The sequence below is a fragment of the Pedococcus sp. P2_F6 genome (assembly GCF_056403675.1).
In genome coordinates this window covers 1-226,980 of sequence record NZ_JBFUEZ010000005.1, presented here as the reverse complement: position 1 = coordinate 226,980, position 226,980 = coordinate 1, and the positions used below count along the sequence as shown (strand labels likewise).

Annotated in this window: 221 protein-coding genes, 1 tRNA gene and 2 pseudogenes; 161 read left to right on the top strand and 63 right to left on the bottom strand. The window is 70.4% G+C overall.

Translation table 11 applies throughout. From position 1 onward, the window contains the following. Positions 1 to 274: 274 nt before the first annotated feature. Positions 275 to 1,009: an HU family DNA-binding protein gene (locus tag AC1DWP_RS16240; protein WP_477615520.1), complete on the top strand. Its 735-nt coding sequence runs from the start codon at positions 275 to 277 to the stop codon at positions 1,007 to 1,009. A 93-nt stretch (positions 1,010 to 1,102) separates the two neighbouring features. Further along, entirely contained in the window at positions 1,103 to 2,419 is a 1,317-nt protein-coding gene (gene murA / locus AC1DWP_RS16235) for a UDP-N-acetylglucosamine 1-carboxyvinyltransferase (RefSeq protein WP_477615519.1), read from the top strand. A gap of 14 nt (positions 2,420 to 2,433) precedes the next feature. Here the strand turns inward: murA and cofC are convergent, their stop codons facing one another. Beyond that, positions 2,434 to 3,291 carry a 2-phospho-L-lactate guanylyltransferase gene (gene cofC / locus AC1DWP_RS16230; RefSeq protein ID WP_477615518.1) on the bottom strand — a complete coding sequence of 286 codons (858 nt, stop codon included), beginning with the start codon at positions 3,289 to 3,291 and terminating at the stop codon, positions 2,434 to 2,436. Positions 3,292 to 3,387: 96 nt separating this feature from the next. Here cofC and AC1DWP_RS16225 point away from each other — a divergent pair, with 96 nt between their 5' ends. The 7 genes from AC1DWP_RS16225 (at position 3,388) to AC1DWP_RS16195 (ending at position 8,435) form a co-directional block, all read left to right on the top strand. Then, a complete protein-coding gene (locus AC1DWP_RS16225) occupies positions 3,388 to 4,149 on the top strand; it encodes a lysophospholipid acyltransferase family protein (RefSeq protein ID WP_477615517.1) in 762 nt (253 codons plus the stop codon). Then, positions 4,146 to 5,144, top strand: a complete 999-nt coding sequence (locus AC1DWP_RS16220) for an NAD(P)H-dependent glycerol-3-phosphate dehydrogenase (RefSeq protein WP_477615516.1) — start codon at positions 4,146 to 4,148, stop codon at positions 5,142 to 5,144. Before AC1DWP_RS16225 ends, AC1DWP_RS16220 begins: the two co-directional genes overlap by 4 nt. 215 nt (positions 5,145 to 5,359) lie before the next feature. Beyond that, positions 5,360 to 5,884, top strand: coding sequence for an alternate-type signal peptide domain-containing protein (locus tag AC1DWP_RS16215; protein WP_477615515.1), 525 nt, complete (start codon positions 5,360 to 5,362; stop codon positions 5,882 to 5,884). An 80-nt stretch (positions 5,885 to 5,964) separates the two neighbouring features. Further along, complete coding sequence (locus tag AC1DWP_RS16210; RefSeq protein WP_477615514.1) at positions 5,965 to 6,474, top strand: signal peptidase I; 510 nt, start codon at positions 5,965 to 5,967, stop codon at positions 6,472 to 6,474. After that, entirely contained in the window at positions 6,471 to 7,049 is a 579-nt protein-coding gene (locus tag AC1DWP_RS16205; protein WP_477615513.1) for a TasA family protein, read from the top strand. The genes AC1DWP_RS16210 and AC1DWP_RS16205 overlap by 4 nt, the downstream gene beginning before the upstream one ends. Positions 7,050 to 7,053: 4 nt before the next feature. Then, entirely contained in the window at positions 7,054 to 8,028 is a 975-nt protein-coding gene (locus AC1DWP_RS16200) for a signal peptidase I (protein WP_477615512.1), read from the top strand. A 215-nt stretch (positions 8,029 to 8,243) separates the two neighbouring features. Next, the gene (locus AC1DWP_RS16195) at positions 8,244 to 8,435 is read left to right on the top strand and encodes a hypothetical protein (protein ID WP_477615511.1); all 192 of its coding nucleotides are present in this window, start codon (positions 8,244 to 8,246) and stop codon (positions 8,433 to 8,435) included. 82 nt (positions 8,436 to 8,517) lie between these two features. On the opposite strand, the gene AC1DWP_RS16190 is transcribed toward AC1DWP_RS16195, so the two are convergent. The 3 genes from AC1DWP_RS16190 to AC1DWP_RS16180 all read right to left on the bottom strand — a co-directional run bounded on the left by AC1DWP_RS16190 (position 8,518) and on the right by AC1DWP_RS16180 (position 10,217). After that, the gene (locus AC1DWP_RS16190) at positions 8,518 to 8,718 is read right to left on the bottom strand and encodes a hypothetical protein (protein ID WP_477615510.1); all 201 of its coding nucleotides are present in this window, start codon (positions 8,716 to 8,718) and stop codon (positions 8,518 to 8,520) included. 67 nt (positions 8,719 to 8,785) lie between these two features. Next, positions 8,786 to 9,139: a VOC family protein gene (locus AC1DWP_RS16185; RefSeq protein WP_477615509.1), complete on the bottom strand. Its 354-nt coding sequence runs from the start codon at positions 9,137 to 9,139 to the stop codon at positions 8,786 to 8,788. Between the two features lies 1 nt (position 9,140). Beyond that, positions 9,141 to 10,217, bottom strand: a complete 1,077-nt coding sequence (locus tag AC1DWP_RS16180; protein WP_477615508.1) for a trans-sulfuration enzyme family protein — start codon at positions 10,215 to 10,217, stop codon at positions 9,141 to 9,143. 74 nt (positions 10,218 to 10,291) lie between these two features. Here AC1DWP_RS16180 and AC1DWP_RS16175 point away from each other — a divergent pair, with 74 nt between their 5' ends. Continuing rightward, the gene (locus tag AC1DWP_RS16175) at positions 10,292 to 11,422 is read left to right on the top strand and encodes a D-alanine--D-alanine ligase family protein (RefSeq protein ID WP_477615507.1); all 1,131 of its coding nucleotides are present in this window, start codon (positions 10,292 to 10,294) and stop codon (positions 11,420 to 11,422) included. Between the two features lie 52 nt (positions 11,423 to 11,474). On the opposite strand, the gene AC1DWP_RS16170 is transcribed toward AC1DWP_RS16175, so the two are convergent. Beyond that, positions 11,475 to 11,966, bottom strand: a complete 492-nt coding sequence (locus AC1DWP_RS16170) for a hypothetical protein (RefSeq protein WP_477615506.1) — start codon at positions 11,964 to 11,966, stop codon at positions 11,475 to 11,477. A gap of 157 nt (positions 11,967 to 12,123) precedes the next feature. On the opposite strand from AC1DWP_RS16170, the gene AC1DWP_RS16165 reads away from it, so the two are divergent. Then, positions 12,124 to 12,501 carry a response regulator transcription factor gene (locus tag AC1DWP_RS16165; RefSeq protein WP_477615505.1) on the top strand — a complete coding sequence of 126 codons (378 nt, stop codon included), beginning with the start codon at positions 12,124 to 12,126 and terminating at the stop codon, positions 12,499 to 12,501. A 13-nt stretch (positions 12,502 to 12,514) separates the two neighbouring features. Here the strand turns inward: AC1DWP_RS16165 and AC1DWP_RS16160 are convergent, their stop codons facing one another. Both AC1DWP_RS16160 and AC1DWP_RS16155 read right to left on the bottom strand, forming a co-directional pair. After that, positions 12,515 to 13,015, bottom strand: a complete 501-nt coding sequence (locus tag AC1DWP_RS16160) for a hypothetical protein (protein WP_477615504.1) — start codon at positions 13,013 to 13,015, stop codon at positions 12,515 to 12,517. 17 nt (positions 13,016 to 13,032) lie between these two features. Next, positions 13,033 to 13,266, bottom strand: coding sequence for an Lrp/AsnC ligand binding domain-containing protein (locus AC1DWP_RS16155; protein ID WP_140741828.1), 234 nt, complete (start codon positions 13,264 to 13,266; stop codon positions 13,033 to 13,035). A gap of 191 nt (positions 13,267 to 13,457) precedes the next feature. Between AC1DWP_RS16155 and thiL the strand changes: the two genes are divergently transcribed. Continuing rightward, positions 13,458 to 14,423: a thiamine-phosphate kinase gene (gene thiL, locus AC1DWP_RS16150; RefSeq protein ID WP_477615503.1), complete on the top strand. Its 966-nt coding sequence runs from the start codon at positions 13,458 to 13,460 to the stop codon at positions 14,421 to 14,423. Between the two features lie 92 nt (positions 14,424 to 14,515). On the opposite strand, the gene rpmB is transcribed toward thiL, so the two are convergent. Then, entirely contained in the window at positions 14,516 to 14,710 is a 195-nt protein-coding gene (rpmB, locus tag AC1DWP_RS16145) for a 50S ribosomal protein L28 (RefSeq protein WP_056922510.1), read from the bottom strand. 170 nt (positions 14,711 to 14,880) lie between these two features. Here rpmB and AC1DWP_RS16140 point away from each other — a divergent pair, with 170 nt between their 5' ends. From AC1DWP_RS16140 to rsmD, 4 genes are read left to right on the top strand one after another with little or no spacing between them, the layout of a single operon-like run. Continuing rightward, positions 14,881 to 16,620, top strand: a complete 1,740-nt coding sequence (locus AC1DWP_RS16140) for a DAK2 domain-containing protein (protein ID WP_477615502.1) — start codon at positions 14,881 to 14,883, stop codon at positions 16,618 to 16,620. Between the two features lie 11 nt (positions 16,621 to 16,631). Further along, on the top strand, positions 16,632 to 18,866 hold the full coding sequence (locus tag AC1DWP_RS16135; RefSeq protein WP_477615501.1) for an ATP-dependent DNA helicase RecG: 2,235 nt from the start codon (positions 16,632 to 16,634) through the stop codon (positions 18,864 to 18,866). A 60-nt stretch (positions 18,867 to 18,926) separates the two neighbouring features. Further along, complete coding sequence (locus AC1DWP_RS16130; RefSeq protein ID WP_477615500.1) at positions 18,927 to 19,715, top strand: alpha/beta fold hydrolase; 789 nt, start codon at positions 18,927 to 18,929, stop codon at positions 19,713 to 19,715. Positions 19,716 to 19,755: 40 nt separating this feature from the next. Further along, positions 19,756 to 20,331: a 16S rRNA (guanine(966)-N(2))-methyltransferase RsmD gene (rsmD, locus tag AC1DWP_RS16125; protein WP_477615499.1), complete on the top strand. Its 576-nt coding sequence runs from the start codon at positions 19,756 to 19,758 to the stop codon at positions 20,329 to 20,331. A gap of 87 nt (positions 20,332 to 20,418) precedes the next feature. On the opposite strand, the gene AC1DWP_RS16120 is transcribed toward rsmD, so the two are convergent. After that, positions 20,419 to 20,712, bottom strand: a complete 294-nt coding sequence (locus tag AC1DWP_RS16120) for a hypothetical protein (protein ID WP_477615498.1) — start codon at positions 20,710 to 20,712, stop codon at positions 20,419 to 20,421. Positions 20,713 to 20,874: 162 nt separating this feature from the next. Between AC1DWP_RS16120 and AC1DWP_RS16115 the strand changes: the two genes are divergently transcribed. The 36 genes and pseudogenes from AC1DWP_RS16115 to trmD all read left to right on the top strand — a co-directional run bounded on the left by AC1DWP_RS16115 (position 20,875) and on the right by trmD (position 58,145). Then, positions 20,875 to 21,441 carry a hemerythrin domain-containing protein gene (locus AC1DWP_RS16115; protein WP_477615497.1) on the top strand — a complete coding sequence of 189 codons (567 nt, stop codon included), beginning with the start codon at positions 20,875 to 20,877 and terminating at the stop codon, positions 21,439 to 21,441. 25 nt (positions 21,442 to 21,466) lie between these two features. Beyond that, positions 21,467 to 21,964 carry a pantetheine-phosphate adenylyltransferase gene (gene coaD / locus AC1DWP_RS16110; RefSeq protein ID WP_477615496.1) on the top strand — a complete coding sequence of 166 codons (498 nt, stop codon included), beginning with the start codon at positions 21,467 to 21,469 and terminating at the stop codon, positions 21,962 to 21,964. Between the two features lies 1 nt (position 21,965). Further along, positions 21,966 to 24,077: an acyltransferase family protein gene (locus AC1DWP_RS16105; protein WP_477615612.1), complete on the top strand. Its 2,112-nt coding sequence runs from the start codon at positions 21,966 to 21,968 to the stop codon at positions 24,075 to 24,077. Positions 24,078 to 24,213: 136 nt separating this feature from the next. Further along, positions 24,214 to 24,831 (top strand): YceD family protein, encoded by a 618-nt coding sequence (locus tag AC1DWP_RS16100; protein ID WP_477615495.1) that lies wholly within the window; start codon positions 24,214 to 24,216, stop codon positions 24,829 to 24,831. Position 24,832: 1 nt separating this feature from the next. Next, positions 24,833 to 25,027, top strand: coding sequence for a 50S ribosomal protein L32 (gene rpmF / locus AC1DWP_RS16095; protein WP_056922518.1), 195 nt, complete (start codon positions 24,833 to 24,835; stop codon positions 25,025 to 25,027). Positions 25,028 to 25,080: 53 nt separating this feature from the next. Beyond that, the gene (rnc, locus tag AC1DWP_RS16090; protein ID WP_477615611.1) at positions 25,081 to 25,866 is read left to right on the top strand and encodes a ribonuclease III; all 786 of its coding nucleotides are present in this window, start codon (positions 25,081 to 25,083) and stop codon (positions 25,864 to 25,866) included. Between the two features lie 74 nt (positions 25,867 to 25,940). Further along, complete coding sequence (mutM, locus tag AC1DWP_RS16085) at positions 25,941 to 26,810, top strand: bifunctional DNA-formamidopyrimidine glycosylase/DNA-(apurinic or apyrimidinic site) lyase (RefSeq protein ID WP_477615494.1); 870 nt, start codon at positions 25,941 to 25,943, stop codon at positions 26,808 to 26,810. 46 nt (positions 26,811 to 26,856) lie between these two features. Then, complete coding sequence (locus AC1DWP_RS16080) at positions 26,857 to 27,153, top strand: acylphosphatase (RefSeq protein WP_477615493.1); 297 nt, start codon at positions 26,857 to 26,859, stop codon at positions 27,151 to 27,153. Between the two features lie 156 nt (positions 27,154 to 27,309). Further along, on the top strand, positions 27,310 to 27,501 hold the full coding sequence (locus tag AC1DWP_RS16075; RefSeq protein ID WP_179420502.1) for a hypothetical protein: 192 nt from the start codon (positions 27,310 to 27,312) through the stop codon (positions 27,499 to 27,501). Next, positions 27,498 to 27,839 carry a chorismate mutase gene (locus AC1DWP_RS16070; protein WP_477615492.1) on the top strand — a complete coding sequence of 114 codons (342 nt, stop codon included), beginning with the start codon at positions 27,498 to 27,500 and terminating at the stop codon, positions 27,837 to 27,839. The genes AC1DWP_RS16075 and AC1DWP_RS16070 overlap by 4 nt, the downstream gene beginning before the upstream one ends. A 541-nt stretch (positions 27,840 to 28,380) precedes the next feature. After that, complete coding sequence (gene smc / locus AC1DWP_RS16065) at positions 28,381 to 31,953, top strand: chromosome segregation protein SMC (RefSeq protein WP_477615491.1); 3,573 nt, start codon at positions 28,381 to 28,383, stop codon at positions 31,951 to 31,953. Positions 31,954 to 32,090: 137 nt separating this feature from the next. Further along, positions 32,091 to 32,360: a hypothetical protein gene (locus AC1DWP_RS16060; protein ID WP_477615490.1), complete on the top strand. Its 270-nt coding sequence runs from the start codon at positions 32,091 to 32,093 to the stop codon at positions 32,358 to 32,360. Positions 32,361 to 32,635: 275 nt separating this feature from the next. After that, positions 32,636 to 35,332: a WD40/YVTN/BNR-like repeat-containing protein gene (locus AC1DWP_RS16055; RefSeq protein ID WP_477615489.1), complete on the top strand. Its 2,697-nt coding sequence runs from the start codon at positions 32,636 to 32,638 to the stop codon at positions 35,330 to 35,332. Between the two features lie 127 nt (positions 35,333 to 35,459). Further along, on the top strand, positions 35,460 to 36,686 hold the full coding sequence (gene ftsY / locus AC1DWP_RS16050) for a signal recognition particle-docking protein FtsY (RefSeq protein ID WP_477615488.1): 1,227 nt from the start codon (positions 35,460 to 35,462) through the stop codon (positions 36,684 to 36,686). Between the two features lie 36 nt (positions 36,687 to 36,722). Next, positions 36,723 to 37,712 carry a hypothetical protein gene (locus tag AC1DWP_RS16045; RefSeq protein ID WP_477615487.1) on the top strand — a complete coding sequence of 330 codons (990 nt, stop codon included), beginning with the start codon at positions 36,723 to 36,725 and terminating at the stop codon, positions 37,710 to 37,712. Then, positions 37,709 to 38,551 carry a phosphotransferase gene (locus tag AC1DWP_RS16040; RefSeq protein WP_477615486.1) on the top strand — a complete coding sequence of 281 codons (843 nt, stop codon included), beginning with the start codon at positions 37,709 to 37,711 and terminating at the stop codon, positions 38,549 to 38,551. Before AC1DWP_RS16045 ends, AC1DWP_RS16040 begins: the two co-directional genes overlap by 4 nt. Before the next feature lie 9 nt (positions 38,552 to 38,560). Then, positions 38,561 to 39,022, top strand: a complete 462-nt coding sequence (locus AC1DWP_RS16035) for a hypothetical protein (RefSeq protein WP_477615485.1) — start codon at positions 38,561 to 38,563, stop codon at positions 39,020 to 39,022. Further along, on the top strand, positions 39,019 to 39,978 hold the full coding sequence (locus AC1DWP_RS16030; RefSeq protein ID WP_477615484.1) for a hypothetical protein: 960 nt from the start codon (positions 39,019 to 39,021) through the stop codon (positions 39,976 to 39,978). The genes AC1DWP_RS16035 and AC1DWP_RS16030 overlap by 4 nt, the downstream gene beginning before the upstream one ends. 9 nt (positions 39,979 to 39,987) lie before the next feature. Then, on the top strand, positions 39,988 to 40,632 hold the full coding sequence (locus AC1DWP_RS16025; RefSeq protein WP_477615483.1) for a maleylpyruvate isomerase N-terminal domain-containing protein: 645 nt from the start codon (positions 39,988 to 39,990) through the stop codon (positions 40,630 to 40,632). 237 nt (positions 40,633 to 40,869) lie between these two features. Beyond that, positions 40,870 to 42,288, top strand: a complete 1,419-nt coding sequence (locus AC1DWP_RS16020; protein WP_477615482.1) for an ammonium transporter — start codon at positions 40,870 to 40,872, stop codon at positions 42,286 to 42,288. After that, positions 42,285 to 42,623 carry a P-II family nitrogen regulator gene (locus AC1DWP_RS16015; RefSeq protein ID WP_344131170.1) on the top strand — a complete coding sequence of 113 codons (339 nt, stop codon included), beginning with the start codon at positions 42,285 to 42,287 and terminating at the stop codon, positions 42,621 to 42,623. Before AC1DWP_RS16020 ends, AC1DWP_RS16015 begins: the two co-directional genes overlap by 4 nt. Positions 42,624 to 42,754: 131 nt before the next feature. Beyond that, positions 42,755 to 45,130, top strand: coding sequence for a [protein-PII] uridylyltransferase (locus tag AC1DWP_RS16010; protein WP_477615481.1), 2,376 nt, complete (start codon positions 42,755 to 42,757; stop codon positions 45,128 to 45,130). A 113-nt stretch (positions 45,131 to 45,243) separates the two neighbouring features. After that, a complete protein-coding gene (gene ffh, locus AC1DWP_RS16005) occupies positions 45,244 to 46,854 on the top strand; it encodes a signal recognition particle protein (protein ID WP_477615480.1) in 1,611 nt (536 codons plus the stop codon). Then, positions 46,851 to 47,681 (top strand): alpha/beta fold hydrolase, encoded by an 831-nt coding sequence (locus tag AC1DWP_RS16000; protein WP_477615479.1) that lies wholly within the window; start codon positions 46,851 to 46,853, stop codon positions 47,679 to 47,681. Before ffh ends, AC1DWP_RS16000 begins: the two co-directional genes overlap by 4 nt. A gap of 102 nt (positions 47,682 to 47,783) precedes the next feature. After that, positions 47,784 to 48,875, top strand: coding sequence for an amidohydrolase family protein (locus AC1DWP_RS15995; protein ID WP_477615478.1), 1,092 nt, complete (start codon positions 47,784 to 47,786; stop codon positions 48,873 to 48,875). A 188-nt stretch (positions 48,876 to 49,063) separates the two neighbouring features. Beyond that, positions 49,064 to 50,113, top strand: a complete 1,050-nt coding sequence (locus tag AC1DWP_RS15990; protein WP_477615477.1) for a sulfate ABC transporter substrate-binding protein — start codon at positions 49,064 to 49,066, stop codon at positions 50,111 to 50,113. 3 nt (positions 50,114 to 50,116) lie between these two features. After that, positions 50,117 to 51,013, top strand: a complete 897-nt coding sequence (cysT, locus tag AC1DWP_RS15985; protein WP_477615476.1) for a sulfate ABC transporter permease subunit CysT — start codon at positions 50,117 to 50,119, stop codon at positions 51,011 to 51,013. Continuing rightward, entirely contained in the window at positions 51,010 to 51,816 is an 807-nt protein-coding gene (gene cysW / locus AC1DWP_RS15980) for a sulfate ABC transporter permease subunit CysW (RefSeq protein WP_477615475.1), read from the top strand. The genes cysT and cysW overlap by 4 nt, the downstream gene beginning before the upstream one ends. Further along, positions 51,813 to 52,466: pseudogene (locus AC1DWP_RS15975) on the top strand (sulfate/molybdate ABC transporter ATP-binding protein); the annotation flags it as partial. The gene cysW and the pseudogene AC1DWP_RS15975, both read left to right, overlap by 4 nt. 30 nt (positions 52,467 to 52,496) lie before the next feature. After that, positions 52,497 to 52,823 carry a TOBE-like domain-containing protein gene (locus AC1DWP_RS15970; protein WP_477615610.1) on the top strand — a complete coding sequence of 109 codons (327 nt, stop codon included), beginning with the start codon at positions 52,497 to 52,499 and terminating at the stop codon, positions 52,821 to 52,823. A 76-nt stretch (positions 52,824 to 52,899) separates the two neighbouring features. After that, the gene (locus AC1DWP_RS15965) at positions 52,900 to 53,364 is read left to right on the top strand and encodes an RrF2 family transcriptional regulator (RefSeq protein WP_477615474.1); all 465 of its coding nucleotides are present in this window, start codon (positions 52,900 to 52,902) and stop codon (positions 53,362 to 53,364) included. Continuing rightward, complete coding sequence (locus tag AC1DWP_RS15960) at positions 53,364 to 54,920, top strand: SDR family NAD(P)-dependent oxidoreductase (RefSeq protein WP_477615473.1); 1,557 nt, start codon at positions 53,364 to 53,366, stop codon at positions 54,918 to 54,920. Before AC1DWP_RS15965 ends, AC1DWP_RS15960 begins: the two co-directional genes overlap by 1 nt. Positions 54,921 to 55,345: 425 nt before the next feature. Then, positions 55,346 to 55,846, top strand: a pseudogene (gene rpsP, locus AC1DWP_RS15955) (30S ribosomal protein S16); the annotation flags it as partial. 146 nt (positions 55,847 to 55,992) lie between these two features. After that, positions 55,993 to 56,235 carry an RNA-binding protein gene (locus AC1DWP_RS15950; RefSeq protein ID WP_140741550.1) on the top strand — a complete coding sequence of 81 codons (243 nt, stop codon included), beginning with the start codon at positions 55,993 to 55,995 and terminating at the stop codon, positions 56,233 to 56,235. Between the two features lie 119 nt (positions 56,236 to 56,354). Then, positions 56,355 to 56,897, top strand: coding sequence for a ribosome maturation factor RimM (gene rimM, locus AC1DWP_RS15945; protein ID WP_477615472.1), 543 nt, complete (start codon positions 56,355 to 56,357; stop codon positions 56,895 to 56,897). A 15-nt stretch (positions 56,898 to 56,912) separates the two neighbouring features. Next, positions 56,913 to 58,145 (top strand): tRNA (guanosine(37)-N1)-methyltransferase TrmD, encoded by a 1,233-nt coding sequence (gene trmD, locus AC1DWP_RS15940; protein ID WP_477615471.1) that lies wholly within the window; start codon positions 56,913 to 56,915, stop codon positions 58,143 to 58,145. Here trmD and AC1DWP_RS15935 read toward each other — a convergent pair. Continuing rightward, positions 58,129 to 58,929, bottom strand: a complete 801-nt coding sequence (locus tag AC1DWP_RS15935) for a ceramidase domain-containing protein (protein WP_477615470.1) — start codon at positions 58,927 to 58,929, stop codon at positions 58,129 to 58,131. The genes trmD and AC1DWP_RS15935 overlap by 17 nt on opposite strands. Before the next feature lie 45 nt (positions 58,930 to 58,974). After that, the gene (locus AC1DWP_RS15930; RefSeq protein WP_477615469.1) at positions 58,975 to 59,733 is read right to left on the bottom strand and encodes an ABC transporter permease; all 759 of its coding nucleotides are present in this window, start codon (positions 59,731 to 59,733) and stop codon (positions 58,975 to 58,977) included. Between the two features lie 150 nt (positions 59,734 to 59,883). Here AC1DWP_RS15930 and AC1DWP_RS15925 point away from each other — a divergent pair, with 150 nt between their 5' ends. The 12 genes from AC1DWP_RS15925 to AC1DWP_RS15870 all read left to right on the top strand — a co-directional run bounded on the left by AC1DWP_RS15925 (position 59,884) and on the right by AC1DWP_RS15870 (position 69,883). After that, entirely contained in the window at positions 59,884 to 60,954 is a 1,071-nt protein-coding gene (locus AC1DWP_RS15925; protein ID WP_477615468.1) for a LacI family DNA-binding transcriptional regulator, read from the top strand. Between the two features lie 61 nt (positions 60,955 to 61,015). Beyond that, on the top strand, positions 61,016 to 61,240 hold the full coding sequence (locus tag AC1DWP_RS15920; RefSeq protein WP_477615467.1) for a hypothetical protein: 225 nt from the start codon (positions 61,016 to 61,018) through the stop codon (positions 61,238 to 61,240). Between the two features lie 240 nt (positions 61,241 to 61,480). Further along, on the top strand, positions 61,481 to 61,840 hold the full coding sequence (rplS, locus tag AC1DWP_RS15915) for a 50S ribosomal protein L19 (protein WP_477615466.1): 360 nt from the start codon (positions 61,481 to 61,483) through the stop codon (positions 61,838 to 61,840). Between the two features lie 72 nt (positions 61,841 to 61,912). Continuing rightward, positions 61,913 to 62,656 (top strand): signal peptidase I, encoded by a 744-nt coding sequence (lepB, locus tag AC1DWP_RS15910; protein WP_477615465.1) that lies wholly within the window; start codon positions 61,913 to 61,915, stop codon positions 62,654 to 62,656. After that, the gene (lepB, locus tag AC1DWP_RS15905; protein WP_477615464.1) at positions 62,653 to 63,684 is read left to right on the top strand and encodes a signal peptidase I; all 1,032 of its coding nucleotides are present in this window, start codon (positions 62,653 to 62,655) and stop codon (positions 63,682 to 63,684) included. Before lepB (AC1DWP_RS15910) ends, lepB (AC1DWP_RS15905) begins: the two co-directional genes overlap by 4 nt. Before the next feature lie 3 nt (positions 63,685 to 63,687). Then, complete coding sequence (locus AC1DWP_RS15900; protein WP_477615463.1) at positions 63,688 to 64,464, top strand: ribonuclease HII; 777 nt, start codon at positions 63,688 to 63,690, stop codon at positions 64,462 to 64,464. Beyond that, positions 64,461 to 64,778 (top strand): DUF2469 domain-containing protein, encoded by a 318-nt coding sequence (locus tag AC1DWP_RS15895; RefSeq protein ID WP_140741572.1) that lies wholly within the window; start codon positions 64,461 to 64,463, stop codon positions 64,776 to 64,778. Before AC1DWP_RS15900 ends, AC1DWP_RS15895 begins: the two co-directional genes overlap by 4 nt. Before the next feature lie 169 nt (positions 64,779 to 64,947). Further along, positions 64,948 to 65,319 (top strand): YraN family protein, encoded by a 372-nt coding sequence (locus AC1DWP_RS15890; RefSeq protein WP_477615462.1) that lies wholly within the window; start codon positions 64,948 to 64,950, stop codon positions 65,317 to 65,319. Beyond that, complete coding sequence (locus AC1DWP_RS15885; RefSeq protein ID WP_477615461.1) at positions 65,316 to 66,854, top strand: YifB family Mg chelatase-like AAA ATPase; 1,539 nt, start codon at positions 65,316 to 65,318, stop codon at positions 66,852 to 66,854. Before AC1DWP_RS15890 ends, AC1DWP_RS15885 begins: the two co-directional genes overlap by 4 nt. Positions 66,855 to 66,892: 38 nt before the next feature. Beyond that, positions 66,893 to 67,954, top strand: a complete 1,062-nt coding sequence (gene dprA / locus AC1DWP_RS15880; RefSeq protein ID WP_477615460.1) for a DNA-processing protein DprA — start codon at positions 66,893 to 66,895, stop codon at positions 67,952 to 67,954. A 63-nt stretch (positions 67,955 to 68,017) separates the two neighbouring features. After that, a complete protein-coding gene (locus AC1DWP_RS15875) occupies positions 68,018 to 68,920 on the top strand; it encodes a tyrosine recombinase XerC (RefSeq protein WP_477615609.1) in 903 nt (300 codons plus the stop codon). A 156-nt stretch (positions 68,921 to 69,076) separates the two neighbouring features. After that, complete coding sequence (locus AC1DWP_RS15870) at positions 69,077 to 69,883, top strand: DUF3152 domain-containing protein (RefSeq protein WP_477615459.1); 807 nt, start codon at positions 69,077 to 69,079, stop codon at positions 69,881 to 69,883. Between the two features lie 113 nt (positions 69,884 to 69,996). Here the strand turns inward: AC1DWP_RS15870 and AC1DWP_RS15865 are convergent, their stop codons facing one another. The 3 genes from AC1DWP_RS15865 to AC1DWP_RS15855 form a co-directional block, all read right to left on the bottom strand. After that, positions 69,997 to 70,608, bottom strand: coding sequence for a peptidoglycan DD-metalloendopeptidase family protein (locus AC1DWP_RS15865; RefSeq protein ID WP_477615458.1), 612 nt, complete (start codon positions 70,606 to 70,608; stop codon positions 69,997 to 69,999). A 119-nt stretch (positions 70,609 to 70,727) separates the two neighbouring features. Then, the gene (locus AC1DWP_RS15860) at positions 70,728 to 71,885 is read right to left on the bottom strand and encodes a pyridoxal phosphate-dependent aminotransferase (RefSeq protein WP_477615457.1); all 1,158 of its coding nucleotides are present in this window, start codon (positions 71,883 to 71,885) and stop codon (positions 70,728 to 70,730) included. A gap of 40 nt (positions 71,886 to 71,925) precedes the next feature. Beyond that, a complete protein-coding gene (locus AC1DWP_RS15855) occupies positions 71,926 to 73,230 on the bottom strand; it encodes an MFS transporter (protein WP_477615456.1) in 1,305 nt (434 codons plus the stop codon). 335 nt (positions 73,231 to 73,565) lie between these two features. On the opposite strand from AC1DWP_RS15855, the gene rpsB reads away from it, so the two are divergent. Next, entirely contained in the window at positions 73,566 to 74,609 is a 1,044-nt protein-coding gene (gene rpsB / locus AC1DWP_RS15850; protein WP_477615455.1) for a 30S ribosomal protein S2, read from the top strand. Between the two features lie 67 nt (positions 74,610 to 74,676). Then, positions 74,677 to 75,507: a translation elongation factor Ts gene (gene tsf / locus AC1DWP_RS15845; protein WP_477615454.1), complete on the top strand. Its 831-nt coding sequence runs from the start codon at positions 74,677 to 74,679 to the stop codon at positions 75,505 to 75,507. 100 nt (positions 75,508 to 75,607) lie between these two features. Here the strand turns inward: tsf and AC1DWP_RS15840 are convergent, their stop codons facing one another. Beyond that, on the bottom strand, positions 75,608 to 76,087 hold the full coding sequence (locus AC1DWP_RS15840) for an iron chaperone (RefSeq protein ID WP_477615453.1): 480 nt from the start codon (positions 76,085 to 76,087) through the stop codon (positions 75,608 to 75,610). A gap of 102 nt (positions 76,088 to 76,189) precedes the next feature. Here AC1DWP_RS15840 and AC1DWP_RS15835 point away from each other — a divergent pair, with 102 nt between their 5' ends. Continuing rightward, positions 76,190 to 76,375, top strand: a complete 186-nt coding sequence (locus AC1DWP_RS15835; protein WP_477615452.1) for a hypothetical protein — start codon at positions 76,190 to 76,192, stop codon at positions 76,373 to 76,375. A gap of 89 nt (positions 76,376 to 76,464) precedes the next feature. On the opposite strand, the gene AC1DWP_RS15830 is transcribed toward AC1DWP_RS15835, so the two are convergent. Beyond that, positions 76,465 to 78,426: a M13 family metallopeptidase gene (locus AC1DWP_RS15830; protein WP_477615451.1), complete on the bottom strand. Its 1,962-nt coding sequence runs from the start codon at positions 78,424 to 78,426 to the stop codon at positions 76,465 to 76,467. Between the two features lie 186 nt (positions 78,427 to 78,612). Here AC1DWP_RS15830 and pyrH point away from each other — a divergent pair, with 186 nt between their 5' ends. The 6 genes from pyrH (at position 78,613) to purU (ending at position 84,555) form a co-directional block, all read left to right on the top strand. Beyond that, the gene (gene pyrH / locus AC1DWP_RS15825) at positions 78,613 to 79,380 is read left to right on the top strand and encodes a UMP kinase (protein ID WP_477615450.1); all 768 of its coding nucleotides are present in this window, start codon (positions 78,613 to 78,615) and stop codon (positions 79,378 to 79,380) included. 87 nt (positions 79,381 to 79,467) lie between these two features. Beyond that, positions 79,468 to 80,025, top strand: coding sequence for a ribosome recycling factor (gene frr / locus AC1DWP_RS15820; RefSeq protein ID WP_477615449.1), 558 nt, complete (start codon positions 79,468 to 79,470; stop codon positions 80,023 to 80,025). 32 nt (positions 80,026 to 80,057) lie between these two features. After that, complete coding sequence (locus AC1DWP_RS15815) at positions 80,058 to 81,020, top strand: phosphatidate cytidylyltransferase (RefSeq protein ID WP_477615448.1); 963 nt, start codon at positions 80,058 to 80,060, stop codon at positions 81,018 to 81,020. A gap of 40 nt (positions 81,021 to 81,060) precedes the next feature. Further along, entirely contained in the window at positions 81,061 to 82,323 is a 1,263-nt protein-coding gene (gene rlmN / locus AC1DWP_RS15810) for a 23S rRNA (adenine(2503)-C(2))-methyltransferase RlmN (protein ID WP_477615447.1), read from the top strand. Positions 82,324 to 82,439: 116 nt separating this feature from the next. Continuing rightward, the gene (locus AC1DWP_RS15805) at positions 82,440 to 83,642 is read left to right on the top strand and encodes a monooxygenase (protein WP_477615608.1); all 1,203 of its coding nucleotides are present in this window, start codon (positions 82,440 to 82,442) and stop codon (positions 83,640 to 83,642) included. A gap of 28 nt (positions 83,643 to 83,670) precedes the next feature. Then, positions 83,671 to 84,555: a formyltetrahydrofolate deformylase gene (gene purU, locus AC1DWP_RS15800; protein WP_477615446.1), complete on the top strand. Its 885-nt coding sequence runs from the start codon at positions 83,671 to 83,673 to the stop codon at positions 84,553 to 84,555. Between the two features lie 23 nt (positions 84,556 to 84,578). Here the strand turns inward: purU and AC1DWP_RS15795 are convergent, their stop codons facing one another. Continuing rightward, positions 84,579 to 85,634, bottom strand: a complete 1,056-nt coding sequence (locus AC1DWP_RS15795; RefSeq protein WP_477615445.1) for a hypothetical protein — start codon at positions 85,632 to 85,634, stop codon at positions 84,579 to 84,581. Further along, positions 85,631 to 86,149: a SigE family RNA polymerase sigma factor gene (locus AC1DWP_RS15790; protein ID WP_477615444.1), complete on the bottom strand. Its 519-nt coding sequence runs from the start codon at positions 86,147 to 86,149 to the stop codon at positions 85,631 to 85,633. Before AC1DWP_RS15790 ends, AC1DWP_RS15795 begins: the two co-directional genes overlap by 4 nt. A 165-nt stretch (positions 86,150 to 86,314) precedes the next feature. Here AC1DWP_RS15790 and AC1DWP_RS15785 point away from each other — a divergent pair, with 165 nt between their 5' ends. After that, entirely contained in the window at positions 86,315 to 87,352 is a 1,038-nt protein-coding gene (locus AC1DWP_RS15785; RefSeq protein WP_477615443.1) for a hypothetical protein, read from the top strand. Between the two features lie 8 nt (positions 87,353 to 87,360). On the opposite strand, the gene AC1DWP_RS15780 is transcribed toward AC1DWP_RS15785, so the two are convergent. After that, complete coding sequence (locus tag AC1DWP_RS15780; protein ID WP_477615442.1) at positions 87,361 to 87,879, bottom strand: DUF1990 family protein; 519 nt, start codon at positions 87,877 to 87,879, stop codon at positions 87,361 to 87,363. After that, a complete protein-coding gene (locus AC1DWP_RS15775; protein ID WP_477615441.1) occupies positions 87,876 to 89,018 on the bottom strand; it encodes an LOG family protein in 1,143 nt (380 codons plus the stop codon). The genes AC1DWP_RS15780 and AC1DWP_RS15775 overlap by 4 nt, the downstream gene beginning before the upstream one ends. Positions 89,019 to 89,063: 45 nt before the next feature. On the opposite strand from AC1DWP_RS15775, the gene AC1DWP_RS15770 reads away from it, so the two are divergent. Then, entirely contained in the window at positions 89,064 to 90,062 is a 999-nt protein-coding gene (locus AC1DWP_RS15770; RefSeq protein WP_477615440.1) for an aminoglycoside phosphotransferase family protein, read from the top strand. A 9-nt stretch (positions 90,063 to 90,071) separates the two neighbouring features. Here AC1DWP_RS15770 and AC1DWP_RS15765 read toward each other — a convergent pair whose 3' ends face one another. Genes AC1DWP_RS15765 through AC1DWP_RS15750 form a run of 4 tightly spaced genes read right to left on the bottom strand, consistent with a single transcriptional unit; the run spans position 90,072 to position 93,790 of the window. Beyond that, entirely contained in the window at positions 90,072 to 90,461 is a 390-nt protein-coding gene (locus AC1DWP_RS15765; RefSeq protein WP_477615439.1) for a pyridoxamine 5'-phosphate oxidase family protein, read from the bottom strand. A gap of 14 nt (positions 90,462 to 90,475) precedes the next feature. Next, positions 90,476 to 91,855 carry an NAD(P)/FAD-dependent oxidoreductase gene (locus AC1DWP_RS15760; protein WP_477615438.1) on the bottom strand — a complete coding sequence of 460 codons (1,380 nt, stop codon included), beginning with the start codon at positions 91,853 to 91,855 and terminating at the stop codon, positions 90,476 to 90,478. Between the two features lie 16 nt (positions 91,856 to 91,871). Next, a complete protein-coding gene (locus AC1DWP_RS15755; protein WP_477615437.1) occupies positions 91,872 to 93,308 on the bottom strand; it encodes an aspartate aminotransferase family protein in 1,437 nt (478 codons plus the stop codon). After that, entirely contained in the window at positions 93,305 to 93,790 is a 486-nt protein-coding gene (locus AC1DWP_RS15750; protein WP_477615436.1) for an Lrp/AsnC family transcriptional regulator, read from the bottom strand. Before AC1DWP_RS15750 ends, AC1DWP_RS15755 begins: the two co-directional genes overlap by 4 nt. A gap of 171 nt (positions 93,791 to 93,961) precedes the next feature. Here AC1DWP_RS15750 and AC1DWP_RS15745 point away from each other — a divergent pair, with 171 nt between their 5' ends. From AC1DWP_RS15745 to ispG, 12 genes are all read left to right on the top strand, one after another. Then, positions 93,962 to 95,419, top strand: coding sequence for a gamma-aminobutyraldehyde dehydrogenase (locus AC1DWP_RS15745; RefSeq protein WP_477615435.1), 1,458 nt, complete (start codon positions 93,962 to 93,964; stop codon positions 95,417 to 95,419). A 57-nt stretch (positions 95,420 to 95,476) separates the two neighbouring features. Then, the gene (locus AC1DWP_RS15740) at positions 95,477 to 96,703 is read left to right on the top strand and encodes a polyamine ABC transporter substrate-binding protein (protein ID WP_477615434.1); all 1,227 of its coding nucleotides are present in this window, start codon (positions 95,477 to 95,479) and stop codon (positions 96,701 to 96,703) included. Continuing rightward, positions 96,703 to 97,812, top strand: a complete 1,110-nt coding sequence (locus AC1DWP_RS15735; protein WP_477615433.1) for an ABC transporter ATP-binding protein — start codon at positions 96,703 to 96,705, stop codon at positions 97,810 to 97,812. The genes AC1DWP_RS15740 and AC1DWP_RS15735 overlap by 1 nt, the downstream gene beginning before the upstream one ends. After that, positions 97,812 to 98,726 carry an ABC transporter permease gene (locus AC1DWP_RS15730; RefSeq protein ID WP_477615432.1) on the top strand — a complete coding sequence of 305 codons (915 nt, stop codon included), beginning with the start codon at positions 97,812 to 97,814 and terminating at the stop codon, positions 98,724 to 98,726. Before AC1DWP_RS15735 ends, AC1DWP_RS15730 begins: the two co-directional genes overlap by 1 nt. A gap of 1 nt (position 98,727) precedes the next feature. Further along, positions 98,728 to 99,528, top strand: coding sequence for an ABC transporter permease (locus tag AC1DWP_RS15725; RefSeq protein ID WP_477615431.1), 801 nt, complete (start codon positions 98,728 to 98,730; stop codon positions 99,526 to 99,528). Between the two features lie 6 nt (positions 99,529 to 99,534). Next, positions 99,535 to 100,812 (top strand): saccharopine dehydrogenase family protein, encoded by a 1,278-nt coding sequence (locus tag AC1DWP_RS15720; RefSeq protein ID WP_477615430.1) that lies wholly within the window; start codon positions 99,535 to 99,537, stop codon positions 100,810 to 100,812. 34 nt (positions 100,813 to 100,846) lie between these two features. After that, the gene (gene speB, locus AC1DWP_RS15715; protein WP_477615429.1) at positions 100,847 to 101,941 is read left to right on the top strand and encodes an agmatinase; all 1,095 of its coding nucleotides are present in this window, start codon (positions 100,847 to 100,849) and stop codon (positions 101,939 to 101,941) included. Then, entirely contained in the window at positions 101,941 to 103,401 is a 1,461-nt protein-coding gene (locus tag AC1DWP_RS15710) for an NAD-dependent succinate-semialdehyde dehydrogenase (protein WP_477615428.1), read from the top strand. Before speB ends, AC1DWP_RS15710 begins: the two co-directional genes overlap by 1 nt. 83 nt (positions 103,402 to 103,484) lie before the next feature. Next, positions 103,485 to 104,552, top strand: coding sequence for a DnaB-like helicase C-terminal domain-containing protein (locus AC1DWP_RS15705; RefSeq protein ID WP_477615427.1), 1,068 nt, complete (start codon positions 103,485 to 103,487; stop codon positions 104,550 to 104,552). A gap of 84 nt (positions 104,553 to 104,636) precedes the next feature. Further along, positions 104,637 to 105,905 carry a 1-deoxy-D-xylulose-5-phosphate reductoisomerase gene (gene dxr, locus AC1DWP_RS15700; RefSeq protein WP_477615426.1) on the top strand — a complete coding sequence of 423 codons (1,269 nt, stop codon included), beginning with the start codon at positions 104,637 to 104,639 and terminating at the stop codon, positions 105,903 to 105,905. Beyond that, positions 105,905 to 107,266: a M50 family metallopeptidase gene (locus tag AC1DWP_RS15695; protein ID WP_477615425.1), complete on the top strand. Its 1,362-nt coding sequence runs from the start codon at positions 105,905 to 105,907 to the stop codon at positions 107,264 to 107,266. Before dxr ends, AC1DWP_RS15695 begins: the two co-directional genes overlap by 1 nt. A gap of 88 nt (positions 107,267 to 107,354) precedes the next feature. Next, on the top strand, positions 107,355 to 108,515 hold the full coding sequence (ispG, locus tag AC1DWP_RS15690) for a flavodoxin-dependent (E)-4-hydroxy-3-methylbut-2-enyl-diphosphate synthase (protein ID WP_477615424.1): 1,161 nt from the start codon (positions 107,355 to 107,357) through the stop codon (positions 108,513 to 108,515). 91 nt (positions 108,516 to 108,606) lie between these two features. Here the strand turns inward: ispG and AC1DWP_RS15685 are convergent, their stop codons facing one another. Then, positions 108,607 to 109,974, bottom strand: a complete 1,368-nt coding sequence (locus AC1DWP_RS15685) for an esterase-like activity of phytase family protein (protein ID WP_477615423.1) — start codon at positions 109,972 to 109,974, stop codon at positions 108,607 to 108,609. 284 nt (positions 109,975 to 110,258) lie between these two features. Between AC1DWP_RS15685 and AC1DWP_RS15680 the strand changes: the two genes are divergently transcribed. The 12 genes from AC1DWP_RS15680 (at position 110,259) to AC1DWP_RS15625 (ending at position 121,910) form a co-directional block, all read left to right on the top strand. Continuing rightward, entirely contained in the window at positions 110,259 to 111,104 is an 846-nt protein-coding gene (locus AC1DWP_RS15680) for a GNAT family N-acetyltransferase (RefSeq protein ID WP_477615422.1), read from the top strand. A 33-nt stretch (positions 111,105 to 111,137) separates the two neighbouring features. Beyond that, positions 111,138 to 111,377, top strand: a complete 240-nt coding sequence (locus AC1DWP_RS15675; protein ID WP_477615421.1) for a hypothetical protein — start codon at positions 111,138 to 111,140, stop codon at positions 111,375 to 111,377. Positions 111,378 to 111,507: 130 nt separating this feature from the next. Beyond that, a complete protein-coding gene (locus AC1DWP_RS15670) occupies positions 111,508 to 113,445 on the top strand; it encodes an HNH endonuclease signature motif containing protein (protein WP_477615420.1) in 1,938 nt (645 codons plus the stop codon). A gap of 78 nt (positions 113,446 to 113,523) precedes the next feature. Next, positions 113,524 to 113,922 (top strand): DoxX family protein, encoded by a 399-nt coding sequence (locus AC1DWP_RS15665; protein ID WP_477615419.1) that lies wholly within the window; start codon positions 113,524 to 113,526, stop codon positions 113,920 to 113,922. 392 nt (positions 113,923 to 114,314) lie between these two features. After that, on the top strand, positions 114,315 to 116,117 hold the full coding sequence (locus tag AC1DWP_RS15660) for a proline--tRNA ligase (protein ID WP_477615418.1): 1,803 nt from the start codon (positions 114,315 to 114,317) through the stop codon (positions 116,115 to 116,117). Further along, positions 116,117 to 116,878 carry an HAD family hydrolase gene (locus AC1DWP_RS15655; RefSeq protein ID WP_477615417.1) on the top strand — a complete coding sequence of 254 codons (762 nt, stop codon included), beginning with the start codon at positions 116,117 to 116,119 and terminating at the stop codon, positions 116,876 to 116,878. The genes AC1DWP_RS15660 and AC1DWP_RS15655 overlap by 1 nt, the downstream gene beginning before the upstream one ends. Continuing rightward, positions 116,879 to 117,661, top strand: coding sequence for a TSUP family transporter (locus AC1DWP_RS15650; protein ID WP_477615416.1), 783 nt, complete (start codon positions 116,879 to 116,881; stop codon positions 117,659 to 117,661). 6 nt (positions 117,662 to 117,667) lie between these two features. Further along, positions 117,668 to 118,390: a nucleoside/nucleotide kinase family protein gene (locus tag AC1DWP_RS15645; protein WP_477615415.1), complete on the top strand. Its 723-nt coding sequence runs from the start codon at positions 117,668 to 117,670 to the stop codon at positions 118,388 to 118,390. A gap of 86 nt (positions 118,391 to 118,476) precedes the next feature. Continuing rightward, a complete protein-coding gene (locus AC1DWP_RS15640) occupies positions 118,477 to 119,952 on the top strand; it encodes a ferredoxin reductase family protein (protein WP_477615414.1) in 1,476 nt (491 codons plus the stop codon). 8 nt (positions 119,953 to 119,960) lie between these two features. Beyond that, positions 119,961 to 120,458 (top strand): FMN-binding protein, encoded by a 498-nt coding sequence (locus tag AC1DWP_RS15635; RefSeq protein WP_477615413.1) that lies wholly within the window; start codon positions 119,961 to 119,963, stop codon positions 120,456 to 120,458. A gap of 8 nt (positions 120,459 to 120,466) precedes the next feature. Next, entirely contained in the window at positions 120,467 to 121,243 is a 777-nt protein-coding gene (locus tag AC1DWP_RS15630) for an FAD:protein FMN transferase (RefSeq protein ID WP_477615412.1), read from the top strand. Positions 121,244 to 121,289: 46 nt separating this feature from the next. After that, the gene (locus tag AC1DWP_RS15625) at positions 121,290 to 121,910 is read left to right on the top strand and encodes a histone deacetylase (protein WP_477615411.1); all 621 of its coding nucleotides are present in this window, start codon (positions 121,290 to 121,292) and stop codon (positions 121,908 to 121,910) included. On the opposite strand, the gene AC1DWP_RS15620 is transcribed toward AC1DWP_RS15625, so the two are convergent. The 5 genes from AC1DWP_RS15620 to AC1DWP_RS15600 form a co-directional block, all read right to left on the bottom strand. Further along, positions 121,888 to 123,864, bottom strand: a complete 1,977-nt coding sequence (locus tag AC1DWP_RS15620; protein ID WP_477615410.1) for a thioredoxin domain-containing protein — start codon at positions 123,862 to 123,864, stop codon at positions 121,888 to 121,890. The genes AC1DWP_RS15625 and AC1DWP_RS15620 overlap by 23 nt on opposite strands. A gap of 74 nt (positions 123,865 to 123,938) precedes the next feature. Beyond that, positions 123,939 to 124,709, bottom strand: a complete 771-nt coding sequence (locus AC1DWP_RS15615) for a L,D-transpeptidase (RefSeq protein ID WP_477615409.1) — start codon at positions 124,707 to 124,709, stop codon at positions 123,939 to 123,941. Positions 124,710 to 124,714: 5 nt separating this feature from the next. Next, entirely contained in the window at positions 124,715 to 125,560 is an 846-nt protein-coding gene (locus AC1DWP_RS15610) for an ice-binding family protein (RefSeq protein WP_477615408.1), read from the bottom strand. A 170-nt stretch (positions 125,561 to 125,730) separates the two neighbouring features. Continuing rightward, on the bottom strand, positions 125,731 to 128,337 hold the full coding sequence (locus AC1DWP_RS15605; protein WP_477615407.1) for a hybrid sensor histidine kinase/response regulator: 2,607 nt from the start codon (positions 128,335 to 128,337) through the stop codon (positions 125,731 to 125,733). Next, positions 128,334 to 128,750, bottom strand: a complete 417-nt coding sequence (locus AC1DWP_RS15600; protein WP_477615406.1) for a response regulator — start codon at positions 128,748 to 128,750, stop codon at positions 128,334 to 128,336. Before AC1DWP_RS15600 ends, AC1DWP_RS15605 begins: the two co-directional genes overlap by 4 nt. Before the next feature lie 189 nt (positions 128,751 to 128,939). Between AC1DWP_RS15600 and AC1DWP_RS15595 the strand changes: the two genes are divergently transcribed. Genes AC1DWP_RS15595 through AC1DWP_RS15575 form a run of 5 tightly spaced genes read left to right on the top strand, consistent with a single transcriptional unit; the run spans position 128,940 to position 134,279 of the window. Further along, positions 128,940 to 129,347: a response regulator gene (locus AC1DWP_RS15595; protein ID WP_477615405.1), complete on the top strand. Its 408-nt coding sequence runs from the start codon at positions 128,940 to 128,942 to the stop codon at positions 129,345 to 129,347. Next, complete coding sequence (locus tag AC1DWP_RS15590; protein ID WP_477615404.1) at positions 129,347 to 129,700, top strand: Hpt domain-containing protein; 354 nt, start codon at positions 129,347 to 129,349, stop codon at positions 129,698 to 129,700. Before AC1DWP_RS15595 ends, AC1DWP_RS15590 begins: the two co-directional genes overlap by 1 nt. 23 nt (positions 129,701 to 129,723) lie before the next feature. Beyond that, positions 129,724 to 130,686 (top strand): alpha/beta fold hydrolase, encoded by a 963-nt coding sequence (locus tag AC1DWP_RS15585; protein ID WP_477615403.1) that lies wholly within the window; start codon positions 129,724 to 129,726, stop codon positions 130,684 to 130,686. Beyond that, the gene (locus AC1DWP_RS15580; protein WP_477615402.1) at positions 130,683 to 132,848 is read left to right on the top strand and encodes a molybdopterin-dependent oxidoreductase; all 2,166 of its coding nucleotides are present in this window, start codon (positions 130,683 to 130,685) and stop codon (positions 132,846 to 132,848) included. The genes AC1DWP_RS15585 and AC1DWP_RS15580 overlap by 4 nt, the downstream gene beginning before the upstream one ends. Positions 132,849 to 132,866: 18 nt before the next feature. Then, positions 132,867 to 134,279 carry a WS/DGAT/MGAT family O-acyltransferase gene (locus AC1DWP_RS15575; RefSeq protein ID WP_477615607.1) on the top strand — a complete coding sequence of 471 codons (1,413 nt, stop codon included), beginning with the start codon at positions 132,867 to 132,869 and terminating at the stop codon, positions 134,277 to 134,279. A gap of 62 nt (positions 134,280 to 134,341) precedes the next feature. Here AC1DWP_RS15575 and AC1DWP_RS15570 read toward each other — a convergent pair whose 3' ends face one another. Then, positions 134,342 to 135,760 carry a cation:dicarboxylate symporter family transporter gene (locus AC1DWP_RS15570; protein WP_477615401.1) on the bottom strand — a complete coding sequence of 473 codons (1,419 nt, stop codon included), beginning with the start codon at positions 135,758 to 135,760 and terminating at the stop codon, positions 134,342 to 134,344. Positions 135,761 to 135,875: 115 nt separating this feature from the next. Between AC1DWP_RS15570 and AC1DWP_RS15565 the strand changes: the two genes are divergently transcribed. Next, positions 135,876 to 137,486: a sensor histidine kinase gene (locus AC1DWP_RS15565; RefSeq protein WP_477615400.1), complete on the top strand. Its 1,611-nt coding sequence runs from the start codon at positions 135,876 to 135,878 to the stop codon at positions 137,484 to 137,486. Further along, positions 137,479 to 138,192: a response regulator gene (locus AC1DWP_RS15560; protein ID WP_477615399.1), complete on the top strand. Its 714-nt coding sequence runs from the start codon at positions 137,479 to 137,481 to the stop codon at positions 138,190 to 138,192. Before AC1DWP_RS15565 ends, AC1DWP_RS15560 begins: the two co-directional genes overlap by 8 nt. A gap of 15 nt (positions 138,193 to 138,207) precedes the next feature. Here the strand turns inward: AC1DWP_RS15560 and AC1DWP_RS15555 are convergent, their stop codons facing one another. Beyond that, on the bottom strand, positions 138,208 to 139,152 hold the full coding sequence (locus tag AC1DWP_RS15555) for an aminoglycoside phosphotransferase family protein (protein ID WP_477615398.1): 945 nt from the start codon (positions 139,150 to 139,152) through the stop codon (positions 138,208 to 138,210). Continuing rightward, a complete protein-coding gene (locus tag AC1DWP_RS15550; protein WP_477615397.1) occupies positions 139,149 to 140,171 on the bottom strand; it encodes a DUF4439 domain-containing protein in 1,023 nt (340 codons plus the stop codon). The genes AC1DWP_RS15555 and AC1DWP_RS15550 overlap by 4 nt, the downstream gene beginning before the upstream one ends. A 100-nt stretch (positions 140,172 to 140,271) precedes the next feature. On the opposite strand from AC1DWP_RS15550, the gene rimP reads away from it, so the two are divergent. The 9 genes from rimP (at position 140,272) to AC1DWP_RS15505 (ending at position 151,170) form a co-directional block, all read left to right on the top strand. Then, complete coding sequence (gene rimP, locus AC1DWP_RS15545) at positions 140,272 to 140,808, top strand: ribosome maturation factor RimP (protein WP_477615396.1); 537 nt, start codon at positions 140,272 to 140,274, stop codon at positions 140,806 to 140,808. A 1-nt stretch (position 140,809) separates the two neighbouring features. Continuing rightward, complete coding sequence (gene nusA, locus AC1DWP_RS15540) at positions 140,810 to 141,898, top strand: transcription termination factor NusA (protein ID WP_477615395.1); 1,089 nt, start codon at positions 140,810 to 140,812, stop codon at positions 141,896 to 141,898. Between the two features lie 11 nt (positions 141,899 to 141,909). After that, a complete protein-coding gene (locus AC1DWP_RS15535; RefSeq protein ID WP_477615394.1) occupies positions 141,910 to 142,251 on the top strand; it encodes a YlxR family protein in 342 nt (113 codons plus the stop codon). 188 nt (positions 142,252 to 142,439) lie between these two features. Beyond that, a complete protein-coding gene (gene infB, locus AC1DWP_RS15530; protein WP_477615393.1) occupies positions 142,440 to 145,382 on the top strand; it encodes a translation initiation factor IF-2 in 2,943 nt (980 codons plus the stop codon). A gap of 167 nt (positions 145,383 to 145,549) precedes the next feature. Further along, positions 145,550 to 146,041, top strand: coding sequence for a 30S ribosome-binding factor RbfA (gene rbfA, locus AC1DWP_RS15525; protein WP_477615392.1), 492 nt, complete (start codon positions 145,550 to 145,552; stop codon positions 146,039 to 146,041). Continuing rightward, positions 146,028 to 146,942 carry a tRNA pseudouridine(55) synthase TruB gene (truB, locus tag AC1DWP_RS15520; protein ID WP_477615391.1) on the top strand — a complete coding sequence of 305 codons (915 nt, stop codon included), beginning with the start codon at positions 146,028 to 146,030 and terminating at the stop codon, positions 146,940 to 146,942. The genes rbfA and truB overlap by 14 nt, the downstream gene beginning before the upstream one ends. Positions 146,943 to 146,952: 10 nt before the next feature. Further along, a complete protein-coding gene (locus tag AC1DWP_RS15515) occupies positions 146,953 to 147,912 on the top strand; it encodes a bifunctional riboflavin kinase/FAD synthetase (RefSeq protein WP_477615390.1) in 960 nt (319 codons plus the stop codon). Further along, positions 147,876 to 149,057 (top strand): rod shape-determining protein RodA, encoded by a 1,182-nt coding sequence (gene rodA / locus AC1DWP_RS15510; protein WP_477615389.1) that lies wholly within the window; start codon positions 147,876 to 147,878, stop codon positions 149,055 to 149,057. Before AC1DWP_RS15515 ends, rodA begins: the two co-directional genes overlap by 37 nt. Positions 149,058 to 149,301: 244 nt before the next feature. Beyond that, positions 149,302 to 151,170, top strand: a complete 1,869-nt coding sequence (locus AC1DWP_RS15505; protein WP_477615388.1) for an AMP-dependent synthetase/ligase — start codon at positions 149,302 to 149,304, stop codon at positions 151,168 to 151,170. A gap of 14 nt (positions 151,171 to 151,184) precedes the next feature. Here AC1DWP_RS15505 and AC1DWP_RS15500 read toward each other — a convergent pair whose 3' ends face one another. Continuing rightward, positions 151,185 to 151,796 (bottom strand): protein-L-isoaspartate O-methyltransferase family protein, encoded by a 612-nt coding sequence (locus AC1DWP_RS15500; protein WP_477615387.1) that lies wholly within the window; start codon positions 151,794 to 151,796, stop codon positions 151,185 to 151,187. Between the two features lie 187 nt (positions 151,797 to 151,983). Between AC1DWP_RS15500 and AC1DWP_RS15495 the strand changes: the two genes are divergently transcribed. Then, positions 151,984 to 153,126: an alpha/beta hydrolase gene (locus AC1DWP_RS15495; RefSeq protein ID WP_477615386.1), complete on the top strand. Its 1,143-nt coding sequence runs from the start codon at positions 151,984 to 151,986 to the stop codon at positions 153,124 to 153,126. Between the two features lie 6 nt (positions 153,127 to 153,132). Here AC1DWP_RS15495 and AC1DWP_RS15490 read toward each other — a convergent pair whose 3' ends face one another. After that, complete coding sequence (locus tag AC1DWP_RS15490; protein WP_477615385.1) at positions 153,133 to 153,993, bottom strand: SGNH/GDSL hydrolase family protein; 861 nt, start codon at positions 153,991 to 153,993, stop codon at positions 153,133 to 153,135. A 90-nt stretch (positions 153,994 to 154,083) separates the two neighbouring features. Here AC1DWP_RS15490 and AC1DWP_RS15485 point away from each other — a divergent pair, with 90 nt between their 5' ends. Further along, positions 154,084 to 156,090 carry a TIGR03960 family B12-binding radical SAM protein gene (locus tag AC1DWP_RS15485; protein WP_477615384.1) on the top strand — a complete coding sequence of 669 codons (2,007 nt, stop codon included), beginning with the start codon at positions 154,084 to 154,086 and terminating at the stop codon, positions 156,088 to 156,090. Positions 156,091 to 156,168: 78 nt separating this feature from the next. Here the strand turns inward: AC1DWP_RS15485 and AC1DWP_RS15480 are convergent, their stop codons facing one another. Then, positions 156,169 to 157,137, bottom strand: a complete 969-nt coding sequence (locus AC1DWP_RS15480) for a cupredoxin domain-containing protein (RefSeq protein ID WP_477615383.1) — start codon at positions 157,135 to 157,137, stop codon at positions 156,169 to 156,171. 202 nt (positions 157,138 to 157,339) lie between these two features. Next, a complete protein-coding gene (locus tag AC1DWP_RS15475) occupies positions 157,340 to 159,226 on the bottom strand; it encodes a hemagglutinin (RefSeq protein ID WP_477615382.1) in 1,887 nt (628 codons plus the stop codon). Between the two features lie 459 nt (positions 159,227 to 159,685). Between AC1DWP_RS15475 and AC1DWP_RS15470 the strand changes: the two genes are divergently transcribed. Further along, entirely contained in the window at positions 159,686 to 161,629 is a 1,944-nt protein-coding gene (locus tag AC1DWP_RS15470; protein ID WP_477615381.1) for a S53 family peptidase, read from the top strand. A gap of 164 nt (positions 161,630 to 161,793) precedes the next feature. Here AC1DWP_RS15470 and AC1DWP_RS15465 read toward each other — a convergent pair whose 3' ends face one another. The 4 genes from AC1DWP_RS15465 to AC1DWP_RS15450 form a co-directional block, all read right to left on the bottom strand. After that, entirely contained in the window at positions 161,794 to 162,420 is a 627-nt protein-coding gene (locus tag AC1DWP_RS15465; RefSeq protein ID WP_477615380.1) for a hypothetical protein, read from the bottom strand. A 152-nt stretch (positions 162,421 to 162,572) separates the two neighbouring features. After that, a complete protein-coding gene (locus AC1DWP_RS15460; RefSeq protein WP_477615379.1) occupies positions 162,573 to 163,940 on the bottom strand; it encodes a transaminase in 1,368 nt (455 codons plus the stop codon). Between the two features lie 79 nt (positions 163,941 to 164,019). Then, positions 164,020 to 164,937 (bottom strand): TIGR03086 family metal-binding protein, encoded by a 918-nt coding sequence (locus AC1DWP_RS15455; RefSeq protein WP_477615378.1) that lies wholly within the window; start codon positions 164,935 to 164,937, stop codon positions 164,020 to 164,022. Further along, positions 164,937 to 165,914, bottom strand: coding sequence for an aminoglycoside phosphotransferase/kinase family protein (locus tag AC1DWP_RS15450; protein ID WP_477615377.1), 978 nt, complete (start codon positions 165,912 to 165,914; stop codon positions 164,937 to 164,939). Before AC1DWP_RS15450 ends, AC1DWP_RS15455 begins: the two co-directional genes overlap by 1 nt. A gap of 79 nt (positions 165,915 to 165,993) precedes the next feature. On the opposite strand from AC1DWP_RS15450, the gene AC1DWP_RS15445 reads away from it, so the two are divergent. The 6 genes from AC1DWP_RS15445 to proB all read left to right on the top strand — a co-directional run bounded on the left by AC1DWP_RS15445 (position 165,994) and on the right by proB (position 173,808). Then, on the top strand, positions 165,994 to 166,746 hold the full coding sequence (locus AC1DWP_RS15445; RefSeq protein WP_477615376.1) for a TIGR03936 family radical SAM-associated protein: 753 nt from the start codon (positions 165,994 to 165,996) through the stop codon (positions 166,744 to 166,746). A 169-nt stretch (positions 166,747 to 166,915) separates the two neighbouring features. Next, positions 166,916 to 170,125 carry an Rne/Rng family ribonuclease gene (locus AC1DWP_RS15440; RefSeq protein WP_477615375.1) on the top strand — a complete coding sequence of 1,070 codons (3,210 nt, stop codon included), beginning with the start codon at positions 166,916 to 166,918 and terminating at the stop codon, positions 170,123 to 170,125. A 198-nt stretch (positions 170,126 to 170,323) separates the two neighbouring features. After that, positions 170,324 to 170,632, top strand: a complete 309-nt coding sequence (rplU, locus tag AC1DWP_RS15435; protein ID WP_140741724.1) for a 50S ribosomal protein L21 — start codon at positions 170,324 to 170,326, stop codon at positions 170,630 to 170,632. A gap of 36 nt (positions 170,633 to 170,668) precedes the next feature. After that, positions 170,669 to 170,938, top strand: a complete 270-nt coding sequence (rpmA, locus tag AC1DWP_RS15430) for a 50S ribosomal protein L27 (protein ID WP_179420401.1) — start codon at positions 170,669 to 170,671, stop codon at positions 170,936 to 170,938. A 202-nt stretch (positions 170,939 to 171,140) separates the two neighbouring features. Next, positions 171,141 to 172,673 (top strand): GTPase ObgE, encoded by a 1,533-nt coding sequence (gene obgE, locus AC1DWP_RS15425; protein WP_477615374.1) that lies wholly within the window; start codon positions 171,141 to 171,143, stop codon positions 172,671 to 172,673. Positions 172,674 to 172,683: 10 nt separating this feature from the next. Beyond that, entirely contained in the window at positions 172,684 to 173,808 is a 1,125-nt protein-coding gene (gene proB, locus AC1DWP_RS15420; protein WP_477615373.1) for a glutamate 5-kinase, read from the top strand. A 36-nt stretch (positions 173,809 to 173,844) separates the two neighbouring features. Here the strand turns inward: proB and pdxY are convergent, their stop codons facing one another. Further along, positions 173,845 to 174,696: a pyridoxal kinase PdxY gene (gene pdxY, locus AC1DWP_RS15415; RefSeq protein WP_477615372.1), complete on the bottom strand. Its 852-nt coding sequence runs from the start codon at positions 174,694 to 174,696 to the stop codon at positions 173,845 to 173,847. Between the two features lie 89 nt (positions 174,697 to 174,785). Between pdxY and AC1DWP_RS15410 the strand changes: the two genes are divergently transcribed. The 6 genes from AC1DWP_RS15410 (at position 174,786) to AC1DWP_RS15385 (ending at position 178,906) form a co-directional block, all read left to right on the top strand. Next, entirely contained in the window at positions 174,786 to 176,066 is a 1,281-nt protein-coding gene (locus AC1DWP_RS15410) for a glutamate-5-semialdehyde dehydrogenase (RefSeq protein WP_477615371.1), read from the top strand. Positions 176,067 to 176,845: 779 nt separating this feature from the next. Then, positions 176,846 to 177,097 (top strand): hypothetical protein, encoded by a 252-nt coding sequence (locus AC1DWP_RS15405; RefSeq protein WP_477615370.1) that lies wholly within the window; start codon positions 176,846 to 176,848, stop codon positions 177,095 to 177,097. A gap of 2 nt (positions 177,098 to 177,099) precedes the next feature. Next, a complete protein-coding gene (gene nadD / locus AC1DWP_RS15400) occupies positions 177,100 to 177,708 on the top strand; it encodes a nicotinate-nucleotide adenylyltransferase (protein ID WP_477615369.1) in 609 nt (202 codons plus the stop codon). A gap of 7 nt (positions 177,709 to 177,715) precedes the next feature. Next, positions 177,716 to 178,090, top strand: a complete 375-nt coding sequence (rsfS, locus tag AC1DWP_RS15395) for a ribosome silencing factor (RefSeq protein WP_082592622.1) — start codon at positions 177,716 to 177,718, stop codon at positions 178,088 to 178,090. Continuing rightward, complete coding sequence (locus AC1DWP_RS15390; RefSeq protein WP_477615368.1) at positions 178,087 to 178,737, top strand: histidine phosphatase family protein; 651 nt, start codon at positions 178,087 to 178,089, stop codon at positions 178,735 to 178,737. Before rsfS ends, AC1DWP_RS15390 begins: the two co-directional genes overlap by 4 nt. Before the next feature lie 96 nt (positions 178,738 to 178,833). After that, a tRNA-Ala gene (locus AC1DWP_RS15385) sits at positions 178,834 to 178,906 on the top strand. Between the two features lie 60 nt (positions 178,907 to 178,966). Here the strand turns inward: AC1DWP_RS15385 and AC1DWP_RS15380 are convergent. The 5 genes from AC1DWP_RS15380 to AC1DWP_RS15360 all read right to left on the bottom strand — a co-directional run bounded on the left by AC1DWP_RS15380 (position 178,967) and on the right by AC1DWP_RS15360 (position 184,676). Next, a complete protein-coding gene (locus AC1DWP_RS15380; RefSeq protein WP_477615367.1) occupies positions 178,967 to 179,569 on the bottom strand; it encodes a TetR/AcrR family transcriptional regulator in 603 nt (200 codons plus the stop codon). A gap of 302 nt (positions 179,570 to 179,871) precedes the next feature. Further along, a complete protein-coding gene (locus AC1DWP_RS15375) occupies positions 179,872 to 180,738 on the bottom strand; it encodes an alpha/beta fold hydrolase (protein ID WP_477615366.1) in 867 nt (288 codons plus the stop codon). A 44-nt stretch (positions 180,739 to 180,782) separates the two neighbouring features. Beyond that, positions 180,783 to 181,778, bottom strand: a complete 996-nt coding sequence (locus AC1DWP_RS15370; protein ID WP_477615365.1) for an NADP-dependent oxidoreductase — start codon at positions 181,776 to 181,778, stop codon at positions 180,783 to 180,785. A gap of 349 nt (positions 181,779 to 182,127) precedes the next feature. Further along, positions 182,128 to 184,311 carry a response regulator gene (locus tag AC1DWP_RS15365; protein WP_477615364.1) on the bottom strand — a complete coding sequence of 728 codons (2,184 nt, stop codon included), beginning with the start codon at positions 184,309 to 184,311 and terminating at the stop codon, positions 182,128 to 182,130. Beyond that, the gene (locus AC1DWP_RS15360; RefSeq protein WP_477615363.1) at positions 184,308 to 184,676 is read right to left on the bottom strand and encodes a SpoIIAA family protein; all 369 of its coding nucleotides are present in this window, start codon (positions 184,674 to 184,676) and stop codon (positions 184,308 to 184,310) included. The genes AC1DWP_RS15365 and AC1DWP_RS15360 overlap by 4 nt, the downstream gene beginning before the upstream one ends. 414 nt (positions 184,677 to 185,090) lie before the next feature. Between AC1DWP_RS15360 and AC1DWP_RS15355 the strand changes: the two genes are divergently transcribed. Both AC1DWP_RS15355 and AC1DWP_RS15350 read left to right on the top strand, forming a co-directional pair. Beyond that, the gene (locus AC1DWP_RS15355) at positions 185,091 to 185,720 is read left to right on the top strand and encodes a DUF2231 domain-containing protein (protein ID WP_477615362.1); all 630 of its coding nucleotides are present in this window, start codon (positions 185,091 to 185,093) and stop codon (positions 185,718 to 185,720) included. A gap of 150 nt (positions 185,721 to 185,870) precedes the next feature. Continuing rightward, positions 185,871 to 186,101, top strand: coding sequence for a DUF3263 domain-containing protein (locus AC1DWP_RS15350; RefSeq protein WP_477615361.1), 231 nt, complete (start codon positions 185,871 to 185,873; stop codon positions 186,099 to 186,101). Positions 186,102 to 186,137: 36 nt separating this feature from the next. Here AC1DWP_RS15350 and AC1DWP_RS15345 read toward each other — a convergent pair whose 3' ends face one another. Beyond that, positions 186,138 to 186,791 (bottom strand): PAS and ANTAR domain-containing protein, encoded by a 654-nt coding sequence (locus AC1DWP_RS15345; RefSeq protein ID WP_477615360.1) that lies wholly within the window; start codon positions 186,789 to 186,791, stop codon positions 186,138 to 186,140. Between the two features lie 189 nt (positions 186,792 to 186,980). Between AC1DWP_RS15345 and AC1DWP_RS15340 the strand changes: the two genes are divergently transcribed. The 4 genes from AC1DWP_RS15340 (at position 186,981) to AC1DWP_RS15325 (ending at position 191,059) form a co-directional block, all read left to right on the top strand. Beyond that, the gene (locus AC1DWP_RS15340; RefSeq protein WP_477615359.1) at positions 186,981 to 187,676 is read left to right on the top strand and encodes an ANTAR domain-containing protein; all 696 of its coding nucleotides are present in this window, start codon (positions 186,981 to 186,983) and stop codon (positions 187,674 to 187,676) included. A 550-nt stretch (positions 187,677 to 188,226) separates the two neighbouring features. Beyond that, a complete protein-coding gene (locus AC1DWP_RS15335) occupies positions 188,227 to 188,976 on the top strand; it encodes a histidine phosphatase family protein (RefSeq protein ID WP_477615606.1) in 750 nt (249 codons plus the stop codon). Next, on the top strand, positions 188,973 to 189,863 hold the full coding sequence (locus tag AC1DWP_RS15330; protein ID WP_477615358.1) for an NAD(P)H-hydrate dehydratase: 891 nt from the start codon (positions 188,973 to 188,975) through the stop codon (positions 189,861 to 189,863). The genes AC1DWP_RS15335 and AC1DWP_RS15330 overlap by 4 nt, the downstream gene beginning before the upstream one ends. A gap of 122 nt (positions 189,864 to 189,985) precedes the next feature. After that, positions 189,986 to 191,059, top strand: coding sequence for a YihY/virulence factor BrkB family protein (locus AC1DWP_RS15325; protein ID WP_477615357.1), 1,074 nt, complete (start codon positions 189,986 to 189,988; stop codon positions 191,057 to 191,059). A 147-nt stretch (positions 191,060 to 191,206) separates the two neighbouring features. Here AC1DWP_RS15325 and AC1DWP_RS15320 read toward each other — a convergent pair whose 3' ends face one another. Next, entirely contained in the window at positions 191,207 to 191,584 is a 378-nt protein-coding gene (locus AC1DWP_RS15320; protein ID WP_477615356.1) for a DUF6582 domain-containing protein, read from the bottom strand. 39 nt (positions 191,585 to 191,623) lie between these two features. Between AC1DWP_RS15320 and AC1DWP_RS15315 the strand changes: the two genes are divergently transcribed. Together AC1DWP_RS15315 and AC1DWP_RS15310 are read left to right on the top strand one after the other, a co-directional pair. Beyond that, the gene (locus AC1DWP_RS15315; RefSeq protein ID WP_477615355.1) at positions 191,624 to 191,929 is read left to right on the top strand and encodes a hypothetical protein; all 306 of its coding nucleotides are present in this window, start codon (positions 191,624 to 191,626) and stop codon (positions 191,927 to 191,929) included. 16 nt (positions 191,930 to 191,945) lie between these two features. Further along, a complete protein-coding gene (locus tag AC1DWP_RS15310; protein WP_477615354.1) occupies positions 191,946 to 192,494 on the top strand; it encodes a DinB family protein in 549 nt (182 codons plus the stop codon). Between the two features lie 26 nt (positions 192,495 to 192,520). Here AC1DWP_RS15310 and AC1DWP_RS15305 read toward each other — a convergent pair whose 3' ends face one another. Further along, positions 192,521 to 193,249 (bottom strand): helix-turn-helix transcriptional regulator, encoded by a 729-nt coding sequence (locus AC1DWP_RS15305; RefSeq protein WP_477615353.1) that lies wholly within the window; start codon positions 193,247 to 193,249, stop codon positions 192,521 to 192,523. Between the two features lie 356 nt (positions 193,250 to 193,605). Here AC1DWP_RS15305 and AC1DWP_RS15300 point away from each other — a divergent pair, with 356 nt between their 5' ends. Beyond that, positions 193,606 to 194,502, top strand: a complete 897-nt coding sequence (locus AC1DWP_RS15300) for an arylamine N-acetyltransferase family protein (RefSeq protein ID WP_477615352.1) — start codon at positions 193,606 to 193,608, stop codon at positions 194,500 to 194,502. Here AC1DWP_RS15300 and AC1DWP_RS15295 read toward each other — a convergent pair. Next, the gene (locus tag AC1DWP_RS15295; RefSeq protein ID WP_477615351.1) at positions 194,490 to 195,128 is read right to left on the bottom strand and encodes a hypothetical protein; all 639 of its coding nucleotides are present in this window, start codon (positions 195,126 to 195,128) and stop codon (positions 194,490 to 194,492) included. The genes AC1DWP_RS15300 and AC1DWP_RS15295 overlap by 13 nt on opposite strands. Positions 195,129 to 195,209: 81 nt before the next feature. Here AC1DWP_RS15295 and AC1DWP_RS15290 point away from each other — a divergent pair, with 81 nt between their 5' ends. Genes AC1DWP_RS15290 through AC1DWP_RS15280 form a run of 3 tightly spaced genes read left to right on the top strand, consistent with a single transcriptional unit; the run spans position 195,210 to position 197,984 of the window. Then, the gene (locus AC1DWP_RS15290) at positions 195,210 to 195,680 is read left to right on the top strand and encodes a DUF4396 domain-containing protein (protein WP_477615350.1); all 471 of its coding nucleotides are present in this window, start codon (positions 195,210 to 195,212) and stop codon (positions 195,678 to 195,680) included. A 20-nt stretch (positions 195,681 to 195,700) separates the two neighbouring features. Further along, the gene (locus AC1DWP_RS15285; RefSeq protein WP_477615349.1) at positions 195,701 to 196,345 is read left to right on the top strand and encodes a lysoplasmalogenase family protein; all 645 of its coding nucleotides are present in this window, start codon (positions 195,701 to 195,703) and stop codon (positions 196,343 to 196,345) included. Between the two features lie 46 nt (positions 196,346 to 196,391). Continuing rightward, positions 196,392 to 197,984 (top strand): phytoene desaturase family protein, encoded by a 1,593-nt coding sequence (locus AC1DWP_RS15280; RefSeq protein WP_477615348.1) that lies wholly within the window; start codon positions 196,392 to 196,394, stop codon positions 197,982 to 197,984. Between the two features lie 49 nt (positions 197,985 to 198,033). On the opposite strand, the gene AC1DWP_RS15275 is transcribed toward AC1DWP_RS15280, so the two are convergent. Genes AC1DWP_RS15275 through gntA form a run of 3 tightly spaced genes read right to left on the bottom strand, consistent with a single transcriptional unit; the run spans position 198,034 to position 200,098 of the window. After that, on the bottom strand, positions 198,034 to 198,756 hold the full coding sequence (locus AC1DWP_RS15275; protein ID WP_477615347.1) for a GAF and ANTAR domain-containing protein: 723 nt from the start codon (positions 198,754 to 198,756) through the stop codon (positions 198,034 to 198,036). Positions 198,757 to 198,767: 11 nt separating this feature from the next. Further along, positions 198,768 to 199,382 (bottom strand): DUF1989 domain-containing protein, encoded by a 615-nt coding sequence (locus AC1DWP_RS15270; protein WP_477615346.1) that lies wholly within the window; start codon positions 199,380 to 199,382, stop codon positions 198,768 to 198,770. After that, entirely contained in the window at positions 199,379 to 200,098 is a 720-nt protein-coding gene (gene gntA, locus AC1DWP_RS15265; protein WP_477615345.1) for a guanitoxin biosynthesis heme-dependent pre-guanitoxin N-hydroxylase GntA, read from the bottom strand. The genes AC1DWP_RS15270 and gntA overlap by 4 nt, the downstream gene beginning before the upstream one ends. 160 nt (positions 200,099 to 200,258) lie before the next feature. On the opposite strand from gntA, the gene AC1DWP_RS15260 reads away from it, so the two are divergent. Next, entirely contained in the window at positions 200,259 to 200,444 is a 186-nt protein-coding gene (locus AC1DWP_RS15260; RefSeq protein WP_477615344.1) for a hypothetical protein, read from the top strand. 51 nt (positions 200,445 to 200,495) lie between these two features. On the opposite strand, the gene AC1DWP_RS15255 is transcribed toward AC1DWP_RS15260, so the two are convergent. Further along, complete coding sequence (locus AC1DWP_RS15255) at positions 200,496 to 201,029, bottom strand: hypothetical protein (RefSeq protein WP_477615343.1); 534 nt, start codon at positions 201,027 to 201,029, stop codon at positions 200,496 to 200,498. Positions 201,030 to 201,298: 269 nt separating this feature from the next. On the opposite strand from AC1DWP_RS15255, the gene leuS reads away from it, so the two are divergent. From leuS to AC1DWP_RS15220, 7 genes are all read left to right on the top strand, one after another. Next, positions 201,299 to 204,196, top strand: a complete 2,898-nt coding sequence (gene leuS, locus AC1DWP_RS15250; protein WP_477615342.1) for a leucine--tRNA ligase — start codon at positions 201,299 to 201,301, stop codon at positions 204,194 to 204,196. Between the two features lie 41 nt (positions 204,197 to 204,237). Next, positions 204,238 to 205,134: a DegV family protein gene (locus AC1DWP_RS15245; RefSeq protein ID WP_477615341.1), complete on the top strand. Its 897-nt coding sequence runs from the start codon at positions 204,238 to 204,240 to the stop codon at positions 205,132 to 205,134. Continuing rightward, positions 205,131 to 205,766 (top strand): glycerol-3-phosphate 1-O-acyltransferase PlsY, encoded by a 636-nt coding sequence (gene plsY / locus AC1DWP_RS15240; protein WP_477615340.1) that lies wholly within the window; start codon positions 205,131 to 205,133, stop codon positions 205,764 to 205,766. The genes AC1DWP_RS15245 and plsY overlap by 4 nt, the downstream gene beginning before the upstream one ends. A gap of 75 nt (positions 205,767 to 205,841) precedes the next feature. Next, positions 205,842 to 206,801 (top strand): ComEA family DNA-binding protein, encoded by a 960-nt coding sequence (locus AC1DWP_RS15235; RefSeq protein WP_477615339.1) that lies wholly within the window; start codon positions 205,842 to 205,844, stop codon positions 206,799 to 206,801. Continuing rightward, positions 206,798 to 207,568: a hypothetical protein gene (locus AC1DWP_RS15230; RefSeq protein ID WP_477615338.1), complete on the top strand. Its 771-nt coding sequence runs from the start codon at positions 206,798 to 206,800 to the stop codon at positions 207,566 to 207,568. The genes AC1DWP_RS15235 and AC1DWP_RS15230 overlap by 4 nt, the downstream gene beginning before the upstream one ends. Beyond that, a complete protein-coding gene (locus AC1DWP_RS15225) occupies positions 207,493 to 208,770 on the top strand; it encodes a ComEC/Rec2 family competence protein (RefSeq protein WP_477615337.1) in 1,278 nt (425 codons plus the stop codon). Before AC1DWP_RS15230 ends, AC1DWP_RS15225 begins: the two co-directional genes overlap by 76 nt. 30 nt (positions 208,771 to 208,800) lie before the next feature. Beyond that, complete coding sequence (locus AC1DWP_RS15220; protein WP_477615336.1) at positions 208,801 to 209,187, top strand: ComEC/Rec2 family competence protein; 387 nt, start codon at positions 208,801 to 208,803, stop codon at positions 209,185 to 209,187. A 61-nt stretch (positions 209,188 to 209,248) separates the two neighbouring features. Here the strand turns inward: AC1DWP_RS15220 and AC1DWP_RS15215 are convergent, their stop codons facing one another. Next, positions 209,249 to 210,178, bottom strand: coding sequence for a LysR family transcriptional regulator (locus AC1DWP_RS15215; protein ID WP_477615335.1), 930 nt, complete (start codon positions 210,176 to 210,178; stop codon positions 209,249 to 209,251). Between the two features lie 294 nt (positions 210,179 to 210,472). On the opposite strand from AC1DWP_RS15215, the gene AC1DWP_RS15210 reads away from it, so the two are divergent. Further along, the gene (locus AC1DWP_RS15210) at positions 210,473 to 211,756 is read left to right on the top strand and encodes a patatin-like phospholipase family protein (protein ID WP_477615334.1); all 1,284 of its coding nucleotides are present in this window, start codon (positions 210,473 to 210,475) and stop codon (positions 211,754 to 211,756) included. A gap of 19 nt (positions 211,757 to 211,775) precedes the next feature. Further along, positions 211,776 to 212,636 (top strand): NAD-dependent protein deacetylase, encoded by an 861-nt coding sequence (locus AC1DWP_RS15205; protein WP_477615333.1) that lies wholly within the window; start codon positions 211,776 to 211,778, stop codon positions 212,634 to 212,636. A gap of 6 nt (positions 212,637 to 212,642) precedes the next feature. Here the strand turns inward: AC1DWP_RS15205 and AC1DWP_RS15200 are convergent, their stop codons facing one another. Then, positions 212,643 to 213,320, bottom strand: coding sequence for a class I SAM-dependent methyltransferase (locus AC1DWP_RS15200; RefSeq protein WP_477615332.1), 678 nt, complete (start codon positions 213,318 to 213,320; stop codon positions 212,643 to 212,645). Between the two features lie 18 nt (positions 213,321 to 213,338). Between AC1DWP_RS15200 and AC1DWP_RS15195 the strand changes: the two genes are divergently transcribed. Both AC1DWP_RS15195 and AC1DWP_RS15190 read left to right on the top strand, forming a co-directional pair. After that, complete coding sequence (locus AC1DWP_RS15195) at positions 213,339 to 213,878, top strand: N-acetyltransferase family protein (RefSeq protein ID WP_477615331.1); 540 nt, start codon at positions 213,339 to 213,341, stop codon at positions 213,876 to 213,878. Between the two features lie 69 nt (positions 213,879 to 213,947). Next, positions 213,948 to 214,361, top strand: a complete 414-nt coding sequence (locus AC1DWP_RS15190; RefSeq protein WP_477615330.1) for a DUF4259 domain-containing protein — start codon at positions 213,948 to 213,950, stop codon at positions 214,359 to 214,361. Here AC1DWP_RS15190 and AC1DWP_RS15185 read toward each other — a convergent pair. Together AC1DWP_RS15185 and lexA are read right to left on the bottom strand one after the other, a co-directional pair. Further along, a complete protein-coding gene (locus AC1DWP_RS15185) occupies positions 214,337 to 214,549 on the bottom strand; it encodes a hypothetical protein (RefSeq protein WP_477615329.1) in 213 nt (70 codons plus the stop codon). The genes AC1DWP_RS15190 and AC1DWP_RS15185 overlap by 25 nt on opposite strands. Before the next feature lie 211 nt (positions 214,550 to 214,760). After that, positions 214,761 to 215,486: a transcriptional repressor LexA gene (lexA, locus tag AC1DWP_RS15180; protein WP_477615328.1), complete on the bottom strand. Its 726-nt coding sequence runs from the start codon at positions 215,484 to 215,486 to the stop codon at positions 214,761 to 214,763. Positions 215,487 to 215,741: 255 nt separating this feature from the next. Here lexA and AC1DWP_RS15175 point away from each other — a divergent pair, with 255 nt between their 5' ends. After that, positions 215,742 to 216,140, top strand: a complete 399-nt coding sequence (locus AC1DWP_RS15175; protein WP_477615327.1) for a LysM peptidoglycan-binding domain-containing protein — start codon at positions 215,742 to 215,744, stop codon at positions 216,138 to 216,140. Between the two features lie 450 nt (positions 216,141 to 216,590). Here the strand turns inward: AC1DWP_RS15175 and AC1DWP_RS15170 are convergent, their stop codons facing one another. Beyond that, positions 216,591 to 217,865 (bottom strand): winged helix DNA-binding domain-containing protein, encoded by a 1,275-nt coding sequence (locus AC1DWP_RS15170; protein WP_477615326.1) that lies wholly within the window; start codon positions 217,863 to 217,865, stop codon positions 216,591 to 216,593. 47 nt (positions 217,866 to 217,912) lie between these two features. Here AC1DWP_RS15170 and AC1DWP_RS15165 point away from each other — a divergent pair, with 47 nt between their 5' ends. From AC1DWP_RS15165 to AC1DWP_RS15155, 3 genes are all read left to right on the top strand, one after another. Continuing rightward, on the top strand, positions 217,913 to 218,341 hold the full coding sequence (locus tag AC1DWP_RS15165; protein WP_477615325.1) for an SRPBCC family protein: 429 nt from the start codon (positions 217,913 to 217,915) through the stop codon (positions 218,339 to 218,341). A 113-nt stretch (positions 218,342 to 218,454) separates the two neighbouring features. Continuing rightward, positions 218,455 to 219,054: a dihydrofolate reductase family protein gene (locus AC1DWP_RS15160; RefSeq protein ID WP_477615324.1), complete on the top strand. Its 600-nt coding sequence runs from the start codon at positions 218,455 to 218,457 to the stop codon at positions 219,052 to 219,054. Between the two features lie 116 nt (positions 219,055 to 219,170). Next, positions 219,171 to 219,872 carry a DUF998 domain-containing protein gene (locus AC1DWP_RS15155; protein WP_477615323.1) on the top strand — a complete coding sequence of 234 codons (702 nt, stop codon included), beginning with the start codon at positions 219,171 to 219,173 and terminating at the stop codon, positions 219,870 to 219,872. Here the strand turns inward: AC1DWP_RS15155 and AC1DWP_RS15150 are convergent. After that, complete coding sequence (locus AC1DWP_RS15150) at positions 219,862 to 220,695, bottom strand: hypothetical protein (protein WP_477615322.1); 834 nt, start codon at positions 220,693 to 220,695, stop codon at positions 219,862 to 219,864. The genes AC1DWP_RS15155 and AC1DWP_RS15150 overlap by 11 nt on opposite strands. A gap of 79 nt (positions 220,696 to 220,774) precedes the next feature. Continuing rightward, positions 220,775 to 221,374 carry a GNAT family N-acetyltransferase gene (locus AC1DWP_RS15145; RefSeq protein ID WP_477615321.1) on the bottom strand — a complete coding sequence of 200 codons (600 nt, stop codon included), beginning with the start codon at positions 221,372 to 221,374 and terminating at the stop codon, positions 220,775 to 220,777. Between the two features lie 177 nt (positions 221,375 to 221,551). On the opposite strand from AC1DWP_RS15145, the gene AC1DWP_RS15140 reads away from it, so the two are divergent. Next, positions 221,552 to 222,277: a ZIP family metal transporter gene (locus AC1DWP_RS15140; RefSeq protein WP_477615320.1), complete on the top strand. Its 726-nt coding sequence runs from the start codon at positions 221,552 to 221,554 to the stop codon at positions 222,275 to 222,277. Between the two features lie 30 nt (positions 222,278 to 222,307). On the opposite strand, the gene AC1DWP_RS15135 is transcribed toward AC1DWP_RS15140, so the two are convergent. After that, entirely contained in the window at positions 222,308 to 222,796 is a 489-nt protein-coding gene (locus tag AC1DWP_RS15135) for a hypothetical protein (protein ID WP_477615319.1), read from the bottom strand. 535 nt (positions 222,797 to 223,331) lie between these two features. Here AC1DWP_RS15135 and nrdR point away from each other — a divergent pair. Together nrdR and AC1DWP_RS15125 are read left to right on the top strand one after the other, a co-directional pair. Then, positions 223,332 to 223,844, top strand: a complete 513-nt coding sequence (gene nrdR, locus AC1DWP_RS15130) for a transcriptional regulator NrdR (protein ID WP_477615318.1) — start codon at positions 223,332 to 223,334, stop codon at positions 223,842 to 223,844. 177 nt (positions 223,845 to 224,021) lie between these two features. Then, positions 224,022 to 226,952, top strand: coding sequence for a vitamin B12-dependent ribonucleotide reductase (locus AC1DWP_RS15125; protein WP_477615317.1), 2,931 nt, complete (start codon positions 224,022 to 224,024; stop codon positions 226,950 to 226,952). Positions 226,953 to 226,980 lie beyond the last annotated feature (28 nt).

Sequence of the window (226,980 nt, the reverse complement as noted above, 5' to 3'; positions counted from 1 at the left end):
TTCAGGGGCGCGAATTGCGTTGTTGCGCAACGGGATTGGCGCCAACGGGAATCTCCCCCCCTCGAAACCAGCCACCAGCCCGGGTGGGGGTCCGCGTCCTCCGTGCGGCCCGGCTGAGCGCCGCAATCCGTTGCGACACAACAGATCGGGCGCTCGGGATGGTGGACTCGCACGCACAACCGCCCTAACGTCAGACGCAAGTCGGGCATTGGCTCGGCGGCTCACCTCGTCGGGCTAAGGGGTCCGGCGTCACCAACCCTGTGGAGGGGAAGACGTGAACAAGGCAGAACTGATCAAGGAGCTGGAGAGTCGCTTGGGCAGCCGCAAGGCAGCCAGCGATGCACTGACGGCCGTCGTGGACGTGATCATCCGCGAAGTGGCCAAGGGCGGCAGCGTTGCCATCACCGGCTTCGGAACGTTCGAACAGGCCGCCCGGGCCGCGCGCACCGGCCGCAACCCCCGCACCGGTGCAAGCGTGAAGATCAAGAAGACCGTGGTGCCCAAGTTCCGGGCGGGCTCGGCGTTCAAGGATGTCGTGAAGAACCCGCGCTCCCTGCCCAAGGCCGCTGTCGCCGGGGCTCGCGCCGCCGCAGGCACCGCGACCAAGGCCGCGGTGAGCACCGCCAAGAAGGCAGCGCCGGCCACGAAGGCAGCTCCCGCCAAGAAGGCGGCTCCGGCGAAGAAGGCGGCACCGGCGAAGAAGGCTGTCGTCAAGAAGGCCGCTCCGGCCAAGAAGGCGGCTCCCGCCAAGAAGGCTGTCGTCAAGAAGGCCGCTCCGGCCAAGAAGGCGGCACCGGCGAAGAAGGCTGTCGTCAAGAAGGCCGCTCCGGCCAAGAAGGCGGCACCGGCCAAGAAGGCTGTCGTCAAGAAGGCCGCTCCGGCCAAGAAGGCGGCACCCGCCAAGAAGGCTGTCGTCAAGAAGGCCGCCCCGGCCAAGAAGGCGGCACCGGCGAAGAAGGCGGCACCCGCCAAGAAGGCTGCGACCAAGCGCGCGGCCAAGAAGGCCTAGTTCGACGCGGGGCACCAGCCCCACGAGCCGCACGACAGAGGCCGGCACCCCCTCGGGGTGTCGGCCTCCGTCGAGTGCCGCGATACTTGCCCCATGGCAAACATCCTCACCGTGAATGGCGGCGTACCGCTGGTCGGAGACCTCGAGGTCAGGGGTGCCAAGAACCTGGTCTCGAAAGCCATGGTGGCCGCACTCCTCGCTGAGGGACCGTGCCGGCTCCGCGGGGTTCCCGAGATCTCCGACGTCAAGATCGTCTCCGGCCTGCTGGAGCTGCACGGCGTCAAGATCGACTCCACCGACCGGGACGGTGAGCTGCTGCTCGACCCCACCAACGTCGAGCAGGCCCACGTCGCCGACATCGACGCGCACGCCGGGTCCTCACGCGTGCCGGTGCTGCTGTGCGGCCCGCTGCTGCACCGGCTGGGGGAGGCCTTCATCCCCGACCTCGGTGGCTGCCGCATCGGTGAGCGCCCGATCAACTACCACCTCGACGTGCTGCGCCAGTTCGGTGCCGACGTCCAGAAGCGACCCGAGGGGCTGCGTCTGACCGCCCCGAACGGGCTCAAGGGCACTCGCATCAAGCTGCCGTACCCGTCGGTCGGCACCACCGAGCAGGTGCTGCTGACCGCGGTGCGAGCCCAAGGTGTCACCGAGCTGCGCAACGCCGCAGTCGAGCCCGAGATCCTCGACCTCATCGCCGTGCTGCAGAAGATGGGCGCGATCATCAGCGTCGAGACCGACCGCGTCATCAAGATCGACGGCGTCGACCGGCTCGGAGGCTACGACCACCTGGCCATCCCGGACCGCATCGAGGCCGGCTCCTGGGCGTGTGCGGCTCTGGCGACCAAGGGCGACATCTACGTCCGTGGCGCCCAGCAGCAGGCGATGATGCCCTTCCTCAACGTCTTCCGGAAGATCGGTGGCGACTTCGACATCGACGACGAGGGCATCCGCTTCTGGCACGCCGGTGGGACCCTCAACTCCCTGGTCCTCGAGACCGACGTCCACCCGGGTTTCATGACCGACTGGCAGCAGCCGCTGGTCGTCGCCCTGACCCAGACCAGCGGGCTGTCGATCGTCCACGAGACGGTCTACGAGAACCGCCTGGGCTTCACGGAGGCACTGGGGGAGATGGGTGCGGTCGTCCAGCTCTACAAGGAGTGCCTCGGTGGCTCGCCGTGCCGCTTCGGGCGCGCCAACTTCCGCCACAGTGCGGTGATCTCGGGACCCACGCCGTTGCGCGGTGCCGAGATCACGGTCCCCGACCTGCGAGGTGGCTTCAGCTACCTCATCGCGGCCCTGGCCGCCGAGGGCCAGTCCAAGGTGCACGGGATCGAGCTGATCTACCGCGGCTACGAGCGGTTCTCCGACAAGCTCGACTCGTTGGGTGCGGACTACGAGGTCGGCTGAGCGCGCGGCTGAGTTCAGCCGATCCGCTGGTCGTCGCCGATCCCAACGATCCACAGTCTGCTGATCTCGGTGCTGGCACCGAGATCCAGGCTGAGGCGCTGGCCCACACGCAGGTGCCGCAGCGCGCTGGCGGCGAACACCTCACCGGTGAAGGTCACCTCGCGTCCGTCGTCCAACAGCGCGGATCCCGCACCGGTTGCTTCGTCGAAGGTGTGCACGCTCGCCTGCATGGGCGGCAGCGTAGTCGGCGTCGCGCCGAGGATGCGTCGTGTGGCCGGTCCCACCCCGAGCGCCAGCGCCGCCTGAAGTCCCGCGTCGTCGTCGACGTCGGTCCGCAGGCGCGGCAGGTCGAGCTCGAGGAGGTGGTGACCCGCCGCTTGGTGCCGCAGCGCGGAGCCTGGGCCGAACGCCGGCACGAGGTCCGCACCGGTCAGGGCCGTGAGGAGCACAGTGCCCCCACCCGCCGCATCGGGCACGACCGCCCGAGGGTATGCCGCTGCGGCGCCCAGTGCCGCTGTCAGGTCCCCTTGGCGGAGCGCGGGCAGGTCGCCCAGCAGCACAGCAACAGGGGTGTCGGCTCCCGCGGTCACGACGACGTCCCGCCCTGCTGCCGCAGCCACGTTGAGCCCGCCCCCGGGGTCGGCGGTGACGCGTGCCCCCCGGTCAACCGCCATCTCGGCCACGCGCTCGTCCGAGGTCACCACGACGACCCGACCGGGCGGCATACCGGCGCAGCAGGCGGTGAGGCAGTCGGTGGCGAGGGCGAGCGCGAGCGCCTCGCGGTCGACGCCCGCCGGGGGGTGCAGCCGTGACTTCGCGGTCGCGCCGCCCTTGACGGGGACGACGAGGTGCCAGTCGGGAAAGGAGGTCATCGGGACGATCGTCGCAGTGCTGGCGCGGTTGCTCGACACCGACCCCGGGAGCCGCGAGGATGCTCACTCACACGTTCCCGTCGATCTGGAGACCTGGTGACCGCCAGCGGCACACGCGCTCTGCCCTTCGCCTACCGCTTCACCGTGGCAGTCCTGCGTCCGCTGCTGATGCTCCTGACCAAGCGCGACTGGCAGGGCATGGAGCACCTGCCGACCACCGGCGGGTTCGTCGCCGCACCCAACCACCTCTCGTACTTCGACCCCCTGGCGTTCGCCCACTACCTGGTCGACAACGACCACCCGCCGTACTTCCTCGGCAAGGAGGGTGTCTTCCGGGTCCCGGTCGTGGGGGCGATCCTGCGTGGTGCGCAGCAGATCCCGGTCTACCGCAACACCGGCAAGGCCGCGGACGCCTTCCGCGCCGCCGTCGCGGCGGTCGAGAGCGGCAAGTGCGTTGCGGTCTATCCCGAGGGCACGCTGACCCGCGATCCAGACCTCTGGCCGATGGTCGGCAAGACGGGTGCCGCGCGCATCGCGCTGAGCACGAAGTGCCCCGTCATCCCCGTGGCGCAGTGGGGACCGCAGGACGTCCTCGAGCCCTACGGCAAGCGTCCGAGGCTGCTGCCCCGCAAGACGATGCACCTGCGCGCCGGGCCGCCCGTCGACCTCGGCGACCTCTATGACCAGCCGGTGACCGGGGCCCTCCTGCGCGAGGCGAGCGACCGGATCATGGCTGCCATCACGGCCGAGCTCGAGAAGATCCGCGGCGAGCAGGCCCCTGCCGAGCGGTTCGACTCGCGCAAGCACGGCCTTCCCGAGACCGGGAAGTTCCGCCGACAGCATGGAGAAGACGCATGACGACTGCTGCTGTGTTCGGGACGGGCAGCTGGGGCACTGCGTATGCCGCGATCCTCGCCGATGGTGGGACGACGGTCCGGATGTGGGGTCGCCGGCAGAGCGTGGTCGACCAGATCAATGCCGGCTGCAACGAGGACTACCTCCCCAACCTCGTTCTGCCCTCCTCGGTGTCGGCCACGCACGACCCCGCCGAGGCTGCCGAGGGCGCGGACATCATCGTGCTCGCGGTGCCCTCGCAGACGCTGAGGGCCAACCTTGGCGACTGGGGCTCCGTGCTGGGTGACACCGCGGCCGTCGTCTCGCTCATGAAGGGCGTGGAGCTCGGAACGACCAAGCGGATGAGCGAGGTCATCGCCGAGGCCGGGGGTGTGGCGCACGAGCGCATCGTCGTCGTGTCGGGCCCCAACCTCGCCAAGGAGATCGCCCTGAAGCAGCCCGCAGCCAGTGTGGTCGCCTGCATCGACGAAGCAGTGGCCGGCAGGGTCGCCGAGGCGTCCAACCCGGCCTACTTCCGCCCCTACACCTCGACCGACGTGGTCGGCACCGAGATCAGTGGTGCCGTGAAGAACGTCATCGCCCTCGCGGTCGGCATGGCCGAGGGGCTCGGCATGGGCGACAACTCCAAGGCCTCCATCATCACCCGCGGTCTCGCGGAGACCACCCGCCTCGGCATGGCGCTGGGCGCAGACGTGATGACGTTCGCGGGGCTGGCGGGCGTGGGCGACCTCATCGCGACCTGCATGTCGCCGCTGTCCCGCAACCACACCTTCGGGGTGAACCTCGGCAAGGGCATGAGCGTCGAGGAGGTCATCGCCGTGACCAAGCAGACGGCCGAGGGCGTGAAGTCCTGCGAGTCGATCCTGCAGCTCGCGCAGAAGCACGATGTGCGGGTGCCCATCATCGAGCAGGTCGCCGCGGTCGTGCACGACGGACGACGGGTCGAGGACGTCGTGGGTGCCCTGATGGTGCGGGCGCTCAAGAACGAGACCGACTAGAGGCACGGTCGCAGCGACCGCGTCTCGCACGACCGGAAGGACCGCGTCGGGGTTCGATCCCTGCGTGGCCGAGCTGAGTCGCGGTCGAGTGACCGACGGGTCGGTTCGACGTTCTTGCCCGACTGCGTAACGGTGCGTGCTGCCCCGGGGTCTCTAGGGGGACCACACATCGGATGGGCCGCGGCGGGTACGGCACTCAGTCGGGAAGGACCATCATGAAGAAGTCGACCAAGGGCGCGTACGCCGCCACCGCCGCCGCCGTGCTGTTGCTCGGAGGAGCCGGGACGCTCGCCTACTGGAACGACACGACGACCGTGGCGGGCGGCGAGATCGAAAGTGGCGTGCTGTGGCTCGGGAACCCGGACTGTGGCCAGGGCTGGACGCTCGACGGTGGGGACGTGTTCACCACCCAGCTGCTCGTCCCCGGCGACACCCTGACCAAGGTCTGCACGATCGACCTCGTGGCCGAGGGCGAGCACCTCGGCGCCGACCTCGCCCTGGACACCCCTGCGTGGGAGGCGACGAACCCCCTGACGAACCAGCTGACGGCGTCGGCAACCTTCAGGGTCAACGCCGCGGCCAAGACCCACATCACCTCGGCCGACGACACCGGTGTCGACGAGGTCGAGGCGACGGTCAGCGTGGTGTTCGCCGGACCTGCTGCGACGAACGCGAGCCAGGGCCTGCTGGCGACGCTGGACGAGATCAACCTCGTGGCGACCCAGACCCACGACGGCTGACGGCTGACAGGGCGGTCGCGGACATGGTCCTCCGGTCGAACCCCACCCGCGCACGACGTGCGACGCGGTGGTTGGGGCAGGTGCTGGCCTGGGTGATGATCGGCGGAGTCGCCGGGGTCCTGGCCGTGGCTGTCATCGTCCCGCGCGCGTTCGGTGCCACCCCCTATGCGGTGCTGACGAGCTCGATGCGGCCCTCGCTGCCGGAGGGCACCCTCGCCGTGGTCCGGCCGACGTCGATCGGCATCGGGTCGGTCATCACCTACCAGCTCCGGTCGGGCCAGCCCGCCGTCGTGACCCACCGTGTCGTCGCCCAGGGAGTCGATGGCGCGGGGTCGCCGATCTTCCGGACGCGGGGCGACGCCAACGACGTCGCGGACACGGGATGGGTCAAGCCGGTGCAGGTCAAGGGCAAGGTCTGGTATGCCGTCCCCCACCTCGGGCGGGTCAATGCCGCCTTGAGCGGGCGGGAGCACCGGCTGCTCGTCCACCTCGTGGCAATCGTGTTGCTGGGGTACGCCGCCCACAGGTTCACGGGGGCCCTGCGAGACCGGAGTCGGGCCGCACTGCAACGGGAGGGAAGCCATCCATGACTCGTCCACGCCACCTGGGGTCCACCCGGGTCAGGGCAGCTCTCGCGCTGGGAGCCGTCCTGGCCGCAGGGGTGAGTGGGACCTATGCCCTGTGGTCCGACACCGTGCCGGTCACGGGGGTGACGATCTCGTCAGGGGTCCTGGACCTCAAGGTCAACACCCTCGACTCCGTCCCGGCCTACACCGACCTCAACCTGACCGGGATGGTGCCGGGCAACACTGTGGCGGGCATCCTCACCGTCCGCAACGCCGGAACCATCCCCTTGACGTACTACGCGACCGCAGCCGCCACCAACGCCGACGGCAAGGGCCTCGGTGCCGCCCTCGTCGTCAAGGTCACCGCTGACTCCGCCGTGACCGGGACGGCTCCGGCACGGACCTGTGCCGGAGCCTCCCTCCCGACGACGGGCACCGCGTTTGCCGGGAACCTGGTCGGCGTCCCGGCGACCCAGCGGGCACTGGCCGTGGGGGCGTCCGAGACGCTGTGCATCCAGGCGACCTTGCCGGCCACCGCGGTGAGCACCCTGCAGGGCGCGACGACCAACGTCACGTTGGCCTTCAACGCGAGCCAGTGAGCCCATGACTCCTCGTCGAGCACTCCACCGGGTGGGCCACCTGGCCCTGTCCCTGGGTGCTGCCATCGGGGTGCTGTGCCTGGTCATGACGGTGGCCGGCGTGGCCTTCGGGGTCCGGCCGGTGATCTTCCTCTCCGGTTCGATGTCTCCCACGATCCCGGCCGGAAGCCTCGCCGTGGCCCGCCCCGTGCCAGCCGCAGACCTGCGCGCCGGTGACGTCGTCGCCGTGCGGGCTGGCGACGCACAGGTCACCCACCGCATCGTCGCCATCACCCACCACGACAGGTCGGCAACCCTGCGGCTGCGCGGAGACGCGAACGCCAGGGCCGACGACCAGACCTACGAGGTCGAGGCGGCGCCGCGAGTCCTCCTGTCGGTGCCCCGGGCCGGTGTGCTCCTCGCGTGGCTCTCGCGGACCCCTGGCGTCTTCGTGCTGGCGGGGTATGCCGGCCTCCTCCTTGCGCTCGTCCTGCGAGGAGCGGCCCCGCTGTCGTCGGGGAGTGGGCCCGAGCGTGTCCAGGAGGCCGAGAGGTCGTCGCCCGGTCCCAGGAAGAGGATCCCGCGCCACTCGGCACGGACCTCGCTCCGGGCAGTCGCTGCGGCAGCCGTCCTGGGGTCGGGGACCTTCTCGGCGGCCCCCGCGCGAGCCGCCTGGACTGACCCGGTGGCCGTCTCCGGCAGCACCGTGGGGACCTACACGGTCCCGGCGCCCGCCACGTTCACCTGCGGCGGGTTGGGGGTTCTCTCGGTGACCTTCAACTGGACCGCCGTCGCCGGCGCGACGAACTACACCCTGCACTACGGCGCCGGTGGCGGCCAGACGAAGGCCGTCACAGGGACCTCCACGACCGTCGTCGCAGCGATCTCCGGCGGCACCGCGTGGCTCCAGGCCAACCGGAACTTCGGCGCCACCACGTGGACCTCCGCCGCGTCGGCGACTCGCACCTACACCGTGGCAGCCGTCAGCCTCTGCAGCTGACCGAACGACAGGATGAGCCGATGACGGGACGAGAGCGGGGAGCCCAGCCCCTGATGGGCGCTTTGTCGGTGGCGGAGTCACTTCTGTCGCGCACACGCGTCTCCATAAGTGCCCGGGGCCTCACCGATGCCCAGGGCAGGGATCCCAGCGCTGGCTGGTCGCTGTCGGTGTCGGCGCTGGGATCCCGTCCTCACACTCCAGGCAAGGGATGGCTGATGCCCCGAAGTCAACACCTCGTCGCCGAGCGGGTGGTCACGAGCTACGGCGCCCACAGACATGCCGCGCCGATCGACGGCGCCCGGTCTCCGGGCACCCCGAGCTCGACGTCCGCCCCCACCGGCCCGCAGCAACACGTCTGGACCTGGAGGCCCACCCCGGACACTGGCGGCAGCCTCGACCGGGCCTAGACAGCCGACAGGGCACGAGGCTGGCAGTTGCCAGCCCCGTGCCTTGGGTGTTTGCCCTGAGACGTCTGCTCAGCCGGACCGGTCAGCCGCCGTACGAGATGACCGATGCAGGGTCCAGCACGTCGGCGGGGCCAAGCAGGGTCGCTCCTTGGTCGTCCGGCTGCTGTACGTGCAGCACTGTGGCGACCGCCGAGGTCGCCGCTCCGGCGCCGAGGGCGGCGCACAGCAGAGTGATGATGATGGCGCCGCGGGTACGACTGCGGCGGTCCTCGTCCTGGGCCATGCGGTGGTTCTCCTTTGGTCGACTACCCAAAGGACGCGCAAACGGCGGACTCATGACGCTGGAACGGTCAGGTGGGCTGCCAGAGCTCGATCCGAGTGCCCTCGGGATCGGTGACCCAGCCGAATCGGCCGACTCCCTCCATCTCCTGCGTCTCCGGCGCCACGTCCGCCCCCTTGCTGCGCAGCTGCTCGAGCATGGCGTCCAGGTCACTGACCCGGAAGTTGAGCATCGCCTGCTGGGTGCTGGACCCGAAGTAGTCGGTCCCGGACTCGAACGCCGCGAAAACGGTCGGCCCGGCCCCTTGCTCCCAGACTCCGGTCTCGTCGACCTCGAGGCCAAGGCAGTCTCGGTACCACGCGAAGAGGGACGCCGGGTCCGAGGACCGCACGAAGTAGCCGCCGATTCCCAGGACGCGTTCCATGTCACCGGTCCGTCAGCGCGCGGTCAAGGTCGTGCCAGAGGTCGTCGACGTCCTCGATGCCGACGGACAGCCGGAGCAGGGCGTCGGGGACGGTCGGCGGCTCAGCGGCATACCGACGGCGCCTCTCGATCTGGGACTCGACACCCCCCAGACTGGTGGCGTGCGTCCACAGGGCGGTGCTGGTGGCAACCCGCTCCGCCGCCTCGGCGCCACCCTGTACCTCGATCGCGATGATCGCGCCGAAACCGGGATAGCGCGTCAGGCTCACTGCGGGATGCCCCTCGAGCCGGGCGGCGAGCTCGCGGGCGTTGGCGGTGGCCCGCTCGAGCCGCACGTGCAGGGTGCGCAGACCGCGCAGCGCCAGCCAGGTCTCCATCGGTCCGGCGATGCCACCACCCAGGAGGCGTGCGGTCGACAGACGGGCGTGCAACCCGCGACCAGCTTCCGTGAGCGGGGTGACGAGGGCGCCGAGGATCACGTCGGAATGGCCGGAGAGGTACTTGGTCACCGAGTGGAGGACGACGTCGACGCCGTCGGCGAGCGGCTGCTGCACCAACGGGGTGGCGAACGTGTTGTCGCAGACGGTCAGCGCGCCCGACTCGCGGGCCATCGCGACCAGGGCCCGGATGTCGGACACCTCGAGCATGGGGTTGGTGGGCGACTCGATCCACAACAGTGCCGCGCCCTCGACGGCGACGCGCACGGCTTCCTGGTCGGTGGGGTCGACCCGCCGGACCACGACGGCACCGGAGTCGGCGAGCTGGTCGAGCAGCGTGGTCGTGCCGTTGTAGGCGTGGGCCGGCACCACGACGGCGCCCCCGTGCGGAACGAGCGAGAGTGCCGCCGACACGGCGGCCATCCCGGAGGCGAAGACGAGGGCATCCCCGCCCTCGAGTCCGCCCAGCGCCTCCTCGAAGGCCGACCACGTCGGGTTCCCGGCGCGCGCGTAGTTCACCGGCCCGTCCGCGATGTAGGTCGACGTGAACTCGAGGGGCGCGTTGACCCCGGCACCCGGCATACGGGACTGGCGTCCCAGGGCGACGACGCGGGACGCGGGGGACAGGTGCTCATGGTTCACGCGGCCAGCGTAGAGGCGCCGCCAGGCGAGCCGCGCGGGGTGCCCGGCGGATGGTCGGGATACGCTCGGCGGCGATGACTACGGACCAGCCAGCGACCCACAAGCCTCGAGTCGCCATCGTCTTCGGTGGCCGCTCGTCGGAGCACGCGGTCTCGTGTGCGACCGCGGCTGGGGTGATGCGGGCGATCGACCGCGACGCCTACGAGGTCATCCCGATCGGCATCTCCCGGGACGGGCACTGGGTGCTCTCCGACGGCGACCCGCAGCTGCTCGAGCTGACCGCCGACAGCACGCCCGAGGTCGCGCCGGGAGGCGCTGGCGTGGTCGTGCCGCTGGCCACGACGGATCGCACGCTCACCACCCTGGAGCCCCAGGAGGTCCCGAGGAGCCTCGGCGAGGTCGACGTCGTCTTTCCGTTGCTGCACGGGCCTTTCGGCGAGGACGGCACCATCCAGGGCATGTTCGAGATGGCCGACATCCGCTACGTCGGGTCCGGCGTCTTCGCGTCCGCCGCGGGGATGGACAAGCACTACATGAAGGTCCTGTTTGCCGGCGCCGGACTCCCGGTCGGCCCGTATGCCGTGATCACCGACTCGCAGTGGCGGCGCGACAAGGCCGCGGCGATGGACGCCGTCGGTGCGTTGGACTACCCCGTCTTCGTGAAGCCGTCGCGGGCCGGCTCGAGCATGGGCATCTCGAAGGTGTCGACACCCGAGGCGCTCGAGGCGGCCATCGAGATCGCCCGCGAGCACGACCGCAAGGTCATCGTCGAGCAGGGCATCGTGGGACGCGAGATCGAGTGCGCGGTGCTCCAGGGACGGGGGACCGACGCGCCGCGGGTCTCACACGTCGGCGAGATCGAGGTGACGACCGCGGGCGGTCACGAGTTCTACGACTTCGAGGCCAAGTACCTCGACGACGGTGCGGTGCTGTCGTGCCCGGCCAACGTGCCCGACTCGGTGTCGGCCGAGGTCCAGCGGCTCGCGGGCGCCGCGTTCGAGGCGCTCGGCTGCGAGGGACTGGCGCGGGTGGACTGCTTCTACACCGACACCGGCGACGTCGTCATCAACGAGATCAACACGATGCCCGGTTTCACGCCGCACTCGATGTATCCCCAGATGTGGGAGGCGACGGGGCTGCCGTACCCGGAGTTGATCGACGAGCTCATCCAGCTCGCCCTGACCCGCCCCGTCGGACTCCGCTGAGCGCTCCGTCACCGCTGGGAGTCCACACGCGACGGGCGCCCATGACGGCTGGCTAGCTGCGGAACCACCGCTTCTTCGTGGGCGGGGCATCGGTCTCGACCGGAGGCTGGGTCTCGAAGTCTGCGCTGCCCTCGAAGCCTTCGGCCCTGCCCTCGAAGTCCTCGGCGCTGCCCTCGACTGCTATCAGGTTCAGGCTGAGGAAGTACCCGGACTCCGGGTCTCCCGTCACGGACTCGAGCTCGACCTGCCCGTCCTCGGCGAGAAAGTGGAACACATCCAGACCGGGGAGACGCAGCTCGGAGATCCACACCGCCTCGAGGAAGCTGGACACCTGACGCTCGGGCGTGCCGGGCCGGTAGCGGACCAGGGCGACCAGAAGACGGTCGGGGTCCTCGGTGGCCTCCACCTCGACGTGAGCGAACATGACGCTCGACACCAGTCGTTGACGAAGCCTGGCTGCAGCGGCGTCGATGAGCGCACCAGATGCCGGCGGCAGGTTGGATGTCAGCGCGGTTCTGAGTCGCAGGAATTCCACGCGGTCCACGATGGTGAGACTGCCCGACGACGATCGATTGGGCAAACCGCCTGGCCTGGCTGGCGGGTCGGCGACTGCTCGCGTGGGCGTGGCCGGCAGTCACCACGCGTACGCTGGCCGAACGGTCGACGGCGGCCGCGAGACGAGCCGCGCGAAGGGACCACCGATGAAGGTTCTCGTTGTGGAAGACGATGTCGACATCCAGGATCTCGTCATCAGCTTGCTGAGTCGCGCCGGCTACGACGTGCTCGCCGAGGGCAACGGTGACGCGGGACTGGCCACTGCCCTGACGCAGCAACCCGACCTGGTGATCCTGGACTGGATGATGCCCGGGCTGAGCGGGGTCGAGGTCTGCCGGGCTCTGCGTGCGGACCCTCGGGCGAAGAACATCCCCGTCCTGCTCCTGACGTCTCGAGCCCAGGAGGCCGACATCGACCAAGCCTTCACCGCAGGAGCCGATGACTACATGGTCAAGCCGTTTCGGGGGCGCGAGCTGGTCAGTCGTGTCCAGTCGCTGACAACCAACGGTGTCGGACGTGTCTGACCCACCCCGGCCGTCACCTGCAGGAGCGGCCGTTGGTGGGCAGCGCCTTGGCAGCTGGTCCGAAGGCAGGGAGCAGCAGGGGCTCGGGTTTGTAGGAGTCCGGCACGAGCACCTCGATCGCCGGCGCGCGTCCGAAGGACGTGAACTTCACGCCGTCCCCGAGCCGCTCGACGACCCAGTAGACGCCGTCGACGTCAAGGCACTCCTTGTCGGTGGCGCCGAGCGCCGGCCAGCCGCACGACGCGATGACGGCGGGGTCGCCCCACGCCCTGGCATCCCTGCCTGCGGGGCCCGTGGTGCGCTGCCCACTGTCCACTGTCCGGGGTTCCTTGCCCGCCACCTTCGCCGGCCACAACGCGGTGGCGGACTCACAGGCTGCGTCGTGCGGGGGAGGGATGACCTCGACCGAGTCGGAACACCCTGACAGCAGACCACCGGCCACCCCGAGGACGAGGAGGCCGGTGGTCGTGGTGCGCAGTGGGCGCGCGGCCGCGTGGCGGGCGCCGGGGCACACAGAGGTCGGTGGGACGCTCAGACGTGGACGACGGTGCAGGTCAGGGTGCGGGTGATGCCCGGCACGTCCTGGATCTTGGCGATGACCAGCTTGCCCAGCTCGTCAACGGTGTTGGCCTCGACACGGGCGATCACGTCGTAGGGCCCGGTCACGTCCTCGGCGAGGACTACACCGGAAATTGCGGCAATGGCCTCGGCAACGGACGCCGCCTTGCCGACTTCGGTCTGGATCAGGATGTAAGCCTGGACCACCACGAGACACCTCACACTTTCTGTTGACAACAGGTTGAGCCTGTTTCCTTGTGCACAGCCTGCTCTTGAGACAGAGCCTGTTTCCACGACCCCGGAGAACCGCATGGCCGGGGGCGCACCTCGGCCACGGCAGACGCTACCGTGCCCGTGTCCCGCCCGTCTCCCCCGGGCCGTCACGAGGAGGTCAAGTCATGGTCACGGCCGCGCTGACGCTGGCGGAGGTGTCCGAGTCGGACCTGCTTCAGCGGATCTTCCCGTTCTTCGAGGCTGGTCCGTCATTGGCGGTCGGCCCCGGTGACGACGCCGCGGTCCTTCGCACCGGTTCGACCACCGTGGCGACCACGGACTCGATGGTCCGCGGCCGCGACTGGCTCGACGAGTGGTCGACGGCGGCTGACGTCGCAACCAAGCTGCTCACCCAGAACCTCGCCGACGTCGCGGCCATGGGCGCGCGGTCCACCGCGATCCTGGTGTCGCTCGTCGCCGACCCGGCGACCCCGCTGGACTGGGTGGTCGAGTTCGCGCGCACCCTCGGGGAAGATGCGGCCGCGCTGGGGGTCGTCGTCGCCGGTGGCGACCTGTCATCGGCGCCGGCCGGCGTGCTCATGGTGTCGGTGACGGCGCTCGGTGACCTGGACGGCCGCGAACCGGTGCTGCGCAGCGGTGCTCGGCCGGGCCATGTCGTCGCGGTCCACGGCACCCTGGGCCGCTCCGCCGCCGGCCTGGCCATGCTCGAGGGGGGCGCCGACCCCCGAGCGGCTGCGGCCGGCATACCCGCGGCCTGCCTGGCTCACCACCTGCGACCCAGGGTCCACGTGATCGCCGGGAGGCAGGCGGCCGAAGCCGGCGCGAGCGCCATGATCGACCTGTCCGACGGCTTGCTGCGCGACGGACACCGCATCGCCCAGGCCAGCGGAGCGCGCCTCGCTCTGTCCCCGGCGGCGCTGCACGACGACCTCGCCGCCGTCGAGCAGGCCGTCGGTGACGCTGCCTGGGAGTGCGTGCTCGCGGGCGGCGAGGAGCACAGCCTCCTGGCAACCTTTCCCGTGGGCGTCCCGGACGGCTGGCGCACCATCGGCGTGGTCGAGGCGGGCGAGGGCGTCACGCTCGACGGCGTGGTGCAGCAGCCGCGCGGCTGGGATCACTTCAGGGGTTGAAGCATGAAATCAGACACTTCAGGGACAGGCATGAAAGGAGCCGACCTCCCGGTGGGGAGATCGGCTCGTTTCGGTATGCCGCAGGGGCAGGGTCAGCGCTTGACCTTGCCGGCCTTGAGGCACGAGGTGCAGACATTGAGACGCTTCGGGGTCACGCCCGCGTCGCCCACCAGGGCCTTGACGCGCTGGATGTTGGGGTTCCAGCGACGCTTGGTGCGGCGGTGCGAGTGCGAAATGTTGTGACCGAAGCCCGGTCCCTTGCCGCAGACGTCGCAGTTGGCAGCCACGGGTGTTCTCCTGAAATCGATTGGTACAAGAAATGGGGCGCTCCCGGTGTCTCCTCGCGCGGGCACAGGCCAGCGACGCAGAGGTCCATGGGAACCGGTCAAGCGTAGCCGAGGTGTGGCGCAACGGCCAAAACGGGGCTGACGAGGGCGTCTGCGACTAGCCTGCCACCGTGCTCGAAGCCCTCAGTGCCGTGGACGCGAGGCGATGGGCCGTGCTCACGCGCGCCGCCTTCGCCGCGCGACGGGCCGAGATCGACGCGCTCAACGTCTTTCCCGTCCCCGACGGTGACACGGGCACCAATCTCTACCTCAGCCTCGACGCGGCGCTCGACTCGGTCCGCACCGAGCACGAGAGGGCCGGCATCCTCGGTGCCGCCTCGCTCGAGCAGGAGTGCAGCGCCATGGCGCGCTCCCTGCTGCTGACGGCCCGTGGCAACTCCGGCGTGATCCTCAGCCAGCTGGTCCGCGGTTTCGCCGAGGCCATCGCGGAGAGCGGCAAGGACCTCGCCGATGCCGGGACGATTGCGGATGGACTGGAGCGCGCCAGCCAGCGTGCCTACGCGAGTGTGACCAGGCCGGCCGAGGGGACCATCCTCACCGTCGCTCGGGCGGCAGCAAGCGCGGGTGCGGCCGCCGTCGACCGTGGGCTGGTCGCCGTGGCGGAGGACGCCCTCGACGCTGCCACCGAGGCCCTGAAGGCCACGACCGCCCAGCTGCCCGCCCTGGAGCGCGCGGGCGTCGTCGATGCAGGAGCCGCGGGCTACCTCCTGCTCCTCGAGGCTCTCGCGCGGGTCGTGCACCAGGACGGAACCCACGTCGGAGAGCGGATGGAGGTCTTCGCCGACGACACCATGCACCGCCGAGAGGACTGGAGCCAGGCCGGCGGCGTGGTCGCGCCGATGGGCGCCTCTGGCGGCTCGCCCACGGGCGAGGGCGACCTCGTCCCCGGCGGGCCGGCCTACGAGGTCATGTACCTGCTGCGCGACAGCGACGAGGAGCGGGCGGCGGTGCTGCGCGACACCTTGGACGCGCTCGGTGACTCGCTGCTCGTCGTCGGCGGTCCCGACCTGTGGAACGTCCACGTGCACGTCGACGACGTCGGAGCCGCTGTGGAGGCGGGGATCGAGGCAGGGCGTCCCTACCGCGTCCGGGTGACTCACTTTGCCTCTCAGGGTGATCGTGCCACCCACGGTGATCGTGCAGGTCAGGGTGACCGGGCGGACCAGGTCGGCGGTGCCCACCCCGCGGCCGGTGTTGCCGTCGTCGCCTGTGCGGCGGGTCCGGGGCTGGCGGCGGTGCTCGGGCAGGCGGGGGCCAAGGTCGTCGAGAGCGGGCCGGGCCGGCGTGCGTCAGCAGGACAGCTGCTCGACGCGGCCCGCTCGGTGCATGCGCTCGAGGTGATCGTGCTGCCCAACGACGGCGACACCGTCATGGCGGCCGAGGCCGCGGCGAGTGCGGCCGAGCAGGACGGGATCATGCTGCACGTCGTGCGCTCGCGGACAGCTGTCCAGGGCCTGGCGGCGCTGGCGGTCTTCGACCCGACCGCGAGCGGTTCACGCAACGCCGCCCAGATGAGCCACGCGGCGGCTGCGACCCGCCATGGCGCGGTGGCTGTGGCGAGCAAGCAGGCCCTGACCAGCGCGGGCCCGTGCGAGCCCGGAGACGTCCTGGGTGCTGTCGCGGGAGATGTCGTCATCGTGGGCGCCGACCTCGAGGAGGTCGCCATCGACGTGGTGGCCAGGCTGCTGAGCAGTGGCGGCGAGATCGTCACCGTGATCGGTGGCGCCGACGCGCCACCCGGACTCACCGAGTCGCTCGGCGCCCGCAWCGAGCGCGGGCACCGGGACGTCGAGGTCAGCCTGATCGACGGCGGCCAGCCGCACTACCCCTTGTTGCTCGGAGTCGAGTAGGCGTGGTCGGTGTGGTCACGCAGTCCACCAAGCTCTCACAGATCGTCTCCACGGCCGCGCCCAAGCTGGCGAAGCACCGAGGGATCAAGGTCGTGGGGGACCTGCTGGAGTTCTGGCCGCGGCGCTACCTCGAACACAGCGCTGACCTCGGCATGCTGCACGTCGGGATGTACGTCGTGGCGGTGGCCACCGTCAAGACCGCAGCGACCCGGTCGATGAAGAACCGCCGTGGCGAGATGCTCACCGTCACCATCACCGATGGCGCACACGAGGTGGACCTGGTCTTCTTCAAGGCGTGGGGGCACAAGGACTCCCTGGTGCCCGGCACGACGGCCTTGTTCGCCGGCACCGTCGGGAAGTACCGCGGGAGATGGCAGCTGGCGCACCCGGCATACCAGCTCATGCACGGCGGACTCGGCGATGCCGCCACCGACCGTGGGCCGATCCCGGTCTACCTCCAGGTCAAAGGCATGCAGAACTGGGCCGTTGCCGAGTGCGTGCGCCTGACGCTTGACCAGCTCGACGCGCTGCCGGATCCGGTCCCCGCCGACCTGCGACAGCGGCGCGGCCTGCCCGGTCGGCTGGAAGCTCTTCGCGGCATCCACGTCCCGAGGGAGATGCCGGAGGTCTATCGCGCCCGTCAGCGGATGCGCTACGAGGAGGCCCTGGTCCTGCAGACGTTGCTGGCGCAGCGTCGTGCCCGGGCAGCCCTCCAGCACACCGCGGTCGCGCGGACGCCCCTCGTGGGTGGGCTGCTCGACGCGTTCGACGCCCGGCTGCCGTTCGAGCTGACGGAGGGTCAGCGGGAGATCGGGGCGACCCTCGCCCGCGAGATGTCCGGCGACACCCCCATGAACCGCCTGCTGCAAGGTGAGGTCGGCTCCGGGAAGACGGTCATCGCGCTGCGGGCCATGCTGGCGGCCGTCGACGCAGGTGGTCAGGCTGCACTGCTTGCCCCCACGGAAGTCCTTGCGGCACAACACCATCGCTCGATCACAGCGATGCTCGGGGAGCTTGCCGAGCGCGGAATGCTCGGAGGCAGCGAGATCGGGACGCAGGTCGCACTGCTCACCGGCAGTCAGTCGGCGGCCGCCCGGAAGAAGTCGCTGCTCGACCTGGCGAGCGGCGACGCCGGCATCGTGATCGGCACACATGCCCTGATCCAGGAGCACGTCCAGTTCTTCGACCTCGCCCTCGTCGTCGTCGACGAGCAGCACCGCTTCGGGGTCGAGCAGCGAGATGCCATGCGGGACAAGGCAAGGCAACCGCCCCATGTGCTCGTGATGACGGCCACCCCGATCCCACGGACCGTGACGATGACGGTGTTCGGCGACATGGAGACCTCGACGCTCACCGAGCTGCCGCGAGGTCGCGCCCCCATCACGACGCACGTCGTCCCGACCGACAACCCCCGATGGGTCGAGCGCACCTGGGAACGCATCGCCGAGGAGGTCCGGACCGGCCGCCAGGCGTACGTCGTGTGCCCGAGGATCGTGGACACCGAGGACTCCAGCGGCGTCTCCGACGAGGAGGTTCCCGACGCGCGCCCGACGGCCGAGGATGCCGAGCTCGACGAAGGGGAGCCCGCGGAGTCGACGGCGCCACGCGTCTGGGCCAGCGTCCTCGCGGTCGTCGAGCAGCTGCGGTCCGACCCTGCGCTCCACGGCATCACCGTCGACGTCCTGCACGGCCGGATGACCCCCGAGGACAAGGACGCCGCGATGGCGCGCTTCACCCGCGGAGAGACCGGAGTCCTCGTCTCGACCACCGTCATCGAGGTAGGCGTCGACGTCGCGAACGCGACCGTGATGGTCGTGATGGACGCAGACCGGTTCGGGGTCTCCCAGCTCCACCAGCTCCGTGGACGCGTGGGTCGTGGGGGACACCCCGGCCTGTGCCTGCTCATGACCGGTGCCGAGGCCGACGGGGGAGCCCGCGAACGACTCGAGGCAGTCGCCGCCACCACCGACGGGTTCGCCCTCGCCCAGCTCGACCTCGAGCTGCGCGGGACCGGTGACGTGCTCAGTGGACGACAGAGCGGTGGTGGCCGGTCCACCAGGGGGATGGGAAGGGGCAGCTTCCGGTTCCTGTCCCTCGTGCGCGACGAAGAGCTCATCCTGCAGGCCCGTGAGGACGCTGCCGAGCTCGTGGCCTCCGACCTCGACCTCACGGCCCACCCCGAGCTCAGCGTGGCGGTCGGCGAACGCCTCGACGAGGAGCAGGCAGCCTTCCTCGAGCGGGGATGACGCGAGGGTTGACCGAAATTGCAGGGGCGCTCACATGCGAGTTCGCCCTAGTCTCGAAGGGTGCTGCTCTCCCATGACGACGAAGGTTCCGGCCCAGCGGTCCTGCTGCTCCATGCGGGAGTCGCCGACCGCCGCATGTGGGACCCCCTGGTCCCGGGGCTGCGCCACACCTTCCGCGTGATCCGTCCCGACCTGCGAGGATTCGGCGACTCGGCGCAACCGGGCGAGGAGTACGCAGACGCCGACGACCTCGACGGGCTGCTCGACTCGCTGGGGGTGGGCAGCGCCGCGGTGGTCGGGTCCTCGTACGGCGGGCGGGTGGCGATGGAGCTCGCGACGGCCCATCCGGCGCGGGTCTCCTCGCTGGTCCTGCTCTGCCCTGGCTATCGCGGGCTGGAGCCCTCCGAAGCAGACGCGCCGGCCTTGGAGGCCTATGGCGACGAGGAGGCACGGCTGCTCGAGGCGGGCGACCTCGCGGGTGCCGCCGCACTCACCGTGGACACCTGGGTGGGACCGGAGGCGGGGCCCGAGGTGCGAGAGCTCGTCGCGACGATGCAACGCCGTGCCTACGAGGTCCAGCTGGCGGCCGACGAACAGGACCCGCCGCCTTCGGCGCGCCGGATCGAGGTCGACCCGACGGCCCTGGCGGTGGACACCTTGGTGGTGTCGGGCGCGCACGACCTGGACCACTTCCGCGCCATTGCCGCTCATCTCGGCAGGCAGATCCCGGGGGCCGAGTGGGTCGAGCTGGACTGGGCCGGCCACCTGCCGTCGATGGAGCGGCCCGACGCCGTGCTGACGCTGCTCCTGGACGTGCTGCGGGACGACCCGACGGTGCACGCGCCCTGAGCGAGGGACCTGGGTCCGGCGGCGCTGCTACGTTGCCGCCGTGACGCGGATCATCAGTGGGCGGGCCGGGGGCATGCGGCTGGCCACCCCGGCAGGCTCGGGCACCCGACCGACGAGCGACCGCGTCCGAGAAGCGCTGTTCTCGCGTCTCGAGCACCTCGAGGTGCTCGTCGGTGCGCGGGTGGTGGACCTGTATGCCGGGTCCGGCGCCCTCGGTCTCGAAGCGGCCAGCCGTGGCGCGGCGACCGTGCTGCTCGTGGAGTCGGACAAGGCCGCCGCGAAGGTGACCCGTCAGAACGCGGGAGCACTCGGCATACCCGGGATCACGGTGCGGCACGCCACCGTGCAGCGGGCTCTGTCTGCGGCTCCGGCGCAGCCACAGACGCTGGTCTTCCTCGATCCGCCGTACGAGCTCGGCGAGGAGGAGCTGGCCGCGGACCTCGTCGCCCTGGTGGAGCAGGAGTGGCTCGATCCCGAGGCGCTGGTGGTGGTCGAACGGTCCGCGAGGTCACCGGAACCGGCCTGGCCCGAGGAGCTCGAGCGCGAGGGGGAGCGACGCTACGGCGAGACGAAGATCTGGTTCGCAGGCCCACGCCTGCCCGACGTCGTGGCCTGAGCGCCGCTCGGCAAGGGATGCGAGCCGGCCCGAACGCGACGGAGCCCGACCGCGCAGTGCGGTCGGGCTCCGTGACGTTGCGGTCGGTCAGACCGCAGGGGAGGAGGGCAGCAGGCTGAACTGCACACCCCCGGTCTCGTCCACCGCGGCGTCGAGCACCTGGTCGCCCAGGGCCACGGCGGCGGTCTCGTCGAGGTAGACCTTGGCGCCGTCCTGCTCGACGACGGCGTCACCAGGCAGGGCCTGCTCGGCGGTGGTCACCGTCAGGCCGCCGGAGTCGACGCCTTCCTGGCTGAAGCGCAGACCCGCGTCCTCGGTGCTGAGGTTCTGGTCCACGAGGGTCTTGACGATCGTGCTGGCGTTCTCGGTCAGGGTGAGCATGTGGCTCCTTCTTTTCCGACAGTGTCAGGCTATGGAGGTCAGGACCCCTCCACCGTGTCGCAACCCGCGTCCCGACTTCAAACCAGGCGTCCGGTGGGTGGGACGTCGTCTCGCCGCGACCCCCGAGGTGTGACATCGCCGCAGGTGGGAGAGGGTATGGACATGACGGACTACGAGATCCCCCGGCCGACCAACGGCGACGTCGTCGAGCTGATCCTCGACGACCACCGATTCTTCGAGGCACTCCTGCGCGACCTGCGCGACGCCACGGCGGACCGCGAGGCGGCCCGGGCCACCCTGGCCGCGGTCCTCATCGCCCATGGTGAGGCGGAAGAGGCGAAGGTCTACGCGAGCCTCAAGCGCAAGGACGCCATCACGGCCCACGAGGCCCAGCACGGCGAGGAGGAACACGCTGAGGGGAACGAGGCCCTGCTGGCGCTCCTGGAGTGCAAGGGCACCGACACCCAGAAGTTCGACGACGCCGTCGAGGACCTCGCCACCGCGCTCAACCACCACATCGGCGAGGAGGAGCAGACGATCCTCAACCCGGCCCGCACCGAGGTGTCGGAGGAGGTCCGCCAGGACCTCGGCGTGAAGTGGGCGACCGAACGCAACCGCCTCCTCGAGGCCGGGGTCGGGACCCTCACCAACGTCCGCGAGATCGTCGCGCGGGCGCACAAGGAAGGCCTCCTCCCGGCCGACGACGAGGGCGAGGACGACAAGGAGTAGCCGGGTGCGCTGCTAGCGTGCCGGTGTGACCAGCCCAGCGACGAGACGGTGTGTGTGCCCCGGCTCCTACGACCCCGTCACGCTCGGCCACGCCGACGTCATCCGGCGCGCCGCAGCGCTCTACGACGAGGTCGTCGTCGCGGTGCTGCACAACCCTGCCAAGCGCGGGACCTTCAGCCCGGAGGAGCGTCGCGACCTCATCCTCGACGGCTGCCGCGACCTCGGAAACGTCCGCGTGGAGCTGTTCGCCGACCGGCTGCTCGTCGACGTCTGCCGCGAGCTGGACGCGACGGCGATCGTGAAGGGTCTGCGGGGCGGCACCGACTTCGCCTACGAGCTGCCGATGGCCCTGATGAACCGGCACCTGACCGGCGTCGAGACCGTCTTCCTCCCCGGTGACCCGAGCCTCGAACACATCTCGAGCTCGCTGGTCAAGGAGGTCGCGCGCTACGGCGGCGACGTCTCCGGGCTGGTCAGCGACCGCGTCCGGGACGCCCTCCTGGCACGCCTGCGGGAGCAGTGACCTGACCGCGAGATCCCCCCGGCCGGAACGCTTTCGGCCCGACATCGAGGGGCTGCGAGCCATCGCCGTCCTGCTGGTGATGGCCTACCACGCCGGTGTCCCGCTGGCGAACGGCTTCCTCGGGGTGGACGTCTTCTTCGTCATCTCGGGCTTCCTCATCACGAGCCTCCTGGTCCGCGAGCTGGTCGCCACCGGCACCATCGACTGGGCCCGCTTCGTGGGTCGCCGGATCCGTCGGCTGCTGCCCGCGGCGATCCTCGTCCTCGTCGTCACTGCGCTCGTGGCCCTGGCGGTGGTTCCCGGCCTGCGCCGCCGCGAGATCGGCACCGATGTCGCTGGTGCGGCCCTGTACGTCGTCAACTGGGTGTTCTCGCACCGGGCCGTCGACTACCTCGCCTCGGACAGCATCCCCTCACCGGTGCAGCACTTCTGGTCGCTCGCGGTCGAGGAGCATTTCTACGTCATCTGGCCGCTCGCGCTGATCGCGCTCGCGCTCGTGCTGCGCCGGCTGGGTCGGCGCCCAACCGTGGGCGCGGTGGGGGTCCTGCTCGCCGCCATCGCCGTGCCCTCCTTCGCGTATGCCGTGTGGCTGGGTGCCGTCGACCCGGCGCGGGTCTACTTCGTCACCACCACGCGGGCGTGGGAGCTCGGGGTCGGTGCGGCGCTCGCGGTCTGGTGTGCAGGCAGAGGCGAGCGGGCGCGGCATACGGGAGAGGGCCCGGCCGCTGCGTCCTCATGGGGCAGGGGGCTGCTCGACGCCGCCATCGGCTGGGTGGGCCTCGCCGCGGTCCTGGGCTCGGCCTGCTGGCTTCCGGCCGACGCGGTCACGCCCGGCGGGTGGACCCTGGTGCCGACGCTGGGGGCCGCCGCGGTCCTCTACGCCGGCTGGACGGGAACGCTGGCCGGCCCGGTCCGCGTCCTCGGCACCGCGCCGATGGTCTGGATCGGTGGGTTGTCCTACTCGCTCTACCTCTGGCACTGGCCGGTCCTCGTCCTGAGCGAGTGGACGTTCGACGGGCTCGGCGCGACGCAGCAGGCGCTGGCCGTCGCCCTCGCCGTCGTGCCCGCCTGGCTGAGTCACCGGTTCCTGGAGAGCCCGATCCACCACAGCCGGACGCTGGCGGCCCGCACCCGGCCCGTGCTCGCCCTGGGACTCGCGCTGTCCGCGGTGGGCGCCCTCGCCGCGCTCCCGCTCGCGCAGGCGTCGTCGCCGTTCCGCACCACGCCGATTGCGGGCCCCCGACCGGCCATCGAGACCCTCGGCGCGGCCACGCTCACCTCGCCGCCCAGCACCGACCCCGCGAACTACGCCGTCGACGACTGGGAGTGGCTGACCCCCGATCCGCAGCTCGCCGGCGAGGACCGCCCCAGGGCCGACGTCGACCGGTGCCAGGTGGACCGTTTGGTCGAGGACCCGGTGACCTGCGAGTTCGGGGTGTCGGGGGGAGCGACCACGGTGGCCCTGGTCGGGGACTCCAAGGCGATGCAGTGGTTGCCGGCCCTCGAACGGCTGGCTCCGGACCGGGGCTGGAGGATCGTGACCTACGGCAAGTCGGCCTGCGCCTTTGCCGCCGGCCGTGCCCAGAACGAGGGCAGGCCCTATCCGGCGTGCGACGAGTGGAACCGCCGTGTCGTGGACCGGCTCCGGGCCGACCCTCCCGACCTGGTCCTCACGTCCGGGTATGCCGCGACGGCCTGGGACGGCGCCCACGCCACGAGTGCCGCGCTGGTGGCCGGGCTGGCAGGCCGCTGGTCGGCGCTGCGTGGCGCCGGGATCCCCGTCGTCGTGCTGGGGGACAGCCCGGTGTCGCCCAACGACCTGGACGTCTGCACTGCCCGCCACGCGCACGAGCTGAGCCGGTGCGCCTTCGCCCGGGACCGCGCCGTGGCGGGGAGCGGGTTGCCCGCCCAGCGCGAGGCCAGCACCGCCTCCGCCACCCCGCTGGTCGACCTCACGGAATGGATCTGCCCGGTGGAACGCTGTCCCGTCGCCATCGGCAACGTCGCCATCCACCGGGCCGGCGACCACCTCACGGCGACCTATGTCCGCACCCTGGCACCTGTCCTTGGGGCGGCGCTGGAGCGTGCGGAGCCCCTTGGTGCGGTCCGGTGAGGGCGGCGGTTCGAGGGTCGGCAGCCACCCGGCATACCCGCGCATTTGGGGGACTGGGCCGTGCTCCGGTAATCTCGTGCGTCGGTCTTGTCCTCGCCCGAGGCGAAGTCCGAGTCACTCGACGTCTGCTGGAGCCATGGAACACCTGAATCCCCGATCGCCGCTGGTCTTCGACACCACGGACCTCGGTCGGCGACCCGGTTCGATGGAACGCCTGCAGCGCACGATCGAGGCACCTGCCGACTTCGGCACGGACGTCATCGCGGTCCCGCAGGGGTCCACGATCGAGCTGGAACTCCGGCTCGAGTCCGTCGTCGAGGGCGTGCTGGTCACCGGCTCGGCCCGCGCCACGGCGACCGGCGCCTGCGTGCGGTGCCTGGACCCCGTCAGCCACGAGGTTGAGGGGAACTTCCAGGAGCTGTTCGCCTACGCCGATCGCGCGGCCCACCACCGTGAGGTGGGAGCGGACGACGACGAGACCGAGGAGCACACCCTCGAGGGCGACCTGTTCGACCTCGAACCCGTGCTCCTGGACACGGTGGTGCCTGCACTGCCGTTCCAGCCCGTGTGCCGTGCCGACTGTCCGGGACTGTGCTCCGAGTGTGGAGCGCGCCTGGCGGACGACCCGGACCACCACCACGATGTGTTCGACCCCCGGTGGGCCGCGCTGAGCGCGCTGTCCCCCGAGAGCACCGACCTCCTGGGCAGCGCCCAGGTCGAAACCCACAGCAACACCGAAGAGAAGAGGAACTGACGTGGCTGTCCCGAAGCGGAAGACGTCGCGCTCCAACACCCGTTCGCGTCGTGCGAACTGGAAGGCGACGGCGACCACGCTCACCACGTGCCCGCAGTGCAAGGCTGCCATGCAGCCGCACATCGCCTGCCCGTCCTGTGGCACCTACAAGGGTCGTCACTACACGCCGGCCGAGCGCACCGAGCACCAGGGCTGAGTCAGTCTGAACCGCGCGTGAGTCCCACTCCGTCCCTCCCGGGGGACAGCGCGATGCAGCGGCCCGTCGACGGCTTCGTCCAGCACCTCACCGAGGTGGTGGGGGGGCCCGTCGACGAGTCGCTGCTCCTGCGTGCCCTCACGCACCGCTCGTACGCCTACGAGAACGGTGGACTGCCCAACAACGAGCGCCTCGAGTTCCTCGGCGACTCGGTTCTCGGGCTCGTGGTCACCGACACCTTGTATGCCACGCACCCCGACCTGCCCGAGGGGCAGCTCGCGAAGCTGCGCGCCGCCGTCGTCAACATGCGCGCCCTGGCTGACGTGGCCCGCACCCTCGGCCTCGGTGACCACGTGATGCTCGGTCGCGGCGAGGAGAGCACCGGGGGACGCGACAAGGCCTCGATCCTCGCCGACACGATGGAAGCCGTCATCGGGACGGTCTACCTGTCCTGCGGCATGGCGGCCGCGGCGAACCTCGTGCACCACCTGCTCGACCCGCTCATGGCTGCCAGCGCCACCCTCGGCGCCGGCCTGGACTGGAAGACCAGCCTCCAGGAACTCGGCGCGTCCACAGCCCAGGGCGTCCCGGAGTACCGCGTCGAGGAAGAGGGCCCCGACCACGAGAAGACCTTCCACGCCCAGGCGGTGGTGGGTGATGAGGTGCTGGGTACCGGCACCGGTCGGTCGAAGAAGGAAGCCGAGCAGCGCGCTGCCGAGCTGGCCTGGCGTGCCCTGAGCGCGCGCGCCGCCGCAGGTGTGGCCGCCGGTTCGTCGGACAACCTGCCCGACTCCGTGGTCCTGGCCGACGAGGACGCCGTGGCGGGCTCGCCCTCCTAGGCGAGCACCCGGCATACCCACGTCCGTGAGGGCCACCCCGCAGGGGTGTCGGCCCCGCATGCTTGAGTTGCCCCATGCCTGAGCTGCCCGAGGTCGAGGTGGTCCGCCGCGGTCTCGCCGACCACGTGGTCGGGCGCACGATCACGGCTGCCGAGTTCCGCGGGCAGCGGGTGGCGCGGCGCCACCTGCCGGGACCGCTCGACCTCGCCTCGCGGCTCGCGGGAAACCACGTCGAAGAGGTCCGTCGGCGGGGCAAGTACCTCTGGCTGGTGCTCCGCGCCCCCGACGGCCACCAGCAGGGCCTCATCGCGCACCTTGGCATGAGCGGGCAGCTGCTCGTCGAGGCGTCGGATGCCCCGGAGGAGAAGCACCTGCACGCGCGATTCACTTTCGCCGATGGCCGTGACGAGCTGCGGTTCGTCGACCAGCGCACCTTCGGCGGGATGGCGCTGGCCGAGCTCACGGACGACCTCGTCCCCGAGACCATCGCCCACATCGCGCCCGACCCGTTCGAGGCGGCCTACGACCAGGTCGCGGTCGTGCGGCGGATGAAGTCCCGCGACTCCGCGGTGAAGCGCGCCCTGCTCGACCAGACACTCGTCGCCGGGATCGGCAACATCTACGCCGACGAGGCGCTCTGGCGGGCGCAGGTGCACGGTGAGCGGCTGTGTTCGTCGCTGACCAAGCCGACCCTTTCGCGGGTGCTCGACCACGCCCACGACGTGATGCTGGCCGCGCTGGGGGAGGGCGGCACGAGCTTCGATGCGTTGTACGTCAACGTGAACGGCGCGTCCGGCTACTTCGACCGGTCGCTGCACGCCTACGGCCAGGAGGGACGGCCCTGCGACCGGTGCGGCACGCTGATCCGGCGCGAGGCCTTCATGAACCGGTCGTCGTTCTCCTGCCCGCGCTGCCAGCCGCGTCCCCGACTGAGGCGCGGCTGACAGGACGGGTCCTGCGGTTGTACAACTGAACCGAGAGGTGGTGCACATGGATCACAACGGTCCCGCCCGGGCGGTCATCTGGGTTCACGGTCGGGTGCAGGGCGTCGGTTTCCGCTGGTGGACCCGCGCGCGGGCCCTCGAGCTGGGTCTGGTCGGCCATGCCCGCAACGCCGGCGACGGCCGGGTCGAGGTCGTCGCCCAGGGTGACGAGGAGCGCATCCGCGAGCTCGTGGAGCTCATCGAGGAGCGACCGTCGCAGCACCTGCGGCCCGGCGAGGTGCACACCTGCGTGACGACCTGGGGGGCGCCGCGCGACGGGCTCGCGGGCTTCGTCGAGAAGTGAGTCCGCGGGCGGTCCTGCCGCATGCGACACCACGAGAATGGACGTGAGCTGACCGAAGCGGCATTGACCCTGCGGAATCCGGATGCCACCCTGAGAGATGCCCGGTTCGGGCACCCGCAGCACGCGACCCCCGACGTCTGCGGAGAAGGAGTCGACATGGCCAAGGCCCTGGTGGGCTATCGCGTGGCGTCCGACCCGCGACTGATGCTCGAGACCGTCGAACTGCGCCGCCGCGTCCGCGACCTCGAGTTCCTCGTCGAACGGCTGCAACGTGACAACGACCAGCTTCGTGAGGATCTGAGACAGCCCGACGTCGTGGCGGCGGGCATGCCTACGATTGCCGGGTGAGTTCGCCCGCACAGACACCCGGTTCCGCACCAGGACCTGGGTCCCGTACTTCCCGTTCGACGCCCGAGGATCTCGTGCGCCTTCGCGCCAGCATCGACAACATCGACGCCGCCCTGATCCACCTGCTGGCCGAGCGGTTCAAGTGCACCCAGGAGGTCGGCGAGCTCAAGGCGCGTGAGGGTATGCCGCCCGCTGACCCTGCGCGCGAAGAGGCCCAGATCGCGCGGTTGCGCGACCTCGCCGACCAGGCCGGGCTCGACCCGACGTTCGCCGAGAAGTTCCTCAACTTCGTGATCGCCGAGGTCATCCACCACCACGAGGCCATCGCCGGCTCCTGACTTCGGAGCGCTCCGCCCGCGACTTGTTGCCACCTCGTGGTCACGTAAGGCCCGAACTGGGGTCCGGTGGGGATCTGCCCGCAACAAGTCCGGGGCCGCTGGGACGTGTTGCCACCTGATGGTCACGGACGCGCCGGATCGCCGTCTCGTGACGATCTGCCGGCAACAAGTCCGGGGCCGCCGCGACACGTTGCCACCTGGTGGTCACGGACGGGCTGAACTGGGGGTCCGGTGGGGATCTGTCGGCAACAAGTCCGGGGGCGCTGGGACGTGTTGCGACCTGGTGGTCACGGACGCGCCGGAATGGCGTCTCGTGACGATCTGCCGGCAACAAGTCGGAGAAGGTGGGGTGGTCCCACGGCGAGGTGCCGGGCTGACGGGGCGGCGCGGCATACCTCTGGCGTCACTCCAGTCTCACGGTGCACAGGCAACGCAGGACGGCGGAAGGTGCCGGGAGCGCCTCCCTCCCGCAGGTAAGGTGGCCCACGCACAGCCAGCCCCGGCAGACCCCGCCAGCCACGAACCAGGAGCCGACCCGCTCGTGTACGTCAAGAGCCTGACCCTGAAGGGCTTCAAGTCCTTCGCCTCGGCGACCACGATGCGCCTCGAACCCGGCATCACCTGCATCGTCGGGCCCAACGGCTCCGGCAAGTCGAACGTCGTGGACGCGCTCGCCTGGGTGATGGGGGAGCAGGGCGCCAAGAGCCTGCGCGGCGGCAAGATGGAGGACGTCATCTTCGCCGGCACCGCCGGACGCGCGCCCCTGGGTCGCGCCGAGGTGGCCCTGACCATCGACAACACCGACGGCGCGCTGCCGATCGACTACACCGAGGTCACGATCGCGCGGACGATGTTCCGCAACGGCGGCTCCGAGTACGCCATCAACGGCACCTCGTGCCGGCTGCTCGACGTGCAGGAGCTGCTCTCCGACTCCGGCATCGGCCGCGAGATGCACGTCATCGTCGGTCAGGGCCAGCTCGATGCCGTGCTGCGCGCTACCCCGGAGGAGCGTCGCGGGTTCATCGAGGAGGCCGCGGGTGTCCTGAAGCACCGCAAGCGCAAGGAGAAGGCACTCCGCAAGCTCGAGTCGATGGAGGCCAACCTCACCCGGGTCAACGACCTGACCGGTGAGATCCGCCGCCAGCTCGGCCCCCTCGGTCGTCAGGCCGAAGCCGCCCGCAAGGCTGCCGTCATCCAGGCCGACGCCCGCGACGCCCGCCTGCGGCTGCTCGCGGACGACCTCGTCCAGCTCACCTCCACGCTGGAGCAGGAGGTGGCTGACGAGACCGCCCTCATCGCCAAACGCACCGAGGTGGAGGAGGGCCTGGCCACCCTGCGGAGCCGCCTGGCCACGCTCGAGCAGCAGGCCCAGGACGCGGCTCCCGAGCTCGCCCGGGCCCAGGAGCGCTGGTTCAGCCTGCAGCAGCTGCGCGACAAGCTCACCTCCACCGAGTCGCTCGCCGCCGAACGCGTCCGCCTGCTGTCGCAGGACACCCAGGACGAGCAGACCTCCGGTCGCGACCCGGAGGAGCTGCGCGCCCAGGCCGTGGAGGCGCGCAAGCAGGAGGAAGCCCTTCTCGCCGAGGTGCGCGAGGCCAGGACCGAGCTCGAGGGGGCCGTCGCCGCCCGCGAGGCCGCCGAGCAGGCGTATGCCGCAGAGCAGCAACGCCTCCAGCGCCTCGCCCGAGCGGCCGCTGACCGCCGCGAAGGGCTGGCGAAGCTCGCCGGTCAGGTCGGTGCCCGCAAGAGCCGTCTCGAAGCCGGCGAGGCGGAGATCGGTCGCCTGCGCGGCGTCATCGAGCAGTCCCTGCAACGAGCCGCAGCCGCCGAACAGGAGTTCAACACCCTCGAGGCTTCCGTCGCCGTCGACGAGGAGGGTGAGGAAGGGCTGGACTCGGCCTACGAGAAGGCCGCCGCCGTCCTCGAGCAGGTCGAGGCCGAGGTCGAGCAGCACCGCGAGGCCGAGCGTCTCGCCGAACGCGACCGAACCAGCGGCACAGCCCGGCTCGAAGCCCTCGAGCTCAGCCTGTCCCGCAAGGACGGAGCCGCCACTCTCCTCGCCGCCGCGGACTCCCGGCACGGCATCGTCGGGTCGGTCGCGTCGCTTCTCCAGGTCAAGGGCGGTCACGAGGCCGCGGTCGCCGCAGCCCTCGGCTGGGCCGGTGACGCCCTCGCCGTGGAGTCCGTCGAGCACGCCGCTCGCGCGTTGACCACGTTGCGTGCCGACGACGCCGGTCGGGCTGCCTTCCTCGTCGGACAGACTGCCTCGTCGAGCGACCCGGCCAGCTGGCCGCGACTCGAGGGTACGGCGGTCTGGGCCCGTGAGGTGGTGGAGGCCCCCGCGACGGTGCGCCCGGCGGTGGAGCAGCTCCTCGACCGGGTCGCCCTCGTGTCCGACCCCGCCCTGGCAGCCGCCCTGGTCGCCCAGGGCGAGGGAATCACCGCGGTCACGACCGATGGGGACGTGTTCGCCCCCGGTTTCGTCCGTGGCGGCAGCAGCCACGCGCCCAGCCTCATCGAGATCCAGTCGGCCGTCGACGAGACGCGCGACCGCGTGGCCGATGCCACCAGGCGCGGGGAGCAGGCGCGGTTCGCACTGACCTCCGCTCAGGAGCAGCACCGCGTCGCCACCGACGACGTCGAGGCGGCCCTCGAGCGGCTGCACGACTCGGACGCGAAGATGGCCGCGGTGGCTGAGCGGCTCGGCCACCTCGGCGCCACCGTTCGGTCGGCCAAGGCCGAGGCCGAGCGCACCGAGCGCTCCATCGCCGACGCGACGGCGGGGCTCGAGAACGACCGCCGCGAGCTTGCCGAGCTGACCGTGCGCCTCGACGAGGCGAGCGCCGAGCCGACCGAGTCGCAGGACCCCAGCACCGACGAGCGTGATCGCCTCGAGCTCGAAGCCAGCCGTGGACGAACGGCCGAGACCGAGCTGCGGCTCACGCTGCGCACCAAGGAGGAGCGGGCCCGGGCGCTCAAGGGCCGCGCCGACTCCCTCGAGGGGGCGGCGCGCAACGAGCTGGCCGCCCGCCAGCGACTGGCCGCGCGCCAGGAACGCCGCAAGCGCGAGGCGACGGTGGCCGAGGCCGTCCGACGCGGCGCGGCGTACGCGAGCACCCTGATCGCCGGCGCCCTCGACACCGCGGCCCTCCGGCGCGCCGTCGCCGAGCAGGAGCGCACCGAGCGAGACCAGGCGCTCACCGTCGTGCGGCGCGACGTCTCCGTCCTGCAGGACGACCTGCGAGAGCTGACCGACACCGTGCACCGCGACGAGGTGGCCCGCACCCAGCAGCGGCTGCGGATCGAGGCCATGCAGGCCAAGGCCGTCGAGGAGCTCGGCATCTCCCCCGAGGCCCTGATGGAGGACTTCGGCCCCCACCAGCTCGTCCCGTTCGTCGTCGGGCCCGACGACGACCCCGACGAGATCCCCGAGCCCGGGCCCTACGTCCGCGAGACCCAGGAGAAGCGGCTGCGCAAGGCTGATCGAGCGCTCAACGCGCTGGGTCGCGTGAACCCGCTGGCGCTCGAGGAGTTCGCGGCGCTGGAGGAGCGGCACAAGTTCCTCACCGAGCAGCTCGAGGACCTGAAGAAGTCCAAGCGCGACCTGCTCGACATCGTGCGCGAGGTCGACGAGCGGGTGGAGCGCGTGTTCACCGAGGCCTTCCACGACACCGCCGCCCAGTTCGAGGGCGTCTTCAGCCGACTGTTCCCCGGCGGTGAGGGCAAGTTGACCCTCACCGACCCGGCCAACATGCTCACGACCGGCATCGAGGTCGAGGCGCGCCCACCCGGCAAGAAGATCAAGCGGCTCTCGCTGCTCTCCGGCGGCGAGCGGTCGCTGGTCGCGGTCGCGCTGCTGGTGTCGATCTTCAAGGCGCGGCCCAGCCCGTTCTACATCATGGACGAGGTGGAGGCGGCGCTCGACGACGCCAACCTCGGCCGCCTGATCACGCTGTTCGAGGAGCTGCGTGACTCCAGCCAGCTCATCGTCATCACCCACCAGAAGCGCACGATGGAGGTCGCGGACGCGCTCTACGGTGTGTCGATGCGTGGTGACGGTGTGACCACTGTGGTTTCGCAGCGGATCCGCGACGTGGCGGCGCAGAGCGCCTGAGCGCGCCGGCCCTGATGGGCCGCGCGGCACGAACGTGCAGTTCAACGGGTATGCCGCCGTGCGGACCTCACAGCGACGGGCTCGGGCGCGCGGCGGGTCGATTTGAGCATTCCCGCCCCGCGGGGCACCCTTGAAGCATGGTCCCCCTCATCATCGGCATGCTGCTCTGCGTCGGACTCGCTGTTGCGGTGGTCGCCGTGGTCGCAATCCCGGCACGCCGCGAGGGCCGCGAGCTCCTGACGCCGCAGGGCGAAGAGCTCATCGCCGTGGTCAAGGAGAAGACCGAGTCGACGCTGGAGAAGACCGGCGACGCCATCACGTCCGCCAAGGACAAGGTCAGCGACACCGTGAGCAGCAGTGCCCCCAGCGACAGCCTGGACGACGCTGGCCGTCACCGCGCCGTCTGACGCCTGACGCACCCGGCCGGCCCCGGCGGTCCCGGCGGTCCCGGCGGTCCCGGCCGCCCCCGGCGGTCCGCGCGTGCCCGGCGTGGCCCGCACGGCATACCTTTCCCTGGGCTGGCGAGGCGGTGCCAAGACACCGCTAGCCGTCCGCGTTTGCGCAGGTCAGCAGGCAACTGACCCTCACCACCCATGACAAATGTCATGGGTGCTTCCCGCGCTGTGGCTGGATGCTGGGGCGGGCCCGATCGGGTCCTATCCCTCCAGGAGGAGATGCGCGGATGGCATCGTTCACACCCCGAGCCCGCAGGCTGATCGCCGGCGGCGCAGGACTGGCACTGGTCGCCGGCGGAGCCGCCGGCTTCCTCGGCCGGCACGAGCTCAACGAAGCATGGCTGAAGTACCAATGGCGCGACCGGCACTACAACGCCGCCGTGATGGAGAAGGCGCTCATGATCGCCGGCGGCAACCCCGCCGAGGCGCAGAACGAGTCCAAGGAAGCCGTCACGATCGCCGAGCAGTTCGACCAGGCTCGCACCGCTCCCTCGGGGATCGTCGCGCCCGGCGCCTATGGTTCGGCTTTCGCCCAGATGCAGGCCATGCAGCACAGCCCCGGCAGCTGGAACGAGGTCACCAAGGTCCCCTACAACGCCGACGACCCGCGCTACCGGGACTGGTACTCCAACTCCTCCGGCGGCGCCGGCCACGTCACCGGTCGCATCACCGGACTCGCGGCTGACGCTGCCAACCACGTGTATGCCGCCGGCGCCGACGGCGGGGTCTGGCGATCCTCCCAGGGTGGGGGCGGCTGGACGCCCATCGCCGACTCGCTGCCCTCGCTGAGCTCGGGCGACCTGCAGCTCGCGGGTGACGGCTCCCTCTGGTTCGCGACCGGGGAGTCCAACACCGGTGCCACCTCCTACGTCGGCGCCGGGGTCTTCCGCCTCGCCAACCCGACGTCCGGTTCCTTCGCCCCGACCGACCGGGTCGGTGGCAAGGAGCTCGAGTCGACCACGATCGGCCGGATCCGCTGGGGCGGCGGCGCGACCGTCTTCGCCGCGACCAACAGGGGGATCTGGTACCACGCTGCGGGCACCAAGGCCGGCGCCTGGACCTTCGGGTTCGCCCCCAACATGAGCTGGATGCCCGAGATCAAGGACAACGCGGGCAACGTGCTCGTGCCGGCAGGCAGCGACTGGGGAGGCAACACGGCCTCGGGACCCACGAACGCGGCATACAAGAACATCGTCAACGACATCGCGGTCGACCCCAAGAACCCCAAGCACGTGATCGCAGCCATCGGCTGGCGCTCGGGTGACACCTACAACGGCTTCTACGAGACCAACGACTTCACGACCGGTCCGTCGGGCTGGCACAAGCTGTCGGTGACCCTCGGCAGCATCACGAACACGAGCGACGTGGGCTACACGACGTTCGCGTTCAGCAAGACCGGTGACCGCCTCTACGCGATGGTCCAGCAGCCGAGCAAGATCAGCGCATCGTCTTCTCTCGCAGGCATTTTCGTCTCCAAGAGTGGCTCACCCAACGGACCATGGAACAAAATCGGCGACCAGGCACAGCTGCACAACAGCGGCTCCGCCCTGGACCGCAAGGGCTACGGCGTCGGTGTGCAGGCCTGGTACAACCAGTTCCTCACCGTCGACCCGGCCAACCGTGACCACGTGTGGGCGGGCCTCGAAGAGGTCTTCGAGACCAAGGACGCGGGTTCGCACTGGTCGGCCGTGTCGCCGTACTGGAACTTCTACTTCCCGTGCTGGAACATCGCCGACGGCAAGAACACCTGTCCGCTGGCGGGTCACCCCGACCAGCACTCCGTGACGGTGGGGACCGCGGGCGGCGCCCCGGTCGTCTTCTTCGGCAACGACGGCGGCGTCTACCGGCGCCCGGTCAACGGCGCGGTCAACGCCAACGGCAACGCCACCGACCTGGTGTCGACGACCACCGACGGCACGATGGACGCCCTCCAGTACTACTCGGTCTCCGTGGGTCGTGACACCAAGAACGGCAGCGGTGTCGTGGTCTCGGGCGGGCTGCAGGACAACGGGGTGTCGAACCTGTTCAAGGTCGCCCCGAACGGCACCAACGCCGACACCGAGATGGGCTCCAACTTCGGCGGTGACGGTGGCGACGGTGCCGCAGACCCGGCGAACGGGTGCAACCAGCTGCAGGAGTACGTCAACCTCGCGGTGAAGATCACCAACAACTGCGCCCTCAACCCAGGGGCGCTCAGCGAGGCCGACGCGAGCTCGTGGTCACTCGACCCGGGTGACCCGTCGCCGCGGTTCATCGCCCCGATCGCGCTCGACGGCGCAGCGTCCGACCACTTCATCTTCGGCGGCCGCTACGTCTACGTCGGCACCAAGGGCTGGACGGCCACGCGCAGCGCCGCCGACCTGACCAAGGCGTTCGACCTCGGAGCGGGGCACTCGGCGACCGCGGTGGCGATGCAGGGCGGCACGGCCTACGTGTCGTGGTGCGGCCCCTGCAACAACGCCGGGTTCGCGCGGGGCATCGCGACCAACGCGGGAGGCACCTGGCACCAGCTCACGCTGGCCGCCAGCTTCCCGCTGCGGTTCGTCCAGGGCCTGGCCATCGATGCCGCCAACGGCAACCACGCGTATGCCGCGATCAACGGCTTCTCGCGCCGGTTCACCGAAGGCCCGGGTGCGGGCGTGGGTCACGTCTACGAGACGACCGACGGCGGTGCCACCTGGACCGACGTGAGCGCCAACCTGCCGGACGTCCCTTCGAGCACGGTCAAGCGGCTGTCCAACGGCGCGCTGGTGGTGGGCACCGACCTGGGCGTCTTCTACCGAGCACCAGGGGCGACCTCCTGGCAGGTGCTGGGTTCAGGGCTGCCGAGCACCGTGGTCATGGACCTGGAGTCAGGTCCTGACGGCAACGTGTACGCCGCCACCCATGGCCGCGGCATCTGGAGCATCCCCGTGCCCCAGTAGCAGCAGCTGCGTCATCCCGGTGCCCCGTCGACCTCGTCGGCGGGGCACCGGCGCGTCCAGCCGCGGCGGTGCCGACGGTGGGTCTGCGGTCGGCGTGCGGTCGGCGCGCGCTCCTCCGGATGAGAGGATGGCGCGCGTGATCGATCAGCTGTGGGAATGGATTGCCGTCGCCGTCGGGCTCCTCGTCGTCCTGGGCGCGGTGTTGCTGGGGCTCGTGCGCGGACGCGGGGGCCGGGGGAAGTCGGCACCCGCCCCGAGGGGCGGCACCAAGGGGCCCACCGATGTGCTGCCCGGTGTCGGTGACGACGCCGAACCGCCACGGGACGCCCCGAAGCGCTCCATCGAGGACGCCGGCTCGGTCGACACCCTGCCGTCGCCGCCCCAGGAGTCCCTGCCCTCACCAGAGCCGACGCCGACGCTCGACCGCCCGGACGCGCCCGCCGGACGGCTCCAGCGGCTCCGCGCCCGACTGGCCCGCTCGAACACCGCCCTCGGTCACGGACTGCTGACCCTGCTGTCCCGCGGCAAGCTCGACGAGGCTGCGTGGGAGGAGGTCGAGGACACCCTCATCGCGTCCGACCTCGGGGTCGAGGCCAGCACTGAGCTCGTCGAGACCCTCCGTGCACGGGTCAAGGTCGAGGGCACGACCGACGAGGCCACCGTTCGCGGCTGGCTCCGCGAGGACCTGCTGCGGCTGGTCGACCCGTCGCTCGACCGCACCGTCGTCAGCTCGCGGGTGGACGGGCGTCCTGCCGTGGTGCTGGTCGTGGGCGTCAACGGCACGGGCAAGACGACCACGGTCGGCAAGCTGGCCCGCGTGCTCGTCGCCGAGGACAAGGACGTCGTGCTCGGCGCTGCGGACACCTTCCGGGCCGCCGCCGCCGACCAGCTCGAGACGTGGGGGGCCCGGGTCGGGGTGCCGACCGTCCGCTCCGAGCGTGACGGTGCCGACCCCGCGGCGGTGGCCTTCGACGCCGTCAGGGCCGGGGCCGAGATGGAGGCCGACGTCGTGCTCATCGACACGGCCGGACGGCTCCACAACAAGGTCGGCCTGATGGACGAGCTGGCCAAGGTCAAGCGAGTCATCGAGAAGCAGAGCCCGATCGACGAGGTGCTGCTCGTGCTCGACGCCACCACCGGACAGAACGGCCTGCGCCAGGCCGAGGTGTTCGCCCAGGTCGTCGATGTCACCGGGATCGTGCTGACCAAGCTGGACGGCACCGCCAAGGGCGGCATCGTGGTCTCGGTGCAGCGCAAGCTCGGTGTACCCGTCAAGCTCGTGGGGCTGGGGGAGGGGCCGGACGACCTCGCGCCGTTCGACCCCGAGGCCTTCGTCGACGCGCTTCTTGCCTAGGGGTTCGCCCTCACGGGCACCCTGCTCGCCGCAGCGGTGATCGGGGTCCCGGGCGCAGCCCTTGCCGCGCCAGCCGCCCGGCAAGGCGCCGCGACCGCCCTGATCGATCCGGCGCGACCAACCGCCACCTCCGGGTCTCAGGGCCTGGCCATCCGGATCGACGACGACCGGATCCCCGAGTCGTCCGGCCTGGCGCTCAGCCGGAGGCACCCGCACACCGTCTGGACGGTCAACGACTCGGGTGACACGTCCCGGGTCTTCGCAGTGGACACCACGACCGGCAGGACGGTCGGGGTGCACACCTTCGACGCGCCGGTGCGCGACGTCGAAGCCCTGGCGATCACGCCCCAGGGCCGGATGCTGGTGGCGGACATCGGCGACAACGACGGCGCCCGGCCGATGGTGCGGGTGTTCTGGTTCGACGAACCCGAGCTGGGCACGACCTCCGGGCCGTGGGCGTCGTGGGAGCTCACCTATCCGGACGGATCGCACAACGCGGAGGCGATCGCGGTCGACCCCAGGTCGGGTGGGGTTCTCGTCGTGACCAAGGAGCGGCCGGGTGGGATCTACGCCCTCCCCGCCACGCCCAGCCGCCAGGGCGTGAACCGGCTCACCAAGGTCGCGACCGCGCCCGACATCGTGACCGACGCGGTGTTCCTGCCCGACGGCTCCGGGCTGGCGGTCCGGACCTACACCGCACTGGCCGTGCTCGACCCGGCGACCTGGCAGACGAAGACCTCCCAGGTGCTCCCCATGCAGCCCCAGGGCGAGACGCTGTCGATGGCGCCCGGCGGCCAGGACCTCCTCGCAGGCAGTGAGGGCCTGCACTCGCTGATCCAGCGCGTGACCGTCGTGCAGGTGGGCTCGCCCAGCCCGTCCAGGCCATCCGGCTCATCCACCGGCGACGACGACAGCCGCGTCGTCGAGGCCAACCGTGGCGAGCTCATCTCGGGCCTCGGAGCCTGTGCCGGTCTCGTGGCCCTGGCGTACGTCGTCGCGAAACTGGCACGCAGGAGGCACCGGTGAACGCCGACGTGCGCGAGGAGGCGCTGAGCGGCGGCAACACCGGCCACGTCGTCCGCGTCGGCGACACGGTCCGGCGGCAGGCTGGCCACTGGACTCCCGCCGTGCACGCGCTGCTGGACCACCTCGCGGCCGCAGGTTTCGACGCAGCACCCCGCGCGTTGGGCACCGATGCGCTGGGACGCGAGGTCGCGTCATACGTCGAGGGTGTTGCGGGCACGCTGGGCCCGGACCAGCTCGCGCCGGAGTTCCGGACCGTCGAGGCGTGCCGTGCCATCGGCGCCTGGTTGCGGGCGTTCCACGACACCCAGGCCGGCTTCGAACCCGACCCCGCGCAGCCCTGGCACGTGGTGCCGGGCCGACCACTGGGACCCGGCGAGGTGATCGCCCACCATGACGTCGGCACCTACAACACCGTGCTGCGCCCGGACGGGTCGTTCGCCGTCATCGACTTCGACTTCGCCTGCCCGGGGTGGCCGGTCGAAGACCTCGCCTACGTGCTCTGGTCGTGGACGCCGCTCTGGCACGACCAGTCGGCCGTCCGCAGGGAGATGGGTGTGGTGACGATGGCGGACCGCCTGCACAAGTTCGCTGCCGTCCTCGACGGGTATGCCGCCGACGCCGGGCTGCGTGCGCAGGTCCCGGACGCCGTTCTGCGATGCATGCTGGGCCATTCCCGGACGGTGGAGGAGCTTGCAGCGCAAGGCGATCCGGCCTTCGTGCGCATGGTGGCAGCGGGTCATGCCGAGCGACCACTGCGCGATGCGGAGTGGTTTGCGTCCAGCCGTTCGCTCTTCGCCGCCTCCATCGCGGAGGACCGGCCGGCACACCGGATGGCTTAGCCTGAGCGCGTGGAGACGGGGGTGGACCGACTCGGTCGAGTGGCAAAGGCGTGGCGCGTGGCTGTCGTCCTCGCCTTCACCGTCGTGTTCTGCGCGGGCTCGCTCGTGGGCGACGACCACTGGTGGCCGTTCGGGCCGTGGCGGATGTTCTCCACGTCGCAGGCCGCGACCGGCTCGGTGTGGTCGACCGGCATCGAGGTCCAGACCGCCGACGCGCCAGGGACGTGGGTGCGCGCGCCACTCACGCCCGAGAACGTCGGCCTGAACCGCGCCGAGGTCGAGGGTCGCATCCCCCAGATCGAAGCCGACCCGTCCCGCCTCGGCACCCTGACGCGCAGCCATGCCGAGCTGCGCCCGACGGCGGCCGAGTGGACCGCGCTGCGCGTCGTGCGCCGCCTCATCGTCGTGGTCGACCGCAAGCCCACCGGCGAGGTGCGCACCGAGGTGCTCGCGCAGTGGGAGGCGCCATGAGCGCGCGACCGCGTGCCCTGACGGGTTGGCGCCGACGTGGGGCGCAGGGTCTGTCCGGCTGGCTGTTCGCCCCGATGCCGGTGTCCCGGGTGGCGGCGCTGCGGGTGCTCGTCTTCGCGTTCGTCATCGTCGACGTGGTGCTGCTGCACACCTCCGGCTGGTACCACGGCTACGCAGACCCCGTCTGGTACGAACCGCTGGTCATGGGCAGGATCCTGCACCTGCCCGCTGCCTCGGTCCTGCTCGTCCAGGTCCTCAAGTGGGGCTGCGTGCTCGCGGCGCTGGCTGCGATGACCGGCCGGGCGCCACGAGTGCTCGGCTGGACGGTCGCCGTCGGCTGGGTCTGGTACCAGTACGTCGCCTTCTCCTACGGCAAGGTCGACCACGACCGTGCTGACTTCGTGGTCGCCCTCGCGCTGCTGCCGACGGTGGGGCTGGCCCACCTGTCGGACCGCCGTCGCAGCGAGGCGGCAGGCTTCGCGCTGCGGGCCGTCCAGCTGGCGGCCATCGCCACCTACTTCCTCTCGTCCTGGGCGAAGGTCCGGTTCGGTGGCTGGGACTGGGTCAACTCGGCGACCATGGTCCGGGCGGTCGTGCGACGCGGGACCCCGATGGCCCAGTGGCTGCTCGAGGTGCCCTGGACGCTGCACTGGTTCCAGTGGGTGCTGATGGGAGCCGAGCTCACCTCGCCCGTCATCTTCCTGCTCTCCGAGAAGTGGCGGGGGCGGGCGGTGGGCGGGTGGTTCGTCTTCCACGCCATGACCTACGGCGCGATCACCATCGCCTTCTGGCCACACCTCGTGATGATGCTCGCGTTCCTCCCCCTCGAGAGGTATGCCGCGTGGCTGCGTGACCGTTTCGCCCGCGTTCGCGGCGGGTCACCTGCCACTCCACCCGACGCAGGGCCGGAGGACATCGACCGATCGAGCCGCGACCCCGTCGGTGCCGCCGGTTAGGGTCGTCGCGTGAGCAGAGGCGAGCACGTCACCGCGTTCCTGGGGGCCGTCGACCTGTCCCTCGAGCTGGCTGCCCGACCGCAGGTGCGCGATGCCTGGGAGCAGGAGAGCGCCTGCGCGGGCATGACCGTGGGAGGGCTCACCCACCACCTGCTCAAGCAGGCGGGCAACACCGTGCGCGGCCTGCGGGCTGAGCCCGACGACGCGCCGCCGATCGCGCTGCTGGAGCACTACGCCCGGGCTGCGTGGGTGGAGGCCGGTCCGGAGGACGAGGTCAACGTGTCCATCCGTGACGGTGAGAACGACGGCGCCCAGGTCGGCCCCGACGTCGTGCTCGAGCTGGCTGGGGAGTGGGCCGACGACCTCCCGGGGCTGCTCGCTGCACCTCGCGACCCGGACACGATCTTCATCCCGTGGCAGGGCTGGTCGCTGACGACCGAGGACTTCCTGACGACGCGGCTGATGGAGCTCGTCGTCCACGGCGACGACCTGGCCGCCAGTGTCGGGCTCGACACCCCGACCTATCCCGAGGGTGTCATCACTCCCGTGCTCGGGCTGCTCACCGGCGTCGCGGTCCGCCGCCACGGCCAGACCGCGGTGGTTCGCGGTCTCAGCCGCCCGCAACGGGCACCCGCAGTGATCTCGGCGTTCTGACCGCGGCGCGCCCGCGGGATACCCCCCGGCGCCCCTCACGTCAGGCGCTTGTTCGGCGGATCCGCCGTGTCCTGACCCGGTGGATCCTCCGAAGAAGCGGCCTCAGGCGGACGACGCTCCCACGATGTGAGACGTTGCGCGGTCCGAAACCTGATGCTTACCCGCAGACGGTTCCGCTAACACGGCTGTAACAAACTCCGGCACGCCCCGAAACGCCGCCCGGTCAGAGTTCTGCCCATGACTCCAGCACTGCTGCCAGTGGCAGACCCCACGATCAACGAGGCCGCGACCGCCTTCATGCTCGTCGCCGCCTCGATGGTCCTGCTCATGACCCCAGGTCTCGCGCTGTTCTACGGCGGCATGACGCGAGCCAAGTCCGTCCTCAACATGATCATGATGTCGTTCGGGGCCCTCGGCGTCGTCGGCGTCATCTACGTGTTGTGGGGCTACTCCATGTCCTTCGGCAACCTCCAGGACGGCTCGTCAGACATCGCCGGCCTGTTCACCAACCCCTTCCACCTGTTCGGCCTCAAGAACGTCATCGGTGAGGACGGCTCGCGACTGATCGACGTGTTCGGCGTCGACGTGTTCATCCCCGAGACCGTCTTCGTCGGCTTCCAGCTCACCTTCGCCGTCATCACCGTCGCGCTGATCAGCGGCGCCGTCGCTGACCGCGTCAAGTTCAGCACCTGGCTGGTCTTCTCCGGCATCTGGGCGACCATCGTCTACTTCCCGATCTCCCACATGGTGTGGGGCGGCGGCGTCCTGTCCGGCGCGGAGGGCGGCCTGTCGGCCAAGATCTTCGGGGCGACCGACGGCGTGGCCAACGTGCTGCCCATCGACTTCGCCGGTGGCACGGTCGTGCACATCAACGCCGGTATCGCCGGCCTGGTGCTCGCGCTGATCGTCGGCAAGCGGCTCGGCTTCGGTACCCAGGCGATGCGTCCCCACAACGTGCCGGTCGTCATGCTCGGCGCCGGTCTGCTGTGGTTCGGCTGGTTCGGGTTCAACGCGGGCTCCGAGCTCGCGGCGGACGGCCTTGCATCGACGGTGTGGCTCAACACCACCGCTGCCACCTGTGCCGCGATGCTCGGGTGGCTCCTCGTGGAGAAGATCCGCGACGGGCACGCCACCTCGATCGGTGGCGCGTCGGGCGTCGTCGCCGGCCTGGTAGCCATCACCCCGGCCTGTGGCGCGCTGTCGCCCCTCGGCTCCCTGATCCTGGGCGTGGTCGCGGGTGGCCTGTCTGCCCTGGCCGTGGGCCTGAAGTACCGCTTCGGGTACGACGACAGCCTCGACGTGGTCGGTGTCCACCTGGTCGCCGGTCTCTGGGGCACCATCGGTGCCGGTCTGCTCGCCACCGGGTCGGGTCTGTTCTACGGAGGTGGCGCCAAGCAGCTCGTGGTGCAGATCATCATCGCGTTCGCGTCGCTGCTCATCAGTGGCATCCTGACCGCAGTGATCGCGCTGGCCCTGAAGTACACCCTGGGCTGGAGGGTCACCGAGGATGTCGAGTCCGACGGTATCGACCAGAGCGAGCACGGCGAGTCGGCCTACGAGCTCAGCGGATTCACGGGCGGCCGGTTCGGCTCCTCCGGTGCAGTCTCGACCTCGTCCGCCAAGCCTGCCAAGACCCCTGAGGGAGCGTCCGCATGAAGCTCGTGACCGCGATCATCAAGCCCCACCAGCTCGACGAGGTGAAGGAGGCCCTGGAGGCCTACGGCATCTCCGGCATGACCGTCAGCGAGGCGTCCGGATACGGTCGGCAGCGCGGCCACAGCGAGGTCTACCGCGGCGCCGAGTACACCGTCGACTTCGTACCGAAGGTGCGGGTGGAGGTCCTCGTCGACGACATCGATGCCACCTCGGTGGCCGACGTGATCCTCAAGGCGGCCCAGACCGGCCGGATCGGTGACGGCAAGATCTGGACCATCCCCGTCGAGGACGTGGTCCGGGTCCGCACCGGAGAGCGCGGCGTCGACGCCCTCTAGCAGCACACCAACCACTGGGTATGGCGCCCGGTCCCGTTCGCGGGGCCGGGCGCCATCGGCCATGGAACGTCTAACACGGGCGTAACACGACGGCTCACGTTCCGAAACGTCGGAAGGGGAGGGTGGAGCACGTGACCATCGAGCAGACCGACCTGGCGGCCCGCCGCCTCGACCTTGCGGGGGCGAGGGGCTTCGACGCCCCCGGGGCCGGCCCGGTCCGCCGCGACGCGATCGCGTCCCTCACGCGGGGCTGGCTCGGTGAGGTCTGGAAGGTGGCCCTGGACGGCCGCTCGACCGAGGGGATCGCCCTGGCCGCGGTCGGCAGCCTCGCGCGGGGTGACGCCGGGCCGCTCAGCGACGTCGACCTGGTCCTGCTGCACTACGGGCGCTCACTCAGCGGTGACGACCTGCGCGGACTGGCCGACCGGGTCTGGTACCCCGTCTGGGACGCCGGCGTGAAGCTCGACCACGCGGTGCGTACCGTCAACCAGTGCCGGACGGTCGCCTCCGGCGACCTCGCCGCAGCCGTCGGACTGCTCGACCTCCAGTGCGTGGCCGGCGACCCCGAGGTGGTGGCCGCAGCCCGCTCGACCGTCGCGCACGACTGGCGCGCGAACGCCCGGCGCAGGCTGCCGCAGCTGGTCGAGAGCCTCAAGGCCCGGCACGCCCGCCACGGCGAGCTCGCCCAGAGCCTCGAACCCGACCTCAAGGAGGCCCACGGCGGCCTGCGAGACATGACGGTGCTCGGCGCCCTCGTGGCTGCCTGGCTGACCGACCGTCCCCACGTGGGGGTCGACGAGGCCCACCAGACCCTGCTCGACGCGCGTGACGCCGTCCACGTGGTCACTGGCCGTGGCCGCGACCGGCTGACCCGTGAGGACCACGATGCCGTGTCGGCGCTGCTCGGCCACGGCGACTCCGACGAGATGATGACGGCGGTTGCCGACGCCGGCCGGACCATCGCCTACGCCCTCGACGGCACGGTGCGCCGCGCCGGGCAGTCCCAGCGAGCCCGCACCCTGCGCGTCGGACCGCGTCGCCCACAGCTCAACCCGCTCGGGTTCGGCATGTTCGAGCACGACGGCGAGGTGGTCCTCGGACCGCGCAGCACCCTGTCGAGCGACCCGCTGCTGCCCCTGCGCGCGGCAGTCGTCGCCGCCCGCAGCCACCTGCCCATCGCCCCGACCACGCTGGCCAACCTCGCCGGCCAGGCACCCACCCTGCCCGAGCCGTGGCCGGAGATCGCTCGCGACCTCTTTGCCGACCTGCTGGCGACCGGTCCCGGCCTCGTCGCCGTCTGGGAGGGGCTCGACCAGGCCGGCATCATCGACCGCTGGCTGCCCGAGTGGGCAGCCGTGCGCTCTCGCCCGCAGCGAAGCGCCGTGCACCGCCACACCGTCGACCGGCACCTCATCGAGACCGTCGTCCTCGCCGGCGGACTGGTGCGCGGGGTCACCCGGGCCGACCTCCTGCTGCTCTCCGCCCTGCTGCACGACATCGGCAAGATCCGGGGTGCCCACGACCACTCGGCCACCGGAGCTCCCCTCGCCCGGACCATCGCCACGAGGCTGGGGTACCCCGCCGCCGACGTGGAGGTCATCACCACGCTCGTGCGCGAGCACCTCACCCTCATCGACCTCGCCACCCGCCGCGACCACCAGGACGCAGGCACGGTCACCGCGGCGCGGGGTGCGGTGGGCGGCTCGCGCGAGGTGTTCGACCTGCTCGTGGCCCTGACCGAGGCCGACGCGAGCGCCGCCGGCCCGCAGGCCTGGACCGACTGGCGGGCGACCCTGCTGGCCCAGCTCGCCGAAGGAGCCCGCAAGGGCTGGGAGGAAGGCAGCGTGCCACCGCCGGCCGAGACAACCACCGTCGACGAGGCCGACCTCCAGTCGGTGGCGGCCGGGGACCCCCGCGTCATCATCCGTCCGCAGGGCGGGTCCTACCGCATCGACGTCTTCGACCGCGACCGGCTGGGACTGTTCGCTGACACCGCGGGGCTGCTCGCGGCATACGGGCTGGTCGTCCGCACCGCCATCCTGCGCACCATCGACGGCGTCGCCGCCAACGAGTGGCACGTGGAGAACCCGAGTGGAGAGGCTCCGCAGGAGGAGCGGATCGTCCGTGGGCTGGAGCGGCTCGCGCAAGGGGACCGCGGGCCGCTGGGGCTCCTCGAACGCCGGCGCCAGTTCGCCGCGCGACCCAGCGCCGAGTCGGGAACGGGGTCTCCCGGCCAGGCCCGGGCCCTCGTCGTGCCCCGCGCCTCCGAGGAGGCGACCGTGATCGAGGTGCGTGCCCAGGACCGTCCGGGCCTGCTGCACGAGCTCGGTATGGGGTTCGCCAAGGCCGGGCTCTCGGTGCGCTCCGCGCACATCGCCACGTATGCCGGCCAGACCCTGGACACCTTCTACCTCACCGAGTTCGGTGGCCGGCTCCTGTCGCCGGCCAAGGTCGCGCAGACCGTGGCCATGGTGATCGACACCTGCGACGGCGCCGCTCCCGCCTAGGAGCTGCCGCCCCGCGCGTGCAGGTATCCGTCCACTCGGACGGATACCTGCACGCGGACCACCTTCTGGCGCTGCGTCCGGCGCAGGACCCTGGGTCGATTAACCTTGGGCCCGTGTTCACCTCACTCTCCGACCGCCTGACAGCCACCTTCAAGAACCTGCGGGGCAAGGGCCGGCTGTCCGAGTCCGACGTCAACGCGACGGTCCGCGACATCCGGCTCGCGCTGCTCGACGCCGACGTGTCGCTGCCCGTCGTCAAGGCGTTCACCCACGCCGTGCGCGAGCGGGCCCTCGGGGCAGAGGTGTCGGGAGCCCTCAACCCGGGCCAGCAGGTCGTCAAGATCGTCAACGAGGAGCTCATCGGCATCCTCGGTGGCCAGACGCGCACGATCGCGTTCGCCAAGAACCCGCCGACCGTGATCATGCTCGCCGGTCTGCAGGGCGCCGGCAAGACCACCCTCGCCGGCAAGCTCGCCCGGTGGCTCAAGGAGCAGGGCCACACGCCGATCCTCGTGGCCGCCGACCTGCAGCGACCCAACGCCGTCACCCAGCTCGAGGTCGTCGGTGAGCGCGCGGGCGTCCCTGTGTTCGCACCCGAGCGCGGCAACATCGGGGGCCACGACGCCGTCGGTCCGACGGGTGAGGGCACCCGCTCGTTCGGCGACCCGGTCTCGGTCAGCCGAGCCGGAATCGACCAGGCGCGCCGCGCCCAGCACGACGTGGTCATCGTCGACACCGCCGGACGCCTGGCCGTCGACGCCAACCTCATGCAGCAGGCCGCCGACATCCGCACGGCGATCGAGCCCGACGAGGTCCTGTTCGTCATCGACGCGATGATCGGCCAGGCCGCGGTCGAGACGGCCCTGGCGTTCCAGGCTGGCGTCGACTTCACCGGCGTCGTGCTGTCCAAGCTCGACGGCGACGCCCGTGGTGGCGCCGCCCTGTCCGTCGCCTCGGTGACCGGTCGTCCGATCATGTTCGCCAGCACCGGCGAGGGCGTGAAGGACTTCGAGGTCTTCCACCCCGACCGGATGGCCTCGCGCATCCTCGACATGGGTGACGTCCTGACCCTCATCGAGCAGGCCGAGAAGGCGTTCGACCGCAGCCAGGCCGAGGAGATGCAGCGCAAGTTCCTCGCCGAGGAGGACTTCACCTTCGACGACTTCCTGCAGCAGATGTCGGCGCTCAAGAAGATGGGCGGCATGAAGGCGATGCTCGGCATGATGCCGGGCATGGGCCAGATGAAGGCCCAGCTCGACAACCTCGACCCGCGTGAGTTCGACCGCATCGAGGCGATGGTCCGGTCGATGACCCCGTTCGAGCGCACCCACTCCAAGCAGATCAACGGATCGCGCCGGCTGCGCATTGCCAAGGGCTCGGGGGTGCAGGTGTCCGAGGTGAACGGGCTGCTCGAGCGGTTCACCGAGGCGCAGAAGATGATGAAGCAGCTCGCGCGCGGCGGCGGCATCCCCGGGATGCCCGGCATGCCGGGCATGGGTGGCGGCAAGAAGGGCCGCCAGCAGCAGCCACAGCGCAAGAAGTCCAAGTCGGGCAACCCGGCGAAGCGGGCCGCCGAGGAGCGGGCAGCCCTGGAGAAGGGCGCGGCCGCCAAGGCGAGCGGTGGCGGGGCCGCCTTCGGAGGAGGCGCCGGGGACGGCGGCATACCCGCTGACCTCGACCCCAACCAGCTGCCCGCAGGCTTCGAGAAGTTCCTCGGCAGGTGAGCCACGCAGCACCGCTGCACACCCTCTCGGTCGGCACCGCAGGGCCGCGAATCGCCTTTCTCCACGGGCTTTTCGGGCAGGGGCGCAACTGGTCGCAGATCGCCAAGGCGCTCGCCGGACCCGACGGCAGGGGTGCGCGCAGCACCCTGGTCGACCTCCCGGACCACGGCCGGTCCCCGTGGTCACAGGAGTTCTCCTTCGAGGGGTATGCCGCGGCCGTCGCCGACACCCTGCGCGGCATCGACGCCGACGCGTCGTGGGTGGTCGTGGGGCACTCCCTGGGTGGCAAGACCGCGATGCTGCTGGCCCTCGAGCATCCCGAGCTGGTGTCGAGGCTGGTCGTCGTCGACATCGCGCCCAAGAGCTACGGCAGCCTGGAGCGGTTCAGCGGCTACATCGAGGAGATGCAGCGGCTGCCCCTGAGAGAGCTGGCCAGCCGGCGTGACGCCGAGGCGCGTTTCGAGGAACCCGACCCGGGTGTGAAGGCGTTCCTGCTGCAGAACCTCCGGCGCGACGGCGACTCCTGGCGCTGGCAGGCCAACCTCGAGCTGTTCGCGGCGGATGCTGCCCGGGGGGCGGGCTCGGTGATCGCGGACTGGCCCGAGACCACCGCAGAGCTCCCGCCCTTTGCCGGGCCTGTCCTGTGGATCGCCGGCTCGGAGTCGTCCTACATCACCGACGAGGACCTGCCCTCGATGCGGGCGCTGTTCCCGAAGGTGCGCCAGGTGACCGTCAAGGGCGCGACGCACTGGGTCCACACGGATGCGCCGGAGGTCGTCGTCGAGGTGGTTCGCCGCTTCGTCCAGCCACTCACCGAGCCCCACTGACCCCGACGCAGGTATTTCACCCAATTGGACGGATCCCTGCGTGGGCCACGCGTGAATATCGGTCCACTGGGGTGAGTTCCCTGCGCCGGTAGGGTCGGCGACATGACGGCAACGGTGCTGCACCTGCGTGGTGAGGTCCTCGTCGGCCCCGAGGACGTGCGGCCCGAGGCGTGGGTGGTCGGCGGAAGGCTGACCTTCGAACGGCCGAGCGGGAGCGGATCCGACGTCCAGACGCTGCGCGGCTACGTCCTGCCCGGCCTCGTCGACGCGCACTGCCACGTCGGGCTCGACGCCCACGGCGCGGTGGACGACGCGACCGCGGAGGCTCAGGCGCTGGCCGATCGCGAGGCGGGGACGCTGCTCATCCGCGACGCGGGATCGCCCGCCGACACCCGGTGGATCGACGAGCGCGACGACCTGCCCAAGGTCATCCGGGCCGGCCGCCACATCGCGCGCACCCGTCGCTACATCCGCAACTACGCCCACGAGATCGAGCCCGACCAGCTCGTCGAGCGCGTCCGGATCGAGGCTCGCGCAGGGGACGGGTGGGTCAAGCTCGTGGGCGACTGGATCGACCGCGACGCCGGCGACCTCACGCCCTGCTGGCCGGTCGACGTGCTCACCGATGCGATCTCCGCCGCCCACCACGAGGGCGCCAGGGTGACCGCCCACTGCTTCGGCGAGGCCTCGCTCTACGACTTCGCCGCGGCGGGCACCGACTGCATCGAGCACGCGACCGGGTTGGAGGCCGAGACCATCGCGCAGTTCGCGGAGCAGCAGATCGCGATCGTGCCGACCCTGGTCAACATCGCGACCTTCCCATCCGTCGCCGAGCCCGCGAAGGACCGGTTCCCCGACTACCACCGCCGGATGCTCGCGCTCCACGAGCGCCGCTATGCCACGATCGGCGCGGCCCGGGACGCCGGCATACCCATCTATCTGGGCACGGACGCGGGGGGATCCTTGCGGCACGGACTGGTGGCCGACGAGGCCCATGAGCTGACCAAGGCGGGGTTGTCCACCGACGAGGCCCTGTACGCCGCGACCTGGGGCGCTCGCGAATGGCTCGGCCGACCTGGGCTGGAGGAGGGTGCAGACGCCGACCTCGTGGTCTACGCGGCCGATCCGCGACGCGAAATCCGCGCGCTCGCGGCCCCCGAGCACGTCGTCCTGCGCGGTCGCGACTTCTCCTGACCCACGCCCGTCCTGACTTCCGCGCGGTGGCCGGCGCGCGGCATACGTGCCAGTCCCGGCCCTTCCACGATGCGAGACATAAGGTCACGTTATTTGACCGATAACTAATTGCTATCCAAACTCCTAGTTGTCACATAGGAGATGCGCAGGGTGCGCATCCAACGCCTCACGGCAACCAAGGAGCTCCGATGAAGTCGACCCGCCGTCACCCCCGCCTCGCCCTGGCCGCCGCCGCGACCGTCGGCGCGATGGTGATGACCGCCTGTGGCGGCGGCGGAGCCAGCGACACGGTCGGTGCCGCGGCGGACGCCGAGAATGCCGCCGCCAAGACGGGCACGATCAACCTCTTCGCGTATGCCGTGCCGAAGGTCGGCTACGACAAGGTGATCCCCGCGTTCAACAAGACCGAGGCCGGCAAGGGCGTTCAGTTCCAGCAGTCCTACGGCGCCTCGGGAGACCAGTCGCGCAAGGTGGCGGCAGGCGCGACGGCTGACTTCGTGAACTTCTCGGTCGAGCCGGACATCACCCGCCTCGTCGACGCGGGACTGGTCGCCAAGGACTGGAACGCCAACCAGTACAAGGGGATCCCGTTCGGCTCGGTCGTCACCATCGTCGTCCGCAAGGGCAACCCCAAGGGCATCAAGGACTGGGACGACCTGCTGAAGCCAGGCGTCGAGGTCGTCACCCCGAACCCGTTCAGCTCGGGCAGCGCCAAGTGGAACCTCCTGGCGCCGTATGCCGCGAAGAGCGACGGTGGAAAGGACCCCAAGGCCGGCCTCGCCTTCATCGAGCAGCTGGTGACGGATCACGTCAAGGTGCAGCCGAAGTCGGGGCGCGAGGCGACCGAGACGTTCCTGCAGGGCACCGGCGACGTGCTGCTGAGCTATGAGAACGAGGCCTTGTTCGCCGAGCGCAGCGGGGACCCGGTGGAGCACATCACGCCGCCGACCACCTTCAAGATCGAGAACCCCACCGCCGTGCTGAGCAAGAGCCCCAACCTCGCCAAGGCCAAGGCGTTCAACGACTACCTCTTCACCCCGGAGGCCCAGAAGCTGTGGGCCCAGGCAGGCTTCCGCCCCGTCGACCCGGCCGTGGCCAAGGAGTTCGCGGCCGACTTCCCGGCGCCCCAGAAGCTCTGGACCATCGACGACCTGGGTGGCTGGAAGACGGTCGACGGCACGCTCTTCAAGAAGGAGACCGGCTCCATCGCCGTCATCTACGACAAGGCCACGTCGTAGGCCATGACCGCAACCACGCACAGCGCGCGCAGGGACGACATCTCGATCTCCGAGGTGGCGTCCCTGCCGCCGCGCGCAGACACCCCTCGTCGCCGGCTCCAGGGCGCCAGACCGCTCGCCCGACCCCTCGGCATCGGCCTCGTGGGCCTGTGGCTGAGCGTTCTCGTCCTGCTCCCGCTCGCGGCCCTCACGGTCACCTCGCTCGGCGAAGGCGTCGGCGGCTTCTGGGAGGCCGTCACCGCGCCGGTCGCCTTGGCCTCGCTGCGCGTGACCGTTCTGGTCGCCGCCGTCGTCGCGGTGGTCAACGCCGTGATGGGCACGCTCATCGCCTGGGTGCTGGTGCGCGACGACTTCCGGGGCAAGCGCGTCGTCAACGCCCTGATCGACCTGCCCTTCGCCCTGCCCACCATCGTCGCCAGCATCGTGCTGCTGTCGCTCTACGGGCCGAACAGCCCGATCCACGTCCACCTCAACGCCACCCAGCCCGGGCTGCTCGTCGCACTGGCCTTCGTGACGCTGCCGTTCGTCGTCCGGTCCGTCCAGCCGGTGCTCATCGAGGCCGACCGCGAGGTCGAGGAGGCCGCCGCCTCGCTGGGGGCGTCGAACTGGACGACCTTCCGCCGGGTCGTGCTGCCGACCCTGGCTCCGGCCCTGATCAGCGGCACCGGACTGGCGTTCGCGCGGGCGATCGGGGAGTACGGCTCGGTGGTGCTCATCGGCGGGAACATCCCACGCGAGACCCAGGTCGCCTCGCAGTACATCCAGCAGCAGATCGAGATCGACCGGCCGCTGAACGCCGCCGCGGTGTCCGTGGCGCTGCTGGTGATCGCTTTCGCCACGTTGTTCGTGCTGCGGGTGTTCGCCGGCCGCAGCCTGCGCCGGGAGGAGGAGGCCCAGTGAAGACCTCCACCACCGCCCGGATCGGCCTGCGCACCGTCGCGCTCGGCTACCTCGTGCTCCTGCTCGCTGTCCCGATCGTGCTCATCCTCGTGCGCACGTTCGGAGAGGGTGTGGGGGCGTTTCTCGAGTCGATCAGGACTCCCGCGGCGATCTCCGCGCTCAACCTGTCGCTGCTCATCGTGGCGATCGTCGTGCCCCTCAACGTCGTGTTCGGGGTGGGGACGGCGCTGGCCCTGGTGCGCGGACGGTTCCGTGGACGCGGCCTGGTCCAGGCCGTGGTGGACCTGCCGTTCGCGGTGTCGCCGATCGTCGTCGGCGTGTCGCTCATCCTGCTCTGGGGAGCCGACGGCTGGTTCGGTGGTCTCGAACGGCTTGGCTTCAAGGTCATCTTCGGGCTGCCGGGCATGGTCATCGCCACGCTGTTCGTCACCCTGCCGTTCGTGGTGCGCGAGGTGGAGCCGGTGCTCCACGAGATCGGCACCGAGCAGGAGCAAGCCGCCTCCACCCTCGGTGCCAGCACGTGGCAGACGTTCTGGCGGATCACCCTGCCGGCGATCCGCTGGGGGCTGACCTACGGCGCCGTCCTCACGATCGCCCGGGCGCTGGGGGAGTTCGGCGCCGTGATCATGGTCAGCTCCGGCTTCCCCGGGGTCTCCCAGACCCTGACCCTGCTCGTCCACTCCCGCTACATCGACGACCACAACACCTACGGCGCCTACGCCGCCGCCACCCTGCTCATGGGCCTGGCCGTGCTGACGCTGCTCGGCATGACCGCGCTCGACCGCAAGAGGAGAACCACATGATCACCGTCCTTGGCGCCCGCAAGCACTACGGGGCCTTCGCCGCCCTTGACGACGTGACCCTGGACATCCCCGCGGGCTCACTGACCGCCCTGCTGGGGCCGAGCGGGTCCGGCAAGTCGACGCTGCTGCGCTCGATCGCCGGTCTGGAGCAGCTCGACGGCGGTCGCATCGTCATCGGCGGACGGGACGTGACCGGGGTGTCCCCGCAGAAGCGCGGTATTGGGTTCGTGTTCCAGCACTACGCCGCGTTCAAGCACATGACGGTGCGCGACAACGTGGCCTTCGGCCTGACCATCCGCAAGCGGCCCAAGGCCGAGATAGCGCGCAAGGTCGACGACCTGCTCGAGATCGTCGGGCTCGACGGGTTCCAGCACCGCTACCCCGCCCAGCTGTCGGGCGGGCAACGCCAGCGGATGGCACTCGCCCGGGCACTCGCGGTCGACCCCGAGGTGCTGCTGCTCGACGAACCCTTCGGCGCCCTCGACGCCAAGGTGCGCGCCGACCTGCGCCAGTGGCTGCGCAGGCTGCACGACGAGGTCCACGTCACCACCGTCCTGGTCACGCACGACCAGGAGGAGGCCCTCGACGTGGCCGACCGGATCGCCGTGCTCAACAAGGGCCGAATCGAGCAGGTCGGCGACCCCGTGACCCTCTATGACCGGCCCGCCAACGACTTCGTCATGTCGTTCCTCGGCTCGGTGGCCAGGCTCGGGGGGCAGTTGGTACGTCCGCACGACATCGCCCTCGACCGCAGCCGTGAGCGCGCCCAGGCCCAGGACGCCCGCGTCGGCGGCTCGCCGGGCGTCGTCGAGGCTGTCGTCGAACGCGTCGTGCGTCTCGGTTTCGAGGTGCGGGTCGACCTGCGCACCGACGCGGGTGTGCGCTTCGCGGCGCAGGTCACGCGCGCGGAGGCCGATGCCCTGCGGCTCGTCGAGGGTGAGACGGTCTTCGCCCGGGCGACCACGCGGCCCGACGCAGCGGAGGTCGAGCCCGCGCTCGCCATCTGAGCGGCGCAACACGCTTTGGTATGCCGCGCGCAGGGTCCGCTGCGTCCGTCGCCCGCCCGTGCGACACAATGCGCGGGTGGACATCTCGGCACGCACTGAGTACGCGGTCCGGGCCATGCTCATCCTCGCCGAGGCGGCGACGATGTCGGCCGGTCCGGTGAGCGTCGAGACCCTGTCGTACCGGCAGACCCTGCCGCGCAAGTTCCTCGAGGCCATCGTCGCCGACCTGAAGACCGCGGGGCTGGTCAAGAGCACGAGGGGCGCGCGCGGCGGCTACTCCCTCGCCCGCGAACCCCGGGACATCTCCCTCGGTGACGTGTTCCGTGCCGTGGACGGACCACTCGCGGAGGTGAGGGGGCTGCGGCCGCACGAGACGGCATACGAAGGGGTCGCCGAGCACCTGCCCACGGTGTGGGTCGCCCTGCGGGCGAGCCTGCGATCGGTGCTGGACGAGACCAGCCTTGCTGCCGTCCTCTCCGGAAACCTGCCCGAGCGGGTGGGTGCCCTCGCCGCCGACCCCGATGCCTGGCGCAGCCGCTGATGGCGCACGACCAGGCAGACCGGGCGGCGGCGGACATCACGCCCGCTGTCCCGTTGGACGTCGGGCCGGGAATCGACCCGGACGACCTCGCGACAGCGCTGCGCGTGCTGGAGGAGCTGGCCGAGCTCGATGGTGACCACCCCGACATCCAGACCGTCAAGCGAGCCACCGGCCGGATGTACAAGCGGGTGCGCAAGGCCCGTCGTCGCGAGGCGAAGCAGCCCCAGGTCGACCACGACGAGGCGATCCTCGCCCAGACCGCCACCGGGTCCCCGATGCGCATCGACGACGAGACCAAGGGCATCCCACTCGTGTCGACGACCCGGGGCGCACACGCCGGCGAGCTCCTCAAGCCGCGCAACTGCTACATCTGCAAGGCGGAGTACACCCTGGTCGACGCCTTCTACCACTGGCTCTGCCCCGACTGCGCCGCCCTCAGCCACTCCAAGCGCGAGCAGCGCACCGACCTGACCGGCAAGCGAGCCCTGCTCACCGGCGGCCGCGCCAAGATCGGGATGTACATCGCGCTCCTGCTGCTGCGGGACGGCGCCCACCTCACGATCACCACGCGGTTTCCGCACGATGCGGCGAGACGCTTTGCTGCGCAAGAGGATTCGCACCTGTGGATCCACCGGCTCAAGGTCGTCGGCATCGACCTGCGCGACCCCACCCAGGTCGTCGCCCTCGCTGACGAGGTCGCCGCCGCGGGCCCCCTCGACATCCTCATCAACAACGCGGCCCAGACGGTGCGCCGCACGCCGGGCGCCTACTCCCACCTCGTCGAAGGCGAGTCGGTCCCACTCCCCGGGGACATCGCCCTGCCCGAGCTGGTCACCTTCGACAGGATCAGCGAGGCGCACCCCGCCAACCTGCTGGGCACCCTGCGCGAGCACAAGGTGGCCCACCACGAGGGGGAGTCCGAGCGAGAGGCGGCGCAGGCGCTCGCCCAGCGCTCGGCCGCCTCGATGACGTCGATGGCGCTGTCCGCCGGTCACGCCAGCCTGGAGGCGCACCTCGCGGGGACGGCGGTCGACGCGGGCGGGTTGCTGCCCGACACCCAGGTCAACAACTCCTGGACGCAGAAGGTCGAGGAGGTCGACCCGCTCGAGCTCCTCGAGGTGCAGCTGTGCAACGCGACCGCGCCGTTCATCCTCGTCTCGCGGCTCCGGCCGTCGATGCGGGCGGCGGTGGCGGCCGGTGCCAGGCGCGCCTACGTCGTGAACGTGTCGGCCATGGAGGGCCAGTTCTCCCGCCGCTACAAGGGTGCCGGCCACCCGCACACCAACATGGCCAAGGCGGCGTTGAACATGCTGACCCGCACGAGCGCGGGGGAGATGTTCGAGACCGATCGGATCCTGATGACCGCGGTCGACACGGGCTGGATCACCGACGAGCGTCCGCACCATGAGAAGCTGCGGATCGCCGCCGAGGGCTGGCACGCCCCGCTGGACCTCGTCGACGGGGCCGCCCGCGTCTACGACCCGATCGTCCGGGGCGAAGCCGGTGAGGACGTCTACGGCTGCTTCGTCAAGGACTTCGAACCCAGCCCCTGGTGACAGCCCGGTCCAGGGGAGAGGCGACTTGCTGCCGGCTGCTGGTCACGGAGCACCCGGATCGGGGGTCTGGTGACCACCGGAGAGCACCAAGTCGGGGAGGGGTGGGACTTGTTGCCGGCTGCTGGTCACGGGGCACCCGGATCGGGGGTCTGGTGACCACCGGAGAGCACCAAGTCGGGAGCGGCGCAGGCGGGTGAGCAGGCGGCATACCCTCGCGTGTCGCCTGGACCCGTTGGCCGGCGGGGTCGCCGTGGTCGGGAGCACTGTGAGGGTCTGGCAGAATGGTCGGCTGTACCCGTCCAGGCACGGGCTCGGTCTCGCACCGGAGCCTCCTGGCTGGAACGCCTACACCGAGTTCCGGTACCCCGCGTGAATCCTGCGCGGTCTCGCCGTGCTCACAACCAGAAACAGGAGACACCACCACCGTGGCCGTCAAGATTCGTCTGAAGCGCATGGGCAAGATCCATGCTCCGTTCTACCGCGTCGTCGTCATGGACTCGCGCGCCAAGCGCGATGGCCGGGCCATCGAGGAGATCGGCAAGTACCACCCCACCGAGGAGCCCTCGGTCATCGACATCAGCTCGGACCGTGCGCAGTACTGGCTGGGCCAGGGCGCGCAGCCGACCGAGGCCGTCGCCGCGCTGCTCAAGATCACCGGTGACTGGCAGAAGTACAAGGGCGAGCCCGGCACCGAGGGCACCCTGCGTGTCAAGGCTGCCAAGCCGTCCAAGAAGGAGCTGTACGACGCGGCCATCGCCGCGGCGGGCAAGTCCGAGGCCGGCGCCGACGGGGCCACCACCCCGAAGAAGAAGGCCACCAAGAAGGCTGACGAGGCTCCTGCCGAGACCGCCAAGGCCGACGAGACCCCTGCCGAGACCGCCAAGGCCGACGACAAGCCCGCCAAGGCTGAGAAGGCCGACGAGGCCAAGGTCGAGGCCCCGGCCGCAGAGGTCGCCGTCGAGGAGCCCAAGGCTGCTGACGAGGCTCCCAAGGCTGACGACGCGAAGGCTGAGACCGAGGAGGCCCCCGTGGCCGCCGACGCCGACGCCGACGCCGCGGACAAGGCCTGACCGTGCTGGAAGAGGCGCTCGAGCACCTCGTCAAGGGCATCGTCGACCACAAGGACGAGGTGGCCGTGCGACGCAAGGAGCTCCGCCGTGGTGAGGTGCTCGAGGTCCGGGTCCACCCCGAAGACCTCGGTCGCGTGATCGGTCGCTCCGGTCGCACCGCGAGCGCCCTGCGCACCGTCATGGGTGCGCTGGCTGGCGGCCAGAACGTCCGCGTCGACATCGTCGACACCGACCGCGTGCGCTGAGGCTCCGCCGACAGCAGACGCAGTGACGAAGGGCCACCGGGCTTCCCGGTGGCCCTTCGTCGTGCCGGCCCGCAACCCCGTCGTCGTGCCAGCCCACCAACCCCTGAGAGGATCAACCCATGCCTGCCGACTCCAGACTCCTCGTCGCCCGCATCGGCAAGCCGCACGGCCTGCATGGTGAGGTGACGGTCCAGACGCACACCGACGACCCCGAGGTCAGGTACGTCCCTGGCGTTGCCTACGAGACCGAGGCCGTCGCGGGCTCGGGGGTTCCGAGGTCGTTGACGCTGCGCTCGGCCCGCCTGCACCAGAAGACCTGGTTGCTCGCCTTCGAGGAGATCCCCGACCGCACCGGGGCCGAGTCGCTGCGCGGCACCCGCCTGTTCATCGACGCCGAGGCCGCCGTGGCGCAGGACGAGGATGACGCCTGGTACGAGGACGAGCTCGTGGGCCTGGCCGCCGTCGACCCCCACGGCAGCGTCCTCGGCGAGGTCGCCGGACTGCGCACGGGGGCGGTCCAGGACCAGCTCGTGCTGCGACTGACCGGTGGGGCCGAGGCGCTGGTCCCGTTCGTCGAGGCCATCGTGCCCGAGGTGGACGTCGAGGGCGGCCGCGTCGTCGTGGACGCCCCGCCGGGACTGCTCGAGCTCAATGCCGAGTGACGGCCCGGTGACCCCGTGATCATCGATGTCGTCTCCATCTTTCCGGAGTACCTCGCGCCGCTCGACCTCTCGCTGATCGGGAAGGCGCGTCGCGACGGCCTGCTCGACCTGAGGGTGCACGACCTGCGCGAGTACGCCCACGACCGGCACCGCAGCGTCGACGACACGCCGTACGGCGGTGGGGCGGGCATGGTGATGAAGCCGCAGCCGTGGGCCGAGGCGCTCGACCACGTGGTCGCCTCAGCCGACGGCGGCACGCGTCCGCGTCTGGTCGTCCCCGGTCCGGGAGGTATGCCGTTCACGCAGGCCCTGGCGCGCGAGCTCGCCGAGGAGCCGTGGCTGGCCTTCGCCTGCGGCCGCTACGAGGGCATCGACGAACGCGTCTACGAGTACGCGGCGCAGGACCTGGGCCTCGAGGTGTCGGTGATCTCGCTCGGCGACTACGTCCTCAACGGGGGAGAGGTCGCGGTGCTGGCCATGGTCGAGGCCGTCGCCCGCCTGTTGCCGGGTGTCATCGGCAACGCCGAGTCACTGGTCGAGGAGTCCCACGAGGACGGCCTGCTCGAGTACCCCGTCTACACCAAGCCCGCGTCCTGGGAGTCCGCTCCGGGCGTCACCCGCGACGTACCCCCGGTCCTTCTCTCGGGTGACCACGGCGCCATCGCCGCGTGGCGGCACCAGCAGCGGCTCGATCGCACCGCGGCCCGCCGCCCCGACCTGTTGCACGTGTCCCAGACGGTGCACCGGACCGGCACCGGACAGGCAGGGCAGGAAGGGCTGGAAGGGCTGGAGGTCGCCGTCGCCACTGCGGCGGATGCCCCGGAGCTGATGACGCTGGGCCGCGCCTGTTGGCTCAGTGAGGCGCGAGCCAACGACTCGCTCAGCATCCCGCCACTCGTCGAGACCCTGCCAGAGGTCGTGGCCGGCATCGCCGAGTGGCGCACCTGGACCGTTCGCGCCGGCGGGCGCCTGGTCGGGTCGGTGCGCGGCCGCACGGCTCCGACCGAACGAACCCTGTGGCAGATCGGCCGGCTGATGGTGGCGCCCGACCTTCAGGGCCGCGGACTGGGGCGTGCCCTGCTCGCCTTCGCCGAGGCGCAGGCGCCGGCGGGCACGGCGGCATACTGGCTCAACACCGGGATCCGCAGCGACCGCAACCTTCGGATCTACCGCAAGGCGGGCTATCGCGTGCAGCCGGGCGAGGGTGCCTTTCCCGGCACCGTCGACCTGGTCAAGCCGCGCCGCTGACCCGCTCACTGGCGTAGAGCCGGTACACCGCGTAGGCCGCCACCGCGCAGAGCAGGTGCCACGCGGCGTGCCCCTGCAGGAGCGAGTTGGGGTGGCAGAAAGCAGTGCCGTCCTTGGCGAGGTTCCAGATCCCGAAGGCCAGGGCCAGGGCGCCGGCCGACGCGAAGCCCCAGCGGATGTCGCGGTGCGTGCTGCCTCGACGCCAGAGGACCGCTTCGCCCGTGAGGGCCACCAGCAGGAAGGCCCCGAACGCGAGGTTGGCGGCGATGTCGACCACGGGGACGTGCCCAGGGATGCGTTCGACGAGCTCGCAGACGACCACCACGGCGACGAACAGGCCTGCGAAGAAACCGTCACCGCGATGCAGGCAGCGGGTCACGGCGTACGACGAGGCGAACGCCGCCACGAGGTACATGCTGAGCAGGTCGAGGTGGCCTCCGAGGGCGCTCTGGGTGGCATGCATCGCCGCGCTGCCCGCCCCGAGCAGGACGACCACCACGCCGAAGGCGCCCGCGAGGCGTGGGTTGGCCGCGATGGTCGTGCGGGCCGCCCCGGCCCGCCACGCGATGCCGAGGCCGGCGAGGACGAACCCGACGTTGCTGAGCGTGTTGGCGGGTTGCCGCACGATGCCGTCCCGGGCCGCCTCGCAGAACCGGTCACCGCGGCCGACGTCCGGGCCGAGCCAGCCGTGGACCGTCGCCAGTCCGAGCAGGGTGACCGAGACGACCGCCACGGCGGAGGCCAGCGCGAACGGCCGCAGGTCCCGCCGTTCGTCCGGTGGCATGCCGTGAGTATGCCGCCACCGACACCTGCAGGGATGCGGGTCGGCTCAGTCGACGAGGGCCGTGGCGAGGTCGGACGGGACGAGGCGACGGCTGGCGACGAGGCGCTCCGCCACCAGGACGGTCACCGTCTGGGCGGCCATGATCCCGAACAGCACCAGCACCTGCGCCGTGGCGGCCTGCACCGGCGTGCCGCCGCCGAGCATCACGCCGATGAACGCGCCGGGCAGCGTCACGACACCGGTCGTCTTCACCTGGTCGAGCCCCGGCAACAACGCCTCTGTCGCGCGGCGGTGGACGATCTCGAGGACGGCCTGGTGGGGGAGCAGCCCGAGCGACAGGCACGCTTCGTACTGGCTGTGCTCCTCGCGCAGGGCAGCGAAGGCGCGGCGGCCCACGAGGGTGTGCGCTGTCATGGCGTTGCCGACGATGATGCCGACGACAGGGATGAGAGCGATGCCCTCGGGCGGGATGGTTCCCGTGCCGAGGACCACCGCGACCACGGGCAGGACGCCGGCAGCCATGGCCAGCGCCGCCCACCTCCAGGCCCGCGGCGCCTCGACGCGCCGCGAGGTGGTCAGCACACCCATCGCGAACATGACCCCGATCAGCGCGACCGACAGCGGAAGGCTGTCGACGACCGCGGCGATGAGCAGGGCGGCGACCCCGAGCTGGGCGATGGCCCGTACCGCCGCGACCAGCACCGGACGCTCGAGGTCGTAGCCCGCCACCCGGTGGGCCGCCAGCGCGATCGACAGGAGCAGCGCCAAGGCGATGGCGACGGGCCACCCGGGGTCGATGCTCACAGGCGCCACCGTATGCCGCGTGCTGGCGGTGGTGCGCGAGCGGGCCCCTCGCGAAAAGGAGCTGCGCGAGTCGGGAATGTTTTCTGTATCGTTCTTCTTGAACGATTTAGTACATCGATACAGATCGCAGATTCAGGAGGGAGGCCACACATGGGAAACGTCACCTTGAAGTCCGTTGCCGAGGCTGCCGGCGTGTCTGTCTCCACTGTTTCCAACGCCTACAACAAGCCCGACCAGCTGTCGGCCGAGGTGCGCCGGCGGGTGCTCGAGACCGCGAAGGCGCTCGGGTATGCCGGTCCCAACCCGGCCGCACGGAGCCTGCGGTCCCAGCGGGCCAGGGCCATCGGTCTGGTGTTCACCGAGCGGCTCAGCTACGCGTTCTCGGACCCCTACTCGGTCGGAATGCTGGCGGGGCTGGCCGAGGTCGCCGAGCAGTTCCAGACCGGCCTGCTGCTGATCCCGCTGACGCCCTTCGACCCCGAGCGGCCGGAGGAGGTCGAGGCGAGCGCCGAGGCCATGCGGGCCGCGGTCATCGACGGGGTCCTGGCCTACTGCCTCGACATCGGCCACCCGGCCCGCGAGATCGCCGTCGAGCGGGGCCTGCGGATGGTGGCGACCGACGACAAGGACCCGCGGATGGACGGGTTGGTGCTGATCGACGAGCGGGGCGCGGCCCGTGAGGTCGGCGAGCACATCCGACGGCTGGGGCACCGGAACGTCGGCATCGTCGTCGACAGCAAGGTCGACTCCCACCAGGTCGTCGAGGTGGACGACGTGCAGCACCGCTCCATGTCCTTCTCGTGGGACCGCTACGACGGCTTCCGTGAGGGCCTGGGCCCGGACGTGAGCGTGCGCACCGTCGCACCTCCCGGCCACAACTCGGTCGAGGCCGGCCGGGCGGCCGGCGCCCACCTGCTCGACCGCCAGGACCGACCTACGGCGATCATCACCGTGAGCGACGTCCTCGCCCTCGGCGTGCTCGACGCGATGAGGCAGCGCGGCATCACCCCGGGGCGGGACCTGTCCCTCGTCGGTTTCGACGACGTGCCGGCGGCGGCCGACAACGGCCTCACGACCGTGCGGCAGCCCATTGCCGAACGAGGTCGGATCGCCGGCCGCATGCTCCTCGACCCCGACTACACCGAGCGCCGCGTCGTGCTCCCCACCGAGCTCGTCGTGCGGTCCAGCACCGGACCTGCCACGACGCCACAGACGCGCTGACGGACCCGTCAGCGTCCACCGATAGCACCACCGCACCACACATCCCCGGAAGGAGAAGGACATGAGCGACTACATCGCCCTCACCATCAACAGCAACGCAGGCGCCGCCCTGGCCCGGTCGGCCCGCCCGGACGCCCCCGTCGTCGACGACGGCCTCGGAACCCGTCCGACTCGCGGAACCGTGCGCCGTTCGTTCGCGACCACGTTGCGCAGCACGGCGTCGGTCCAGCGTCGCTGGGCCGACCGGATCGACCCGGCCTGGGGTCCGGCGCACGCCAGCGCCTGAGCGCGTGGCCCAGCCACGCGGCATACCGGGATCTCAGGGGCCGCGACGATTTCTGTCGCGGCCCCTGTGCGTGGCAGAATGGCTCCTCGCGCCCGCGTGACCAGCGACCCCTGCCACAGGGGGAGTGTCCGGGCAGTGTCCCGACCACGTGGTCGGTCACGCACCAGGCGCGCACCATCATCAGCAGCACCACCCAACACCCTGGGCGACCTGTGGCGCCGAGAAGAAAGCGAATCCGCCATGCAGCGTTTCGATGCGATCGACAAGGCATCCCTTCGTGACGACATCCCGGCCTTCCGCGCCGGCGACACGATCAACGTGCACGTCAAGGTCGTCGAGGGCACCCGCTCGCGCGTCCAGGTCTTCAAGGGCGTCGTGATCCGTCGCCACGGTGGTGGCATCGGCGAGACGTTCACCGTCCGCAAGGTCTCCTTCGGCGTCGGCGTGGAGCGCACCTTCCCGCTGCACACCCCGATCATCGACCACATCGAGCTCGTCACCCGCGGTGACGTCCGTCGCGCCAAGCTCTACTACCTGCGCGACCTGCGCGGCAAGGCTGCCAAGATCAAGGAGAAGCGCGAGACGGTCACCGCCAAGTAAGGCGGGAACCATCTCTCCCTCGGGTGTCCCGCCACGCGGCGGCACAGCCCCGAGGGTTAGGCTCCGGATGCGATGAACCCCGGACCGGAATCACCCCAGCACGACCCGGCCGCCGCTCCAGTCGAGACTGATGCGGCGGTCGCGTCGGAACGCCCACGTGGCGGCCCGTCGTGGCTGCTCCTGGCGAGCGTCTCCCTGCTGGTGATGGTGCTGGTCCGGGGTTTCCTCGTGCAGTCGTTCTACGTCCCGTCGGGATCGATGGAGCCGACGATCGAGCCCGGCGACCGCATCCTGGTGAACAAGCTGGTCTCCGGCGGTTCGCTGCGGCGGGGGGACGTGGTCGTCTTCGACGGCACCACGAGCTTCGCCGTCGCCGAGCGCGAGCCCCACAAGGACGACGGTCTGATCGGACGGGCACTCGGCGGCGCGGCCTCCCTGGTGGGTCTCGACCTCGGTGAGCAGGACTTCGTCAAGAGGGTCATCGGGCTGCCCGGCGACCACGTCGTCTGTTGTGACGCCCAGCACCGGCTCACCGTCAACGCAGTGCCGCTGGCCGAGCCCTATCTCTTCTCCGGGGACCAGTCGAGCGACCTCACCTTCGACGTCACCGTGCCGGCCGGCCGGGTCTGGGTGATGGGCGACCACCGCAGCGACAGCGCGGACTCCCGCTCCCACCTCGGCGACCGGGGCGGCGGCACGGTGCGGCTGTCCGACGTGATCGGCCGCGCCAGTGCGACCTACTGGCCGCTGTCGCGCGTCGGTGGTTTCGACACCCCCGAGGCGTTGGCCGACATCCCCCGCGTCGGTGCCCCGTGAGTGGCGACGCACGCGACGCGCGGGACGCGCGCCGCGTCGACGCGGGGTGGCTCGGCTACGAGGGAGAGTCCCCGCGATCGTCGGAGCCCGCGCAGGTCGACGGGGTCGACTCGGTCGATCCCGGTGCCGACGAGTCCGCCGAGCCCGAAGGACCGACGGCGTCATCGGCGTCTCGCAAGGGACGCCATGCCGACGATGCGCCGGTGGGCGGTCTGGCGGTGCTCGGTGCTGCCCTCAAGGAGTTCGCGATCGTCGTGGGGATGGCCCTGGTGCTGTCCTTCATCGTCAAGACCTGGCTGCTCCAGGCGTTCTACATCCCGTCAGGCTCCATGGAGGACACCCTCGTCCTCAACGACCGCGTCATCGTCAGCAAGCTGACGCCGGGACCCATCGACCTCGAACGCGGCGACATCGTCGTGTTCGCCGACCCGGGCCAGTGGCTCGACGCGACCACACCGGTCCAGCGCGGACCGCTGGCGACGATCGTCAGCGACACCCTGACCTTCGTCGGACTGCTGCCCGACAACGCCGAGAACCACCTCATCAAGCGTGTCATCGGGCTACCCGGTGACCATGTCGTCTGCTGTGACGAGGGCGGTCGGATCACCATCAACGGCACCGCCATCAAGGAGCCCTACCTCAAGCCGGGCGACGCGGCGAGCGAGCAGGACTTCGACATCACCGTGCCGAGGGGACGCGTCTGGGTGATGGGCGACCACCGCTCCAACTCCGCCGACTCGCGGGCTCACGACGCTCCCGAGAACAACGGCAGCGAGGGCTCGGTCGACGAGCGCCTCATCGTGGGCCGCGCAGTGGCGCTGGTCTGGCCGCTGGACCACCTGACCTGGCTGTCCAACCCCAAGGCCACCTTCGCCACCGTGCCCGCGCCCGCTACCAGCGGCAGCCGTGCGCCCGCCGGCGATCCCCAGGGGGGTTCGACGACGGGCGGGTCCGACGGGGCGACCGACGGCCAGGGTGGTGGCGAGGTGGGAGGCACCGACACCGACGCCCCGACAGGAACGGGCTGACCGGTGGCTCAGGCGCAACCGGCGGGACGCAGCCGCAAACCCAACCTGCGGGTCGAACGCCAGCTCCAGCGAGACGGACACCGCCTCCTCGCGGGCATGGACGAAGTGGGCCGTGGCGCCCTCGCCGGGCCCGTCAGCGTCGGCGTCGTCCTCATCGACGAGACGTGTCGCAGCGCGCCCGCCGGCGTGAAGGACTCCAAGCTGCTCACGCCCGCGGCGCGGGTAGCGATGGTGCCGCGGATCAGGCGGTGGGCCCTGGCGTATGCCGTCGGCCACGCCTCCCCCGAGGAGATCGACGAGATCGGGATCATCGCGGCCCTCCGTCTGGCGGGGTGCCGCGCGCTCGCGGCCCTGGACATCGTGCCCGACCTGGTCATCCTCGACGGCAACCACGACTGGCTCACGGCCCCCGACGAGGTGGGGCTCTTCGCCTTCGCCTCCGACTCCGCCCCCGTTGCCCCGCCGGTCACGACCATGATCAAGGCCGACCTCAAGTGCTCCTCCGTGGCCGCCGCGTCGGTGCTGGCCAAGGTGGAGCGCGACTCGATGATGGTGGCCGCCGCCCCAGACCACCCGGCCTACGGCTGGGACGAGAACAAGGGGTATGCCGCGCCGGAACACCTCGCGGCGCTGGAGGCCTTCGGCGCCACGGACCTGCACCGCAGGTCGTGGCGGCTGCCCGGCATCTCGGGAGATGATGGGACTGGTCTCGGCGATCGGGCAGGGCAGGGTGCGCTGACAGCACCCGACGTGACGCAGGTGGAGATGAGTGCGCGATGAGTTCAGAGGACCTGGAGAAGTACGAGAGCGAGATGGAGCTGCAGCTCTATCGGGAGTACCGCGACGTCGTGGGCCTGTTCTCCCACGTCGTGGAAACCGAACGTCGCTTCTACCTGTGCAACTCCGTCGACGTGAAGGTGCGCTCCGACGGTGGCGAGGTCTACTTCGACGTGACGATGGCCGACGCGTGGGTGTGGGACATCTACCGGCCCGCGCGGTTCGCCAAGCAGGTGCGGGTGGTGACGTTCAAGGACGTCAACGTCGAGGAGCTGGCCAAGTCCGATCTCGAGCTGCCCAAGGGGCAGGGCTTCTAGGTCGGAGTCGCGCGCCACTGGCCGGCCACGGTGGCCCAGGGCGCGACGGCGACAGCAATGGCGCCGTATCGGGAGTCGCCGCGCACAGGGGACCCTGCCGCGTCGTCCTGGTCCACAGCCCGGCGCTTGGCTGCTGTCAGCGGGACGGGCAGGCGGCTTGGCTTGGCGCATGGCACACCAGACAGATCCGCGCCGGGCGCTGGGTGAGTACGGCGAGCGACTGGCCGAGCGCTACCTGAGGGAGCACGGGGTGGCGGTCATCGACCGCAACTGGCGGTGCGCCCGCGGCGAGATCGACCTAGTGGGCAGGGACGGCGACTGCCTGGTCTTCTGTGAGGTGAAGACGCGCCGGACCGAGCGGTTCGGTGCGCCTGTCGAGGCGGTCGACCGGCGCAAGGCTGCCCGACTGCGACGACTCGCGTCCGCCTGGCTGCAGGCCCACGACGAGCACCCCGGGCGGATCCGGATCGACGTGATCGGCATCCTGCGTCCCGTCGCCGGCCCGGCCCGGGTCAGGCACCTCCAGGGGGTCGGCGGATGACCTTCGGGCGGACGCGCTCCGTGACGCTGGAGGGACTTGCCGGTGCCGTGGTGGAGGTCGAGGCCCACCTGTCGGGGGGCCTCCCGGCGTTCATGTTGGGTGGTCTCCCGGACACGGCCTGCGCGCAGTCGCCCAACCGGGTGAAGGCCGCGGCGGCAAGCATCGGCCGGTCCTTGGCTCAGGACCGCATCACGGTCAACCTGTCTCCGGCGTCGATCCCCAAGAACGGCAGTGGGTTCGACCTGCCGATAGCCGTGGCCGTGGTGGCAGCGCTCGCGATGGTGTCTCCGGAGCGGGTGCGAGACATCGTGCACCTGGGTGAGCTGGGACTCGACGGTTCGGTCCGTCCTGTCCGCGGCGTCCTCCCCGCCGTCCTGTCCGCGGCGCGGGCAGGGTGTCGCGACGTCGTCGTGCCCGTGGCCAACGCGGCCGAAGCGCGGCTGGTGCCCGACATCCGGGTGCATGCTGTCAGCCACCTGGCCGATCTCATCGCGGCGTACTCGGGCGGGTCCGAGACGTTGGGCCTCGGCGTTCCGGACTCCGCCATCGCGCCGGCCCTGGCCCGGGCGGATCCGCTGGACCTTGCCGACGTCGTCGGTCAGGACGAGGCCAGGACAGCGCTCGAGCTGGCTGCTGCCGGGGGTCACCACCTGTTCCTGCTCGGCCCGCCCGGCTCGGGGAAGACGATGCTCGCCGAACGCCTCGTCTCGATCCTGCCTCGGCTCAGCCGCGAGCAGTCGATCGACGTGCTGGCGGTCCGCTCGCTCCTGGGCGTGACGGCCGCCGAGCTCGACGTCGAGGGGCTGCCACCGTTCGTCGCCCCGCACCACAGCGCGACCCAGGCAGCCATCATCGGTGGCGGCAGCAGTGCCGTGCGGCCCGGGGCGATCTCGCAGGCCCACCACGGTGTGCTGTTCCTCGACGAGGCTCCCGAGTTCAAGACCCAGGCACTTCAAGCCCTGCGCCAGCCGTTGGAGTCCGGCCACGTCATGGTCTCGAGGGCGCGGGCCACGGTGCGGTTCCCTGCACGGTTCCTGCTGGTCATGGCGGCAAACCCGTGCCCCTGTGGGCTGGGCTTCGGCAAGGGCATCGGCTGCGCGTGCTCCCCCATGGCCAAGCGCGGCTACATCGGCCGACTCTCGGGGCCGCTGCTCGACCGGGTCGACCTGCAGGTGCACGTGCCCGCGGTGACCCGCGCCTCTCTCGCAGGTCTGACCGGAGAGAGCAGCGCCGTCGTGGCCGCGCGGGTCCGGGAGGCCAGGGAGGCGCAGGCGCAGCGATGGGACTCGACCTCGTGGCGCGTCAACAGCGAGGTCCCGGGGTCCGAGCTGCGGCGTGGACGGTGGCGGCTGCCGAAGTCGACCACGGTCGACATCGACCGGGCCCTCGACCGCGCTCAGCTCACCCTGAGGGGCTACGACAGGGTGCTGCGGGTCGGGTGGACCGTCGCCGACCTCGGCGGGCGCAGCACCCCGGTGCGAGACGACCTCGGCGCCGCCCTGGCCCTGCGCAACCAGGGGCCGGTGGCAGCGTGACGGCGCCACGGGCGTTTCGGGGAGAACGTGGGGCACGGGTGGCCTGGGCGCGGCTGGTCGAACCGGGCGACGCCGACGTGGCGGCCCGGATCGCGGCGGCCGGGGCGGAGGAGGCCTGGCACACCGTGGCCCCGGGCACGACCGTCGGCGCGAGGATGGCGGAGCGGCTACCCGGGTTGGATGTCGAGCGGGACTTCCAGATCGCTCAGCGGCTGGGCGCCCGCATCATCATCCCGGGCGACGACGAGTGGCCGCACGGCTTCGACGACCTGGCCGCGCCCCCGCTCTGCCTGTGGCTGCAGGGACCCGCCGACCTCGCGGAGGTGGCGGCCCGCAGCGTCTCGATCGTGGGCGCGCGCGCCGCCACCGGTTACGGCGTCCATGTGGCCAAGGACCTCGCCGCCGGCCTGGCCGAACGCGACTTCGCAGTCGTGTCCGGTGCGGCGTACGGCATCGACGGTGCCGCGCACGAGGGCGCCCTCGCGGTGGACGGCGTGACCATCGCGTTCGTGGCCGGAGGCATCGAACGGCCCTATCCCAGTGGCCATGCCGGGCTCCTGGACCGCATCCGTTCGGCAGGTCTCGTGGTCAGTGAGGTGCCACCGGGATCCGCCCCCACCAAATGGCGCTTCCTCAGCCGCAACCGGCTCATCGCCACGGTCAGCCAGGGCACGGTCGTCGTCGAGGCAGGCCTGCGCAGCGGCTCCCGCAACACCGCGCGGCTGGCGGGTGAGCACCTGAGGGTGGTCTGCGCCGTACCGGGACCGGTTTCCTCGGCGGTGTCGGCCGGCTGCCACGAGCTGGTCCGTGACGGGGCCACCCTGGTCACCGATGCCGCCGAGGTCGCCGAGGAGGTGGGTCCGATCGGGGAGCTGGCACCGCGCAAGCACGGGCCCTCAGAGCGCGACGACGACCTGTCGCTCACCCACCAGGCTGTCCTGGCGGCTCTGCCGACTCGCAACGCCGTCACGACCGAGGACCTGGCTCGCAGGTGCGGGCTCGCAGCCCACGAGGTCCGCAGCGCGTTGGGCGCCCTCGACGTCGCTGGTCTCGCGATCCGCGAGGGGAGTGGTTGGCGCAAACCCGCAGTGCCGCGCTGAGCTGCGGGGTGGCGGCTTGTGCCGCGTCGCTGCGTTTGCGACGGTGACGGCGTGAGTCAGTCCATGGCGCAGACGCTGGCTGCGTTCGAGCGCCACCTGCGCAGCGAGCGAGGCCGGTCGGAGCACACCACTCGGGCCTACCTCGGCGACCTGCGGGGTCTGGTGGAGTTCCTGGACGCCGAGTGCGGGATCACAGACCTCGCCGATGTGGGGCTGCGTGACCTGCGAGGCTGGCTGGCGGCCCAGGCGGAGTCGGGGGCGGCTCGCTCGACGATCGCGCGGCGGTCAGCCGCAGCCCGGACCTTCCTCGGCTGGGCCACGCGCACCGGGCGGGTCGAGCACGATCCCTCCTTGCGGCTGGCCGCGCCGAAACGCGGTGGCCACCTCCCCGAGGTGCTGCGGCAGTCTGACGCCACGGCTCTGATGGACGTCGCGGCGGTGGCCAGCGACGACCAGGACTCGATGCACCTGCGCGACCGGGCTGCCTTGGAGCTTCTCTACGCCAGCGGGATCCGCGTCGGCGAGCTCACTGCCCTCGACATCGACGACCTCGATCTCGACCGCGGTGTGGTGCGCGTGATGGGCAAGGGGGGCAAGGAGCGGACGGTGCCCTTCGGGGCCCCGGCGCGCGACGCCGTTCAGGCCTGGCTCACCCTCGGACGACCCCAGGTCGCCGTGGACGGCAGTGGCCCGGCGCTGCTTCTGGGGCGTCGGGGTCGTCGGGCCGACCCGCGACAGATCAGGGCAGCGGTGCACTCCCTGCTCGAACACGTCCCGAACGCACCGGACCTCGGCCCGCACGGGCTGCGCCACAGCGCGGCCACCCACCTGCTCGAAGGGGGAGCCGACCTGCGGCTCGTCCAGGAATTGCTCGGCCACGCGTCGCTGGCGACCACCCAGATCTACACCCATGTCTCCGTCGACCGGCTCAAGCAGTCCTACCGGCAGGCGCACCCGCGTGCGTGACGACCGATTCGAGCTCTCGGCAGTCGCGACCCGGGCGCGCCGTGGTCTGCGAGCCAGTCGGAAGGGGGAAGATGGATGCCACAGTCGTCGCTCGGACCCCACGGGGTCCGCGTCTCTCGAGAGGAGCAGTGCCAGCGCGTGAGTGAGGACTCGCGGATGACCCGCACGCCGCCTCGGCACCGCCGCCGCCCCAGCCGGCAGGTGCGGCTCCGCCGCACCATCGCAGTCACGGTCATCCTCCTTCTCGTGGCCGTGGTGACCGTGCGACTCACCACCAGGGGCGACACGGCTCCGGTCGGTGCAGCTGCCTCACGGGTCACCACTCCAGCGAAACCCTCCGCGACGGCCACCCGGACGACCAACAACGAGGACGGCTCGGCGGCGACCGAGACGACCGCGGCGGGTGCCACCGAGGTCCCGCAGGAGGGCACCGGCAAGCTCACGGTCGTCTCGGTGCCGCGGGCTCCGGTGGCGACCTCCGGGCGGACCGTCAGGTACACGGTGGAGATCGAGGGTGGGCTCGGTGTCGACCCGGCGCAGGTGGGGACGACGATCCAGTCCGTGCTGCTCGACCCCAAGGGGTGGCAGAAGGTCGACGGTGTCCGCTTCGTCAACGTCACCCCGCAGCAGGAGGCCAAGGGCGCCCACGTGGACGTTCGGGTCACGCTGGCCAGCCCTGGCCTGACCGACAGGTTGTGTGCCCCGATGCGGACCCTGTCCCAGGTGTCGTGCTGGAACGGCGAGCGGTCGGTGCTCAACTTCCGCCGGTGGGCCCTGGGCGACGACAGCTACGGCGCCGACGTGGCGCTCTACCGCGTGTACCAGGTGAACCACGAGGTCGGTCACGGCCTCGGTCACCAGCACCGGACCTGCCCCGGCAAGGGCAAGCGCGCCCCCGTGATGGTCCAGCAGACCCTCGACCTCGGTGGGTGCAGACCCTGGCCCTACCCCTCGGGCGCCTGACCCGCCAACCACGGGCTTCGGCACACGTGGTCCGGAGGGAGTCGGTCCGCGGGCACTGGGACCAGAGGCACTGGGGTCAGGGGCAATCGATCCGGAGCCGGCAGCGGCAACACCTATGGGGCCAGCGGCAGCAGGCGCACTCGCCGGCCGCCCTCCAGGAAGGTCAGGGGGTCGAGGTAGACGTCGCCCCGGATCGCCCCCAGGTGCAGGCACACGGCGGCGCCGCAGTGCGACCCGTGCTCGTCCAGCCGCCCCAGCACAGCTCCCCGCGCCACGGCCGAACCCGCGACCACCGCCGACTCCACCGGCTCGTAGGTCGAACGGATCCCGGAGGCGTGCAGGACGCTGACGGTGCCACGACCCGCGATGCTGCCCACGTGGGTCACCGTGCCCGCCTCGACGGCATGGACCTCCTGCTGCGCCGCCCCGGTGAGATCCGCGCCGCGGTGCCCGGCGCCGTACGTCGTGGCCGGTCGCACGAAGGGCCGGACCAGGGCGGGCTGCGGCTGCAGCGGCCAGGCCCAGCGGCCGCGCAGGGCGGGGGACGGGGCGCGGCTCGAGTCGCGCGGGACCGCTGCGGCCAGCTGGTTCCACGATGGCGCACTGGTCGACGCGGAGGAGGACGGGAGGCCAGGGTGCTCCCGCCCGGTCGGAACCGCCGACAGGGTGGTGCCGGCGAGGACCAACGCAGCGACGGGCAGGAGCGACACGGCTGCTGGATGCATCGGCTCAGGATCGCGGTCCGCTCCTGCGGGCGCCCGGCAGGGGACGGCGACCTGTGGACGGCGCGGTCCTTCACGTGGGCGGTGTGGATGTCGGGCAGCGATACCGCCCGGCTGTCGACCTACAGCCGGCTCAGCCGTTCCACCGCCTCGTGGAGCACCTCGTCCCGTTTGCAGAACGCGAACCGCACCAGGGTCCGGGCGGCCGCGACGTCGTCGTGGAACACCGACACCGGCACGCCCACGACGCCTGCCCGTGCGGGCAGCTCCCGGCAGAACGCGAGGGCGTCTGTTGCGCCCAGGGGAGCTGCGTCGGCGACGACGAAGTAGGTCCCGCCGGGCACCGACACCTCCAGCCCCGCCGACCGGAGCCCTGCGACGAGCAGGTCTCGTTTGGCTTCCAGCGAGCGCGCCAGCCCGGCATACACCTCGTCGTCCAGGGCGAGGGCCAGGGCGACGGCCGGCTGGAAGGGGCCGGACCCCACGAACGTGAGGAACTGCTTGACCGCGCGCACGGCGGCCACCGCGGCTGCGGGCCCCGACACCCAGCCGACCTTCCACCCGGTGGCGGAGAAGGTCTTGCCGGCGGACGAGATCGTCAGGGTCCGCTCCCACATCTCGGGCAGGGTCGCGACAGGCAGGTGCACGGCATCGCCGAAGACCAGGTGCTCGTAGACCTCGTCGGTCACCACCCACGCGTCGAACTCCCTTGCGAGAGAACAGATCAGCTCGAGCTCGGCTCGGCTGAAGACCTTGCCCGTGGGGTTGTGGGGCGTGTTGAGCAGCACCAGCCGGGTGCGTGACGAGAAGGCGGCCCGCAGCGACTCCTCGTCCACCGCGAAGTCCGGGAAGCGCAGCACCGACGTGCGACGCACCGCGCCCGCCAAGGCGATCGACGCGGCATACGAGTCGTAGTAGGGCTCGAAGGTGACGACCTCGTCGCCCGGCTCGCAGAAGGCGAGGATGGTCGCGGCGATGGCTTCGGTGGCGCCGACGGTGACGAGCACCTCGGACTTCGGGTCGACGCCGAGGCCGTAGAAGCGCGCCTGGTGGGCCGCGACGGCATCGAGCAGCTCGGGGACACCGGGGCCAGGCGGGTACTGGTTGCGCCCGCCGTCGATGGCCGCCTTGGCCGCGTCGAGCATTGCCTGGGGCCCGTCGGTGTCGGGGAAGCCCTGGCCGAGGTTGACGGCGCCGTGCTCGGTGGCCAGAGCCGTCATCTCAGCGAAGATCGTGGTGCCGAACGGGGCCAGTGCGGGTTTGCCGGGTGGACGGGCCATGCGCCTGAGGGTATGCCGCGTGACGACCGTGGAGCGGAACCTATCCCTCGGCGCGTGGCGGGCGGGCCCGCGCTTCGTCCTCGTCGGCGTGCGCCTCGTCGGCGTGCGCCTCGTCGGCGTGCGCGATGTGTCCGAGCTGACGCCACACGAGCACCAGGGTCACGCCGGAGCCGATGAAGGCGAACCAGAACGGGGCCGCGGCGCCGAAGTGGCGAGCGAGGAGGCCCCCGAGGAACTGGCCCACGAGCAGCCCGACGATCAGCCCCACCCAGTAGACGCTCCCGACCCGGCCCTGGAACTCGTTCGGCGTGCCTCGCTGGCGGACGGCCGAGGAGAGGGAGCCCCACACGAACGCGTACCCGCCGAACACCACCATGATCCCCATGGCGACCCAGGGCACCGTGGTCAGCGCGAGGGCGAGGTGGGTGAGCACCTCGAGGACCAGACAGATCTTCATGAGGCGGGCCAGCGGCACGCGTCGTTCGAGCCGGTCGTAGAGCAGCACCGAGGTCACGCCGCCCACCGCCGAGGCCGTCGTGAGGAGGCCGAACCCCACCGCGCCGACACCCAGGCGCTCCTGCGCCCAGTAGACGAGGACGCCCCAAGGGGCGCCCCAGGTGATGTTGAAGATGAAGATGACGAGGGTGAGGGTGCGGATCGGCGCGTTGCCGGCGATCCAGCGCAGCCCGTCCAGGATGTCGTGGCCGATGTGTTGCTCCGGACGCTCGCGGGTGTCCTCGCGTGGCAGGCGCACCTTCGCGAACAGCACGGCCGACAGCAGCAGGGCGCTGCCCTGCACCCCGAACGGGACGGCGGACCCCAGGGCGAACAGGCTCGCGCCGACCGCCGGACCGATGAACTGGTTGGCCACGAGGAACCCGGACATCTGCCGGGCGTTGCCGACGCCGAGGTCGGCCTTGGGCACGATCATCGGTAGGACGGCCCGCCAGCCGGTGTCGGCGAAGAGCTCCGCCACACCCACCGCGAACAGGGTCACGAGGAGCAGGGCGATCGAGACCGTGCCCGTGGCGATGGTCACGACCAGGATCGCCAGCACGACCACCCGCACGAGGTTGCCCGTGAGCACGAGCCAGCGGCGATCGACGCGGTCGGCGACGGCGCCGGCATACAGGCCGAGCAGCAGCGTGGGCAGGTTCTGGACCATCGCCGCCGCGGCGATGAGGGCGGGGTCGCGCGTCAGCGAGGCGACGAGCAGGGGACCGGCGGCCAGCGCGATCCCGTCGCCGAGCTGGCCTGTCCAGGAGGACGCCAGGTTCCAGCGGAACGGCACGCCCATGCGTGCAGGTGCGACCCGTTCGCCGAGTCGGGACAGGAGGCTGGTCACAAGAGGGCGAGCCTACCGGCGTCCGTGCGAGAGGTCGTCCGGGTTCTCGGGGGGCTCGAGGGGGCCGGGGAGGGGCACGGGAGGGTCACGTCAGAGGCGCTGGCGATTTCTCGATCACGCCCGTGAGCACGTACGATGGTCGGCGGTCCACGTGTGTTCACACACGCAGACCTACTTCGCGCGTCTTCCGCCCGCTGACTCGGCTCGCCGACGAAACGGGGGCGCACCACAGCAGTCCGGTGAGTATGCCGGTGGGGTGCGTTGCAGGCGCCAGGCAGGTAGTCGCACCCATGCGGCCTACCGACGCAACTGACAACGACACAAGGAGACACGGCATGGCCGTCGTTACCATGCGCCAGCTCCTCGAGAGCGGCGTCCACTTCGGGCACCAGACCCGTCGCTGGAACCCCAAGATGAAGCGCTTCATCATGACCGAGCGCAACGGCATCTACATCATCGACCTGCAGCAGTCGTTGACCTACATCAACAACGCCTTCGAGTTCGTCAAGGAGACGGTCGCCCACGGCGGTTCCATCCTCTTCGTCGGCACGAAGAAGCAGGCCCAGGAGCCCATCGCCGAGCAGGCGACCCGGGTCGGGATGCCCTACGTCAACCACCGTTGGCTCGGTGGCATGCTCACCAACTTCAACACGATCTCCAAGCGCCTCACGCGCCTCAAGGAGCTCGAGGAGCTCGACTACGACAACGTCGCAGGGTCGGGCTACACCAAGAAGGAACTCCTGATCTTCAAGCGGGAGAAGGACAAGCTCGAGAAGACCCTCGGCGGCATCCGCAACATGGCCAAGGTCCCCTCGGCCGTGTGGATCGTGGACACCAAGAAGGAGCACCTCGCCGTCTTCGAGGCGCGCAAGCTCGGCCTGCCGGTCATTGCCATCCTCGACACCAACTGCGACCCCGACGAGGTCGACTACAAGATCCCCGGCAACGACGACGCCATTCGCTCCGTCACCCTGCTGACCCGCGTCATCGCCGACGCCGTGGCCGAGGGCCTCATCGCCCGCAGCTCCGGCAAGTCCGGTGAGCAGGCCGAGGGTGTCGTCGCCGGTGACGAGCCGATGGCCGAGTGGGAGCGCGAGCTGCTCGGTGGCGACGCCGCCGAGACCGCCGAGGCTGCCGCCCCGGAGGCCGGCGCTACCGCTGCCGCCGACGCGACCGAGGCTGCCCCTGTCGAGGCTGCCCCTGTCGAGGTTGCCCCCGTCGAGGCTGCTGCTCCCGTCGAGGCGCCCGTCGCCGAGGCCACCGAGGCGCCCGTCGCCGAGGAGACCGCCGCCCCTGAGGCTGCGGCCGCCACCGAGGAGACCGCCGCCCCCGAGGCGCCGGCCGCCGAGGAGACCGCTGCTGCCGAGGCCAAGGCCTGAGCCCACCCCTTCCGCAGCCCTGCCTGACGGCATGGGCACCTTGTTAGAAATGAGCTGAGAAACATCTATGGCGAACTACACCGCCGCTGACATCAAGGCCCTGCGCGGGTCCACAGGCGCTGGCATGCTCGACGTCAAGAAGGCGCTCGACGAGGCCGACGGCGACCGTGACAAGGCCACCGAGATCCTTCGCGTGAAGGGCCTCAAGGGCGTCACCAAGCGCGAGGGACGCACCACGTCCAACGGACTGGTCGCTGCCCAGTCCGGTGACGGCGTGGGCACTCTCGTCGAGGTCCTGTGCGAGACCGACTTCGTGGCCAAGAGCGAGAAGTTCATCGCCCTGGCTGCCCAGGTCCTCGCCCAGAGCGTCGCCTCCGGCGCCGCTGACGCGGACGCGCTGCTCAAGAGCTCGCTCGAGGACGGTTCCACCGTCCAGGAGCTGCTCGACAACGCCAACGCAACCATCGGCGAGAAGATCGAGGTCAAGCGCGTCTCCCGCGTCGAGGCCCCGGTCGTCGTGTCCTACCTGCACAAGACCAGCCCCGACCTGCCCGCCCAGATCGGTGTGCTCGTCGGCGCCGAGGGTGGCGACGAGCAGATCGCTCGCGACGTGGCCATGCACATCGCGGCGTTCAGCCCGACCGTGCTGACTCGTGACGAGGTCGACCCGGTCACCGTCGAGCAGGAGCGTCGCGTCGCCGAGGCCACGGCCAAGGAGGAGGGCAAGCCCGAGGCTGCCCTGCCCAAGATCGTCGAGGGTCGCGTCAACGGCTTCTTCAAGGAGAACGTCCTGCTCGAGCAGCCGTTCGCCAAGGACGCCAAGAAGACCGTCGAGAAGGTCCTCGCGGAGGCCGGCACGAAGGTCACCTCCTTCGTCCGCTACCGCGTCGGCGGCTGACCCGCTCAGCCACGATCCGGCACCACACGACGAGGCCCCCCACCGGATGGTGGGGGGCCTCGTCGCGTCGTTGGGGTATGCCGGGTAGCCGGCCGCGACGTCAGCCTGCCGCCTTCTTGACGAGGGCCGCGATCTGCTTCTCGAGGGCCGGCGTCAGCCGCGTGAGGGCGTAGCCGATGGGCCACATGTCGCCGTCGTCCAGCTTGGCGCTGTCGTTGAACTCGAACGTGGCGTAGCGCGCCTTGAACTTGCTGGCGGGCTTGAAGAACGCCACCGCCTTGCCGTCTCGTTTGTACGCGGGCATGCCGTACCAGGTCGAGGGCTCGAGGTCCGGAGCGGCGTTGGTGATGATCTCGTGCAGGCGCTCGGCCAGCTCGCGGTCCTCCGGGGGCATCTCGGCGATCTTGTCGAGCAGGTCCTGCTCGCCGACGGCGCCTTTGGCTTCCTTGGCGCGTTCCTTCATCGCGGCGCGTTCGTCGGCGGTGAACCCGCTCTTGCTGCCGGCGGTCTTCGGCGCGGCCTTCGTGGTGGTCTTCTTCGCGGTGGCCGTCTTGTCGGTGGCCTTCGTCGTGGTCGCCATGGTGTCTCCCCGAGGTCGTGGTGGGCTGTCGAGACCATTCTCCGAGAAGGGCGCGCTGCAGCGCTTCTCGAAAACTGACCACTTCTGCCGCATACTCACGCCATGGGGAGACGAACGAAGCACACGCCGCGTCGTCAGGTGGAGCACGAGCTGCCGGACTTCACCCACCTGCCCGAACGGGTGGCCCCCGAGGACCTGACGACCACGCACGACGTCGACCCCGGGCCGGACCCACGCGGTGGACGCGACACGGACACCGAGTTCATGCTGCGGAACGCGGGGATCTGACCCGGGGATCTGACGCGGGGATCTGACGCGGGGGTCTGACCCGGGAACCTGACCCGGGAACGCGGACCGATGACCGCTCGACGGGTCGGTCAGAAGATGTGGACGCGCTCCTCCGGAGCCAGCCACATGCCGTCGCCCTCGGTCACCCCGAACGCCTCGTGGAACTCGTCGCAGTTGCGGACGGCGTTCGCCCGCACCTCAGTGGGGGAGTGCGGGTCGATCGCGAGCAGCCGCTTGGCCTCCTCGGTGCGCGCCTTGCCGGACCAGACCTGCGCCCACCCGAGGAAGAACCGCTGCGGCCCGGTGTAGCCGTCGAGCTCGGGTGCGTCCTGGCCCTGCGTCGCGATGCGGTAGGCGGAGTAGCCGATGGCCAGCCCGCCGAGGTCGCCGATGTTCTCGCCCACCGTGAGGGCGCCGTTGACCTTCTCGTCGGGGGCAGCCAGCGGGGAGAGCGTGCTGAACTGGGCGATGAGGGCCTGGGTGCGCTCGTCGAAGCGGGACCGGTCCTCCTCGGTCCACCAGTCGCGCAGGGCCCCGGTGGCGTCGTACCGCGACCCCTGGTCGTCGAAGCCGTGCCCGATCTCGTGACCGATGACGGCACCGATCCCGCCGTAGTTGACGGCGTCGTCGGCGTCCATGTCGAAGAACGGCGGCTGAAGGATGCCGGCCGGGAAGACGATCTCGTTCATCAGCGGGTGGTAGTAGGCGTTGACGGTCTGCGGCAGCATCAGCCACTCGTCGCGGTCGATCGGGCCCCCGAGCTTGTCCAGCTGGCGCTGGAGCTCGAACTCGTTGGCTCGGCGCACGTTGCCCACGAGGTCGTCGTCGATCGTCAGCGAGGAGTAGTCGCGCCAGCGGTCGGGGTAGCCGACCTTGGGCGTGAACGAGGCGAGCTTGGCCAGGGCCTGCTCTCGGGTCTGGGGGCCCATCCAGTCGAGCCCCTCGAAGGACTGCCTGAACGCCTCGACGAGGTTGCCGACGAGCTCGAGCATCCCCTTCTTGGCCTCGGGAGGGAAGAACTCCGCGGCATACAGCTGGCCGACCGCCTCGCCGATCGCCCCCTCGACGAGGGAGACGCCGCGCTTCCAGCGCTCGCGGTTCTCCGGGAGGCCCGAGATGACCCGTCCGGTGAAGTCGAACTCGGCGTCGACCAGCTCCTTGCCCAGCAGCGGCGCCGCCGAGGCGACGACGTGGAAGGCCAACCAGTACTTGAAGTCGTCGAGGGCGACTTCGTCGAGCGCGACGGACAGGCCCTCGAGGTAGGACGGCTGACCCACGACGACGTGCTCGAACGCCTCGCGTGCCTCGAGCCCGCCGACGAAGTCACCCCACAGGACGTTGGGGGCCAGGCCCTCGAGGGCCGCGAAGGCGTAGGGGTTGTAGCTCTTCACCGCGTCGCGGGTGGCGACGTTGTCCCAGTGGTGGCCGGCCAGCCGCGTCTCCAGGGCCACCACGCGGGCGGCCGGCGAGCCGTCGTCCGTCGAGCCGTCGCCGATGCCGGCGAATCCGAGCATCCGGGCCACGTGCGGCAGGTATGCCGTGAGGATGGCCGCGTGCCGCTCCTCGCGGTAGTAGGACTCGTCGGGCAGGCCCAGGCCGCCCTGACCGAGGTAGAGGACGTATTCCTCCGGGTTCTTGGCGTCGGGGGCGACGCCGAAGTCGAACAGGCCCGGTCCACCCTGGCGCTGCAGGCGACCGAGGGCCCGGAACAGGTCGTCGGTCCCGCTGATCGCCGCGATGTCGGCAAGGTCCTTCTCGATCGGGGTCAGCCCCAGTGTCTCGGCTCGGGCCTCGTCCATGAACGAGCGGTAGAGGTCGCCGACCTTGCGGGTGGGCGAGTCGGGAGCGGCGCTGTGGTCCGCCGCGGCCCGCTCGATGATCGTGCGCACCCGCTCGTCGGACTGCTCGCGCAGCATGTCGAAGGTCCCGTAGCGGCCCCGGTCGCCGGGGATCTCGGTCGTGCGGACCCAGGTGCCGTTCGCGTGGCCGAACAGGTCGTCCTGCGGGCGAACCGTCTCGTCGCGATGCCCCGGAAGGATGCCTGACCTCATGCGCTTGTCTCCTTTGGTGCATCGATGGACAGTGGTGTGGCCCGTGGTCCGTGGTCCGTGGAGTGCGGACCACGTGATGGTGACACCCTGCCACGCAGGGCTGACGGTGGTGCAACCGACACCATGCCGCTCCCGGGAGTGTGGAAGGATTCGGTGACCGCCCGCACATCTTCAGGAGGATCCCTCGTGACTGCTGTCCCCGAGCAGACCGCCCCAGCCGGATCGTCCGCCCCTGGATCGTCGGCACCGCATCGCCGGGTCCTGCTCAAGCTGTCCGGCGAGGTCTTCGGTGGTGGTCGCGTCGGACTGGCACCCGAGGTCGTGCGGGGCATCGCCCAGCAGATCGCCCAGTCGGTCAACGAGGGCATCCAGGTGGCCGTCGTGATCGGTGGTGGCAACTTCTTCCGGGGCTCAGAGCTCCAGCAGCAGGGGATGGACCGGACGCGTGCCGACTACATGGGCATGCTCGGCACCGTGATGAACTGCCTCGCCCTGCAGGACTTCCTCGAGAAGGAAGGCATCGAGACCCGCGTCCAGACCGCGATCGCGATGGGCCAGGTCGCCGAGCCATACATCCCTCGTCGCGCCATCCGCCACCTCGAGAAGGGCCGCGTGGTCATCTTCGGCGCGGGCGCGGGCATGCCGTTCTTCTCCACCGACACGGTGTCCGCCCAGCGGGCCCTGGAGATCAAGTGCGACGCGGTCCTGATGAGCAAGAACGGCGTGGACGGCGTCTACGACTCCGACCCGCGCACCAACCCGGAGGCCCGCAAGCTCGACGAGATCAGCTACCAGGAAGCCCTCCAACAGGGACTGCGCGTGGTCGACGCGGCGGCGTTCAGCCTGTGCATGGAGAACAAGCTGCCGATGGTCGTGTTCGGCATGGAAGGCGAGGGCAACGTGGTGCGGGCGTTGCGCGGTGAGAAGATCGGCACGCTGGTCACGCCGGGCTGAGTCGGCACCTCACTGACCCACCCACCAGACTGACCACACCACGACTGGCGTGGCCCCGACAGGGGAGCGCCCGAGAAGGAGCAGGACATGATTGAAGAGACTCTCCTCGAGGCCGAAGAGAAGATGGAAAAGGCCGTCGAGGTCGCCAAGGAGGACTTCGCGGGAATCCGCACGGGCCGGGCGACCCCGGGCATGTTCAACAAGCTCACCGTCGACTACTACGGCGCTCCGACCCCGCTGCAGCAGCTGGCGTCGTTCCAGACGCCGGAGGCACGCACCATCCTGATCACGCCGTTCGACAAGTCGGCGATGCACGAGATCGAGAAGACGCTGCGCGACTCCGACCTGGGTGTGAACCCCAGCAACGACGGCAATGTCATTCGCTGCGTGCTGCCGATGCTCACCGAGGAACGTCGCAAGGACTACGTCAAGCTCGCTCGGCACAAGGGCGAGGACGCCAAGGTGTCGATCCGCAACGTCCGCCGCAAGGCCAAGGACGAGCTGGACAAGCTGGTCAAGGACGGCGACGTGGGCGAGGACGACGGCAGCCGCGCCGAGAAGGAGCTGGACGCGAGCACCAAGAAGTACGTCGAGCTCATCGACGAGCTGCTGAAGGGCAAGGAGACCGAGCTGCGCGAGGTCTGAGCGCTCGTCCTCAACCTCAGCCAGCGCTGGTCATGAACATGTCCCAGTCCCGTCGCGACCGTCGCGCGGCCTCTGCCGCCGCGGGCTCTGGCGTGCCCGGAGGGTCGACCTCGCCGGACACCTCCCGAGACGGTGCGGCTCCCGACGAGTCCGTCCCCGCGTCGGCCCGGGGCGGTCGGCCGTCGAGGGCGGGGCGCAACCTGCCCGCAGCGATCGGGGTCGGCCTCGGCCTGGGTGCACTCATCATCGGCTCGCTGGCCCTGCGCAAGGAGCTGATGCTCGGGATCATCGTCGTGGCCATCGTCGTCGGCGTGTGGGAGCTACGTCGCGCGCTGGCCCAGGTGTCCATCAACGTGCCCCTGGTCCCCAGTGTGGTCGGCAGCGTCAGCATGCTCGTCTCGGCCTACGTCGGCGGCGGGGAGGCCCTGGTCGTGACCGTCGGCCTGACCTGTGTCGGCATCCTGTTGTGGCGCATCGCCGACGGCGTGCTCGACGCAGTGCGCGACATCGCCGGGGGATTCTTCGTCGCGGTCTACCCCTCCTTCCTCGCGGGCTTCGCCGCCCTCATGCTGGCCACGCCGCACGACGGCGCCCGCCGGGTCTTCATCTTCCTCCTCGTCGCGGTGCTCAGCGACGTGGGCGGCTACGCCGCCGGGGTCCTGTTCGGCAAGCACCCCATGGCGCCGTCGGTCAGCCCCAAGAAGTCCTGGGAGGGCTTCGCCGGCTCGATGGTCGCGTGCGTCGTCGGCGGTGCGATCGCGGTCGTGCTGACCCTCGACGGGCCGTGGTGGGGTGGCGCGCTGCTGGGAGCGAGTGCAGCGGTGGCTGCCACCGTGGGTGACCTCACCGAGTCCACGATCAAGCGCGACCTGGGCATCAAGGACATGGGCACGCTGCTGCCCGGGCACGGCGGGATCATGGACCGGCTCGACTCCGTGCTGCTCGTCGCGCCGCTGGCCTGGGCCCTGCTCGCCTGGGTCGTCCCACCCGCCTGACACCACGGCATACCCGCGCACCTGCGAGACTGGGGGCACCATGACCACGGACCTCCCCGAGCCCACCAGCGAGCGCCCCCAACCTGGCCAGCTGACCTTCACCGCCCCTCGTCGGGGCAAGCCACCACGGCATCTGGCCGACCTGTCTCCGGCTGAGCGCAAGGAGGCCGTCGAGGCGCTGGGGCACAAGGGCTTCCGGGCCAAGCAGCTGTCGACGCACTACTTCGAACGGCTGGTCGCCTCGCCCGAGGAGATGACCGACCTGCCCAAGGCGATCCGCGACGAGCTCGTGGCCGACCTGCTGCCGACCTTGCTCACCCCCCTCGTGCAGCGCACGGCCGACGACGGCATGACGATCAAGAACGCCTGGAAGCTGCACGACGGTGCCATCGTCGAGTCGGTGCTGATGCGCTATCCCAAGCGCGTCACCATCTGCATCTCGAGCCAGGCCGGCTGCGGCATGAACTGTCCCTTCTGCGCGACCGGACAGGCCGGGCTCACCCGGAACATGAGTGCGGCCGAGATCGTCGAGCAGGTCGTGGCCGGTGCGCGGCTGCTGCGCAGTGGCGAGCTCGCGCAGGGCGCGGGCGGCGCCGGAGCGCGCAGCCAGCGCACTGTCGGGAATGCCGAACACCAGGCCGAGCTGGGCGACGAGGACGGCACCGAGGACGGCGACGAGCGTCCCGTCGAGGCGACGGGCCCCACCCGCATCTCGAACGTCGTGTTCATGGGCATGGGCGAGGCGCTGGCCAACTACAAGGCCGCGATCGGCGCGATCCGGCGGCTGACCGACCCCGCGCCGGACGGCCTCGGGATGTCGGCGCGGGGCATCACCATGTCGACGGTCGGCCTCGTCCCGGCGATCGACAAGCTCGCCGCGGAGGGGATCCCGGTCACGCTGGCCCTCTCGCTGCACGCGCCTGACGACGAGCTGCGCAACGAGCTCGTGCCGATCAACACCCGGTGGAGCGTTGACGAGGCCCTCGACGCTGCCCACCGCTACTACGAGGTGACGGGGCGCCGGGTGAGCATCGAGTACGCGCTCATCAAGGACATCAACGACCACGCGTGGCGGGCCGACCTCCTCGGAAAGAAACTCAATGCGCGTGGCCGGGGCTGGGTGCACGTCAACCCGATCCCCCTCAACCCCACGCCGGGCTCGAAGTGGACGGCCTCCCGACCCGGGGTCGAGCAGCAGTTCGTCGAACGGCTGCGCGCCCACGGCATCCCGACGACGATCCGCGACACCCGGGGCCAGGACATCGACGGCGCCTGCGGCCAGCTCGCGGCCTCCACGGCCTAGCGATCACCAGACCAGCCTCGGGTGTGACGCTGTGGTGCTCGCCACACCCGCTGAGAGCGTCCGGTCACAGCGATCGAGCACCGGGCGGGGGCTGGTCTGCCTATGCTCGTGCGGTGATGCTGCGTGCGCCGATCCTGACGGCTGGGGCTTTCCTCCTGCTCCTCACTGGTTGCGCCGCCGGCGACCCCGAGCCTGGGGCCGCCCCGACGTCGCGCGCGACCCAGTCGACGCCAGCGGCTCCCGCGGGGACCTCGACACCGTCGTCCGGTCACCAGCACTCGGGCAGCACTGCACCGCCTGAGGCTGCACTGCGCACGGGGGAGCGCTTCGTCACCCTCCGAATGCCCACGGCATACACCCCCAAGGCGCCGGCCGCCCCGGGAACGGACGACTACCGCTGCTTCCTGCTCGACCCCCAGCTGACGGCCAAGTCGGTCGTGACCGGGATCAACGTGCTGCCGGGCAACCCCGATGTCGTGCACCACGTGATCCTGTTCCGGGTGCCGCCCGACAAGGTGGCCGCTGCGGAGGCGATGGATCGAAGCCAGACCGGCCAGGGCTGGACCTGCTTCGGTGGGACCGGCGTGGAGAGCCAGGGTGCCGGCCTCAACGGGGCGCCGTGGCTGGGTGCGTGGGCGCCCGGTGGTGGCGAGCGGGTCCTCGCCAAGGACCTCGGTATGCCGGTCGAAGCCGGCTCGCGCATCATCATGCAGGTCCACTACAACCTGCTCGCGGGACGGTCGCCCGACCTGAGCGCCGCCAAGCTGCGCGTGGCCGCCGACGACGGCTTGCGCCAGACCCTGCAGACGGTGCTGCTCCCCGCGCCGGTCGAGGTGCCGTGCCGGCCCGGGAAGAAGGGTCCGCTGTGCGACCGGGCAGCGGCGATGGCCGACGTGCAGCGTCGCTTCGGGGGCGCGAGCCGCGCGGGGGACGCGCTGCACCTGCTGTGCCCCGGCAACAAGGCCGGCCCGACGCAGACCTGCACCCGGACGGTGACCCAGGGGTCGACGATCCGGGCGGTCGCCGGGCACATGCACCTGCTCGGCACCAAGATCTCGATCACCGTCAACAAGGGGAAGGCCAACGAGCGCACCGTCCTCGACATCCCGATCTGGGACTTCGACGACCAGGGGAGCCGCCCGGTCAACCCGGCCGTCAGGATCAAGATCGGGGACACCCTCACGGTGTCGTGCACCCACGACCAGAGCCTGCGCGACAAGCTGCCGTCGTTCCAGGGCCAGCCGGAGCGCTACATCGTCTGGGGCGAGGGCACCACCGACGAGATGTGCCTCGGCATCGTGATGGTCACCCGCCCGTAGTCCTCCCGTCCGCCCCTAGGCTGGCCGCGTGAGCTCCACTCCTGCCGCACCTGCCGAGACGGGCCGAGAGTTCGTCCTGACCGTCTCGTGCGCAGATAGGCGCGGAATCGTGCACGCCGTCTCCGGGGTGATGCTGGACCTGTCGATGACCATCCTCGACAGCCAGCAGTTCGCCGACCTGAGGGCGGGGGAGTTCCACCTGCGGATGCACCTCTTGCGCGAGGGTTCTGCCCTGCCCGTGGAGGCGTTGGACGCCGCGATGGCAAGCGTCGCAACGGAGTTCGCGATGACGTATGCCGCGCACGACCTGTCTCGGCGACGCCGGGTGCTGGTCATGGTGAGCCAGCAGGGTCACTGCCTCAACGACCTGCTGTTCCGGGTCGAGAGCGGGTCGCTGCCGATCGAGGTGCCGGCCATCGTCTCCAACCACGAGGACTTCCGCGCGCTGGCGCAGTGGCACGGCATCCCCTACCACTACATTCCCGTCACTCGCGACACCAAGCCGGCGGCCGAGGCCGAGCTCCGGCGCCTCGTGGAGCACTACTCGGCCGACACGGTCGCCCTGGCGCGCTACATGCAGATCCTGTCGGGCGAGCTGTGCACCGACTTCCAGGGTCGCATCATCAACATCCACCACTCGCTGCTGCCGAGCTTCAAGGGGGCCAAGCCCTACACCCAGGCCCACGACCGCGGGGTCAAGGTCATCGGTGCGACGGCGCACTACGTCACCGCGGACCTCGACGAGGGCCCGATCATCGAGCAGGATTTCCGGCGCGTCGACCACCGGATGAGCCCGGCCGAGCTGGCGTCGGTGGGACAGGAGCTGGAAGCCATGGCGTTCGCGCGGGCGCTGCGCTGGCACGCCGAGCACCGCGTGGTGCTGCGCGGCCGTCGCACCATCGTCTTCGACTGAGCGCCCCGCCCTCCGAGCTCAGCTCAGCTCGGGGGGACGAGGGCTCGCAGTGCCGCTGTGGTCTGGGCTGAGGGGATGAATCCAGTGCGGTTCACTCCACGGACCCAGAGCTCGTCGAGGCACGCGGTGCTCAGCCTGCGCTCGTCACCGGCTTCCGTCACCCCCACGATGGAGTAGGTCCAGTGACCTTCGCCGCTGCAGCCCTCGTTGCCCCCGAAGAAACTGGGCCAGCGGGAGCTCACGTCCGCGTTGAGCTGGGCGAGGGTGTCGGAGGGGACGGGGATGGACCGGTAGCTCCGCGCGGTCAGGGGCTCCACCGGGCTCACCGGATCGCCGGATAGGAAGCTCGGTGCAAGGCAGAACGTCGCAGCCACGAATGGCGAGTGAAGCTCGTGTGTCAGGGAGCCAGGCTTGCGGGTCGTGAGCCAACTCTGTTCGCCGCGGCAGGCGTACTGCGGACGGCTGGCCGACCGCGCTCGCACGTCAGCCTCTTCCTCCGCGAGACCATTCAGGAAAGAGGCCAGCGCGCGGCTGCCATCGCAGGCGAGCTCGCGACTCCGGAAGGTGCGCAGCTGTCCGGTGCCCGACTCCACCGTGACGGTGAAGGCCGGGCCGGGGCGCCCTGTGCCACAGGGCCACTGGTCGCTTCGACCGAGGAGGTTCAGCATGCCCGTCTGCCGACCAGTGATCCGATCGGTTGGCAGTATCCAGCCGTTGTCCGTGCCGTTCGAGGTCTGGGTCCCCGCCGGGGTGGCGTCAGGGCACACCCAGGCGGCGCGCAAGCCAGCCAGGTCGGGACCGTTGACGCTGGCGATGGTGGTGACCCGCGCTTGGCGGGTGCAGTCAGCGGGCGTCAGGAAAGGCCCCGCGGGCACGACGCGGGTTGGCGGGTCGAACGAGCCCAGCAGCAGCCCGGCGGCGACCAGGATGGCGGCCGTTGCGCCGGCGACTCCGAGCTGGCGGGCCCGTCGGGCACGCGCGGCGTAGTGGCGTGCCCCGTCGGCCAGCCCGTCGGTGGCTGGTTGGGCCGGGGCGAGCTCGTGCAGGGCCTCACGGAGTCGGGTGTCGAGGTCGCTCATCGAAGTTCTCCCTCGGTCACGGCGAGTGCAGGACACTGGCGCAAGGTCGCCAGCGCCCGCGCGCTCTGGCTCTTGACGGTCCCGACGGTGCAGCCGAGCAGCTCCGCCGTCTGGACCTCTGTGCGGTCCTCGAAGTAGCGCAGCACGATGACGGCACGTTGCCCCTTCGGGAGGGAGGCGAGCGCCACCAGCAGGTCACGACGCTGGTCGGGGTCGACGCCCCTGGCGGGGAGCTCGGGCAGCTGCTCCGTCGGGTACTCGGCGTTCCACCGCCGACGCCACCAGGCGATGTAGGTGGTCAGCATGACCTTGCGGACGTACGCCTCCCGCGGACCGACCTCGATGGAGTCCCATCGGGGCCAGGTCTTCCCGAGAGCCGTCTGGACGAGGTCCTCGGCCCTCTGCCGGTCGCCGGTCAGGAGGAAGGCGGTGCGCAGGAGGGCTGGGCCACGCGCCGTGACGAAGGCGTCGAACCCCGCCGTGGTGGCGTGCTCGGCGGTGCCCACGACGGCCATGCCCCTCTCCTCTCGCTCCACCAGGAAGAGCGGCCGACCCACCCACAAGGTTGTCATCGGGAGCCAGGTCCACCAGCGCCATTCTCCTCGTCCGGCACGAAGTCGACACCGACAACCTTTTGCCGCCCCCAAGGCCTCGTGACGGATAGACGGAAGGGAGGAGCCATGTCGGCAACTCGAGTGCTCGGTGCCGTGTCGGGGGTGTTGCTGCTGGCAGTGGCCGGCTGCAGCGGGGAGGACTCGGCGGCGGCCACGTCGCCACCAGTCACGTCAGGCACCACCGCCACCAGGTCGACCCCGGCCGCGGCTCCCGTGCCGGCGGTGGGTGAGGAGTGGCTGGCCTACCAGGACAGCACATTCCGGATCCAGCTCGTGCGTCCGAACGGCTCGGACGAACATGCCCTCGACACCGTGAGCACCGGACCGGAGGACAACCCCGACTGGTCTCCCGACGGGACGCGCCTGACGTTCGTGGGCTCGGGCGACCAGGCGGGCAGCAACGCCGGGCTGTGGGTGATCGGCACCGACGGCAGCGGCCTGACGCGGGTCGTCAGCTGTGAGACGCCCTGCGAGTACCTCGACGACCCGGCGTGGTCACCCGACGGGTCGCAGATCGCCTACAGCCGCATGCAACCTCACGGTCAGACGGGCGGCACCCTGGAGACCGTGGAGGTGGGGACGGGCAGGACCAGGACGTTGCTCAGCGCGAAGGCGGGGGAGTTCTTCTCCGGCGTACGCTACGCGCCCTCGGGGAAGGCGCTCGTGGTCGAGTGGGTGCTCGCGACCCCCAAGGACCACGAGGACATCAAGGGGGTCACGCTGGCCCGCGTCGACCTCACGAAGACACCGCCAACGGTGAAGCGGCTGACCCCTCCTGCGGTGTTCGCGCAGACACCCGACTGGAGTCCCACCGGCGACCTCATCGTCTACGCCGCACTCCCGAAGGCCGGCTCCTCCGCCAACGACCTCTACCTCGTGCGACCTGACGGCGGCGCCCCCCGACGCCTGACGAACCTCGTGGCCGCAGGGAGCGGGGCCCTCTACCCCGACTTCACCGAGGACGGGTCCGCCGTGGTCTTCCTCGGCGCCGACGCGTCCGGAAAGCCGCGCTTCAGGGTCGTGGACCTGGCCACCGGCGCGGTGTCGCCGGCCCTCGGCGGCCTCGTCGCCGGGGTGCATCCACGATCCAGGCCCGTGCCGTGACCCGACCGTCACGAGCCGTGGTCGACCGCTCGCTGTACCGCCCTGAGGTAACCGAGCGCGGCGACGTGTTGAAGCCTGCGGGTCAGCGGACCGCCGAGACGCGTCAGCCAGCCGGCGGGTCGTGAGTAGGCGCGCACGACGGCGTACACGTCGGCGCCGCGGCGCTCCACGAGGAAGCCCTCCTCGCCGCTCTCGACGTGGCCCTCGAGGGTGCCGTAGCCGAACCCGGTGCGCTCCGGGCCCTCCTCGGCCCAGACGATGCGGCACGGCACGCCGACGACGAGGAGACGGCTCAGGATCTCCACGCCGACGGCAGCCCGCGGGGCCGTCGCCTGTGGCCGCAGCCCCAGTCCTCGCTGGGCCCCATAGGTCATCACGGACTCACTGGCCGATCGGTATGCCGCGTCGCCGGCTCCCAGCCGCCGCTCCACCGCGAGGTGGTGGTAGCCCTGGGGCAGCGGGCCGTCGAGCGTCAGGCCTCGCGGCTGGTAGGTGAACTGGCGTGCGGCCAGGTCAGCGAGCTTCACGGAGCCTCCTCGGTGCGCTCCGCGGTGGACGCGAGGACGATCTGGACGGCTTGCTCGGCGGTCTCGACCAGGTGGATCACCGAACCCATGCCGCGCTCCTGGCCCAGGGCCCGCACGGCGGCCCAGACCGGCACCGTCTCCGACCAGTACTCCTGGCCGACGAGGACGAGCGGCGCGAGCGGGGACTCTCCCGGCGCGTAGAAGAGAGGGGTGACCGCCTGGAAGATCTCCTGCACGGTGCCCGCCGCTCCCTCGAGGACGACCAACCCCGCGGTGGCCCGGGCGAGGAGGCCGTCCTCGCGGATCGCGTTGGAGAAGTACTTGCCGATGCCGTCACAGAAGACGTTCGGCGGCTCGTGGCCGTAGAACCACGTGGGGATGCCGAGGCTGCCCGCGTCGTCAGCGCGCGGCAGCTGCGCCCGCACCGCCAGGGCGGAGCTCACCCAGGCAGAGACCGACGGTCGGAACGACGGCACTGCCGCGAGCTGCTCGAGGGCAGCTGCGACCGAGGACTCGTCGCGGGCGAGGGCTCCGAGGTTGGCGGCCTCCATCGCACCGGGTCCGCCACCAGTGGCGACGACCAGTCCTCCCGCAGCGAGGGAACGCCCGAGTCCCGCCGCGGCGGCATACGCCGTGGTGCCACGCGCCAGTGCATGGCCACCCATGACACCGACGACGGGGCGCCCTGCGACGAACTCGTCGAGGGCATCCGTGATGGAGTCGTCGTGGATCGCCCGCAGGAGGGTGACGAAGGCGTCACGGTGCACCGCGCCGTCCCTCATCCATTGGTACGCAAGGAAATCCGGTGTCGACTCGTAGCCGCCTCCAGCGAGTCCGGCATACAGCTCGTCGGCGGTGTAGAGCGAGGCGCGATAGGGGTCGATCGGTGCGTGCGGGTCGGTCGGGAACACCAGCGCGCGGTGCGCACCGAGGTGCGCGCCCAGGGCGGGCGAGAGGCGCCCACCGAGGACCACGAGCCCCTCGACGTCGGTTCGAGCGAGCAGGCTGTCCTCGTATGCCGTGAGGTCGAGGTCCTGGAAGCGCAGGCCGGTGAGCGGGCGGCCTGACGAGAGCACGGCGTCGAGGTCGGCAAGGTTTTCGACCTCCGGGTCGGGGGTGCTCCTGCGGGCGCCGTCCATGGCCTGACTCTAGACGCGGCCGTGGCCTGTCTAGAGTCGGGTGGCATGGACGCGGGCTTCTCACAGGAGGTGGCGACCGACGCCTGGCGCGCCGAGGCAACGCGGTGGATCACCGACGAGCTCGCCGCGGTTGGTCTGGGTGTCACGGGGGACATCGAGCAGCCGCGGATCCGACCGTGGTCGACCCAGCTCGTCGTGCCGAGCGACCACGGCACGGTGTGGTTCAAGGCCAATTGCCCCTCGGCCGCGTTCGAGCCGGCCGTCCACCTCGCCCTCGCGGAGCTCGAGCCGGGGGAGGTCGAGGCGCCGCTGGCGATCGACGCCGAGCGCGGCTGGATGATGACGGCCGACCGCGGGCTGACCCTGGGGGAGCGCCACGACGCCACGCTGGCGGACTGGCAAGCCGTCGTCGCCCGGGCGGCACGCGTCCAGCGTCGTGTGGCAGGCCATGGCGGGACGCTGGTCGAGCGCGGCCTGCCGGACTGCTCTCCGGGCACCGTCCCTCAGCGGTACTCGTGGCTCATCGAGCAGCTGGCCGTCCTGCCGGCCGACCATCCGTCGCATCTCGCCGCTGACGAAGCGCGGTCCTTGCGTGGTCGGTCAGCAGTGGTGGACGCCGCCGTGGAAGCACTGCTCGCAGCGCCGATGCCTTCGAGCCTTCAGCACGGTGACCTGCACCCCCGCAACGTGTTCGTCCTCGACGACGGACTGCGCTTCTTCGACTTCGGCGATGCCCAGTGGGCACACGTGCTGGAGGTCCTCGCAGTGCCCTACGGCTTCGCGACCCGGGTCACGCACCAGCCCTGGGCCGAGATCCTCGACGCGTACGCCGCGGTCTGGTCCGACGTCATCGATGCCGAGGCGCTCCAGGCGCTGATGGGCCCCGCGATGGTCACCCACGCGGTCAACCGGTCCTTCACCTGGTTCGGTGCCGTCGTGGGAGCGCAGCCCGACGAGCTGGCCGAGTGGGGCGACGCGCCGCTGTACTACCTCAGGCTGGCACTCGAACCGTTCCCGCCGGCTGACCCGGAGTCCGGCCCGTAGCGACCGACGCTAGACGTTGCCGAGCACGCGGTCGACGGCGATCTCGACAACGACCCGTTCGGGGTTCTCCCGTGGCACGCGGTAGCGGGCGGCATAGCGGTCGACCGCGTCGGCCACCGCTGCCGCGTCGGTGAGCACCCGGGCCGTCCCCTCGAAGGAGAGCCAGTGCCGGCCGTCCACCTGGCACACGACTGCGCGACCTCCCAGGGCGGCGTTGCGGGCCTTGCGACTGCTGCCACTGGTGATCACGCGAACGACGAGTTCCGCGCTGTCCCAAGTGAATCCGACCGGCACCACATGGGGTGACCCGTCGGCGCGCAACGTCGTGAGCGTGGCCAGGTGTCGGGCCGTGACGAACTCGAGGGCGGCGGGGGACAGGTCAGCGGGGGCGGTCGACACGAGTGGAGTCTTCCCTAGTGGCCGGTGAGGGCGCTGAGCAGCCTGCCGAGCCGGGCCGGACGGCCGGTGCGCGCCTCCTCGAGGTCGGCGGCGTGAGCCAGCCTGAGACCCGCGTTGATGCCGGCCCACCGCAGGGGTTCGGGCTCCCAGCGTCGGCTGCGGTGCCCGACCCACGGCAGCTCGGTGAGCGGTGTGGGCCGACCAGTCACCAGGTCGGCCAAGGTGCGTCCCGCGAGGTTTGCGGCTGCGACCCCGTCCCCGACGTAGCCCCCTGCCCAGCCCAGGCCGGTGGACCGGTCGTGGCCCACGGAGGGGTGCCAGTCGCGCGCGATCCCCAGCGGGCCACCCCAGGCGTGCGTGAAGCGGACGCCTTCCAGCTGGGGGAGGAGGTCGGTGAGGGTCGCGCGCAGGTCGGCGAAGACGGTGGGCTCGTGGTCGAACTCGGGCCTGATGCGCGAGCCGTAGTGGTAGGGCGCTCCTCGCCCGCCGAACGCCAGTCGGTCGTCGGCCGTCCGCTGGCCGTAGATGATCACGTGGCGCTGGTCGCTGAACACCTCGCGCTCGGCGAGCCCGATCGACTCCCACCGCGCTGCCGTCAGTGGTTCAGTGGCGACCACGAGCGAGTAGACCGGGGCGACGGTGCGGCGCTCGCCGGAGAGCAGCGGCGTCCACGCCTCGGTGGCCCGGATGACGTGGCGCGCCACGACATGACCGCCGTCGGACAGCGTCGCGCGGCCGGGCTCAATGGTGCTGACCCGCGCCCCCTCGACGAGCTCGGCGCCCTGCGACCGCACTGTCGCAGCCAGGCCGTCGACGAGCATCCGCGGGTGCACCCGGGCGCAGTGTGGGGTGAACGTCGCGCCCTGGACCCGACTGGCGGCCAGCCGCTCGGTCGCCTCGGTGGCGTCGAGCCAGCGGGTGCCGGTGCCCCACTGCTCCGCGTGGGCCACCTCGGCCCGCGCCCTGACGACCTGGGCGTCGGACCGCGCCAGGGCGAGGGAGCCGCCCTTGCGGAATCCGCACTCGATCGCCGCGGATTCCGTTGCCCTGCCGACCTCGTCGACCGTGCGTCGCAGCTCCTCCAGCATGGCCAGGGCGGCGCTGCGACCCCTGCGGCGGGCCAGCGTCTCGGGACCGACCGGCCACAGCGCGGACACCCAACCGCCGTTGCGGCCGCTCGCACCGAAGCCGACCTGCTCGGCCTCGAGGACCAGGACGTCGAGCGAGGGGTCAGCCAGCAGCAGGTAGTGCGCCGTCCAGAGCCCGGTGAAACCGCCGCCCACGATGACCACGTCCGCACGGGGCGGGACGGGACGTGAGGAGGGCCCGGGTGCCGGCGACGCGGCATACGGGCCCTGCTCATGTCCGTCACTCGACCACAGGGGTTCGGTCACGGGGCGTCGACGCGTGTCAGAGGTGCTTCTCGGCGCCGGTGAGCACCGAGCGGAGACGCGACTCGATGTCGTCGAACTCGGTCTGCCCGATGATCAGCGGCGGCGCGAGCTGGATGACCGGGTCGCCGCGGTCGTCGGCACGGCAGTAGAGGCCGGCGTCGAACAGCGCCTTGGACAGGTAGCCGCGCAGCAGTCGCTCGGACTCCGCGTCGTTGAACGTCTCGCGGGTCTCCTTGTCCTTGACCAGCTCGATGCCGTAGAAGTAGCCGGCGCCGCGGACGTCGCCCACGATCGGCAGGTCGAGCAGCTTCTCGAGGGTGGCCCTGAACTTGGGGGCGTTGTCCTTCACGTGCTGGTTCAGGCCCTCGCGCTCGAAGATGTCGAGGTTGGCCATCGCCACTGCCGCGCTGACCGGGTGGCCGCCGAAGGTGTAGCCGTGCGGGAAGTAGGTCGTCCCCTTCTTGAACGGCTCGAAGAGCCGGTCGCTGGCGATCATCGCGCCGATGGGGGAGTAGCCCGAGGTCATGCCCTTGGCACACGTGATGATGTCGGGCACGTAGTTGAAGTCGTCGCAGGCGAACATCGAGCCGATGCGGCCGAAGGAGCAGATCACCTCGTCGGAGACGAGCAGGACGTCGTACTCGTCGCAGATCTCGCGGACCCGCTCGAAGTAGCCGGCCGGCGGCGGGAAGCAGCCTCCGGAGTTCTGCACCGGCTCGAGGAACACGGCGGCCACGGTGTCGGGACCCTCGAACTCGATGGCCTCGGCGATCCGGTCGGCGGCCCAGCGGCCGAACGCCTTGTCGTCGTCGCGCAGGTGCTCCGGAGCGCGGTAGGAGTTGGTGTTGGGGACCTTGAAGGCGCCTGGCACGAGCGGCTCGAACATCTCCTTGGCCGCGGGGATGCCGGTGATGGACAGGGCGCCCTGGGGGGTGCCGTGGTAGGCGACCGCGCGGCTGATGACCTTGTGCTTGGTCGGCTTGCCGGTCAGCTTGAAGTACTGCTTGGCCAGCTTCCAGGCCGTCTCGACGGCCTCGCCTCCACCCGTCGTGAAGAACACCCGGTTGAGGTCACCGGGGGCGCCGGCGGCCAGGCGTTCGGCCAGCTCGATGGCGCGGGGGTGGGCGTAGGACCACAGCGGGAAGAAGGCGAGCTCCTTGGCCTGCTTGGCGGCCGCCTCGGCGAGCTCCTCGCGGCCGTGGCCGACCTGGACGACGAAGAGCCCGGCGAGTCCGTCGATGTACTCGTTGCCGCGGTCGTCCCAGATCTTGTGGCCCTCGCCGCGGGTGATGATGGGGACGCTGTGGCCCATCCCGCCCTCGCTGCGGTCCTCGAAGACCGAGTGGCGCGTGAAGTGCATCCACAGGTGGTCGCGAGCGGCCTCGCTGTGCAGCGTGCCGAGCGGCGTGTGCGTGTCGCTGGACGGTTCGAAGATGGACAGGTCAGTGGTCATCGAGTACCCCAGTTGTAGTGCTGTTTGTTGAGTTTCAGGTAGACGAACGTCTCGGTGGTCTGCACCCCGGGGAGGGTGCGGATGCGCCGGGTCAGCAGGTCGAGCAGCTCGGCGTCGTCCTCGCAGACGACCTCGGCCAGCAGGTCGAAGGAACCTGCCGTCGTGACGACGTAGGACACCTCCGACATGGCGGTGAGGGCGTCGCCGACCGGTAGCAGGTCACCGTCGACGCGGATGCCGATCATGGCCTGCCGGCGGAAGCCCACCTGCAGGGGATCGGTGACCGCGACGATCTGCATGACCTCCTGGTCCAGGAGCCGCTGCACGCGCTGGCGCACCGCCGCCTCGGACAGCCCCACGCGCTTCGCGATCGTCGCGTAGGACTGCCGACCGTCCACCTGCAGCTGCTCGATGATCGCCTTCGACACATCGTCGAGGCGCACATCGGTGCTGGTGCTGGCGGGCCGGGTCACGGTGGCCATGGTGTCCTTCGAAACCGCTTCGCGCAAGTCCCAACACGACGGAATCGATCGCCACTGCATCAAATCGGCGACGATTTCCGCATTCTGACGGCCAGAACCTATTGAAATCCGCTGTGAGGCGGCTACAGTGCCACACACCGGAATCAGTAGCCGATCCGCATTGGAGCATCAGTGACTGCCACGTCCGCGGGCCCCCGTGTCCTGCGCAACTTCATCAACGGCGAGTTCGTGGAGGCGCGCACCGATGCGACCTCCGACATCGTCAGCCCGGTGACCGCCCAGGTGGTCGCCACTGCCCCCATCTCGACCGCGGACGATGTCGACGCCGCCTACGCCTCGGCCGCCAAGGCCTTCGAGGAGTGGGGTCAGACCACCCCCAGCGAGCGGCAGCAGGCGCTGCTCAAGTTCGCCGACGCGATCGAGAAGCGGTCCGACGAGTTCGTCAAGCTCGAGTCCGAGAACACGGGCAAGCCGCACGCCCTGACGGCGAGCGAGGAGATCCCGCCGATGGTCGACCAGCTGCGGTTCTTCGCCGGCGCCGCTCGGGTGCTCGAGGGCCGCGCCGCGGGTGAGTACATGAAGGGTCACACCAGCTGGGTCCGTCGCGAGCCGATCGGGGTCGTCGGCCAGGTGACCCCCTGGAACTACCCGATGATGATGGCCGTCTGGAAGATCGGCCCTGCGCTGGCCGCCGGCAACACCATCGTCCTCAAGCCGTCCGACACCACTCCCGAGACGACCCTGCTGATGGCCGAGATCGCCTCGGAGTTCCTGCCGCCGGGCACGTTCAACGTCGTCACGGGTGACCGCGACACCGGTCGCGCGGTCGTCGAGCACAAGACCCCCGCCCTCGTCGCCATCACCGGCTCCGTGCGGGCCGGGATGCAGGTCGCCGAGAGCGCCAGCCGCAATCTCAAGCGCGTCCACCTCGAGCTCGGTGGCAAAGCACCGGTCATCGTCTTCGACGACGCCGACATCGAGGCAGCGGTCGAGGGCATCGCCATCGCCGGCTACTTCAACGCCGGTCAGGACTGCACGGCCGCGACCCGGGTGCTGGCCGCTCCGCACATCCACGACGACTTCGTCGCGGCCCTGGGGGAGTACGCCAAGAACTCGGCGACGGTCGGTCTGCCGGACAACGACGACGCGCTGCTCGGCCCCGTCAACAACCGTGGCCAGCTCGAGCGCATCGAAGGGTTCCTGTCGCGACTGCCCGACCACGCGTCGGTCGCCGCCGGTGGCCACCGGATGTCCGGCCTGGGTGACGGCTTCTTCCTCGAGCCGACCGTGCTCTCGGGGCTGCAGCAGGACGACGAGGCCATCCAGGACGAGATCTTCGGTCCGGTCATCACCGTCCAGCGCTTCACTGACGAGGCGGAGGCCCTGCGGTGGGCCAACGGAGTCGACTACGGGCTGGCCTCCAGCGTCTGGACCAAGGACTTCGGCCGGGCGATGCGGGTGTCCAAGGCCCTCGACTTCGGCTGCGTCTGGATCAACACGCACATCCCGATCGTCGCCGAGATGCCCCACGGAGGGTTCAAGAAGTCCGGCTACGGCAAGGACCTGTCCATGTACGGCTTCGAGGACTACACGCGCATCAAGCACGTGATGGCCAACATCGACAGCTGAGCCACCCGCGTCACGCGGTCCAACGCCCCGACTGCCCCCACCCCGCAGGAGAGATCGATGAACGAACAGACCCCCGTCACCCCCATGCAGGCAGCGTTCCTGCGTGGCGTGCTCAGCCGCCGCACCCTCATGGTGGGATCCGCCGGTCTCGGGGTCGCCGCCCTGGCAGCCTGCGGATCCAAGGGCAAGACCGCCACGAACTCGGGCAGCAGCACCACCGCGCCCACGGCCAAGGCGGCCCAGGACATGTCCGACACCGAAAAGGTCATCAACTGGTCGAACTGGCAGCAGTACATCGACGTCTCGGACGACGAGAAGAGCCGCCCGACACTCGATGCCTTCACCAAGGCCACGGGGATCAAGGTCAACTACACCGAGGACTACAACGACAACGACGAGTTCTACGCCAAGGTCCGGCCTCTGCTCGCCGGCGGCCAGGACACCGGTCGCGACGTCTGGTGCTCCACCGACTGGATGGTCGCCCGGCTGATCCGACAGGGTTACGTGCAGCCGCTCGACAAGGCCAACATCCCCAACGCCAAGAACCTCGAGGCAGCCTTCCAAGACGTGTCCTTCGACCCCGGCCGCAAGTACTCCCTGCCTTGGCAGGCCGGCTTCGCCTGCATCGGGTACAACACCAAGGCGACGGGTGGCAAGAAGATCGAGACGATCACCCAGCTGCTCACGGACCCGTCGCTCAAGGGCAAGGTCACCCTGCTGTCGGAGATGCGCGACACCGTCGGTCTCGTCCTGCTCGACCAGGGCAAGGACCCGTCGAACTTCACCGATGCCGACTTCAAGGCCGCGATCGACATGATCCAGAAGGCCAAGGACGCGGGCCAGATCCAGAAGTTCACCGGCAACGAGTACACCGACGGGCTCAGCGCCGGCGACATCGCCGCCTGCGTCGCCTGGTCGGGTGACGTGGCATCGCTCGGGCTCGACGCCCCCGAGCTCGGTCTGACCCTCCCCGCCGCCGGATACACCCTGTGGTCGGACAACTTCGTGATCCCCGCGATGGCCAAGCACAAGAAGAACGCCGAGCAGCTGATCAACTACTACTACGACCCCAAGGTGATGGGCGAGGTCGAGGCCTGGGTCAACTACATCTCGCCGGTGACCGGCACCAAGGACGCGGTCGTGGCGATCGACAAGAGCCTGGGCGCCAACCAGCTGATCTTCCCCTCGGCCGAGACCTTGTCCAAGGCGAAGAAGTTCCGGGACCTCACCGCCAAGGAAGAGTCCGAGTACACCCGCATGTTCACCAACCTGGCGACGGGCTGATGGCGACTGAGACGTCCGGGGACCTGCGGCTGACCGGTCTGACCAAGCAGTTCGACACCTTCACCGCGGTCCACCCCATGGACCTCGTGATCCCCCAGGGCTCCTTCTTCGCGCTGCTCGGCCCATCAGGCTGCGGCAAGACGACGACGTTGCGGATGGTGGCCGGGCTCGAGCACCCGAGCGGGGGGCGGATCCACATCGGCGACACGGACATCACCGACACCAAGGCGCACCAGCGCAATGTCAACACGGTGTTCCAGTCCTACGCGCTCTTTCCCCACATGAGCGTGATCGACAACGTCGAGTTCGGGCTCAAGCGCCGGGGCGACAAGGCCGCCAAGGCCAAGGCCAGGGAAGTCCTCGAACTCGTCCAGCTCGGGGAGGTCGCGACCAAGAAGCCGGCGCAGCTGTCCGGGGGCATGCAGCAGCGCGTCGCGCTCGCCCGTGCGGTCGTCAACCGTCCCGACGTGCTGCTGCTCGACGAGCCCCTCGGCGCCCTCGACCTCAAGCTGCGACGCCAGATGCAGATCGAGCTCAAGCGGATCCAGCAGGAGGTCGGTCTGACCTTCATCCACGTCACCCACGACCAGGAAGAGGCCATGACCATGGCCGACACCATCGCGGTGATGAACGCCGGGCGGATCGAGCAGCTCGGCGACCCGGCCACCCTCTACGAGCGTCCCGCGTCGACGTTCGTGGCCAACTTCCTGGGCCAGTCCAACCTGCTCAAGGCCACGGTGACGGGTGGTGCGACGGGCGCGGAGGTGCCGGTCACGGCATACGACACGCCACTCACGGTGGCTGCTGACCACCTGCCCGAGGGCACCAAGGACATCTGGCTCGGGGTGCGGCCCGAGAAGCTCCGCCTGGGGGAGCACGGAGGACCCAACCGCCTCAGTGGCACGGTCACCGACGTCTCCTTCTCGGGTGTGGCGACGCAATATCTCGTGCGTATGCCGTGGGGCCAGGAGCTCACCGTCGTGCAGCAGAACGACGGGTCGGGTCGGGCGAGGCGAGGAGACGACGTCACCGTCTCGTGGGCGGCCGAACACGGGTTCGCACTCGACGCGGCGCAGGCCGCTGATGCCGGCGTCGAGGAGGAGGGGTAGTGGCCGAGGTCGCTGCCATCGGCGCGGGGACACCCGTCAACAAGCCCGTCCGTCGGGGTCGCTGGGTTCCCTACGCGCTGCTCGCCCCCGGTCTGTTGTTCCTGCTGGTCTTCTTCGTCGCACCCATGATCACGCTGGGGTCCCAGTCGCTGCAGGAGGGCAACGTCGACGAGGGCTACACGTTCACGGGCAACGTGGGCATCTACGCCGACGCCTTCGAGCGCTACTGGCCGCACCTGGTGCGGTCGGTCGGCTACGCCGGCAGTGCGACGATTCTCGCGCTGTTGCTCGGCTACCCGCTGGCGTACTTCATGGCCCAGAAGGCCGGTCGCTGGAAGAACATCCTGCTCGTCCTCGTGATCGCGCCGTTCTTCACGAGCTTCCTCATCCGCACGCTGGCGTGGCGCAACATCCTGTCCGACGACGGCCCGGTGGTGGCACTGGCCCAGAACACGGGCTTCACGAGCCTGTTGCAGGCCGTGGGCCTGACCGACAACGACACCCTCCTGGCGTCCAAGTTCGCCGTGATCTGCGGACTCACGTACAACTTCCTTCCCTTCATGATCCTGCCCCTGTACGCGTCGCTGGAACGTCTCGACAGTCGACTCGTCGAGGCGGCGGGCGACCTCTACGCCTCCCCGAGGGAGGCGTTCCGGCGCGTCACGTGGCCGTTGTCGCTACCCGGGGTCGTCGCCGGCACGTTGCTCACGTTCATCCCGGCCGCGGGCGACTTCATCAACTCGCGGCTGCTCGGCAACACCCAGACCGTGATGATCGGCCAGGTCATCGACAGCCAGTTCCTGCGGGTGCTCGACTACCCCTTGGCTGCGGCGCTGTCGTTCATCCTGCTCATCCTCATCGTCGCCCTGGTGGCTGCCTACGTGCGCAAGGCCGGCACCGAGGAGCTGGTCTGACATGGCCGTCCTCGCCTGGATTCGCCGGCACCTCGTCGCCTTCGCGGCGTTCGCCGTGCTGCTCTACCTGCTCATCCCCAACGTCGTCGTGGCGGTGTTCTCCTTCAACGACCCCGTGGGCAAGTTCAACTACAACTGGGCACGCTTCTCGACGGACGCGTGGACGAACCCGTGCGGGTCGCCCGGGATCTGCAGCTCGCTGGGGCTCAGCCTGCGGATCGGCGTGACCGCATCGGTGGTCGCCACCGTGCTCGGCACGATGGTGGCCCTCGCCCTTGGCCGCTACAGGTTCCGTGGGCGGGCGGCCACGAACCTGCTCATCTTCGTCCCGATGGCCACTCCCGAGGTCGTCATGGGCTCCAGCCTGCTGACCCTGTTCCTCATGCTGGGGATCCCCTCAGGTGCGACGGCGATCCTCATCGCGCACATCATGTTCTGTGTCTCGTTCGTGGTGGTTGCGGTGAAGGCGAGGGTAGCCACGCTCGACCCACGGCTCGAGGAGGCTGCGGCCGACCTGGGTGCCACACCCGCCCAGACGTTCCTGCGGGTGACCCTGCCCCTGGCGGCGCCCGGCATCGCGGCCGGGGCGCTGCTGGCCTTCTCGCTCAGCTTCGACGACTACATCATCACCAACTTCAACGCCTCACCCAGCTCGATCACCTTCCCCATGTTCGTCTGGGGTGCGGCCCAACGTGGCGTCCCGGTCCAGGTCAACGTGATCGGGACAGTCATGTTCCTGGCAGCCCTCGGCTTCGTGATCACCGGGCAGCTCCTCTCCAGCCGACGTCAGAAAGCAGCCTGATCCGCCATGCGCATCCTGATGATCGGCGCCGGCGGCGTCGGTGACGCTGCCGCACGCATCGCCGTCGAACGGGACTTCTTCGAGTCCTTCGTCGTGGCCGACTACGACCTCGGTCGTGCTCAGGCCACGGTCGCGGCGGCGAGCGCCAGGCGTGACGGCGAGCAGCGGCTCGTCGCGGCCCAGGTCGACGCGTCGGATGAGGACGCGGTGGCCGCGCTGGCTCGCGAGCACGGGTCGACGCACGTGTTCAACGCCGTGGACCCGCGGTTCGTCATGCCCATCTTCAGGGGCGCCCTCGCAGCAGGTGCGGGCTACCTCGACATGGCGATGAGCCTGTCCCGCCGCCACCCCGAGGAGCCCTACGCCAAGGTCGGCGTCAAGCTCGGTGACGAGCAGTTCGCCATGCAGGGGGCCTGGGAGGAGTCGGGTCAGCTGGCCCTGTTGGGGATCGGGGTCGAGCCAGGGCTGTCGGACGTCCTCGCGCGCTATGCGTCCGACCACCTGTTCTCGACGATCGACGAGCTCGGGACTCGTGACGGCGCCAACCTCGCGGTCCTCGACGACGACGGCAACGAGACCTTCGCGCCGAGCTTCTCGATGTGGACCATCATCGAGGAGTGCCTCAACCCGCCGGTGGTGTGGGAGCGCTCGCGGGCCGACGTGGGCGGGGGAGACGTCGAAGCGGGCTTCTTCACCCTGCCGGCGTTCAGCGAGCCCGAGGTCTTCGAGTTCCCCGAGGGCATCGGGCCGGTGGAGTGCGTCCACGTCGAGCACGAGGAGGTGCTCCTCATGCCCCGCTGGCTCGACGCGCAGCGGGTGACCTTCAAGTACGGCCTCGGTGACGAGCTCATCACCATCCTGCGCACCCTGCACACGCTCGGCCTCGACGGCACCGACCCCGTCAGCGTCAAGGGCGTGCAGGTGTCGCCCCGCGACGTCGTCGCCGCGGTGCTGCCCGATCCCGCCACCATCGGCCCGCGGATGAAGGGCAAGACCTGCGCCGGGGTCTGGGTCACGGGCACCGGCAAGGACGGTCAGCCGCGCAGCACCTACCTCTACCACGTGGTGGACAACGAGGAGACGATGCGTGACTACGGCGCCCAGTGCGTCGTCTGGCAGACCGCCGTCAACCCGGTGGTGGCCCTGGAGCTGTTGGCGAACGGCACCTGGAGCGGGTCTGGTGTCCTCGGCCCCGAGGCCTTCGACGCGGTGCCGTTCCTCGAGCTCCTGGCGGCGCCGAAGCCCGGCGGGTACGGCTCGCCCTGGGGCCAGGAAGACCGCTGAGACCATGACCTCGAAACGGCACTAGGGTCGAATCATGACGCGATACGGGCAGCAGTACGGCCCCGACTTCACCTTCCTCGGCGTGGACCGCTGCGACCTCGAAGACGAGAGCACGTATGCCGATGCGGACGTCGTGATCCTCGGTGCGCCCTTCGACGGGGGCACCTCACACCGGCCCGGAACGCGCTTCGGACCCCAGGCCATCCGGATGACCGACTACCTTCCGCACGACGGGTCGCGCCCCTCCCTGGCGCTGCGGACCGACGGCCTCGTCGACCTCCGGGTCGTCGACGCGGGCGACGTCGAGATGTACTCCGGCGACATCGAGCGGTCCCTGCCCAAGCTCGAGGCCGCGGTCGAGCGCGTCACGCGAGCGGGCGCCATACCCGTCGTCCTGGGGGGCGACCACTCGATCGCCTTCCCGGACGCCAAGGGTGTCGCCAACGTCCTCGGCCACGGCCGCATCTCGATGATCCACTTCGACGCGCACGCCGACACCGGTGACATCGAGTTCGGCTCCCTGTGGGGGCACGGCCAGCCCATGCGCCGGCTGATCGAGTCCGGTGCGCTGCGAGGCGACCGGTTCCTCCAGGTCGGGCTGCGGGGCTACTGGCCCCCGCCGGAGACCCTCGACTGGATGGCCGGTCAGGAGATGCGGTCGTTCGAGATGACCGAAATCGTGCACCGGGGGCTCGACGAGGTCCTCACCGAGGCGTTCACCATCGCCACGGACGACTGCGACGGTGTCTTCCTGTCGGTGGACATCGACGTCTGCGACCCGGGCCATGCGCCGGGCACCGGCACCCCGGAGCCCGGTGGGCTCTCGGCCCGACAGCTGCTCGACGCCGTGCGCCGGATCTGTCTCGAGCTGCCGGTCGTCGGTGTCGACATCGTCGAGGTGAGCCCGCCCTACGACCACGCCGACATCACCGCTGCGCTCGCGAACCGCGTTGTCCTCGAAGCCCTTTCGGCGATCGCGCGCAAGCGGCAGGACGAGCGGGAGGGAACTCGCTGGGACCCCTCGCAACCGCTGCTCGCCGGGCGCAACGGAGCCATTCCCGAGGGGCACATCCCGCAGCACCACCACACCCACGCCACGCACGACCACGTACCGGAGGACCACGGCTGATGGCCACCACCCAGAAGACCCTCATCGACTCGGTTCCCAAGGGACTGTTCATCGGCGGCGCGTGGCGCGACGCCACGGGCGGCGGCACCCTTGCCGTCGAGGACCCCTCGAGCGGTGCCACGCTCGCCCACGTGGCCGACGCCACGGTGGCCGACGGCAAGGCGGCCCTCGATGCAGCCGTTGCGGCGCAAGGGGACTGGGCCAAGACGCCTCCGCGCGACCGGGGCGAGATCCTGCGTGCCGCGTTCGAACGGATCACCGAGCGCGCCGAGGACTTCGCCACGCTGATGACCCTCGAGATGGGCAAGACGCTTGCCGAGTCGCGCGGAGAGGTGACCTACGGCGCCGAGTTCTTCCGCTGGTTCTCCGAGGAGGCCGTTCGCATCCACGGTCGCTGGTCGACGGCTCCCAACGGCGCGACCCGGCTGCTCACGATGAAGAAGCCCGTCGGGCCGACCCTGATGATCACCCCGTGGAACTTCCCGCTGGCGATGGGCACGCGCAAGATCGGGCCGGCCATCGCTGCCGGCTGCACCATGGTCGTCAAGCCGGCCAGCCAGACCCCGCTGACCATGCTCGCCCTGGCGGACCTGCTGCGCGAATGCGGGCTGCCCGCCGGTGTCCTCAACGTCGTCACGACGTCCCACACGGGTGACGTGATGGAACCCCTCATCCGCGACCCCAGGCTGCGCAAGCTCACCTTCACCGGCTCAACCGGGATCGGTCGCAGGCTGGTCGAGCAGTCGGCCGAACAGCTGCTCAGGGTCTCCATGGAGCTCGGCGGCAACGCCCCGTTCATCGTCTTCGAGGACGCCGACCTCGACCGGGCCGTCGATGGCGCGATGCTCGCCAAGATGCGCAACATCGGTGAGGCGTGCACGGCGGCCAACCGTTTCTTCGTCCACGAGGGTGTGGCTGACGAGTTCGCGAAGAAGTTCGCCGCGCGGATGGCCGGCCTGACCCTCGGCAAGGGCACCAAGAAGGGCGTCGACGTCGGTCCGCTGATCGATGCCAAGGCGCGCGACGGAGTCAGCGAGCTGGTCGAGGACGCCAAGGCCAAGGGGGGCACGGTCCTGACCGGCGGAGGACAGGTCAAGGGCCGGGGCTACTTCTTCGAGCCGACCGTGATCAGCGGGGTGCCCATGACGGCTCGGATGATGAAGGAGGAGATCTTCGGGCCCGTGGCCCCGATCGCCACCTTCCGTACCGAGGCCGAGGCCATCACCAAGGCCAACAGCACCGAGTTCGGCCTCGCCTCGTACGTCTACACGAACGACCTCGGACGGGTGATCCGGGTCAGTGAGGCGCTGGAGTACGGGATGATCGGCATCAACCAGGGGATCATCTCCAATCCGGCAGCCCCCTTCGGCGGCGTCAAGGCTTCCGGCTTCGGCCGGGAGGGTGGCTTCGAGGGCATCGAGGAGTACCTCGAGACCACCTATGTCGGGATTGCCCCTTAAGGGCTGAACTGGGGTCATCCGTTCGGTGCCAAAGTTCACCGAACCGTTTCCACCGGAGGCACATCGACGGTTCAATCTGTCGCATGACCAGCGCTGAACCAGCGGGAGCAAGCGTCCTGTCCATCACCGGCGAACCGCCAGTGCAGTCGCGCAACGTCGGCCGACTGCGATCGCTCGCCGACGTCCTCCTCGAGACGGACGAGAAGCTGCGGCTGGGCCAGACCGCCGGAGCACGCGTCTGGCCCACGGGCTTCGACGCCCTCGACGTGGCCCTGACCGGTGGCTTCCGCTCGGGCGAGCTGGTCCTTCTCGGTGGGCCGCAGGGACTGGGCAAGACGGCGATGGCACTGCAGATGCTGCGCAACGCCGTCGCGGCCAACCGCAGCGCGGTCCTCTTCTCCTACGAGCACGACGCCCACAGCATCTTGGAGCGGCTCATCGCGATCGAGGCGGGAGCCATCGCCGGCACCGACGCCGTCGGTCTGAACAAGATCAGGGCCGGCTTCGAAGCCAGGCACAGCCGCACGAAGTCGATGCGCGAGCGCTTCGGTGAGACCGTCGGCGGCATGGAGGCCGTCGAGGCCCTCGAGAGCTACGGCCAACGACTGCACGTGCACACCTCGAGTGGGATGCACACCACGCTCGATGAGATCCGTGCCGCCGTTGCCGAGATCATCGAGACCGACGGACGCCCCCCACTGGTCCTGGTCGACTACCTCCAGAAGGTCCCGGTGGCCGGGGTCATGGGCGAGGAGGAGCGAGTCTCCATCGTCGTCGAGCGGCTCAAGGACATGGCGCTCGAGCTGGGCGTCCCGGTCCTGGCGATCGTCGCCGCCGACAAGTCCAGCCTGGTGGCCGGCCGGCGGATGCGGGTCAACGACCTGCGTGGCTCGTCGGCCCTCGCCTACGAGGCCGACGTCGTGCTGATCCTCAATGACAAGTACGACATCGTCGCCAAGCACCACCTCGTCTACCACCTGGGTAACGCCGAGCGGTTCCGCCACTGGGTCGTCATGTCGATCGAGAAGAACCGCAACGGCGCCGACCACCTCGAGCTGGAGTTCCAGAAGCGGTTCGACCAGGGCCGGTTCGAGCCGGCCGGTCGCGTGGTCGAGGAGCAGCTCATCGAGGAGCGGGTCTTCCAGGAGTAGGTGTGCCCGGACGCGCCACCCAGGTGGCGCAGGACGGTCGTCCGGCCAGCGGCTCGAGCGGGATGGGACCGCGTGCCTGCCGACATGCGCGACAATGAACCAGTGACTTCCCCGCGCACCGTCGCCGTCCTCGGCTCGACCGGCTCCATCGGCACCCAGGCCCTGGACGTCATCGCGCGCAACCCCGACCGCTTCCGGGTGGTCGCCCTCTCCGCGGGGTCCAACGTCGAGCTGGTCGCCGAGCAGGCAGTCACGTTCGAGGTCGACCTCGTCGCGGTGGCCCGCGGCACCCACGAGCAGGTCGCCGAGGCCATTGGTGCGTATGCCGCGCGGGCCGGCCGCGCGGCATACCGGCCCCAGGTGGTGGTCGGGGACGACGCTGCGGTGACGGCCGCTGGGTGTGGCGCAGACGTCGTCCTCAACGGAATCACGGGGGCCATCGGGCTGCGTCCGACGCTGGCGGCCCTGGCCGAGGGCTCCACGCTCGCGCTGGCCAACAAGGAGTCGCTCATCGTGGGCGGACCACTGGTCAAGGCCGCCGCCAAGCCGGACCAGATCGTGCCCGTCGACTCCGAGCACTCGGCCATCGCCCAGTGCCTGCGCGGGGGGCGCGCCGACGAGGTGCGCCGGCTGGTGGTCACCGCCAGTGGGGGACCGTTCCGTGGGCGCAGCCGCGAGTCGTTGCGAGCCGTGACCCCGGCTGAGGCGCTCGCGCACCCGAACTTCTCGATGGGGCGCGTCATCACGACCAACTCGGCGACCCTGGTCAACAAGGGGCTCGAGGTGATCGAGGCGCACCTGCTCTTCGACATCCCGTTCGACCGCATCGACGTCGTCGTCCACCCGCAGCAGCTGATCCACTCGATGGTGGAGTTCGTGGACGGTTCGACCATCGCCCAGGCCGGACCGCCGCGGATGCTCGTGCCGATCGCGCTCGGGCTGTCCTGGCCGGCGCGGCTCGCCGACGTCGACGTCCCCGTGGACTGGACCCAGGCGCAGTCGTGGGAGTTCGAACCGCTCGACGACGCGGCCTTCCCGGCCGTGCGCCTTGCCCGACAGGTCGGCGAGGCCGGGGGCACCAGTCCAGCGGTCTACAACGCAGCCAACGAGGTCGCCGTCGATGCCTTCCACGACGGTCGCATCGGCTTCGTCGAGATCGTCGACACGGTGGCCAGGATCGTGGACATCCACGGGTCCGGCGGTGCACGCGGGATCGAATCAGGGACACTGACCGTTGAGGACGTGATGCGCGCGGACGCGTGGGCGCGCGAGGAGGCTCGGAAGGTGCTGGGTTTGCAGACTGGATCGATGACCGAGGAGTCGCTGGCGGACACCGAGGGGGCGCTTCGCTGATGACGGCCCTGCTGTACGTGCTCGGCGTGCTCTTCGTGGTCCTGGGGGTGGGCCTGTCGATCGGGCTGCACGAGATCGGGCACCTCGTCCCCGCCAAGAAGTTCGGGGTCAAGGTCACCCAGTACATGGTCGGCTTCGGACCGACCGTGTGGTCGACGAGGCGGGGCGAGACCGAGTACGGCATCAAGGGCATCCCGCTCGGCGGCTACATCCGGATGATCGGCATGTTCCCGCCGCGGCCGGGAGACAAGCCCGGGACGTTGCGCGTGTCGAGCACCGGCCGGTTCACCCAGCTCGCCGACGAGGCACGTCAGCTCAGCCTCGAGGAGATCAGGCCCGGCGACGAGGACCGCGTCTTCTACAAGCTGTCGGTGCCGAAGAAGGTCGTCGTCATGATGGGCGGCCCGGTGATGAACCTGGTCATCGCCGTCGTGCTGCTCACCGGGCTGGTGACCATCTACGGCATGCAGGTGGAGAAGGACGGGGCGGTCGTGGCCTCGGTCAGCGAGTGCGTCGTGCCCGCCAGCCAGGCGGCCGCCAAGACGACCTGTGCCCCCTCCGACCCCAAGACCCCGGCCTTCATCGCCGGCATCCGGCCCGGCGACCACATCCTGTCCATCGCGGGCCAACCCATCAAGCGCACCATCGATGTCGGCAAGCAGATCCGGCCCAGGGTCGGCGAGCAGACCGAGATCGTGGTGCTGCGCGACGGCGCCCGGGAGACGCTGCGGGTCAGCCCGATCCGCAACACCGTGCAGCAGGTCGGCCCGGACGGCACCCCGCTGGTGGACGCCGACGGTCAGCCCGTGGTCCTCGAGGCCGGTTTCCTCGGGGTCTCGTCGGCTCCCGTGCTGGCCCTCGAGCGCCAGAGCGTCACGGTTGTTCCTGGCATCCTCGGCGATCAGGTCTCGCACATCGCCGGGGTGCTCCTGCACATCCCGCAGCGGATGACCGACGTCGCGCAGGCGGCGTTCGGCTCCGAGGAACGCGACCCGAACGGACCGGTGTCCGTGGTCGGCGTGGGCCGGATGGCCGGCGAGATCTCGTCGGGCTCCATCAAGGGACTCGACGACAGCCTCGGCGGCAAGATCGCGATCCTGGTCAACCTGATGGCCGGCCTCAACCTCGCGCTGTTCGTCTTCAACCTGATCCCGCTGCTGCCCCTGGACGGCGGCCACGTCGCGGGAGCGTTGTGGGAGGGGCTCAAGCGCAACGCGGCACGCCTGCTGAACCGCCCCGACCCCGGGCACGTGGACGTCGCCAAGGCGTTGCCCGTCGCCTATGCGGTGTCCTCGGTGCTCATCGTGATGTCCGCGCTGCTCATCTACGCCGACTTCGTCAAGCCCGTCAAGCTCGGCTGACCCCGGCCTCGGGTCGGCCATGCGGCCGGCGCGGAGCCGGCTTCCAGCCGGCGTCGGCCTCCACCTCTCTCTGGGAGATACTCAACGCATGACTGTTGGACTAGGTATGCCGGCCCTGCCCCCGCCCGTGCTCGCGCCCCGCCGCAAGACGCGCAAGATCAAGGTCGGCAAGGTCGAGGTCGGCGGCGACGCCCCCATCTCGGTGCAGTCGATGTGCACGACGCCCACCACCGACATCAACAGCACCCTGCAGCAGATCGCCGAGCTCACCGCCTCGGGCTGCGACATCGTGCGCGTCGCGTGCCCGAGCCAGGACGATGCCGAGGCGCTCCCCGCGATCGCCCGCAAGTCCCAGATCCCGGTCATCGCGGACATCCACTTCCAGCCCAAGTACGTCTTCGCGGCGATCGACGCCGGCTGCGCCGCGGTGCGGGTCAACCCGGGCAACATCCGCAAGTTCGACGACCAGGTCAAGCAGATCGCAGCGGCGGCCAAGGATGCCGGTGTCTCGATCCGGATCGGCGTCAACGCCGGCTCGCTCGACCCCCGGCTTCTCGAGAAGTACGGCAAGGCAACGGCGGAGGCCCTGGTCGAGTCGGCCGTGTGGGAGGCCTCCCTCTTCGAGGAGCACGACTTCCACGACTTCAAGATCTCGGTCAAGCACAACGACCCCGTCGTCATGGTCAAGGCCTACGAGATGCTCTCCGAGCGGGGCGACTGGCCGCTGCACCTCGGGGTGACCGAGGCGGGGCCGGCGTTCCAGGGCACCATCAAGTCCGCCACCGCCTTCGGTGCGCTGTTGTCCAAGGGCATCGGCGACACCATCCGCGTGTCGTTGTCCGCCCCGCCGGTCGAGGAGGTCAAGGTCGGCAACCAGATCCTGCAGTCCCTGAACCTCAAGCCGCGCAAGCTCGAGATCGTCTCCTGCCCCTCGTGCGGTCGGGCCCAGGTCGACGTCTACAAGCTTGCCGACGAGGTCACTGCCGGACTGGAGGGGATGACGGTCCCGCTGCGCGTCGCGGTCATGGGCTGTGTCGTCAACGGTCCCGGCGAGGCTCGCGAGGCCGACCTCGGCGTCGCGTCCGGCAACGGCAAGGGCCAGATCTTCGTCAAGGGCGAGGTCATCAAAACCGTGCCCGAGAGCCAGATCGTCGAGACGCTCATCGAGGAGGCGATGCGCATCGCCGACGAGATGGGTGAGCCCATCGACGAGGAAAGCGCCGGGGCTCCGTCGGTCACGGTCGGCTGACCAGGCTCTCGGGCCCGCCCCCACCAGCGGACCCGAGAGTGACCTGTTCCCCGGCTCAGCCGTCGACCGGGCCAGCGACTTCCCCCTCAGCTCACCCCTGCGGGAGCAACCGCGGGTCGATGCCCAGCGGCTGGTCCAGGGTGACCTCGATGTACTCGTTCGGGTCGGGGACGACTGCCGATCGGCCACCGGTGTTGGGGAAGTTGTTGTCGTTCATCGCGGCGATGGTGTGGTCGTCGACCAGGGCGAGGTCCTCGATGGTCTCGAAGGCGAACGGGAAGAACGCACCCAGCTTGCCGACGTTGGCCGGGTCCGGAACGGCCAGGAGGTTCACGAGGAGCTGCTTGTCGGCATACCCGTCGTGGTCCCGGTCCTTGAGGTCCACGGTGAAGACCGCCTTGAAGCGCGCGGTCGGTCCCGCTCCCGCATCGCGTTCGACGACGAGGAGCTCGTGGTCGTTCAGCGCGATCGCGTCACCGATCGAGTCCCCGGGGCTCTCGAGGCGATAACGCCAGTAGGTGCCGGTGAACTGCGCCCCGAGGTCCTGGTTGACCTTGACCTCGAAGATCCGCAGGTCGGAGGCCAGACCGGCAGCCTTGTCCTCGGCGAGGGAACCCTCGAGCATCGGGTAGAGCCGCTGGCCGTTCGGTGAGATCGGCGTGCCCTCGAACCCGCGCGACGACGCGAGGTTGGGCTGCTCACCGACTGCGAGTGTCGGGTTCTGGGGCGCCTTCACCCCCGGGGCCGGAATGGGCGCTTCCAGGAGCCGACCGTGCTCGTCCGCGTGGAGCAGGAACGGTCCGAACTCGTCGCCGAACCAGAAGGTGCCGTCGGGCGCGACCTGCATGGACTCGGGGTCGAAGTCCCAGCCGGTCAGCACTCGGTCCGGCGGGGGGCAGGCGTAGCCCGCCGGCAGGGTCGCCGCCGCCGCGCAGCCGCCGTCGCGCCAGATCGTCCAGTCGACATGGTGGTCGGGGTCGCTGAGCAGGAACTGCAGACCGAGGTAGGTCGTCGTCCCTGTGGTGGTATCGGGCCGGATTCGGTTGACGACCAGCTCGAAGTCCTGGCTGTTGCCCTTCTGGCCGTAGCCGTTGTCGGTCATGACGAGGTAGCTGCCGTCGGCGTTGCGGTGCATCGCCGAGAAGCCCTGCACTGGTTGGGCAGGGTAGGGACGCGCAACCGCCGTCGTCCCGGTCTGGAAGTACCCCGACGGCGCAGTGCCCGGTCGATAGGTCTCGGCCGGGAGGGAGGAGCGCCCGACCAGCCGGGCCTGGGCGGCCGTCGTCGCGGGGTCGGGATCGACGGTGGCGCCCCCGACGCCGGCAGTGGCGCCGCTCGGCGATGAGGCGAGGGCGGTCGCACAGAGGGCGCCGGCTGCGGCAGCCCCCGTCGCACGTTTCCATGCACGGCGACGGCTTGCGGGACGTGGGCCCCAGAGGGCCCGGTCGTTCGTGGACATGATGGTCTCCTTGGTGATCTGGTCCGGTGCTGGTGTTGGTGCTGGTGTTGGATTCCCGCCTGGTGTCGGCGTTCGTGTCGCTCTTGCTTGTCGCTGCCGCACGAGCGGTGGCTCGTGGATCCGCAGCAAGCTGCGGCAAACTCGACGATCCCGTGGCAGACGCAGCTGCGTCGTCCACCAGGGAGCCCGACTGCGTCGCCCCCTCGGCCACAGCTGTGGACCGCAGGACGACGGGAGGGCGGCGTTCTGCGGCGCGCTGACCCGGCGAGCCCTAGGCTGGATCCGTGCTGCGCACTCGAAACCCGGTCCACGCGCTGTCGCCCTCGGACCGCGACGCCGCGTTGGAGGTGTGCGCGCGGAACCTGCCGGCGAACGTGTTCGTGGCCGCCCGCCTCCTCGAGGGAGTGCTCAGCAGCCAGCCCGGAACCGTTCTCGGGCACAAGGTCGGCGGCAGCCTCGAGGCGCTGTGCTGGTCCAGCGCCAACCTCGTCCCGGTGGAGGCCGACGAGCAGACGCTGAGCTTCTTCGCCGACCGGGTCCGCCGCTGGCGCCGCCACTGTGCCTCGATCCTCGGGCCGGCCGACCAGGTGGCCGAGCTCTGGCGGCACCTCGCACCCGCATGGGGACCGGCACGCGCCGTGCGGGCGAACCAGCCGTTGATGAGCAGCATGGACCGGCCCTCAGCCCTCGGGATCGAGCTCGACCCGAGGGTGCGTCCGGCCCGGGAGCACGAGGTGGACCTCGTGATGCCTGCGGCGGCGCACATGTTCGAGGGCGAGATCGGCTACCCGCCCTACACCGGCTCGGGCGCGGCATACCGGTCGGCACTCCTGGCCCTCATCGACCGTGGCCACACCTTCATCGCGGTCGAGGACGGCGCGGTGATCTTCAAGGCCGACGTGGGCTCCGTTGCGCTCGGCTGCGCGCAGCTCCAGGGGGTGTGGCTGGCACCGCACCTGCGGGGGCGCGGACTCTCCGTGCCCCTCATGGCGTCCGTGGTCGAGCAGGTGATGGAGACCCGCGCGCGCTGGGTCACGTTGTACGTCAACGACTTCAACGAGAGTGCCCGGGCCACGTATGCGCGGGTCGGCTTCGAGGACGTCGGTAACTTCTCGACCGTCCTGCTCTGATGAGCGGCGTTCGCTGCTGATGGACCCCTCCTGATGGACCCCTCGCTGCGGTCGGAGCCGCGCCCGGACACACCCGCTGCCGGAAACGCGCTGCTCTGGATGACCGGGTCGCTCGCCCTCTTCGGTGCCTTCCTCGTCGCCGTGCCTGGCCGGGAGACAGCCGGGCGCACGTGGCTGTGGGTCGGCCTCGTCCTGCTGGTCGTCGGTGGCGCGACCTTTGCGCTCGCCCTCAGGGCTCGGCTGTCCTATCGGCGCGAGCACCGCAGCGACTGAAGCCCGGCCTTCATAGCAGGCGGCACTGACAGTGAAGTGGTGGGGTCACTGCGCCAATTCTGTTGTCTGGCAATCGAATTCATCGCTCGTACAGGTTGAAAGGGAGTGTTGCGTGGGCTAGAGTGGACATATGTTCGAACTCGCCGACCTCCACCTTCGACTCCAGTCGGAGCTCGGTCGAGTGCGCGCCGTCGGGGCCGAGGCGTCGGGCGCGGAGTGGGTGGAGCTGGCGGGTTCGTGCCAGCAGCTGATCAACGTCGCGGCGGCGATGCAGACGGTTGCCCTGGCGCACGTGGCCGCGACCGATGACGTCGTGTGTGAGGACGGCACCATCGAGGAGGAGTTCCGGGGCCTCGGCCACCAGCGGCTGGACGCTCCCGCTCTCGTGCAGGACCGGTTGGGGCTCACCACGTCAGGAGCGACTGACCGGGTCGCGACCGCGGTGGACCTCGTGACGCGCCACCCCGCTCTGGTCGAGGCCATGGCGGCTGGCCGGCTCGACGCCTACCGCGCCGGGATCGTTTCGGAGGAGCTGGCCGACGCCACGCCGGAGGTCTGCGCCGAGGTGGCCGACCGGATCGGCGAGCGGCTCGGCACCGAAGCAGGCGGTGCGTTGCGCCGCCGGACTCGTCGCGTCCTGGCGTCGGTGGACGCAGACCTCGTGCGGCGCAAGGCCGAGCGCGCGCGGGCCGAGCGATCGCTGCGTCGCAGCGCCTTCGCTCCCGGGGTGGACGAGTGGAGTGCGAAGGTGCCCGTCGAGGAGTCGCGAACCGCGTGGTCGGTGGTCGACGGGTTGGCCCGGAGCTATGTCCTCGACGGCAAGTGCGCGGGCATCGAGCAGGCCCGGGCAGACGCCCTGATGGATCTCATTCACGCTCGGGCCACCGGTGAGGTCACGGTGCACCTGACGGTCCCGGCCAGCGCGGTCGCCCGCGAGGCCGCCGCCGCAGAGGCGGCTCGTGACGAGGGCGCAAGGAGCGACGGGGACGGCGGCCGACGCGCTGCCGAACTGGTGCCGGTGACGGGATTCGGTATGCCGGGTGTCACCCATGTGCGCGCCTCCTGGGTTGCGTCGGTGGCGCAGCGCCGACAAGGACCGCGCGGTGGCGCGACGGAGCCTGTGCCGGCTGGCGACGCGGGCGGGCCGTCAGCTCCAGAGCCCACGGCGCCCGGCGACGCGGGCGGGCCGGCAGCTCCGAAGTCCACCGCATCGTTCGACGTGGTGGCGTGTGACGACACGTCGGGCGCGCTCGCGTCCCTGCCGATGAGCGCGGAGCGCCCAGCCCGAAGGTTTCGGAGCCTCCCAGCTCCAGGGGACGGGTCCCGTGCAGGCAGTCGCGACTCAGGTCGCTATCGACCTCCCCAGTGGATGATCGACTTCGTCAAGGCGAGGGACGGTCAGTGCCGCTTTCCCGGATGTGCGATCAGTGCGAGGTTCTGCGACGTCGACCACGTGGTCCCGTGGCCCGTGGGCGCGACCGATCCGACCAACCTGGTGTGCCTGTGTCGACGCCATCACCGCATCAAGCAACGGCCACGGTGGCGATCGCGCCTCGACGCGGACGGCGCCCTGGTCTGGACCGATCCCACAGGCCACCAGAGCACCACCGTGCCCTTCGACCAGCTTCAGTGTGGATCTGAGGCCGCCTCAGCGATCACCACCATGAGTGGTGACGCCCACCCGGCGGTGGTCGTGGACGCTGAGGTGGACGTCGAGGCGGACGTCGAGGTGGGCGTCGAGGTGGGCGTCGAGATAGCCGTGGAAATGGACGGGATCGCCGGGCTGACTTCGCTGCTGGAGGAGGGAGTGCAGCACCTGACCGAGCACCACCTCGTCGAACTGGCCTGCCGTCCCGGCAATCTCACCACCCGCAACCGCCGCGCGCTGCGGACCGGGCGGCGGGTCGACTTCGGCCGCCTCGAGTGGTTCTCGACGAGAGGGCGCTCGAGGGTGGAGATCATCCGGGTGTGCGACCGGCTCGACGTGGACAGACTCCTGTTCCTCGGCCGTGGCTCCACCTCGCGCCTCATCCGAGGCTCGTCCTCCGAGGACCCGCCTCCGTTCTAGACGGCGAAGGGCGTGGGTGTGCGCATGGATCGCAGCAGCTCGCCGTTGGCCGCAAGCTCTGCCTGACAGGATGGCGGCATGCCCCGCTCCGTCGCGCCCTTGACCAAGGACATCGTCGGCCTCGCCGGCCTGTTCATCACCTCGGGGACGACCCACCTCGTCAAGCCCGAGGTGTTCGAGCCGCTGGTGCCGAACTCGTTGCCGCGCCGACGCGAGCTGATCTACCTCTCGGGCGTCGCCGAGCTCGTGTGCGCTGCCGGGCTGCTCCACCCGCGCACCCGCCGGTATGCCGGGTGGGCGAGTGCCGCCCTGCTCCTCGCCATCCTGCCGGGCAACGTCCAGATGAGCGCCAACTACGGCAAGCGCGCGCAGCGCAAGGGCACTCCGGCAGCGCAGGCCGCCTTCGCGGGCACCGTGGCACGGCTGCCGCTGCAGCTCCCGCTGATCCGCACCGCCCTCAGGGCCGCTGGGCGCTGACGCGCACGGGCGGTCGTCGCCCTAGGTCGTGGTCTGGTCTGCCGGCTGCTTGGCGTTGTTCTCGGCGCGATCCCGCGCCGCCTTCGCCTTGGAAATCCTCAGAGCCTCTTGCTCTCGACGATCCATCGATCGCTTTCGTGTAAACGGCCACACGCAGCCATCACCCCCCCGCTTGGGAACCCCCGACCCGACCGACAGGCTTCCGCAAAACGGACAAACTCACAAGCCGGCGGGGACCAATACCTGCAGGTCGCACCCCGTCCCCCAGAGATCTGATCGCTGCTGGTTGCGGCGCCCGTCAACACGACGAAGGCGACGAAGGAAACCGTGGTGAGCACGCGGAGCACCGACGGATATCCTCTGGGGGTTGTCCGCCAACCGAGGAGTGCCACGTGGCCCTGCGCATGTCGACCCTGTTCCTGCGAACCCTTCGCGAGGATCCGGCCGATGCCGAGGTGCCGAGCCACCGGTTGCTCGTCCGGGCGGGCTACATCCGACGGGTCAGCCCCGGCATCTACACCTGGCTGCCGCTGGGCCTGCGCGTGCTGCGCAAGGTCGAGACCATCGTCCGCGAGGAGATGGACGAGATCGGCGCCCAGGAGCTGCTCTTCCCTGCGCTGCTGCCCAAGGAACCCTTCGAGGCGAGCGGTCGCTGGACCGAGTACGGCCCCAACATCTTCCGCCTGCAGGACCGCAAGGGCGGCGACTACCTGCTCGGGCCGACCCACGAGGAGATGTTCACGCTCGCGGTCAAGGACCTGTACTCGTCCTACAAGGACCTTCCGCTGGCGATCTACCAGATCCAGACGAAGTACCGCGACGAGGCGCGTCCGCGGGCCGGCGTGCTCCGTGGCCGCGAGTTCGTCATGAAGGACTCCTACTCCTTCGACCTCGACGCGGCCGGCCTCGACAAGGCCTACCAGCTGCACCGCGACGCCTACATCCGCATCTTCGACCGGCTCGGCTTCCACTACGTCATCGTCCAGGCGATGGCCGGTGCCATGGGTGGGAGCAAGAGCGAGGAGTTCCTCGCCACCGCCGAGAACGGCGAGGACACCTACGTCCGCTGCCCGAACTGTGGGTATGCCGCGAACGTCGAGGCCGTGCGCGTCCCCGTCCCCGACGCCATCTCGTATGCCGACGTGCCGGCTGCGCACGCGGAGTCCACCCCGGACACCCCCACCATCGACACGCTCGTCGCCCACCTCAACGCGCACTTCCCGCGCGAGGACCGTCCGTGGGCGGCGGGGGACACCCTCAAGAACGTCATCGTGACGGTGGTCCACCCCGACGGCACGCGTGAGCCGCTGGCCATCGGCGTGCCCGGCGACCGCGAGATCGACGAGAAGCGGCTCGGCGCCCAGGTCGACCCGGCCGAGGTGGAGGCCTTTGAGGAGAAGGACTTCGCCGCCAACCCGGCGCTCGTCAAGGGCTACATCGGGCCCGGCGCGCTCGGCTCGGAGTCTGCCTCGAAGATCCGCTACCTGCTCGACCCGCGGGTCTCCGAGGGCACCCGCTGGGTCACCGGTGCGAACGAGGCCGGCAAGCACGTGATCGACCTGGTGGCCGGCCGCGACTTCACCGCTGACGGCACCATCGAGGCCGCTGACGTGCGCCCCGGCGACGCGTGCCCGAGCTGTGGCCACGGACTGGAGTCGGCCCGCGGCATCGAGATGGGACACATCTTCCAGCTCGGCACCAAGTACGCCGAGGCGCTCGACCTCAAGGTGCTGGACCAGAACGGCAAGCTGCAGACCGTGGTCATGGGTTCCTACGGCGTGGGCGTCTCGCGTGCCGTGGCCTGCGTCGCCGAGGGCAACCACGACGAGCTCGGCCTGCGCTGGCCCCGGGAGATCAGCCCCGTCGACGTGCACGTCGTCGCCACCGGCAAGGACGCGACCCGCGACCCCGAGGTCTTCGCGACGTCCGAGGAGATCACGCGCGCCCTCGAGGCCCAGGGCCTGTCGGTGCTCTACGACGACCGCCACAAGGTCAGTCCCGGCGTGAAGTTCAAGGACTCCGAGCTGATCGGCGTCCCGACCATCGTCGTGATCGGGAAGTCGCTCGAGAACGGCATCGTCGAGATCAAGGACCGCGCCACCGGCGAGCGTCGGGAGGTTCCGGTGCAGGACGTCGTGGCCGAGGTCGTCCGCGAGGTCCGCGGCGACCGCGAGGTCCGCGGCACCGAGTCCTGATGGGCGGCTCGGCGCCGATCGAAGCGCTGATCTTCGACTGGGGCGGGACGCTCACGCCCTGGCACGACGTCGACCTGCCCCAGCAGTGGCGCGTCTTCGCCCGCGAGGTGCACGGACTGCCGGTCGATGACCCGGGCATGCCCGTCGAGGAGCTCGCCGAGGCCGACTCGCTGGCCATCCGCATCCACGAGGCCGAGGAGAAGGCCTGGTCCCGCGGCCGCCAGACCCATGAGAGCGCCTCCATCGAGGAGATCCTCGCGGAGGCCGGGGTCGACGCGGACCACGACCGGCACCTCCTGGCGCTCGCGGCATACCGGAGGTTCTGGGAGCCGCACACGCACACCGACCCGCAGGTGCGCCCGCTCTGGGAGGGGTTGCACGACCGCGGCCTCAAGGTTGGTGTGCTGTCCAACACCATCTGGAGCCGCGCCTACCACCGCGAGGTCTTCCAGCGTGACGGTGTCCTCGACCTGCTCGACGGCGACGTGTACTCCTCGGAGATCCACGTCGTGAAGCCGCACCCCGAGGCGTTCCTCGCGGCGTGCGAGGCCGTCGACGTCCCGCCGCAGGCCGCCGTCTACGTGGGCGACCGCCTCTTCGAGGACGTCCACGGGCCGCAGCAGGTCGGCATGCGCGCGATCTGGATCCCGCACAGCGACATCCCGGTCAACCAGCAGGTAGCGGTCGACGTGACCCCCGACGCCCAGGCCCACGAGCTGCTCGACATCCTCTCGATCGTCGACGGCTGGCTGGGGCAGTAGGTGCCGGACGTCGACCTGACCACGGTCCTCCTCATGGCCCTGGCGGGGTTCGGTGCGGGCTGGATCGACGCGGTCGTCGGCGGTGGCGGCCTCGTGCAGCTGCCCGCCCTGCTGCTCGGCTTCACCGGGGCGTCCCCCGCGCAGCTGCTCGCCACCAACAAGATCGCCTCGATCTTCGGCACGACGACCAGCTCGATCACCTACTGGCGCAGGGTCCGTCCCGACCTGCGCACCGCGCTGCCGATGGCGGCCGTCGCCTACCTCGGCGCGGTCGGGGGTGCCTTGCTCGGCCTGCACATCCCCAAGAGTGCGTTCAACCCGATCATCCTCGTGATGCTGGTGGTCGTCGGCGCCTACACCATCGCCAAGCCCTCCCTCGGCGCCGAGACCGCCCTGCGCTTCGCGGGTCACCGGCACACCGTCATCGCGATGATCACGGGCTTCGTCATCGGGGTCTACGACGGTGCCCTCGGTCCGGGTACCGGCTCGTTCCTCGTCTTCGCGCTCGTCGGGCTGATGGGCTACGCCTTCCTGGAGGCCAGCGCGAAGGCCAAGATCGCGAACTTCGCCACCAACCTCGGGGCGCTGACCGTGTTCGTCCCCGGTGGCCACGTCATGTGGAAGATCGGGGCGGTGATGGCCGTGGCGAACATCGCGGGCGGCTACGTCGGAGCGCGGACGGCCGTGGCGCGGGGGAGTCGGTTCGTCCGCGTGGTCTTCGTGGTGGTGCTCGTGGCCTTCATCGTCAGGATCGGCGGCTCGGTGCTCGGCTGGTGGAGCTGACCGGGGATGGACGCCTCCCGCGAACCCGGTGGTCCGGAGGTGGCCGGCGCGCCGTCGCTGCCCGCGCTGAGTGAGCTGCTGGACCGGTGCGCCGGCCTCGTGTCCGAGGCTGCCGGCGGACGCCGACGGGTCCTGGGCATCGCGGGGCCACCGGGTGCAGGCAAGACGACCCTGGTCGCGGCGCTGCTGCACGCCGTGGCAGCCGACCCGCGACTGGCCGGCCGCGTCGCCCACGTGCCGATGGACGGGTTCCACCTGCCCGGTGCCGAGCTGGGACGGCTGGGCCGCTTGAACCGCAAGGGGGCGCCGGACACCTTCGACGTCCAGGCGTATGCCGCGCTGCTCGCCGCCGTTCGCGGCTCACCGCGCGTGGTGGTCCGGGCCCCCGCCTTCGACCACGCAGTGGGGGAGCCCGAGGCCGAGGCCATCGAGGTCGGCCCCGCCGCGGACCTCGTTGTCTCCGAGGGCAACTACCTGTTGCTCGACGACCCGGCGTGGCGCCCGGTGCGGGCGCTGCTCGACGAGGCGTGGTTCTGCGCCCTGGCGGACGACCGGCGCCGCCAGCGCCTCATCGACCGCCACGTCGAGGCCGGCAGGGCCCTCGAGGACGCGACGGCCTGGGTCGACCGGTCCGACGAGGCCAATGCCCGGCTCGTCGCCGGAGGCCGGGACTTCGCGGACCTGGTGCTGGTCGACGGCCGGATCGTCCGAGGCCCTGCGGCACCCTGAGATGCGCGGTGGGGTCCCTGGGACTCACGCACCGGTCATGGCTGGTGCACAGCAAACACCCAGACTCGCGACCCACAGTGCTGGATGTGACCACCACCGACCTGCCGCGCTCTGCGGTGACCTCCGCCCACGACCCCGCGCACGCGGCATACCGAGCTGAGGCCGGTCGACCTGACGCCGGTCGAGCCCACGCCCGCCGTCCCGCCGTGCGGGTCGTGCCGCGCTGGTGGCGCGATGCGTCCGTCAGCGCCTTCTGGCTGGTGCAGCTCTGGGTGACCGCGCTGTGGGTCCAGCACGGTGGCGTCCAGGACCTCGGGTCGCTCTCGGGCGCGCTCACCAGCCTCGGGCGCCTCACCGGGCTGGTCGCCTCGGCCCTGTTGCTGGTCCAGGTGTTCCTGATGGCCCGGGTGCCGTGGTTCGAACAGGCCTGGGGCCAGGACGAGCTCGCCCGCACCCACCGGCTCGTCGGGTTCACGTCCTTCAACCTCCTGTGGGCGCACGTCGTCCTCATCACGCTCGGGTATGCCGCCGCCTCACCCCTGGGGTTGTGGGGGACCATCGTCGACTTCGTCCGCAACTACCCCGGGATGCTGCTGGCGGTGGCCGGCACGGTCGCCCTCTGCCTGGTCGTCGTCACCTCGGTGCGCAGGGCACGACGGCGGCTGCGGTACGAGTCCTGGCACCTCATCCACCTCTACGGCTACCTCGGCGCCGGGCTGGCGCTGCCGCACCAGCTGTGGACCGGTCAGGAGTTCCTGGCCTCGACGGCGTCGACCGTCTTCTGGTGGGGCCTGTATGCCGTGTGGGCCGCGACCGTGCTCGTCTTCCGGGTGGGGCTGCCCCTGTTCCGCTCACTGCGGGCGCCGCTGCGCGTCGTCGCCGTGCACGCCGAGGCGCCGGGGGTGACCACGGTCGTCGTCGGTGGGCCCGGCGTGGCGCGGATGCGACCCGCGGCAGGGCAGTTCTTCCAGTGGCGCTTCGTCGACGGGCCCGGCTGGACCCGGGCCAACCCCTACTCCCTGTCGGCGGCTCCGGACGGGCGACACCTACGCGTCACCGCTGCCCACGTGGGGGACGGCACCGAGCGGCTGGCCACCCTGCGGCCGGGCACGCGGGTGCTCGTCGAGGGGCCGTACGGCCGACTCCACCCCGGGGTCCGCACTCGCCGCAAGGTGCTCCTCATGGGCGCGGGAATCGGCATCACCCCCATCCGGGCCCTGCTCGAGGGACTCGACCAGGACCCTGGCGACGTCGTGGTCATCCACCGGGCCAGCACGCGAGAGCAGTTCGTGCTCGGCGAAGAGCTGTTCCGGATCGCGACCGACCGCGGCGCCCGCTACGTCACCGTCGAGGGACACCGTGTGCCCGGGCGTGACACCTGGCTGCCTGCGGCGGCCGCGCACCTGACCGACGCCGCCGCCCTGGCCCAGCTCGTGCCGGACGTCGCCGAACGTGACGTCTTCCTGTGTGGGGCGCCTGCCTGGATGGACGCCGCCCGCCGGGCGGCGCTCGACTGCGGGGTCCCGGCCACCAACATCCACCTCGAGCGGTTCGAGTACTAGGAGGACCCATGCGAAGAATCACCCTGTGGGCCCTGTCCACCCTGACCACGTTGGTGCTGCTGTTCAGCTACCACACCTCCACCGCCGGCTCGGGGACGACGCTGGCCGCCGGGACCTCGGTCCAGGCGCCGGCCGGGGCCGGCACGACGGACTCGGGGACCACGGGCTCCGGAACGACGGACTCGGGGACCACCGACTCGGGCAGCTCCAGCTCGGGCAGCACCTCCGCCGCCAAGACCTACGACGGAGACACGGTGCAGACGCGATGGGGGCCCGTGCAGGTCCGGATCACCGTGCAGGACGGCAAGATCACCGCGTCCGAGGCGATCGTGTACCCCAACGGGAACCACGAGGACGTCCAGATCAACTCCGCCGCGCTGCCGGTCCTCAGCCAGGAGGCGGTGCAGCAGCAGAGTGCCGACATCGACATGGTGTCCGGCGCGACCGTGACCTCCGAGGGCTACCTGTCGTCGCTGCAGTCCGCGATCGACCAGGCCCACCTGTGACTGCCGTGATGGCGACCCCGCGCAGGGCGTTCGTCGAGCAGGTCATGGGGATGCCGGTCTCGATCCACCTCCGAGGAGAGGTGCGGGGTGCCCTGGACGACCCCGGGGTCGTCACCGCCGTCGACCAGGCCTTTGCCGTGCTGCGCAGGGTCGACTCGGTCTTCAGCACCTGGCGCGAGGACAGCGACCTGATGCGGGCGAGGCGAGGCGAGCTCCCCGCGGCCCAGGCGCATCCGTGGCTGGCCGAGGTCGAGCAGCTCTGTGCCGAGGCGCAGCGGCGCACGGCTGGGCTGTTCAGCGCCTCCTACGCCAGCTCCTCCCACGACAGCACCTCCCACGAGACCGCTACCACCAGCGGGACCTCCTACGACCCGACAGGGCTGGTCAAGGGGTGGGCCGTCGAGCGGGCGGCGATGCACCTGCGGCACGTGCCCGGGATCTCGTGGTGCCTGAACGCGGGCGGCGACCTGTTCGCCGGCGCCGGTCGTGCGGCCCCATCGAGCACCTGGCGCGTCGGTGTCGAGGACCCGCGCGAGCCCTCTGCCGTCGCGGCGACGATCCCCCTGCGCAGTGGCGGCTTGGCGACGTCCGGCGCAGCCGCCAGGGGAGCGCACGTCGTCGACCCGCGGAGCGGCGCGGCCATCGGCCGTCCGGGTTCGGCGACGGTCTGGGGACCCAGCCTCCTGTGGGCGGACGTCTGGGCAACGGCCCTCTTCGTGGACCCGTTGACGGGGGAACGTGCGCTGGAAGGTGCCGACCCGGCATACCGGTCGCTGTTGCTCTGAACGTGTGGTGGGGGTGGCACCGGCCTCGGCGTGGCATGGTGGAGGTGTGCAGGTCTGGTACGCGAGCTACGGCAGCAACCTCTCCCGCGACCGCTTCCAGTGCTACCTGGGCGGCGGTCGGCCTGAGGGCGCGAGCCGCACCTACCCGGGCGCCCGCGACCAGAGTCCTCCCCAGGACGACCGTGCGCTGACGTTGCCGGGCGAGCTGGTCTTCGGGTGGGAGTCGCCGACGTGGGGTGGCGGGATCGCCTTCTACGACGCCGACACGGCGGGCACGACGCTGGCGCGCGCCTACCTCGTGACCGAGCAGCAGTTCGCCGACGTCGCTGCCCAGGAGATGCATCGGGCGCCGGGCGCAGACCTCGATCTCTCGCACGTGCTCGAGCACACACGGCACGAGGTGGGGCCGGGTCGTTACGAAGCCCTCCACCTCGTCGGCGAGCTCGAGGGGACCCCGGTCCTCACCTTCACGACGCCGGATCCCACTGCGCTGCAACCCAACTCACCGACACCCGCCTACCTGCGAACGCTCACCGCAGGCCTCCGCGAGGCGCACGACCTGTCGGACGACGAGCTCACGGACTACCTGCTCGGGCGCCCGGGCATGCAGCCCGACTGGGATGCGGCCCGGCTGACCGAGCTCGTCAGCGAGCCAGCGCCGCAGTGAGCGCCGCGACGTCCGTCACCGGGGCGTCGCACACGAAACCACGGCACACGTATGCCGCGGCGCCGCCACCGACGAGAGGCCGCTGGGCGAGGAGCGGGTGCCCCGGGGCATCGGGCTCGCCCTGCACCACGACCAGTCCGGGTGAGGCCGAGCGGCGCGCGACTCCGGCCAGGGCGTCGGCATCGGCGCCCGTGCCGACGACGGCAACCTGCAAGGGGCCGGTGACCGACGCCTCGGCCACCGACAGCGTCCAGCCTGCGAAGCGCGGGTCGCGCACGGCCAGCTGCCCTGCTGCTGAGAGCCCTGCCTCTGCCCGGTCTCTCATCGCTGTGTCCCCGGTCAGGGCCGAGCAGGTGAGGAGGGCGCCGGCCAGCGCCGACTGCCCTGAGGGTTCGGCATTGTCGGCGGCGCTGCGGGGGCGGGTGAACAGCGTCTCGGCGTCGTCGCTGGTGTCGTGGAACCCGCCGTCGTCGGCGCCGAAGCGCTCGACCGCGGTCGTGAGCAGGTCGCGTGCGGTCGCAAGCCATCTCGCGTCGCCGGTGGCCTGGTGCAGCGCGAGCAGCCCCTCCGCCAGGTTGCCGTAGTCGTCGGCCACACCGGCGGCGGTTCCGACCGTGCCAGCCCTCGACGTCCGGCGCAGGCGGCCGTCGACGACGTGGGTCCCGACGACGAACTCGGCGCACGCCGCGGCGGCCTCGACGAGGTCGGGCCTGCCGAGGACGGCACCCGCGTCGGCGAGCCCGGCGATGGCCAGACCGTTCCACGAGGTGACGACCTTGTCGTCGCGGCCGGGCTGCGGGCGTGCCTGGCGTGCCTCGAACAGCCGGCGTCGCGCATTGGCCCACCAGGCCCCGTCGTCAGGGTCCGCCGGCAGCTGGAGGGTGGACGACCCATGCTCGAACGTGCCGCCGGTGGTCACGGTGAGCAGGGTGGCCGCCCGAGCGGCGTCGTCGTCACCGAGGACCTCGGCCAGCTGCGCGGGTGTCCACGCGTAGGTCAGGCCCTCGACGCCCTCGGTGTCCGCGTCCAGCGCCGAGGCGAAACCGCCCTCTTCGGTGCGCAGGTCGCGCATCAGGAACTCAGCCGTCTCGAGCGCCACCCGGCGAGCCAACGGGTCCTCGGTGATCCGGTGCAGGTGGGTGTAGACCCGGAGCAGCTGGGCGTTGTCGTAGAGCATCTTCTCGAAGTGGGGAACCACCCAGCGCGCGTCGACGGAGTAGCGCGCGAACCCGCCGGCGACCTGGTCGTAGATGCCGCCGCGTGCCATCGCCTCGCAGGTGCTCGCCGCCATCGCGAGGGCGTCCTCGGACCCGGTTCGGGCGTGGTGGCGCAGCAGGAACTCGAGCACCATCGACGGCGGGAACTTCGGCGCACCGCCGAATCCCGCTGCGCCGTGGTCGAACTGGCCACGCAGCTGCACCGCAGCCGCTTCGAGTGCGCCCTCGTCCAGCACCTGTCCAGTGACCGGGGCCGACAGCTCGCGGAGCCGCGAAGCGATGTGGGCGCCGCTCTCGAGGACGCGGTCGCGCTGGGTGGTCCAGGCGTCGGTGACCCCCGCGAGGAGCTGGAGGAACTGACCCTTGGGGAAGTAGGTGCCGGCAAAGAAGGGGTCGCCGTCCGGCGTGAGGACACACGTCATGGGCCAGCCGCCGTGTCCCGTCAGGGCCGTGGTGGCCGCCATGTACACCGCGTCGATGTCGGGTCGTTCCTCGCGATCCACCTTCACTGCGACGAAGTTCGCGTTGAGCACCCCCGCCACGTCCTGGTCCTCGAACGACTCGTGAGCCATGACGTGGCACCAGTGGCACGCGGCATACCCCACCGAGAGGAGGACGGGGACGTCTCGCTCGCGCGCCTCGGCGAACGCCTGCGGACCCCATTCCTGCCAGTCGACGGGGTTGTCCTGGTGCTGCAACAGGTAGGGGGAGGTCGAGTCGGCCAGACGGTTCGGCATGGGTCCCACTCTCCCTCAGACGCCTCGGGGAGGGCGAATGCGGGTGGAGCCGGTGCAGCGGGTGCTGAGCCTGCTCAGGCGATGGTGACGGGGGTGCCCAGGGGCAGGAGCTTGGCGAGGGTGGTGATGTCCTTGTTGCTGAGCCGGATGCAGCCGTGGCTGCTGGAGCGGCCGATGCTGGAGGTGTCACTGGTGCCGTGGAGTCCGATCTGGCCCGGACCACCGCCAAAGCTTGTGAGGACGTCCGAGAAGGCGGACAGGCCGTAGGCGTACGGGCCGTAGCCGGCGTTGGTCGGGGCCAGGAGCTCGGCCAGGAAGAACGTGCCCAGCGGGGTGGGGGTGCCCCCGGTGCCGGTCGCCGCGCGGAAGGTGGCGACCAGTCGCCCGGACTTGTAGAGCCGCAGCCGGTGAGCGGTGGTGGAGACAGCGATGCGGTACAGGACCCGCGCGGTCGACACGTCGGTGCTCCGCACCCAGCCGGTGGTGCCGTTCGGCCTGACGGGCAGGGACACCTGCAGCCAGGCTCCCTCGCGCTTCATGACCAGCAGCGTCCGGGGCGCCCCGTTGGCTTGGGGGTTCGACAGGGTGTGGGTCACCGGGCCGTCCGGCTTTGCGTACACGGGCAGGGAGTGCCCCACGGCGGTGGCCGAGAGGGCTGAGGTGGCCGACGGTGAGTCGCCGGTCCCCGGCGCCGTCGTGACTGCCGCGGGTGCACGGGTGGCGGTGACCGACCCTGTAGCGGTGGCGGGCGCGGGGCCTGCGGTCGGGGCCGTGGGGTTGCAGCCTGCCAGCACGGTCGCCGCCAAGGCGATCACGAAGAGCTGGGGCAGGCGTCGCCGGGGCATGACCTCTACCCGGTGAAACGGGCTCCTGAGCGCACTGGGACCGCAGCCCCTGCAACTCCCGGTGTGCCGGCGCCCGACGGGGTGGATGCAGCCGTAGTCCCGCAGCCCGGCCGCGTGATGGTGTTGCGGTCCAGCGTCACCGCGCCGGTGCGGGCCAGGAGTCGACCGGCAATGGTGGCGCCGGTGACTGCCGTGATCGAGGCCTGGGCCATCACGGTGCCGACGAAGACCGAGTTCGACCCCAGCGTGGTCGAGCTGCCCACCTGGAAGTAGACGTTGCACGGGCTGGCGCCGTTGATCAGCCGGATGCGGCTCCCGGAAGCGGTCACCAAGGTGCTGGCCGACTTGAAGACGAAGACGGCGTTCGGGTTGCCCTGGGCATTCAGGGTGAGCGCGCCCGTCACTTCGAGCGTGGTCCCGCTGTACACGCCGGGAACCAGTGTCCTGCCGCCAAGCTCCGGAAGTACGGTCGCCGTGGTACTCCGCCCAGCGGCATCGTTGTAGGCGGTGGTGAGATCGGACTTGGCCCGCCGCGCCACCGCGTCGGCGCGGTGGATCGTCCCGTTGAACACCAGACCGGGAGGAAAGCCCACTGCTGCGGAGCCTGGACTGACGCCAGCGCTTCCACTGATGCGGGACGCTCCGGTGTTGGTGATGGTCGATCCGGCCAGCACCGCGAAGCTGGCCGCAGTGCCCAGCCCGACGGGAGCGGTGGCCGCTTCCGCGGGTCGCGTCCCCACGAAGCCGACCACGAGTGCGATGGCCAGCCCGCCGGCGACGGTCAGAAGCCGGCGGCTGCGGTGAGTGGGAAGGGAGGCGGCAGAAGGGATGGAGATGCGACGTGTGGCCACGGTGGGCGCCCTAACAGAAAGGAAATGCTGCGGACGGCCGAACCAGTTGGGGGCGCTGCCCGCGCGAATCTTCCCCGCTGTTGCTCGTGTTGAGGGTCGCCCCCTTTCTACGGTTTGTCAAAGGGGCGTTGGCTTGCCACGACTCGCGGGATGGCTCCGCTGTCGGGGATTCAGGCTGGGGTGGGTGCGGTGATGGTCCGCAGGAGTCCGATGACCTGCCGTTCGAAGTCCTCCGGCGACTCTCCCGCCTTGGTCACGAACCGGGTCTCGCCCAGGCGCAGCCGGCGCCGGTCACTCTCGTCGAGATCCCGGCCGGTGTAGACGACCATCGGCAGGGACCGCAGCCGTTCGTCGCGGCGCAAGGCGCTGACGACGGCATACCCGTCGATGTCGGGCAGCCCCAGGTCGAGGACGAGCAGGTCAGGTGCCACCTCACGGCTCATGGCCAGGGCCTGCATCCCGGTGTGGGCCACGCGGGCGTGTACCCCGTGGTCGGTGAAGAAGCCCTTGAGGACCTCGCCCAGGTCCTCGTCGTCCTCGATGACGAGGACGCTGGTGGTGGCGTCGGTGCCCAGCGCCTTGCGCAAGGAGCTCATCAGGGCGCCCTGGTCGACGGGTTTGGTCAGCCAGGCGGATGCGGTGGGGACGGCGTAGTCGTCCGGGGCCAGCGCGCTGAGGATGACGACCGGGATGTGCGCGGTTGCCGGGTTCGCGCCGAGGGCGGCGATGGTCTCCCAGCCCGACATCCCCGGCATGCGCAGGTCCATCAGGATCAGGCTGGGTGCCTGGCCGGTGGCAAGCTCCAGGGCCTGCTGGCCGGTGCGGGCGGTCAGGGTGGAGTAGCCGTGGGCTTCGAGCATGGCGGCGAGGACCTCCACGATGTCCGGGTCGTCGTCGCAGATCAGGACAGCGCCCACCGGCCCGGGTCCCGCCTGCTCGTCCTGCACCTGAGCCGGGGCGGCCGGCAGGATGAACGTCAGCGTGCTGCCCGACCCCGGTGTGCTGGTCGCCCAGATCCGGCCGCCGTGCTGTTCGACGATGCCGCGGCAGATGGGGAGGCCGAGACCGGTGCCGGTCTTGGCGCGGGTGTCCGAGGCGTCCACCTGGGCGAACCGGTCGAAGATGGTCTCGAGCTTGTCGGCGGGGATCCCGGGGCCCTGGTCGGTCACGGTGAACAGGACCATGTCGTCACCACCGGCCTCGGGCGACGCCGGCCCGGCGTGGACCGTCACCACCCCACCTTCGGGGGAGAACTTCACCGCGTTGCTGAGCAGGTTCGCCAGCGTCTGGGCGATCCTGTCCCGGTCGGCGAGCACGAAGGCGTCGCTGTGGTTCGCGCTGAGCGTCACCCCCGCCTGCTGCGCCATCGCACGCATCTCCTCGAGGGCCGCAGCGACCAGCTCGTCCACGGACAGCAGCTCCAGGTCGAGCTCGAGCTTTCCGGCGGACAGCTTCTCCACGTCGAGGATGTCGTTGACCAGGCGGACCAGGCGCTGGCAGCTGTTCAGCGCGACATCGGCCATCCGCTGCGCCTTGGGCGGCAGGGTCCCCACGGCGCCGCCGGCCATCAGGCCGAGCGCGCCGCGGATGGACGTCAGGGGAGTGCGCAGCTCGTGGCTGATGACGCCGACGAACTCGTCCTTCATCCGCTGGACCACGCGCTGCTCGGTGACGTCCTGCACCGTGCCGACCAGGCGAACGATGGTGCCGGAGTCGTCGCGCACCGCCCGCCCCATCGCCCGGACGTCGCGGACGGTGCCGTCGGGGCGCACGATGCGGTACTCCGAGTGGATATCCCGCTGCGCGGTGGCTGCTTCCTCCTGGGCCCGGACGACGTCGGCGGCATCCTCAGGGTGGACGCGGGCGGTGAACAGGTCGGCGTGATCGCCCTCGGTGTCCGGGTGGATGCCGAGGATGCGGTAGAACTCGGCGCTCCACTGGGTCTGCCCGCTCGCGAGGTCCCACTGCCAGCTGCCGATGTGAGCGAGCTGTTGGGCGTCCTGGAGCTCGTCGTTGCTGAAGGCCAGCTGTTCGGCGTTCTCCTCCACGCGGCGCAAGAGGGCCTCGTTCCCGACACCGAGGCGGTACAGCGCGAAGGCAAGCAGCAACATCGCGCCCAAGGTCGCGGCCGCGACGAGGGCCGTCCAGCGGATCGCCGTCTCCTGCCGACGGTCGGCTGCCGTGTTTGCCGTGCCGGCCTCACGGGCCAAGGCGGCCGTCAACGTCGACTGTGGCCCCCCCAGCTCGTCGAAGGCGTCGTCGAAGGCGGCGTGCTCCTCACGAGCCCGGCTCGGTGACGTGGTGGCCAGATCGGTCAGCCGGACCGCCTCGGCGCCGTAGGCCCTCAGCCTCGTGTCCAGGGCGCGGACGTCCGGGGCGAGCGTGCTGTCCAGTGTCGACGCGGCCAGCCTGCGCAGGTCGTTCTCGAGCCGGGCGACGTGGGTCCGGGTGCGGGCGGCGAGCTCGGCGCCGGTCTCGTTGTTGCCCCCGAAGGCCTCGAGCGACTCGAGCACGTCGCCGTGGAGGGTGGCGTACATCAGGTTGGCATCCTGCTGGTACTGCTGGGCCGTGTGCAGGTCGGTGGCCTTGGCGTGGGCGCGCTCAACAGCCGCAAAGCCGGTCAGGGCAGTGGTGACCACGAGCAGCGGGAGGATGATCGCGACCACCGCCGCCACGAGCAGGGCGCGGCCCAGCGGCAGGCCGCCGAGCGGGTCGCCCGACCGGAGCCGGCGCGCCCACGCGGGACCTCGCTGCGCGTCGGCGGTGGCGGTCGTCACGACCAGCCCAGCATCGAGGCCAAGGTTCCCGGCAGGAGCATCGGGTCGAACGGCTTGCTCAGGACGCCGACCACCGGCAGTGCGGACAGGTCCGGCTGCCCCTTTCCCTGGGCTTTCGCCGTGAGCAGGACTATGGGTATGCCGGCCGTCACCGGGTTCTCGCGCAACGCCACAGCAGTCGTGGGGCCGTCCATGCCGGGCATCATCACGTCCATGACGATGGCATCGGGTCGTTCCGAAACCGCCCGGTCCAGCCCCTCCTGGCCGCTGCTGGCCGTGGTCACCTGCCAGCCTCCCACCGCTTCCAAGCACATCTGGGCCACCTCGAGGATGAGCTCGTCGTCGTCGACGACGAGAACCCGTCGGGCCCCCACCCCTGTCGGTCCCGCGGCAACACCCCCGGCGTCGCTCATCGAGTGCGCTGGTCGCTCGCTGGTGCTTTTGTCCTCATGCGCACAGTGTGCCCTCTATCTGACCCTGCGGCACCGGTTCGCGGCCAACGCGCAGTGTGTGCGCCAGCCGGTCGAGTGTGCGCAGGGGGTGAAGGTGCTGCACACTGGCCAAATGGCCGCAAAACCACTCCCATCCCAGCAGCCCTGCAGGTGAACGGGGCCGCGCACGGTTCTCAGGAAGGCGTTGCCCGCCGAGTGCTGGTCGTCGACGACGACGAGCTCATCCTCGAGGTGGCGCAGATGAGCCTGGAGGTGGTCGGCGGCTGGCTCGTCATCACCGCAGCCGACGGCCAGGAGGCGCTGGACCGCGCTCGCAGCGAACAGCCGGACGCGATCGTCATGGACGTGATGATGCCGCGCATGGACGGTCCCACGGCGGTGGTGGCCCTGCGGGCTGATCCCGCCACGGCCGGCATACCCATCGTGCTGCTCACGGCCAGTGTCCTGGCCGCCGAGCGCGCCGCCCTGGCGGCCCTGCCAGTGAACGGGGTGCTGCGCAAGCCGTTCGACCCGATGCTGCTCCCGGCTGAGCTGTCCACGATTCTCGGCTGGTCCTGATGCCCCCCGACCAGCCCATCGATCCGGAGACAGCGCTGCCGACGATGGCATCCTTTCGTGACCGCGCCAGGCTCACGAACCTCGCGCGGGTGGAGGTCATCGCGGACGCCCTTCACCGCCTCGGTGACGGGGGCCCGGCCGACGACGCGCGGCTGACCGCGCGCCGGGCAGCACACTCCCTGGTGGGTTCGGCAGGCACCTTCGGGTTCGGGGAGGCGAGCCAGCTCGGTCGCGCCCTGGAATCCCTTCTGGACGAGGCGGATGACGCCGAGGACGGACAGGTCCGGGCCCAACGGAGGCTGGACGTGGTCGAACGGTTGCGCGAGGCACTGGCGATCCCGACTTCAGGTTGAGATCCTCTGAGGGTGAGCAACAGGTGACAACAGAGACGGCATCGCGGCCCGCGAGCCTCCAGCTCGCCGAGCCCTGGGGCGGGACCGGGTGGGTCACCGACCTCGGCGGGCCGGTGCACTGGGTGGACTACGGCGGGCCGGACGAGTCGGACGACTCCACTGCGGGAGTGCCGATCGTCATGGTGCACGGCCTCGGCGGATCGCACCTCAACTGGGTCGGGGTCGCGCCGCCGCTGGCTCAGAGGCACCACGTGTATGCCGTGGACCAGGCGGGTTTCGGACTCACGCCCGGGACCCACCGGTCCACCTCGGTGCAGGCCAACGCAGACCTCCTGGCGCGGTTCGTCAGGGAGGTCGTGGGGCGTCCCGCGGTCCTCGTCGGCAACTCGATGGGTGGGATGGTCGCACTGCTGATGGCGGCGGCCCACCCCGAGCTGGTCGAAGGGCTCGTGCTCATCGACCCGTCCATCCCGGTGCCGCGGCAACGCCCGGACCTAGCGGTCAGCGCCACCTTCCTGGTCTACGCCACACCGTTCGTCGGTGAGCGTTACCTGGAGCTGCTGACCCGGCGGGCCAGCGACCGCCAACGGGTCCAGAGCGTCGTCAACCTGTGCTTCGCCGATCCGAGTCGCGCCAACCCGGACGTCGTCGACGCCGGTGTCGTCCTCGCGGCACATCGCCGGGGTGTGCCGGGCCAGGAGGCGGCCTTCCTCGGCGCCGCGCGGTCTCTCATGAGGGTGCTGGCGAACCCGCGCCGGTACCGGTCGGTGATGCGCAGCATCGACAGGCCCGTCCTGCTGGTGCACGGCGAGCTGGACCGGCTGGTCCCCGTCGCGGCCGCGCGTGCCGTCGCTGCCGCGAACCCGTCCTGGGAGACGATGTTCCTACCCGGAGTCGGGCACACCCCTCAGCTCGAGGTGCCCGACGCAGTCAGGGACCGGATGGTGACCTGGCTGGGAGACCACGGCTTCGCCCCGAGCCCATGACCACGGCATACCTGACCTGTCCGTTGTGCGAGGCCACCTGTGGCCTGGCCGTGACGCTCGACGGTGAGACGGTCACGTCCGTGCGCGGCGACGCGGACGACGCCTTCTCGCACGGCTTCATCTGTCCCAAGGGCGCTTCGCTCAAGGCGCTCCACGAGGATCCCGACCGGTTGCGCGGTCCCCTCGTGAAACGTGACGGGCAGTGGCACGACGTGAGCTGGGACGAGGCGTTCGAGGAGATCGACCGACGGCTGGTGCCGATCATCGCCGAGCACGGCCCTGACGCGGTCGCGTTCTACCTGGGCAATCCCTCCTCGCACAACCTCGGGGTGACGCTCTACGGCCGAGCGTTCTACCGCGCCGTCGGCACCCACAACATCTACACCGCCGGCAGCGTTGACCAGCTGCCGAAGCACTACTCGTCCGGCTACCTGTTCGGCGACCCCATGACCATCCCGGTGCCGGACCTCGACCGCACGCGGCACCTGCTGCTGCTCGGCGCCAACCCCTTGGTGTCCAACGGGTCGCTGATGACCGTGCCGGATGCCCGCGGACGGCTGAAGGCGATCCGCGACCGTGGCGGCAAGGTCGTCGTCGTCGACCCGCGACGGACCCGCACCGCCGAGCTGGCTGACGAGCACCACGCCATCAGGCCGGGCGCCGACGCCCTCCTGCTCTTCGGGTTGGTCAACGTCATCCTGCGTGAGGGCCTTGCCGACCTGCGCCACCTCGCCGACCACGTGACCGGGCTCGATGCACTGACGGGGCTCGCCGCCCCGTTCACGCCGGACGCGGTCGCCGAGCACACCGGCATCGCGGCCGCTGAGATCGAGCGGATGGCCCGGGAGCTCGCAGCTGCGGAGGCTGCAGCCGTCTACGGCCGGATCGGGACGACGACGCAGGCGTTCGGCACCCTCGCCAGCTGGCTCGTCGACGTGCTCAACGTCATCACCGGCAACCTCGACCGACCGGGCGGCGCGATGTTCCCGCTCGCCCCGGCCGGACAGACGAACAGCGTTGCGGCGAAAGGCGATACGCCGAGCAAGGTATGGCGACACGGGCGGTGGACCAGTCGGGTGCGGGGCCTTCCGGAGGTGATGGGGGAGCTGCCCGTCGCGACCCTGGCGGGGGAGATCCTCACGCCGGGGTGGGGGCAGGTGCGTGCCCTGGTGGTCGTCGGAGGCAACCCCTGCCTCAGCACCCCCAACGCCGAGCGGCTCCGTGCGGCGGTGCAGACCCTCGACCTCATGGTGTCGCTGGACGTCTACCTCAACGAGACGAGTGAGCACGCCGACGTCATCCTGCCGGGGCCGTCCCCGCTCGCCCGCGACCACTTCGACCTGACCTTCACCCAGCTGTCCGTGCGCAACATGGCGAACTGGAGTCCGGCCGCCATCGAGACCGACCTGCCCCAGGAGTGGCAGACCCTCCTGCGTCTGGCTGGAATCGCGGCCGGACAGGGGCCCAAGACCGACGTCGAGGCGCTCGACGACCTCCTGGCCGCGCAAACAGCGGCCCGCTACCAGCTCGACCCGGCCGTGAGCGAGCCGCGGCGCGGACCTGCGCGGCTGCTCGACCTCATGCTTCGCGGCGGCCCCTACGACCTGACCCTCGCTGACCTCGAAGCCGCACCGCACGGACGCGACCTCGGACCTCTCGCACCTCGCATCCCTGAGGTGTTGCGCACCGCCAGCCGCACCATCGAGCTGACACCGACGGCCATCACCGACGACGTGGCACGTCTGGTCGCCGTGCTGGAGACGGCTCCGACCGGCGGCATGGTCCTCATCGGGCGGCGTCAGCTCAGCTCCAACAACTCGTGGATGCACAACCTGGCCCCCCTGGTGCGGGGGGCCAACACCTGCACCGCCCACGTCCACCCCGAGGACGCGGCGCGGATCGGGCTGCGCGACGGCGGTGACGCGGTCGTCCGCTCGCGGGCCGGGTCGATCACCGTGCCGGTGGAGGTCACCGACTCGGTGCGGCCGGGCGTCGTCAGCATCCCGCACGGCTGGGGGCACTCCAGTCCAGGCGCCCGTACCGCGGTCGCGGCGTCGCACGCCGGCGTCAACAGCAACGTCCTCGCCGACGACCTGTTCGTCGACGCCCTCACGGGAACGGCCGCCCTCAACGGCATCCCGATCACCCTCACCCCAGCCTGAGGAGCCGTCGTGGACCGGATGAGCGCGATGGACGCGATGTTCTACTACATGGAGGGCGAGAACACGCCGATGCACGTGGGCGGGGTCTCCGTCCTGGAGGGTCCCGCGCCCGCCTACGGCGACCTCGTCCGACTTCTCGCCGCCAAGATGGACCTGGTCCCGCGCTACCGGCAGGTCATCAAGACCGTGCCGTTCCAGCTCGGTCGCCCGGTCTGGGTCGACGACCCGCACTTCCAGCTGCTCTACCACGTGCGACACACGTCGCTGCCGAAGCCCGGTGGACCGGAGCAGCTGCGCAACCTTGCCGGCCGCGTGTTCGCCCAGCGCCTCGACATGACCAAGCCGGTGTGGGAGGCGTGGCTGGTCGAGGGCCTCGCGGACGACCGGTGGGCGCTCATCTCCAAGGCGCACCACTGCATGATCGACGGCGAGGGCAGCACCGACCTCATGCAGGTCATCTTCGACGTCGAGCCGGAGCCGCAGCGTCGGGAGCCGTCGGACTGGTCGCCCTCGTCGTCCCCGTCCCTGCTGGCCCTCACGGCGGGGTCCTTGCGGGACTTCGTGACAGAACCCCTGCAGGCTCTCGGTGTGCCCAGCATCTCCGACCTCGGCAAGGTGCCCCTGGCGCTCGCCGGTGTCGGCGTCGCGGCCAAAGAGCTTGTCCCGCAACAGATCGCGCAACTGATTCCCGGTCGTGGTCAGCTCACTCCCAGGAGCATGAACGGCCCCCTCGGCCCCAACCGCCGCTGGGTCTGGACCGAGGCCACGATGGCCGAGGTCAAGACCATTCGCACCGCACTCGGCGGCACCGTCAACGACGTCATCCTCGCGGCGGTCACCCGCGGCCATCGCGACCTGCTGGTCGGCAGGGGTGAGCTGGTCCCCGACATGGTGGTGCGATCGCTCGTGCCGGTGTCGACCCGCCAGGCGTCAGGACGCGGCCAGGTCAACAACCAGGTGACCAGCGTCGTCGTCGACCTGCCGGTCGGCGAGGAGGACCCGAGCCGGCGGCTGACCCTGATCCGTGAGCAGATGGACCGCAACAAGCGGGGGATGGGCGCGGTGGACGCAGCGGCCATCGTCGGGCTGGCCGACTACGCCGCCCCGACCCTGCTCGCCCTCGGCGCACGGTCGATGTCGCGGATGCCCAACAAGCTCACCCAGACCGGCACGACCAACGTCCCGGGTCCGCGGATCCCGCTCTACCTCCTGGGCCACCGGCTCATCGGGTCGCACCCCTACGTGCCGGTCTTCGCCGGCGTGCGGGTGGCCACCGGGATCTTCTCCTACCTCGACACCTTCAGCTTCGGGATCACGGCCGACTTCGACAGCTTCCCGGACGTCGAGGTCATCGCCGACGGCATCCGCGCCGGCTTCAACGAGCTCGTGGCCGTCGCCGTGTCCGGCAACGGGACCGACCAGCCTGCCTGACCGTCGCCCACCCTGCCCAGCGGTGSCGGGTCCTGCGGCTGCAGGACCCGGCACCTCCCGCATCAGTGGCCGGGAGTGCCGGCCATCCGTGGGTCGGACTGGGTGCCGGAGTTCGCACCGGAGTGGGTGTCGGGGACGGGGTCAGCCTGCCCACCGGGCTCGTGGTCGTCGATCAGCGTCGACTCGTCGAACGGCAGGTCGCCGGCGAGCACCGCGTCGAGCCGAGGTCGGTCCAGCTCGCCGACCCAGTGCCCGATCAGCACCGTCGCGATCGAGTTGCCGGCGAAGTTGGTCAGCGCCCGCGCCTCGCTCATCATCCGGTCGATGCCGACGATGAATCCGACGCCGTCGACCAGGTCGGGGCGGTGCGACTGGAGGCCGCCGGCCAGCGTGGCCAGACCCGCTCCGGTCACGCCTGCAGCACCCTTGGAGGCGATGATCATGAACACCAGCAACGAGACCTGCTGGCCGATGGAGAACGGCTTGTCCATGGCGTCGGCGATGAACAGCGACGCCATCGTGAGGTAGATCGCGGTTCCGTCGAGGTTGAAGGAGTAGCCCGTCGGCACCGTGATCCCGACGACCGGCCGGGACACACCCGCGTGCTCCATCTTGGCGATGAGGCGCGGCAGGGCCGACTCCGACGAGGACGTCGAGAGGATCAGGAGGAACTCGCGGGCGAGGTAGCGCAGCAGGGCGAAGACGTTGACCCCGGTCGCCAGCTTGAGCAGCGTCCCCAGGACGACGAACACGAAGAGCGCGCACGTGATGTAGAACGCGACCATCACCTGGGCCAGGCTCTTGAGCGCGTCGACGCCGGTGGCGCCGACCACGGCGGCCATCGCTCCGAACGCACCGATCGGCGCGACATACATGATCATCGCCATCAGGCGGAAGACGAGGCGCTCGAGGTGCTTGATGCCGACCAGGATCGGCTCTCCCGCGCGGCCCATCTTCTGCAGCGCGAAGCCCACCAGCAGTGCCACCAGCAGGGCCTGGAGCACCGAGCCCGACGTCAGCGACGAGACGACGGTGTCAGGGATGAGGCCGAGGATGAAGTCGGTGGTCGTCGTGTGGGCCTCACCCACCTGCTTCTGGCCGGCGGCGGCCAGCGTGTCCGTGAGGTGAAGGCCGGCGCCGGGCTTGACGATGTTGCCGACCAGCAGGCCGATCGCGAGGGCGAACGTCGACATCGTGACGAAGTAGGCCAGCGCCAGACCTCCGACCTTGCCGACCTGGCTGGCCCTGCGGACGGAGCCGATGCCCAGCACGATCGTGCAGAAGATGACCGGGGTGATCATCATCTTGATGAGGCTCACGAAGCCGGTGCCCAGCCACTTGAGCTTGATCCCGAACTCGGGGTTGACGAACCCGACGATGATGCCGAGGACCATCGCCACGATGACGGCGATGTAGAGGTAGTGCGTGCGGTCCCGCTTCGGTACGGGGCGTTCGACGACGCTGTCGGCGCTGGTGCTCACGGTGGTCTCCAGGGGATCGGGTCCCGGGCGCGGCCCGGGAGCGGTGAACAAGGACGAGGGTGGCCCCACGAGTGACTAGGGTCACGTTTGTGTTCATTGAGTTCCCGGTTTGCCGGTGAGCGCACCTCGGTGGCTCACCGCACCGGCGCGGTGGAGCGTGGCGGCGCAGACCTTCGCGCTGCAGGTGCTCGTCGCGCTGCTCGTGGTCGGCGTGGGAACCCTCGCGGCCTACGCGCAGGCGCAGCGGGCCGGCACGCAGGAGGCGACCGCACGGGCGACCGCCGTCGCCGAGACGGTTGCCAGCACGCCGTCCGTCGTCGCGGGTGTCCGCACCGGTGCGCCGGGAGCCGGGCTGCAGGCGTTTGCCGAGGACGTGCGTCGGGAGACGCGCACCGACTTCGTCGTCATCATGAGCCCGACCGGCATCCGCTACACCCATCCCGACCCCCGGCAGATCGGTGGCCAGTTCCTCGGTCACATCGCGGCGGCCCGAGCCGGAGGCACCGTCGTCGAGGACTACACCGGGACGCTCGGCCCGTCCCGCCGGGTCGTGGTGCCCGTCCGGGCCGACGACGGGGCGGTCGTCGGGCTGGTGGCGGTCGGCATCCGCAAGGCAGCCGTGAGCGAGCGGCTGCGCGGCCAGCTCCCGGCGCTGCTGCTCGCCGGACTGGCAGCAGCCCTGCTGTCCGGCTTCGGCACCGCGCTCGTCAGCCGCCGGATCCGTCGCCAGACCCACGGCCTCGGCGAACGGCAGCTGCGGGAGATGGTCGAGTACTACGACGCGGTGCTGCACGCGGTGACCGAGGGACTCCTGCTGACCGACCTCGACGGACGGCTCCGGCTCGCCAATGACGAGGCGGTCCGGCTGCTGGGGTTGCCCGACGACGCACGTGGCCGCCCCGTCGCCGAGCTGGGGCTGTCCGCTCCGCTCCTGGCCGCGCTGACCGACGGCGAGCCGCGGGAGGACGAGCTGCACGTCACCTCGGCCAGGGTGCTGGTCCTCAACAAGGCGCGCGCCCAGTGGGACGGCCGCGCACTGGGGTTCGTCGCCACGGTGCGCGATCGCACCGACCTCGAGCACCTCACCGGCGAGCTCGACTCGGCCCGCGGGCTCACCGAGGCGCTGCGCTCGCAGGCCCACGAGTCGGCCAACCGGCTGCACGCCATCGTGTCGCTCATCGAGCTCGGCCACCCCGAGCGCGCGCTGGCCTTCGCCACCGACGAGCTGCAGGTCTCGCAGCGACTCACCGACAGCGTGGTCGGGTCGGTGGGTGAACCTGCCCTGACCGCGCTGCTGCTGGGCAAGGCAGCGCAGGCTGCGGAGCGCGGCATCGACTTCCGGATCGCGGACGACGCGGTCTGGCCACAGGACGTCGCACCGGTGCGGGACGTCGTGACCATCGTCGGCAACCTCATCGACAACGCCTTCGACGCCGTCACCTCGGAGTCCGGCGAACGCCAGGTCGAGGTGAGCTCGCGGATCGAGGCCGGCCGGGTCGTGCTCAGCGTCGCGGACTCCGGGCCGGGGCTGCCGCCGGACGCCGTCGACGAGGCGTTCCGCCGCGGGTTCTCCACCAAGGAGCAGGGGGGAGCGGGTCGCCGCGGGATCGGGCTGGCCCTCGTGGCGCAGTCGGTGGCGCGCCTCGACGGGGTGCTGGAGGTGTCGGGGCCGCCGGGGGCCCGCTTCACGGTGCGCCTGCCGCTGGAGGCGAAGACCCGTGCCTGACGACGACCTGCCCGCCGACCCAGCCCAGCCCGCTGTCCTCACGGTCCTCGTCGTCGAGGACGAGCCGGTCGCCCTCGAGGCGCATGCGGCCTACGTGGGGCGGGTCCCCGGCTTCGTCGTCGCGGCCACAGCCGCCACGAGTCACGAGGCGCTGCGCGCCCTGCAGTCCACGCCGGTCGACGTCGTGCTGCTCGACATGAACCTGCCCGACCGGCACGGTCTCGACGTCATCCGGGCGATGCGCGCCGGGGGACACCAGGCCGACGTCATCGCGGTGACCTCCGCCCGCGACCTCGACGTGGTGCGCGCGGCGGTGTCCCTGGGCGTCGTGCAGTACCTCCTCAAACCGTTCGTCTTCGCGACCCTGCGCGACCGCCTCGAGGCCTACCGCGCCTATCGGACCCAGCTCGGCCACACCCAGCACCTGTCCACCCAGGCGGAGGTCGACGAGGTCTTCGCCGGGGTGCGCACCAGCAGCCCCACCGCGCTGCCGAAGGGGATGAGCGAGGACCTGCTGGCGCGCGTCACCCGCGCGCTGCGGGACACCGGAGAGGGACTGTCCGCGACCGAGCTCGCCGAGGCCATCGGGGTCAGTCGCGTGACCGCCCGCCGCTATGCCGAGCACCTCTGCGACAACCGCCTCGCCGTGCGCACCCAGAGGTATGCCGGTGCCGGGCGCCCCGAGGTGGAGTACCGCTGGCAGTGAGCGCGCTGAGCGGGGTCAGCCGTCGAGGGCCTTGAGCAGGGCGACGTTGAAGGACACCGCGTCGCGGTCGCCGTCCCCGGCCGCCCAACCTGCCTCCATCGCCGTGTGGACATAGGTCCACGCGAGGGCCTGGTCCTCGTCGATCCCGGCTGCCTCGCAACAGATCTCGAGCCGGCGCCGCACCAGGTAGCGGAAGGCCGACCCGTTGCCGAGCTCGTCGGTGCGGTTGCGCAGCAGGGGCTGGATCTCGAAGCCGGGGTGTCCGGCCATGGCGTGCGGGTCGATGGCCAGCCAATCCGGGCGACCCGACTCGGGCAGGCTCGCCAGCACGTTCTCGTAGTGCAGGTCGGTGTGCACCAGGGTCGCGTCGCACGCCGGGTCCGCGGTGAGGTCGCGGACCAGCGACGCCGTCCGCTCCAGCATGCGACGCGGGAGGGCTCCCTCTGCGGACTCCAGCCGTGAGAGCTGCTCGCGGGCGAAGGTCGACAGGCGCCGAAGCCCCGCCGGGGCCGGAACGTGCAGCTGGCGGAGCAGCTCCCCGACGGTCTGGCAGGCCTGGTCGACGTCCACCGAGCGCAGGTCGCGGTCGGGGTCGAGGGCTTCCAGCAGGAGGGCGCTCCTGCCCGGGTCTGCCGCCACCAGTCGCACGGCCCCCCGGCCGTCCCAGTGCCGCAGCACGAGCGGCTCGTCGCGCGACTCCACGTGGGGCCACACCAGCTTCAGGGCCAGCCGTTCGCCGTCGCGACGGACCGGCACGACGACGGCTGTCCACCCGGTCGCACCGACGCCCAGCGGTTCCAAGCCCCAGTCGTCGAGGACCTCCGCGAGCAGCCGCGGCAGCCGGGCGGACCAGTCGGCACCCGACGGGCCGCCCACCGCACCGTCCTGCTCGGAGAAGCGGTGGACGGAGGCACGGAACTGCTCGGGGACCAGCGGTGCCACGTCCTCCGGACGCGTCACGTGAGGCCGGGGAAGGCCGACAGCCGGACCCCCCACTGCGACGCCAGGACCTCGGTGTCGGCGAGCCACTGGACGAGCGCGCCGAGGGGACCGAGGTCGCCTCCGGTGGACCCCAGGTCCCTGGCGACGGACGCCCGCAGCTGGGTGAGCACCTGCCCGGCCAGCCTGCGTGCGGTCGCGGTCGTCGTCACGGGGAAGGGCAGCGGATAGCCCAGGGCAGGCGGCCCGGCGGAGGCGCCGGCGAGGGACTCCTGGTCCTGCGCGCGCGACTCCAGGGCGGAGAGGGTGGCCAGCGCCAGGGAGTGCTGGGCCCCACTCGGGGACTGGGCGGCCACGACCTCGAAGGCGTACACGGCGGCGCGGGTGCTCTCGAGGTACGAGGCTGCCAGGGAGGGGGCCGACCAGCTGGTCTCGGGCCACGTCGCCGGCGCGCCCAACAGGGTCGCCGCGGCGGCCCGCTGGGCGAGCACGCTTCCGACCAGGGGGACGGCCTGCGAAGGCACCTTCGCCAGCGAGGCGATCGCCGTCGGGCCCAGGTCGCTGGCCTCCTCGGCGCCCAGACCCCTGGGACCCGGGACCGCAGGGGCGGTGCTCGTGCTCGCCGAGCCGGTGGGGTTTTCCGAGGTGCCGGACGCCGTGGCCGTCGCGGTTGACGTGGCCGACGGGCCGACGGCGGCGGTGTCCAGCACCTTGCGCGGGACCCCGAGCCTCAGCAGCTCCGCCTCGAGCACCGACACCTGGCTGCGGTGCAGGGCGGCCAGCCGTGCGGGCACTCCGGTCGCCGGACCGGCCAGGGAGGTGGCCCGCGCGGCGAGGTCGTCGCTGTGCCGCCACAGGGCCAGCAGGAACGCCTCGCTCGGTATGGGTGCCCGAGTGGGGATGAGTGGCACGCTCGGCGCGTCGTCCTCGAGCCTGATGCCGCAGGCCGCCAGCGAGGCTGCCGCCATGGCGCCGAGCCCCACGGTGAGCACGCGGCGCCGGGTGGGGCACAGCGGCATACCGGCGTCGTCCTGGGGCATGGGCCGATCATGACATGCCTGCAGGTGCGGGCATGCGGCCCACTCACGGCGCAGATAGAGTGGCGGTGCACGGCCACCAAACTTCAGAGAGGACGAGTCAGTGAGCGTCAAGGAACAGATTCGTCCCGCCGTCGAGGGCCCCTTGCGCGACCTCGGCCTGCTGGTCGAAGACGTCGCCGTGACCCCCGCAGGCAAGCGTCGTCTGGTCCGCCTCTGGATCGACCGCATCCTCGACGCGACGGGTGACACGACGACCACGACGCCGCCCCTCACCCTCGACGAGGTGGCCGACGCCACCCGAGCCGTGAGCGATGCCCTCGACGAGACCGGCGCGATGGGCGAGCAGCCCTACACGCTCGAGGTCGGGTCGCCGGGCATCGACCGGCCGCTGACCGAGCCTCGCCACTTCCGGCGCAACGTCTCCCGGCTGGTCACCATCACCCCGCTGGAGGGCCCGGCCGTGACCGGCCGCATCACCGCTGCGGGTGAGACGGGTGTGACCCTCGAGGTCCCTGCGGTCAAGCAGGTGCCGGCACAGTCCGTGGACGTGGCGTATGCCGACGTGTCCAAGGCTGTGGTGCAGGTCGAGTTCTCGAGGGCAGCCAGCGACGACGACGACAATTCTGAGGAGCACTGACATGGACATCGACCTGGCTGCACTGAGGGCGCTGGAGCGCGAGCGCGACATCTCCCTGGACATCCTCATCCCCGCGATCGAGCAGGCCCTCCTCGTGGCCTACCACCGCACCGACGGTGCCTATCGCTCGGCGCGGGTCGAGCTCGACCGCAAGACCGGACACGTCATCGTCTGGGCCAAGGAGGAGCTCGAGCAGCCCGAGCCCCAGGCCGCCGAGCCGGACGGGGACACCGACTCCGACGCTCCGCCGGCGCCGGTCGAGCGCCCGGTGCGTGAGTACGGCCCGGAGTTCGACGACACCCCCACCGGGTTCGGCCGGATCGCCGCGTCCACCGCGCGGCAGGTCATCGTGCAGCGACTGCGCGACCTGGAGGACGACGCGATCATGGGCGACTTCAAGGGTCGCGAGGGCGACGTCGTCGCCGGCATCATCCAGCAGAGCCCCGACCCCCGGGTCGTGACCGTCGACTTCGGCACGGTCGAGGGCATCCTGCCCCTGGCCGAGCAGGTGCCGGGGGAGAAGTACGTCCACGGGGAGCGGCTGCGCTGCTTCGTCGTGTCCGTGCGGCGCGGGCCCAAGGGTCCCCAGATCGGCCTGTCCCGCACCCACCCCAACCTGGTCCGCAAGCTCTTCGCCCTCGAGGTGCCCGAGATCGCCGACGGCTCGGTCGAGATCGCCGCCCTGGCGCGTGAGGCCGGCCACCGCACCAAGATCGCGGTGCACTCCAAGGTCGCGGGGCTCAACGCCAAGGGCGCCTGCATCGGCCCGATGGGCGCCCGCGTCCGGGCCGTCATGACCGAGCTCCACGGGGAGAAGATCGACATCGTCGACTACTCCGAGGACGCCCGCACTTTCGTGGCCGCGGCCCTCTCGCCGTCGCGGGTCCAGTCGGTGCAGATCGTGGACCCGACGCTGCGTTCGGCGCGCGTGATCGTCCCCGACTACCAGCTGTCGCTGGCCATCGGCAAGGAGGGCCAGAACGCCCGCCTGGCCGCCAAGCTGACCGGTTGGCGCATCGACATCCGCCCTGACACCGCCCCCGTCGCGGCGTCCTCCGCAGGTGCGGATGACACGTCCGATCGGCAGTAGGGGCTAGACTGGTGGTGACCGACCGGACTGGACTCCGGCCAGCGGCATCGCGCACGACCCTCCACACCTCGCACGGGCAACCGACCCGGACGTGTGTGGGATGCCGCCGGACGGATAGCTGGTCGGCACTCCTGCGAGTGGTCGCGGAGACGGATGAGACCGGAGCAGTCCGGCTGACTCCTGACCTGCGGCGTTGCCTGCCGGGGCGCGGCGCTTGGCTGCACCCCACGGGCGACTGTCTTGAGCAGGCCCTTCGCCGCCGGGCGTTCGGTCGCGCGCTGCGTGTCAGCGCCGCGCCGGATCCGGCAGCGGTCACGGCATACGTCGAGGGCCTGGACCGGACCACGAGCTAGCACAGCCCCTCATCCCGAGGGGAACCGTCCGCCTCCATGGGCACCGTCCATGGAACCGGTTATGTCCATCGAACCGAGAATGGGTTTGACGCTGATGAGCATCCGATGAGAACTCAGCAATGAGCTCCAACCAGCATTGACGACGGTCCGCGCCTGTCACCTGACTGCGGACCAGGAACAGGAGAAACGTGGCCAAGGTCCGTGTAAGCGCGCTCGCCAAAGAGCTCGGCACCGACAGCAAGACGCTGATCGCCCACCTCAACAGCATTGGCGAGTACGTCAAGACCGCCAGTTCGACGATTGAGGCCCCCGTCGTCCGCAAGGCGACCGAGACATTCCCCGAGGACCTCAAGAAGGCTCCCGCCAAGAAGGCTGCAGCGAAGCCGGCCGGTCCGGCCGCTCCCGCTGCGCCTGCTGCCGCCGCCCCTGCGGCGCCGGCAGCGCCTGCCGCTGCCCCGTCGGCTCCGGCTGCTGCCCCGTCGGCTCCGGTCGCACCGGCACCGGCGCCCGCCTCTCCCGAGACGGTGACGGCTCCTGCTGCCGCCGCACCGGCGAGCCCGGCTCCCACCGCGCCCGCCGCTCCGGAGGCTCCCGCCGCCCGTGCCGACGTCCAGTCCGCTCGTGATGGTGACCAGCAGGGTCCCGGCGTCCCCGCGTCCCCGCGTCCCGGCAGCGCCCCGCGTCCGGCCGGTTCCGCCCCGGGCGCTCCCCGTCCGGGCGCACCGCGACCGGGCAACAACCCGTTTGCGCCCAGCCAGGGCATGCGCACCGGCCGTGACGGCGGACAGCCGGGTCGTGGCGACGCCGCACCCCGCGAAGGCGCACCCCGTGAGGGTGGCGGCCGCGACAGCGCCCGTCCGGGCAACAACCCCTTCGCGCCCAGCCAGGGTATGCCGCGCCCCCAGAGCCGTCCCGGTGCCGCCGGTCCGCGCCCTGGCGGCACTGCCGGCCCCGGTGGACCGCGTCCGGCCGGAGCCCGTCCCAGCCCCGGCATGATGCCCGACCGCAGTGCGGTCGGCCGTCCCGGTGACCGTCCCGCCCGCGGTGGCGCACGGGGTCCCGGCGGCCCCGGCGGTGCCGGTGGCGGCCGTGGACCCGGTGGTCCCGGAGGCCCTGGTGGCCCCGGTGGTGGTGGCGGCGGTTTCGCCGGTCGCCCCGGTGGCGGTGGCTTCCGTGGTGGCGCCGGTCGAGGCTCGACCGCAGGTGCCTTCGGGCGCGGCGGTGGCCGTCCCGTGCGCGGACGCAAGTCCAAGCGTGCGAAGCGCCAGGAGTTCGAGCAGATGCAGGCGCCGTCACTCGGTGGCGTCAGCGTGCCCCGCGGCAACGGCGACACGCTCATCCGCGTGCGCCGAGGCTCGTCGCTCAGCGACTTCGCCGACAAGATCAACGCCAACCCCGGTGCCCTCGTGACGGTGCTCTTCCACCTCGGCGAGATGGCCACGGCCACCCAGTCGCTGGACGAGGACACCTTCAAGCTGCTCGGTGCCGAGCTCGGCTACAACATCGAGGTCGTCTCCCCCGAAGAGGAGGAGAAGGAGCTCTTCGACGCCTTCAACATCGACCTGGAGACGGGTATCGAGGGTGAGGACGACGAGGACCTGGAGGCGCGCCCGCCGGTCGTGACCGTCATGGGCCACGTCGACCACGGTAAGACCCGCCTGCTCGACGCGATCCGCAACGAGGACGTCGCCGGTGGCGAGTCCGGCGGCATCACCCAGCACATCGGTGCCTACCAGGTGCACAAGCTGCACGAGGGCGTCGACCGTCCGATCACCTTCATCGACACCCCCGGTCACGAGGCGTTCACCGCCATGCGTGCCCGTGGTGCCAAGGTGACCGACATCGCGATCCTCGTGGTCGCGGCCGACGACGGCGTCATGCCGCAGACCATCGAGGCGCTCAACCACGCCCAGGCTGCGGACGTGCCGATCGTCGTGGCGGTCAACAAGATCGACGTCGAGGGTGCCAACCCGGCCAAGGTGCGCCAGCAGCTGACCGAGTACAACCTCGTCGCGGAGGAGTACGGCGGCGAGACCATGTTCGTCGACGTGTCTGCCAAGGCCGGACAGAACATCGACGCCCTGCTCGAGGCCGTCCTGCTCACCGCCGACGCCGCGCTCGACCTGCGCGCCAACGCCGACCGCGACGCCCGCGGTGTCGCGATCGAGGCCAACCTCGACCGTGGCCGTGGCGCCACGGCCACGGTGCTGGTCCAGGCCGGCACGCTGCACGTCGGGGACGCCATCGTCACGGGCTCGGCCTACGGCCGCGTCCGCGCGATGCTCGACGAGCACGGCAACAACCTCACCGAGGCCGGTCCGTCCCGTCCGGTGCAGGTGCTCGGTCTGTCCTCGGTCCCGCGCGCCGGTGACACCTTCGTGGTGGCCCCGGACGACCGCACGGCCCGTCAGATCGCCGAGCGCCGCGAAGCTGCGGACCGTCAGGCCTCGCTGGCCAAGGCCCGCAAGCGCATCTCGCTCGAGGACCTCACCGAGGCCCTCGCAGCAGGCAAGGTCGAGACCCTCAACCTCATCCTCAAGGGTGACGTGTCCGGTTCCGTCGAAGCCCTCGAGGACGCGCTGCTCCAGATCGACGTGGGCGACGAGGTCGACCTGCGGATCATCGACCGCGGTGTCGGTGCGATCACGATGAACAACATCAACCTGGCCATGGCGTCCAGCGCGGTGATCATCGGGTTCAACGTGCGTGCAGAGGGCCAGAACGCCGACTACGCCGAGCGCGAGGGTGTCGAGATCCGCTACTACTCGGTGATCTACCAGGCCATCGAGGAGATCGAGGCGGCCCTCAAGGGCATGCTCAAGCCGGAGTTCGAGGAGGTGGAGCTCGGCACCGCCGAGATCCGCGAGATCTTCCGCTCCAGCAAGTTCGGCAACATCGCCGGTTCCATCGTGCGCAGCGGCGAGATCAAGCGCGGCACCCGGGCCCGGATCACCCGCAACGGTGTCGTGGTCTCCGAGAACGTCGAGATCGCCGGACTGCGCCGGTTCAAGGATGACGTCACCGAGGTCCGCGAGGGCTTCGAGTGCGGCATCAACCTGGGGTCCTACAACGACCTCCAGCTCGGCGACCTCATCGCCACGTACGAAATGCGTGAGAAGCCCCGCGCCTGACGGTATGCCGGGTGGGCCGGCGGCGGCTGCATGTCACCGCCGGCCCACCCGGCCAAGCCGGATGATGGCGCCTGCACCTCTCGCAGGCTCGTTCTACGGTGCTGCGCGCCATCATCAGCCTTCGCCTGAGAGTTCCCACCTCACCCACACCAGCAAGGAGTCCTCGCATGGCTGACGCCGGACGCGCGCGCAAGATCGCCGATCGCATCAAGACGCTCATCGCCGCGAACGTCGTGTCGATCGTCAAGGACCCCGACCTGGGCTTCATCACCGTCACCGACGTCCGCGTCACCGGCGACCTCCAGCACGCCTCGGTCTTCTACACCGTGTTCGGTGACGAGGCCCAGCGCGAGAAGACGGCCGCCCTGCTGGAGAAGAACAAGGGTCGCCTGCGGTCGTTCGTCGGCCAGCAGATCCAGATCCGGCTGACGCCCAGCCTGGACTTCTTCGCCGACGCGATCCCCGAGACCGCCGCGCACATGGAGGACCTGCTGCGCGAGGCCAAGGAGCGCGACGAGGCGGTGGCTGCGGCTGCGGCCGGCGCGACCTACGCCGGCGACGCCGACCCCTACCGCAAGCCCGAGCCCGAGGACGAGGCTCCTTCCACGGACGACCCCAGGGGCGACACCAGCGACGACGGCGCGGATGCCCGCGCCTGACGGCCTGCTCGTCGTCGACAAGCCGTCGGGCTGGACCAGCCACGACGTGGTCGGCCGGGCCCGTCGGCTGTGCGGGACGCGCAAGGTCGGCCATGCCGGCACCCTCGACCCGATGGCGACCGGCGTCCTGGTGCTCGGCATCGGCCGGGCCACCCGGCTGCTGACCTTCCTCGTCGGCTGCGACAAGGACTACACCGCCACCATCCGGCTGGGCCAGGCCACGATCACCGACGACGCCGAAGGGGAGGTCACCTCCTCCACGGCCGCAGATGGCGTCACCCCGGGACAGCTGGAAGCGGCCGTGAGCCAGCTGACCGGCGACATCGAGCAGGTGCCGAGCTCGGTCTCGGCCATCAAGGTCAAGGGTGAGCGCTCCTACCACCGGGTCCGGGCGGGCGAGGACGTCGACCTGCCCCCACGACCGGTGACGGTCAGCCGGTTCGACATCCTCGCGACGCGCCCGGGTGACGTGGGCGGCATACCCGTGCTCGACGTGGACGTCGAGGTGACGGTGAGCTCCGGCACCTACGTCCGTGCGCTCGCCCGCGACCTCGGTGCCGCACTCGGCGTCGGCGGCCACCTGAGCGCGTTGCGCCGCACCAGGGTCGGGGCCTTCACCCTGGACCGGGCGCACGACCTCGAGGCGCTCGGCGCCGTCGAGGACCCGGAGCAGATGCCGGTCACCCCGCTCGCCGATGCGGCTCGCGCCCAGTTCATCGTGCGCGAGCTCACCGACTCGGAGACCACCGCGCTGGGCTATGGCCAGCGGGTCGAGTCCGCGCAGGAGGGGCGCACCGAGCCGGTCGCGGCCTTCTCGCCGGACGGCCGGCTGGTCGCGATGCTCGACGAGACCGGACGTCAGGCCAGGGCGCACGTCGTGTTTGCCCCCGCTGGTTCGTAGAGTGTCCTCCGTGCACCGCTGGACCGATCCCGCCCAGACCCCTGAGGGCCTGCGCCCCTCCGTCGCCACCTTCGGCAACTTCGACGGAGTCCACCTCGGACACCGAGCGGTGCTGGCCCGCCTGCTCGCCGAGGCGACCGAGCGGGGCCTGCCCAGTGTGGCCGTCACGTTCGACCCGCACCCGGCGGCGATCTTCCACCCCGAGACCCTCGAGCTCATCGCGCCGGGGCGGCTGCGCGACGAGCTGCTCGAGACCACCGGCATCGACGGCCTGCTCGTGCTCGACTTCACGGAGGAGTTCGCGCAGCAGAGCGCCGAGGAGTTCATCGTCCACACCTTCGTCGAGACGCTCGGTGTCAGCGCGATCGTCGTCGGCGAGGACGCCCGCGGGTTCGGGCGTGGCTACACCGGCGACGTGTCCACCCTCGCGGCGCTGGGGGAGGAGCACGGCTTCGACGTGGTCGTCCTCGACGACCTCGGCAACGGCGAGCGCTGGTCGTCCTCCGCGGTGCGTCGCCACCTCGCCGCCGGCGAGGTGGGAGCCGCCTCTGCGATCCTCGGACGGCCGCACCGCATGACCGGCACCGTCGTGCACGGCGCCCACCGCGGGCGTGAGCTGGGCTACCCGACCGCCAACCTCGCGCCGGACTCGCTCGGCCTCGTCCCCGCGGACGGGGTGTATGCCGGGTGGCTCACCCGGGTGGCCAAGCCCGCGAACGACCCCGAGCGGACCCTGCCGGCAGCGATCTCGGTGGGGACCAACCCGACCTTCGACGGGACCGTGCGGACCGTGGAGGCCTATGTCCTCGACCGGACGGACCTCGACCTCTACGACGAGGAGGTCACCGTCGAGTTCGTCGAGCACATCCGCCCCACGCTGCGCTTCGACTCCATCGACGAGCTGCTCCAGGCCATGGCCGGGGACATCGAGAAGTGTCGACGGGTCCTCACCTCGATCGTCCCGTCCTGACGAGCAGGTCCCGCTCCGGCGGGACCTGGGCCAGGGCGAGTGGCGGCGCGGCGCGGTGGAGCCGGAGCGACTGGGGGCTGGTCGTCGCGGCCCTCGGGCTCTCGCTGATCGGGGCGCTGCTCGTCTGGTCGGCGACCCGGCACCAGGCCGGGTCGGCCTATCTCGTGCGGCACCTGACCAACACCGTCCTCGGCGTGGCGCTGGCCGCCGCCGTGACCAGGACCGGGTACCAGCTGCTGCGGGCGGTGGCGCCCCTGCTCTACCTCGCGTCCGTCGCGGGGCTGGTGCTGGTGCTCACCCCGGTCGGGTCGACCGTCAACGGGTCGCACTCGTGGATCCTGCTGCCCGGGGGATTCTCGGTCCAGCCGTCGGAGTTCGCCAAGGTCGCCCTGTGCCTCGGCCTGGCGATCCTGCTGGGGGAGCGGATCGACCGCCAGGCCCAGCCCGACGGTCGTGACCTGCTCCTCGCCGTCCTCGTGGTGGGCGTCCCCGTCGGGCTGGTCATGCTCCAGCCCGACCTCGGGTCGGCCCTCGTCCTCGGATCGCTCGGGTTCGGCGTGATCGCGGTCGCCGGCACCCCCAAGCGCTACCTCGCGGCTGCAACGGCCCTGGTGGCGGCGGCTGTCGTCGTTGCCCTCACCACGCCCGTCCTCAGTGACTACCAGCGGGATCGGCTGACGGCCTTCGCCGACCCGCAGGCGGACCCTCAGGGGATCGGGTACCAGACCCGCCAGGTGCGCATCGCCATCGGCTCCGGGGGCTGGCAGGGCCAGGGCCTGTTCGAGGGTCGGCAGACCCAGGGCGGGTTCATCCCCTACCAGCAGACCGACTTCGTGTTCTCCGTGGCGGGGGAGGAGCTGGGCTTCCTCGGCGCCGCAGGCCTGCTGCTGCTCCTGGGGTTCGTGGTGCTGCGCGCCGTCCTCGTGGCCGCACGGGCCCAGGACGCGTTCGGACGGCTGATGGCCTCCGGGGTCGCGGTGTGGTTCCTGTTCCAGGTCTTCGAGAACGTCGGCATGAACCTGGGGATCACGCCGGTCACCGGACTGCCGCTGCCGTTCCTGTCGTACGGCGGGTCCTCGATGTTCGCCTGCTGGCTGGCGGTCGGCCTGGTCAACAACGCACACCTGGCCTCGCGGCGGCGCTGAACCACGCGGCATACCGCCGACACGAGACCTGACCGCACGAAGCGTGACGCGTTCAACGCGCTCCGCGGCGACGTCCAACTGTTTGGCCACAATCGCGCTCGATCACCCCCGTTGGACCCTCGTGCGTGGCACTATCCCCGGCAACCCCTGTCACCCCTGTCACGCCGTGTCACCGCACTGTCACCGCACGCAGTCTCACCCCACTGTCACCCCACACTCCCTGTCACCGAGCCGAGGACGGTCAATGTCGACTCAAGCCCCCCATGCGACCTCCACGAGAGCCGCCTCCAGGAACGAGCGCTTCAGCGCCGCCGTCCTGGAGCAACGCCCGCCCACGGTGGCCCACCTGTTCCGTGACCGGGTCGCCAAGACGCCGCAGGCCGAGGCGTTCCGCTTCGCGGAGGACGACTCCTGGTCGTCGGTGACCTGGAGCCAGGTGCGCGAGCGCGCCTACCGCCTCGCCGCCGGCCTGATCGCCCTCGGCGTACGGCCCGAGGACCGCGTGGCCATCGCCTCCTCGACGCGCTATGAATGGGCGCTTGCGGACCTCGCGGTGATGTGCGCCGGTGGTGCCACCACAACGATCTACCCGACGACGATCGCCCCGGACGTCGCCTACATCCTGTCCAACTCGGGCAGCGTGGTCGTGTTCGCCGAGGACGACGACCAGGTCGCCAAGCTTCGGGAGCGCCGGATCGACCTGCCGGAGATCGTCCGCGTCGTGACCATCGACGGCACCACGGACGGTGACTGGGTGATCAGCCTCGACGAGCTCGAGCAGATGGGCGCCGAGCTGCTCACGACGAACTCCTCGGCCGTCGACGACCGCATCGACGCCCTCACCAAGGACCAGCTCGCCACCATCATCTACACCTCGGGCACGACGGGCCGTCCCAAGGGCGTCCGCCTCAGCCACGACGCGTGGACCTACGAAGCCGCTGCCGTCGACTCGATCGGCATCCTGAACCCCAGCGACCTCCAGTACCTCTGGCTGCCGCTGGCGCACGTCTTCGGCAAGGTGCTGCTGACCCTGCCCCTGCAGATGGGCTTCCCGACGGCGATCGACGGCCGCGTCGACAAGATCGTCGACAACCTCGCCGTCGTCCAGCCGACCTTCATGGGGGCCGCACCGCGCATCTTCGAGAAGGCCTACGGCCGGATCACGACGATGGTCGCGAACGAGGGCGGCGTGAAGGCCAAGCTGTTCGCGTGGGCCACCGGCGTGGGCGCCAAGGTCGCCGACGCCCGCGCGCGAGGCGAGGAGCCCTCGGGCATGCTCGCCCGCCAGTACGCCGTCGCCGACAAGCTCGTGCTGCACAAGGTGCGGGCCCGCTTCGGCGGTCGGATCCGGTTCTTCATCTCCGGGTCTGCGGCGCTCAACAAGGACATCGCGACCTGGTTCGACTCCGTCGGCCTGGTCATCCTGGAGGGCTACGGCCTCACCGAGACCAGCGCGGCGTCGTTCGTCAACCGGCCGGCCACCAACGCCATCGGCACCGTCGGCTGGGCCCTGCCCGGCACCGAGGTCCAGATCGCCGAGGACGGCGAGGTCCTGCTGCGTGGTCCCGGCGTGATGGAGGGCTACCACAACAAGCCCGAGGACACGGCCGAGACCAAGGACGCCGATGGCTGGTTGCACACCGGCGACATCGGGACCCTCGACGACAACGGGTACCTCAAGATCACCGACCGCAAGAAGGACTTCTTCAAGACGTCCGGTGGCAAGTACGTCGGTCCCTCGCTCATCGAGTCGACCTTCAAGGGCCTGTGCCCCTACGTCAGCCAGTTCATGGTCTACGGGTCCGACCACAACTTCGTGACGGCCCTGGTCACCCTCGACGCCGACGCGATCAAGGAGTGGGCCGACCTGCACGGAGTCGCCGGCGACTACCGCGCGATCGTCACCTCCCCGGAGGTGCGCGACATGGTGCAGATGTACGTCGACAACCTCAACGTCAACCTCAACCGCTGGGAGCAGATCAAGAAGTTCACGATCCTCGACCACGACCTCGCCATCGAGGACGGTGACCTCACGCCGAGCCTCAAGCTGCGCCGCAAGGCCGTGAGCGAGAAGTACCAGACGACGCTCGACGCGCTCTACACCAGCCAGTAGGTCGCGCCAGAGGGCTAGTCCGCAGGACCCGGAGCAGCAGCTCCACGCGGCGGGTCGGCGACGAGGGGCACGAAGCGGTACCACCCGTGCTCCTCGACCGCCGGCCCGCTGTCGCGTGCCACCACCCGGACCATCCGTCCAGCGACCGGGATGACGAGCACACCTCGTGGTGCCAGCTGCCGGACGAGCTCGGCAGGGAGCGACGGCGCCTGCGCGGACACCAGGATGCGGTCATACGGTCCGTATGCCGCGTGGCCCAGCTCGCCCGGCACGGCCGCCTCGACGTGCGCCCACGGCATACCCCTCAGCGCCAGGTTGGCGGCGCCGAAGGTGACGAGGTCGGGAACCCGCTCCACGCCGGTCACCCGGCCCGCCGGTCCGGTCAGGTGGGCCAGCAGGGCCGTGGACCAGCCGGACCCGGAGCCGACGTCGAGGACCCGGTCACCGGGCTGGACGTCGAGCAGCTCCAACATCTGCCGGACGGTCGTCGGTTGGCTGTTGGTCTGGCCGTGACCGATCGGGAGCGGCGCATCGCGCTCGCTGTGACGTCGTTGGGCGGGCGGCAGGAACGCCAGACGGGGGACCGCCTGCATCGCCGCGGCCACTCGTTCGGCCGTGCTCGGCACCCGTCCAGTATCGCCGGACGGGGTCGCCCAGCGCTCCGCGGGCTGGGTTCTGACCTGCCGGCCCAACGCGAACCTGAATGCGCGCTGAGGCTCCCAGCCAACCCCCAGCCAGCACGCAGTCTGCTCACATCGGCCGCGCGCACGCTGGGTTCGTGCCCTGGTGCTGGGGCCGGTCGGAGGTTTGCGCATGCCCCTGCTTGGTTGGCCCCTGCTCGTGACGCTGGGTCTGGCGACGGTCGCCACGACCGTCCTGGCGCTCGTGATGTGGTCCCGCGTCCGCGGCCCTGCCCCTGCGCGCGTGGGGCAGAGGGTCGCGCTGGTCGTGGCGTCCCAGCTCGCCGCGGTGCTGCTGGTCGCGGCTGCCCTCAACGACTACGGGTTCTTCTACGGGTCCTGGTCGGAGCTGTTGGGCACGTCGTCCTCGGCGGCTGCGGCGGTCCACGCCGGGGTGAACCCACCGACGAGGCGCCACGGCGCCCTCCCGGTGGCAGCCACCAGCGACGCCTCCCTCGGGGGTGTCGACTCCTGGTCGACGCCTGCGCAGTGGGCCACGCGCGGGCGGGTGGAGACCCTCACCCTGTCAGGCGCGCACAGCGGACTGTCCGAACCTGCCGCGGTCTACCTGCCACCGCAGTACTTCCAGAGGGCGTACGCGCGGACCATGTTCCCGGGGGTGGAGGTGTTCACCGGCTACCCGGGAACCACGAGGAACCTGGTCTCGCGGATGAAGTACCCGGATGTCCTGCTGTCGCAGATCGACGCGCACCGTGCGCGGCCGATGGTCCTGGTCATGATGCGACCGACCGTGGCACCGCCGCGGGACACCGAGTGCAGCGACGTGCCGGCCGGACCCCAGACCCTGACCTACTTCGGTGAGGACGTCCCGAGGACGGTGTCCCAGACCCTGCGGGTCGCTCCCGTCGGTTGGGGTGCCATCGGTGACTCCACCGGAGGCTACTGCGCAACCAAGCTCCTGCTCACCCACGCCTCGGTGTTCACGACGGCGGCCTCCCTCTCCGGCTACTACCACACGCTCCGGGACGGGACGACCGGAGACCTCTGGGGTGGGTCGTCGGTGCTGCGGGACCTCAACGACCCGGAATGGCTGGTGCGCCACCAGCCCGAACCCCCGGTCTCGCTCTTTGCGACGATCGGGACCGGCGAAGTCGGGGGCACGGGGATCCGCGACACCCGGCGGTTCGTCGCGCTCGTGCACGCCCCGATGTCCGTGACGACCGTGGTCGTCCCCGGCGGCGGACACAACTTCGCCACGTGGTCGGCCCTGATGCCGCAGGCCCTCGACTTCCTGTCCGCCCACCTCGGCGCCTGACCGTCCTCAGGGAGGTGTCGCCGCCAGCAGGGCACGGGCGATCACCTGGTGACCGGCGGCGTTCGGGTGGTCCCCGTCGGAGGACAGCAGCGGGGTGGGGTTGCGGTTGCCGTCCGCGCTGAGGAACGGTGCGTAGAGGTCCACGCAGGTGTCACCGAAGGTCCGCGCCGTCGCGCAGATCGCTCGGTTGGCGGCCAGCGTCACGGTGTCGCTCCAGTCGGCGAAGCCCAGCCCGCGCTGCTGGTCGGCGACGTCGCCGTCCTCGAACACGTTCCAGTAGGTCGTCACCTCCACCCGCTGACCGGCGTGCCCGAGGTCCCTGATCCGGGCGAGGTCCTTCGCGAGCCCGCGCGCCATGGCTGTCACGGCTGGCGCCCTGCAGGCCGCACCGCACCCCGTCCGTTCCCACTGGTCCTCGAGTGGTCCGAGGTCGTTGGCCCCGATGGTCAGCACGACCGTGTCAGCCGACGCCACCGACCCGGACGGTCCCGACTGGGTCAGCTGCGCGGCGAGCGAGCCGGTCGTCAGGCCCGGCACCCCGAGGTTGGTGGCGGTCGCAGCCCGCCCGTCCCGCGCCGCGACCAGGTCGGCGAGCCGCTCCACGAACGCTGCGCAGTCACAGTTGGACCCGGCGGTGACCGAGTCTCCGAGTCCCACGATGGACATGGTGTCCGAGGTGGTCGGGGTCGCCCCCTGCGGCGACGCCGACGGGGTGCTGCGCACCTGGGGGAGGGCGGTGTGCACCGGGGTCGATCCAGCGGGTGGTCGCGACCCGACCACGCCCACCACCGCCGCGATGGCGACCGCACCGACCGCCAGGGCGACGCCGCCGGCCACGACGCGTGGCGACGGGAGGTGGCGAGGCACCCGCGCGATGGTAGGAGCCCTTGCTGTGAGAAGCGTGGGAATCGTCGCATTTTCGGCACTCGGCGGTGCCGCCGTTACCCTTGTCCCACCATGACCCACACCTGCGGCGCCTCCGTCTTCCCGCTGCTCGAGCCGTTGCTCGAGCAGGTCAGCAAGCCCATCCAGTACGTCGGGGGCGAGCTGAACTCCACGGTGAAGGACTGGAACTGCGGCGGTCACGGCCCGGACGGCCAGGAGCTGACCACCCGCTGGGCGCTGATGTACCCGGACGCGTACGAGGTGGGCGTGCCGAACCAGGGCGTCATGATCCTCTACGAAGTGCTCAACGAGCGCCCGGACGCCCTCGCCGAGCGGACCTATGCGGTCTGGCCGGACTTGGAGGCACTGATGCGCGAGCACGCCGTGCCCCAGTTCACCGTCGATGCGCACCGGTCGGTGCGGGACTTCGACGTGCTCGGGCTGTCCTTCTCGACCGAGCTCGGCTACACCAACATGCTCACCGCACTCGACCTCGCGGGTATCCCGCTGCACGCGGTCGACCGCACCGACGACGACCCGATCGTCATCGCCGGCGGTCACGCCGCGTTCAACCCGGAGCCGGTCGCCGACTTCGTCGACGCTGCGATCGTGGGCGACGGCGAGGAGGCCGTGCTCGCGGTCACCCACCACATCGGTGCCTGGAAGGCGGAGGGTATGCCGGGCGGCCGCCGCGAGCTGCTGCTGCGCCTGGCTCGGACCGGTGGGGTCTACGTCCCGTCGCTCTACGACGTCTCCTACCTGCCCGACGGGCGGATCCAGCGGGTCGCGCCCAAGGCTGACGCCCACGGAGTGCCGTGGCGGGTGTCGAAGCACACCGTCATGGACCTCGACGCGTGGCCCTACCCCAAGCAGCCTCTCGTGCCGCTGGCCGAGTCGGTGCACGAGCGGATGTCCGTCGAGATCTTCCGTGGGTGCACGCGCGGTTGCCGGTTCTGCCAGGCCGGGATGATCACCCGCCCGGTGCGTGAGCGCTCCATCACCGGTATCGGCGAGATGGTCGAACGCGGCCTGGCCGCCACAGGCTTCGAGGAGGTCGGGCTGCTGTCGCTGTCCTCGGCCGACCACTCCGAGATCGCCGACATCGCCAAGGGTCTGGCTGACCGCTACGAAGGCACGCAGACCGGGCTGTCGCTGCCGTCGACCCGCGTCGACGCCTTCAACATCGACCTCGCCAACGAGCTCACCCGCAACGGCCGCCGCTCCGGGCTCACCTTCGCGCCCGAGGGCGGCAGCGAACGCATCCGCAAGGTCATCAACAAGATGGTGTCCGAGGACGACCTCATCAACACCGTCGCCGCGGCGTACGGCGCGGGCTGGCGCCAGGTGAAGCTGTACTTCATGTGTGGCCTGCCCACCGAGACCGACGAGGACGTCCTCCAGATCGCCGAGCTCGCGAAGAAGGTCATCGAGACCGGTCGCCAGGTCTCGGGTCGCCGTGACATCCGGTGCACCGTGTCGATCGGTGGGTTCGTGCCCAAGCCGCACACGCCGTTCCAGTGGTGCGCCCAGCTCGGCGACGAGGAGACCGATGCCCGCCTGGCCAAGCTGCGCGAGGCGATCCGGTCCGACCGCCGCTACGGCTCGTCCATCGGATTCCGTTACCACGACGGCAAGCCCGGCATCGTCGAGGGACTGCTATCCCGTGGCGACCGCCGGATCGGCCGGGTCATCGAACAGGTCTGGCGCGACGGTGGGCGGTTCGACGGCTGGAGCGAGCACTTCTCGTTCGACCGGTGGATGACGGCGGCCGACACCGCGCTGGCCGACCTCCCGGTCGACGTGGCCTGGTACACCACGCGCGAGCGCGGCGAGACCGAGGTGCTCCCGTGGGACCACATCGACTCGGGGCTCGACAAGGAGTGGCTCTGGGCGGACTGGCAGGACGCCCTCGACGAGACCGAGGTCGACGACTGCCGCTGGACGCCGTGCTTCGACTGCGGGGTCTGCCCGCAGATGGGCACCGACATCGAGGTCGGCCCGACGGGCAAGACGCTGCTCCCTCTGACCGTCCTCGGCGCCGGTCGCGAGGCGATGCTCGCGGGCGACCACACCCACTGACGCGGCACAGCCACCGAGCCTGAAGGATCGTCCGGACCAGGGTCCTGACGATCCTTCAGACTCGCGGGCGCCCGGCTCTCAGGGGACGACGACGACGTCGCCGACCATGCCCATGTCGTCGTGGATGGCGCAGATGTAGTGGAACGTGCCGACGGTGGTGAAGGTGACGTCGAACGGGGTGCCGGGCGCGAGGACCCCACTGTTGAGGTCGCCACCGGCGAAGTGGGTCGGGTCGCCGGATGGGGCCAGGACCGCGAGCCCGGGAGGCTCTTCGCCGAAGGTCACGGTGTGCGGTGCGCCGGGTCCGGCCACGTAGAACGAGACCGTGTGGCCCACGTGCACGACGAGGTGGTCACGGACGAACCGCGACACCCCGAAGCCCTCGCCGTCCACGCCGACCAGGACACGGGACCCGGTGGTGGCGTGCGACTGCCGGGCCTGCCGCCAGGCGTCCCGTCCGTGACCGAGCGCGGCCTGGGCCTGCTGCGTGCCGACCCTGTCGTAGTCCTGCTGGGTGTAGGGGTAGGCGGTGCCGGCCGGACGGACGTGCACCGTGCCCGTCATCATCAGACCGTGCAGCAGGCAGACGTACGTGAAGTCGCCGGTGGTCGTGAAGGTCAGCTGGTAGCTGGTGGCGGGGTTGGTGAACACGAAGATCGGCTGCGTGGCCAGGATTCCGGAGTTGGCGTAGGCGGTGCCGTTGTAGGGCGAGGATCCCTGGGCGGCGGTCTGTGACGGGTCGAACGGGTTGAACTCGGGCAGCGCCGTCCCGGGGGCAAGGAAGGTCACGGTGTGCGGCTCTGCGCTGTTGGAGGTCCAGTGGACGGTGTCGCCGGCGTCGACCCAGATGTTCTCGGGCAGGAAGGCCATGGCGGTGACGGCCATGTCGGGGGTCTCGGCGCCGACGCGCACGTGCCACGTGACGGGTGCAGCCGTTGCCGCCGAGGCACTCGAGCCGAGGGCGACTGGGATGACGAGGGGGATGGCGAGGGCTATGACGGAGACGACGGCCAGCACGAGCCGTCGCAGCATTGACTTCGCGGACATGGGTGCTCCTCAAGGGGGACTCACGGTCGCGGTCGCGGCCGCGTCGGATTGCTCGTGGGCCCCTTCAGCGCGCGCACTCCATGACAAGGGTGCTCGTCCGGCCATGACGTGACCTCATGCCTTTGGACGATTTCCGGCGTCCTCCGGCCGAGCTGTCAGGCTCGGCAGCGCCGCCTCGAAGGAATGGACTGATGGTGGGGCGTTACGGGCTCGAGATCGTCCCGCCGTTGGCCACGGTCAGCGCCGACGTCTCGTGGCAGCTGGCCGGGATGTCACGCTGCCCGGGGTTGGTGCTGTCGTAGCTGACCCGCCACGAGAACGAGCCGGAGGCCGTCTGCGCCGGGGCGTTGCCCGACAGGACGGACTGCGGTGAGGCGCCGGCGACGGTCCTGGTCGTCGAGAACGCGCTCGATCCGGTGCAGGCGCCGTTGGTGAAGAACTCGAACGACACGGTGCCAGCCATGGCGCCGCCGGCGGTGGCAGACACGGTCACCGAGTCGCTCGGCACCCAGGTCTGCGCACTGGTCAGCGACGACGGCACGGTGGTGACGACGACGTCCTCGTTGGTGTCGTCGCACGCGGTGTTGTGGGTCGTGCCGTTGTTGTTAGGCAGGTTCCCGCTGTACGAGGCCGCCCAGTGGTAGGTGCCTGCCGCGGTCGGGACGAACTGCGGGTTCGGCGTGTTGTAGGTGCCGTTGCCGCTGACCGTGACCGCACCGGAGGTGTACGCCGCCGTGGTGCAGTTGTCCGGCCCGAACAGGGTGAACGTCACCGTTCCGCCCGCTGCAGCACCACCGGTACCGGTCAGGTTGATGACCGGGTTGGCCGGCTGGGTGGCCAAGCCGCTCAGGGTGGCGGTGTCACTCACGGAACCACCCAGGACGACGTCGTCACTGGCCGTGGTGGCGAGGTCGGGCGTCACCGGGTTGACGGTGAAGCACTCGCTGGCTCGCGAGTCGGACGAGCCGGGGATGCCGTTGGCCGGGTCGCCGCTCCACGCTGCCCGCCAGCAGTATCGACCTGCCGAGGTCACGTAGGCGATCGGCGACAGGACCGTCACGGGGTAGGCCGCGCCGGTCAGGTTGGTCGATCCGACCGAGGTCCCGCCAGTCGTGCACAGCCCGGGGGAGTCGACCTTGCAGAGGTTGAACGCGACTGAGCCAGTCGGGGTGGCGGTACCGCCCACGAGGTCAACCACGGCCGAGTCCTTCACGGACACGACACCCGTCCCGATGGACAGACCACCTGCAGGGATGTCACCACCGGCGCCGGTCTTCGGCGTGGTGACGGTCGTGGAGGTGCAGTTGGTGATCGGAGGAGCGTTCTTGAGGATGGTGTCCTTGTAGTCGGCCGAGTCGGAGTTGCCCGTCACCGTGCTGGGAATGGTGTTGGCGAACGTCTTGCAGGCCGTGCTGCCGCCGAAGATGGTCGCGGTCAGGTCGACCGCTGCTTCGCCGCGGAACCCGTCCGAGCTGTACGCGGCCTGCGAGACGGCGGCGTTCAGCGTGGTCCCAGCGCTCAGGACCAGGTTGGGCGCTGTGCCGGACCAGGTGCGCAGAATCAGGTCCTTGCTGCTGCCGCTCTGGTCCCACAGGATCATGAAGTCGCCGGCCTTGCGGTTCGCCCACGGGTTGCAGGCGGCAATGAGCTGCGCGTCGGTGGCGGTGTCGTAGGCACAGGCGGCGGGAGCCGCGCTCTGCATGAACTCGTAGGCGATGAAGCCGCTGCCGCTGTTGGCGTCGCGCTCCCAGGCGAAGTAGAGCCAGTCGTGGTTGGGGGCGGCGGTGTCACGCTCGGTGTCGAGCCAGGCACGGCGCAGGTCGACCTGGCCGTTCGGGTTCGTCGTGTCCAGCATCGGTAGAGCCGCACTGTGGATGACGCCGATCTTGGTGACGTTCGAGTTCTTCGGGCCCAGCTCCTTGACGTTGCCGAAGCCGTCTGCGAGCTCGGTGGTGTTGGCGTCGGGGACCGTGCCGTCGATATTGAACGGGCCGTCGGCGGCATAGGCCACCTGTGGCACGGCCACCGCTCCCGCGACGACCAGCCCGGCGATGGCGAGCGCGGCCTTCAGCCGCGACCTGCGGGTCATCCTGTTTGCGCCCCCTGCTGCGGTCATGCGTGGTGTCATGACTCCTCCAATTTTCAGCTGCACCGGCCCGGGTTGGAGCCGGGTCGGCATCGCCAGCGGTGTAAGCCGCGGCTCCGTCGTCAGGGGAGCTCCCGCCAGCAGGGGGTTCGGAGGACGGTGGGGTCGTCGGGCACTGTCGGTCGGTGCCGGTCTCCCACGCTAGGACGGCCCGGCGTCGAGCAGGACCGCCACCCGGCGCAGGTGGAAGCACGCCGAAAGTGCTGGAGGAATCAGGCAATCCGGCGATTCACGGCCAAGCAGGCCCCTCGCATGCCATGGCTCTCAGGGAACTCACATGAAACCGGTGACATTTGTCATCGGGCAGGGACCAACCCCCGGTGTCGAATGAGACCGCTCCACCTGCGGGCGGCCGAGACCCGGCTGCCCCGGGCCACTCGTCCCGGAGGTCTGATGTCACGAATGTCGAGAACCGCCTGCGCCGCACTGGGCGCAGCCGCACTGGTCACTGCCGCAACCGCCGGATCCGCCCTGGCTGCCACGTCGGGGCCTCACGCCCTGCCCGGCAGCGTCCCGTCCTGGGCCGTCGCGAAGAACCGCGCCGCCAGCACCGACGGCACCCAGCAGGTCACGTTCCGCGTCTACCTCAACTACCGCGGAGGTGACGCGGCCGCGGCATACGCCAGCTCCGTCTCGACCCCCGGCAGCGCCAACTACAAGAAGTTCCTGACCCCGGCGCAGTTCCGCGCCCAGTTCTCGCCCGTGCAGGCCGACGTGAACAGCGTCTCGGCGTGGCTGAAGAGCCAGGGCTTCTCGATCGGCACGACCCCCGACAACCGCAAGTACGTCGAGGCCACCGGCACGCTCGCCCAGGCGGCCGCCGCCTTCGACACCTCCTTCGCGGAGTACCGCACCGAGGGCAAGGTGGTGCGCGCCAACGCCTCGGCGCTCAAGGTCCCCGCGAGCCTGACCGCCGTCGAGGGCGTCGTCGGGCTCGACGAGTCGCAGACCCTGGCCCACGCGGACAAGGTCACCCCAGGACCGGACCTGTTCCGCAACGCCGAGCCGACGAGCGCCTACTGGGGCGAGAAGACGGTGCAGAACACCCCGACGCCGGACGGCACCGCCCTGCCGGCCTCCCCGAGCGCCTTCGCGCCCAAGGGGTATGCCGGGGCGCAGCTCCAGGGCCTGTACGGCATGACCGGGGCGATCGGCTCCGGCAACGACGGCCGGGGAGTCACGGTCGGCATCATCGACGCCTACGCGTCGCCGACGATCCTCCAGGACGCCAACACCTACTCGGCCGCCCACGGGCTGCCGTCCCTCAACGGTCACTTCACCCAGGTCGTGGCGCCGGGCACCTACAACCGTCCCGAGAACCCCAGGCAGGACCCCCAGGGCTGGGCCGGTGAGGAGACCCTCGACGTCGAGGCTGTCCACACCATGGCTCCGGGAGCCGACATCACCTACATCGGCGCCCCGAACAACTACCGCGACATGGACGCGATCATGAACAAGGTGGTGGACAAGCACCTCGCCGACATCGTCAGCAACTCCTACGGCTACGGCGGCGAAGCACTCCCGGCCGGCACCATCAAGCCGTCGTTGGACACCCAGATCCAGGCGGCCGCAGAGGGCATGACGCTGTTCTTCTCCTCCGGCGACAGCGGCGACGAGACCGGCGGGGTCGCGGGCGCCACCCCCAGCCCGGACTGGCCGGCCTCGAGCCCCTACGTCACGGCGGTGGGCGGCACCAGCGCCGGCGTGTCCCAGGCCAACGGTCGAGTCTTCGAGCTCGGCTGGGAGACCGCCAAGGGCACGCTGAACAAGACCACCACGACGTGGAACACCCCGGCGTTCCTCTACGGCAGCGGCGGCGGCACCTCGCGGCTGTTCGCCCAGCCTTCCTACCAGGCGGGTGTGGTCCCTGCGGCCATCTCGCAGACCTACGGTGGCGGCGCGATGCGCTCGGTGCCCGACGTCGCGGCCCTCGGAGACCCCAACACCGGCATGCTCGTCGGTGAGACCCAGACCTTCCCGGACGGGTCGCAGCAGTACTCCGAGTACCGCATCGGCGGCACCTCGCTCGCCTCGCCGCTCTACGCGGGCATGTTCGCGCTGGCCCAGCAGAAGGCGGGTCACGCGTTCGGTCTCGCCAACCCGGTGCTCTACGGAGCCCGCAGCACCAGCATCGACATCACCAAGTCCGACATCGCGGCCTACCCCGGTGACGTTCGCTCCGACTACGTCAACGGCGTCGACGCCGGCGACGGCTACGTCTACAGCGCTCGCTACTTCGACCGTGATGACGCCCTGACCATCCACGTCCGCCCCGGGTACGACGACGTCACCGGCGTCGGCGTCCCCAACGGACAGGCGTGGTTGAACGCGGTCGCTTCCTCCTGACCGCGCGCGCCGGCGGGTGGGGCCCCTTCACCCTCTCGTCGGCGCCACCCCCTGGCTCCTCGTGCGGAGAGGGTCAGGGTATGCCGCCCGCTCACCCAGGCTCAGCGCCTGAGGTGGGCGGGCGGCGTACGTTCCGCACGGGGGAGGGAGGGTCGGCGAGCCGGTCAGCTCATCGACATCCCGCCGGCTGGTGCGCTGGCGAACCACGGGGAGTGCAGGTCGAGGTAGCGCATGTCCCTCACCTGGGCCATCTCGTCCTCGAACTCGCGACGACGGTCCTCGGGCATCTCCTTCTTCTCGCCGACGCGGGCCTCCTCCTCGCTCCGGAACGCGATGGTCTCGGTGAAGAAACCGTCCTCGTCGATCGCGATGGTGCCGCCGATGATCTCGGGACGCTGCTCCTGGAGCATGTCCATCGGCTGGTCCATGAAGCGCCGGAACCGCTCGGTGTCACTGAGCCGGCCCTGCATGACCTGCACGAAGCCCGCGTCGTCCGAACCGCCGTTCAGGAACATCTGCGCGTTGTCGCAGTCGTGGAAGGTGACGTCACCGTCGAAGCACTCCTGCATCTTGGTGAACCACTCACCCTGCTCGGGCCTGGTGGAGTTCCTCGCAGCAGCCTCCCGGCTCTCGAACCGGACCACGCCCACGAACTCGTTGTCGTCGGTCATGCCGTAGGTCCCCCCGAGCCAGCCCTCGGCCGTCGGTCCCAGCTGCTCTCGCCACTCGTCGGTCAGCTGGTGCATTCGGTCCGCGTCCCGACACTTTCCCTGGATGATCTGGATGAACACCTCGAAACCCTCCGCTCTCTGCAGGGGCCGCTTCCCACTGAAGTGGTCCACCTGACGAAGTTACGCCGGGGCCGCTGCCACGTCACCAGACAATCCGGGCCGTGCGCCGAGCGGTCGGCCMGGCCWGGCCGACCGCGGGGCGAGGACCGTGGTCACGCGAAGAGGGCCCCCACGACCTCGCGGAAGGTCGCGGTGTGCAGGTCGACGTCCGCCCGGCTCGTCTCGGGGCACATCAGGGCCATGTTGTGGAAGGGCGTCATGAGGATGCCCCGGTTGCACATCGCGAGGTGCAGGTAGGCATCGAGCACGTCGTCGGCGGCCGCTGCGGACTCTTGACCGCTACCGGGTGCGGGACGCGCGAAACGGTACTCCGCGCGGGCGCCGAGCTGGCTGATCGACCAGGGGACATCGAGCTCGTCGAGTGTCGCCTGGACGCCGGCGGTGAAGGCCGTCGCCAGCTCGGTCATGTGGCTGAACGCGTCGGGCGTGAGCACCTCCGCGAGCGTGGCCCGCATCGCCGCCGTCGACAGGGCGTTGCCTGCCAGCGTGCCGCCGACGCCACCCACGTCGACGATGTCGGCGTCGCCGGCATCGGTGTGACGGGTGACCGCATCGGCGACCTCTCGGGAGATCCCGTAGGCGCCGCAAGGGATCCCGCCACCGATCGACTTGCCGATGACGAAGATGTCCGGCTCCAGATGCCATTCACGGGTCGCGCCACCCCACCCGGCCGAGAACGTGTGCGTCTCGTCGATCATCAACAGGGCGCCGTACCGGGTGGCGAGCTCGCGGAGCCCGGCCAGGAATCCCTCGTCGGGCAGCACTATCCCGATGTTGGTCAGGGCGGGCTCAGTGAGGATCGCGGCGACGTCGCCGTGGGCCAGCACTGCCTCGACCGACGCGAGGTCGTTCCAGGTCGCGACGCGGGTCGTGAGATCGAGGTCGACCGGGGGAGCGACGTTCCCTGGGCGACTCTGCGCCTTGCCCTCGGGACCGGGCAGGGCGAACGCCTCGTCCACCGAGCCGTGGTAGCAGTAGGCGAACACCAGCACCTTGGGCCGGCCGGTGGCGAGCCGTGCCAGCCGGATCGCCCAGCGGTTCGCGTCGGTCGCGGACAGCGTGAAGCTCCACAACGGCATACCGAAGCGTCGCTCCAGCTCGGCGCCCACCCACTGGGCGTCCGCGGTCGGGAGCATCGTGGTGATGCCGCCCAGGTCGCCGGCCCGGCGCTGGACGGCGGCCACGGTCGCGGCAGGGGAGTGGCCGGCCATCGCGCCCGTGTCGCCGAGGGTGAAGTCGACGTAGGTGTGGCCGTCGACGTCGGTGACCCGGTTGCCGGTCGCGCGGTCGAGGTAGAGCGGGAATCCGCCGGACCACATGTTCATCCAGGTCATCGGCACGCGGCCGAAGAGGTTGTCGGCCTCCTCGAACAAGGCGCTGCTGCGGGGGTGGTTGTCGGTGTATGCCGCCTGCTCACGGTTCAGGAGCGCGGTGAGCCGGGCGCGGTCGAGGTGGGCCATGCGGCCACGCTAGGACCCCGGGCGGGCCGGTCGCAGGCGAGTGCGGATTCCGTTGCGGTGCGTAGTCAGCGGTGCGTGGTCAGCCCTTGACGTACGACAACTTCTCGCAGATGCGCCCGTCGCGGAAGCGGATGACGTCCACGCCGCGGACATGGCCCGGTGTGCCGTCGTCGTTCGTCCAGGCGTAGGACCAGCGGAACAGCGCCCGGTCACCGGCGACGAACTGCTCCTCGGTCGTGAAGACAGGGTCCGTCGTCTCGGCGAACATCCGTGTCCACACGGCGCGCACGGCATCGGCCCCCTCGTGGCGGACCCCGTCCGGCGCCGGCCCCGTGGCCTCGAACACGCAGTCCGGTGTCATCTCCAGCAGGGCCGCGTCCATGTCACCGTTCCCGAACGCCCGCAGGAAGCGTGCGGCGCAGGCATGGTTGGGGCCCCACTCCGAGTCGCGTCCGAAGGTGGCGAGCAGGTCGGCCTGGGACCCGCCGTGGGAGATGGCCCGTGGCGCCACGGCGCCGACGCTGCGGTAGGCCTCCTCGCGCTCGGCGAACCAGCCGGCCACGCCCGCCACGAGGGTCGGGTCGAGCCGCCGGTCCGTCCCGGTCGCCGCCGACAGGTCCCAGGAGTGGATGAGGTGGTCGGAGGCGAGCTGCCAGACGTACTCGGCGACGTCGGTGTCGCCGAAGGACAGGGGAACCGTGCCGCCCCGGGGGAGCCGCTCGGCGACGGACGTGGTGGCTGCCTTCGCCGCATCGATCGACCGCGCCACCGGCTCGTCGCCGAGCAGGTCGCCGTCGAGGCGGTCGCCCACCTCCTGGATCGTGCCGCCCTCCAGGAGGGCAGCGGTCCACAGGTCCTCCGACGTCACGTGGTTGACCAGGTCCCGCACGCTCCACTCGCTGCAGGGGGTGGGGGAGTCCCACTGGTCGTCGCGGACCGCGACGACGACGTCGGCCCAGCGCTCCACCGTGCGGTGGTACAGCGTGTTGAGATCCATCAGATAGCTCCGCTCTGCAGTGCCGTTCTGGTGGCCCGTACCCACCAGTCGAGGTCCGTCCTCTCCCGGGCCCGGATCGCCCGGTCCGGGTGCTCGACCGCGTCGAGCGCCTTGTTCCACCCCAGCCAGACCATGGCCGACAGGAGCCCGAGGTGCATGGTCCGGTCGTCGCATGCCTCGCCGGCCGCTGCCCGATACCAGCCGATCAGGTCCTCCCTCGTCGCCTCGACGACCGAGGAGCACCCGGCGACGAACCTGGCGATGTCGAGGGCTCCCGGTCCCTGCGTCGCCATCGCCCAGTCCAGGAGGACGAGGTCGTCTCCCTCGAACGCCATGTTGACCGTGGCCAGGTCACCGTGGGCCAACGTCGACGGCGAACGGTGCAGGGCGGTGACGAGCGGGGTGGGGTCGTCGAGCAGGCCGAGCACGGGGTCAGCGACGTCGGGCGGGACGGCATCGGCGAACAGCTCCCATCCGCGCAGTGCCAGGCGCATGAGCTCGACCTCGGCGACCCGGGCCTCCCGGATGCGTCGCGGGGTGAACAGCGTCACGACGAGGTCGAGCGGAGCCAGTCCGGGCGGCGCCTGGCCGAGAAGGGCACGGTGGAGGGAGGCGACTGCGGTCATCGTCTGTGCCGCCTGCTCGGCCGAGAGCCGGTCCTCCCACGTCAGGACGCGGTCGCCGAGGTCCCGCAGCACCAGGACCGTGCTGTCACCCTCGACCCAGCCGTCCACCACGGCGTGACCGATGCCCGGGGGCAGCCGGTCGAAGGTGCCGTCACGCCACAGGACGTACTCCGGGGAGAGCCCACCGCCCGTCATGGCCAGGGTCACGTCGTGTCGGGGGTCGACCCGCTTGACCACGAGCGCACGCCCGTCCCGGAGCCGGACCCGCTCGAGCCCCGCTCCCGACTTGCCCACGTGGTCCGAGACCACTGTGCGTTCCACGACGTCGCGCAGGACGTCGCCCGCTGCCACGAGTCCACCGTGGCACGGAGCGCAGCCGCCCACCATGGCCCGATGGAGCCACTCAGGAGCCGGTGCCTAGGCTTGCCCCATGGCCAGGCAGCGCGTTCCCGAAGGACCCCCACCCGCCCTGGCGGTGCAGAAGCTGCGGATCCGGTACGCGAAGCGGGGTCGGCTGCGGTTCTCCTCCACCCGTGACTTCCAGCGTGCCCTCGAGCGTGCCCTGCGCCGTGCGGGGGTGCCGATGGCGTTCTCGGCCGGCTTCCACCCGCACCCCAAGATCAGCTACGCGAACGCCGCGCCCACCGGGACCGCCAGCGAGGCCGAGTACTTCGAGATCTCGGTGACCGAGAGGGTCGACCCCGAGTCCGTGCGTCGGGCCCTCGACGAGGCGCTGCCCGAGGGGTTGGATGTGCTCGAGGTGGTCGAAGCGGCCCCCGGTGCGCTCGCGGACCGGCTCCAGGGCAGCGACTGGGTGATGGACTTCTCGGGGCTCACCGTCGAGCAGCTCCAGCAGGCCGCCGACCAGCTCCTCGCGCTCGACCGGGTCGAGGTCACCCGCACCTTCAAGACCGGTCCGAAGACCTTCGACGTGAGATCGGCCGTCGTGTCGATGACCACGGAGCCGTCGCAGCGCCCCGACTGTGCGATACTGCGGGTGGTTGTACGGCACACCACACCGGCCGTACGCCCCGACGACGTCCTGACCGCGCTGCGAGCAGCCACGGAGCTCACGCCACCGACACCACCCCTGGTGACCCGACTGGCGCAAGGCCCGCTGCGACCCGCAACCGCTGGGGTGGCTGATCCACTGGCTGCCGACAAGAACGACGACGGCGCCTGACCTGGTGCCGCGCGACCTGCGCGAGCCTTGACGGGCGTAGCCCACCCGACTTCCGTGTCGACGGCACCCGCCACCGACACGACGCAACACCGCGCACCACGTGGCCGATGGGAGAGTCCTCCGGGACTCTCGGTGTGGCCTTCGCCCGTGGGTGACGGAAGGGCGCCGAATGGCCTCCAACGAAGACCTGTTCACCTCAGACTCCTCAGGCACCTCAGAGGGCCCAGACACCTCGGGTACCTTCGCGCAGGAGCCTGCTGCGGACGCTGGCGTCAGCGCCCCGGCACCAGCCCGCAAGCGTGCACGACGGGCGACCAAGAAGGCGTCCGCACCGGAAGCTGTCGAGGTCACCGACTCGGGCGCAGCCGTCGTCGCGCAGGACGTCCTCGCCCTGGACGCTGCCCTCGGCTCCACCGAGACGGATGCCGCCGACACGACCGAAGCTCCGGTCGCGGCGAGGAAGACCGCCACCAAGTCGGCCACCAAGAAGACTGCGAAGAAGGCCACCGCGAAGAAGGCGGCTCCCAAGAAGGCCGCCAAGGCCACCGCCGACTCCCTTGCCGCCGACGTGGAGCCCGCCGTCGACGGGACGGCCATCGGCGAGACCACCGACCTGAACGCGGTGGACGCCGAGCCTGCCACCCCCGCCCCCAGGACGAGGTCGCGTCGGGCCACCCGCGCCACGGCCGAGCCGGCGCTCGACGAGACGATCGACGACGAGGCCACCGAGGCCACCGAGGGCGAGACGCCCGAGGACGAGACTTCCGAGGACGAGGCCGCAGCGACTGCCGCTGCCGTGCCGAGCTTCGGCGTGGTGTTCCAGGCGCCGGACCCGGCAGCGGCCCGGCCGACGCGCCGCCGCGCGGCCACCAAGGCGGCGGGACCGCCGCAGGTCACGGAGGCAGCCCCGGTCGCCGAGCAGGACACGACAGGCGAGGCAGAGCAGGCCGATGGTGCAGCCGAGGTCGGCGAGGTGCAGGACGCACCCGCACCGCGCCGCCGCCGCGGCCGTGGGGCCAGGCAGCAGGGCGGCGCCCAGGGCGACGCAACCGCCCGCGAGGACGCCGACACCGCCGAACGCACCGAGGACGCCGCGCAGGCCGACCAGGGTGGGGACGGCCACGCAGGCGACGACGACTCCGAGGGTGGTTCCGAGGGCGGTCGCCGTCGGCGCCGCCGCGGCGGCAAGGGCCGCGGCCGTGGCCGAGGTCAGGGCGACGCCGACGCCGCTGTTTCCTCTGAGGACGACGACGAGCCCTCCTCCGAGGGCCCCGACTCCGATGCCCTCGACGACCAGGGTGGTGACGGCGACGCGTCGTCGAGCCGTCGTCGTCGTCGCCGTCGCCGCAGTGGTTCCTCGGCCGAGGGGGACGACCCGCCCGGCACCGTGACCCGCGTGCGCGAGTCCCGCCGCGACGAGCCGCAGAGCGTGAAGGGCTCGACCCGCCTCGAGGCCAAGAAGCAGCGTCGCCGCGAGGGCCGCGAGGCCGGCCGTCGTCGCACGATCATCACCGAGGCCGAGTTCCTCGCCCGTCGCGAGAGCGTTGAGCGCGTCATGGTCGTCCGCGAGCGTGAGGGCCGCACCCAGATCGGCGTGCTCGAGGACAACGTCCTCGTCGAGCACTACGTGTCGCGCGAGAGCAACGCCTCGATGGCGGGCAACGTCTACCTCGGCCGGGTCCAGAACGTGCTCCCGTCCATGGAGGCTGCCTTCGTCGACATCGGCAAGGGCCGCAACGCCGTGCTGTACGCCGGTGAGGTCAACTGGGATGCCGCGGGGCTGGAGAACAACCAGCCCAAGCGCATCGAGAACGCCCTCAAGTCCGGTGACACCGTTCTCGTGCAGGTCACCAAGGACCCGATCGGTCACAAGGGCGCCAGGCTGACCAGCCAGATCTCGCTCCCGGGCCGTTACCTCGTCTACGTGCCCGAGGGCTCGATGACGGGCATCTCCCGCAAGCTCCCCGACACCGAGCGCAGCCGCCTCAAGGGCATCCTCAAGGAGGTCGTGCCGGACACCGCCGGCGTTATCGTGCGCACCGCCGCCGAAGGGGCGAGCGAGGAGGAGCTGCGCGCCGACGTGGAGCGACTCACCAAGACGTGGGACAAGATCAAGGGCAAGGCCGACTCCAAGGGCAAGGCCAAGGGCGGGTCGCCGTCCCTCGTCCACGGCGAGCCGGACCTCACGGTCCGCGTCATCCGCGACGTCTTCAACGAGGACTTCACCTCCCTCGTGGTTGCCGGCGACCAGGCCTACGGCGAGGTCAGCGACTACCTCGGCGACGTCGCCCCCGACCTCGCCGAGCGGCTCCAGAAGTGGACGTCCGAGGAGGACCTGTTCACCCACTACCGCGTGGACGAGCAGATCGCCAAGGCCATGGACCGCAAGGTCTGGCTGCCCTCGGGTGGCTCCCTGGTCATCGACCGCACGGAAGCCATGACGGTCGTCGACGTCAACACGGGCAAGTTCGTCGGCTCGGGGGGCAACCTCGAGGAGACCGTCACCAAGAACAACATCGAGGCGGCCGAGGAGATCGTCCGCCAGCTCCGGCTGCGCGACATCGGCGGCATCATCGTCATCGACTTCATCGACATGGTGCTGGAGAGCAACCGCGACCTCGTGGTGCGCCGCCTCCTGGAGTGCCTGGGCCGGGACCGGACCAAGCACCAGGTCGCCGAGGTGACCTCGCTCGGCCTGGTCCAGATGACCCGCAAGCGCGTCGGGTCGGGCCTCATCGAGGTCTTCTCCGAGACCTGCGAACACTGCGGTGGACGCGGGATCATCGTGCACGCCGACCCGGTCGACCGGTCGTCCGGTGGCGACGGCCGGGACAGCCGCGACAACCGGGACAGCGGTGGCGGCAGTCAGGGTGGCGCCGGCTCGAGCGGCCAGAACTCACGCAGTGGCCGCGGCCGTCGCGGACGCTCCGGCACCTCGGCCCCTGAGGAGCAGGCCCCGCCGCAGCCGGTCCACTCCGGTCCGACTCCGGCCCAGATCGCCGCAGCCGCGCACGCGGCGGCCCTGAAGTCGGCCGACCACCACCACCACCACGACGACGACCACGACCACGCCGAGCACGACGACCTGGGTGGGCAGGATGCACCGGTCGTCGAGGTGCACGAGGACGTCGACCAGGAGCAGCCCGACCAGGCTGTCCCGGAGACTGCCTCTGAGGTTGCCCCTGAGGTTGTCCCTGAGGTTGTCCCTGAGACGCTGACGGAGCCCGAGCCGGTCCGCGAGCTCGCTCCCGAGCCCGTGGCCCTGGCCCCGAAGCGCCGCAAGCGCGGCCGCGTCGTCGCACCGGCCGGCCCGCCGCGCGCAGGCGCCGGCGACGCCGACGGCGAGCCCYCCGCGGAGGCGACGGCAGAGCAGGCCTGAGCCGTGCGGCATACCGGTGGATCACCCCTCGGTGTGCCGCACGACCGCCGGTTTGGTCGGCAAGGCCCCTAGCCGGTAATCTTCATCCTTGGTGCGCCCACCATCCGGCGTCCGCGTCTGTGTTCAGTCACAGCGCGGGTAGCTGCTGGCTGGTCCAGACAGAGAGCGCGTGCTTCCCGAAGTAGAAAAGAGTTCCACGTGTACGCGATTGTTCGCGCTGGTGGTCGCCAGGAGAAGGTTTCCGTCGGCGACGTCCTCATCATCGACAAGGTCAGCGGCAAGGCTGGCGACAGCATCGACCTGACCCCCTTGCTCGTCGTCGACGGCTCGACCGTGACCAGCGACGCTGCCAAGCTCGCCAAGGTCAGCGTCAAGGCTGAGGTCGTCAAGGCCGCCAAGGGCCCCAAGATCACGATCATGAAGTACAAGAACAAGACCGGCTACCGCAAGCGTCAGGGCCACCGTCAGCACCTGACCCAGGTCAAGATCACCTCGATCGACGCCTGAGTTTCGGACCAGAACAAGACATAGGCAGGTACTGACATGGCACACAAGAAGGGTGCGTCCTCGACCCGCAACGGTCGCGACTCGAACGCACAGTTCCTCGGCGTCAAGCGCTTCGGCGGCCAGCTCGTGAACGCGGGCGAGATCCTCGTCCGCCAGCGTGGCACGCACTTCCACCCCGGTGACGGCGTCGGCCGTGGCGGCGACGACACGCTGTTCGCGCTCGTCGCGGGCAACGTCCAGTTCGGCACGAAGCGTCGGCGCAAGGTCGTCAACATCGTCCCGCTGGAGACCTCGGACGCCAGCTGAGCCTCCGGGCGAAGCAGGAGATCAGATACTTCCGGGCGAAGCAGGAGATCAGATACCTCCGGGCGAAGCAGGAGATCAGAAACTTCGGTATGCCGCGTGGCCAGGCCGCGCGACGCACCGCACCGGAGGGGGCGGGCCCGACTCGGGCCCGCCCCCTCCACCCGTCCCACCTAGAATTCATGCCTGAGACCAGAGGAGCCCCATGACCACCTTCGTCGACCGCGTCGTGCTGCACGTCGCTGCCGGCGACGGCGGACACGGAGTGGCTTCCGTCAAGCGCGAGAAGTTCAAGCCGCTCGGAGGCCCGGACGGTGGCAACGGCGGGCGTGGCGGCAACGTCATCCTGCGCGTCGACCCGAACGCCACCACGCTGCTGGACTACCACCACCACCCCCACCGCAAGGCGACGAACGGCAAGCCCGGCGCCGGTGACGAGCGCAACGGCGCCGACGGCGGCGACCTGGTGCTGCCCGTCCCGGAGGGCACCGTCGTCAAGGACGGCGCCGGTGAGGTGCTGATGGACCTCGTCGGACTCGACGGTGAGTTCATCGTCGCCAAGGGTGGCCGGGGTGGCCTCGGCAACAAGGCCCTGTCGTCGGCCCGTCGCAAGGCGCCCGGCTTCGCCCTGCTCGGTGAGCCCGGTGACACCCTCGACATCGTCCTCGAGCTCAAGTCGCTCGCCGACGTCGCGCTGATCGGCTTCCCCTCTGCAGGGAAGTCCTCTCTCGTGTCGGTGCTGTCGGCCGCGCGACCCAAGATCGCGGACTACCCGTTCACCACGCTGGTGCCCAACCTCGGCGTCGTCCAGGCCGGTGACGCTCGCTTCACCATCGCCGACGTCCCCGGGCTGATCCCGGGCGCCAGCGAGGGCAAGGGCCTCGGGCTGGAGTTCCTGCGCCACGTCGAGCGGTGCTCGGTCCTGGTGCACGTGATCGACTGCGCGACCCTGGAGCCCGGCCGCGACCCGATGAGCGACCTCGACGTCATCGAGCGCGAGCTCGCCCAGTACGTCCCTGACGCGACCCTCGGCGGCCGACCGCTGGCCGAGCGCACGCGCATGGTCGTGCTCAACAAGTCCGATGTCCCTGACGCGAACGAGCTGGCCGACATGGTCAAGCCCGACCTCGAGGCGCGCGGCATCGAGGTGTTCCTCGTGTCCGCGGTCGCCCACACGGGGCTGCGCGAGCTGACCTTCGCCATGGCGCGGCAGGTCAAGGCCGCTCGGGCCGAGATCGAGGCCGCAGCCGCGGCCACCCCGCAGCGCATCGTGATCCGGCCCAAGTCGGTCGACGACACCGGCTTCAAGGTCATCCGCGAGAACACCCCGGACGGCGAGGTCTTCCGCATCGACGGTGAGCGGCCCACCCGCTGGGTGCGCCAGACCGACTTCTCCAACGACGAGGCCGTGGGTTACCTCGCCGACCGGCTGGGCCGGGCCGGCGTCGAGCAGGCGCTCTTCGCCGCTGGCGCGGTCGCCGGAGCCACCGTGCTCATCGGCCCGAAGGACGACGCCGTCGTCTTCGACTGGGAACCCACCCTCGTGGCCGGCGCCGAGCTGCTCGGCGCCCGCGGCACCGACCTGCGGCTCGAGGACGCTGCCCGTCCCACCCGCGACGACAAGCGGGCCGACTACGCCGACCGTCGCGCGGCCAAGACCGCCGCCCGCGACGAGCTCGCTGCCGAGCGTCGGGCCGGTCACTGGGCTACGGCGAAGGACGAGGACGCCGAGGAATGAGCGTCGAGGGATGAGCGCGGCTGACCGCCGGGGGGACGTGGCCCGCGCCCGGCGCCTCGTGGTCAAGGTCGGTTCGTCGAGCCTGACCGACGTCGGGGGAGGGGCGCTCGACGAGGAGCGGCTCATCGCGCTCGTCGACGTGCTCGCCAAGCGACGCCTCGCCGGTCACCAGGTCGTGCTGGTGTCCTCTGGCGCCATCGCCGCGGGCATCGCACCTCTCGGCCTGACCAGGCGGCCCTGGGACCTCGCGACCCAGCAAGCCGCGGCCAGTGTGGGGCAGGGAGCCCTCGTCGCGGCATACCAGCGGGCCTTTGGTGTCCACGGGCTGACGGTGGGGCAGGTGCTCCTCACGGCCGACGACATGACCCGGCGGTCGCACTACACCAACGCCCGCCGCACCCTGGACCGCTTGCTCGAGCTCGGCATCGTGCCCATCGTCAACGAGAACGACACCGTGGCCACCCACGAGATCCGGTTCGGGGACAACGACCGGCTCGCCTCCCTGGTGGCCCACCTCGTGCACGCCGACGGGCTCGTCCTGCTCACTGACGTGGACGCCCTGTATGACGGGCCGCCCAGCCGAGCCGGCACCAAGCGGGTGCCGACCGTGGTCGGGGGAGCGGGCCTGGACGTGATCGCGATCGGCGGCACGGGTTCGAGCGTCGGCAGCGGCGGAATGGTCACCAAGGTCGAGGCGGCCTCCATCGCCAACGCCGCGGGGATCACGACCGTGCTCACCAGTGCGACCCAGGTCGAGGCGGCGCTGGCCGGCGAGGACGTCGGGACGGTCTTCGTCCCCACGGGCTCGCGCCGCACCTCCCGCAAGCTGTGGCTGGCCCACGCCACGACGCCGATGGGCCGGCTGCTGCTCGACCCGGGGGCAGTGCGTGCGGTCACCGAGCGGCGTACGTCGCTGCTGCCTGCCGGGATCACCGGGGTCGAGGGCACCTTCTCCGACGGTGACCCCGTGGACCTGTGTGCTCCCGAGGGGCGCGTGGTCGGCAGGGGCTTGGTCAACTACAGCTCTGCCGAGCTGCCCGGCATGCTCGGCCGCTCGACCCACGAGCTGGCCAGGGAGCTCGGGCCGGAGTACGAGCGTGAGGTCGTCCACCGCGACGACCTCGTCATCCTGTAGGAGCCCCTGCCAGTCGGCGCTTCTGCTACTGGCCCCTCAACGGAGCCGGCTGACCTCGAACTGCAGTCGCGGCTCGGCGATGGTCTCCTGCGACTGGACCAGCTGGAGCTCTCGCTCGCCGGCGTCGAGGGTGTTCTGGAGCAGGTCGAACACGCTGCTCGACGTCCGGGCCAGGGCCACCGCCGGGTCGCCGGTCGACAGCAGGTGCGCGGTGAACAGGGCAGCCGTGACATCGCCGGAACCGTTGGCCTTCATGGCCAGTCGCGGCGTCTGGACGATCCATGCGCCGTCGTCGGTGACGGCCATCATCTCGATGGTGTCGGCGGGGGCGTCGGGCCGCTCGACGCTCGTGACCAGCACGATCGACGGACCCAGGGCGCGCGCGAGGTCAACGGAGGCCAGCGTCTCCTCGATGGTCCGAGGCTGCGTGCCCGTGAGGTAGCCGAGCTCGAACTGGTTGGGCGTGATCAGGTCGGCGGCCGGGACCACGCGCTCGCGCAGCAGCACCGGGATCGCCGGGTGCACGAAGCAGCCGCTCTTGGCGTTGCCCATCACCGGGTCGCAGGCGTAGATCGCACTGGGGTTGGCCGCCTTGACCCGCGCCACGGCGTCGAGGATCACGTCCCCGATGTCCTCGCCTCCCTGGTAACCGGACAGCACCGCGTCGACCTCGGCGAACGCGCCACGCTCCTCGACGCCCCGTAGGACTGCGCGGAGGTCGGCGGCGGGCAGCAACGGCCCACGCCACTCCCCGTAACCCGTGTGGTTCGAGAAGTGAACGGTGTGGACGGGCCAGACCTCGACCCCCAGCCGCTGGAGGGGGAAGACGGCGGCGCTGTTGCCGACGTGGCCGTAGGCGACCGAGGACTGGATCGACAGGATGCTCACGCCAGCATTCAACCAGCGTGGCGGAAAGGTCCCCACCCGGCTGCTGGACGGGCGCGTGGCGGGGTGGCCACGCGGCATACCCTTGGGGCATGGCTGAGATCGACCACGCCGCCGTCGCGCAGGTCGCCACCGCGGCCCGCGCCGCTCGCGCGGCCTCCCGCAGGCTGGCGCTGCTCTCACGGGCGGACAAGGACGCTGCGCTGCACGCGCTCGCCGATGCCCTCGACGCCGCGACCGACCGCGTCGTGGCGGCCAACGCCGAAGACCTCGAGCGCGGCAGCGCTTCCGGTATGCCGCAGGGCCTGCTGGACCGCCTGGCTCTCGACCCGCATCGGGTCGCCGCCGTGGCCCAGGCGCTGCGTGACGTGGCCGCCCTGCCGGACCCGGTGGGGGAAGTCGTCCGGGGCTCGACCCTCGCCAACGGCCTGCAGATCCGCCAGGTGCGGGTACCCATGGGCGTCGTCGGCATGGTCTACGAGGCGCGCCCCAACGTGACTGTCGACGCCGCCGGGCTGGGCCTGAAGTCCGGGAACGCCGTCATCCTCCGGGGTGGTTCGGCCGCCGAGTCGACCAACCGGGCGCTGGTCGACGTGATGCGGGCGGGTCTCGAGAGCCAGGGACTGCCGGCCGACGCCATCACCCTGCTCGAGGGTGGGCGGGACTCCGTGCGAGCGCTGCTCACCGCCCGCGGCCTGGTCGACCTGATCATCCCTCGCGGCGGTGCCGGCCTGATCCAGACAGTCGTGACCGAGTCGACGGTGCCGGTCATCGAGACCGGGGTGGGCGTCGTGCACGTCTACGTCGACGCTGCCGCTGACCTCGACAAGGCCCTGGCCATCACGGTCAACGCCAAGACCCATCGACCGAGCGTCTGCAACGCCGCCGAGTCGCTGCTGGTCCATCAGGCGGTCGCGGCTGACTTCCTGCCCAAGGTCCTGGCCGAGCTCTCAGGTGCCGGTGTGGTCCTGCACACCGACGACGCGTCGGGCGCGGCTGCTGAGGCTGCCGGGGTGGCCCACGAGGCGGCCACCGAGGAGGACTACGGCACGGAGTACCTCGCGTTGGAGATGAGCGTCCGCGTGGTGCCCAACCTCGACGCCGCCATGGAGCACATCCGGACCTACGGCTCCGGGCACACCGAGGCGATCGTGACCGAGGACCGCGCTGCCGCCCGACGCTTCACCAGCGAGGTCGACGCCGCTGCCGTCATGGTGAACGCCTCGACGCGGTTCACCGACGGGGGAGAGTTCGGGTTCGGCGCGGAGATCGGGATCTCCACCCAGAAGCTGCACGCCCGGGGGCCGATGGCCCTGCCGGAGCTCACCACGACCAAGTGGATCGTCGAGGGCGACGGACAGGTGCGCGCCTGACGCTCGGGTGTGTCCAGGGACAAGGTGAGAGCCCCTCGAAGTATGAGTTCGAGGGGCCCTCGGTGGCGATCCTCCCGGCCGCTGACAGAGCCAGCTGCTGGGTGGATCTCCGGGTGCGAGGTCCGGTGCCACCGAGGTGGCGCCATGCTCGCGGTGCGGGTGCTGTCGTCACCGAGGTGACGACTCTCCCCACGGGTGGTGCAGTTCCTCGGCCGGCGAACCGGCCACGTCCCTGCCCCTGTCGATCGCCCACGTCCTCCGGCGAACCGGATGTTGTGGCCACTGCGACGATGGCGCCCTGCCTGCTCCGGCGAACCGGTGCAAGCCACGGCGATGCGATCTGGTCAACGGGCCCGGCATTCCTCCGCGGCGTCGCCCGCGGACCTGTCAGCCCGAAGGCTTCAAGGACCTCGTCCGAGCGAACCCGGTCGAGGCGGTCGTCCGTTATCCGGCTGACCTGTGCTCCTGTCTCACGGCCGTCCCGGGTCTCCCCGTTTCGACCCTCCGACCGGAGCGCGTGAGAGATTTCTAATGGCCGCATCCGTTGTGCCGCAATAGGTTTCGCGAAACATTTTTCGTCCACCGGTTTCCCACACCGTTGTCCACACCCGGCCGTGCTCGCACGGGATGTTGTACACACCCCTGTGCACAACATCCGTGGACAGACGCGCCGATGGATCCGGTCCGATCCCCGGGCGGATCCCGGGAGAGCGGGGGCTTGCGAGGCGGGGGCGGCGATGGGCACGGCCCGGGCCCCGCCGGCGGGTACGCTGGGGCCCATGTCGTTGTCGTCGTCGTCCGTGTCCCTGTCGAACCTGGTCGTTGTCGCCGAGGAGCACACTCGCGAGCTGCCGATGTCTCCCTATGCCTTCGGGGCCCTCGCGTTCGTCTCGTTCCTCGCCCTCCTCGGCGTCCTGTGGGCCTTCCGTGGCACCGCGCAGAAGCACGTCCTCGGTCACGCCTCGCACGGCAGTGGCCACCAGCACGACAGCCACGGCGCGCACACCGACCACCAGGGCAGCCACCACTGACCATGCGCCTCGGAGTGATGGGCGGGACGTTCGACCCGATCCATCACGGCCACCTCGTGGCCGCCTCCGAAGTCCAGACCCGGTTCGGGCTCGATGAGGTCGTCTTCGTCCCCACGGGCCAGCCCTGGCAGAAGGACGAGCGCGAGGTCAGCGCACCGGAGCACCGCTACCTCATGACGGTGGTGGCGACCGCTTCCAACCCCCGCTTCACGGTGAGCCGGGTGGACATCGACCGTCCCGGCCCGACCTACACGATCGACACCCTGCGCGACCTGCACCGTGAGCGGCCCGATGCCGAGCTGTTCTTCATCACCGGTGCCGACGCGCTCGCCCAGATCCTGTCCTGGAAGGACGCGGACGAGCTGTTCGACCTCGCCCACTTCGTGGGCGTCACCCGGCCGGGTTACGTCCTTTCCGAGTCCGGTCTCCCCGCCGACCGGGTCACCTTGCAAGAGGTGCCCGCGATGGCGATCAGCTCCACCGACTGTCGAGCGCGCGTCGAGCGCGCCGAACCCGTCTGGTACCTCGTGCCCGACGGCGTCGTCCAGTACGTCAACAAATACCGCCTGTATGCCGCTGGCTCACCTGCCGGCGCACCGGCACGAACGTAGGAGAGCAGTGCCCGCCACCGAACGATCCCTTGACCTGGCCATGACGGCCGCCAAAGCCGCCGACGACAAGCTGGCCACCACAGTGGCCGGCATCGACGTCAGCGAACAGCTCGCCCTCACCGATGTGTTCGTGATCGTCTCGGCGAGCACCGACCGACAGGTCGGCGCCATCGTCGACGAGGTGGAGGACCAGCTCCGCGAGAAGGGTGCCAAGCCGATCCGCCGCGAGGGCGAGCGGGACGGCCGCTGGGTGCTGCTCGACTTCGGCGACATCGTCGTGCACGTCCAGCACGATGAGGAGCGCGAGTTCTACGAGCTCGAGCGGCTCTGGAAGGACTGCCCCGAGATCGACCTCGGCGTGCCCAAGCGCCGGGACGCATGAGCGGCGAGGCCTCGGCCTCGACCGCCCCGACGACCTCTGGTCGGCGCCGGATCATCGTGCTCAGGCACGGCCAGACCGACGACAATGCGCGGGGCGTCTGGCAGGGACAGGTCGACAGTGACCTGTCCTCCCTTGGCCACGAACAGGCACGCGCAGCGGCCGGTGCGCTGGCGGCATACGCACCGTCGGTGGTCGTGGCCTCGGACCTGAAACGGGCGGCCGAGACCGGCGCGGAGGTCGCGCAGGCGTGTGGCCTGCCGATCAGCTACGACGCGCGGTGGCGAGAGATCCACGTGGGTCAGTGGGCAGGCATGACGAGCGAACAGGTGAGCAGCGAGTTCCCCGAAGAGCGGCTGCGACACCTGCGCGGCGAGGACTTCGTGCGCGGGGTGGACGGGGAGTCGCTGTCGGACGTGGCACAGCGGGTCCGTGCCGCTCTGGACGACCTGCTCGACGGCCTTCCGGCGGGGCAGACGGCCATCGTGGCGACGCACGGGGTGACCGGCCGCGTGGTCATCGCCGAGCTCGTGGACCTCGACCGGCTCACCGCCTGGCGGGTGCTCGGGGGTTTCGGCAACTGCCACTGGGCCGAGGTCGTCGAGGCCGAGAACGGCTGGCGGATCCAGGCCTGGAACGCGTCGGCCTGAGGTCCGTGCGCGGACGCCGCCCCGATTTGGAGATTGGGTGGGGGTACTGGGTAAACTTCCGCAGTCCCCCTCGGGGGATGTCCCACTCGGGAGACCGGGGCTGTGGCGCAGTTGGTAGCGCACTTCCATGGCATGGAAGGGGTCAGGGGTTCGAATCCCCTCAGCTCCACCGAAGACGAGATGGCCTCCGGCCGGCGGAAACGCCGGTCAGAGGCCATTTCCGACGGCATCACGCGGGTAGCAGAACCCGGACCTGGTCCCTCACCTCGCGCACGAGGTCGTCGGCCGGTTTGGCGATGTTGATTGTCGCGGCCATGCTGACGAACATGATCGCGGAGACGATGTGCGCGAGGGTAGCGGCGTCGTCGGAGTGGATGCGATCGTCCCGCTGCAGCACATCGGCGATCGCCATTTCGGTCTGCACGGTCAGGTTGAGCGCGTCGCGGTGGTGGGGTTCCTCGGGGTCGCCGAAAACGATCTCTCGTAGGTAGGTCCGTCCGTTGTCGACCTGTTTGCGGTTGCACTCCACGACCGGGCGGACGATCGCCATGACCGCGTCGAGCATGTCGGGGATGTTCTCGGCCGCCGTCCTGCCTTGGGTGAGCGCATCGGCGTAGGTGGAGTTCTGCACGAGCAGCAGGAGCTCGCCCTTGGACTTGGCGTAGAGGAACAGCGTGCCCGCACCGATATCGGCCCTGTCGGCGATCTCCTGGGCGGTGACCTCGTCGACGCCGCGCTCGGCGAAGAGCTCCCGTGCGGCGGCGGTGATGCGGTCGAGTTTCTGCTGCTTGTTCCGCTCACGCCGTCCGACGGGCTGGGAGGTGAGTGGCATGGCTGCCGCCCTTCTCTGCGGTGGGCTCCGGGGTGTGGGCTCGAATGTGCCGGCGCTCATTCTTCCACGGCGGTGAGAGGAGCTCTCGTATCTCGGAACTCCGGTTAGAGCGCCCCACCGGTCCGCCGAGAGCCGCCTTGACTTGGCCGGTCAGGTCATCGGCGATGACCTCGTACTCGCCGGCCTCGACTGCGTCGTAGTCCTCGGTCACGAGCGCCGTTGGCTGCATCTCGTTCGATCGGCGCTTTCGCCAGTGACTTGCTCATGTCGCTCATTCCTCCTGGGTTGGGTCGCCCGGTCGGTCAGCGGGCGAGGAACTCGACGGCGACCGGGGCGAATCTGTCGTGGAACTGGAAGATGCCGCCGTGGCCGGAGTCGGGGTAGATGACCAGCTCGGAGCCCTTGATGCGGCGGTGCAGGTCTTCGGAGAGCACCGAGGGCACCATCCGGTCGTTGTCCCCGTTGGCGATCAGGGTGGGCTGGGTGATCTGCGAAAGGTCGGCGGCGGGTGACCGTCCCCACTTCTTGATCGCCTTGAGCTGCGTCTGGAACGCCCTGACCGCGACCGGCTTGTCACGGTCCGTTGTGCGCTCCTTGAGGCGCTCCACGAACGCGCGGGCGGCAGGCTTGCCCGTGGCGTTGCGGTTGAAGAAGAGAAACTCCTTCGGGTCCGACCGCGTCACGGCGGCGCGGAGGATGTCGTAGTAGGTGGTGCCGGCGACCTTGTCGATGTCCTTGCCACCGGCGGGGCCGGTGCCGGTGAGAACGAGCTTGCGGACGAGCCCGGGGTGCTTCACCACGAGGGCCTGGGCGATCATGCCGCCGAGGGAGAAGGAGAAGACGTCGACCTCGTCGAAGCCGAGCGCCTTGATGAAGGTCACGGCGTCATCGGCCATCGCCTCGATGCTGTCGGGAACGGTGCCGGTGGAAGCTCCGACGCCGCGGTTGTCGAAGGTGATGACGTGGTGCTGAGCGGCGATGGGGTCGATGATCCGGGGGTCCCAGTTGTCGAGGTTCGCGGCGAGGTGGACGAGGAAGACGACGGGGACCCCGACCTTCGGCCCCAGCTCGCGGTAGGCGTAGGTCACGCCGCCGGCGTGGATGGTGCGGGTCGGCGCGTCCTTGTAGGAGGTGATGAGGTCGTCCTGTGCGTGGCTGTTCGTGCTCATGATGTGCTCCTGTGTCCTGGTTCGTGGGTGATGAGGTGGGCTGGTCAGGCCCTGCTGATGACGGCCTTGCCGCGGATGCCGCCCTTTTCGAGCGACTGAACTGCCTTCACGGTCTGGTCGAAGTCGAAGACCCGCCCGACGACGGGGCGCAGGGCGCCGGCATCGACGAGATCGGTGATCTGGCGAAGCTGGTCACCGCTGGCCCGCATGAAGAGGAACTCGTACGTCACGCCCAGCCGCCGGGCTTGGCGGCGGATGCTGCTGCTCAGGGCCGTCATCACCAGCCGGAGGATCGGGTTGGCGCCGAGCTCGCGGGCAAACGCCGAGTCGGGTGGTCCGGCGATCCCGATCGCTTTGCCACCGGGGCGCAGCACGCGGAGCGACTTCTCGAGGTTTGTCCCGCCGAGGCTGTCCAGCACGAGGTCGTACCCGTCAAGGAGCCGTTCGAAGTCCTGGCGGCGGTAGTCGATGACCACGTCCGCCCCGAGTGCGCGCACGAAGTCGACGTTGCCGGTGCTGACGGTGGTGGCGACCGTGGCACCGAGGTGCTTGGCGAGCTGGATCGCGATCGTTCCTACTCCGCCGGCGCCGCCGTGGATGAGGACCCGTTGTCCTGGCTGCAGGTTGCCCCGCTCGACGAGCGCCTGCCATGCGGTCAACGCCACCAGCGGTAATGAGGACGCTTCCTCGAAGCTGACCGAAGCGGGCTTGAGCGCCAGATCCGCCTCGGCAACCGCGATGCGTTCCGCGAAGGCTCCGATGCGGTCCTTGTCGGGCCGGGCATACACCTCGTCGCCGAGCCTGAAGCCCTGCACCTTCGCGCCGACGCCGATCACCGTTCCGGCGACGTCGTTGCCGAGGATCTGCGGCAGCTTGTACGGGAGGATCTGCCTGAACTCGCCCGTCCGGATCTTCTCGTCGAGCATGTTGAGCCCGGCAGCCTGGACCTCTACCAGCACGTCGCGCTCTCCGACCACGGGCTCGGAGACATCCGCTTGCTGCAACGGACCCTTGTACTGCCTCACGACGAACGCTCGCATGCTGACTTCTCCTCGACAGATTAACTGAGTGACCTCAATAATGAGCGCGCTCAGTTAATCTGTCAAGCGGGAGCCGTCTTCAGCCGGAAGGCGTCACCTGGCTGGACGCGGCGCCACATCCTCCTTGTGCGCAACGCCGGAAGCGGGTCGGCCGAGCCTTTCGGCCCTCGTGGACCCGTGCTGGGTCTTGAGCGTCCCGCGTCCAAAGGCGTCCGACAGCTACTCGTCGATGGTCTTGATCCCGCTGACGGTGTCCATCAGCATGCTTTGCCGCAAGCGGTGGTGAACCTGGAAGGCTGACCGGGCTCGGCTCGTATGCGATAGCCACGTGGGCTGCGCGTTCCCTCTGTCAGAGGGCAGCGCGCAACAGTCGTTCTGCGAGCTTGAGCTCGGACCCCAGCAAATCGAGCAAGGCGACGTCAGCTGGTTGTCCGCCGGTTTCGACCTGACGGGCCAGGTCGGCGACGCGGCGGGCGCCTAGGTTCGCCGCTGACCCTTTGAGTTCGTGGGCAGCGCTTCGCAGGCTGTTGGTGTCGTTGGCGTCGAGGGCTCGGCGCATCGTCGCGAGCAGGGCCGGGGAAGCGGTCGTAAAGGCGTCGACTAGAGCCGGGAGGAGCCCGGGCCCGGCTGCTGCGCCGAGCTCGCGTAGGGCTGAGAGGCGCTCGGGGTCCAAGGCCGCGAGGCGCTCCGGGTCCAAGGCCAATGTGTCGCTGTCGAGCGAGCTCGGCGGCTCAGGGTCGGGTTGGTTTGCCCGGCTATGGGCGGGGCGCGCCCAGCGGTCCAGAACGTCCTTGAGTGTTCTCAGGGCGACGGGTTTGGGGATGTACGCGTCCATCCCGGCCACCAAGCACCTTTCGTGATCCGCGGGCGTCACGCCGGCTGTCATGGCGATGATCGGCACCCGTATACCGCCGTTCTCCCGCCGCCGGATTTCCTGGGTCGCGACGTACCCGTCCATCACGGGCATGTGGCAGTCCATCAGCACGGCCGCGTAGTCGACGGACGTGACGGCCTCCACGGCCTTGGCACCGTTCTCGGCGATGTCGACGTCGTAGCCCAGGTGTGTGACCAGCCCCTCGGCGACGAGCTGGTTCACGGTGTTGTCCTCGACGACGAGCACGCGTCCCGAAGCCGTCGCCGCTCGCGCCGCGTCGGGCTTCTCCGCCTGCTCGGACGCCGTTGTGGGAGCATCCGTCACCAGCCTGAGGAGCCGGTCGAAAAGCTCGGAACTGCGCACCGGCTTGCTCAACGCGCCCTGGACCCCGGCGCGCCGCAGCTCGGCCCGGTCGATCTCGATCGACGACGAAAGCATGATCAGCGCAGTGCCGCCCAACGTATCCTCGGCGCGGATGAGGCCCGCCAGCTCGATGCCGTCGATGTACGGCATGCACCTGTCGAGCACCGCGATCGCGTAGGGATCGCCAGAGGCGAGTGCGGCGCGCATCATGCCAACGACCGCGTTTGGATGCTCGACGACGTCGGGTCGCGTTCCCCATTCCGTGAGATGCGCGTGGAGCACCAGCCGGTTGGTGGCGTTGTCGTCCACGGCCAAGACCCGCAGTCCCTGTAGCTGGTCGCGGCGCGGTACCCGGGGTGGACCGGTCGCCGACACGGGGAGCGGCACTTCGAACCAGAACGTGCTGCCAACGCCTTCTTCACTGTCCACTCCGATGGCGCCGCCCATCGCCTCGGTCAGGCTGCGCGAGATCGCCAGTCCGAGACCGCTGCCACCGAACCTGCGCGTGGTGGACGGGTCGGCCTGGGTGAAGGAGTCGAACATGGCGTGCTGCGCATCTTCCGCGATGCCGATTCCTGTGTCGGTCACCTGGAAGCGCACCCGGCCCGGGTCCGTCGTGCTCATCCGTGCGGTGATCACCACCTCGCCCTTGTCGGTGAACTTCACCGCGTTGGAGGCGAGGTTGAGCAGGATCTGGCGCAGCCGTCCCTCATCGCCGACCAGTCGCGCTGGGACCTCGGGGGCGCAGTAGGCGATCAGCTCCAGCTCCTGGCGCGCGGACACGGGTGCCATCAGAGTCGCCACGGACTCGACCAACGACCGGGGATCGAGGTCGACGAGTTCGAAGTCGACCATTCCTGCCTCGAGCTTGGAGAAGTCGAGGACGTCGTTGATGACCTGGAGGAGGGCCTGCCCGGCGTTCTGGAGGTTGTCGACGTACTGGACCTGGGTCTCGTCCAGGTCGGTGTGCCCGAGTAGTTCGGTGAGCCCGATGACTCCGTTCATGGGGGTCCGGATCTCGTGGCTCATCGTGGCCAGGAACTCTGACTTCAAGCGTGAAGCCTCCGTGGCCTCCTTGCGGGCGACCTCGAGCTCCGCCGTGCGGCTGGCAACGCGCTGCTCGAGCTCGGAGCGGTTGGCGCTGAGCTCCTCGGCCAGCATGTTGATTCCGACCACCACGGCGTCGAGGTCGTCGTCCTCCGCGGGGCGTGCCCCGCGGGCATCAAGGTCGCCGGCGGCGAGGCTGGTGAGCAGCTCGATGATGCTGTCGATGCCCGTCTGACGGGCCTCGGTCATGCCTGCACTTGCAGCCACGCGACTGCATCGGCCTCGGAGGTGAACATCTTCACCGGGATCGCGCCTCGCTTCAGCCCCATGAAGAAGTTGGCCAGCATTCGCGTAGAGGCCGAGGCGGCGATGAGCGCGACGGCTCGGTAGTTGGGATTGCGGTCCATGAAGAACTCCCGAGCGGGACGGTCAATCGACTCAACCTGACGAAGGTCGACCAAGGAGAGCACCTTGCCCCGTCCTAGGGCCTTGATCTCGGCATCCACAGCGCGAGCCTCCTCAATGCCGCACACCGCACCCGGGAGCCAATCGGTCCGTGCCGTACCGCTTGCCTCGTCCCACGAGACCTCGTAACACTTGTCCTCGGCACTCATCCCGCCACCTCCCAGCCAGAGTCCCCGGTCTAGCGCCAAGGTACCCTAGTGCCGTCCGTAAACGACAGAACGGCATCGGTCGGGGCATATCCCCCAAGTGGTGATGTCCTATATCTAGGTGGACAGCCTGACGTTGCCGACAGGCGGCTGATCGGTCGTGGTCCGCCGAGTGCCTGTTGCGGCCCCCGCAACCCTTCGCGCCATCAGCGAGCCAAGCCACACCCACTGAGGAGCGCCCGCTCGTTGCGGGCCAACCTCCACACAGAGGGGTTGCTGCTCACAGGGCCGATTCGCGTCCCCTGGCGGATCCCCTCCACCGAAGACGAGATGGCCCCTGGCCAGCGGAATCGCTGGTCAGGGGCCCTCTCCCTGTCGCTCGGGGTTGGGATCTCCGCGCCTGGGTAATGGGTGGGGATGACACTCACGGATTCGTATGCCCTACCCGATGCAGTCCCGCAGGGCGGCGAAGGCGACGACATGGTCGTCCGCGCGATGCACCGCCTCGAGTCGTCGGCGGCTCTGGACCGACTGGGTCGTGTGCTCGAGTTTGCGTCGAGGCCGCTCGCCGCGGAGCCCACTCGCTCGCTGCTGCTGGGCGCAGGTACGGGTCACGCACTTCACCCGGTCATGACGGATGTCCCCATCGGGCTCTGGTCTTCGGCGGTGCTGCTCGACGTGCGTGGCAGGCGAGCTGACCGCCCCGCTGCGCGCCTGTTGCTGGCGGCGGGCCTCGTGTCTGTGCTGCCCACCGTCGTCACGGGCATGGCTGAGTGGCGTCAGCTGAACCGGCCGGAGAACCGTGTCGGCGCGCTGCACGCGGCGCTGAACCTCGGGGCTGTTGGCTTGTATGCCGTGTCCCTGGGTCTGCGACGTCGCGGCCAGCACGGCTCGGGCGTGGCCGCCAGCCTTGCGGCTACCGTCGTCGCCAGCGGGGCGGGATACCTCGGTGGTCACCTCGCAATCGCGAGGAAGGCCGGAACTCGGCACCCGGCATACGAAACTGACGCGGTGGGGCCGAGCCTCGGCCGACCGGATCCCGGGTGAACCCCACCGGCGGCAGGCGGGAGCGGATGGCGGCTCGCTACCCCAAGCCCCGAGAATCGGGGACCGAGTTGTGGATTGACGAGCACCTCCAGCGGGTAAGGAAGGCCTATCTGCACCCGTCGTCGGGCGCCCTGCTGAAGGAGGTCCTCTGTGACTGACACGGAGATGGCCATCCTCGACTTCGAACGAGAATGGTGGCGCCACGCCGGTGCGAGGGACCAAGAGGTCGCGCAGCGGTGGGGCATGAGTGCCTCCGAGTACGACCGTCGGCTGATCGCGATTGCGATGCGTCCCGAAGCGATGGCGTACGACCCGCTCACGGTGCGGCGCATCCGCAGACGGCTCGTCCCCCCGAGCCGCGCGCAGTTCGGCGGTAGGTGACCAGACACGTCAGCCTCGCGCCAGCACACGAATGCGTCAGGTCGAGTGCCACGATGAACGGGTCGGAAGACTGCCTGCACCATCGCTGGGTTCAAGGGACATGACAATGTCAAGCAGGCTGCGGACCGGCTCGTCCCGGCTGAAGGCAGGGTCGCAGAGGCCGGCCACGATGCGGTGCGCCACCTCCGCGAGCTTGATGTTGTGCCGGCTGGAGTACGCCCGGAGCAGCTCGAAGGCGCCGTCCTCCTCAACGCCGAACGTCAGCATCAACGCCCCTTTGGCCTGCTCGATGGCTGCCCGATGCTCCGCGGAGGCGGCCACCGCAGCCCTGGCGGTCTCGCGTATGGGTTCGGTGAGGTCGACGACGAAACCAGTGAGCCGCTTGACCTCTCCACCGACGGCCTCGCTCTCCCCGACGAAGATGACTCGGCGGATCTGGCCATCGCCGCGAACGAGGCTGTAGACACACGAGTACGGGCCTGGGTGGACGAGGTGATGCTGAAACCTGGCAATCATGACCGGACGGTCCTCTTCGACCATGTGATCCAGGATGAGATCGGTGGTGGGTACCTCGTCAGGTGCCAGATCGTGGAGTTCTCGCAGGCCTTCGGACCAGGTCCAGCGGCCACTCTCGGCCTCGTACTCGAACGACATCGTCTGGCCGTCGCTTTGCGCACCGTCGCGGGTCACCGGCTACCTCCTACATGACGACCCTGAGGGATCTCCCAAGTGGGAAGGCCACTTCTCGACCAAGGCCAAGAATACGACGCGGAATCCGCCGACGCCACGGGCTCGAAGCGGGTGGTCGGTGCATTGCATAGTTGACGCGGGATCGGGTAGATGTGATGGGTAGACGGTCTAGCGGAGGTCAGCGAGAGCATGGAAGGAATTCCCGAGACGCGCTTGGCGCTGGCCGAGATGTCACGGTTCCAGGATGAGGACCTGACGGCTCGGTTCGGCGCCATGGCCGACCGGGTGGGCGCGCTTGCCCCGGAGTGTGTTGGCCTGACGTTGTCCTTCCTGCAGCAAGGACTGGCGTTCACATGGGTCGCCACCGGCTTGGACGTCGCGTCTCTGGACGCGGTGCAGTACCTCGGCAACGGCCCCTGCGTCGAGTCCATGCAGCAGGGCGCCATCGTGGCAACGACCGGATCAGATCCCCTCGACGAGGGCAACTGGCTGCTGTTCTCGCGAGCGGAAAACACTGCCGGCGTCGCCAGCACGCTGTCCATCCCCCTCCTGGAGGACCGGGTCGTCGTCGGCGGAGTCAACTTCTACGGAAGCACACCCACGGCCTTTGACGGGCTGCACTCCAAGCTCGCCGCCGAATGCGGCGGGTGGCCGGCAGGCGCCGTGACCAATGCCGACCTCTCCCTCTCCGGGGTGCGTCGGGCGCAACAGACACTGGAGAGGATGCGGGACCAGTTCGTCACCGACCAAGCCGTCGGCATGATCATGGCCGTGCACCGCGTGGGTGACCAGACGGCAAGCCAACGACTCCACGAGGCCGCCCAACGAGCCGGCATACATGATGCGGAGCTCGCCCGGATCCTGGTGAAGACGCGCCTTCTCTAGACCGATGTCGGGCGCTGCGCACTGCTGATCCGGGAGCCCGAACGCACCGCTGTGGGTCAGGCGGGATCGCCGAAACTGGTCATTGGGGCGCGCGTAGCCGCTATGACCAAGTGCTCGACGAGCTCGTCCAACGACCGGAACTCCTGTGTCCTGGTGGCGACCGACAGGTGCCACAGGAGATGGCTCGGAGCATGCTGCTTGATCAAGGTGGCGGCAAGGTGATCGTGCGTGGCTGGAAAGCATCGAGGGCTCAGGTAGGTGCCGAGCTCGTCCGCCCAGCTCGAGGCTTGGGGGCTGGTCGGCGCGGTGGGCGAGGTCATTGGTGTCTCCCGGGGTCGCATCACACCCGGCGTGTCCATGGGTGCTCACCTCACCGTTCCCACAACCATTCCGACTCAAACGCGCACAACGGCAGCGATCACGATCGCGGGACGGATGGCGCGGGCTCGTTTGCCCGGCACGGGGACGGGGTAGCGGGCAGGTACATGCATCGCACACCTAGAGCGGGCCAACGGCGGTCCTCGCGAGGAGGGAGAGCTTCGTGCTCGACATGCAGCGACTCGGACCGGCCAGCCTCGTGCTGGTGCGTCACGGCGAGAGCATCGGCAACCTGGCAGATCGCGCGGCCCGTGAAGCCGGGGCCGCCCGACTCGACCTGCAAGACCGCGACGCGGACGTGCCCCTGTCGGACACGGGGCGCGAACAGGCGGACGCCTTGGGCCGACACCTGCGCGCGCTGGGCGCGACCGCGAGACCGACTGCCGTCGTCAGCTCGCCCTACCGGCGAAGCGCGGACACGGCCGAGCTGGCGCTCGCCACGGCTGGTCTCGCTACCCCGGTGATGCGCGACGAGCGGCTGCGCGAACGCGAGCTGGGACTGTTCGACGGGCTCACCGGCACCGGCATCCGCGACCAGTACGGCGACGAGGCGCGGCGGCGTGAGCACCTCGGGAAGTTCTACTACCGGCCACCCGGCGGTGAGAGCTGGTGTGACGTAGCCCTGCGGGTCCGCTCGTTCCTGCGTGACGTCGGCACCCGCCCGGCCACCGACCGGCTGTGGATCTTCACCCACCAGGCGGTGATCACCTGTTTCCGCTACGTGCTCGAGGGGATGGACGAGGCCACAGTCCTCACGCTGGACCGCACGGTGGACGTCCCCAACGCTTCGACCACCACGTACCGACGCGGACCGGCGGGCGTACCCGAGCTCGTCGAGTACGCGTCGTCCGCAGTGGTGGAGTCGTGCGGCGTTCCGGCCACGCACGAGCCAGAGCACGCAGGGCGGGGGAGCGCGTCATGAGCCGGACCGTCCGCGACCTGGGCACCGATCAACTCAGCGCGTGGCCACTACCGGACCCGGGCGGGGGCAAGGAGGGACGGGGTCGCGTGGTCGTGGTCGGGGGCAGCCGGCGGACTCCCGGCGCGGTGCTTCTGGCTGCGGAGGCGACGATGCGGGCCGGCGCCGGGAAGGCACAGGTCGCGACCGTGAAGAGCGTGGCCGTCGCGGTGAGCGTCGCCCTCCCAGAGGCGCTGGTGACCGACTTGCACGAGACCAGCGACGGCGAGATCGCCGCGAAGGCGGCCGAACAGGTGCTCAAGCTCGCTGACGGTTGCGACGCGCTCTTGCTGGGGCCGGGGCTGATGTCACCGGACTCGGCCAACGACCTGCTCGACGAACTGGTGCCGCGACTGGACTGTCCTCTGGTGCTGGATGCCTTGGCCATGGCCTACCTGACCGAACACCCGGACGGGGTCGCTCATCTCGACGGAAGGGCGGTCCTGACACCGAACGAGTCCGAGCTCGCAGAGACGCTCGGGCGGGACAAGAGCGAGGTCGCAGCCCATCCCGGGGAGTGCTGTGCCGAGCTTGCGGACCGGTGCGGCGCCACTGTGGTCGCGGGTGGCGAAACGACGTACATCGCCGCACCTGGCTCGGCGGTCGTGTGGCGCCACCCGGGAGTTCCCGGTCTCGGGGTCGCAGGGTCTGGCGACGTCAAGGCAGGCATCGTCGCCGGACTACTGGCGCGAGGCGTCCCGGCGGAGGGCGCGGCAGCCTGGGGCGTGGTGCTCCACCTGACGGCCGGCAGGGCGGTCAGCGAGCACCAGGCGCCACTGGGCTTCCTCGCCCGAGAGGTGCTCCCGTGGGTCCCGCGGGTGATGACGCAGCTGTCGTCACAGGCAACCTGAACGATGGTCGTTTATGCGCATTGGCCCGCTCAGACCACGAAACCCATACCCACGAGAGATGAGGTCGGGGACGCTGCGCCCAGAGGTTGACCGACCCAGCCCTCCCCGCCTGAAGGAGCGTCATGTCCGCCGAAACCCACTCCACGCACCACGAAGCCGAACGCCAATCCTCAAGCCCGGATGCTGCCGTCCCCGACTCGCCGACGGAGGTCACGCGTGAGTCGTGGCAGTACATCGCGCGAAAGACCCTTCGCGAGTTCAGCAAAGACCAGTGCACCGACCTCGCGGCGGCCCTGACCTACTACGCCGTCCTGGCGCTGTTCCCCGCTGTCATCGCCCTCCTGTCCCTTGTCGGCCTCTTCGGCCAGGGCCAGCAGACCGTCGACACCCTGCTGGGGATCCTGCGCGACGTCGGCGCCGGCTCGGCCGCGAACACGCTCGGACCGACGCTCAAGACCATGGCAAATCGGGAGGGGGCCGCCGGGATCGCCTTCGTGGTGGGGCTCGTGACTGCCCTGTGGTCTGCTTCCGGCTACATCGGCTCGTTCGGGCGTGCCATGAACCGGATCTACGAGATCCGGGAAGGACGGCCGTTCTGGAAGTTGCGCCCCGTCATGCTCGCAGTGACGCTGGTGGAGGTCGTCCTGGTCGCGCTGGTGGCGATGGCGCTGGTGCTGACCGGTCCCGCAGCCCGGGCCGTGGGTGATGCGATGGGGCTCGGTTCGACCGCGGTGTTGCTGTGGAACGTCGCCAAGTGGCCGGTGATCCTTCTCGTGGTCGTCCTCGTGGTGGCGATCCTCTACTACGTCACACCCAACGTGAAGCAACCACGCTTCCGCTGGGTGAGTGTGGGTGCGGTCGTCGCGATCGTGGTCTGGATCCTCGCGTCGGCCGCCTTCGGCTTCTACGTCAGCTCGTTCTCCAACTACGACAAGACGTATGGCGCACTGGCAGGCGTCGTCGTCTTCCTCCTGTGGTTGTGGATCACCAACGTGGCGCTGCTGTTCGGCGCGGAGCTCGACGCCGAGCTCGAGCGCGGACGGGAGCTCCAGTCCGGCATACCCGCCGAGGAGACGGTGCAGCTGCCGGCCCGCGACACCCGGGGCACGGACAAGGCGGACGCGAAGGAAGCCGAGGACGTGGAGCGTGGGCGCCGCCTGCGGGCTACTCGTGGTGGCGATCACGACGTTCGTTGAGCTACCGCGACGAGTCCTGGAGCGCGAACGCGATCTCGCGCTCGACACCGAAAGCGAACCATCAGCGCACCCTTTGCGGGTGGACGCCCACGTCGACCTCTGGGTGAGTCGACCGCCAGTCGGGTGTGAGGGTGGCTATCCGGCTCGTCAGTCGTCCTTCTTCAGACTCGGATACTTCTTCTCGACAGCCGACCGGACCTGCTTCTTCTCGGCCGCTGTTCCATGTTGGGCCACCCGGGCCAGAGCATTCCGAGCGTGCTCGATGTCAGGAATCGGGTACTTCTCCTGTTCCGGCAGCGCGAACGACGACTTCTTCAGCTTCTTGCGGTTCTCGCTGTCACTGAGATCCTTCGACACGGTCGACTCCTTTCCAGAGGCTGAGGTCATACCCGCAGGCGCCAAGCTCAAACCCCCGTCCTGGGCCGAGGTGTGGACAAGCGCGGCTGGAAGGTGGAGGTCTTGCAGGTCACGCAGGAGCCCGACCGCCCCGGTGTGCACCTCGACGAGGCCCTCAGCGTGCGACACCTCTGGCCACAGGGTGGGTGGTGGGGTGACGATGGGCTCATGGCAGCAGAGGCGGCGGTGGAGCACGAGCGGGTGGAGCGGCTGTTCTGTTGGTGTTGCGGGAACGGCTTCGACGAGCGCGACCTCACCCGGCTGGGGACGCACCCGGAGGTGGGGGTGTGCACCGGGTGCGCGCGATGGCTCCACCGACGTGCGCGAGCCCGCGCCGACGCCGGGCGCGGCGCCCCGGGCGTCAGGGTCCGGCGGGGCGTCGCGGTGGTCCGTGGCCGCGTGATGCGCGCCGGCGCCCAGGACTGGCCGGTCGTCGGGTCGCTGCTGCGCCGCCTGGACCGACACCTGCCCTGATGGTCGTGGCCGCCCCGTGAGGCACCGCGAGAGCGATGGCGGGGAGGTTGCTGACCGCAACGCCGTCGTCGCCGACCTTGTTTGGTGCAGGGACGACCTGCACCGCCTGCTGGCGGCGACGACCCCAGCACTGCTCCGTGCACGCTCCAACGGCACCAGATGGACCAACGAGCAGCTGCTCTTCCACATGGTGTTCGGGTTCCTGATCGTCAGACGACTCGTGCCGTTGGTTCGTCTTCTCTCCGTTCTGCCACCGTCGGTCGGCCGGACCTTCGTGTGGTTCCTGGACGCGGGCACGGTGCCGTTCCACTGGGTCAACTACGCCGGCTCGTGCGGCGGGGCGCTCGTGTTCGACCACGCCCGCATGGGCTGGCTGTGTGACCGGACGATAGGCGCGCTGGTCCGCAGCCTCGAGCAGGCACCCGAGGACCGGCTGGCTCAGGGGATGCCCTTCCCGACGAGGTGGGACCCGTACTTCGAGCCGCACATGACCCTGTTCGACGTGTACGCCTACCCCGCACTGCACTACGCGCACCATCGCAGGCAGCTCACGCTCTGGACCTGACGCCGCGCCGTGCGGTCCCGCTGCCCTCAGGGGTTGAGCTTGGACCAGAGTGCGACGGCCTGGGCTCGGCTGTGGGCACCGACGCGCTCGCGGGCCGTCGACACCCGTTTGCGGACGCCGCGCTCGGTGATGCCGAGGCGGTGGGCGATGCGCCGGTCGGTCCAGCCCCGCGCGACCAGGGCCAGGACCTCGGCCTCACGGTCGGTGAACGTCACACTGGGCGGCAGGATCGTCTGCATCCGACGGGCGGCGTCCTCGAGCTGGTGTCGGAAGACCAGAGCGCTGGCCAGGGGCTGACGGACCAGCTCCAGGCGGCGCATGTCGTCGTCGCTGAAGTCGTGACGGCTGCGGTGGACGCCGAGGAAGATCAGGGTGGTGGGGGTCGCGAGCAGAGTCAGGGCGGCCGGGTAGCGTCCGCCGCAGAAGCCATGCATCGCCTCGTACGGCTCAGAGTCCCAGAACGGGCCCATGGGGGTCAGGTCGCTGACCCGGTGGGTCGCCAGCTCCGGCAGGCCCGCGCTGAACGACGGGTGCTGCGACACCACCGCCTTGGCCCGCTCGACGTAGGTTGCATCCAGCGGGTCCTGCCCGGCCATGTCCACCGACACGCGGTCCGCTCCGTCAGCCCCCACAGTCCAGGTCGTCAGGCCGGCGCCGGCGTCGGCGCGCAGCTGACGGTGCACGGCGTTCGCGAGCAGCTCGCCGTACGGTTGGCCGCGCACGGCCAGGTGGGCAGCTTCGACACTGAGCCTCACCAGGTCCTGATCCCCCACAGCCGCCCCCGCAATGACGCGCCAAAGTTCCGCTTTTGACACTACTCGTGCCACGGGCGCGCGTGGAACCCTTCATCAAGCGGCGACCCACACCGAGTGGTGGCGCCGGCTGGGTTGGGTGAGGGCGGCTGCCAGCGGTTCGCACGAACGGTGGGAACCGTCCGCTTGGCCGTGGCTGAGGTCGGTCGAGGTGAGCGTCGGGAAGGCAACAGGGGATGCCTGGGCGCTGGCAGCGACCGGCACGCCTGCCCACGATGAACGACCGGGCGCTCTTCGTCCGGTCGTTCATCGCGCGGTGGCGCATCGCAGCCCGAACACCGGCGACGTAGCATGCGGACGTGGCGACCGCGTTCGAGAAGGGCAACACCGGTGTGCGCCAACCCGACGCAGTCTTGAGGCTGCCGTCGACGGTGGTGGACGTCGACGGCTACCTCACGCGGGTCGGCGTCCGGGTCGAGAAGCCCGACCTCGCCACCCTGCAGGCCCTGCACGAGGCGCACGTGCGCACCTTCACGTTCGACAACATCGACGTCCTGCTCGAGCAGCACCCCGGTGTGGAGCTGCCCGACGTCCAGGCCAAGTTCGTCGGTCGTGGTCGTGGGGGGTACTGCTTCGAGCACGCCACGCTCTTCGGCGCCGTCCTCACCGCCCTCGGGTACGACGTGCAGCGGCGGCTCGCACGGGTCGGCGACGTGACCGCTTCGGCCAGGACCCACTGCGTGCTCGCGATCCAGGTCGACGGAACGTCGTGGCTGGCCGACCCCGGTTTCGGCCTGAGCCTGATGCACCCGATCCGCTTCGTGGACGGAGCGCTGGACGACCACGGGGGCTGGGCCTACCGCCTCCTGCGCCACGAGACCCGGGCCGGTGGTCCGACGTGGGAGCTGCAACGCCAGCGGGACGGGGCCTGGGAGCTCATGCACACCACCGACGACCTGCCTGTCCAGCAGGTCGACGTGCGGGCGGGGCACCACTTCACCAGCACCTATCCGACGTCGCACTTCCGGCACGGGCTCATGCTCACCCGTCACCTGCCGGACCGGCACGTGACGGTCACGCACGAGGCGGTCACGGTTCGCCGTCCCGGCGAGCCCACCGAACACCGCGAGCTGGCGGTGGGGGAGCTCCGGACCCTGCTGGGTGAGCTGCGCGTCGGCCTGACCGAAGACGAGACCGAACGCCTCCTGGCCGTCGTGCGCCGGCTGCGCTCAGGTCGGGAGACTCAGTCGCCGTAGCTGTCGCGCACGGTCGAGTCCCAGCGCCAGTGCGGGGCCCGGTTGGCCTCGGTGCGGTGGGTGGCGGTGAGGAAGTCGTGCCAGCCGTCGCCGGTGCGGACGGAGCCGGGGAAGAGCCGGTTGAGGACACGCACGCAGATGTCGTCGTCGATGCTGAAGTCGATGCCGTGCGCCGTCAGCACGTCCCACGCGTGGGCCGCCCCCTCGACTATGCCCATGGCGACGAACCCCGACGCGTCGGAGTTGCCGGCAGGGTGGTAGCCGAGGTGGCCCGGGGGAGCGGTCGCGGTCACGGCGACAAGCAGCCCCCCGGCGGCGTCGAGACAACGCACGATGGCCGCCGTGCCCTTGGCGGGGTCGGGCCACACCAGGTTCGGCGGGGTGGTGGGCTGCCACTGGGGCGGGTCGAGGAACGGGACGTACTCGTCGAGGTGGACCTCACGGCTCGACAGGTTCATCGCATAGGCGGCGAAGTCGTCGACGACGTGGGCGGCGGTGTCGCGACAGTCCCAGACGAGGCCGTGGGCCTGCCGCGCCCACCCGTCGTCGGGCACCTGGGCGAAGCCGACCATGATCGCGTCGACCACGATGCGCAGGTCGTCGGGGCTGGGGACGGGTGCGGTCATGGTCGCGAGCGTAGGTGCAGGGCCCGACACCGGGTCCTCATGGCATGGAATATACCCATAGGGGGTATGGTTGGCCCCGTCATGAGCCAGCACGAGCACCCCCATGTGATGACGCAGTCCCTCTGGCGGCAGGCGGTGAGCGCGACGCTGCACTGCCTCACCGGCTGTGCCATCGGCGAGGTCCTGGGGATGGTCATCGGCTCCGCGCTCGGCTGGAGCAACCTCGTGACCGTCGTCGTGTCGATCGCCCTGGCGTTCGTCTTCGGCTACTCGCTGGCTCTGCGGCCCGTCCTGGCGGCCGGCTTGCCGCTCATGGCGGCGATCGGCGTCGCGTTCGCCTCCGACACCGTGTCCATCTCGGTGATGGAGCTGGTCGACAACGCGTTCGTCGTCGCCATCCCCGGTGCGATGGAGGCCGGGCTCGCGAGCTCCTTGTTCTGGGGCACCCTGCTGGCCTCCCTGGCGATTGCGTTCGTCGTCACCGTGCCGGTGAACCGCTGGCTCATCGCCCGTGGGCGAGGTCACGCCGTGATGCATCGATACCACCACTGAGCGTCTGTCACGCTGGGCCCGTGCCCGAGCTCGCGCTGACCAGCCTGGCGGCCGTGGCGGTCGCCGCACCCCTGGACTGGTGGGCCGTCGCGGTGCGTGGCCGGCGGCGCGAATGGGTCCTCAAACCACTCGTCCTGGTGTTGCTGGCGGTGGCTGCATCGGCGATGGGAGCGTCCGAGTCCACTGCGGGCTGGTGGCTGCTCGCGGCGCTCGGGCTCAGCCTGGCCGGAGACGTCGCCCTCCTCTCCGACAGCGAACCGCGGTTCATCGTGGGGCTCGGGAGCTTCCTTGCGGCCCACGTGGCGTTCGTGGTCGCCTTCTCCCACCTCGGTATGCCGCGTGCCGACCTCGGTCTCGTCGGCCTGGCAGTCGTCGTGACCATGGTCGCCGTGGTGGGTCGTCGCGTGGTCCCGGCGGCGCGCGCCGAAGGTGGGGCGGTGCTGGCAGGCGCCGTCGCGGCATACATGGGGGTCATCGGCGCCATGGTCGTCGCGGCGTGGGCGACGGGGCACCTGCTGGTGGCACTGGGGGCCACCGCTTTCATGGTGAGCGACGCGGTCCTGGCGCTGGACCGGTTCGTCCGGGCGCGCCGCTTCGGGCCGCTGACGGTGATGGTGACCTACCACCTCGGCCAGGTCCTGATCGTGCTCGGCGTCCTCAGGTGACACAGTGGGCGAACCAGCGATTCTCCAGCGAGAGGGACCAAGGCGCGTGAGCACTGCGGATGCGGTCGTCGTCGGGGCGGGACCGAACGGCCTGGTGGCCGCCATCGCCCTGGCTGACGCAGGGTGGGACGTCCTGCTCGTCGAGGCCAACGAGGACGTGGGTGGAGCAGTCCGCAGCGCGGAGGTGACGTCGCCCGGATATGTCACCGACCTGTTCAGCGCGTTCTACCCGCTGGCGGCCGCGAGCCCGATCATCCGCGACCTGCACCTGGAGGAGCACGGTCTGGTCTGGCGGCGCGCCCCGCACGTGCTCGCCCATGCGCTCGACGACGGCAGCGCGGCCCTCCTCTGCTCGCGCGCCGAGGACACCGCCGCCGGACTGGAGGCGGAGGCCGCCGGCGACGGGGAGGCCTGGCTGGAGCTGGTCCGCGGCTGGGACCGGATTCGCGACCCGTTGCTGGACGCGTTGTTCACCCCCTTCCCCCCGGTCGCCTCGGCCGCCCGGATGCTGCGCAGTCTCGGCGCCGCGGACACCCTCGACTTCGCGCGCCTTGCGATCACCCCCAGCCGCCGGCTCGGACAGGAGCGGTTCTCCGGCCAGGGGGGCGGACTGCTCCTCACCGGCAACGCCCTGCACAGCGACCTGGCGCCCGACTCCGCCGGAAGCGGGATGTTCGGCTGGTTGCTGTGCATGCTTGGCCAGGACGTCGGGTTCCCTGTGCCACAGGGCGGGGCGGGCGAGCTCGCGGGTGCGCTGCGTCGTCGCGCCGAGAGCGCGGGAGTGCGCGTGCTGACCGGCACGCCGGTCACCGCTGTGACCACCGCTCATGGCCGCGCCACGGGTGTCAGGCTCGCGGACGGCACCCTCCTGGGGGCTGGGCGTGCGGTCCTCGCCGACGTGCCGGCACCGAGCCTCTACGGGGACCTGTTGGCCGACCACCCGCTGCCGGCCCGACTGCAGCGTGACCTGGCGAGGTTCCAGTGGGACCACGCCACCGTGAAGGTGAACTGGGCGCTCGACCGGCCGGTGCCCTGGACGGCCGACGCCGCGAGGGGCGCAGGCACCGTGCACCTCGGCGTCGACAACGAAGGCTTCGTCGACTTCGCCGCGGACCTGACCGTGGGGCGGACCCCCGAGCGGCCGTTCATCCTGTTCGGGCAGATGACGACGTCGGATGCCACGCGCTCCCCTGAAGGCACGGAGTCGGCCTGGGCCTACACCCACGTCCCGCAGGGCCCGGGCTGGTCGGTTCAGCAGCTGGCCGACCACGTGGAGCGGGTCGAGGCCGCGGTCGAACGTGTCGCACCCGGGTTCCGCGACGGCCGGGTGGCGAGCTACGTCCAGGGGCCGGGGGACCTGGAGGCGCAGAACCGGAGCCTGTTCGGCGGGGCCATCAACGCCGGGACCGCGGGACTGCACCAGCAGCTCGTGTTCCGTCCCACCCCGGGACTGGGACGCCCCGAGACACCGGTGCCGGGGCTCTACCTCGCCGGCGCCTCCGCGCACCCCGGTGGCGGAGTCCACGGCGCCTGCGGTTGGAACGCCGCTCGAGCCGCACTCGGGGCGAACGCACGCCTCACCGGTGGACTGCGCCGCGCCCTCAGCCGGAGTGCCTGGGACCGGCTGCTCAGGTCCTAGGGGGCAGCTCGTGACGAGGCGGTTTCGCGCGTGGACGGCCGCGCAGCGGTCAGTCCAGGCTTTCGTCGCGCAGACCCTCGCGGTGGTTCGCGTTGATCTGCTCGGCCAGAGCCGCGAGCTTGGTGTTGGTGTGGTTCGAGGCGGCGCGCAGGATGTGGAACGCCTCGTCGTCGCCCACCGAGTGGGCGGCCATGAGCAGCCCGACAGCCTTGCCGATCTCGCGGTTGCTCTGGAGCCCGAGCCGTAGGCTCTCCGCGGTGGCCCGCTGTTCGGTGGCCGCGAGCGCGACGGAGGTGAAGGCGGCGAGCACGGCGCCGACGTCGGCAGCTTCCTCGGTCAAGGCGCCAGGGGTGTCCGAGAAGACGTTGAACGCCGCCCGGGCGCCCAGGCCCTCGAGGAGCTGGTAGCCCACCATTCCCCGGACCGGGGTGCGAGCCAGGGTCAGCTCTGCGAGCCGGGGCCACTTGGTCGCGGTGGTGATGTCGGCATCGTGCTGGACGGAGTCCTCCAGGATGCTGTCGAGGCACGGCCCCTCGCCGGCCTCGGACTCGAGCCGGTCCATCAGGCTCGCGACGTCGTCCGTGGAGGCCTGTGTGTGGAGCTGCTGGTCCGCGTCGAGCGTCGAGATGCAGGCGTGGTCGGCCCCGGGGATGACGTCGACGGCGGTCCGGCAGATCGCGGCGAGGACGTCACTCGACCCGGTTCCTGAGTAGACGAGCTTGGCGAGGGAGGCAAAGGCCTCGGTCGTCTCCCGCGGGATGGGCGTCTGCATGACGCCCAGTATCACCCGCTGCCAGTTCGCGTGGCCACGTCGTCCGTCACGAGGTACTCGATGGGCTTGCACACCCCACCGTTGGACTTCTCGGCGGAGCAGGCCGTCAGGCCCACGTGAAGGTCCATCTCGGCCCGGACGGAGAACCGGTCGCCCGCGACGGAGGCCGGGGGGTCGATGTGGAGCTCCCCGCTGGGTTCGGGCCAGACGTTCATGAAGATGTTGAGCGTCGTCCCGATCTGGTCGGGCCGGACACCGAAAGGTGCGAGGCCGGAGCTGAGGTTCTCCAGGCAGCTGGGGTGGTAGGCCCCGTCGAACTCGGGGTAGAGCAGGTCGAAGGTGTCCTGGCTGCACGGGGTGAGCAGGAAGTCATGACGACCGCAGGTGTCCTCGACGACCGTCAGCATCGGGGCGCTGCGGTTGCTGTAGAGCACATGACGGGTCGTGAGGTAGATCGTGTTGGCGTAGTCGATGGTGCGACCGCTCGAGAGCTTTTCGTCGTGGTCGTCGGCACGGAAGCAGAACAGGTCGCTCACCTGTCCGCCCTCAGGGTCGGTGACGGTCAGCACCTGCCCGGCCAGGAGGAGGAACCCCGTCCCGGTCTGCGGTGCCAGCGTGGTGCTCACGTCGTCTCCTCGTCGTCGAAGCTGGCCGGCGCCACCCAGGTCGGGGGTACTGCCCGACCGGAGTACTGCCGAGCCTCCGAGCTCCGCCCATGGTCGGCGACCATCGGGTTGAGGGTTCCCTGCAGCTCGAGGTCGCGGCGCCTGATGGTGTCACGCATGCGGTCGAAGCGGTCCGACCCCCGGAGCTCCTCGAACTGCTCGTGCAGGTTGAAGACCAGGGTGGGCAGGGGAGTCCGTCGGGCGATCCTGGAGGACTGCGGGTGCAGGCCGACGACGAAGAACGCGGTCCCGCCGACGCTGAAGGCAAAATGCGGGTCGGCAGGGTCGTCGGACACGCGTGGATCCCACGGCTGGTGGTCGGCCTCGTGCAGCAGCTCCAGCTGCCGCCACAGCAGCTCCTCGAAATCGGCTTCGCCCGCGACCTCGGTCGCGCGGAAGACGGCCACCAGGGACGCAAAGCCCGCCTCTCGATCTGTCTCCCGCCCGAACGACGTCAGGGCGCTGAGCAGGCGGCGGGTGCTCGCGGTCGTGCCCAGCTCCTCCAGCACGACGACCGTGGCCCGATCGCGGTTGAACACCGAACGCGCTCCCAGGCAGGGGTAGTCCGGGTGCAGCACCATTGCCTCCAGACCCTCGGCGATCTCCTCGACGGGGCTGGAGGCGTCGTGGTCGCCGGCCAAGTCCTCCAGGAGGGCAGGGAGGCTGTCGTTGGACACTGGTGCTCCTGACGATGGGAAAGCCCGGGGCAGGGTTGATCACCTCCGGGCCCAGTGGCTGTACCCACCGGCTGACCTGCGCAAACACCAAGGGCTGATCTGGGGCACGTTTGAACCCTGCTGCAAAGGGCACTTCAGTAGCTGACGGAGGTGGTCACCCATGACCCAGAGTTCACACCTGCAGCCCGACGGGACGATCTTTCCACCCGTGACCCCGGACCCGCCGTACCCACCCGGGTACGAAGAGCCGGTGCTCCTGGACAGCGCCGAGCTGATGGCCGACCCGGCAGATGGAGGGCAGACCCCCGCCGATGGAGGGCAGACCCCCAAGGAACCGCCGGACTGAGCACGTGGCGGTCAGGCCCGCCTCGGGGCTGTCAGGCCCGTCTCGGGGCTGTCAGGCCCGAGCGTGCTGCTCGGCTCCCCGCTCGAGCACGAGGAGGTCTGCGAGCGAGGCGGCGACGCCGATCAGGGCGAGCCCCATCACGACTTTGGAGAGCAACCCGACCTCGGCGTATCCGCGCCCGAAACCCGAGGACATGAAGTACGTGATGAAGAGGGCCATGCCGCTGGTGGCCATGATGATCCCCGGCACGCGCGGGTGGACACCGCAGCGAGCGATCGAGACCCCCAGCAGGAACAGGCCCAGGCACACCGATGCCGGTGACGAGACCAGTCCCTCGAGTACGGCGGCCACGCCGGCCCAGCCGATCCACGCCCCCGGCGCCAGGCCCTGCTCCAGCTGGTAGCCGAGCACGGCGGTGCCGAGGAGCAGGACGGTCGCGAGGTCCAGGAGTGGGCCGACGAGCAGCGGCAATGACACTTCACGCGCCCTGACGAACCAGTAGGCGAAGAACAGGAGCCCCCCGACCAGCCCCAGGAGCGGCGTCGTCCGCCGCACCAGGGCCACAATCCGGTCCGTTGTCCGCATGGCCCAAACGTACGACCCCCACCTCGTCCTGTCATCGTCAGATCTACGTATCCGTAGGCGAGACCGGACCGCGCGGCGCCGGCGCGGAGGGGACATGGGCCGCCCGGAGCACGCTGCGGTAGCCTTTGGCCATGGCACGGTCGCTGCTTCTTCCCGAGCCGCGTTGACGGTCCGGACCGCCTGGTCCACGTCACCGCGGCGAACCCCTCCTGCGTGAGGGGTTCTTCTGTGTGAAGACTCAGATGTGTACAAGCTGACGTGAGGATGAGATGAGCGAGACGCCGTACCGCTACACCGCCGACCTGGCCCAGACGATCGAGCTGGCCTGGCAGGACCGCTGGCAGGAGGAGGGCACCTTCCACGCGCCCAACCCCGCGGGTCCCTGGGCTGAGCCCGACAAGGTCGCGGGTCGCGAGAAGCTGCTCGTCCTCGACATGTTCCCCTACCCCAGCGGCGCGGGCCTGCACGTCGGGCACCCCCTCGGCTACATAGCGACCGACGTCTTCGCGCGCTACCACCGGATGACCGGCAAGAACGTCCTGCACTGCCTGGGCTACGACGCCTTCGGCCTGCCGGCTGAGCAGTTCGCGGTGCAGACCGGTCAGCACCCGCGCAAGACGACCGAGGAGAACATGGTCGTCATGAAGCGCCAGCTGCGCCGGCTGGGGCTCGGTCACGACGACCGCCGCACCATCGCGACCATCGACCCGGGCTACTACAAGTGGACCCAGTGGATCTTCACGCAGATCTACAACTCCTGGTACGACCCGGAGGCAGTGCGCCCCGACGGTGGCACGGGGCGCGCCCGCCCCATCGCCGAGCTGGTCGAGCAGTTCGAGGCCGGCGACCGCCCCACCCCCAACGGTCAGCAGTGGGCGGAGCTGTCGGCGGCTGAGCGGTCCGAGATCCTCGACGACTTCCGGCTGGCCTACACCTCGCAGGCGCCGGTCAACTGGGCTCCCGGCCTGGGCACGGTCCTGTCCAACGAAGAGGTCACCAACGACGGGCGCTCCGAGCGCGGCAACTACCCGGTCTTCAAGACGAACCTGCGCCAGTGGATGATGCGGATCACCGCGTATGCCGACCGGCTGGCTGACGACCTCGACCGCGTCGACTGGCCCGACAAGGTCAAGGCCATGCAGCGCAACTGGATCGGTCGTAGCCAGGGTGCACGGGTCGCCTTCCCGGTCGTCGGCGAGGACGCGTCGATCGAGGTCTTCACCACCCGGCCCGACACCCTCTTCGGCGCCACCTTCATGGTGCTGGCGCCGGAGCACCCCTTGGTGGACGTGCTTGTCCCGGAGGGGGAGTGGGCGCCCGACACCAACCCGTCGTGGACCGGTGGGGAGGCGACCCCGGCAGACGCCGTCGCGGCATACCGGCTGGCGGCGTCACGCAAGAGCGACGTGGAGCGCCAGACCGAGGGCAAGGACAAGACCGGTGTCTTCACCGGCGCGTTCGCGACGAATCCCGTGAACGGGCAACGGATCCCGGTGTTCATCGCCGACTACGTCCTGATGGGCTACGGCACCGGCGCGATCATGGCGGTGCCCGGACAGGACCAGCGCGACTGGGACTTCGCCGGGCAGTTCGGGCTGCCGCGCGTGCGCACCGTGCAGCCGTCCGAGGGCCACCCGGAGGACGAGCCGTTCACCGGTGAGGGGCCCGCGATCAACTCGTCCAACGACGAGGTGTCGCTCGACGGCATGGGCGTCGCCGAGGCCAAGGCGACGATCATCGAGTGGTTGGCGCACAAGGGTTTCGGCCAGCCCACAGTCAGCTACAAGCTGCGTGACTGGCTGTTCAGCCGACAGCGCTACTGGGGCGAGCCGTTCCCGATCGTCTTCGACGAGGACGGCGTCAGTCACGCCGTCCCGGACTCGATGTTGCCGGTGGAGCTGCCGGACGTCCCGGACTACTCGCCCAAGACGTTCGAACCCGAGGATGCGAGCAGCCAGCCCGAACCGCCTCTCGGCAGGGTCGAGGACTGGGTCAACGTCGAGCTGGACCTGGGCGACGGTCGCGGCATGCGCAAGTTCCGCCGGGAGACCAACACGATGCCCAACTGGGCCGGATCCTGTTGGTACTACTTGCGTTACCTCGACCCCGCGAACGACGAGGCCTTCGTCGACCCCGAGAACGAGGCCTACTGGATGGGCCCGCGGGAGACACCCGTGGTCGGTTCGCCCGAGGGGGTCGTCGACCCGGGTGGGGTGGACCTCTACATCGGTGGGGTCGAGCACGCCGTGCTGCACCTGTTGTATGCGCGGTTCTGGCATAAGGTGCTGCACGACCTGGGTCACGTGACCAGTGACGAGCCGTTCCGCAAGTACTTCTCGCAGGGGTACATCCAGGCGCCTGCCTACCGTGACGACCGAGGCCAGCCCGTCGAGGCGTCCGAGGTCGTCGAGGTGCCCGACCACGCCAGTGGCGAGACGTCCTACACCTGGCAGGGCCAACCCGTCACCCGCGAGTTCGGCAAGATCGGCAAGTCGCTCAAGAACGTCGTCAGCCCGGACGAGATGTTCGAGCAGTACGGCGCCGACACCCTGCGCGTCTACGAGATGTCGATGGGTCCACTGGAGCTGAGCAAGCCGTGGGAGACCCGTGCCGTCGTCGGCGCTCAGAGGTTCCTGCAGCGCTTGTGGCGCAACGTCATCGACGAGGAGACCGGCGCAGTGCGGGTGGCCGAGGTGCCGTTGGACGACGCGACAGCCAGGGCCCTGCACCGGACCATCGACGCGGTGTCCAAGGACTTCCCGACGCTGGGGTTCAACACGGCCATCGCTCGGCTCATCGAGCTGAACAACGCGCTGACCAAGCTGGAGGCCGTGCCTCGCGAGGCGGCCGAGAAGCTGGTCGTCATGGTGGCGCCGCTCGCCCCCCACATCGCCGAGGAGCTGTGGCAACGGCTGGGGCACACCGAGTCGATCACCTTCGAGCCGTTCCCCGTGGCCGACCCTGCCCTGCTGGTCGAGGACACCGTGACCTGCGTCGTGCAGATCAAGGGCAAGGTCCGCGACCGCCTCGAGGTGCCCGCGGACATCAGTGAGGACGCCCTGCGCGAGCAGGTGCTGGCGCTGCCGAAGGTCCTCGCGGCGACCGAGGGCGGCATCCGCACGGTGATCGTGCGAGCCCCCAAGCTCGTCAACATCGTCCCGATGTGATCCTGCGCTGCACCGGTGGCCCGCACCGATAGCCTGCGCACGTGAGCATCGCGATCGTCACCGACTCCACGGCATACCTGCCGGGGTCGGAGCTCGAGGCCCACTCGATCCAAGTGGTGCCGCTGCACGTCATCGTCGGCGGCACCGAGTTCAGCGAAGGCGTGGACATCACGACCGGCGAGGTCGCCGCTGCGCTGCGAGCGTTCAAGCCCGTGTCGACCTCGCGTCCTTCGCCCCAGGCCTTCCTCGATGCCTACGAGAAGGCGGCCGCAGGCGGAGCCGACGGGATCGTCTCGGTGCACATCTCGGCCGACATGTCCTCGACGATCGAGTCGGCGCACCTCGCCGCGCAGCAGTCGCCTGTGCCTGTCACGGTGGTCGACTCGCGGTCGCTCGGCATGGCGATGGGGTATGCCGTGCTGTCCGCGGCAGAGTTGGCCGAGCAGGGCGCGTCGTTGGAAGACGTTGCGGCGCAGGCCCGTTCGCGAGCCGAGGCATCGACTGTGGTTTTCTACGTCGACACGCTCGAGCACCTGCGACGGGGCGGCCGGATCGGTTCGGCGTCCGCCTTCCTGGGCTCAGCCCTCGCGATCAAGCCCATCCTCGGGCTCGTGGACGGCAGCATTCGGCCGCTGGAGAAGGTGCGCACCTCGTCGCGGGCACTGGCGCGGCTGGAGGAGCTGGCCGTGTCGGCCGCGCAGGTCGCCGAGAAGGCCGGGTCGCTCGTCGACATCGCAGTGCACCACCTCGACTCCCAGGCACGGGCGGACGACCTCGCCGGGCGGCTGCGCGAACGCGTCGCCGACGTCGGAGCCACGGCAGACGGGGGACAGGCCGGCAAGGGCGCGGTCCAGGTGGTCGAGCTGGGCGCGGTCGTCGGCGCCCACGTCGGCCCGGGCACCATCGCCGTCGCCGTGTCACCCCGGCCGAGACCATGACCGCTCTGGCGGACGTGTCGACGGGGGTCCTGGTGGAGGTCGTGGCGGCCTCGGTGGCCGCGTTCGTCGTGGGGGCGGTGAACCCGGCGACGATCCTGGCCAGGCTGCTCGGCAAGGACCTGCGCCACGCGGGGTCGGGCAACCCCGGGGCGACGAACGCCGGACGCGTCCTGGGCGCGCGCTGGGGGGTGGTTGTGGGGATCCTCGACGTGCTCAAGGGTCTGCTGCCCGTCCTGGTCGCCCAACACTTCCTCGGGTCGGTGACGGGGCTGTGGGTCGGGCTCGCGGTCGTGCTGGGGCACATCTGGTCGCCGTTCCTCAAGGGGCAGGGCGGCAAGGGGGTGGCCACCTCCCTGGGGGCGATCCTCGCCGTGCAGCCGTGGTACGGCGTGGGCATGCTCGTGGTCTTCGGGCTGCTGGTCTGGCGCATGCGTTGGGTGGCGGGAGCCTCGGTGTCGGCGTGCGTGCTGCTCCTGGTGCTGGGAGTGCTGACCTGGTTCCGGTGGGTGCCTGTGGGCACGCGTGAGACCGGGGCCTGGTGCGTGGTCCTCGCCCTGCTCGTCATCTACCGGCACCGGCGCAACATCGAGCTGTGGATCTCGGCGCGACGGGACGCGTCGTCCACAGGTTGAGCCGGCTCGGGACGCTGTCCACAGGGCCGCTGCGACGACGTGTCGCGTGCCTGGTCGGCTTCCTAGCGTGCCTGTATGCCGTCCCGTCGCCGACCGTCGGAAACCTCAGCCCGCGCGCGGGCCCTGTTGGAGGCCGCAGACCGCGCGCGTGAGCCTCCGGCGATTGGGTCGCCACGGCCCGAGGTCGTCCCCTGGCTGCCGGAGCGCACGTGGATCGAGACGGCGGCGGCCAAGCCAGCCAGTGGCCCGTCGCGCCCGGCCAGCGGCGTACGGGGTGGTCGCCACCGCCGTCCTGTCCCACCCGGCCCCCGGTTCCTGACCATCCCTGCGTCCCTGCGGGGCGCCCGGCTCAGCGGGCCGCGTGCCGCGGCGGCCGGTCTCCTGCTGGTGGTGCTCGTGGCGGCAGTGGGCTTCGGAGCCCGCGTGGCCTGGGCCAGGGCGGCGAGCACGCCCCAGGTGGTGGCGCCGTCACAGTCGGGGTCGGCCCTCGGGAACAGGGGGCCGACCAGCAGCGGGTTCGCCTCGTCGAGCACGGCCTCCGGTGGTGGTGGACCACCTGTGGGCACGCTGACGGTGCATGTCGTCGGCCAGGTGGAGAGCCCTGGTGTGTTCACCATGCCCGCCGGGTCCCGGGTCTCCGACGTCGTGGCCAAGGCCGGGGTTCGCAAGGGGGCGGACCTCGCGGCCATCAACCTGGCTCGACCGCTGGTCGACGGCGAGCAGCTCCGCGTGCCCAAGCCCGGCGAGGTCGTGGTCGCGGGGGCTGGCACAGCAGGCGCAGGCGCGGGAGCAGGCGCGGGCGCGGGAGCAGGCGCGGGCGCGGGCGCGGGCGCGGCGGCTTCCGGCAGGGTGAACCTCAACTCCGCGTCCGCTGCCGACCTCGAAGAGCTGCCGGGCGTCGGCCCGGTCCTGGCCCAGCGGATCATCGACTGGCGCACCGAACACGGACGATTCGCCTCGGTCGACGAGCTCGGGGAGGTCAGCGGGATCGGGGAGAAGATCTTCGCCGCACTGCAACCCAAGGTGACGGTGTGAGCCGGAGCGCCGGAGCGCTGCGGCGGGGCGTCGACCAGCCTCGGCTACTTGATCTGCGCCTGCTGGTTCCCGCGGTGACGGCGTGGGCGGTCAGCGCCGCCACGCTCGGTGTCCGACCTCCGTTCCTGGTCGTCGCGTCCGCGGTCAGCGCTGGTCTCGCGGCCGTCCTGGTCTGGTGGTTGCCCCGACCTGTTTCCCGGCGGCGCGGCGCGGGGCTGGGCGGACTGGTCCTGGCTGCCGTGGCGCTCGTGCTCGCGGCGACGGCTGCCCACGTGTCCTCGCGTGAGGCGGGCCCGATCCGGTCCCTGGCGGCGCAGCAGGCCTCAGTGACCGTGTCCGGTGTCGTGACCAGGGATCCCGTGGTCGTCGGTGGCCGCCGTCTCGACGGCGCGACCGTGAGCCTCACGCTGCGCGTCGACGAGGTCACGGGACGAGGCCGCGTTGCGCGGGTGTCGACACCGGTCCTCGTGATGGGTGACCAGCGCTGGGAGGCTGTGCGCTGGCACGAGCGGGTCCGGGTCCAAGGCATCCTGCTCGCGGCCGAACCAGGGACGACGTCGTCGCGGTCCTGCGACCCCGGGGCACGCCTCGTTCGCTCGCTGCGCCCGGCCTGGTCGCCAGGGCGGCCGAACACCTGCGGTCGGGAATGCGTGAGGCGGCAGCCCCGCTGCCCCCCGATGCGCGTGGCCTGTTGCCTGCACTCGTCATCGGGGACACCAGCCACACGCCACAGGACCTCACCGACGCCATGCTCGCGACCGGTATGACCCACCTTTCCGCCGTATCGGGCAGCAACGTCGCCATCGTCCTCGCATGCGCTCTCGGCGGCGCGTCGCTGGCTGGCGTGCGACGTCGCTGGCGCCCGCTGGTGGCGGTTCTGGTGCTGGCCGGCTTCGTCGTCCTCGCCCGGCCGGAACCCAGCGTCATCCGGGCCGCGACGATGGGGACCATCGGGCTGATCGGGCTGAGCCGGTCGAGGCGAGCGGCCGGCATACCCGTCCTGTCTGCGGCGGTGGTCGTCCTGCTCGTCGTCGACCCCTGGCTCAGCCGGTCCTACGGTTTCGCCCTCTCGACCCTCGCCACCCTGGGGCTGCTGCTCTTCACCCGCAGCTGGGGAGAAGCCATCGGGCGCCGGCTCCCGGGCCGCATCCAGGGATGGGGGCCTGCGATGGCCATTCCCGTTGCGGCACAGGCGATGTGCGCCCCGGTGGTCGTGCTGCTCCAAGGCTCGGTGTCGGTCGTCGGCGTGCTGGCCAACCTGCTCGCTGCTCCGCTGGTCGCCCCCGCGACCGTCACCGGGGTGGCTGCCGCGACCGTGGCCCCGATCTGGCCGTTCGGGGCGAGGATCCTGTGCTGGGTCGGGGCGGTGCCGGCACTGGGGATCGCCCGAGTCGCCCGTACCTGTGCCACCGTCCCCGGCGGCACCCTGCCGTGGCCGGACGGTGCGCCTGGAGCGATCCTGCTGACGGTCCTGACCGTCTTCGTCCTCCTCAGCGGCAGGTGGGGGAGCCACCGCGTCAGGCTCCACCCGGTCATCGCCACCAGCGTGTGCCTGCTCGTGCTCGCGGCAGCGGCCCCGACCTCGGCGGTCACCTGGCCCCCACCCGGCTGGCGCCTCGTGGCCTGCGACGTCGGGCAGGGCGACGGGCTCGTGCTCGCCACGACTCCCGGTCACGCGGTGCTCGTGGATGCCGGGCCGGATCCCGTCGCGATCAACTCCTGCCTGCGCCGTCTCGACATATCAGTGCTGGATTCGGTTGTCCTGAGCCATTTTCACGCCGACCACGTCGACGGGCTCCCCGGTGCGTTGGCAGGCCGCGAGGTCCGCGAGATCCTCGCCAGCCCGGTGCATGAACCGCCCTACCAGTGGACGGAGGTGCAGGCGTGGGCCGGGGCGCGCGGCATACCCATCCGTGACCTCTATGCCGGCGACCACCTGGCCTGGACGGGAGTCACGGCAGACGTGTGATGGCCGGCCCGACGGATCGCGTCGGGTTCCGTGCCCAACAACGCCAGCGTGGTGCTGGCGGTGCGGTCCGGCCCAGTCGACCTCTTGCTCCTCGGCGACGTGGAGCGAGAAGGGGCCCACGCCGTGCTCCTCGAGCTGCGGCGCAGCCCGTCGATGTCGGCGCAGGCGTCACGCTTCGACGTCGTGAAGGTGGCCCACCACGGCTCCGGAAACCTCGACGAGGGCCTCATGGAGGCGGTCCGCGCGCCTGTCGCGGTGATCAGCGTGGGCAAGGACAACGACTACGGTCACCCATCACTCAAGGCTCTGGAGGTCTTGCGACACAACGGGTATGCCGTCTATCGCACCGACCAGCGCGGGGACGTCGCCGTGGTTGCGCAGGGGGACGACGTGGCGGTCACCTGGCGCCGCCGATGAGCAGACCCGTCAGCGACAGTGGGCCGACCGCCGTCGGGAGGCCCCAGCGTCGTTCGGCCTGTCAGGTGCTGGCGAGGACGCGGGGCTTGGCCTTCGCGGCTTCGACGAGGGCCTCGATGGTGGCCTGGACGGCCGGGACGCGCTGCAGGTCGGCCGTGGTGACCACGCTGATGGACCGGCGCGAGGCCGGGTTGATCGGCAGGGTGACCACATCGTGGTGGTGGGCCGTCCGCAGGATGAGGTCGGGGATGAGCGCCACGCCCAAGCCTTCGGCGACCAGCCCGAGCACGGCAACGTAGTCCTCGGTCTCGAACCCGACGTGGGGGGAGAACCCGGCCGTCGCGCACATCTGCAGGAGGTGGCCACGGCACCGCGGGCACCCCGCGATCCAGTTCTCCTGGGCCAGGGCGGACAGGTCCACCACGTCGAGCGTCGCGAGCGGGTGTTCGCGGGGGAGGGCGAGGCGGACCTCGTCGTCGAGGAGCTTGTGGGTCACGAAGAGCTCCATGTCCTCCTCTCCGCGGCCGACGTCGGTGCCCTCGTAGGCGAAGGCCACCGCGAGGTCGCACTCGCCGGCCTTGAGCGCAGCGAGCGACTCCGGGGGTTCGGCCTCGGTGAAGGTGACCTGGACGTCGGGGAAGCGCTTCTTCACGAGGGCGAGCGCGCGCGGGACGAGGGTGGCCGAGCTGGACGGGAACGCCATCAGGCGGACCCGTCCGGCGCGCAGGCCCGCAATGGCGGCGACCTCCTCCTCGGCGGCATCGAGGGCGGACAGCACGCCAACGGCGTGGCGCGCGAGCACCTGTCCGGCCTCGGTCAGGCGTACGTTGCGGCCGACTCGTTCGACCAGCACGGTGCCGGTGCGCTGCTCGAGGCGGCGCACCATCTGCGAGATCGCGGGTTGGGAGTAGCCGAGGGACAGCGCAGCCCCGGTGAAGCTGCCCTCGTCGGCGATGGCCTTCATGACACGGAGACCTGCGGCGTCGATCATGGATGAAGCATAACTGTTCGTTATCAAGATGGTTAGTTGTTGATGGCATCGTGATGGATGATGCCGGCCAGGGGGACCCACCACCTGCGACTTGTTGCCGGCTGGTGGTCAGCGGAGCCGCGTTTGGGGGGTTGGAGACGATCTGCCGGCAACAGGTGGGGGCGCCTGCGACTTGTTGCCGGCTGGTGGTCACGGGAGCCGCGTTTGGGGGGTCTGGTGACGATCTGCCGGCAACAAGTCGCCGAGCCATGCCGACGGGCGGGTGTCGCCGGCCTCTGCTTTCATCGGTCCACGATGAAGCCTGAGCCCACCAGCACCACGCACGCGAACGAGCGCGCAGCCACCGAGAGCGACGCGCCTGGCCCCACAGACGCAGCATACCCGCAGGGGGCCGCGGCGCCGCACCGGACAGGCGTGGCGCTCTGCCTGTCCGGTGGCGGCTACCGCGCCGCCCTGTTCCACCTCGGTGCCGTTCGCCGGCTCAACGAGCTCGGTGTGCTGTCGCAGCTCACCACCATCAGTGGGGTCTCCGGCGGCTCGATCGTGGCCAACCTGCTCGCCGACCCCGAGCTCCGGTTCCCGGCGGCGGGCGGCATCGTCGAGGGTTTCGAGGAGTGCGTGGCCATGCCCCTGCAGCGGCTCGCCTCCCGCAACGTCCGGACGCCGGCGTTGCTGTCCAGGGTCAGGCCGTGGAAGTGGTTCGGCCCCGACGCGGCCGTCCGGGCGCTGGCCGACGAACTCGCCGAAGTCGTCCCCTGGTGGTCGAAACCGTTGCGCGACAACGACACTGGTGGTCCCGGAGTCGTGACTGGCGCGACCGAGATCGGCTACGGCGTCGACTGGGTGTTCGAGGGCCCGACCGCCCACCATCCCCACGGGCGGGTGGGGGACTACCGGCTGGGGTATGCCGCGCCGCCGGCCGGGCTGCGGATCGCCGACATCGTGGCGGCCTCCTGCGCCTTCCCGCCGTTCTTCGCGCCGATGGTGGTGGACGGGGTGGCGATGCACCTCACGGGGGGACACCGCGGCCTCGAGTCGGAGCAGGAGCGCGCCTCGATCATGCGGCGCATCCGGCTGACCGACGGCGGGATCTACGACAACCTCGGGCTCGAGCCCGTCTGGAAGCGGCACGCCACGGTCCTGGTCAGTGATGGCGGGGGAGTCTTCCGCGCGCGCACGGAGCGGACCGTCGTCGGCCGGACGCTGCGCATCCTCGGCATCGCCACCAACGGCGGGCAGTCGGTCCGCAGTCGGTGGCTCCAGGCCAGCTATGCGCGAGGCGTCCTCCGCGGCACGTCGTGGGCGCTCGACACGGTCGTCGACGGCTCCTACCCCCGCGAGACGACCGAGCTGGTCAACGCCGTCCGCACCGACCTCGATGCCTTCAGCCCAGCGGAGCAGCAGATCCTCGAACGCCACGGCTACCTCGTGGCCGACGCCCAGGTCCGGGCGCACTCCCCAGAGCTCGTCACCCGCGACACCCCGGCCGTTCCGCCGCACGACGAGGTGGCCGATCCCCAGGTGGCGAGTGCTGCCCTGGTCGACTCGGCGAAGCGCCGACTCCTCGGCAGGTCCTGACCCGACGTACCCTTGCCGCGTGACGCAGACCGCCGCCGTGACCGAACAGGCGCCCGCGGCCGACGAGCTGGCCGCGGTCGCCGCCCTGCTGGAGCGCGGCAACGTCCTCGTCCTGACCGGCGCCGGCATCTCGACCGACTCGGGCATCCCCGACTACCGGGGCCCTGACGGCACGCGCCGCGTGACCCCCATGCAGTACGCCGAGTTCCTGGGGTCCTCCGAGGCGAGGCAGCGCTACTGGGCGCGCAGCTATGTGGGGTGGCAGCGGTTCAACCGGGCCGAGCCCAACTCGGGCCACGAGGCCGTGGCGAGGCTCCAGGGCCGCGGGCTTGTCGGCCCGGTCATCACCCAGAACGTCGACGGCCTGCACCAGCGCGCCGGCGCCACCGACGTCGAGGAGCTGCACGGGTCACTGGCGCGGGTCGTCTGCCTGACCTGTGGCGACCGCACCTCCCGCTGGGACCTCGACGACCGGATGCGCGAGGCCAATCCCACCTACACGGTGACCAGCGACGAGATCCGTCCGGACGGCGACATCGTCCTCAACGACCTCGACGTGGCCGCCTTCCGCACACCCCTGTGCCTGGTCTGCGGTCACGACACGCTCAAGCCAGACGTCGTGTTCTTCGGCGAGTCCGTGCCGAAACCGTTGGTGGAGAAGTGTTTTCGCCTCACGGAGCAGGCCAGCGCGCTGGTCGTCCTGGGCTCCAGCCTCAAGGTCATGAGCGGCTATCGGTTCGTCCGCCGTGCGGCAGCGCTCGACATCCCGGTCGCGATCATCACCCGCGGACCAACCCGAGGCGACGGCGAGGCCACCGTGCAGCTCGACGCGCCCCTCGCCCCGACCCTCGAGGAACTGCTCAGCCGGCTGGCCGCCTGACGAACCTCACGCCGGTCGCCGGGCTATCAGCACCACGTCGATCGCGTCGCCCTGCTCGGTGGGCCGCACGTACTCCTCGCAGCGCTCGACGTCCAGGTCCCCGGCCGCCGCCCGCAGCTGCTCGGGTGTGTGCAGCAGCGCCGGGTCGGACGGGCCGCCGACCCCTTCGGTGAGGTTGCGCAGGCCGTGGCCGACGACCACCAGCGCACCGCCCGGCGTCAGCCACGTCCGGGTGCGGGAGACCACGTCGGAGGGCAGGTGGAGGTACGACACGAGGACGAGGTCGAAGAGGAATAGGGGCGCCGGGTGCCAGGACCGGGCGTCCGCCACCACCCAGTCGATCCGGAGCCCGCGACTGGAGGCCTCCTTCTCGCCCTTGGCCAGCCCCACCGCCGAGAAGTCGACCGCCGTGACCCGCCAGCCCTTCGAGGCCAGCCACACGGCGTGTCGGCCCTCGCCGGCGCCGAGGTCGAGGGCGCGACCGGGCGGCCAGGCGCCCACGATCCTTTCCACCTCGGCGTTGGGCGTCGCGCTCCAGACGTGCTCGTGGGCGGCATACCGCTCGTCCCACAAGGCCTGTCGGTCCGTCGGCCCACCGCGGTCGGGGTCGGGCAGCTTCGAAGCCTCAGCCGAGTCGTGCGTCCCGTGGCTGTGGTCGTGGCGGTGGCCGTGCTCGTCGCTCATCCCCCTAGCATCGCCGATATGAGCAGCATTGCCCCGGACAGCGGCCGCGCAATCGTCGTCCGTGACGCGACGCCGGCGGACCTCCCCGCGATGGCCGCCGTCTACGACGAGCAGGTCCGCACCTCGGTGGCGACCTTCGACACCGAACCCCGCGGCGCGGCATACCTCGGTGAGAAGCTCGCCGCCACCGGTGCCGGCAACGTCGGCAACGTCGTCCTCGTCGCCTGCGCGGACGAGCAGCTGCTCGGGTACGCGTTCTCCGGTGCCTTTCGCCCGCGGCCGGCCTACGACGGCACCAAGGAGGTGTCGGTCTACCTCGCGGAGGGCGCGCGCGGTCTCGGCCTCGGACGGACCTTGTATGCCGCGCTGCTGGCGCGGCTGGACGCCGCACCTGAGGTGCACACCCAGGTGGCCGTGATCGCCCTACCGAACGACGCCAGCGTGGCGCTGCACGTCGCGTGCGGCTTCGAGCGGGTGGGAGTGCTTCACGAGGTCGGACACAAGTTCGGTCGTTACGTCGACACGGCCTGGTACCAACGGATGACTCCGCACGAGTAGGACTGGCGTGTCGCTGCGTCTCTTGGCACCCTCGAAGGAGCATCGTTCGCACGCTGTGGAGGTTGGGAGATGGGCGCCACCGGAGCCGGGCCGTTCGAGAACGACGACGCACTCGACCTGCTCGACGAGCTCGAGGAGTCCGAGCAGGACGTGCGACGCAAGCGGGTCGAGGCGGCCCTCGACCAAGTGGTCCGCGCGCGGGGGTACATCGAGGCGCCGACCATGTCGCAGGCGGTGGCCGCAGCGGTGCTCGTGGCTGCCTGCGACGACTTCGAATCCGTCGTGGGCGAACGCAATGTGCCCTGGTGGGTCGACGAGGAACCCATCGAGGTGGACGAACAGCTGGAGGAGCTCGCCACCCGGGCACTGCACCGGGCGATGCAGTCAGACGACAACGAGCTGTGGGAGCTGTGGGCCGAGGGTGACGGCGGCGAACGCTTCGCCACCAAGATCACGCACTACCTCGACGCGCTGGGTGACTGAGCGGGGGAATGGGCGGGGGACTGGGCGGGGAGCTGACCCTGTGCCCGACAGATCCCGAGAGCCGCGTCGATCTGGTCCAGGTTCAGCTGCGAGCAGGCGTGGCTCGCGGCGTCGATCAGGTCCGCGAGCAGTTCGATCTCGGACCCCAGCACCTGGTCGGTGAGATCGGGGTCGGGTTGGGCCTCCATGTGTAGAGAACGCACGTGCGAGTCGCCTGTTACGGGGCACGTGACGCACACGGGCCCGCGAGGTCCGCTTCAGTCCATTCGGGCGAATGAGCCATCAGCCGAACGGATGATGGGTCGACTCGTGCCGGCCCCACGACGCGCCTGCACGCACGTGTGCCGCGGAGCGCACGAGGCGCTCCGCGGCACACGTCGCCGGACCTGAGCGTCGAGCTCAGACCCGACGAAGCACCGCCGTGACCTTGCCGAGGATCGTGGCGTGGTCTCCGTCGATGGGGTCGAAGGCGGCGTTGTGCGGCATCAGCCACACCTTGCCGTCCTTGCGCTTGAAGGTCTTGACGGTGGCCTCGTTGTCGAGCATCGCCGCGACGATGTCTCCGTTGTCGGCCGTGGGCTGCTGGCGGACGACGACCCAGTCGCCGTCGCAGATCGCGGCTTCGATCATCGAGTCGCCGACGACCTGGAGGAGGAACAGCTGGCCCTCGCCGACGATCTGCCGGGGGAGAGGGAAGACGTCCTCGACGGTTTCCTCGGCGAGGATGGGCACACCGGCGGCGATGCGCCCGAGCACGGGCACGTAGGTCGCAGCCGGGCGCTGGTCGCCGGACCCGGTCTCGTCGTAGGTCGCCGTCTCGTCCTCGGCGGAGGCGCCGCCGCGGTAGCCCCGCATGTCGGCGGGGGAGTCGGGGGAGACCACCTCGATGGCGCGCGGCCGGTTGGGGTCGCGGCGCAGGAAGCCCTTGCGCTCGAGGGTGGAGAGCTGGTGGGCGACCGAGCTGGGGGAGGTGAGGCCGACCGCCTCGCCGATCTCGCGCAGGCTCGGCGGGTAGCCGCGCCGGTCGACCGAGTTGCGGATCACCTCGAGCACCCGTCGCTGCCGGACGGTGAGCCCGTCACCGCGATCGCGGTCGGGCAGTTCCTTGACGTTGTCGTCGCTCATGCCGCTTCCTCACTTGAGCAGTTTCGGGTGCAGGTGCAGGTCAGGTGCCGTATGCCGGGTGCTCGCGGAGCCGTTGTCAGTGCCCTCTGATGTGCTAGCGGCATGAACACAGCGTATGGCCTTCGAACGCCTGTGCCAAACATGTGTTCGACGCGTGTCTTGATTGATTCGAACATGCGTGCTAGAAATCAGTCAAGCAGTTCTTCGCACACCCGTTCGAGGAACGCAGCAGAGCACGTCACGATGGAGGACCTGATGAGTGCAGCAGTCGCTTGGGACGTCGCCCCCGCACCGGTGCGGGTCCCCGTTCGCCCGGCTCGCCCCCGCCTGGTCTCGGTGCCCACCGGCCCAGAGGTCGCCGTCGCTCCCGCCGCCCCGCTGCGCCTGACCCGTGCAGCCCGGCTCGCGATCACGCTCACCGTCGTGGTGACGGCCGTGGCCCTGGCGATCGCCGTGTTCTCCGGTGGCGCGTCCGCCACCGTGATCGACCACTCCACCACGGTGCAGTCCGGTCAGACCCTGTCGCAGATCGCGGTCGAGCAGCTCCCGCAGCTGTCCATGGCCGAGGCGGTCGCCCAGATCCAGGTCGCCAACGACCTGACCGACAGCAACGTCCACGCCGGTCAGACGCTGCTCATCCCCGCCGTCGGCTGAGACCCGCCAGCTGCCGACTGAGCGCGCCGGTCGAGTGCCCTACGCATTTCGCGCTACGCGATAACCACGATGCGCTGGGCGCGAACCTCGTAGGACCGTGGTCGGCATGCACACCACCACACGGATGGCGGCCGCCCTGGCCGCAGCTGCCGGAGCAGTGACCTTCTCGGTGCTCCCGGCCATCGCCGCGGCGGGAACTCCCACCTCGTTCACCGTCGACACCCAGTTCGTGGACGGACCCAGCGACATCACGGCCGCGACTGGTCCGCTCTCGGCATGCACCCAGGTCACCGACCTCGAGAACGCCGCCGACCTGCGGACCCACAACCAGCTCGTCTTCAGCGGGGTCAAGCAGCTCACCTGTGGCACGGCGACGGTGACGGTCGGATATCAGGCCTTCATCACCCTCCCCGCGTTCCAGAACCCGAACGTGCTCCCAGAAGGCGGCGGCTACCGGACCTTCGGGGACTGGTGGGTCATCGACTCGACCCTGCCGGGCGTGAGCTCGGGCGGCGGCAAGCTGGCGGGCGACAACCGCACCTGCACGCTCGATGCCGGCTCAGTCGGCTGCATCACCGACGCCTCCCGCTTCGGCCTGCGTGCTGGGTGGCCGAGCTCGCCGCCCCAGAGGTGCGGGGTGCCTTCGTTCTCGACCAGGGACAGGTCGCGCCCAAGGAAGCCAGCGAGGCGCTGGGCCGCCACCCTGACCTGGGTGCGTCCTCGAGTCGAGACCTCAGGAGCGAGGTGCACCTCGACCTGCACGGCGTCGGGTCGCACGGTCCGTTTCCAGAGCCCGACGTTGGTGCCGTCGAGCACCACGCTCGCCCAGAACGGGTCGGTGTGTTCGGCATAGGGGTGGCCGGGCAGCGCTGAGAAGTTCACCTGCGGATAGGTCAGCACCGCCTCGTCATAGGTCGGGAAGAGGTATGCCGCCGGGGCGCCTCGACTGACCCGGCGCACCTGCGTCGGGTCGAACCAGTGCGGGATGCCGTCGACCTCCACTTCCTCCAGGTGGTCGCCGAGCTGTGCGAGCGCTGCCTTGGTGTCGCTGACCGTCATGGTGGCCCACCGGGTGAAGTCCTTGACCGAGGCCGGCCCGTGGCCGCTGAAGAACCGTCGGACCAGCTCCACGACAGCCTCGTCCCGGCTGCGTTCGGGTGTCGGCGCAATGACCTCGTCGACGAGGGCGTAGGAGTGGTGGACACCCTTCATCGGCCCTGAGCAGACCAGGCCGCGCATCTCCGCGACGATGAGCAGGTGGCCGAGCTGTTCGCCGGGCTTGATGCGTGAACCGCGCTCGACGAACGCCTCACCGAGCTCGGGTCGAGTGAGAAAGTTCTTGTCCTGCAACAGTTTTGCCAGCAGCTCGAACCCGTCGCCGAGCCGCTTCGTGTCGTCGAGGCCGAGCTGGCGGTGCCGCGCTCCCATGCTCGACAGCACGCGCGGCGAGGTGAGGGCGAGGATCCAGCGCAGGTCCTCGGGAGCGACGAAGTGCCACGTCGGCCGCAGGATGTGGGTGCGCAGGAAGGCGCCGGTGTCGAACTCACGCTGCACCGCGGCATACCGGTCCTTGCGGGAGCGCATGGCGAGCGAGAAGAAGGCGTGGTCGCGCTCCTGGCTCTGCACACACGTGAGCAGTCGCACGACGTCTGCGGCGCGGGGCAGCGGCGCCGAGCTGAGCCGCTGGGTGGCCAGCCGCTGGGCGAGGACGCTCGCGTGATCCATGGCGTCATCCTCTCGAATACCGCCGACAGGTGCGCGACCATGGAGGGGTGGAGCAGAGCACGACCGTCGACATCGCCGCCCCGCCGGAAAGGGTCTGGGAGGTGCTCACGGACGTCGAGCACTGGTCGGACTGGACCGCCTCGGTGCGCTGGGTTCGCCGCCTCGAGGACGGCCCGTTGCGGACGGGCTCGGCCGCCAAGATCAGCCAGCCCAAGGTCCCGACGGTGGACTGGGTGGTGACCGAGTTCGACCCCGGACGGATGTTCACGTGGGTGTCGTCCGGCCCCGGGGCGCTCACCACGGCGAGGCACTCGGTGGAGGCGCTCCCCGGCGGTGGCAGCAGGGTCCGCCTCTCGGTGGAGCAGAGCGGGATCGTGGGTTCGCTGGTCGGCCGGCTCTACCACGGGCTCACCGAGCGCTACCTCGCGATGGAGTCGGCGGGGCTCAAGGCGCAGTGCGAGGGCGGCCCCGCCTGAGGGACCGATGAGTTCGTGGACCGTTGCCGGTCGGTACTGCTGACAGGAACACCAGGAGACACGAACACCGGGCCGACGCCGACCGTGGGCACGGACCACGGAAGGCGGCAGTCATGGGCAAGGTCATCGCAGGGATCACGACGTCGGTCGACGGTTACGTCACCGGACCGGACGACGGCCCGGACAAGGGGCTCGGTGAGGGCGGCGAGCGGCTGCACTACTGGGTGTTCGGCGGGCCGTGGACCTATGCCGAGGAGCCAACCGGCCAGATGGGGGAGGTCGACAAGGCGTGGATGGACGAGGCCATGGCCAACTTCGGTGCGGTGGTCGGAGGGCGCGCGACCTACGAGGCAGCCGGGCACTGGGGTGACCAGAACCCCTGGGACGTGCCGTTCTTCATCGTCACGCACCGACCGGAGGACCAGCCCGAGGGCGACGCGTTCACGTTCGTCGACGGTCTGGCCGAGGCCGTCGAGCAGGCGCGGGCCGTCGCAGGGGACAAGGACGTGCACGTGATGGGCGGCGCCGACGTGATCCGGCAGGCCCTGGCCGCTGGGCTCGTCGACGACCTGTCGATCATCGTGGCCCCGGTCATCCTGGGCGGGGGCAAGCGACTGTTCGACGGCTTCGAGCAGGACATCGAGCTGACCCACAAGGGCGTCCGGCAGAGCGAGTACGCCACCTTCATCGACTACAGCGTGAACAAGGGCTAGATGGGTCGATCGACCCATCCAGGTGAGTGCGCGAGTGGGCGGATCGGCCGACGCGGGATGAGGCGGGCCCTTCGTAGCGTCGAGGGCATGAGCACCCACCCGACCAGGAGGCAGCCATGACCACCTCGATCTCCCCACACAAGGCAATCCCCACCACCACCGGCGGCGCCACCCACGCCGGCACGGCAGACCTGCACTGGCCTGCCCTCGCCGGCATCACGGGCCCGATCCTGTTCACCTCGGTCTTCCTCGTCCAGCAGCTGGCCCGCCACGACACCTACGACTGGGTCAGCGAGCCGGTGAGCAACCTCGAGGCCGGACCGCACGGCTGGGTCCAGCAGGCGAACTTCGTCGTGTTCGGCGTCCTCATGGCGGCGTTCGCTGGGGGGATGCACCGCGGTGTCGCTCGAAGCCGGCTGAGCCGGCTGGGCCCGCCCCTCCTCGGGCTGTGCAGCGTCGGACTGTTCATCGCCGCGGCCTTCCCCATCGAGCAGGACGCCCAAGGCGTCGCCTACGACCCCGGGTACCACTTCGTCGGCGGCGTGACCTTCTTCCTCAGCTCAGGGCTGGCGCTGCTCGCCCTGTCGCACAGCCTGCGGGCCGATCCGCGATGGGGCACAGTGCTGCCACGCTGGACCCTCGTCGCGGGGCTGCTGGCGTTGGTCGGGTTCGTGACGCTCGGCGCCTTCGCGATCGGCGAGGATACCCCACTGCACGGGTATGCCGGGTTGGCCCAGCGCGTCGTCATCCTCACCGTGACGTTCCCCTGCCTGGTCGCCCTGGCGCTGAGGTTGCGGAGCCACGACCTCAGGTACTGACTCCCCGCAGCTGGACGTCCGCGGCATACCCGCCGAGCTGTGCGGTGAGCTTGGCCGTCGCGGTGCCGGGGCCGGCCGGCGTCCAGGTCACGGTCACGGAGACCGCGTCGCCGGGGGCGATGGCGCCCTCGGTCTCGAGCTCGGCGACGAAGCCGGCCGTGGACGGCTCCACCACGAGGGAGCCCGCCGCGATGCCGAGCGCGTCCTTGCTGCCGTTGAACAGGTGGACGGTGCTGCCCACTGGGTTGGTGCCTGTCGTGGTGAGGTCGAGGCTGCGAGGCACGAAGGCGACGATGTCCTTGGTCGTGGCCGCGCCCGGACCGAGGATGACGTCGGCGACGCGTTCGATGAGGTGCCGGAAGGTCTCCTCGCGGAAGCCGATGACGAACGCGATCACGGCCAGGATGGCGATGCCCGGCCCGTCGTAGGCCACGGGCACCGCGGCCGCCGAGCCGCCACTGGCGGGCGTCGTGGGGGAGGCGGTGACGCTCTTGATGAGCAGCACGACGATCAGCACGCCGATGGTGCCGCACACGCCACCGAGCAGCGGGCGGGCGAGGTGCCACAGGTAGTAGTCGGGGTCCCAGTTGTGGGCGTGCTTGACGATGCCGACGAGGCTGATCGTCGCCCCGCCCAGCGCCCCTGCCCACGGCACCCACAGGGGCACGACCGACTGGAACGAGAACGACCAGTAGAGCCGGCTCGGCTCCGGGTCCTTGGAGTAGATCAGCACGGCGACGAGCAGCGCCGCCATCGAGATCACGTTGACGGCGAAGAAGATGCCGGGCCGTCGGCGCCAGTCGTCCTCGGGAATCGTGGCCATGCTCCGACGATCCTCCGTGCCTTTGCGGACGACATCGTCCGTTTGCACGAAGGTGCCACGTGTGGCGCGCAGCCGGCAGTCAGGTGAGGGTGCGGCGCATGACCAGCCGGGGCAGCTTGCTGGCGACCGCGTCGGTGGTCCCGACGACCGCGAACCCCGCCTTCTCGAACATGTGACGAGTCCCGACGAACGCCATCGTGAGGTCCATCCGCTGCTCGCCGGGATCGACCGGGTGGGCCTCGACGGCGGGCGCGCCGTTCGCCGCGGCATACGCCACGGCACCCTCGATGAGGTGCTCCGTCACGCCACGCCTGCGGAACCCCGAACGCACCACGACGCAGACGATGCTCCACACCGGAAGGTCGTCGACGGGACGCATGAGCGTCGACTTCGTCAGCCGGGTGATCTCCGAACGAGGGCCGATGTTGCACCAGCCGACGGGCTCGCCGTCGAGGTAGGTCACGACTCCTGGCGGGTGCTCGCGCTCGCACAGGCTGCGCATCGCGCGCTCGCGGGCGCCCGGTCCCGTCCCGCCGAGCTCCTCGATCTCCTTGGCCTGGAGGCGGTGGGACAGGCACCAGCAGTGGTTGGCGCGCCGGTTCTTGTTGATGACGTCGGCGAAGTCCTCGAACCGGTCGGGCGTCACCGGGTGCGTCTCCCACGTCTCCGTTGCCGTCACGAGTCCAGCAAAGCACCAGGCACAGACGACCCGCCCGAGTCGAGAGGGTGGCAAACCACTCCCATCACCGCCGGAGGGGTCGATCTGCCACCCTCTCGAGAGCTGGGCGCAGGTAGGGTCCGAGGGCCCGCTGCCGCATCGGCGCAGGTCAAGCGTGGTCGAGGACAGGAGGCGCGGGTGTTCGAAGCAGCGTTCTGGGGATTCGTCGGGGGAGCGGCTCTGCTCATCGGGGCGGCGGCCGGCATCTGGCTGCCCGCCTCCAAGCGCGTCATCGGCTGGGTCATGGCGATCGGCTCGGGGGTGCTCGTCAGTGCACTGACCTTCGAGCTCGCCGGTGAGGCCTACGACAAGGCAGGGGGAGTGTCGACCGTCCTGGGGCTGCTGGCCGGGTCGGTCGTGTTCTTCCTCGGCGACTGGTGGATCGACAGCCGCGGCGGGCACCGGCGCAAGAGCCCCAACGGCCCGCAAGCCGGCGCGGCTGGGACCGCGCTCGCGCTCGGAGCCCTGCTCGACGGCATACCGGAGTCGGCAGCGATCGGCGTCAGCACGATCGGCGGGGGAGGCGTGGGCGTGGCGGTCGTCGCCGCGGTGTTCCTGTCCAACATCCCCGAGGGACTGTCGTCCTCAGCGGGGATGAAGTCCGCCGGGCACAGCGCGCGGTTCATCATGGGCATGTGGCTCGCGGTCGCCGCAGCCTCCACCGTCGCGGCGGCGCTCGGTCGCGTACTGCTCGACGGAGCGGATCCGGCCGTGGTCGCGACCATCCAGGCGTTCGCCGCCGGGGCGATCCTCACGATGCTCGCGGACACGATGGTCCCCGAGGCGGTGGAGCACGCCGGACGCCTCGTCGGGCTGCTGACGGTGGTGGGGTTCAGCGCCGCGTTCCTGCTCTCGATGGCGTAACCGAGGTGGGACGCGGCGCCGCCCCTCCTGTCAGGCCTCGAGGCGGGTGCCGGTGTACGTCCCGGTGCCTTCGAACAGCATGCTGTCGTCCGGCGCGAACACGGTGAACCGGTAGGTCCCCGAGACCGTGTCCCCCTGCACCTTGCCGCGGATCTTCAGCCTCAAGGTCACGTCGGGATCACCGCCGGGCTGCCCGGCGATCGCTCCCCAGGCCGTGGCCTTGAAGCGGTTGTGACCGGTCGATGCCCACGCGCCCGTGGCGCCAGGCCCTGGCGGCTTGAGGTCGTTGGCGACGAGGACACCCCCCGTCGCGAGGCTGACGAGGGTCCGCCCCGGGTCGGGCTCGGCGGGCGGGTCGTCGGTGTGGTCCACCACCCACGTGCCCACCAGCCCCCGGCCCGAATGGCCCTCGCCCGCCGAAGCGGACGCCACCCCCGTGCCCCCGATCAGCACCCCTCCGGCGGCCACCCCCGCTGCGGCCCGGACCAGCTGACGACGATTCATCTCTCCCTGGCTCATGAGAACCTCCTCCGATGGTTCCCTGCAACGGCCCCATGCTGCACCCGAGCGCCCGGGGAGGGGTCCCTCACTCTGCGTAGGCACCAGTCGCCGGGCAGTGAGCCGGTTTCCCGTCGGGTGCCTGCGGATGGGGCCAGTGAGCGCCCCCACGAGCCCCCCATGAGCCCTCCACGGGCCCTCTACGAGCCGGAGCACCACATGTGGGGGAGCGGATTCGGGACAGACCCCACATCTGGGCGCCTCTGACGTCACATCAGTCACACCAGCACCAGTTTGGGCGTGTCGCGCCGCGCCGCCACAAGCCTCTGACCTGCGGCGATGCACACTTCGACACAAGTTTCGGGGAACGGCTTGCGTCGCAGGTCACAGCGAGGCACACTATCCCTACATCTAGTGGTTACACCGCTGTAGTTCGTCCACATGTAGTGCACAGGCTAGGGCGGGTTGTCCACACGTTGTCCCCAGCAAGTCCCCAGTTCCGTCCACAGGACGGGGCCGGATCCGCACCAGCAGACCCCACCGGGAGGAGACCGACATGCACTGCCCGTTCTGCAGGCACACCGACTCCCGCGTGATGGACTCGCGCACGACCGACGACGGCAGCTCGATCCGCCGGCGTCGCCAGTGCCCCGAGTGCGGTCGTCGCTTCACCACCATCGAGACGGCGAGCCTGACGGTCACCAAGCGCTCCGGCGCCAACGAGCCGTTCAGCCGCAGCAAGGTCCTCGTCGGCGTCCGCAAGGCCTGTCAGGGCCGTCCGGTCACCGAGGACGACCTCGCGATCCTGGCCCAGCGGGTCGAGGAGTGCATCCGCCAGCAGGGGCAGGCCGAGGTCGAGGCCCACGAGGTGGGCCTGGCGATCCTCGGACCGTTGCGCGAGCTCGACGAGGTCGCCTACCTGCGGTTCGCCAGCGTCTACCAGGCCTTCGACAGCCTCGAGGACTTCGAGGGTGCGATCACCCTGCTGCGCGCCGAGCGCGACGCCACCGGCACCGAGCCGGAGCCGCGCTCGCGACCACAGACCCAGGCGGGTATGCCGCCGGGCTAGGCCCCGCGGCATACCCGCCGTCCCGCACGGCCACGCACGACGAGAGACCAGACGAGAAGCACGGCCACAGGCGACGCACCACCAAGGGCAACGCACCACCAGAGCATCGCGGCACTGTCAGTGCCGCACGAGACAATCAACAGTAGAAACACCCAGGGGCTAGGGAGGCCACCAGAAATGACTGAAACCGCAGGGGCACGTGCAGGTGCCCGGAAGACTTCCGGCAAGGGAGTCAAGGTAGAGCGGATCTACACCACCCCTGGTGTGCACCCGTACGACGAGGTGACGTGGGAGAAGCGCGACGTCGTCCAGCAGAACTGGAAGACCGGCGAGACGATCTTCGAGCAGCGCGGGGTCGAGTTCCCCGACTTCTGGAGCGTCAACGCCTCCACCATCGTGACCACGAAGTACTTCCGCGGCGCGCTCGGCACCGACAAGCGCGAGACCGGGCTCAAGCAGCTCATCGACCGCGTCGTGCTGACCTACGTCAAGGCGGGCAAGGACCACGGCTACTTCTCCTCCGCGGAGGACGCCGAGATCTTCGAGCACGAGCTGACCTACGCCCTGCTGCACCAGGTGTTCAGCTTCAACTCGCCGGTCTGGTTCAACGTCGGCACGCACAGCCCCCAGCAGGTCTCCGCCTGCTTCATCCTCGCCGTCGACGACTCGATGGACTCGATCCTCAACTGGTACAAGGAAGAGGGCTTCATCTTCAAGGGCGGCTCCGGCGCCGGCCTCAACCTGTCGCGGATCCGCTCGTCCAAGGAGCTGCTGAGCTCCGGTGGCACCGCCTCGGGCCCGGTCTCCTTCATGCGTGGCGCCGACGCGTCCGCGGGGACGATCAAGTCCGGCGGCGCGACCCGTCGTGCGGCCAAGATGGTCGTGCTCGACGTCGACCACCCCGACATCATGGAGTTCGTCCAGACCAAGGCGCGCGAAGAGGACAAGATCCGCGCGCTGCGTGACGCCGGCTTCGACATGGACCTCGGCGGCAAGGACATCGTGAGTGTCCAGTACCAGAACGCCAACAACTCGGTCCGCGTCAGCGACGAGTTCATGAAGGCGGTCGAGGACGGCACCGAGTTCGGGCTGCGCGCTCGCAACACCGGTGAGGTCATCGAGACGATCGACGCCCGCGAGCTGTTCCGCAAGATGGCCGAGGCCGCGTGGGAGTGCGCCGACCCGGGCATCCAGTACGACGATGTCATCAACGACTGGCACACCAACCCCGAGACCGGCCGGATCACCGCGTCCAACCCGTGCTCGGAGTACATGTCGCTCGACAACTCCTCGTGCAACCTGGCCTCGCTCAACCTGCTCAAGTTCCTCAAGGACGACGACACGTTCGACGCCAAGAAGTTCCAGCAGGTGGCCGAGCTCGTCATCACGGCGATGGACATCTCCATCTGCTTCGCGGACTTCCCGACCGAGGCGATCGGCGACACCACGCGTGACTACCGCCAGCTGGGCATCGGCTACGCCAACCTCGGCGCGCTGCTCATGGCGACTGGTCACGGCTACGACTCCGAGGGTGGCCGCTCGCTCGCTGCCGCGATCACCTCGCTGCTCACCGGTGCCGCCTACAAGCGCTCCGCCGAGATCGCGGGCGTCGTCGGTCCGTATGCCGGGTACGCCCGGAACGCGGACGCCCACAAGCGCGTGATGCGCAAGCACCAGAGCGCCAACGACGCGATCCGTCCGCTCGACACGATGGACACCTCGATCCACCGCGCAGCCACCAAGGCGTGGGACGACGTGGTCAAGGTCGGCGAGAAGAACGGCTACCGCAACGCCCAGGCGTCGGTGCTCGCCCCGACCGGCACCATCGGCTTCATGATGGACTGCGACACCACCGGCATCGAGCCGGACTTCTCGCTGGTGAAGTTCAAGAAGCTCGTCGGTGGCGGGTCGATGCAGATCGTCAACCTGACCATCCCGCGTGCGCTCAAGAAGCTGGGCTACACCGGCGAGACCATCGAGGCGATCGTCGAGTACATCGCCGACAAGGGTCACGTCATCGACGCTCCCGGCCTCAAGACCGAGCACTACGAGATCTTCGACACCGCCATGGGTGCGCGGTCGATCGAGGCCATGGGCCACGTGCGGATGATGGCGGCCGTCCAGCCGTTCCTGTCCGGCGCGATCTCCAAGACGGTCAACCTGCCCGAGAACGCCACGGTCGAGGAGATCGAGGACGTCCACATGCAGGGCTGGAAGCTCGGCCTCAAGGCGATCGCGGTCTACCGCGACAACTGCAAGGTCGGCCAGCCGCTGTCCGATGGCGGGTCTACCGCCAAGGACGCTGCCGCTGACAAGGTCACGGCTGCGGCCGAGGCGAAGATCGAGCGGGTCGTCGAGTACCGCCCGGTGCGCAAGCGTCTGCCGAAGCGCCGGACCTCGCAGACCACGTCGTTCGCGGTCGGTGGCGCCGAGGGTTACCTCACGGCCGGCACCTACGAGTCGGGCGACTTGGGCGAGATCTTCCTCAAGTTCGGCAAGCAGGGCTCGACCCTGGCCGGCGTGATGGACGCGTTCTCGATCGCGGTGTCGATCGGCCTGCAGTACGGCGTGCCGCTGGAGACCTTCGTCGAGAAGTTCACCAACCTGCGGTTCGAGCCTGCTGGTCTCACGGACGACCCCGACGTGCGGATGGCGCAGTCGATCATGGACTACGTGTTCCGTCGTCTGGCGCTGGACCACATGGACTTCGACACCCGTTCGTTCATGGGCATCCACACCGCCGAGGAGCGCGCACGTCAGCTCGAGACCGGGTCCTACCAGGCCACCGAGGCTGACGAGTCGGACGAGGAGCTCGAGGACGAGCTGGAGAACTTCAGCCAGTCCGCCCCCGTCACCAAGCCGGCCGCCGCGACCTCGACCCCCACGGTCGAGGGCAAGGCACTCGACGCCGACTCGGTGAAGTCCGGCGCCGGCGCAGCCAGCGCCCGCGAGGTCTCGGTCGAGGTCCACTCGTCCGCCGAGCTCCTTGAGAAGTTCCAGGGCATCTCCGCCGACGCCCCGATGTGCCTCACCTGCGGCACCAAGATGCGCCCCGCCGGCTCCTGCTACGTCTGCGAAGGCTGCGGAAGCACCAGCGGCTGCAGCTAACCCCCAGCCAGTCAAACAACGGTGGGCC

Coding starts and splice junctions, on each gene's coding strand:
- lepB (WP_477615465.1), top strand. CDS start 61,913: ATGAACCCCGGACCGGAATCACCCCAGCACGACCCGGCCGCCGCTCCA.
- nusA (WP_477615395.1), top strand. CDS start 140,810: ATGGACATCGACCTGGCTGCACTGAGGGCGCTGGAGCGCGAGCGCGAC.
- rlmN (WP_477615447.1), top strand. CDS start 81,061: ATGACCACGGACCTCCCCGAGCCCACCAGCGAGCGCCCCCAACCTGGC.
- AC1DWP_RS15875 (WP_477615609.1), top strand. CDS start 68,018: ATGGCGCAGACGCTGGCTGCGTTCGAGCGCCACCTGCGCAGCGAGCGA.
- AC1DWP_RS15655 (WP_477615417.1), top strand. CDS start 116,117: ATGGGCGGCTCGGCGCCGATCGAAGCGCTGATCTTCGACTGGGGCGGG.
- AC1DWP_RS15785 (WP_477615443.1), top strand. CDS start 86,315: ATGTCGGCAACTCGAGTGCTCGGTGCCGTGTCGGGGGTGTTGCTGCTG.
- obgE (WP_477615374.1), top strand. CDS start 171,141: ATGACCACCTTCGTCGACCGCGTCGTGCTGCACGTCGCTGCCGGCGAC.
- AC1DWP_RS15795 (WP_477615445.1), bottom strand. CDS start 85,634: ATGAGCGACCTCGACACCCGACTCCGTGAGGCCCTGCACGAGCTCGCC.
- AC1DWP_RS15990 (WP_477615477.1), top strand. CDS start 49,064: ATGAAGTCGACCCGCCGTCACCCCCGCCTCGCCCTGGCCGCCGCCGCG.
- dxr (WP_477615426.1), top strand. CDS start 104,637: ATGCGCGACAATGAACCAGTGACTTCCCCGCGCACCGTCGCCGTCCTC.
- mutM (WP_477615494.1), top strand. CDS start 25,941: ATGCCTGAGCTGCCCGAGGTCGAGGTGGTCCGCCGCGGTCTCGCCGAC.
- AC1DWP_RS15790 (WP_477615444.1), bottom strand. CDS start 86,149: ATGGCCGTCGTGGGCACCGCCGAGCACGCCACCACGGCGGGGTTCGAC.
- AC1DWP_RS15380 (WP_477615367.1), bottom strand. CDS start 179,569: ATGCCACTCACCTCCCAGCCCGTCGGACGGCGTGAGCGGAACAAGCAG.
- frr (WP_477615449.1), top strand. CDS start 79,468: ATGATTGAAGAGACTCTCCTCGAGGCCGAAGAGAAGATGGAAAAGGCC.
- thiL (WP_477615503.1), top strand. CDS start 13,458: ATGGTCACGGCCGCGCTGACGCTGGCGGAGGTGTCCGAGTCGGACCTG.
- AC1DWP_RS15995 (WP_477615478.1), top strand. CDS start 47,784: ATGACGGCAACGGTGCTGCACCTGCGTGGTGAGGTCCTCGTCGGCCCC.
- AC1DWP_RS15575 (WP_477615607.1), top strand. CDS start 132,867: ATGAGCGCGATGGACGCGATGTTCTACTACATGGAGGGCGAGAACACG.
- AC1DWP_RS16205 (WP_477615513.1), top strand. CDS start 6,471: ATGACTCGTCCACGCCACCTGGGGTCCACCCGGGTCAGGGCAGCTCTC.
- AC1DWP_RS15890 (WP_477615462.1), top strand. CDS start 64,948: ATGGCACACCAGACAGATCCGCGCCGGGCGCTGGGTGAGTACGGCGAG.
- AC1DWP_RS15735 (WP_477615433.1), top strand. CDS start 96,703: ATGGCGACTGAGACGTCCGGGGACCTGCGGCTGACCGGTCTGACCAAG.
- AC1DWP_RS15750 (WP_477615436.1), bottom strand. CDS start 93,790: ATGGCCACCGTGACCCGGCCCGCCAGCACCAGCACCGATGTGCGCCTC.
- AC1DWP_RS16015 (WP_344131170.1), top strand. CDS start 42,285: ATGAAGCTCGTGACCGCGATCATCAAGCCCCACCAGCTCGACGAGGTG.
- AC1DWP_RS15835 (WP_477615452.1), top strand. CDS start 76,190: ATGGGGAGACGAACGAAGCACACGCCGCGTCGTCAGGTGGAGCACGAG.
- tsf (WP_477615454.1), top strand. CDS start 74,677: ATGGCGAACTACACCGCCGCTGACATCAAGGCCCTGCGCGGGTCCACA.
- AC1DWP_RS15920 (WP_477615467.1), top strand. CDS start 61,016: ATGAGCGACTACATCGCCCTCACCATCAACAGCAACGCAGGCGCCGCC.
- AC1DWP_RS16080 (WP_477615493.1), top strand. CDS start 26,857: ATGGATCACAACGGTCCCGCCCGGGCGGTCATCTGGGTTCACGGTCGG.
- AC1DWP_RS15505 (WP_477615388.1), top strand. CDS start 149,302: ATGTCGACTCAAGCCCCCCATGCGACCTCCACGAGAGCCGCCTCCAGG.
- proB (WP_477615373.1), top strand. CDS start 172,684: ATGAGCGCGGCTGACCGCCGGGGGGACGTGGCCCGCGCCCGGCGCCTC.
- AC1DWP_RS15840 (WP_477615453.1), bottom strand. CDS start 76,087: ATGGCGACCACGACGAAGGCCACCGACAAGACGGCCACCGCGAAGAAG.
- AC1DWP_RS15365 (WP_477615364.1), bottom strand. CDS start 184,311: ATGACCGAGGCCCGTCAGACGGGCATCGACAGCATCATCGAGCTGCTC.
- AC1DWP_RS15190 (WP_477615330.1), top strand. CDS start 213,948: ATGGGCGCCACCGGAGCCGGGCCGTTCGAGAACGACGACGCACTCGAC.
- AC1DWP_RS16220 (WP_477615516.1), top strand. CDS start 4,146: ATGACGACTGCTGCTGTGTTCGGGACGGGCAGCTGGGGCACTGCGTAT.
- AC1DWP_RS15645 (WP_477615415.1), top strand. CDS start 117,668: ATGGACGCCTCCCGCGAACCCGGTGGTCCGGAGGTGGCCGGCGCGCCG.
- AC1DWP_RS15495 (WP_477615386.1), top strand. CDS start 151,984: ATGCCCCTGCTTGGTTGGCCCCTGCTCGTGACGCTGGGTCTGGCGACG.
- AC1DWP_RS16075 (WP_179420502.1), top strand. CDS start 27,310: ATGGCCAAGGCCCTGGTGGGCTATCGCGTGGCGTCCGACCCGCGACTG.
- rpsB (WP_477615455.1), top strand. CDS start 73,566: ATGGCCGTCGTTACCATGCGCCAGCTCCTCGAGAGCGGCGTCCACTTC.
- AC1DWP_RS15455 (WP_477615378.1), bottom strand. CDS start 164,937: ATGGATCTCAACACGCTGTACCACCGCACGGTGGAGCGCTGGGCCGAC.
- AC1DWP_RS15725 (WP_477615431.1), top strand. CDS start 98,728: ATGGCCGTCCTCGCCTGGATTCGCCGGCACCTCGTCGCCTTCGCGGCG.
- ftsY (WP_477615488.1), top strand. CDS start 35,460: ATGGCGCGCGTGATCGATCAGCTGTGGGAATGGATTGCCGTCGCCGTC.
- AC1DWP_RS15630 (WP_477615412.1), top strand. CDS start 120,467: ATGGCGACCCCGCGCAGGGCGTTCGTCGAGCAGGTCATGGGGATGCCG.
- AC1DWP_RS15960 (WP_477615473.1), top strand. CDS start 53,364: ATGGCGCACGACCAGGCAGACCGGGCGGCGGCGGACATCACGCCCGCT.
- rpmA (WP_179420401.1), top strand. CDS start 170,669: ATGGCACACAAGAAGGGTGCGTCCTCGACCCGCAACGGTCGCGACTCG.
- AC1DWP_RS15480 (WP_477615383.1), bottom strand. CDS start 157,137: ATGTCCGCGAAGTCAATGCTGCGACGGCTCGTGCTGGCCGTCGTCTCC.
- AC1DWP_RS15355 (WP_477615362.1), top strand. CDS start 185,091: ATGACACTCACGGATTCGTATGCCCTACCCGATGCAGTCCCGCAGGGC.
- AC1DWP_RS16215 (WP_477615515.1), top strand. CDS start 5,360: ATGAAGAAGTCGACCAAGGGCGCGTACGCCGCCACCGCCGCCGCCGTG.
- AC1DWP_RS15670 (WP_477615420.1), top strand. CDS start 111,508: ATGTTCGAACTCGCCGACCTCCACCTTCGACTCCAGTCGGAGCTCGGT.
- AC1DWP_RS15410 (WP_477615371.1), top strand. CDS start 174,786: ATGGCTGAGATCGACCACGCCGCCGTCGCGCAGGTCGCCACCGCGGCC.
- AC1DWP_RS15215 (WP_477615335.1), bottom strand. CDS start 210,178: ATGATCGACGCCGCAGGTCTCCGTGTCATGAAGGCCATCGCCGACGAG.
- AC1DWP_RS15170 (WP_477615326.1), bottom strand. CDS start 217,865: ATGGATCACGCGAGCGTCCTCGCCCAGCGGCTGGCCACCCAGCGGCTC.
- AC1DWP_RS15175 (WP_477615327.1), top strand. CDS start 215,742: ATGAGTGCAGCAGTCGCTTGGGACGTCGCCCCCGCACCGGTGCGGGTC.
- AC1DWP_RS16165 (WP_477615505.1), top strand. CDS start 12,124: ATGAAGGTTCTCGTTGTGGAAGACGATGTCGACATCCAGGATCTCGTC.
- AC1DWP_RS15720 (WP_477615430.1), top strand. CDS start 99,535: ATGCGCATCCTGATGATCGGCGCCGGCGGCGTCGGTGACGCTGCCGCA.
- AC1DWP_RS15770 (WP_477615440.1), top strand. CDS start 89,064: ATGGACGCGGGCTTCTCACAGGAGGTGGCGACCGACGCCTGGCGCGCC.
- AC1DWP_RS15255 (WP_477615343.1), bottom strand. CDS start 201,029: ATGCGGACAACGGACCGGATTGTGGCCCTGGTGCGGCGGACGACGCCG.
- AC1DWP_RS15125 (WP_477615317.1), top strand. CDS start 224,022: ATGACTGAAACCGCAGGGGCACGTGCAGGTGCCCGGAAGACTTCCGGC.
- AC1DWP_RS15315 (WP_477615355.1), top strand. CDS start 191,624: ATGGCAGCAGAGGCGGCGGTGGAGCACGAGCGGGTGGAGCGGCTGTTC.
- AC1DWP_RS15615 (WP_477615409.1), bottom strand. CDS start 124,709: ATGCCCCGGCGACGCCTGCCCCAGCTCTTCGTGATCGCCTTGGCGGCG.
- AC1DWP_RS15885 (WP_477615461.1), top strand. CDS start 65,316: ATGACCTTCGGGCGGACGCGCTCCGTGACGCTGGAGGGACTTGCCGGT.
- AC1DWP_RS15160 (WP_477615324.1), top strand. CDS start 218,455: ATGGGCAAGGTCATCGCAGGGATCACGACGTCGGTCGACGGTTACGTC.
- AC1DWP_RS15925 (WP_477615468.1), top strand. CDS start 59,884: ATGGGAAACGTCACCTTGAAGTCCGTTGCCGAGGCTGCCGGCGTGTCT.
- AC1DWP_RS15135 (WP_477615319.1), bottom strand. CDS start 222,796: ATGAGCCAGGGAGAGATGAATCGTCGTCAGCTGGTCCGGGCCGCAGCG.
- AC1DWP_RS15550 (WP_477615397.1), bottom strand. CDS start 140,171: ATGCCCCAGGACGACGCCGGTATGCCGCTGTGCCCCACCCGGCGCCGC.
- AC1DWP_RS16190 (WP_477615510.1), bottom strand. CDS start 8,718: ATGGCCCAGGACGAGGACCGCCGCAGTCGTACCCGCGGCGCCATCATC.
- AC1DWP_RS16175 (WP_477615507.1), top strand. CDS start 10,292: ATGACTACGGACCAGCCAGCGACCCACAAGCCTCGAGTCGCCATCGTC.
- AC1DWP_RS15195 (WP_477615331.1), top strand. CDS start 213,339: ATGAGCAGCATTGCCCCGGACAGCGGCCGCGCAATCGTCGTCCGTGAC.
- leuS (WP_477615342.1), top strand. CDS start 201,299: ATGAGCGAGACGCCGTACCGCTACACCGCCGACCTGGCCCAGACGATC.
- rbfA (WP_477615392.1), top strand. CDS start 145,550: ATGGCTGACGCCGGACGCGCGCGCAAGATCGCCGATCGCATCAAGACG.
- plsY (WP_477615340.1), top strand. CDS start 205,131: ATGACCGCTCTGGCGGACGTGTCGACGGGGGTCCTGGTGGAGGTCGTG.
- ispG (WP_477615424.1), top strand. CDS start 107,355: ATGACTGTTGGACTAGGTATGCCGGCCCTGCCCCCGCCCGTGCTCGCG.
- AC1DWP_RS15685 (WP_477615423.1), bottom strand. CDS start 109,974: ATGTCCACGAACGACCGGGCCCTCTGGGGCCCACGTCCCGCAAGCCGT.
- cofC (WP_477615518.1), bottom strand. CDS start 3,291: ATGACCTCCTTTCCCGACTGGCACCTCGTCGTCCCCGTCAAGGGCGGC.
- murA (WP_477615519.1), top strand. CDS start 1,103: ATGGCAAACATCCTCACCGTGAATGGCGGCGTACCGCTGGTCGGAGAC.
- AC1DWP_RS15675 (WP_477615421.1), top strand. CDS start 111,138: ATGGACCCCTCGCTGCGGTCGGAGCCGCGCCCGGACACACCCGCTGCC.
- AC1DWP_RS15445 (WP_477615376.1), top strand. CDS start 165,994: ATGGCCAGGCAGCGCGTTCCCGAAGGACCCCCACCCGCCCTGGCGGTG.
- AC1DWP_RS16100 (WP_477615495.1), top strand. CDS start 24,214: ATGGAACACCTGAATCCCCGATCGCCGCTGGTCTTCGACACCACGGAC.
- AC1DWP_RS15405 (WP_477615370.1), top strand. CDS start 176,846: ATGTCGTTGTCGTCGTCGTCCGTGTCCCTGTCGAACCTGGTCGTTGTC.
- AC1DWP_RS15475 (WP_477615382.1), bottom strand. CDS start 159,226: ATGACCCGCAGGTCGCGGCTGAAGGCCGCGCTCGCCATCGCCGGGCTG.
- AC1DWP_RS15390 (WP_477615368.1), top strand. CDS start 178,087: ATGAGCGGCGAGGCCTCGGCCTCGACCGCCCCGACGACCTCTGGTCGG.
- AC1DWP_RS15260 (WP_477615344.1), top strand. CDS start 200,259: ATGACCCAGAGTTCACACCTGCAGCCCGACGGGACGATCTTTCCACCC.
- AC1DWP_RS15375 (WP_477615366.1), bottom strand. CDS start 180,738: ATGAGCACGAACAGCCACGCACAGGACGACCTCATCACCTCCTACAAG.
- rimM (WP_477615472.1), top strand. CDS start 56,355: ATGCCTGCCGACTCCAGACTCCTCGTCGCCCGCATCGGCAAGCCGCAC.
- AC1DWP_RS16115 (WP_477615497.1), top strand. CDS start 20,875: ATGACGGACTACGAGATCCCCCGGCCGACCAACGGCGACGTCGTCGAG.
- AC1DWP_RS15620 (WP_477615410.1), bottom strand. CDS start 123,864: ATGCCGAACCGTCTGGCCGACTCGACCTCCCCCTACCTGTTGCAGCAC.
- AC1DWP_RS15485 (WP_477615384.1), top strand. CDS start 154,084: ATGACCCACACCTGCGGCGCCTCCGTCTTCCCGCTGCTCGAGCCGTTG.
- AC1DWP_RS15590 (WP_477615404.1), top strand. CDS start 129,347: ATGCCCCCCGACCAGCCCATCGATCCGGAGACAGCGCTGCCGACGATG.
- AC1DWP_RS15335 (WP_477615606.1), top strand. CDS start 188,227: ATGCAGCGACTCGGACCGGCCAGCCTCGTGCTGGTGCGTCACGGCGAG.
- AC1DWP_RS15805 (WP_477615608.1), top strand. CDS start 82,440: ATGCTGCGTGCGCCGATCCTGACGGCTGGGGCTTTCCTCCTGCTCCTC.
- AC1DWP_RS15150 (WP_477615322.1), bottom strand. CDS start 220,695: ATGGCCACGATTCCCGAGGACGACTGGCGCCGACGGCCCGGCATCTTC.
- AC1DWP_RS15860 (WP_477615457.1), bottom strand. CDS start 71,885: ATGGCCCGTCCACCCGGCAAACCCGCACTGGCCCCGTTCGGCACCACG.
- AC1DWP_RS15755 (WP_477615437.1), bottom strand. CDS start 93,308: ATGACCACTGACCTGTCCATCTTCGAACCGTCCAGCGACACGCACACG.
- AC1DWP_RS15370 (WP_477615365.1), bottom strand. CDS start 181,778: ATGCGAGCGTTCGTCGTGAGGCAGTACAAGGGTCCGTTGCAGCAAGCG.
- AC1DWP_RS16060 (WP_477615490.1), top strand. CDS start 32,091: ATGGTCCCCCTCATCATCGGCATGCTGCTCTGCGTCGGACTCGCTGTT.
- speB (WP_477615429.1), top strand. CDS start 100,847: ATGACGCGATACGGGCAGCAGTACGGCCCCGACTTCACCTTCCTCGGC.
- AC1DWP_RS15325 (WP_477615357.1), top strand. CDS start 189,986: ATGTCCGCCGAAACCCACTCCACGCACCACGAAGCCGAACGCCAATCC.
- AC1DWP_RS15210 (WP_477615334.1), top strand. CDS start 210,473: ATGAAGCCTGAGCCCACCAGCACCACGCACGCGAACGAGCGCGCAGCC.
- AC1DWP_RS15865 (WP_477615458.1), bottom strand. CDS start 70,608: ATGCATCCAGCAGCCGTGTCGCTCCTGCCCGTCGCTGCGTTGGTCCTC.
- AC1DWP_RS15710 (WP_477615428.1), top strand. CDS start 101,941: ATGGCCACCACCCAGAAGACCCTCATCGACTCGGTTCCCAAGGGACTG.
- nrdR (WP_477615318.1), top strand. CDS start 223,332: ATGCACTGCCCGTTCTGCAGGCACACCGACTCCCGCGTGATGGACTCG.
- AC1DWP_RS15185 (WP_477615329.1), bottom strand. CDS start 214,549: ATGGAGGCCCAACCCGACCCCGATCTCACCGACCAGGTGCTGGGGTCC.
- AC1DWP_RS15665 (WP_477615419.1), top strand. CDS start 113,524: ATGCCCCGCTCCGTCGCGCCCTTGACCAAGGACATCGTCGGCCTCGCC.
- AC1DWP_RS16055 (WP_477615489.1), top strand. CDS start 32,636: ATGGCATCGTTCACACCCCGAGCCCGCAGGCTGATCGCCGGCGGCGCA.
- AC1DWP_RS15580 (WP_477615402.1), top strand. CDS start 130,683: ATGACCACGGCATACCTGACCTGTCCGTTGTGCGAGGCCACCTGTGGC.
- AC1DWP_RS16030 (WP_477615484.1), top strand. CDS start 39,019: ATGAGCGCGCGACCGCGTGCCCTGACGGGTTGGCGCCGACGTGGGGCG.
- AC1DWP_RS15330 (WP_477615358.1), top strand. CDS start 188,973: ATGAGCCGGACCGTCCGCGACCTGGGCACCGATCAACTCAGCGCGTGG.
- AC1DWP_RS15815 (WP_477615448.1), top strand. CDS start 80,058: ATGAACATGTCCCAGTCCCGTCGCGACCGTCGCGCGGCCTCTGCCGCC.
- AC1DWP_RS15635 (WP_477615413.1), top strand. CDS start 119,961: ATGCGAAGAATCACCCTGTGGGCCCTGTCCACCCTGACCACGTTGGTG.
- truB (WP_477615391.1), top strand. CDS start 146,028: ATGCCCGCGCCTGACGGCCTGCTCGTCGTCGACAAGCCGTCGGGCTGG.
- cysT (WP_477615476.1), top strand. CDS start 50,117: ATGACCGCAACCACGCACAGCGCGCGCAGGGACGACATCTCGATCTCC.
- AC1DWP_RS15970 (WP_477615610.1), top strand. CDS start 52,497: ATGTCGTTCCTCGGCTCGGTGGCCAGGCTCGGGGGGCAGTTGGTACGT.
- AC1DWP_RS15870 (WP_477615459.1), top strand. CDS start 69,077: ATGACCCGCACGCCGCCTCGGCACCGCCGCCGCCCCAGCCGGCAGGTG.
- nadD (WP_477615369.1), top strand. CDS start 177,100: ATGCGCCTCGGAGTGATGGGCGGGACGTTCGACCCGATCCATCACGGC.
- AC1DWP_RS15460 (WP_477615379.1), bottom strand. CDS start 163,940: ATGGCCCACCTCGACCGCGCCCGGCTCACCGCGCTCCTGAACCGTGAG.
- AC1DWP_RS15830 (WP_477615451.1), bottom strand. CDS start 78,426: ATGAGGTCAGGCATCCTTCCGGGGCATCGCGACGAGACGGTTCGCCCG.
- lexA (WP_477615328.1), bottom strand. CDS start 215,486: ATGAGCGACGACAACGTCAAGGAACTGCCCGACCGCGATCGCGGTGAC.
- AC1DWP_RS15775 (WP_477615441.1), bottom strand. CDS start 89,018: ATGGACGGCGCCCGCAGGAGCACCCCCGACCCGGAGGTCGAAAACCTT.
- AC1DWP_RS16185 (WP_477615509.1), bottom strand. CDS start 9,139: ATGGAACGCGTCCTGGGAATCGGCGGCTACTTCGTGCGGTCCTCGGAC.
- AC1DWP_RS15360 (WP_477615363.1), bottom strand. CDS start 184,676: ATGAGTGCCGAGGACAAGTGTTACGAGGTCTCGTGGGACGAGGCAAGC.
- AC1DWP_RS16020 (WP_477615482.1), top strand. CDS start 40,870: ATGACTCCAGCACTGCTGCCAGTGGCAGACCCCACGATCAACGAGGCC.
- AC1DWP_RS15740 (WP_477615434.1), top strand. CDS start 95,477: ATGAACGAACAGACCCCCGTCACCCCCATGCAGGCAGCGTTCCTGCGT.
- AC1DWP_RS15895 (WP_140741572.1), top strand. CDS start 64,461: ATGAGTTCAGAGGACCTGGAGAAGTACGAGAGCGAGATGGAGCTGCAG.
- AC1DWP_RS15935 (WP_477615470.1), bottom strand. CDS start 58,929: ATGCCACCGGACGAACGGCGGGACCTGCGGCCGTTCGCGCTGGCCTCC.
- AC1DWP_RS16200 (WP_477615512.1), top strand. CDS start 7,054: ATGACTCCTCGTCGAGCACTCCACCGGGTGGGCCACCTGGCCCTGTCC.
- AC1DWP_RS15600 (WP_477615406.1), bottom strand. CDS start 128,750: ATGAGCGACGCCGGGGGTGTTGCCGCGGGACCGACAGGGGTGGGGGCC.
- AC1DWP_RS15695 (WP_477615425.1), top strand. CDS start 105,905: ATGACGGCCCTGCTGTACGTGCTCGGCGTGCTCTTCGTGGTCCTGGGG.
- rplS (WP_477615466.1), top strand. CDS start 61,481: ATGCAGCGTTTCGATGCGATCGACAAGGCATCCCTTCGTGACGACATC.
- AC1DWP_RS15705 (WP_477615427.1), top strand. CDS start 103,485: ATGACCAGCGCTGAACCAGCGGGAGCAAGCGTCCTGTCCATCACCGGC.
- AC1DWP_RS15155 (WP_477615323.1), top strand. CDS start 219,171: ATGACCACCTCGATCTCCCCACACAAGGCAATCCCCACCACCACCGGC.
- AC1DWP_RS15200 (WP_477615332.1), bottom strand. CDS start 213,320: ATGAGCGACGAGCACGGCCACCGCCACGACCACAGCCACGGGACGCAC.
- AC1DWP_RS15290 (WP_477615350.1), top strand. CDS start 195,210: ATGAGCCAGCACGAGCACCCCCATGTGATGACGCAGTCCCTCTGGCGG.
- rnc (WP_477615611.1), top strand. CDS start 25,081: ATGCAGCGGCCCGTCGACGGCTTCGTCCAGCACCTCACCGAGGTGGTG.
- AC1DWP_RS15295 (WP_477615351.1), bottom strand. CDS start 195,128: ATGACCGCACCCGTCCCCAGCCCCGACGACCTGCGCATCGTGGTCGAC.
- AC1DWP_RS15340 (WP_477615359.1), top strand. CDS start 186,981: ATGGAAGGAATTCCCGAGACGCGCTTGGCGCTGGCCGAGATGTCACGG.
- AC1DWP_RS16195 (WP_477615511.1), top strand. CDS start 8,244: ATGCCCCGAAGTCAACACCTCGTCGCCGAGCGGGTGGTCACGAGCTAC.
- AC1DWP_RS15470 (WP_477615381.1), top strand. CDS start 159,686: ATGTCGAGAACCGCCTGCGCCGCACTGGGCGCAGCCGCACTGGTCACT.
- AC1DWP_RS15235 (WP_477615339.1), top strand. CDS start 205,842: ATGCCGTCCCGTCGCCGACCGTCGGAAACCTCAGCCCGCGCGCGGGCC.
- AC1DWP_RS15275 (WP_477615347.1), bottom strand. CDS start 198,756: ATGCAGACGCCCATCCCGCGGGAGACGACCGAGGCCTTTGCCTCCCTC.
- AC1DWP_RS16120 (WP_477615498.1), bottom strand. CDS start 20,712: ATGCTCACCCTGACCGAGAACGCCAGCACGATCGTCAAGACCCTCGTG.